Annotated in this window: 214 protein-coding genes, 8 tRNA genes, 10 pseudogenes, 1 riboswitch and 1 other annotated feature (2 of these 234 only partly in view); of the genes and pseudogenes, 97 read left to right on the forward strand and 135 right to left on the reverse strand. The window is 61.9% G+C overall.

Annotated elements, in window-relative coordinates; translation table 11 throughout:
• The 7 genes and pseudogenes from NQE15_RS17450 to NQE15_RS17480 form a co-directional block, all read left to right on the forward strand.
• Positions 1–154 carry the 3' end of a tyrosine-type recombinase/integrase gene (locus NQE15_RS17450; RefSeq protein ID WP_265943129.1) on the forward strand. Its footprint begins 467 nt before the window's first position, so only the last 154 of its 621 coding nucleotides appear in the window; the start codon falls outside the window, past its left edge; its stop codon occupies positions 152–154.
• Complete coding sequence (locus tag NQE15_RS17455) at positions 151–303, forward strand: hypothetical protein (protein ID WP_265943130.1); 153 nt, start codon at positions 151–153, stop codon at positions 301–303. Before NQE15_RS17450 ends, NQE15_RS17455 begins: the two co-directional genes overlap by 4 nt.
• Positions 304–489: 186 nt before the next feature.
• A pseudogene (locus NQE15_RS17460) lies at positions 490–1,187 on the forward strand (IS3 family transposase); the annotation flags it as partial.
• Positions 768–884: a sequence feature (AL1L pseudoknot), on the forward strand. It overlaps the preceding pseudogene by 117 nt.
• Positions 1,188–1,271: 84 nt before the next feature.
• Positions 1,272–1,646, forward strand: a complete 375-nt coding sequence (locus NQE15_RS17465) for a transposase (RefSeq protein WP_265942633.1) — start codon at positions 1,272–1,274, stop codon at positions 1,644–1,646.
• Positions 1,589–1,972, forward strand: coding sequence for an IS66 family insertion sequence element accessory protein TnpB (gene tnpB / locus NQE15_RS17470; protein WP_265942632.1), 384 nt, complete (start codon positions 1,589–1,591; stop codon positions 1,970–1,972). The genes NQE15_RS17465 and tnpB overlap by 58 nt, the downstream gene beginning before the upstream one ends.
• 62 nt (positions 1,973–2,034) lie before the next feature.
• Complete coding sequence (tnpC, locus tag NQE15_RS17475; RefSeq protein ID WP_265950075.1) at positions 2,035–3,543, forward strand: IS66 family transposase; 1,509 nt, start codon at positions 2,035–2,037, stop codon at positions 3,541–3,543.
• 21 nt (positions 3,544–3,564) lie between these two features.
• Positions 3,565–4,104, forward strand: a pseudogene (locus NQE15_RS17480) (IS3 family transposase); the annotation flags it as partial.
• Here the strand turns inward: NQE15_RS17480 and NQE15_RS17485 are convergent.
• From NQE15_RS17485 to NQE15_RS17495, 3 genes are all read right to left on the reverse strand, one after another.
• Positions 4,083–4,322, reverse strand: coding sequence for a hypothetical protein (locus NQE15_RS17485; RefSeq protein ID WP_265943131.1), 240 nt, complete (start codon positions 4,320–4,322; stop codon positions 4,083–4,085). The pseudogene NQE15_RS17480 and the gene NQE15_RS17485 overlap by 22 nt on opposite strands.
• Before the next feature lie 461 nt (positions 4,323–4,783).
• Entirely contained in the window at positions 4,784–6,328 is a 1,545-nt protein-coding gene (locus NQE15_RS17490) for a S8 family peptidase (protein ID WP_265943132.1), read from the reverse strand.
• Between the two features lie 633 nt (positions 6,329–6,961).
• Positions 6,962–7,879: a hypothetical protein gene (locus NQE15_RS17495; RefSeq protein ID WP_265943133.1), complete on the reverse strand. Its 918-nt coding sequence runs from the start codon at positions 7,877–7,879 to the stop codon at positions 6,962–6,964.
• Between the two features lie 352 nt (positions 7,880–8,231).
• Here NQE15_RS17495 and NQE15_RS17500 point away from each other — a divergent pair, with 352 nt between their 5' ends.
• From NQE15_RS17500 to NQE15_RS17520, 5 genes are all read left to right on the forward strand, one after another.
• Positions 8,232–9,029, forward strand: coding sequence for a helix-turn-helix transcriptional regulator (locus tag NQE15_RS17500; RefSeq protein ID WP_265943135.1), 798 nt, complete (start codon positions 8,232–8,234; stop codon positions 9,027–9,029).
• A 784-nt stretch (positions 9,030–9,813) separates the two neighbouring features.
• Positions 9,814–10,014 (forward strand): transposase, encoded by a 201-nt coding sequence (locus tag NQE15_RS17505; protein ID WP_416336475.1) that lies wholly within the window; start codon positions 9,814–9,816, stop codon positions 10,012–10,014.
• Between the two features lie 281 nt (positions 10,015–10,295).
• Positions 10,296–11,681 (forward strand): clostripain-related cysteine peptidase, encoded by a 1,386-nt coding sequence (locus NQE15_RS17510; protein WP_265943137.1) that lies wholly within the window; start codon positions 10,296–10,298, stop codon positions 11,679–11,681.
• A complete protein-coding gene (locus NQE15_RS17515; RefSeq protein WP_265943139.1) occupies positions 11,639–13,543 on the forward strand; it encodes a matrixin family metalloprotease in 1,905 nt (634 codons plus the stop codon). The genes NQE15_RS17510 and NQE15_RS17515 overlap by 43 nt, the downstream gene beginning before the upstream one ends.
• Positions 13,544–13,568: 25 nt before the next feature.
• Positions 13,569–13,967: a hypothetical protein gene (locus tag NQE15_RS17520; protein ID WP_265943141.1), complete on the forward strand. Its 399-nt coding sequence runs from the start codon at positions 13,569–13,571 to the stop codon at positions 13,965–13,967.
• Positions 13,968–14,123: 156 nt separating this feature from the next.
• Here NQE15_RS17520 and NQE15_RS17525 read toward each other — a convergent pair whose 3' ends face one another.
• On the reverse strand, positions 14,124–15,863 hold the full coding sequence (locus NQE15_RS17525; protein WP_265943143.1) for an amidohydrolase family protein: 1,740 nt from the start codon (positions 15,861–15,863) through the stop codon (positions 14,124–14,126).
• Between the two features lie 598 nt (positions 15,864–16,461).
• On the opposite strand from NQE15_RS17525, the gene NQE15_RS17530 reads away from it, so the two are divergent.
• From NQE15_RS17530 to NQE15_RS17550, 5 genes are all read left to right on the forward strand, one after another.
• Positions 16,462–16,536: transfer RNA gene (locus tag NQE15_RS17530), tRNA-Thr, on the forward strand.
• A gap of 129 nt (positions 16,537–16,665) precedes the next feature.
• Positions 16,666–16,995 carry a (2Fe-2S) ferredoxin domain-containing protein gene (locus tag NQE15_RS17535; RefSeq protein ID WP_265943145.1) on the forward strand — a complete coding sequence of 110 codons (330 nt, stop codon included), beginning with the start codon at positions 16,666–16,668 and terminating at the stop codon, positions 16,993–16,995.
• Positions 16,996–16,999: 4 nt separating this feature from the next.
• Complete coding sequence (locus tag NQE15_RS17540; protein WP_265943147.1) at positions 17,000–17,269, forward strand: nitrogen fixation protein NifZ; 270 nt, start codon at positions 17,000–17,002, stop codon at positions 17,267–17,269.
• Positions 17,270–17,275: 6 nt separating this feature from the next.
• Positions 17,276–17,809 (forward strand): flavodoxin, encoded by a 534-nt coding sequence (locus tag NQE15_RS17545; RefSeq protein ID WP_265943149.1) that lies wholly within the window; start codon positions 17,276–17,278, stop codon positions 17,807–17,809.
• A complete protein-coding gene (locus tag NQE15_RS17550) occupies positions 17,806–18,111 on the forward strand; it encodes a hypothetical protein (RefSeq protein ID WP_265943151.1) in 306 nt (101 codons plus the stop codon). The genes NQE15_RS17545 and NQE15_RS17550 overlap by 4 nt, the downstream gene beginning before the upstream one ends.
• Here NQE15_RS17550 and NQE15_RS17555 read toward each other — a convergent pair.
• Positions 18,108–18,536, reverse strand: a complete 429-nt coding sequence (locus NQE15_RS17555; RefSeq protein WP_265943153.1) for a TOBE domain-containing protein — start codon at positions 18,534–18,536, stop codon at positions 18,108–18,110. The genes NQE15_RS17550 and NQE15_RS17555 overlap by 4 nt on opposite strands.
• Before the next feature lie 212 nt (positions 18,537–18,748).
• Here NQE15_RS17555 and NQE15_RS17560 point away from each other — a divergent pair, with 212 nt between their 5' ends.
• The 6 genes and pseudogenes from NQE15_RS17560 (at position 18,749) to modC (ending at position 23,373) form a co-directional block, all read left to right on the forward strand.
• Positions 18,749–19,567 (forward strand): TOBE domain-containing protein, encoded by an 819-nt coding sequence (locus NQE15_RS17560; RefSeq protein WP_265943155.1) that lies wholly within the window; start codon positions 18,749–18,751, stop codon positions 19,565–19,567.
• Between the two features lie 13 nt (positions 19,568–19,580).
• The gene (gene modA / locus NQE15_RS17565) at positions 19,581–20,327 is read left to right on the forward strand and encodes a molybdate ABC transporter substrate-binding protein (RefSeq protein ID WP_265943157.1); all 747 of its coding nucleotides are present in this window, start codon (positions 19,581–19,583) and stop codon (positions 20,325–20,327) included.
• Positions 20,328–20,357: 30 nt separating this feature from the next.
• Positions 20,358–21,118: pseudogene (locus NQE15_RS24095) on the forward strand (ModD protein); the annotation flags it as partial.
• 109 nt (positions 21,119–21,227) lie between these two features.
• Positions 21,228–21,620, forward strand: coding sequence for a NifB/NifX family molybdenum-iron cluster-binding protein (locus NQE15_RS17580; protein WP_265943161.1), 393 nt, complete (start codon positions 21,228–21,230; stop codon positions 21,618–21,620).
• Between the two features lie 2 nt (positions 21,621–21,622).
• Positions 21,623–22,297 (forward strand): molybdate ABC transporter permease subunit, encoded by a 675-nt coding sequence (modB, locus tag NQE15_RS17585; RefSeq protein ID WP_265943163.1) that lies wholly within the window; start codon positions 21,623–21,625, stop codon positions 22,295–22,297.
• Positions 22,294–23,373, forward strand: a complete 1,080-nt coding sequence (modC, locus tag NQE15_RS17590) for a molybdenum ABC transporter ATP-binding protein (RefSeq protein WP_265943165.1) — start codon at positions 22,294–22,296, stop codon at positions 23,371–23,373. Before modB ends, modC begins: the two co-directional genes overlap by 4 nt.
• Here the strand turns inward: modC and NQE15_RS17595 are convergent, their stop codons facing one another.
• The 3 genes from NQE15_RS17595 to NQE15_RS17605 all read right to left on the reverse strand — a co-directional run bounded on the left by NQE15_RS17595 (position 23,374) and on the right by NQE15_RS17605 (position 26,885).
• Positions 23,374–24,168, reverse strand: a complete 795-nt coding sequence (locus NQE15_RS17595) for a response regulator (RefSeq protein ID WP_265943166.1) — start codon at positions 24,166–24,168, stop codon at positions 23,374–23,376.
• Positions 24,169–24,304: 136 nt separating this feature from the next.
• Complete coding sequence (locus NQE15_RS17600) at positions 24,305–25,204, reverse strand: DMT family transporter (protein ID WP_265943168.1); 900 nt, start codon at positions 25,202–25,204, stop codon at positions 24,305–24,307.
• Positions 25,205–25,421: 217 nt separating this feature from the next.
• Complete coding sequence (locus NQE15_RS17605) at positions 25,422–26,885, reverse strand: PLP-dependent aminotransferase family protein (protein WP_265943169.1); 1,464 nt, start codon at positions 26,883–26,885, stop codon at positions 25,422–25,424.
• An 86-nt stretch (positions 26,886–26,971) separates the two neighbouring features.
• Here NQE15_RS17605 and NQE15_RS17610 point away from each other — a divergent pair, with 86 nt between their 5' ends.
• From NQE15_RS17610 to NQE15_RS17620, 3 genes are all read left to right on the forward strand, one after another.
• Entirely contained in the window at positions 26,972–27,628 is a 657-nt protein-coding gene (locus NQE15_RS17610) for a pyridoxamine 5'-phosphate oxidase family protein (RefSeq protein ID WP_265943171.1), read from the forward strand.
• The gene (locus tag NQE15_RS17615) at positions 27,625–28,245 is read left to right on the forward strand and encodes a DJ-1/PfpI family protein (RefSeq protein WP_265943173.1); all 621 of its coding nucleotides are present in this window, start codon (positions 27,625–27,627) and stop codon (positions 28,243–28,245) included. The genes NQE15_RS17610 and NQE15_RS17615 overlap by 4 nt, the downstream gene beginning before the upstream one ends.
• Before the next feature lie 83 nt (positions 28,246–28,328).
• Complete coding sequence (locus tag NQE15_RS17620; RefSeq protein WP_265943175.1) at positions 28,329–28,505, forward strand: hypothetical protein; 177 nt, start codon at positions 28,329–28,331, stop codon at positions 28,503–28,505.
• A gap of 160 nt (positions 28,506–28,665) precedes the next feature.
• Here NQE15_RS17620 and NQE15_RS17625 read toward each other — a convergent pair whose 3' ends face one another.
• The 3 genes from NQE15_RS17625 to NQE15_RS17635 all read right to left on the reverse strand — a co-directional run bounded on the left by NQE15_RS17625 (position 28,666) and on the right by NQE15_RS17635 (position 30,990).
• Positions 28,666–29,661 carry a cytochrome-c peroxidase gene (locus NQE15_RS17625; protein ID WP_265943177.1) on the reverse strand — a complete coding sequence of 332 codons (996 nt, stop codon included), beginning with the start codon at positions 29,659–29,661 and terminating at the stop codon, positions 28,666–28,668.
• Between the two features lie 157 nt (positions 29,662–29,818).
• Positions 29,819–30,013, reverse strand: a complete 195-nt coding sequence (locus tag NQE15_RS17630) for a hypothetical protein (protein WP_265943179.1) — start codon at positions 30,011–30,013, stop codon at positions 29,819–29,821.
• Positions 30,014–30,099: 86 nt separating this feature from the next.
• Positions 30,100–30,990 carry a LysR family transcriptional regulator gene (locus NQE15_RS17635; protein ID WP_265943181.1) on the reverse strand — a complete coding sequence of 297 codons (891 nt, stop codon included), beginning with the start codon at positions 30,988–30,990 and terminating at the stop codon, positions 30,100–30,102.
• 95 nt (positions 30,991–31,085) lie between these two features.
• On the opposite strand from NQE15_RS17635, the gene NQE15_RS17640 reads away from it, so the two are divergent.
• From NQE15_RS17640 to NQE15_RS17660, 5 genes and pseudogenes are all read left to right on the forward strand, one after another.
• Entirely contained in the window at positions 31,086–31,880 is a 795-nt protein-coding gene (locus NQE15_RS17640) for a DODA-type extradiol aromatic ring-opening family dioxygenase (RefSeq protein ID WP_265943183.1), read from the forward strand.
• Positions 31,881–31,890: 10 nt separating this feature from the next.
• Positions 31,891–32,433 (forward strand): cytochrome b, encoded by a 543-nt coding sequence (locus NQE15_RS17645; protein WP_265943185.1) that lies wholly within the window; start codon positions 31,891–31,893, stop codon positions 32,431–32,433.
• Between the two features lies 1 nt (position 32,434).
• Positions 32,435–32,986, forward strand: a complete 552-nt coding sequence (locus NQE15_RS17650; protein WP_265943187.1) for a YceI family protein — start codon at positions 32,435–32,437, stop codon at positions 32,984–32,986.
• A gap of 28 nt (positions 32,987–33,014) precedes the next feature.
• Positions 33,015–33,592, forward strand: a pseudogene (locus NQE15_RS17655) (YceI family protein).
• A 164-nt stretch (positions 33,593–33,756) separates the two neighbouring features.
• Positions 33,757–34,335, forward strand: coding sequence for a Yip1 family protein (locus tag NQE15_RS17660; protein WP_265943189.1), 579 nt, complete (start codon positions 33,757–33,759; stop codon positions 34,333–34,335).
• Between the two features lie 35 nt (positions 34,336–34,370).
• Here the strand turns inward: NQE15_RS17660 and NQE15_RS17665 are convergent, their stop codons facing one another.
• Positions 34,371–34,679: a chaperone modulator CbpM gene (locus NQE15_RS17665; protein ID WP_265943191.1), complete on the reverse strand. Its 309-nt coding sequence runs from the start codon at positions 34,677–34,679 to the stop codon at positions 34,371–34,373.
• A gap of 3 nt (positions 34,680–34,682) precedes the next feature.
• Complete coding sequence (locus tag NQE15_RS17670; RefSeq protein ID WP_265943193.1) at positions 34,683–35,621, reverse strand: DnaJ C-terminal domain-containing protein; 939 nt, start codon at positions 35,619–35,621, stop codon at positions 34,683–34,685.
• Positions 35,622–35,772: 151 nt separating this feature from the next.
• Between NQE15_RS17670 and NQE15_RS17675 the strand changes: the two genes are divergently transcribed.
• Genes NQE15_RS17675 through NQE15_RS17685 form a run of 3 tightly spaced genes read left to right on the forward strand, consistent with a single transcriptional unit; the run spans position 35,773 to position 37,157 of the window.
• On the forward strand, positions 35,773–36,213 hold the full coding sequence (locus NQE15_RS17675) for an Hsp20/alpha crystallin family protein (protein WP_265943196.1): 441 nt from the start codon (positions 35,773–35,775) through the stop codon (positions 36,211–36,213).
• 10 nt (positions 36,214–36,223) lie between these two features.
• Positions 36,224–36,604: an Hsp20/alpha crystallin family protein gene (locus tag NQE15_RS17680; RefSeq protein ID WP_265943198.1), complete on the forward strand. Its 381-nt coding sequence runs from the start codon at positions 36,224–36,226 to the stop codon at positions 36,602–36,604.
• 46 nt (positions 36,605–36,650) lie between these two features.
• On the forward strand, positions 36,651–37,157 hold the full coding sequence (locus tag NQE15_RS17685; protein ID WP_265943200.1) for an Hsp20/alpha crystallin family protein: 507 nt from the start codon (positions 36,651–36,653) through the stop codon (positions 37,155–37,157).
• Positions 37,158–37,188: 31 nt separating this feature from the next.
• Here NQE15_RS17685 and NQE15_RS17690 read toward each other — a convergent pair whose 3' ends face one another.
• Positions 37,189–38,448, reverse strand: coding sequence for an HD-GYP domain-containing protein (locus NQE15_RS17690; protein ID WP_265943202.1), 1,260 nt, complete (start codon positions 38,446–38,448; stop codon positions 37,189–37,191).
• Positions 38,449–38,606: 158 nt separating this feature from the next.
• On the opposite strand from NQE15_RS17690, the gene NQE15_RS17695 reads away from it, so the two are divergent.
• From NQE15_RS17695 to NQE15_RS17710, 4 genes are read left to right on the forward strand one after another with little or no spacing between them, the layout of a single operon-like run.
• Positions 38,607–39,683, forward strand: coding sequence for an efflux RND transporter periplasmic adaptor subunit (locus NQE15_RS17695; protein ID WP_265943204.1), 1,077 nt, complete (start codon positions 38,607–38,609; stop codon positions 39,681–39,683).
• Complete coding sequence (locus NQE15_RS17700; RefSeq protein ID WP_265943205.1) at positions 39,683–42,769, forward strand: efflux RND transporter permease subunit; 3,087 nt, start codon at positions 39,683–39,685, stop codon at positions 42,767–42,769. Before NQE15_RS17695 ends, NQE15_RS17700 begins: the two co-directional genes overlap by 1 nt.
• Positions 42,762–43,064, forward strand: coding sequence for a DUF3240 family protein (locus NQE15_RS17705; RefSeq protein ID WP_265943207.1), 303 nt, complete (start codon positions 42,762–42,764; stop codon positions 43,062–43,064). The genes NQE15_RS17700 and NQE15_RS17705 overlap by 8 nt, the downstream gene beginning before the upstream one ends.
• Positions 43,061–44,293 carry a TolC family protein gene (locus tag NQE15_RS17710; RefSeq protein ID WP_265943209.1) on the forward strand — a complete coding sequence of 411 codons (1,233 nt, stop codon included), beginning with the start codon at positions 43,061–43,063 and terminating at the stop codon, positions 44,291–44,293. The genes NQE15_RS17705 and NQE15_RS17710 overlap by 4 nt, the downstream gene beginning before the upstream one ends.
• 14 nt (positions 44,294–44,307) lie before the next feature.
• Here the strand turns inward: NQE15_RS17710 and NQE15_RS17715 are convergent, their stop codons facing one another.
• Together NQE15_RS17715 and NQE15_RS17720 are read right to left on the reverse strand one after the other, a co-directional pair.
• Positions 44,308–44,643 (reverse strand): hypothetical protein, encoded by a 336-nt coding sequence (locus NQE15_RS17715; protein WP_265943211.1) that lies wholly within the window; start codon positions 44,641–44,643, stop codon positions 44,308–44,310.
• Positions 44,640–45,302 (reverse strand): c-type cytochrome, encoded by a 663-nt coding sequence (locus tag NQE15_RS17720; RefSeq protein ID WP_265943213.1) that lies wholly within the window; start codon positions 45,300–45,302, stop codon positions 44,640–44,642. The genes NQE15_RS17715 and NQE15_RS17720 overlap by 4 nt, the downstream gene beginning before the upstream one ends.
• A gap of 86 nt (positions 45,303–45,388) precedes the next feature.
• Here NQE15_RS17720 and NQE15_RS17725 point away from each other — a divergent pair, with 86 nt between their 5' ends.
• Both NQE15_RS17725 and NQE15_RS17730 read left to right on the forward strand, forming a co-directional pair.
• A complete protein-coding gene (locus NQE15_RS17725; protein WP_265943215.1) occupies positions 45,389–46,645 on the forward strand; it encodes an ATP-binding protein in 1,257 nt (418 codons plus the stop codon).
• Positions 46,645–47,178, forward strand: a complete 534-nt coding sequence (locus NQE15_RS17730) for a response regulator transcription factor (protein ID WP_265943217.1) — start codon at positions 46,645–46,647, stop codon at positions 47,176–47,178. Before NQE15_RS17725 ends, NQE15_RS17730 begins: the two co-directional genes overlap by 1 nt.
• A gap of 64 nt (positions 47,179–47,242) precedes the next feature.
• On the opposite strand, the gene NQE15_RS17735 is transcribed toward NQE15_RS17730, so the two are convergent.
• The 4 genes from NQE15_RS17735 to NQE15_RS17750 all read right to left on the reverse strand — a co-directional run bounded on the left by NQE15_RS17735 (position 47,243) and on the right by NQE15_RS17750 (position 50,110).
• A complete protein-coding gene (locus NQE15_RS17735; protein WP_265943219.1) occupies positions 47,243–48,001 on the reverse strand; it encodes an MlaC/ttg2D family ABC transporter substrate-binding protein in 759 nt (252 codons plus the stop codon).
• A 558-nt stretch (positions 48,002–48,559) separates the two neighbouring features.
• On the reverse strand, positions 48,560–49,021 hold the full coding sequence (locus NQE15_RS17740) for a copper chaperone PCu(A)C (RefSeq protein WP_265943221.1): 462 nt from the start codon (positions 49,019–49,021) through the stop codon (positions 48,560–48,562).
• Between the two features lie 14 nt (positions 49,022–49,035).
• Positions 49,036–49,638: an SCO family protein gene (locus tag NQE15_RS17745; protein ID WP_265943223.1), complete on the reverse strand. Its 603-nt coding sequence runs from the start codon at positions 49,636–49,638 to the stop codon at positions 49,036–49,038.
• A 1-nt stretch (position 49,639) separates the two neighbouring features.
• Entirely contained in the window at positions 49,640–50,110 is a 471-nt protein-coding gene (locus tag NQE15_RS17750) for a hypothetical protein (protein ID WP_265943225.1), read from the reverse strand.
• Positions 50,111–50,303: 193 nt separating this feature from the next.
• On the opposite strand from NQE15_RS17750, the gene nosZ (NQE15_RS17755) reads away from it, so the two are divergent.
• The 22 genes from nosZ (NQE15_RS17755) to NQE15_RS17860 all read left to right on the forward strand — a co-directional run bounded on the left by nosZ (NQE15_RS17755) (position 50,304) and on the right by NQE15_RS17860 (position 73,444).
• The gene (nosZ, locus tag NQE15_RS17755) at positions 50,304–52,601 is read left to right on the forward strand and encodes a Sec-dependent nitrous-oxide reductase (protein ID WP_265943227.1); all 2,298 of its coding nucleotides are present in this window, start codon (positions 50,304–50,306) and stop codon (positions 52,599–52,601) included.
• Positions 52,602–52,683: 82 nt separating this feature from the next.
• Positions 52,684–55,401, forward strand: coding sequence for a response regulator (locus NQE15_RS17760; RefSeq protein WP_265943229.1), 2,718 nt, complete (start codon positions 52,684–52,686; stop codon positions 55,399–55,401).
• A 2-nt stretch (positions 55,402–55,403) separates the two neighbouring features.
• Positions 55,404–56,513 carry a response regulator gene (locus tag NQE15_RS17765; RefSeq protein ID WP_265943231.1) on the forward strand — a complete coding sequence of 370 codons (1,110 nt, stop codon included), beginning with the start codon at positions 55,404–55,406 and terminating at the stop codon, positions 56,511–56,513.
• Positions 56,510–57,166 carry a response regulator transcription factor gene (locus NQE15_RS17770; RefSeq protein WP_265943233.1) on the forward strand — a complete coding sequence of 219 codons (657 nt, stop codon included), beginning with the start codon at positions 56,510–56,512 and terminating at the stop codon, positions 57,164–57,166. The genes NQE15_RS17765 and NQE15_RS17770 overlap by 4 nt, the downstream gene beginning before the upstream one ends.
• Positions 57,167–57,490: 324 nt before the next feature.
• Complete coding sequence (gene nosZ / locus NQE15_RS17775) at positions 57,491–59,788, forward strand: Sec-dependent nitrous-oxide reductase (RefSeq protein WP_265943235.1); 2,298 nt, start codon at positions 57,491–57,493, stop codon at positions 59,786–59,788.
• A 77-nt stretch (positions 59,789–59,865) separates the two neighbouring features.
• Positions 59,866–60,174 carry a c-type cytochrome gene (locus tag NQE15_RS17780; RefSeq protein WP_265943237.1) on the forward strand — a complete coding sequence of 103 codons (309 nt, stop codon included), beginning with the start codon at positions 59,866–59,868 and terminating at the stop codon, positions 60,172–60,174.
• Positions 60,175–60,285: 111 nt separating this feature from the next.
• The gene (locus NQE15_RS17785) at positions 60,286–61,011 is read left to right on the forward strand and encodes a c-type cytochrome (RefSeq protein ID WP_265943239.1); all 726 of its coding nucleotides are present in this window, start codon (positions 60,286–60,288) and stop codon (positions 61,009–61,011) included.
• 128 nt (positions 61,012–61,139) lie between these two features.
• A complete protein-coding gene (locus tag NQE15_RS17790; protein WP_265943241.1) occupies positions 61,140–62,114 on the forward strand; it encodes a hypothetical protein in 975 nt (324 codons plus the stop codon).
• A 6-nt stretch (positions 62,115–62,120) separates the two neighbouring features.
• Positions 62,121–63,485, forward strand: coding sequence for a nitrous oxide reductase family maturation protein NosD (gene nosD / locus NQE15_RS17795; protein ID WP_265943243.1), 1,365 nt, complete (start codon positions 62,121–62,123; stop codon positions 63,483–63,485).
• The gene (locus NQE15_RS17800; RefSeq protein ID WP_265943245.1) at positions 63,482–64,336 is read left to right on the forward strand and encodes a 4Fe-4S dicluster domain-containing protein; all 855 of its coding nucleotides are present in this window, start codon (positions 63,482–63,484) and stop codon (positions 64,334–64,336) included. The genes nosD and NQE15_RS17800 overlap by 4 nt, the downstream gene beginning before the upstream one ends.
• Positions 64,333–65,298, forward strand: a complete 966-nt coding sequence (locus NQE15_RS17805; protein ID WP_265943247.1) for a NapH/MauN family ferredoxin-type protein — start codon at positions 64,333–64,335, stop codon at positions 65,296–65,298. Before NQE15_RS17800 ends, NQE15_RS17805 begins: the two co-directional genes overlap by 4 nt.
• Positions 65,299–65,349: 51 nt before the next feature.
• Positions 65,350–66,201: an ABC transporter ATP-binding protein gene (locus tag NQE15_RS17810; RefSeq protein ID WP_265943249.1), complete on the forward strand. Its 852-nt coding sequence runs from the start codon at positions 65,350–65,352 to the stop codon at positions 66,199–66,201.
• A gap of 2 nt (positions 66,202–66,203) precedes the next feature.
• The gene (locus NQE15_RS17815; protein ID WP_265943250.1) at positions 66,204–66,689 is read left to right on the forward strand and encodes a hypothetical protein; all 486 of its coding nucleotides are present in this window, start codon (positions 66,204–66,206) and stop codon (positions 66,687–66,689) included.
• Positions 66,690–67,517 carry an ABC transporter permease gene (locus tag NQE15_RS17820; RefSeq protein WP_265943252.1) on the forward strand — a complete coding sequence of 276 codons (828 nt, stop codon included), beginning with the start codon at positions 66,690–66,692 and terminating at the stop codon, positions 67,515–67,517.
• Between the two features lie 105 nt (positions 67,518–67,622).
• The gene (scpB, locus tag NQE15_RS17825; protein ID WP_265943254.1) at positions 67,623–68,396 is read left to right on the forward strand and encodes a methylmalonyl-CoA decarboxylase; all 774 of its coding nucleotides are present in this window, start codon (positions 67,623–67,625) and stop codon (positions 68,394–68,396) included.
• Between the two features lie 259 nt (positions 68,397–68,655).
• A complete protein-coding gene (locus NQE15_RS17830; RefSeq protein WP_265943255.1) occupies positions 68,656–69,039 on the forward strand; it encodes a hypothetical protein in 384 nt (127 codons plus the stop codon).
• A gap of 30 nt (positions 69,040–69,069) precedes the next feature.
• The gene (locus NQE15_RS17835; RefSeq protein ID WP_265943257.1) at positions 69,070–69,744 is read left to right on the forward strand and encodes a ceramidase domain-containing protein; all 675 of its coding nucleotides are present in this window, start codon (positions 69,070–69,072) and stop codon (positions 69,742–69,744) included.
• 109 nt (positions 69,745–69,853) lie between these two features.
• Complete coding sequence (locus tag NQE15_RS17840) at positions 69,854–70,711, forward strand: HDOD domain-containing protein (protein ID WP_265943259.1); 858 nt, start codon at positions 69,854–69,856, stop codon at positions 70,709–70,711.
• Between the two features lie 74 nt (positions 70,712–70,785).
• Positions 70,786–71,637 carry an ABC transporter ATP-binding protein gene (locus NQE15_RS17845; RefSeq protein ID WP_265943249.1) on the forward strand — a complete coding sequence of 284 codons (852 nt, stop codon included), beginning with the start codon at positions 70,786–70,788 and terminating at the stop codon, positions 71,635–71,637.
• A 2-nt stretch (positions 71,638–71,639) separates the two neighbouring features.
• Positions 71,640–72,125, forward strand: coding sequence for a hypothetical protein (locus NQE15_RS17850; RefSeq protein ID WP_265943250.1), 486 nt, complete (start codon positions 71,640–71,642; stop codon positions 72,123–72,125).
• Positions 72,126–72,953, forward strand: a complete 828-nt coding sequence (locus tag NQE15_RS17855) for an ABC transporter permease (RefSeq protein WP_265943252.1) — start codon at positions 72,126–72,128, stop codon at positions 72,951–72,953. It begins immediately after the preceding gene.
• Positions 72,950–73,444, forward strand: coding sequence for a TlpA family protein disulfide reductase (locus NQE15_RS17860; protein ID WP_265943262.1), 495 nt, complete (start codon positions 72,950–72,952; stop codon positions 73,442–73,444). Before NQE15_RS17855 ends, NQE15_RS17860 begins: the two co-directional genes overlap by 4 nt.
• Positions 73,445–73,458: 14 nt before the next feature.
• Here NQE15_RS17860 and NQE15_RS17865 read toward each other — a convergent pair whose 3' ends face one another.
• Both NQE15_RS17865 and NQE15_RS17870 read right to left on the reverse strand, forming a co-directional pair.
• The gene (locus NQE15_RS17865) at positions 73,459–76,221 is read right to left on the reverse strand and encodes an NB-ARC domain-containing protein (protein WP_265943264.1); all 2,763 of its coding nucleotides are present in this window, start codon (positions 76,219–76,221) and stop codon (positions 73,459–73,461) included.
• A gap of 3 nt (positions 76,222–76,224) precedes the next feature.
• Positions 76,225–76,554 carry an antibiotic biosynthesis monooxygenase family protein gene (locus tag NQE15_RS17870; protein ID WP_265943266.1) on the reverse strand — a complete coding sequence of 110 codons (330 nt, stop codon included), beginning with the start codon at positions 76,552–76,554 and terminating at the stop codon, positions 76,225–76,227.
• A gap of 306 nt (positions 76,555–76,860) precedes the next feature.
• Here NQE15_RS17870 and NQE15_RS17875 point away from each other — a divergent pair, with 306 nt between their 5' ends.
• From NQE15_RS17875 to NQE15_RS17905, 7 genes are all read left to right on the forward strand, one after another.
• Positions 76,861–77,841 (forward strand): ABC transporter substrate-binding protein, encoded by a 981-nt coding sequence (locus tag NQE15_RS17875; RefSeq protein ID WP_265943268.1) that lies wholly within the window; start codon positions 76,861–76,863, stop codon positions 77,839–77,841.
• A 7-nt stretch (positions 77,842–77,848) separates the two neighbouring features.
• Positions 77,849–78,661 (forward strand): ABC transporter permease, encoded by an 813-nt coding sequence (locus tag NQE15_RS17880; protein ID WP_265943270.1) that lies wholly within the window; start codon positions 77,849–77,851, stop codon positions 78,659–78,661.
• A gap of 1 nt (position 78,662) precedes the next feature.
• A complete protein-coding gene (locus tag NQE15_RS17885; protein ID WP_265943272.1) occupies positions 78,663–79,454 on the forward strand; it encodes an ABC transporter ATP-binding protein in 792 nt (263 codons plus the stop codon).
• A 31-nt stretch (positions 79,455–79,485) separates the two neighbouring features.
• The gene (locus NQE15_RS17890; RefSeq protein ID WP_265943274.1) at positions 79,486–81,315 is read left to right on the forward strand and encodes a sensor histidine kinase; all 1,830 of its coding nucleotides are present in this window, start codon (positions 79,486–79,488) and stop codon (positions 81,313–81,315) included.
• Complete coding sequence (locus NQE15_RS17895) at positions 81,296–81,658, forward strand: 5-carboxymethyl-2-hydroxymuconate Delta-isomerase (protein ID WP_265943276.1); 363 nt, start codon at positions 81,296–81,298, stop codon at positions 81,656–81,658. The genes NQE15_RS17890 and NQE15_RS17895 overlap by 20 nt, the downstream gene beginning before the upstream one ends.
• Complete coding sequence (locus NQE15_RS17900; protein WP_265943278.1) at positions 81,651–82,973, forward strand: sigma-54-dependent transcriptional regulator; 1,323 nt, start codon at positions 81,651–81,653, stop codon at positions 82,971–82,973. The genes NQE15_RS17895 and NQE15_RS17900 overlap by 8 nt, the downstream gene beginning before the upstream one ends.
• 62 nt (positions 82,974–83,035) lie before the next feature.
• Positions 83,036–84,130, forward strand: coding sequence for a substrate-binding domain-containing protein (locus tag NQE15_RS17905; RefSeq protein ID WP_265943280.1), 1,095 nt, complete (start codon positions 83,036–83,038; stop codon positions 84,128–84,130).
• Between the two features lies 1 nt (position 84,131).
• Here NQE15_RS17905 and NQE15_RS17910 read toward each other — a convergent pair whose 3' ends face one another.
• Complete coding sequence (locus NQE15_RS17910) at positions 84,132–85,457, reverse strand: anaerobic C4-dicarboxylate transporter (RefSeq protein ID WP_265943282.1); 1,326 nt, start codon at positions 85,455–85,457, stop codon at positions 84,132–84,134.
• Positions 85,458–85,669: 212 nt separating this feature from the next.
• Between NQE15_RS17910 and NQE15_RS17915 the strand changes: the two genes are divergently transcribed.
• On the forward strand, positions 85,670–86,224 hold the full coding sequence (locus NQE15_RS17915; protein WP_265943284.1) for a hypothetical protein: 555 nt from the start codon (positions 85,670–85,672) through the stop codon (positions 86,222–86,224).
• 48 nt (positions 86,225–86,272) lie between these two features.
• Here NQE15_RS17915 and NQE15_RS17920 read toward each other — a convergent pair whose 3' ends face one another.
• The 7 genes from NQE15_RS17920 to NQE15_RS17950 form a co-directional block, all read right to left on the reverse strand.
• The gene (locus tag NQE15_RS17920) at positions 86,273–86,575 is read right to left on the reverse strand and encodes a hypothetical protein (RefSeq protein ID WP_265943286.1); all 303 of its coding nucleotides are present in this window, start codon (positions 86,573–86,575) and stop codon (positions 86,273–86,275) included.
• A gap of 121 nt (positions 86,576–86,696) precedes the next feature.
• A complete protein-coding gene (locus tag NQE15_RS17925) occupies positions 86,697–87,059 on the reverse strand; it encodes a hypothetical protein (RefSeq protein ID WP_265943288.1) in 363 nt (120 codons plus the stop codon).
• A gap of 93 nt (positions 87,060–87,152) precedes the next feature.
• Positions 87,153–87,563: a GNAT family N-acetyltransferase gene (locus NQE15_RS17930; protein WP_265943290.1), complete on the reverse strand. Its 411-nt coding sequence runs from the start codon at positions 87,561–87,563 to the stop codon at positions 87,153–87,155.
• Between the two features lie 130 nt (positions 87,564–87,693).
• Positions 87,694–88,230, reverse strand: a complete 537-nt coding sequence (locus NQE15_RS17935) for a hypothetical protein (protein WP_265943291.1) — start codon at positions 88,228–88,230, stop codon at positions 87,694–87,696.
• 88 nt (positions 88,231–88,318) lie between these two features.
• Entirely contained in the window at positions 88,319–88,657 is a 339-nt protein-coding gene (locus NQE15_RS17940) for a cupin domain-containing protein (protein WP_265943293.1), read from the reverse strand.
• Positions 88,658–88,987: 330 nt separating this feature from the next.
• Positions 88,988–89,821 (reverse strand): hypothetical protein, encoded by an 834-nt coding sequence (locus tag NQE15_RS17945; protein WP_265943295.1) that lies wholly within the window; start codon positions 89,819–89,821, stop codon positions 88,988–88,990.
• Positions 89,822–89,928: 107 nt separating this feature from the next.
• Positions 89,929–90,396, reverse strand: a complete 468-nt coding sequence (locus NQE15_RS17950) for a hypothetical protein (protein WP_265943297.1) — start codon at positions 90,394–90,396, stop codon at positions 89,929–89,931.
• A gap of 113 nt (positions 90,397–90,509) precedes the next feature.
• Between NQE15_RS17950 and NQE15_RS17955 the strand changes: the two are divergent.
• Positions 90,510–91,514: pseudogene (locus NQE15_RS17955) on the forward strand (integron integrase).
• A gap of 10 nt (positions 91,515–91,524) precedes the next feature.
• Here NQE15_RS17955 and NQE15_RS17960 read toward each other — a convergent pair.
• The 17 genes and pseudogenes from NQE15_RS17960 to NQE15_RS18040 all read right to left on the reverse strand — a co-directional run bounded on the left by NQE15_RS17960 (position 91,525) and on the right by NQE15_RS18040 (position 115,243).
• Positions 91,525–93,318 (reverse strand): acyl-CoA dehydrogenase C-terminal domain-containing protein, encoded by a 1,794-nt coding sequence (locus NQE15_RS17960; protein WP_265943299.1) that lies wholly within the window; start codon positions 93,316–93,318, stop codon positions 91,525–91,527.
• Between the two features lie 26 nt (positions 93,319–93,344).
• A complete protein-coding gene (locus tag NQE15_RS17965) occupies positions 93,345–94,292 on the reverse strand; it encodes an NAD(P)H-dependent flavin oxidoreductase (RefSeq protein ID WP_265943301.1) in 948 nt (315 codons plus the stop codon).
• A pseudogene (locus tag NQE15_RS17970) lies at positions 94,292–95,952 on the reverse strand (long-chain-fatty-acid--CoA ligase). Before NQE15_RS17970 ends, NQE15_RS17965 begins: the two are co-directional and overlap by 1 nt.
• Before the next feature lie 22 nt (positions 95,953–95,974).
• Positions 95,975–96,550: a chalcone isomerase family protein gene (locus NQE15_RS17975; RefSeq protein WP_265943304.1), complete on the reverse strand. Its 576-nt coding sequence runs from the start codon at positions 96,548–96,550 to the stop codon at positions 95,975–95,977.
• Positions 96,547–97,059 (reverse strand): DUF4442 domain-containing protein, encoded by a 513-nt coding sequence (locus NQE15_RS17980; RefSeq protein WP_265943306.1) that lies wholly within the window; start codon positions 97,057–97,059, stop codon positions 96,547–96,549. The genes NQE15_RS17975 and NQE15_RS17980 overlap by 4 nt, the downstream gene beginning before the upstream one ends.
• 3 nt (positions 97,060–97,062) lie before the next feature.
• Complete coding sequence (locus tag NQE15_RS17985) at positions 97,063–98,262, reverse strand: acetyl-CoA C-acyltransferase (protein ID WP_265943308.1); 1,200 nt, start codon at positions 98,260–98,262, stop codon at positions 97,063–97,065.
• A 22-nt stretch (positions 98,263–98,284) separates the two neighbouring features.
• Entirely contained in the window at positions 98,285–100,684 is a 2,400-nt protein-coding gene (locus tag NQE15_RS17990; protein WP_265943310.1) for a 3-hydroxyacyl-CoA dehydrogenase/enoyl-CoA hydratase family protein, read from the reverse strand.
• 155 nt (positions 100,685–100,839) lie between these two features.
• A complete protein-coding gene (locus NQE15_RS17995; protein WP_265943312.1) occupies positions 100,840–102,126 on the reverse strand; it encodes an OmpP1/FadL family transporter in 1,287 nt (428 codons plus the stop codon).
• Between the two features lie 133 nt (positions 102,127–102,259).
• Complete coding sequence (locus tag NQE15_RS18000) at positions 102,260–104,170, reverse strand: 3-hydroxyacyl-CoA dehydrogenase NAD-binding domain-containing protein (protein WP_265943314.1); 1,911 nt, start codon at positions 104,168–104,170, stop codon at positions 102,260–102,262.
• Between the two features lie 10 nt (positions 104,171–104,180).
• Complete coding sequence (locus tag NQE15_RS18005) at positions 104,181–105,125, reverse strand: DegV family protein (protein WP_265943316.1); 945 nt, start codon at positions 105,123–105,125, stop codon at positions 104,181–104,183.
• Positions 105,126–105,127: 2 nt separating this feature from the next.
• A complete protein-coding gene (locus NQE15_RS18010; RefSeq protein WP_265943318.1) occupies positions 105,128–106,411 on the reverse strand; it encodes an acetyl-CoA C-acetyltransferase in 1,284 nt (427 codons plus the stop codon).
• Positions 106,411–108,765 (reverse strand): acyl-CoA dehydrogenase, encoded by a 2,355-nt coding sequence (locus NQE15_RS18015; RefSeq protein WP_265943320.1) that lies wholly within the window; start codon positions 108,763–108,765, stop codon positions 106,411–106,413. The genes NQE15_RS18010 and NQE15_RS18015 overlap by 1 nt, the downstream gene beginning before the upstream one ends.
• A gap of 75 nt (positions 108,766–108,840) precedes the next feature.
• The gene (locus tag NQE15_RS18020) at positions 108,841–109,518 is read right to left on the reverse strand and encodes a TetR/AcrR family transcriptional regulator (protein ID WP_265943322.1); all 678 of its coding nucleotides are present in this window, start codon (positions 109,516–109,518) and stop codon (positions 108,841–108,843) included.
• A 304-nt stretch (positions 109,519–109,822) separates the two neighbouring features.
• Entirely contained in the window at positions 109,823–110,956 is a 1,134-nt protein-coding gene (locus tag NQE15_RS18025) for an HD-GYP domain-containing protein (protein ID WP_265943324.1), read from the reverse strand.
• A 194-nt stretch (positions 110,957–111,150) separates the two neighbouring features.
• A riboswitch (cyclic di-GMP riboswitch) is annotated at positions 111,151–111,240 on the reverse strand.
• 121 nt (positions 111,241–111,361) lie between these two features.
• Positions 111,362–114,391, reverse strand: coding sequence for an EAL domain-containing protein (locus NQE15_RS18030; protein ID WP_265943326.1), 3,030 nt, complete (start codon positions 114,389–114,391; stop codon positions 111,362–111,364).
• Between the two features lie 187 nt (positions 114,392–114,578).
• Positions 114,579–114,983 carry a hypothetical protein gene (locus NQE15_RS18035; RefSeq protein ID WP_265943328.1) on the reverse strand — a complete coding sequence of 135 codons (405 nt, stop codon included), beginning with the start codon at positions 114,981–114,983 and terminating at the stop codon, positions 114,579–114,581.
• 41 nt (positions 114,984–115,024) lie between these two features.
• Entirely contained in the window at positions 115,025–115,243 is a 219-nt protein-coding gene (locus NQE15_RS18040) for a hypothetical protein (protein WP_265943330.1), read from the reverse strand.
• Between the two features lie 216 nt (positions 115,244–115,459).
• On the opposite strand from NQE15_RS18040, the gene NQE15_RS18045 reads away from it, so the two are divergent.
• Positions 115,460–116,578, forward strand: a complete 1,119-nt coding sequence (locus tag NQE15_RS18045; protein ID WP_265943332.1) for a hypothetical protein — start codon at positions 115,460–115,462, stop codon at positions 116,576–116,578.
• A gap of 39 nt (positions 116,579–116,617) precedes the next feature.
• Here the strand turns inward: NQE15_RS18045 and NQE15_RS18050 are convergent, their stop codons facing one another.
• A complete protein-coding gene (locus NQE15_RS18050) occupies positions 116,618–117,904 on the reverse strand; it encodes an Hsp70 family protein (protein ID WP_265943334.1) in 1,287 nt (428 codons plus the stop codon).
• 210 nt (positions 117,905–118,114) lie between these two features.
• Here NQE15_RS18050 and NQE15_RS18055 point away from each other — a divergent pair, with 210 nt between their 5' ends.
• The 3 genes from NQE15_RS18055 (at position 118,115) to NQE15_RS18065 (ending at position 121,401) form a co-directional block, all read left to right on the forward strand.
• Positions 118,115–118,516, forward strand: a complete 402-nt coding sequence (locus NQE15_RS18055) for an FKBP-type peptidyl-prolyl cis-trans isomerase (protein ID WP_265943336.1) — start codon at positions 118,115–118,117, stop codon at positions 118,514–118,516.
• Positions 118,517–118,750: 234 nt separating this feature from the next.
• Positions 118,751–119,548, forward strand: coding sequence for an HpcH/HpaI aldolase/citrate lyase family protein (locus NQE15_RS18060; RefSeq protein WP_265943338.1), 798 nt, complete (start codon positions 118,751–118,753; stop codon positions 119,546–119,548).
• Positions 119,549–119,637: 89 nt separating this feature from the next.
• Positions 119,638–121,401, forward strand: coding sequence for a sigma-54-dependent Fis family transcriptional regulator (locus tag NQE15_RS18065; RefSeq protein ID WP_265943340.1), 1,764 nt, complete (start codon positions 119,638–119,640; stop codon positions 121,399–121,401).
• 18 nt (positions 121,402–121,419) lie between these two features.
• Here the strand turns inward: NQE15_RS18065 and NQE15_RS18070 are convergent, their stop codons facing one another.
• The 20 genes and pseudogenes from NQE15_RS18070 to NQE15_RS18165 form a co-directional block, all read right to left on the reverse strand.
• Positions 121,420–122,121, reverse strand: a complete 702-nt coding sequence (locus tag NQE15_RS18070) for an NAD(P)H-dependent oxidoreductase (protein WP_265943342.1) — start codon at positions 122,119–122,121, stop codon at positions 121,420–121,422.
• 44 nt (positions 122,122–122,165) lie between these two features.
• Positions 122,166–123,221, reverse strand: coding sequence for a 4-hydroxy-2-oxovalerate aldolase (gene dmpG / locus NQE15_RS18075; RefSeq protein ID WP_265943344.1), 1,056 nt, complete (start codon positions 123,219–123,221; stop codon positions 122,166–122,168).
• Positions 123,221–124,135, reverse strand: coding sequence for an acetaldehyde dehydrogenase (acetylating) (locus NQE15_RS18080; RefSeq protein ID WP_265943347.1), 915 nt, complete (start codon positions 124,133–124,135; stop codon positions 123,221–123,223). The genes dmpG (NQE15_RS18075) and NQE15_RS18080 overlap by 1 nt, the downstream gene beginning before the upstream one ends.
• A gap of 22 nt (positions 124,136–124,157) precedes the next feature.
• Positions 124,158–124,361 (reverse strand): tautomerase family protein, encoded by a 204-nt coding sequence (locus NQE15_RS18085; RefSeq protein ID WP_265943349.1) that lies wholly within the window; start codon positions 124,359–124,361, stop codon positions 124,158–124,160.
• Positions 124,362–124,385: 24 nt separating this feature from the next.
• Complete coding sequence (dmpH, locus tag NQE15_RS18090) at positions 124,386–125,189, reverse strand: 2-oxo-3-hexenedioate decarboxylase (RefSeq protein ID WP_265943351.1); 804 nt, start codon at positions 125,187–125,189, stop codon at positions 124,386–124,388.
• Complete coding sequence (dmpE, locus tag NQE15_RS18095) at positions 125,186–125,983, reverse strand: 2-oxopent-4-enoate hydratase (protein WP_265943353.1); 798 nt, start codon at positions 125,981–125,983, stop codon at positions 125,186–125,188. Before dmpE (NQE15_RS18095) ends, dmpH (NQE15_RS18090) begins: the two co-directional genes overlap by 4 nt.
• Positions 125,984–125,991: 8 nt before the next feature.
• Positions 125,992–127,452, reverse strand: a complete 1,461-nt coding sequence (locus NQE15_RS18100; protein WP_265943355.1) for a 2-hydroxymuconic semialdehyde dehydrogenase — start codon at positions 127,450–127,452, stop codon at positions 125,992–125,994.
• A 145-nt stretch (positions 127,453–127,597) separates the two neighbouring features.
• Positions 127,598–128,659, reverse strand: coding sequence for an NADH:ubiquinone reductase (Na(+)-transporting) subunit F (locus NQE15_RS18105; RefSeq protein WP_265943358.1), 1,062 nt, complete (start codon positions 128,657–128,659; stop codon positions 127,598–127,600).
• Positions 128,660–128,672: 13 nt separating this feature from the next.
• The gene (locus NQE15_RS18110) at positions 128,673–129,029 is read right to left on the reverse strand and encodes a phenol hydroxylase subunit P4 (RefSeq protein WP_265943362.1); all 357 of its coding nucleotides are present in this window, start codon (positions 129,027–129,029) and stop codon (positions 128,673–128,675) included.
• A 30-nt stretch (positions 129,030–129,059) separates the two neighbouring features.
• The gene (locus tag NQE15_RS18115; protein ID WP_265943365.1) at positions 129,060–130,580 is read right to left on the reverse strand and encodes a YHS domain-containing protein; all 1,521 of its coding nucleotides are present in this window, start codon (positions 130,578–130,580) and stop codon (positions 129,060–129,062) included.
• A gap of 14 nt (positions 130,581–130,594) precedes the next feature.
• Positions 130,595–130,864 (reverse strand): MmoB/DmpM family protein, encoded by a 270-nt coding sequence (locus NQE15_RS18120; RefSeq protein ID WP_265943366.1) that lies wholly within the window; start codon positions 130,862–130,864, stop codon positions 130,595–130,597.
• A 9-nt stretch (positions 130,865–130,873) separates the two neighbouring features.
• A complete protein-coding gene (locus tag NQE15_RS18125; protein WP_265943367.1) occupies positions 130,874–131,866 on the reverse strand; it encodes an aromatic/alkene monooxygenase hydroxylase subunit beta in 993 nt (330 codons plus the stop codon).
• A gap of 49 nt (positions 131,867–131,915) precedes the next feature.
• On the reverse strand, positions 131,916–132,194 hold the full coding sequence (locus tag NQE15_RS18130) for a phenol hydroxylase subunit (protein WP_265943369.1): 279 nt from the start codon (positions 132,192–132,194) through the stop codon (positions 131,916–131,918).
• A gap of 5 nt (positions 132,195–132,199) precedes the next feature.
• Positions 132,200–133,132, reverse strand: a complete 933-nt coding sequence (locus NQE15_RS18135) for a catechol 2,3-dioxygenase (RefSeq protein ID WP_265943371.1) — start codon at positions 133,130–133,132, stop codon at positions 132,200–132,202.
• A 46-nt stretch (positions 133,133–133,178) separates the two neighbouring features.
• The gene (locus NQE15_RS18140) at positions 133,179–133,499 is read right to left on the reverse strand and encodes a 2Fe-2S iron-sulfur cluster-binding protein (protein ID WP_265943373.1); all 321 of its coding nucleotides are present in this window, start codon (positions 133,497–133,499) and stop codon (positions 133,179–133,181) included.
• Positions 133,500–133,664: 165 nt separating this feature from the next.
• A complete protein-coding gene (locus tag NQE15_RS18145) occupies positions 133,665–134,702 on the reverse strand; it encodes a universal stress protein (protein WP_265943375.1) in 1,038 nt (345 codons plus the stop codon).
• Positions 134,703–134,739: 37 nt separating this feature from the next.
• Complete coding sequence (locus NQE15_RS18150) at positions 134,740–137,136, reverse strand: efflux RND transporter permease subunit (RefSeq protein ID WP_265943376.1); 2,397 nt, start codon at positions 137,134–137,136, stop codon at positions 134,740–134,742.
• Complete coding sequence (locus tag NQE15_RS18155) at positions 137,133–138,248, reverse strand: WD40/YVTN/BNR-like repeat-containing protein (protein ID WP_265943378.1); 1,116 nt, start codon at positions 138,246–138,248, stop codon at positions 137,133–137,135. The genes NQE15_RS18150 and NQE15_RS18155 overlap by 4 nt, the downstream gene beginning before the upstream one ends.
• 83 nt (positions 138,249–138,331) lie before the next feature.
• On the reverse strand, positions 138,332–139,675 hold the full coding sequence (locus NQE15_RS18160; RefSeq protein ID WP_265950331.1) for a DUF1329 domain-containing protein: 1,344 nt from the start codon (positions 139,673–139,675) through the stop codon (positions 138,332–138,334).
• A gap of 24 nt (positions 139,676–139,699) precedes the next feature.
• A pseudogene (locus NQE15_RS18165) lies at positions 139,700–141,390 on the reverse strand (DUF1302 domain-containing protein).
• A gap of 384 nt (positions 141,391–141,774) precedes the next feature.
• On the opposite strand from NQE15_RS18165, the gene NQE15_RS18170 reads away from it, so the two are divergent.
• Entirely contained in the window at positions 141,775–142,674 is a 900-nt protein-coding gene (locus NQE15_RS18170; protein ID WP_265943380.1) for a LysR substrate-binding domain-containing protein, read from the forward strand.
• On the opposite strand, the gene NQE15_RS18175 is transcribed toward NQE15_RS18170, so the two are convergent.
• The 9 genes from NQE15_RS18175 to NQE15_RS18215 all read right to left on the reverse strand — a co-directional run bounded on the left by NQE15_RS18175 (position 142,627) and on the right by NQE15_RS18215 (position 149,967).
• Positions 142,627–143,298 carry a TIGR04282 family arsenosugar biosynthesis glycosyltransferase gene (locus NQE15_RS18175; RefSeq protein WP_265943382.1) on the reverse strand — a complete coding sequence of 224 codons (672 nt, stop codon included), beginning with the start codon at positions 143,296–143,298 and terminating at the stop codon, positions 142,627–142,629. The two genes, NQE15_RS18170 and NQE15_RS18175, sit on opposite strands and share 48 nt — an antisense overlap.
• 18 nt (positions 143,299–143,316) lie before the next feature.
• Positions 143,317–144,012, reverse strand: a complete 696-nt coding sequence (locus NQE15_RS18180; protein WP_265943384.1) for a TIGR04283 family arsenosugar biosynthesis glycosyltransferase — start codon at positions 144,010–144,012, stop codon at positions 143,317–143,319.
• 1 nt (position 144,013) lies between these two features.
• The gene (arsS, locus tag NQE15_RS18185; protein ID WP_265943386.1) at positions 144,014–145,009 is read right to left on the reverse strand and encodes an arsenosugar biosynthesis radical SAM (seleno)protein ArsS; all 996 of its coding nucleotides are present in this window, start codon (positions 145,007–145,009) and stop codon (positions 144,014–144,016) included.
• A gap of 39 nt (positions 145,010–145,048) precedes the next feature.
• Positions 145,049–145,474 carry a rhodanese-like domain-containing protein gene (locus tag NQE15_RS18190; protein ID WP_265943388.1) on the reverse strand — a complete coding sequence of 142 codons (426 nt, stop codon included), beginning with the start codon at positions 145,472–145,474 and terminating at the stop codon, positions 145,049–145,051.
• Between the two features lie 19 nt (positions 145,475–145,493).
• Positions 145,494–146,525, reverse strand: coding sequence for a lysylphosphatidylglycerol synthase transmembrane domain-containing protein (locus NQE15_RS18195; protein WP_265943390.1), 1,032 nt, complete (start codon positions 146,523–146,525; stop codon positions 145,494–145,496).
• A complete protein-coding gene (locus NQE15_RS18200; RefSeq protein WP_265943392.1) occupies positions 146,525–147,280 on the reverse strand; it encodes a TVP38/TMEM64 family protein in 756 nt (251 codons plus the stop codon). Before NQE15_RS18200 ends, NQE15_RS18195 begins: the two co-directional genes overlap by 1 nt.
• Before the next feature lie 100 nt (positions 147,281–147,380).
• Positions 147,381–148,229: a sulfurtransferase gene (locus NQE15_RS18205; protein WP_265943394.1), complete on the reverse strand. Its 849-nt coding sequence runs from the start codon at positions 148,227–148,229 to the stop codon at positions 147,381–147,383.
• A gap of 138 nt (positions 148,230–148,367) precedes the next feature.
• A complete protein-coding gene (locus tag NQE15_RS18210) occupies positions 148,368–149,240 on the reverse strand; it encodes a transporter (RefSeq protein ID WP_265943396.1) in 873 nt (290 codons plus the stop codon).
• Complete coding sequence (locus tag NQE15_RS18215; protein WP_265943398.1) at positions 149,161–149,967, reverse strand: ArsR/SmtB family transcription factor; 807 nt, start codon at positions 149,965–149,967, stop codon at positions 149,161–149,163. Before NQE15_RS18215 ends, NQE15_RS18210 begins: the two co-directional genes overlap by 80 nt.
• A 59-nt stretch (positions 149,968–150,026) precedes the next feature.
• Here NQE15_RS18215 and NQE15_RS18220 point away from each other — a divergent pair, with 59 nt between their 5' ends.
• Positions 150,027–150,632 (forward strand): glycosyltransferase, encoded by a 606-nt coding sequence (locus tag NQE15_RS18220; RefSeq protein WP_265943400.1) that lies wholly within the window; start codon positions 150,027–150,029, stop codon positions 150,630–150,632.
• Between the two features lie 27 nt (positions 150,633–150,659).
• On the opposite strand, the gene NQE15_RS18225 is transcribed toward NQE15_RS18220, so the two are convergent.
• The 15 genes and pseudogenes from NQE15_RS18225 to NQE15_RS18295 form a co-directional block, all read right to left on the reverse strand.
• On the reverse strand, positions 150,660–153,038 hold the full coding sequence (locus NQE15_RS18225; protein WP_265943402.1) for an efflux RND transporter permease subunit: 2,379 nt from the start codon (positions 153,036–153,038) through the stop codon (positions 150,660–150,662).
• Positions 153,039–153,043: 5 nt separating this feature from the next.
• Positions 153,044–154,060: a WD40/YVTN/BNR-like repeat-containing protein gene (locus tag NQE15_RS18230; protein WP_265943404.1), complete on the reverse strand. Its 1,017-nt coding sequence runs from the start codon at positions 154,058–154,060 to the stop codon at positions 153,044–153,046.
• 76 nt (positions 154,061–154,136) lie between these two features.
• Entirely contained in the window at positions 154,137–155,501 is a 1,365-nt protein-coding gene (locus tag NQE15_RS18235; protein WP_265943407.1) for a DUF1329 domain-containing protein, read from the reverse strand.
• 23 nt (positions 155,502–155,524) lie between these two features.
• Positions 155,525–157,285, reverse strand: a complete 1,761-nt coding sequence (locus NQE15_RS18240) for a DUF1302 domain-containing protein (RefSeq protein WP_265943409.1) — start codon at positions 157,283–157,285, stop codon at positions 155,525–155,527.
• A gap of 144 nt (positions 157,286–157,429) precedes the next feature.
• Positions 157,430–157,900: a hydroxyphenylacetyl-CoA thioesterase PaaI gene (paaI, locus tag NQE15_RS18245; RefSeq protein ID WP_265943411.1), complete on the reverse strand. Its 471-nt coding sequence runs from the start codon at positions 157,898–157,900 to the stop codon at positions 157,430–157,432.
• A gap of 21 nt (positions 157,901–157,921) precedes the next feature.
• A complete protein-coding gene (locus NQE15_RS18250; protein ID WP_265943413.1) occupies positions 157,922–159,067 on the reverse strand; it encodes a thiolase family protein in 1,146 nt (381 codons plus the stop codon).
• Positions 159,055–159,537, reverse strand: coding sequence for a Zn-ribbon domain-containing OB-fold protein (locus NQE15_RS18255; protein WP_265943415.1), 483 nt, complete (start codon positions 159,535–159,537; stop codon positions 159,055–159,057). Before NQE15_RS18255 ends, NQE15_RS18250 begins: the two co-directional genes overlap by 13 nt.
• The gene (locus NQE15_RS18260; protein WP_265943417.1) at positions 159,537–161,165 is read right to left on the reverse strand and encodes an AMP-binding protein; all 1,629 of its coding nucleotides are present in this window, start codon (positions 161,163–161,165) and stop codon (positions 159,537–159,539) included. The genes NQE15_RS18255 and NQE15_RS18260 overlap by 1 nt, the downstream gene beginning before the upstream one ends.
• Positions 161,166–161,176: 11 nt before the next feature.
• Entirely contained in the window at positions 161,177–163,249 is a 2,073-nt protein-coding gene (locus NQE15_RS18265; RefSeq protein ID WP_265943419.1) for a hydantoinase B/oxoprolinase family protein, read from the reverse strand.
• A gap of 21 nt (positions 163,250–163,270) precedes the next feature.
• Complete coding sequence (locus NQE15_RS18270) at positions 163,271–165,409, reverse strand: hydantoinase/oxoprolinase family protein (protein WP_265943421.1); 2,139 nt, start codon at positions 165,407–165,409, stop codon at positions 163,271–163,273.
• A 39-nt stretch (positions 165,410–165,448) separates the two neighbouring features.
• On the reverse strand, positions 165,449–166,294 hold the full coding sequence (locus tag NQE15_RS18275) for a hypothetical protein (protein WP_265943423.1): 846 nt from the start codon (positions 166,292–166,294) through the stop codon (positions 165,449–165,451).
• Between the two features lie 9 nt (positions 166,295–166,303).
• Positions 166,304–166,633 carry an acetone carboxylase subunit gamma gene (locus NQE15_RS18280; RefSeq protein WP_265943424.1) on the reverse strand — a complete coding sequence of 110 codons (330 nt, stop codon included), beginning with the start codon at positions 166,631–166,633 and terminating at the stop codon, positions 166,304–166,306.
• On the reverse strand, positions 166,634–167,824 hold the full coding sequence (locus NQE15_RS18285; protein ID WP_265943426.1) for a hydantoinase/oxoprolinase family protein: 1,191 nt from the start codon (positions 167,822–167,824) through the stop codon (positions 166,634–166,636). It lies immediately after the preceding gene.
• Positions 167,825–168,195: 371 nt separating this feature from the next.
• Positions 168,196–168,662, reverse strand: a pseudogene (locus NQE15_RS18290) (hydantoinase/oxoprolinase N-terminal domain-containing protein); the annotation flags it as partial.
• A 38-nt stretch (positions 168,663–168,700) separates the two neighbouring features.
• Positions 168,701–169,327: a TetR/AcrR family transcriptional regulator gene (locus tag NQE15_RS18295; protein WP_265943428.1), complete on the reverse strand. Its 627-nt coding sequence runs from the start codon at positions 169,325–169,327 to the stop codon at positions 168,701–168,703.
• A gap of 324 nt (positions 169,328–169,651) precedes the next feature.
• Between NQE15_RS18295 and NQE15_RS18300 the strand changes: the two genes are divergently transcribed.
• The gene (locus NQE15_RS18300; protein ID WP_265943430.1) at positions 169,652–170,428 is read left to right on the forward strand and encodes a glucose 1-dehydrogenase; all 777 of its coding nucleotides are present in this window, start codon (positions 169,652–169,654) and stop codon (positions 170,426–170,428) included.
• A 451-nt stretch (positions 170,429–170,879) separates the two neighbouring features.
• Here the strand turns inward: NQE15_RS18300 and NQE15_RS18305 are convergent, their stop codons facing one another.
• The 4 genes from NQE15_RS18305 to NQE15_RS18320 all read right to left on the reverse strand — a co-directional run bounded on the left by NQE15_RS18305 (position 170,880) and on the right by NQE15_RS18320 (position 174,264).
• A complete protein-coding gene (locus tag NQE15_RS18305; protein WP_265943432.1) occupies positions 170,880–171,671 on the reverse strand; it encodes an EAL domain-containing protein in 792 nt (263 codons plus the stop codon).
• A 254-nt stretch (positions 171,672–171,925) separates the two neighbouring features.
• Positions 171,926–172,372 carry a BLUF domain-containing protein gene (locus NQE15_RS18310; RefSeq protein ID WP_265943435.1) on the reverse strand — a complete coding sequence of 149 codons (447 nt, stop codon included), beginning with the start codon at positions 172,370–172,372 and terminating at the stop codon, positions 171,926–171,928.
• A gap of 430 nt (positions 172,373–172,802) precedes the next feature.
• Positions 172,803–173,891: an alpha/beta hydrolase gene (locus tag NQE15_RS18315; protein ID WP_265943437.1), complete on the reverse strand. Its 1,089-nt coding sequence runs from the start codon at positions 173,889–173,891 to the stop codon at positions 172,803–172,805.
• A gap of 10 nt (positions 173,892–173,901) precedes the next feature.
• Complete coding sequence (locus tag NQE15_RS18320) at positions 173,902–174,264, reverse strand: alpha/beta hydrolase (protein ID WP_265943439.1); 363 nt, start codon at positions 174,262–174,264, stop codon at positions 173,902–173,904.
• Here NQE15_RS18320 and NQE15_RS18325 point away from each other — a divergent pair.
• Positions 174,263–174,595: a LysR substrate-binding domain-containing protein gene (locus NQE15_RS18325; protein WP_265943441.1), complete on the forward strand. Its 333-nt coding sequence runs from the start codon at positions 174,263–174,265 to the stop codon at positions 174,593–174,595. The two genes, NQE15_RS18320 and NQE15_RS18325, sit on opposite strands and share 2 nt — an antisense overlap.
• 230 nt (positions 174,596–174,825) lie before the next feature.
• Here NQE15_RS18325 and NQE15_RS18330 read toward each other — a convergent pair whose 3' ends face one another.
• The 6 genes from NQE15_RS18330 to NQE15_RS18355 all read right to left on the reverse strand — a co-directional run bounded on the left by NQE15_RS18330 (position 174,826) and on the right by NQE15_RS18355 (position 181,705).
• Entirely contained in the window at positions 174,826–177,030 is a 2,205-nt protein-coding gene (locus NQE15_RS18330; protein WP_265943444.1) for an OsmC domain/YcaO domain-containing protein, read from the reverse strand.
• A gap of 234 nt (positions 177,031–177,264) precedes the next feature.
• Positions 177,265–177,882, reverse strand: coding sequence for a Crp/Fnr family transcriptional regulator (locus NQE15_RS18335; RefSeq protein WP_265950334.1), 618 nt, complete (start codon positions 177,880–177,882; stop codon positions 177,265–177,267).
• Between the two features lie 405 nt (positions 177,883–178,287).
• The gene (locus tag NQE15_RS18340; RefSeq protein WP_265943446.1) at positions 178,288–178,824 is read right to left on the reverse strand and encodes an antibiotic biosynthesis monooxygenase; all 537 of its coding nucleotides are present in this window, start codon (positions 178,822–178,824) and stop codon (positions 178,288–178,290) included.
• A 49-nt stretch (positions 178,825–178,873) separates the two neighbouring features.
• Entirely contained in the window at positions 178,874–179,905 is a 1,032-nt protein-coding gene (dmpG, locus tag NQE15_RS18345; RefSeq protein ID WP_265943448.1) for a 4-hydroxy-2-oxovalerate aldolase, read from the reverse strand.
• A 29-nt stretch (positions 179,906–179,934) separates the two neighbouring features.
• On the reverse strand, positions 179,935–180,885 hold the full coding sequence (locus NQE15_RS18350) for an acetaldehyde dehydrogenase (acetylating) (RefSeq protein WP_265943450.1): 951 nt from the start codon (positions 180,883–180,885) through the stop codon (positions 179,935–179,937).
• A 25-nt stretch (positions 180,886–180,910) separates the two neighbouring features.
• Positions 180,911–181,705, reverse strand: a complete 795-nt coding sequence (locus NQE15_RS18355) for an SDR family NAD(P)-dependent oxidoreductase (RefSeq protein WP_265943452.1) — start codon at positions 181,703–181,705, stop codon at positions 180,911–180,913.
• Positions 181,706–181,914: 209 nt separating this feature from the next.
• Between NQE15_RS18355 and NQE15_RS18360 the strand changes: the two genes are divergently transcribed.
• Positions 181,915–182,586: a GntR family transcriptional regulator gene (locus NQE15_RS18360; protein WP_265943454.1), complete on the forward strand. Its 672-nt coding sequence runs from the start codon at positions 181,915–181,917 to the stop codon at positions 182,584–182,586.
• 213 nt (positions 182,587–182,799) lie between these two features.
• On the opposite strand, the gene NQE15_RS18365 is transcribed toward NQE15_RS18360, so the two are convergent.
• The 10 genes from NQE15_RS18365 to NQE15_RS18410 form a co-directional block, all read right to left on the reverse strand.
• Complete coding sequence (locus NQE15_RS18365) at positions 182,800–183,183, reverse strand: hemerythrin domain-containing protein (RefSeq protein WP_416336548.1); 384 nt, start codon at positions 183,181–183,183, stop codon at positions 182,800–182,802.
• Positions 183,184–183,321: 138 nt separating this feature from the next.
• Positions 183,322–184,704 carry an MFS transporter gene (locus NQE15_RS18370; protein WP_265943458.1) on the reverse strand — a complete coding sequence of 461 codons (1,383 nt, stop codon included), beginning with the start codon at positions 184,702–184,704 and terminating at the stop codon, positions 183,322–183,324.
• 84 nt (positions 184,705–184,788) lie between these two features.
• Positions 184,789–184,980: a 4-oxalocrotonate tautomerase gene (locus NQE15_RS18375; protein WP_265943460.1), complete on the reverse strand. Its 192-nt coding sequence runs from the start codon at positions 184,978–184,980 to the stop codon at positions 184,789–184,791.
• A gap of 10 nt (positions 184,981–184,990) precedes the next feature.
• Entirely contained in the window at positions 184,991–185,779 is a 789-nt protein-coding gene (gene dmpH, locus NQE15_RS18380) for a 2-oxo-3-hexenedioate decarboxylase (protein WP_265943462.1), read from the reverse strand.
• A 27-nt stretch (positions 185,780–185,806) separates the two neighbouring features.
• Complete coding sequence (gene dmpE, locus NQE15_RS18385; RefSeq protein ID WP_265943464.1) at positions 185,807–186,589, reverse strand: 2-oxopent-4-enoate hydratase; 783 nt, start codon at positions 186,587–186,589, stop codon at positions 185,807–185,809.
• 65 nt (positions 186,590–186,654) lie between these two features.
• Positions 186,655–188,115: a 2-hydroxymuconic semialdehyde dehydrogenase gene (locus tag NQE15_RS18390; RefSeq protein ID WP_265943466.1), complete on the reverse strand. Its 1,461-nt coding sequence runs from the start codon at positions 188,113–188,115 to the stop codon at positions 186,655–186,657.
• Between the two features lie 27 nt (positions 188,116–188,142).
• Positions 188,143–188,577, reverse strand: coding sequence for a GlcG/HbpS family heme-binding protein (locus tag NQE15_RS18395; protein WP_265943468.1), 435 nt, complete (start codon positions 188,575–188,577; stop codon positions 188,143–188,145).
• Positions 188,577–189,506, reverse strand: coding sequence for a catechol 2,3-dioxygenase (locus NQE15_RS18400; protein WP_265943470.1), 930 nt, complete (start codon positions 189,504–189,506; stop codon positions 188,577–188,579). The genes NQE15_RS18395 and NQE15_RS18400 overlap by 1 nt, the downstream gene beginning before the upstream one ends.
• A gap of 156 nt (positions 189,507–189,662) precedes the next feature.
• A complete protein-coding gene (locus NQE15_RS18405; protein WP_265943472.1) occupies positions 189,663–189,998 on the reverse strand; it encodes a 2Fe-2S iron-sulfur cluster binding domain-containing protein in 336 nt (111 codons plus the stop codon).
• A 16-nt stretch (positions 189,999–190,014) separates the two neighbouring features.
• Positions 190,015–193,569 carry an indolepyruvate ferredoxin oxidoreductase family protein gene (locus NQE15_RS18410; protein ID WP_265943474.1) on the reverse strand — a complete coding sequence of 1,185 codons (3,555 nt, stop codon included), beginning with the start codon at positions 193,567–193,569 and terminating at the stop codon, positions 190,015–190,017.
• A gap of 252 nt (positions 193,570–193,821) precedes the next feature.
• On the opposite strand from NQE15_RS18410, the gene benA reads away from it, so the two are divergent.
• From benA to NQE15_RS18440, 6 genes and pseudogenes are all read left to right on the forward strand, one after another.
• Positions 193,822–195,165, forward strand: a complete 1,344-nt coding sequence (gene benA, locus NQE15_RS18415; protein WP_265943476.1) for a benzoate 1,2-dioxygenase large subunit — start codon at positions 193,822–193,824, stop codon at positions 195,163–195,165.
• Between the two features lie 14 nt (positions 195,166–195,179).
• Complete coding sequence (gene benB / locus NQE15_RS18420; protein ID WP_265943479.1) at positions 195,180–195,668, forward strand: benzoate 1,2-dioxygenase small subunit; 489 nt, start codon at positions 195,180–195,182, stop codon at positions 195,666–195,668.
• A 124-nt stretch (positions 195,669–195,792) separates the two neighbouring features.
• On the forward strand, positions 195,793–196,803 hold the full coding sequence (gene benC / locus NQE15_RS18425; RefSeq protein ID WP_265943480.1) for a benzoate 1,2-dioxygenase electron transfer component BenC: 1,011 nt from the start codon (positions 195,793–195,795) through the stop codon (positions 196,801–196,803).
• Between the two features lie 25 nt (positions 196,804–196,828).
• Positions 196,829–197,605: a 1,6-dihydroxycyclohexa-2,4-diene-1-carboxylate dehydrogenase gene (locus tag NQE15_RS18430; protein ID WP_265943482.1), complete on the forward strand. Its 777-nt coding sequence runs from the start codon at positions 196,829–196,831 to the stop codon at positions 197,603–197,605.
• A gap of 271 nt (positions 197,606–197,876) precedes the next feature.
• Positions 197,877–198,842, forward strand: coding sequence for an AraC family transcriptional regulator (locus NQE15_RS18435; RefSeq protein ID WP_265943485.1), 966 nt, complete (start codon positions 197,877–197,879; stop codon positions 198,840–198,842).
• 95 nt (positions 198,843–198,937) lie between these two features.
• Positions 198,938–200,133, forward strand: a pseudogene (locus tag NQE15_RS18440) (benzoate/H(+) symporter BenE family transporter).
• A gap of 105 nt (positions 200,134–200,238) precedes the next feature.
• On the opposite strand, the gene NQE15_RS18445 reads toward NQE15_RS18440, so the two are convergent.
• Positions 200,239–200,313 (reverse strand) — tRNA-Val (locus NQE15_RS18445).
• A gap of 194 nt (positions 200,314–200,507) precedes the next feature.
• Between NQE15_RS18445 and gltX the strand changes: the two genes are divergently transcribed.
• From gltX to NQE15_RS18495, 10 genes are all read left to right on the forward strand, one after another.
• Positions 200,508–201,902 (forward strand): glutamate--tRNA ligase, encoded by a 1,395-nt coding sequence (gltX, locus tag NQE15_RS18450; RefSeq protein ID WP_265943487.1) that lies wholly within the window; start codon positions 200,508–200,510, stop codon positions 201,900–201,902.
• 64 nt (positions 201,903–201,966) lie between these two features.
• Positions 201,967–202,042: transfer RNA gene (locus tag NQE15_RS18455), tRNA-Ala, on the forward strand.
• A gap of 23 nt (positions 202,043–202,065) precedes the next feature.
• Positions 202,066–202,141 (forward strand) — tRNA-Glu (locus NQE15_RS18460).
• Between the two features lie 27 nt (positions 202,142–202,168).
• A tRNA-Asp gene (locus NQE15_RS18465) sits at positions 202,169–202,244 on the forward strand.
• Positions 202,245–202,346: 102 nt separating this feature from the next.
• A tRNA-Ala gene (locus NQE15_RS18470) sits at positions 202,347–202,422 on the forward strand.
• Between the two features lie 32 nt (positions 202,423–202,454).
• A tRNA-Glu gene (locus tag NQE15_RS18475) sits at positions 202,455–202,530 on the forward strand.
• A 27-nt stretch (positions 202,531–202,557) separates the two neighbouring features.
• Positions 202,558–202,634: transfer RNA gene (locus NQE15_RS18480), tRNA-Asp, on the forward strand.
• Between the two features lie 284 nt (positions 202,635–202,918).
• The gene (locus tag NQE15_RS18485; protein WP_265943489.1) at positions 202,919–203,638 is read left to right on the forward strand and encodes a hypothetical protein; all 720 of its coding nucleotides are present in this window, start codon (positions 202,919–202,921) and stop codon (positions 203,636–203,638) included.
• A complete protein-coding gene (locus tag NQE15_RS18490; RefSeq protein WP_265943491.1) occupies positions 203,638–203,790 on the forward strand; it encodes a hypothetical protein in 153 nt (50 codons plus the stop codon). Before NQE15_RS18485 ends, NQE15_RS18490 begins: the two co-directional genes overlap by 1 nt.
• Before the next feature lie 8 nt (positions 203,791–203,798).
• Positions 203,799–204,557: a type IV pili methyl-accepting chemotaxis transducer N-terminal domain-containing protein gene (locus tag NQE15_RS18495; protein WP_265943493.1), complete on the forward strand. Its 759-nt coding sequence runs from the start codon at positions 203,799–203,801 to the stop codon at positions 204,555–204,557.
• Positions 204,558–204,617: 60 nt separating this feature from the next.
• Here the strand turns inward: NQE15_RS18495 and NQE15_RS18500 are convergent, their stop codons facing one another.
• From NQE15_RS18500 to NQE15_RS18530, 7 genes and pseudogenes are all read right to left on the reverse strand, one after another.
• The gene (locus NQE15_RS18500) at positions 204,618–205,847 is read right to left on the reverse strand and encodes a ligand-binding sensor domain-containing protein (protein WP_265943495.1); all 1,230 of its coding nucleotides are present in this window, start codon (positions 205,845–205,847) and stop codon (positions 204,618–204,620) included.
• A 31-nt stretch (positions 205,848–205,878) separates the two neighbouring features.
• The gene (locus NQE15_RS18505; RefSeq protein ID WP_265943496.1) at positions 205,879–206,943 is read right to left on the reverse strand and encodes a ligand-binding sensor domain-containing protein; all 1,065 of its coding nucleotides are present in this window, start codon (positions 206,941–206,943) and stop codon (positions 205,879–205,881) included.
• Entirely contained in the window at positions 206,940–207,245 is a 306-nt protein-coding gene (locus NQE15_RS18510; protein WP_265943498.1) for a c-type cytochrome, read from the reverse strand. Before NQE15_RS18510 ends, NQE15_RS18505 begins: the two co-directional genes overlap by 4 nt.
• Positions 207,246–207,257: 12 nt before the next feature.
• On the reverse strand, positions 207,258–207,944 hold the full coding sequence (locus NQE15_RS23925) for a tetratricopeptide repeat protein (protein ID WP_323054997.1): 687 nt from the start codon (positions 207,942–207,944) through the stop codon (positions 207,258–207,260).
• Complete coding sequence (locus tag NQE15_RS24100; RefSeq protein ID WP_416336549.1) at positions 207,937–208,092, reverse strand: helix-turn-helix domain-containing protein; 156 nt, start codon at positions 208,090–208,092, stop codon at positions 207,937–207,939. Before NQE15_RS24100 ends, NQE15_RS23925 begins: the two co-directional genes overlap by 8 nt.
• 92 nt (positions 208,093–208,184) lie before the next feature.
• Positions 208,185–209,312: pseudogene (locus NQE15_RS24105) on the reverse strand (sigma-54-dependent transcriptional regulator); the annotation flags it as partial.
• A 27-nt stretch (positions 209,313–209,339) separates the two neighbouring features.
• Positions 209,340–210,773: a HAMP domain-containing sensor histidine kinase gene (locus tag NQE15_RS18530; RefSeq protein ID WP_265943500.1), complete on the reverse strand. Its 1,434-nt coding sequence runs from the start codon at positions 210,771–210,773 to the stop codon at positions 209,340–209,342.
• A 209-nt stretch (positions 210,774–210,982) separates the two neighbouring features.
• Here NQE15_RS18530 and NQE15_RS18535 point away from each other — a divergent pair, with 209 nt between their 5' ends.
• Complete coding sequence (locus NQE15_RS18535; RefSeq protein ID WP_265943502.1) at positions 210,983–211,534, forward strand: tetratricopeptide repeat protein; 552 nt, start codon at positions 210,983–210,985, stop codon at positions 211,532–211,534.
• Between the two features lie 15 nt (positions 211,535–211,549).
• On the opposite strand, the gene NQE15_RS18540 is transcribed toward NQE15_RS18535, so the two are convergent.
• From NQE15_RS18540 to NQE15_RS18610, 15 genes are all read right to left on the reverse strand, one after another.
• Positions 211,550–212,059 (reverse strand): TlpA family protein disulfide reductase, encoded by a 510-nt coding sequence (locus tag NQE15_RS18540; RefSeq protein WP_265943504.1) that lies wholly within the window; start codon positions 212,057–212,059, stop codon positions 211,550–211,552.
• Between the two features lie 7 nt (positions 212,060–212,066).
• Positions 212,067–212,654 (reverse strand): Tll0287-like domain-containing protein, encoded by a 588-nt coding sequence (locus NQE15_RS18545; protein WP_265943506.1) that lies wholly within the window; start codon positions 212,652–212,654, stop codon positions 212,067–212,069.
• Between the two features lie 75 nt (positions 212,655–212,729).
• Positions 212,730–213,983, reverse strand: a complete 1,254-nt coding sequence (gene ccmI / locus NQE15_RS18550; RefSeq protein WP_265943508.1) for a c-type cytochrome biogenesis protein CcmI — start codon at positions 213,981–213,983, stop codon at positions 212,730–212,732.
• Positions 213,980–214,447 (reverse strand): cytochrome c-type biogenesis protein, encoded by a 468-nt coding sequence (locus NQE15_RS18555; RefSeq protein ID WP_265943510.1) that lies wholly within the window; start codon positions 214,445–214,447, stop codon positions 213,980–213,982. Before NQE15_RS18555 ends, ccmI begins: the two co-directional genes overlap by 4 nt.
• Positions 214,440–214,967, reverse strand: coding sequence for a DsbE family thiol:disulfide interchange protein (locus NQE15_RS18560; RefSeq protein WP_265943512.1), 528 nt, complete (start codon positions 214,965–214,967; stop codon positions 214,440–214,442). Before NQE15_RS18560 ends, NQE15_RS18555 begins: the two co-directional genes overlap by 8 nt.
• 12 nt (positions 214,968–214,979) lie before the next feature.
• Positions 214,980–216,956, reverse strand: coding sequence for a heme lyase CcmF/NrfE family subunit (locus NQE15_RS18565; protein WP_265943514.1), 1,977 nt, complete (start codon positions 216,954–216,956; stop codon positions 214,980–214,982).
• Positions 216,957–217,216: 260 nt separating this feature from the next.
• A complete protein-coding gene (locus NQE15_RS18570; protein WP_265943516.1) occupies positions 217,217–217,702 on the reverse strand; it encodes a tetratricopeptide repeat protein in 486 nt (161 codons plus the stop codon).
• Positions 217,703–217,837: 135 nt separating this feature from the next.
• A complete protein-coding gene (locus tag NQE15_RS18575; RefSeq protein WP_265943518.1) occupies positions 217,838–219,235 on the reverse strand; it encodes a cbb3-type cytochrome c oxidase subunit I in 1,398 nt (465 codons plus the stop codon).
• A complete protein-coding gene (gene ccsA / locus NQE15_RS18580) occupies positions 219,225–220,034 on the reverse strand; it encodes a cytochrome c biogenesis protein CcsA (protein ID WP_265950341.1) in 810 nt (269 codons plus the stop codon). The genes NQE15_RS18575 and ccsA overlap by 11 nt, the downstream gene beginning before the upstream one ends.
• Positions 220,035–220,103: 69 nt before the next feature.
• Positions 220,104–221,096 (reverse strand): hypothetical protein, encoded by a 993-nt coding sequence (locus tag NQE15_RS18585; protein WP_265943520.1) that lies wholly within the window; start codon positions 221,094–221,096, stop codon positions 220,104–220,106.
• Positions 221,093–223,774 (reverse strand): multiheme c-type cytochrome, encoded by a 2,682-nt coding sequence (locus tag NQE15_RS18590; RefSeq protein WP_265943522.1) that lies wholly within the window; start codon positions 223,772–223,774, stop codon positions 221,093–221,095. The genes NQE15_RS18585 and NQE15_RS18590 overlap by 4 nt, the downstream gene beginning before the upstream one ends.
• The gene (locus NQE15_RS18595; RefSeq protein ID WP_265943524.1) at positions 223,764–224,843 is read right to left on the reverse strand and encodes a 6-bladed beta-propeller; all 1,080 of its coding nucleotides are present in this window, start codon (positions 224,841–224,843) and stop codon (positions 223,764–223,766) included. The genes NQE15_RS18590 and NQE15_RS18595 overlap by 11 nt, the downstream gene beginning before the upstream one ends.
• Positions 224,840–225,820, reverse strand: coding sequence for a hypothetical protein (locus NQE15_RS18600; protein ID WP_265943526.1), 981 nt, complete (start codon positions 225,818–225,820; stop codon positions 224,840–224,842). The genes NQE15_RS18595 and NQE15_RS18600 overlap by 4 nt, the downstream gene beginning before the upstream one ends.
• On the reverse strand, positions 225,786–226,184 hold the full coding sequence (locus NQE15_RS18605) for a c(7)-type cytochrome triheme domain-containing protein (protein ID WP_323054910.1): 399 nt from the start codon (positions 226,182–226,184) through the stop codon (positions 225,786–225,788). Before NQE15_RS18605 ends, NQE15_RS18600 begins: the two co-directional genes overlap by 35 nt.
• Positions 226,181–226,291, reverse strand: partial view of a c(7)-type cytochrome triheme domain-containing protein gene (locus NQE15_RS18610; RefSeq protein WP_265943528.1) — the 3' portion only. The gene runs 519 nt beyond the window's last position; only the last 111 of its 630 coding nucleotides appear in the window; its start codon lies beyond the right edge, outside the window — the gene reads right to left on this strand; it ends in the stop codon at positions 226,181–226,183. Before NQE15_RS18610 ends, NQE15_RS18605 begins: the two co-directional genes overlap by 4 nt.

The raw sequence follows: 226,291 nt of genomic DNA on the forward strand, positions 1-226,291 counted from the left end.
AAAGCGTGGAACGGTCGACATGGCGCATCGTATCCAGCAGCATTGCGGCGCCGTATTTCGCTATGCAATCAGCACCGGCATCGCAGACGCTGACCCAACCCCAGCCTTCACGGAGCGCTATCAACGGTCAAAACTCAGCACTATGCTGCCATGACTGACCCCAAGGATTTTGCTGAACTGCTGCGCGCCATCGATGGATATCGCGGAGAGGTCACCACCAAAATCGCCATGCTGATGCTGGCCTATACCTTCCAACGGACTAAAGAAATTCGCTTTGCCGAATGGTCACAAATTGATCTCTAAGGAGCCATGTGGCGCATTCCTGCCGAGGTCATGAAAATGCGCCAAGCGCACCTCGTCCCGTTAAGCAAACAAGTCATAAGCCAACTAGAAGAACTAAAAATCCTCACTGGCTCTGGCCGACTGCTGTTTCCATCAATGAATCGCCCCGGGTTTGGTGGAGGCTCTAACTCTTGAGAAGATAGAGCCATGAAGAAGTCAGTTAAGTTCTCCCCCGAATTTCGTGAGCGCGCCGTGCGCATGGTTGCCGAAAGCCGTGCCGATCATCCGTCGCTGTGGTCAGCCGTTGAATCCATTGCGGTCAAGATCGGTTGCACGCCGCAGACGCTGCTGACCTGGGTGCGTCAGCACGAACGAGATGCCGGCCAGCGCGAAGGGCCGACCACGGCGGACCAGAAGCGTGTCAAGGAACTGGAGCGCGAGGTCAAAGAGCTGCGCAAAGCCAACGAGATCCTCAAGCTTGCCAGCGCGTTTTTCGCCCAGGCGGAGCTCGACCGCCGATTCAAGTCTTGAGGTCTTTCGTCGACGAGCATCGTGCTGCCTTCGGGGTCGAGCCGATCTGCAGGCAATTGCAGATTGCCCCGTCGGGCTACCGGCGTCATGTCGCTCGGCGGCGCAATCCTGAACAGCGCAGTCAGAGAGTGCGGCGTGACGAGGTGTTAGTGCCCGAGATCAAGCGCGTCTGGCAGGCCAACCTGCAGGTCTATGGTGCCGACAAGGTCTGGCGGCAACTGAACCGCGAAGGCATCGCGGTGGCCCGTTGTACGGTCGAGCGACTCATGCGGCGTCAAGGTTTGCGCGGAGTCATGCGCGGCAAGGTGGTGCGCACCACGATCAGCGACAGCAAAGCGGCTTGCCCGCTGGATCGGGTCAATCGACAGTTCAAGGTAAGCGCCCGGCGAACTCATCTGTGAATTGACGGCTTAGACCGTGAAGATAGTGTCCACTAAAAAAGATGGTGGACACGATCGATGGAAGTTAAGAAGCCGAGCCGCCGCAGGCGGACTCACCCCGAGGAGTTCAAGCAGGCAGTGATTGCTGCCTGTTGTGAGGCCGGCGCTTCAGTTGCCGGCATTGCGTTGGCCAATAGCGTCAATGCGAATCAGGTCCGTCGCTGGATGCGGGAACGGGGCATTGAGCCACCGAGCCGCAGCCTGCCGGCACGGTCGATTTCACCGGCGCGCGGCACAGAACCCGCCTTTGTGCCGGTACCGATGCCACCCATCGTCTCAAGCATCCCCGACATTCGGATCGAAGTTCGGCGTGGCAACACGGCGGTGAAGATTGAATGGCCTGGACAGGCGGCGAGCGATTGCGCCGCCTGGTTGCGAGATTGGCTACGGTGATTCGGGTCGATGCCCTGTGGTTATCGACCACGCCGCTGGATATGCGGGCGGGGACCGAGACGATCCTGGCCCGGGTCGTCTCGATGTTTGGCGAAGCCCGACCCCACCATGCCTATCTGTTTGCCAATCGCCGAGCCAACCGGATGAAAGTGCTGGTCCATGATGGATACGGTATCTGGCTAGCGAACCGTCGGCTCAATCAGGGGCGATTCTGCTGGCGGCACGGCAACAGCAGCGTCGAGCTCAGCCGGCCGCAGTTTGATGCACTCGTCCTCGGTCTGCCATGGGAACGACTGGCTGACGGCGGTGTGATCCGGATTGTTTGACGGTCCACCATTGGGGAAGTCCACGATGGTCAGATCGGGCGGCGGACGGCATCATGCCGGCCATGTCCTTGCCAACCCACCTCGACCAACTCAGCGCTGACGAACTGCGTCGCCTGCTGGTCGAGAAAGACCGCGAGTTGGACTGGCGCCAAGCCAAGATCGACAAACTCACGCATGAACTGGCGATGCACAAGCGCTGGCGCTTCGGGGTCAAGACCGAGCACTGGCCGGTCGAGCAGGCGCAACTATTCGAGGAAACCATCGATGCCGATCTGGCGGCGATGGAAGAAGAACTCGCACAACTGTCGCCGACGCCACCGAAGGCGAAAGGCCAGGCCAAACGCCAGCCGCTGCCGGCGAGTCTGCCGCGTGCCGACATTCATCATGAGCCTGAATCCACGGTCTGCCCTTGCGGCTGCACGATGAAGCGCATCGGCGAGGATGTGGCCGAGAAGCTCGATTACACGCCAGGCGTCTTCAGCGTCGAGCGCCACATTCGTGGCAAGTGGGTCTGCGGGCAGTGCGAAACGCTGATCCAGGCGCCTGTTCCGGCGCACGTTATCGACAAGGGTATTCCGACGACCGGCTTGCTCGCGCAGGTGCTGGTTGCCAAATACCTCGACCATCTGCCGCTCTATCGTCAGGAAGCGATCTTCGGTCGGGCCGGACTGGCCATTCCGCAATCGACACTCGCCCAGTGGGTAGGGAAATGCGGTGTGGCACTCCAGCCCCTGGTCGATGCCCTGAAGGATGAGATGCTCGGGCATCGGGTGCTGCATGCCGATGAAACGCCGGTGGCCATGCTTGATCCGGGGGCTGGCAAGACGCATCGAGCCTACCTCTGGTCCTACAGCATCGGCGCCTTCGAGCCGACCAAGGCGGTGATCTATGACTTTGCTGAAAGCCGTGCCGGCAGGCACGCCCAGGAATTCCTGGGTGACTGGCGCGGCACACTGATTTGCGATGATTACTCAGGCTACAAGGCACTGCTGGCCAATGGGTTGACTGAAGCCGGCTGCATGGCGCATGCCCGGCGCAAGTTCTTCGAGCTACACAGCCAGAAGCAGAGCCTGATCGCCGGCGAGGCACTGGATTGTTTCGGCAAACTCTATGGGGTCGAGCAGGAAGCTGCCGGATTCGACATCGATGAGCGACGACGAATTCGGGAGGCGAAAGCCCGACCGATTGCCGATGAATTGCATGCCTGGTTGACCCGGCAACGACAGGTGGTACCCAATGGCTCGGGGACCGCCAGGGCGATCGACTACAGCCTGAAACGCTGGGTGGCGCTGACGCATTACCTAACGGATGGCCAGGTGCCGATCGATAACAACTGGATCGAGAATCAGATCCGGCCGATCGCGCTCGGCCGCAAGAACTGGTTATTTGCCGGCAGCTTGCGCGCCGGCAAACGCGCCGCCGCGATCATGAGCCTGATCCAATCCGCCAAGCTCAATGGTCACGAGCCTTTGGCTTACCTGAAGGATGTCCTGACCCGCCTGCCGACCCAACCGGCAAGCCGCGTCGGCGACCTGCTGCCGCACCGCTGGCAACCTCAAATCACCGACTGACCTGAGTTCGCCGGGCGCTTACAGTTCAAGGCCGACCGTCCCAATCAGTTGTGGGTCTCGGACTTCACCTATGTCTCGACCTGGCAAGGCTGGTTATATGTGGCTTTTGTCATCGACGTTTTTGCCCGCCGTATCGTGGGTTGGCGAGTGAGCAGTTCCATGCATACGGACTTCGTGCTCGATGCGCTGGAACAGGCGCTGTACGCCCGTCAGCCGAGTCCCGACGAGGCCTTGATCCACCACTCGGACAGGGGCTCGCAGTACGTCTCGATCCGCTACAGCGAGCGACTGGCCGAAGCCGGGATTGAGCCATCAGTCGGCAGCAAGGGCGACAGCTACGACAACGCGCTAGCCGAGACGATTAATGGCTTGTACAAGGCGGAGATGATCCACCGGCGCGCCCCTTGGAAAACCAGGGAATCCGTGGAGCTGGCAACTCTGGAATGGGTGTCTTGGTTTAACCACCACAGGCTGCTTGAACCGATTGGCTATATCCCCCCCGCAGAAGCTGAGGCAAACTACTACAGGCAACTCGCCGATCAGGCCGCCATCGTGGCCTGACTTAAACCAACCGGCCTCCACGGAAACCGGGGCGATTCAGCAGAGACATCACCCGTGACGGCTTGGCCAGAGGCCGTATCGAAGAAGTCACGCAATACCGCATCGAACACTTCGCCGTGTGTTTTCGGCTCGTAAGCCTTCGGCTCGATCACGTACATGCGAAATTGGCGGCTGGAACGCTCGAAGGACCATTGCAGCCAGTTTGTCTCGAAGGTCATCTCGGAATGTATTCTCTCGGGCTTGTGCAACTCAAGCAGCCGCGCGGTTTAACAAGCCGATCACTATATGACAGGAACCCACCAATCGCGAGCCTTGAGGCAAGAACCCGAGGACCTATTCAACTGCGATGAGAGTTGTTACTCTGTGTCCCTGGGATTGCATCGGAGAGGCAGTCTGCCGGAAGCCCGGGATTCCTATCCGATCCGTTGCCGCTGGCATGAGGCCGATGTTCGGCCGAAGCGGCCGGTGGGTCTTTGAGATTGGGAGGCGGCTGTAGGTCGCTGACCGGACGTCGCTTGAAGGCACGCAGGCTCAACGGCAATTTCTAGGGTTGCGCCATCATTTGCGAACCATAAACGAATTGCGTGTCGTCGGCCACTGCAGCCGTTCGTGCCGCGTCACCGAATTCAAGATGAAGCCCCCTCTCTTGGTCGTTATGAGCAGCGAGTCAACGTCGCAATTATCTTTTGCACAGTGATACCGAATATTGCACGTCTAATTTCGCCACACGCTTATCGATAGTTTCACCTCCCCCACGGACACAGCCAATTGCTTCGCGGAGGTTGAGTTCGGGACGAAGTTGAAGCACCGCAGCGAGGCCAGCTGCGCAATAGGGAGATGCCATTGAAGTTCCGGACAGTTCCCCATACGCGTTCCTTCCGCTCGCAAGCGTGCTCAGAACATTGACGCCAGGGCAAGAGATATCTCCAGAAATGTTTGAGAATGCAGCGCGATGATTGTCAGGGCCATGTGCTTCAACGACCAATGCATTTGCCCAGCCATCTTTCTCCGCCATCAGCTTGGCTGCGTAATTGAAGGCGCTTGCCCACTGGGCCTCAAGCGGCGTGTCGAGCGTACTGCTGTCATTGCCAGCAGCCATGACAATGGCTATGTCGCGGCGCTTAGCGTATGCGAGGACGCTGGCGAAAATCCGTCCCTGATTCTTCACTTCGTTGCGGATCTGCTCTGCACCATCAACACGCGGGTCAACGTTGAAATTCGGCATCCAGTTGTAGCCAAGGCTCAAATTTATCACCCTTACGTTTGGATTGGCCTCGAGGAAGTCAAGAACAGCAGCTAAATATTCGCTGAATTGCACCACGAACGGACTGACGCCACTGCCTTCCGGAGCCGCATCGCCGGTCAGCAGTAAAGCCGCCGATGCTTCAACGACAGTGCAGTTCCTTAGCGCCCCCTTGGTCCCGATACCGTTGTGCTTCGCGCACATGATTCCAGCAACATGGTTGCCATGGTCGGCTGGCTTGACCGCCCCAGGAAGCCCCGCTTTTGCATCCAAATCCTCATGCGGAGCGAAACCCACATCGATGACGCCCACGACGAAAGGTGCGGTCATCAGCGGCCAAATCTTGTCGAACTTAGAGTCAATTACCCCCCAATCTATCCTTTCGGTCGCCACGTCAGGCGCGGGCGTGGCAGGAGTGGGCTTCATAGCTGACTTCAGGACAAAAGGGGACATCACACTATTAGGCGTAACCGACAGTAGTCGCGGATCCTTTGCCAAGTCTCGGGCCAGAAGGTCGAGCGGCGAATTCTTGACCTTAGGTAGGCTGTTCGTCGACGACTTGACTGCAGCTGCGCCCAGTCTGCGAGATGCGTCCACTACGATTGCGCCGATCTGTGGCATTGACTTGATGACGTCCAGTTGGTGGACGTTAAGGGCAGCGCGAATTTCCTCGCCCTTAAGTTTTGGGTCAAGAAGGATCAGGAGTTCATTCGCGCTCTGTAACGGTTGATGCACAGCTTTACCGCGCTTGGTAAGGCTGTAGAATATTGAATCTGGCGGCACTTTCTTTATCTCGACCGAAGCTGAGACAGTTGGGCTATGCCCTCGCGTTCCCGATCCTTCTGGAGATTCAAGATAGGCACGCTGTTCGGCAGACGGCAGAGGGATTGTCGATTCCACCGTCTGCGCAGATGTGACGGCAACCAGCCCCATTGCGAGTGACAAACCTGCAATTTTTTGAAGCATTTTCCTTGCTGCCATAGTAATTCCCCTGAACGTTAAGTCGTAAACCCAATGCCGCTTCAGTGTTCGGCAACGGCTGATCCAAAAATAAGCCCTCTTCATTCGATAACTATCAGCATGAACGGCGCTCAGGCCGCCGGATGAAGGACGGGGCTCCAAGGCCAAATAAGGCGGTTGTACTGGATAGTGCTGTAGGCTTATTTCTAGTCCTGATCCTGATACTGGGAACGGACGGAAGCAGCGTTATCACCTGAATTGTCGCTAGCCAACTAGTGGTGCGAAGGATATCTAGGTCGGTTTCACCTTGCGCTCCTCCAGATACGGATCTGGCTATCAGGGTGGGGAACTGCAGGGATTCAAGTGATCCCTGGGCGACAAAAATCCAGTGTGACTTTGAATCTACAACTACTGCTATTTGCGGCGTACCTGCCAGAGCGGCATAAAACTCGTGTGTCAGCGTCCGATCGAAACCAACCGACTTGACGAAACCATGCGAGAAAGCAGTGAGTTGCTGACTCATGGGCGTGCTTGGTCGAAATGACGAGGCGGCTGAGTAATGACTTATCAAAGTTTGGTATCCGTTACTTTGAGATGGTTGTAAGAAAGACCTACACCATTTTCCTGTTCAATGCGCCCCTGATCAGCCCTGGATCAACTGCCGCCACTCTCTTTCTTCTTGGCTGCTTCGACGACATCCTTAATCGCTTTGATCTGTTCAACAAGCGCCGTTGCAACTGCGATATCGCTTGAAATGCCATCGTTTTTTTCGGTCTGTACGGATACACCACACTGATCATGCGTTGTAATTTTCCCTTTGGATGGGAAACCAACAACCTGGTAATAACGCGGATCGCTGATCCGCACGCGTTGTGTGGCTATTGTCGGAGTGTCACCCGCCGCCGCAGCGTACTTGACCTTTACATCCACCGAACGACAGGCCGCGTAGACGAAATAACCGGCCTCGAACTTGTTAGGCAAATCTGAAAGTTGGCGAGCGTCAGGTGGGAGTTTGCCAATGCCTAAATCGATTCCATTTCCGACTGAGACCGTGGCACCGTTCCTCTCAACCTTTGCACCAATGAGGGACTTCAAGACATCTACTCGAATGTCGTCCCCTGGCTCGACATGCCCCTTTTCTGCGGCAGCAATTAATGGGAGCGCAGCCAAGAATAGTTTGCCTGCCTCTCCGATGTACTTCACTCGATTGTCGATGACTTCGACACCGATTTCGCGAACCAGATCGGTGTTGGGTATCTTGACGATGTTGATGTTGGTCGAGACCCAGGAACTGCCTGCGCGTGTTAGTGCTAACTTAATATCATGGTGCTCTTGTGGCACGGAGAGAATCTGAAGACCAGGGGCCTTTTTCTTATTAACGACGATCTCCTCCCCTCCGGTGCTGACACGAATCATTGAGCTCTGCAGGAAATACGTATCAAAGATGTCGGCGACCATATCTTTATCTGTCGCCACTTTTGTATACGCTACGGACGGTGAGGCACATGCTCCGAGCACTAGTGGTGTCGCAGTCATCATCGACATTAAAAGCAAACGGTAATTCGAACTCATCGCTTTCCCCTCCGTTGTTGTTTCTCGCCGCTAAGCGCCTGCAAACCGCGCTCATTTGTATTCTGAAATTGCAAATAGGTATATCAATTTCAATTTAGGTGAATTCTTTGCCATGTTGGCGGCACACGAGATCAATAACCGGAAAATCGAAGACAGTTGAACAGTCCAAATCACTGTCAAATTTTCCTAAGGTCGGTAGAGCCTGACTCTTTACTACCCCGTTGCCATGAAGGCTACTCTTTGTCATAGTCAGTGCGCATCATCCGTATGGATGATTGCGATACGCTGAACGGGATCGCGAGGTCGATGGATCAACGGCTTTGGATGACGCGGGGGACGCAGCATTAATCAGATGAACAACGGGCTAGTGCCCGACACTACACCACCGAAAGAGATAGGCGAAGGTCGGTCAGGCGACGCACCGACCTGTCGCGGCGTTCGTCCGGATTGCGCTCTCGACTCACCCAGAGATCCGATTTGCGCGGACTGTTTGTTTCTCCATGGACGGAATTTCCAGACACCGGAAGATCTGGATTTTCTTCAGCATTGCCGTGCCATCCGCCAGTATGTCGATCAGGGTGCTGGTGCCATCTTCTCTCCGTATGTGGCCGCATTTCTGGTTTCCCAACGTGGGCGAATTGTCGATATCGATAAACGCTCAGTCGCGTTCCTGCGCTCTGGCAGCGTACTCACGATTCGCCACAACCACATCTGGGCACCGGATCCCGCGTTCAATGGCGTACTGTCGATGGCCATCGAAAGTGCCGCCCGCGAAGGTGCAGCGGAAACCTTGATTTGCCAAGGCGACGCGGCAGCGCAAACGCGCTATTCGATACTGCTTGAACCGAACCGGGATGGCACGAAAACCCTGTCCGGGCAGTCACAAACTATAGCGTGTCTTGTGTTTCCGCTGGGTCGACGCCGTATTGCCAGTGCACGGCAACTGATGTCCATGTTTGGGCTTTCGGCTGCCGAGTCCCGATTGGCGCGGGCTTTGTGCCATGGCGAAACGCTGGATGAGTTTGCCTCGGTGCAGGGCGTCAAAATCCCCACAGTCAAGACACAATTGAGATCCGTTTTTGCAAAAACTCAGACGGATCGGCAGGTCACATTGGTTACGCTGATTGCGGGGATTCCCCCATTACGCTAGTCGAAGGCTGCGATTGCTTGCTTGCTGTGGGCAGCTCCTCAAAGCCCACGTGTTGGGATCCGGAGGTTGCGCGAATGCGTGAATAGTCGACTGATAGTGGCATGGTTTCGAACGCCTAGTTCGAGTAGAGGGTGCTGAGCCAATTTAGCGATTTGCTTGCCATCTTCTTGATGCATCCATCACCTCTCGTTCGGCAAAGGCAAGGATCCGGGGATTTTCCCTGGATGACCGTGAACTGTTATAGCCCGTCTTGGGTTAATGCTAGGTAGGCCCCTTCACCCCATACTGAGTGGTCATCAATATCTGTCGGTCCCGCGTCTCGCCACCGAAGCAGCCGTGACCAGTGAGGGCAGAAGGTGATCCGATACGTCGGCGCGTCCATTCCAAACGAGCCGAGAAAACATCTGACGACGTGTCGATGATCGCCCACGTCTCCGCGACTTCACCGGTCTCGCGCTTATCCCCAATAGTACCCCCTGCCAAGTGCAGGCGTATTCAGGTCACATTCGATTTCTTCATGCCATCAACAGCGAAAGCTGATCATCCATGTGGATGATGCCAATACTATATGACATAGAGTAGCCTTTCTCTCAATTGGTTTAGCAACCGGACGCAAGGCCTCAGGCCAGTAACGTCAAAATTGCGGGAGGAAGAACTATGACCAATGCCTCTGGTGTGATGGTCTGGCGGAGATGAAGGTACTCGCGCTGCTGATCTCCTTCTTCAAGGGAGGTAGGTGAAGATGGCTACCTCTGTCTCGCGATACTGACTCGTCTGGGATCCAGTGGCACGACGAGACAGCGGCAGCTTGTGCATTCGCAAACGAATTGAAGAAATCTTTGGTTGGGCGAAGACGGTAGGCGGCCTTCGCAAGACCTGTTTTATTCGATTGGCAAAGGTAAAGGCTGAAACGACCTTTACCCTGGCTGCTTACAACCTGACGCGAATGGCGACGATCTTTGGCTGGCGATTGAACACGGTGTAGGGCGAAATCCGCCCACCGGTTGCCGATAGGCAGCTAAAACCCCGATACGGGGCCAAAATCCTGCTGAAATCGGGTTTCAAGGCGCGGCAAGGGGTTCCAAATATTCGGTTTATGCTTGTCAGAGTTCGATTGCCGGAGGCGTCAGGGGAAAATTCAACGACCTGTTATAGCGTACGCTTTGGCCATGCCCTGTGCTTATTGTCGGAGCGTTGTGATGCTCCTCCAAACGGACTTTTCCCGGGCCATAGTCGCTGTATCGCTGGACAACAATTGGAGGAGAAATGAGAGCGTTACAGTTGCATATTGATAATTGCTATCACAGGCGACTGCGCCTCGGATTGGCGGCAGTCATTCTCTCTTTAGCACTTATCTCCGGCGTTGGGCCCGCGGTCGCGGATGTCGTCAAGCCGAAGGAATGGACAGTGCTGATCTTCATGAACGGCAAGAACGACCTCGAGGAGTTCGCCATCGAGGACTTCAAGGAACTCGCGTCCGTAGGCAGCACGGGGGACGTAGACTTCGTGGTCCAGATGGGACGTCCCCAGCGCCGACCTGGCGAGCAGGCATCGCTGAAGGAGGTGCTAGGCGGTTGGAGTGGCGCTAGGCGATTCCACGTGGCGAAGGGTTCTACGCCCGGGCCTGGCGAAGAGATCGAGATCGTTGGCTCAGGGAAGAGTGTTGATATGGGTGCCCCCGCGACTCTTGCTGATTTTCTCAGGTGGGGAAAGGCGGCTTTCCCTGCGCGGAGGTATGCGGTGGTCATTTGGAATCATGGCCAAGGCTATAGATTGATCCTGCCGGCCGACGGCGCTAAAGCGGCGGCCGCACCAGCACCGGATCGGGCCGAGCGAGCGAGCGCGGGTATCAGCCATCGCGCCGTTTCGCAGGACATCGACACAGGATCAATCATTTACAACGCTGACCTGAAGGCTTCGCTGAGTTCTGTGTTTGGATCGGAGCTTCGACTTGTGGGATTCGATGCGTGCTTGATGGCAATGCTGGAAACCGCGTACGAGTTGCGGGACGTAGCGCCGATCATGGTCGCCAGCGAAGAGCTAGAACCGGGCAATGGCTGGAACTACACAAGCGTCGCAAGCCTCTTGACGCGACACCCCGAGGACTCCGAAGACCAACTCGCAGCCTCTCTTGTCAAAAGTTATCGCGACACTTACGGCGATAACGACAACACCACACTGAGTGCTATTAAGCTGGGAGCAGCAAAGCCGTTGGCCGCCGAAATGAGTGCACTAAGCGACGCCCTTCTGATGGATCGAGTGAAGCACTTCCCCATTGTGAAGGCTGCCAGGGCAGACCGCGGCGCATACAACGAGCCGCGAAATCCGGTCACTATAGACCTCATTGGCTTCCTAGGCGCGCTCGAACGCAGGCTTGAGGAGGCGGCATCGTCGTCACCCGCGCTTGCGCACACCCGCAATGCCCGCAACCTCGCCAAATCGATGGTGGTAGCGAACTACACGTCGTCGCGGCGTGGAGAACCTTACGGCTCTAATGGCATCGCCATCTACTTCCCGGCGACGAAGGCGGCCTTCAACCGCGATAGCTGGAGCGATGGCTACCTTCGCAGCAATGAATTCAAGAAGATCGACTTCGTGGCGAGCGAGAGATGGAGCATCTTTCTGCAGGTTTACCTCGGCTTGCCGAACTAATGACGGGTGTTGTGCGCCTACTGATTTTATTGCTGGCTGGGTTTCTTACGCCGACGCACCAAGCTCAGTCCGCCGTGTGCGTGTTTAAACAGCTGCCTTTGGCGCCTATGCCGCAACCTGGCGAGGCGAATGTGGCTCCAAGGATAGACCCTTACGTCCTTGAACCAGTGCGGGGCGCCAACCCGACCAGGCCGTTCACCTTGGAGTTCGTGTCTGCGGGTCCAGCGTGGTTCCACTGGCGTTCGCCTAGCGCCGGCAACGGTCCGCGCCTTCAGCAACGGGTGGTCATTGACGTGCAGCCCGCCGGCTCGTCTGAGTTCGTCACGTTCTGCAGCACCGACTGGACGCCTGTAGATATGTTGCCAACCTTTGGGCGTTCCCAACTGGTAACACAGTCGAGTGGAGCGGCGAGCCGGTGGCGGATCCGTGTTTTCCAGCACAACACTACCCCCGAAATTACCATTCTTGATGAGAATCTCTCCGAAGTCATGGTATCGGGAGCAGGTGTTGATGCTTCACATGCGAAAGTCGATCCGCCGCCCTTGCCCTATTTTGACTTCCTCCGGCCTCCGATCGGCCTCCAAGTACCTGCCTGCCAAGTTGGCACGTCGCTGGCGCCACCCGACGTCGGGCTAGTGCAGCGTACCCGCCTTCCGGCGGGCGCACTCGACACGCCGGGCGAAATCCATGCTCTGAGCGGCAGGAACATCTATGTCAAGGTCAATGAATGGCCGTCCGACAACTCTGTAGCTATCCGCTTCGACGCCAAACCAATCGGCCAAGCCGTAGCATCGACCGGGATTTGCGCGAGTAACCTGACCCGCGACGGAGTGCCTTCGGGGAGCTGGATATCGGCAAGTATTCCCTGGAATTTCGTTGGTGACACACTGCGCTGGACCGTCAATTTGGCTAGCGGCACACCATCCTCTGCGGTCGATATCGAGGTATATAGGGACCGACAACCCAGTCGGCCGTCTACGGCGGACACACATGCGGCTGACGTTTATACTTGTACCCGATTGCCGGACGGAGCGCAGAAATCGGCCCCAACGAAACAGGTTGCAGTTTTTCAGGGCGCGTACGCATTAACGGTCAGAACTGGTCTTTTGGAACTGGGTATATCTGGTGAGCCATACAGCAAGGCGGTCAACGCGCTGCTCAACGCCATAATGCTTTGGCGCAGCACGTGCACGAAGTGCACCCCATATCAGTTCTCGGTAATCGCCGTCGACGGCGATGTCTATGTCCCTCAGGACATGCTGAAAGGTACTCCTGAGAACTATCGCGCCACGTTCGCAACGCGCTACCCTTGGCAAAAGAGAATAATCGTAGAGAAGAACTCCGGTGCATTCACAACCGCAAAATCATTTGCGAAGATGAGCGGCACGCTGCGACAGAAGCGTCGGTTCTGCAACCAACTGGCAGAGGAAAACAACAAGTTCGCCGCCGCTGATTCTCCCCTTTGCAGAGCCACCAAGGCCGCCAGAGATGAGGAGATGATCATCAACATCCAGTGGGACAAGGAGAGTATGCCCTGCGGGAATCGCACTGGTATCGTTGCATGCTGGAACGGCACTGACCTGATAAGGATGAATCTCGGTGAATTCTCATTCTATGCGGGTGATATCGGCCAGGTCCTGGTAGGGTCTTCCCCCCGGCAGGTGGACTTAATTCGTGTCTTCACACATGAAGTCGGACACTGGCTTGGACTCGGTCATCTCGAACAGAAGGGCAGCGTTATGAATAAGAGCTTCTCCAGCGTTCGCTGCGTAGACGACGCAGCTCAGGCGATCATCAACTCAATAGCCGCTGGTACAACTTCGCCCTCGTACCAACCCGAGGCGTTGCTCTATGCGGACTAGGACCGGCCGAGTTCAACGCGTTGTAGTGATCCTGGGCCTGGCATGCTTTTGGCCGATGCTTGGCGCATGCGCCAGTGAGGGCAAGCCAACCGAACCCACTTTGGCCGACACGAACGTGGTGATCAATGCCGGCAACTTCTACCGGAGGCAGATCGTGTCGAGCCTTTCGTGGAGGCCTTCCCTAAGCGCCAACTGCAATTCGTTGCGCCATCGCATCGTGCAAGTGGCTGCCGATCAGCCGCTGATAGACCCGGTCTTACTTCCCGATAGCGCAATAGCATGGATTGACGCGCAGCAACGCGCCGAGGAAAACAGTCTGGCATTACTAGCAATGTTCTCTGAGTTAATCTACGAGGCAATACGTGGTGACTGCTTCATGGCGCCTGGACAGGCAAAGGCGGGTGACCACCAGAGCTTACGTTGACTTTGGTAAGCAGCTGCTGGCACTGACATTGAGTAATGGCTACTGTCTCCAATGCGCAAAGGCCCGCCACTAACCGCACCGAAACGGCCTTAGCAGGGCCACAGCAAGCCACCTCGCCGAGGCTTCGGGCTGCATTTCACGGGCTGCGGCCGTCGCTCAATCCTTCAGCCACCCCAGCCCGTTGGTCTCATGGAACTTCTGCAGCCGCTCGAACGTTCCCACGCCCTTGGCTCCCCTGCGGCTAGTCTCGGTAAGACCATAGCACTCGAGAACATTGCCACCCAGGACCTTCGTCGAAATCTTGCCGGAGGGGTCGAGTCCTCGGATGACCTTCGCGACACCCTCGCCATAGGTCTCCCAGCCAGGCTCTTTGCTCAGCATGAGCCAATCGCTGCCGTACATCACTCGATCCGCTGTGGTGCCTCCCGTCAAGGGGGCCATAAGAATCTTAGCCAGGTTGTCCTGGGTCGGCTTCTTGTCGAGAAGCCGCTCCCAGTAGCCCAAGTCGGCGTACATGCGCAGCCCGCCAGGTTCGCTCATCAGGCGCACAAAGTCGTTGGTCCAGTCGCTTGAGTCGTGAACGTCATCTCCGCCGAAGTGGCCAGCATTCACTCGCAGGCCCTTGAGGGTGCCGACTTGCTCCCGAAGCGAGATCCACCCCTTCGCACCAGCGAGCATGTCGTGGGCGGCGTCTCTACCGTTGGACTCGTTGGCATGTGCCATGACGGGGACGCCCAAGTCATCGCACAACTCGTAGAAGGTTCGCAGCTTCTTGTCCAGCATAACCGGATCCGGCCGAGGTTCGGAGCTCTGGATGGGACTGCCCGCATTGCCGTAGGCATAGAAACCCATTGGCGGGTATATCTTTACGCCGACGCACCCATGCTCTTTTACTGCCTTCTCTACGAGCTTGATGCTGGCATCGCCTTCCTTGATATCGACCCAGGGGTTGTAGGCTACCAAGGGCATCAGAAAGCCGCGCGAAAGGAGCGCGAGTTGCTCATGCACCATCACTTGGTCATGCATCAGAGAGGCCTTTGCTGGGCAGTCGAGCCAGTAATTGAAGTCGACCATCGCTGCGAAGCAGCCAGACAGAGGGAGGCTTGGTGAGTGTTCGGAGAATCGCCGAATATATGTCCGCAGATTGTGGTGCCTTGGCGCTAACATGAAGCCAACGAACTGCAGGGCTCCCTTCATGGACATGGCCTCAGCTTCCTCGGTCGCCATGTCCGATGTGCGCCGGGAAATGAGCGCCTTAGACGATGTGCGGTAGCTGCCCCCATCCCGCAGAGCCTCACGGACGAAATCCTCGCTGAACGCCGTGGTCTGGTTGCGTAGGGCATTGATATCTCGTGATTTGGCACGCGACACTGCTTCGTTGAACAACCTCGGAATCTCATCGCCTTCCTGCAAGATTCGCTTATAGAGCTCTCTGGCCATGTCGTCGCGGCGACGATCGATTTCAGTGTCCAGGTCTTCGCTCTGGGCCCTCAGGGTGTGGAGAGCCTTGGCTGAGCTTCTACAAAGTTCCCTGTGCTCGCGCTCAGTTGTCGGTGCTAGGTTGGCCAGCGCTTCGACAACCGGCGCAAGAGCGATTATGAGTTTGCGTAGGTTCTCTGACTTGATGCTGTGGGCGACTGACTTCGTCAGGAAGCCAGCGACCGGCACATCCTGCGCGTTGAAGAAGTGCGTGTGGGCGTCGAAGAAGCGCTCTGGCTTAGCCCATGCAGCCAGAACTTCAGGTCCAGCCAAAAAAGGAAACGGGAGGGGGCTGCAACCACCGGAAATCTGTGGGCTCAGCGGGATTGAGCAGCACCCTGCGGCGGCCATTCCACCAAGAGTGGCACCTCCGAAGACCAGCGAACGTCGAGTACGGTCAATATATGTCTTTGGCATTAAATCTCCCGAGCAGACTTTTGTCCCACTTTATGCGGTCAGCACGCCAGCCTTCGGTACGATGATCACAAGCGGCCTGCGCGCAGCCTATGTGCGCCTCAAGGCCATGCCACGAACAGCTATACGGCAACAATACTATTTTCAAACATCGGCAGCGCGTGAAGCAGCCCGTCGCTAATGACTCTTGATGGTGATTGTACGCAACCCGCATCAATGCCGAAAGCTGCTCACCATCTCATTGCGGCCGTTGGTGGTGTAGCTCCCCAATGGCGGCAATGGCTGACCACCGGACGGTTACTCACGTTGTGGTCTGTTGGGCCAAACCAAATGCTTGATATTTCAGCTCCGTGTACGTGGCCTCAGTGGTGAGGCCACATCTTTTTCTCTAGGCACAGATCGCTGATGCTAAGGTTTTAAAAATCCCTGTTACAATGCGCGCCGCTTCGGGATGCGACTAACCATCGCAGCAGCGGTTTTCAAGTGATTGAAACCCCAAGCAGTTAGCACCTGATGGTATCTTAAAGTTCGAACCAACACAAACCTAAGAATGACGGCCTATTTTAGGCTTAATTTGACCCCGTCAGGAGCACCAGGTTTTGCCCATGTGGCTCAGTGGTAGAGCACTCCCTTGGTAAGGGAGAGGTCGGCAGTTCGATCCTGCCCATGGGCACCACCGCTTTTTGGTGGTGTCGCCGGTTTGTCGCGAATGCGACACAGGCGCTCTCCAACAAGCCTTTGAATTCAATGGCTTATTACCTGGCACTCCCCTTGCATTGATCCAGCCATCAACAAGGAGAGTCTGATGGCAAAACCCAAGAAACACGTCTTCGTCTGCGTTCAGGGACGTCCCGCCGGTCACCCGCGCAGTTCCTGCCAGGAAAAGGCCTGCGGCCAGACCTGGCAAGCCTTCTCGGACGAATTCACCGCCCGCAACCTGTGGTCTTCCGGTCTGCAATTGACCAACACCGGCTGCCTCGGCCCCTGCCACGCCGGCCCGAGCGTCCTGGTCTATCCCGAAGGCATCATGTACACCGGCGTCAAGCCGGAGGATGTCGGCGCGATCATCGACGAGCACCTGATGTTCGATCAGCCGGTCGAGCGCCTGCTGGCGCCTGCCGACATCTGGAGCTGAGATCATGGAAGACTACAAATACGACATCGGCGAGCTGGTGTACGCCGCCGAAAACATCCTCAACGATGGCGGCATGCCCGGCATCGACGTCGAGGAAGGCCTGATCGCCCCGGCCGGCATGCGCGGCATGATCATCCAGTATGGCCGGGCCGAAGCCGACGAAACCCAGCACGTCTATCTGGTCCGTTTCGAAAACGGCCCGGACGGCGCGCTCGGCGACCCGGTCGGTTGCCTGCCGGAAGAGCTGACCCAGGAGCAGGCCGTTCCGGTCTGAGCCGCCATGGCCAGGATCGGCATTTTTTTCGGCACCGATACCGGGCGCACCCGGCTGCTCGCCAAGCAGATTGCCAAAAAGCTGGGCGATGCGGCCGCGGCGCCAGCCAATATCGGCCGCACGACGCTGGCGGAATTTCTCGCCTGCGATGCGCTGATCCTCGGCAGTCCGACGCTCGGCGAGGGCGAGCTGCCGGGCCTGTCGACCGGCCTTAGCCAGCCGAGCTGGGAAGAGTTCCTGCCGCAGTTGGCCGGCGCCGATCTGGCCGGCAAGGTGGTTGCCATCTTCGGCCTCGGCGACCAGAAGAAATACCCCGACGAATTCGTCGACGCCATCGGCCTCATCCACGATGCCGTCGCCGCCCGCGGCGCCCGCGTCGTTGGCCGCTGGCCCATTGCCGGCTACGAATTCGCCGCCTCGCAGGCGGTCGATGGCGAGCACTTTCTCGGTCTGGCCATCGACCAGATCAATCAGCCGGCCCTGACCGAAGAACGGGTCGATGCCTGGCTGGCGCAAATCCGACCGGAGCTGATGCCATGAACATGAATCCCTGGGCCTCCCCCAAATCCCGCGAAATCCGCCGCGTCCTGGTCTCGCTCGACGAACGCGTCGCCCAGGCCTGCAACGTCGTGCCCGACGAAGGCGCCGATCCTCACATCGTCACGCTGCGCCATTCCGAACTCGACAAACTGCGCGCCCACGTTTACCTGCACGGCCAGCGCGCCGGCACCTACGGCATTTTCTACGAGTACCCGCACCCGGTACCGGGCATCCTGGAATCCGAGGAGAACCTGCCGCTGCCCAAGGTGCTGGCCAGCCTGGCCATGCATTTCGACGCCTAGGCCGTTACCCCGAGCACGACATGGCTGGCCTTGATCAACGCGCAGGCCGGCACGCCAGGCTGCAGCCCGAGCTCGAGCACCGCCTCGTTGGTGATCACGGCATGGACCAGCACCCCGCCCGCCAGCCGGATGCCGATATCGCTATTGACCGCCCCTTTCTGCAGGCTTTCGACAGTACCGGCCAATTGATTGCGGGCGCTGAACTTCACGCCGCCCGTACCGGCCAGCACCATCACCCACGGCGCCTTGACATAGGCGATGACCGGTTTGCCGACGACCAGGCCGAGCGCCTGCACGCTGCCTTCGGTGACGATGGCGACGATGCGGTCGCCGCCCGGTGTCGTGACCTCGACCTCGGCATTGACCTGGCCATCGACCAGGGCCGTGATACGGCCTGCGAATGCGTTGCGGGCGCTGATCTTCATGCCGTTCTCCTTGACTGTCCGTTTGCCTGGCCCGGTTTTCGCTATATACGCAACAGCATAACGAAACCAGCCGGGCATGTCGTCACTTTAGCGAACAGCGTTAGCCATAAACAACCATAGTGCTCCATGACATTTCGCCAAAAATCGCCGTCGCCCCAGGCAATTACGTTATCGTTATATACGCAACAACACAACGTAGCAAAGGCGACAAAATGGAACAAATCGCACATCGCTTGCGCAGCCGGCTGGAGGTCGATACCGAGTTCGGCAGCTTTCTCGGCGATACCCGCATCCGGCTGCTCGAAGCCATCGACAAGCACGGCTCGATTTCACAGGCCGCCAAGGCTGTGCCGCTGTCCTACAAAGCCGCCTGGGATGCCATCGACGCCATGAACAACCTGGCCGACCAGCCCCTGGTCGTGCGCTCGACCGGCGGCAAGAACGGCGGCGGCACACTGCTCACCGCGCACGGCCACAAGACTGTCGCGCTCTACCGCGCGCTCGAAACCGAATACCAGGCGGCGCTTGACCGCCTGGCGACGAGCATGAACGAAGGCCTGGCCGGCGATTTCCAGCAGTTTCGCCAGTTGTTGAAGCGGATGTCGATGAAGACCAGCGCCCGCAACCAGTTCGCTGGCCAGATCGTCGGCCTGCGCGACGGGGATGTCGATTTCGAGGTGCGCCTGAAGCTCGATGCCGACAACGAACTGGTCGCCGTGATCACCCGCGAATCGGCCGAAACATTGGGCCTGACCATCGGCATGGAGATCAGCGCCCTGGTCAAGTCGTCGTCGGTGCTGCTGCTGACCGACCGCAATCTGCGGACCACGGCGCGTAATCACCTGTGGGGCGAGGTCACGCGCATCCACGATGGCCCGGTCAATGCCGAGGTCACCCTGAGCATGCCTGGCGGCAAGACGGTCTGTGCCGTCGTCACTCACGACAGCGTCACACAGCTCGGCCTGACCGTCGGCGCGCCGGCCTGCGCCGTGTTCAAGGCCTCGGCGGTCATTCTGTGTCTTTACGCTTGAGCTGAGGTTAGCCATGAAAAGAATCCTGATTGTCGCCTTGGCCGTAGCCCTTGCCTTCCCTGCCCGGTCCGATGAAGTCCAGGTCGCCGTCGCCGCCAACTTCACAGCGCCGATGCATCAGATTGCCGCGCTGTTCGAGAAGGACACCGGCCACAAGGCAGTGCTCTCCTTCGGCGCCACCGGAAAGTTCTACGCCCAGATCGCCAATGGCGCGCCTTTCGAACTCTTCCTGGCCGCCGACGACGAAACCCCGGCCCGCCTGGAAAAGGAAGGCCAGGGCGTAGCCGGCAGCCGCTTCACCTACGCCATCGGCAAACTGGTGCTGTGGTCGGCCAACCCCGAGCTGGTCGATGGCAAAGGGGAAATCCTGAAAACCGGCAACTTCAGACACCTGGCGCTGGCCAACCCGAAAACCGCGCCTTACGGTGCCGCCGCCATCGAATCCATGACCCGGCTCGGCGTCCTGAACAAGCTGCAGGAACGCTTCGTCCAAGGCGAGAACATTTCCCAGACGCAGCAGTTCGTCGTCACCGGCAATGCCGAACTTGGTTTCGTCGCCTTGTCGCAAGTCACCAAGGACGGCAAGCTCACCGCCGGCTCGGCGTGGGTCGTACCGGCCGACTATTACCAGCCGATCCGCCAGGACGCCCTGATGCTCGCCAGGGGCAAAGGCAAGGCGGCCCCTGCCGCCCTGCTCGCCTACCTGAAGGGCGACAAGGCCAGGGCGGTGATCAGGTCATTCGGCTACGACCTGCGCTGAGATGACCGCCCGCCGGGCTGAACCGCGACCATGAATCCCTACACCCTGACCGACGCCACCCTCGACCATCTGCTGCAGGAGGACGGGCCCTGCGGCGACGCCACGACCTTTGCCCTCGGCATCGGCGAGCAGCCTGGGCGCCTGGTTTTTCGCGCCCGCTACGAAATGGTCGTCTGCGGTAGCGAAGAGGCGCGGCGCATGGGCGAGCTGCGCTGCCTGCGCGCGGCCGGCACGTTCGCCCCGAGCGGCAGCCGACGGCAGGCCGGCGAAGAAATCCTCTGCCTCGAAGGCGGAGCTGGCGGGCTGCACGCCGTCTGGAAAACGGCGCAGACCCTGATCGAGTACCTTTCCGGCATCGCCACCTGTACTGCCGATATCGTGGCCGCCGCCCGCCGGGGCGATCCGGCGGCCAGCGTCGTGTGCACACGCAAGAATTTTCCCGGTACCAAGGCGGCGGCGATCAAGGCCGTGCTCTGTGCCGGGCCAGCCCGCACCGCCTGAGCCTGTCGGAGACCTTGCTGCTCTTCGCCGAGCACCGCGCCTTTCTGGCTGGCGAAGCGCCAGCTGCCACCGTCACCCGGCTCCGCCGGCAATGGCCCGAACGGACCATCGTCGTCGAAGTCGGCGACGAGGCCGAGGCCGCCATCTGGGCCGCGGCCGGCACCGACATCCTGCAACTGGAAAAACTGCCGCCCGAGACGCTGGAGCGCATCCACCGGCAAAGTCCGGGCGCCCGACTTGCGGCGGCAGGTGGCGTCAATGCCGCCAACGCCGAACGCTACGCCCGCGCCGGTGCCCAAATTCTGGTCACCAGCGCCCCCTATTTCGCCCCACCCCGTGACGTGGCCGTGACGCTGGCCCCCTTCCCTGCCCCCCCTTTCTCCAAGCGAGCCTTGAACCATGAAAATCGCCATCGCCACCAAGGATTTCACCGCCGTCAGCGGCCATGCCGGGCAAACCCGACAATGGCTGGTTTACGACCTGACCGAGCACCGCGCCAAGCAGTTGCTGCCGGCGCCCAGCCGGGTCGAGCTGAACAAGGAACAGATCCTCCACAGCTTCGAGGACAACGAAGCGCACCCGCTCGACGGCATCGACCTCGTCGTCTGCGCCAGCGCCGGCGACGGCTTCATCCGCCACATGAAAAAACGCGGCGCCGACGTGTTGCTCACCGGCGAAAGCGACCCCGCCGTCGCCATCACCTGCATCCTGGCCGGCGAGGCCCTGCCCGATACGCACTTCGACATCACGACCACCCTGTGTAAACTGCGCGATCTGTTTTCCCGCCACTGACTATGGAAAGTACCGATCTTGCCGCCGTCTGGCTGACCCTCAAGCTGGCCACGGTGGTCACCCTGCTGCTGCTCGTCATCGGCACGCCCATCGCCTGGTGGCTGGCCCGCACGCGCTCGCCCTTCAAGGGCGTGATCGGTGCCGTCGTCGCCCTGCCCCTGGTCCTGCCGCCGACTGTGCTCGGCTTCTATCTGCTGCTGACCATGGGCCCGAACGGGCCGGTCGGACAATTCACCCAGGCCCTCGGCCTCGGCCTGCTGCCCTTCACCTTCCCCGGCCTGGTCATCGCCTCGGTGTTCTACTCGCTGCCCTTCGTCGTCCAACCGATCCAGAACGCCTTCGAGGCGATCGGCGACCGCCCGCTGGAAGTCGCCGCGACACTGCGCGCCAGCCCGTGGGATGCCTTCTGGTCGGTCGCCGTGCCGCTGGCCCGGCCCGGCTTCCTGTCCGGTGCCATTCTCGGCTTCGCCCATACGGTAGGCGAATTCGGCATCGTGCTGATGATCGGCGGCAACATTCCGGAAAAGACCCGGGTCGTCTCGGTGCAGATCTACGACCACGTCGAAGCCCTGGAATACACTCAGGCCCACTGGCTGTCCGGGGGCATGGTGCTGTTCAGCTTCCTCGTCCTGCTCGGGCTCTACACTTTCAACCCGGCGCGACGGAAAACGGCATGACCCCGGAGATTCGTGCCAGATTCCTGATCGAGCGCCGCGATTTCCGGCTCGACGTCGACCTCGCCCTGCCCGGCCGCGGCATCACCGCCCTGTTCGGCCATTCCGGCTCGGGCAAGACGACCTGTCTGCGCGCCATGGCCGGGCTGGAACGGGCTGGCCAGGCCTACTTCGCGATCGGCGACGAGGTCTGGCAGGACGAGGCACGCGGCCATTTCGTTCCGCCGCACCGGCGGGCGCTCGGCGTGGTATTTCAGGAAGCCAGCCTGTTTCCGCACCTCTCGGTGCGCGGCAATATGGAATACGGCCAGAAACGGGCGGCGGCCCGGGCCGATGCCTATTCCCTGCCGGCCATCGCCGAGCTGCTCGGCATCGCCCACCTGCTCGAGCGTGCCCCGGCCCAGCTCTCCGGCGGCGAACGCCAGCGCGTGGCGATTGCCCGCGCCCTGCTCGCCGCCCCCAAGATCCTGCTCATGGACGAACCGCTGGCCGCCCTCGACCTCAAGCGCAAACTGGAAATCCTGCCCTACCTGGAACGCCTGCACCACGAACTGGCGCTGCCCATCATCTACGTCAGCCATGCGCCGGACGAAGTCGCCCGCCTGGCCGACCACCTGGTGCTGCTCGACGAGGGCCGGGTCGTCGCCAGCGGCCCGCTCAACGCGGTGCTTTCCCGCATCGACCTGCCGGCCGCCTTCGCCGACGATGCCGGCGTGGTCATCGAGGCGGCGATCGCCGCCCATGAGGCGGACGACCTGACCCGCCTCGAATTCCCCGGTGGTTCGATTTTCGTCTCGCGGCACGACGAGCCGGTCGGCACCTTCCTGCGCTGCCGTATCCACGCCCGCGACGTCAGCCTGGCGCTGGTGCCGCAGGTCCAGACCAGCATCCTGAACTGCGTCAGCGCCATCGTCGTCGATCTGGCGCCGACCGAGACGCCGGGGCACGTGCTGGTCAAGCTCGATGTCGCCGGCGAACCGCTGCTCGCCCGCATCACCAAACGCTCGGCTCAGCGCCTGGACATCCGCCCCGGCCTGGCGCTGCGCGCGCAGATCAAGTCAGTCGCCCTGCTCGCCTAGCTAGGCGCCGAGCAGCTTGCGGATGAAACCTTCGACGTAGGCCGGACGCAGCGGCTTGACGATGTAGCCGACGGCGCCCAGTCCGGCCGCCTCGGCGACCAGCTTCTTGTCGGCACAGCCGGTGACCATGATGACTGCGGTATCGGGACTGGCCTCCCTGATTTTCGGCAAGGCCTCCAGGCCGTCCATCACCGGCATATTGACGTCCAGGCAGAGAATGCGCGGCTGGTGGTTCTTGGCGGCAATGATCGCTTCCGATCCGTTGCTCACCATCTGTGCCACACGTACGCCGGATTCCTCGAGCAGGGCCTTGAGCACCAGGCGCACCGAGCCGTTGTCGTCGGCGATCACCGCCGTGCCCTTGCGACCGCGTCTGGCGCCGGCCGCCGGCGCTTCCGGCTGGGCGGCGGCCAGCGCCGCCCGGTTAGTGATCTCGCGCGTCGCCGCGATGGCGCGCAGTTCCTCGATGATCTGGGCCTGGCCGAAGGGCTTGCGGATGAAGCCTGAAGCTCCGGCATCGGCCGCCTTCTCCTCGATGCGCGCCTCGCTGGAAGCGGTCATGAAGACGACGTCGATGGTCGGCGCCGCGCTCTGGATGGCTTTCAGGATCGCGAGGCCATCGCGACCCGGCAGGTGGTAATCGAGACAGACCAGCTCGGGCGCGGTTTCGCGGATCATCGACTCGACCCCATTGCCGTCGGCGAACGCCCCGACCACCTCATGCCCGGCACTGGCGAAGACTGCCGCCAGCACTTTGCGCATGGCGGCATTGTCGTCAATGATCATAATGCGCATCGAACCGGACTCCGAAAGAAATGCTTGGTCAAAACAGGCGCCAGAATAACAGAGCCGAGGCGCCAATTGCACCATCTGGCGCCGGTTTCCAGCGTTCGCCCAAGATCATCCAGCATCACCAAGACAAAAGCTGAAACTAGCTCTCGGCCCCCCGGTACGAAAGGCGCAGGGACAGCAGCGCCTCCCACTCGTGCACGGCGAGGCCGAAGAGAATCAGCCCGGTTCCCAGCCACAGGCGCAGGCCGATAACCTCGCCATTGAAGACGTGGCCGAGGAGCAGCGCCAGCACCGGCGTGATCAGCGTGATCAAGGCGACTTTCGAGGCCGCCAGGTGCTTGATCACGTAGTAATACAGTGCGAAACCGATCACCGAGCCGAAGATGCCGAGATAGACGATGGCCGCCCCCGAGCGCAGCGGCATCACGGCCGGCAAATGACCGTCGGTGAACGCCCAGACCACCACAAACAGCGGCAGCGAGACGGCCAGCGTGCCGACCGTGGTAGCCAGCGGCGGGCTGTCGTCGGCGATACGTTTCAGCCAGACCAGACTGGCCGAATAAATGAAAACGGCGAACAACAGCGCCAACAGGCCGGCCAGCGCATGCTCGCCGCCCAAACTGTCGCCATCGATGAAGATCACCGCCAAGCCGAAAGCGCCGAGCACCATACCGGCGATCTTGCGCGGCGTCAGCGCGCGTTCGCCCAGCCACAGCGCGGCCAGCACCCCGGCCATCAAGGGCGACAGCCCGAAGAGCACGGAAATCAGGCCGGAATGGACGTAACGCGCCCCCCAGTAGGTCAGCGCCATCGCCCCGAACAAGCCCAATCCGCCGACCAGATAGGCCCGGCGCGCCCGACCGTGCAGCGGCAGGCCGATGCGCCAGACGGCGACCAGCAGGCCGGCGACGACAACGCCGATCAACATGCGGACGAGCACGGCGAAAGCGAAGCCAATGCCTTGCGTGCTCCACTGGATAGCCAGCGGCGTGGTGGCCCAGATCAGGATGATGCCGAGATAGGCGACGGGAACGGACATCGGGTGCTCCTTCGAACAGAGGCAGAAAACAAAAAGGCCGCGGGTTTCATTGCCGCGGCCTTTGCAGAAATCGGAATGGTCTTGCGACTAGCTCACCCCAGGCCCGGATCAACGGCAACGCGCCACGCACGCAGGACGCGGCGGCGCAGGGACAGCGGGGAGATCAGGGAGATTTGGCAAGTCATCGGTCTATTGTGCGGGCGCATTGTGCAGTGCGTCAAGCGTCTGCTGCGACAGCCCTGGCCAGGCGCGCCACCAGTTCGGGAATACGTTTTTCCTCGGCCATGCCGTAACCAAGGACCAATCCATTTCGTGACGCCCCAGGTACCTCAGCAGCGCAATACTCACTCAGCGGACGGGCCGTGACGCCAAGCGCCATGGCCTTGGCGATGACCGCCTGGTCGGGCTCACCGGCGGGCAGGCCGAGCGTCAGATGCAGACCGGCATCGCCGCCAAGGATTTCGACATCATCGCCGAAAGCCGCCGTCAGTTCCCGGCGCAAGACGGCCTGACGCGCCCGGTAGATCGGCGCCATCTTCCGCAAATGGCGGGTCAGCGCGCCACTTTCGATGAAGCCGGCCAGGGCGCGCTGCTCGACCGCCTGACCGGAGCGGTAGAGGCTTGCGATCCGTTCGCCGAATTCGCGCGCCGCCCAGCGCGGCACCACCATGTAGGCAACGCGCAAGCCCGGATAGAGCAGCTTGGAAAAGGTGCCGACATAGACCACCGGCGCGTCGGCGTGCAGTCCCTGTAGCGCCGGCAAAGGGCTATAGCCGGGCCGGGCGTGGTTGAACTCGCTGTCGTAGTCGTCCTCGATGATCCAGCCATTGGCGGCGACGATCCGGCGCAGGAATTCGAGGCGCCGTTCCAGGCTGAGCACCGCCCCCAGCGGATACTGATGCGACGGTGTCAGATAGACCAGGCGGGGCGGCTGGCTCTCCCAGAGACTAGGTTCCGGCGCCATGCCGGCAGCGTCGACCGGTACGTGGACCGCCCGCAGGCCGGCGGTCTGCATCACCGAGCGGGCCGCCGGATAGCACGGGTTTTCCAGCCAGACCGTATCGCCCTCGTCGGCCAGCAGGCGGGCGCAGGCATCGAGGGCGATCTGCGCGCCGGCGACGACGAATATCTGCTCCGGGCTGCACAGCACGCCGCGCCGGGCACGCAGGTCATCGGCCAGGGCCTGGCGCAGGCGCGGCTCGCCAGCCGGCGCGGCATAGGCCAGCTGCCGGGCGCTGACTTCGCCCCAGGCCTTTTGCAACTGCCGCGCCCAGGCCGCCCAGGGGAAGGCATTCAGATCGGCGACGCCCGGTGCGAAAGGCAGCAGCGGTTCGTGCTGGCGCAAAGCCAGGCCGGCGGCCCGCCGTGACAGCTCGGCCGGAGCATGGCTGGCAACCGGCCGGGCTACACCCAGCCCGTGCAGCACCGGCAGGTCGGCCACCCGCGTACCTCGCCGATCGGCCAGCAAAAATCCCTCAGCCTGCAATTGCTGATAGGCGTAGAGCACGGTATTGCGGGCAATGCCGTAGTCGGCGGCGAGCAGGCGGCTGGCCGGCAGGCGCGCGCCCGGGCCGAGGCGGCCATCGAGCATGGCTTCCTTTAGCCGGCGATAAAGCTGCTGCTGGCGCGGCATGGCGTCGGCCGGGTCGTTCAGCGGGTCAAGAATGGCGGATAGGCTCATCTGGCTCCATCAATGTGCAATTTTGTGGCTCTACAGATAGTGCCACAGCACGGTTATGCTTGCCGCAACAGCTTACGGAGACCGCCATGACAGCCCTGCCCCCCAGCCCGCGCACCACAATCCGCCGCAAGCCCGATCGCGGCCACTACGACGCCACCAGCATCCACGCCATCGTCGATGCCGCCTTCGTCTGCCAGATCGCCTTCAACTCGGCCGGCAGCGTGCATTGCCTACCCACCGCCTGCTGGCGCGACGGCGACCACCTCTACATCCACGGCGCCAACAATTCGCGCCTGATCAATGCCCTGCTCGGCGGCGAATGCTCGGTCTGCATCACCCATGTCGACGGCCTGGTGCTGGCCCGCTCGGCCTTCCATCATTCGATGAATTTCCGCTCGGTGGTGATCTACGGACAATTCGCCGCCGTGGACCATGCGGACGACAAGGCCAGGGCGATGGCCAGCTTTCTCGAACACGTCAGCCCGGGACGCAATGCGCATGTCCGCCCGGCCAGCCCGGCCGAACTCGCCGGCACCCGCATCCTGCGCCTGGCGCTGCACGAAGCCGCCGCCAAGATCCGCAACTGGGGCGTCGAAGACAGCGCCGAGGACATGTCAATCCCGGTCTGGGCCGGGGTCGTTCCGCTTGGCCGGCAGGCTGGCGTACCGGTTGCCGAGACCGGCTGCGCTGATTTCCCGCTGCCTTCCTTGCCGGCAGCACTGCAGAAAGAGGCGCTGCCATGACGCTCAAAGTCGGCATCTTTGTCTTCCCCGAGGTCGAGGTTCTCGATTTCGCGGGCCCCTACGAAGTGTTCACCACGGCCAGCCGGGTCTTCGGCCGCAGGCATTCCGCCGCCGAAAAACCGTTCGCGGTGTTCACCGTCGGCGCCACTGGCGAGCCGTTCAAGGCCCGGGCCGGTCTGCCGGTATTGCCGGAATATGCCTTCACGACCCACCCGCCGATCGATCTGCTGATCGTTCCCGGCGGCGTGGTCAGCGCCGAACTGGCCGAGCCGAAGGTCAGCCGGTGGATTGCGCAAGTTGCGACCGGCACGCGGATCACCGCTTCGGTGTGCACCGGCGCTTTCCTGCTGGCCAAGGCCGGCCTGCTCGACGGCCATCGGGCGACGACGCACTGGGAAGACCTGGCCGAACTGCGAACCGACTTTCCGGCGGTTCGGGTCATCAACGATCAGCGCTGGGTCGATGAAGGCGACATCGTCACCTCGGGCGGCATTTCGGCCGGGATCGACATGAGCCTGCACCTGGTGGAACGGCTGGCCGGGCGGGAACTTGCCGTGCAAACTGCGCGCCAGATGGAATACCGCTGGAGCGAACCACCCACCGGGGAAAAACCGTAGTTCGCACAAGGCCCGATCCTTTAAGCAATGCTTAATGCCCGAGTCGCAAACTGGCCTTGCTTCATCAACAGAGGAAAATCCAAATGAAAACACAAGGTCAGAACCAAGCCACCATCGCCGCCAGTCTGTTTCGGGGATTCATCAGTGTATTTTTCGTGATCATGACCATCATCTTTCTCACGGTTCCCTATGCACTGTCCCGGCACCCCGGCGATCCGCTTCCCAACCCGACGACCATGCAAAGCCGTCACCTGACCTGAGCACCGGCAAACTCAACTCAGCCTTTGCCTGGCAGCATCTGGCGATCGGAACGTAAAGCACCAAATGCATGAGTTTGGCTGATACGGCCTGCCAGCCGGGTGCATTGCCTCACGGCCGCCCCCTAAACTTCAGCCAATTCGCCGGTCAGTGCGGTACTGCCTATTTTTTTGCAAACGGTTGCGGCTTGGGCGTCTTGTCTGACGACGGAGGCAGTGTGGGCAACTTGAAGTCTGGCTGCTCACCGGTCAGGGTCTTCAGGAAGGCGACAATCCTGGCATTTTCTTCAGGGGTGAATTTCTTTCCCAACTGGAGACGACCCATGGTGTCTACAGCTTCGCTCAGCGTATTGACGGCACCGTCATGGAAGTAGGGATAGGTCAGTTCGACGTTCCGCAGCGTCGGCACCTTGAAATTGAAACGATCCGCATCCTTGCCGGTGACAGCGAAACGCCCCTCGGCCGGGCTCGATGCCTTGTAGGGGGCGACAACGCCCATCTTCTGGTAGGAATTGCCACCGACACCCGGACCGTTATGGCAACTGACGCAACCGCTGTCCTTGAACAACTGGTAGCCGGCCAGCTCGTTTGCCGATAAAGCCTTCTGATCGCCCTTCAACCATTGGTCGAAGCGCGAGTTCGGCGTGAGCAGGGTTGCTTCGAAAGCAGCAATCGCCTTGGTCACTTGGGCGATGACGATTTTATCGGTGCCGAATGACTTCTTGAAGTCCGCAACATAGGCCGGAATCGATTGCAGGACTTCGACGGCAAGCCCGTGGGTCGAGCCCATTTCGCCCGGATTGTCGATCGGACCGCCAGCCTGGGCCTGCAAGTCCTTGGCGCGACCATCCCAGAACTGGGCAATGTTCAGACTGGAATTGAGTACCGTCGGGGAATTTATCGGGCCTTCATTCCAGTTATGACCGATCGACGTCTTGAGGTTGTCCGTACCGCCCATCGACAGGTTGTGACAGGAATTGCAGGATATGAAGCCGGATTTCGACAGGCGCGGGTCGAAAAACAGCTTCTTGCCCAACTCCACCAGAGCCGGATCAGCGACCTTGGCTACCGGAATAGCCTTGATCGGTTCATCCATCGCGGCCCAGGCAATACCGGCCCCCATCAACGCAATGCTTGCCACGAGAATACGAATTGCCATTTTCAACCTCCAGTCGATTAATACCATTTGGATAATCAATCTGGATTATTGCACGCACCCAATTAGCCGATCTGTTCGCCAGGGAACATAGGGCAAGGCAATGTACCGGGTTGCAACGATGCAGGATGCAATGCCAGCGTGAAAAACGCTGGGCGAATCAGGACGGCTTTTTGCCAGCCTTCTTGAGCTCTGCGAGAAATTCGCCGAGGGATGTCTCGCGCACGGTGATGCCGGCGAGGGCCTCACGCAGGTCGAAATTGGCCATGTCCTGATCGCCCGGACGCGGCGCATCGCGCCGGGCCGGAGGGCTGGCGCTGGGTGCGGTTTTGGAGAAGCGGAGGACGGGGGGCATTTTTCTTGACCGGTGGTTCAGTGTTCAAGCCTATTGTCCGACCTTGCCGGAAAACTGTCCGTGAACCACTTCACGAAGGCGCCAAGTTAGCGCCAAGCAACCAGCCCGGCGGCCAGAAAATCCATCAGCACCCTGACCCGGTGTGGCACGTGGCGATTGCTTGGCAACATCGCATAGATGCCGAGTTCGGGAATCGGAAAATCCTTCAGGATGGCCTCGATCCGGCCATCGGCCAGAAATTCGTCGATGATGAAGTCCGGCTGTAGCGTGATGCCCAGCCCCTGGGCCGCCGCTTCGGTCAGCACGTCGCCGTTGTTGGCATGGATGCGGCTGCGCACCGGAAAGCTTGCCAGCTGGCCATCGACCAGGAACTGCCATTGCTGAGTCATGCCGCCAGCGGTGTAGCCCAGGCATTCGTGATGGATCAGTTCCGAGGGATGCTGCGGCCGGCCATGGCGGGCCAGGTAATCCGGCGCGGCCACGACCTGCATGCGGCCCGCCCCAATCCGCCGCGCCACGTCGCCGCCGTCGAGCCGGCGGGTGATGCGCACCGAGAGATCGATGCCCTCCTCGATCAGCTTGACCCGGCGGTCGCTATAATCCATGTCCAGCGCCACTTCCGGGTAGCGCTGCGAGAAGTCGAGCAGCAGCGGCGCCAGCCGTTTCAGGCCGAAACTCAGCGGCAGGCTGATCCGGATGCTGCCGCGCGGCGTCAGGCGCTCTTCGGCGACATCGGTCTCGGCCGCTTCGACCAGGTTCAGGATGACCCGGCACTTTTCGAGGTAGGCGGTGCCGGCCGAGGTCAAGGACAGGCGGCGCGTGCTGCGCGCCATCAGCTTGACGCCAAGGTGGGCTTCGAGCCCGGCGATCTGCCGCGTCACGACTGAACGGGCGACCCCAAGTTGCTGCGCTACAGCTGCAAAGCTGCCGAGTTCGGCAACGCGGACAAAAAGATTCATGGCATCGAGTCGATCCATTGTTGCATTCCTGGCAATAATGATTTGCACATTGTCGGCTATTTCGTTGCAAAAAGCAGGACTACAGTTCGGTCATCGCAACCGGAGTAGTTCCCATGACCCAAACCCAACCCGCTCTCTTCGTTCCGCACGGCGCCCCGACTTTCGCGCTGCGCCCGGGCGCGGCCGGTGCGGCGCTGGTCCGGCTGGCCAAATCCCTGGCGCTGCCGCGCGCCATCATCATCGTCAGCGCCCACTGGGATACCGCCGTACCGACCGTCGGTACCGCCGACCGCCTGGAAACCATCCACGACTTCTGGGGCTTTCCGGAAGAGCTCTTCAGCCTGCGCTACCCGGCCACCGGCTGCCGCGAAGCTGCCAATGTCGTACTGAGTGCCATCACTGCGGCTGGATTGCCGGTCGCGCAAAATGCCGAACGCGGTCTCGACCACGGTGCCTGGGTGCCGCTGCGCCTGATGTTCCCGGATGCCGACGTGCCGGTCATTCCGCTCTCCATCCAGAGCCGCGGCGGCCCGCAACAGGCCTACGCCCTGGGCCGGGCATTGGCACCGCTGGCTACCGAGGGCTTTCTGGTGATTGCCTCCGGCAACCTCACGCACAACCTTGGCGACTACCAGCTGGCGGCCCGCAGCACCGGCCAGACGCCGCCTTATGTGCGCGAGTTCACCGACTGGCTGGCCAGCCGCCTGTATGCTAACGACATCGACGCCCTGCTCGACTACCGCCGGCAGGCTCCCGGCGCCGCGCAGGCCCATCCGAGCGATGAACATTTATTGCCCTTGTTTGTCGCACTCGGAGCGGGCGGCGCTACAGCCCAGGTTGAACGCGTGCATGCCGGCATCGACGACTACGTCATTGCCATGGATGCCTACTCATTCCTGCCTCAATAAGGAGAACGCCTTGACTACCCAATACACCAAAACCGCCAAAGGCCTGCACTGGCTGATGGCCGTCCTGATCTTCGGCCTGCTGGCGCTGGGCACCTACATGCAGGGCCTGCCGCTCTCGCCGACCAAGCTGCAGCTTTACTCCTGGCACAAATGGGCCGGCGTCACCGCCTTCGTGCTTGTCCTGTTCCGCCTGGCCTGGCGCGTCACCCACGTACCGCCCGCCCTGCCGGCCAGCATGCCGATGCCGATGCAGTTCGTCGCCCACGTCGGTCACCTGGCGCTCTACGGCCTGATGCTCGCCATCCCGATTTCCGGCTGGCTGATGAGTTCGGCCAAGGGTTTCCAGACCGTCTGGTTCGGCGTCCTGCCGATTCCCGACCTGCTGGAAAAGAACAAGGAACTGGGCGACCTGCTGCAGACCGTCCATATGAGCCTCAACCTGCTGTTCGCCGCAACCATCATCGGCCACGTCGGCGCCGCCCTGAAACATCACTTCATCGACAAGGACGACATCCTGACCCGGATGCTGCCCCTGCAATCCAAGGAGATCTGACATGAAACGCATAGCCCTGGCCATCGCCCTGAGCACCGCCCTCTCGGCCCAGGCCATCGAATACAACCAGGTCCAGGCCAGCCAGAGCAACGTCGCCTTCGTCTACAAGCAGATGGGCGTTGCGGTCGACGGCAAGTTCAAGAAGTTCTCTAGCCAGCTGAGTTTCGACCCGGCCAAGCCGACCGCCGCCAAGGCCACTTTCGATGTCGAACTGGCCAGCGTCGATACCGGCGCCCCGGAAGGCGACGATGAGGTTGCCAGCAAGTCCTGGTTCAACACCAAGGCCTTCCCGACCGCCCGTTTCGTCTCGGCCAGTGTCAAGCCGCTCGGCGGCAACCGCTACGAAGTCGCCGGCCAGTTGAGCATCAAGGGCAAGACCCAGGATGTCGTCGTTCCCGCCACCTTCACCCCGAATGGCAACAGCGGCATCTTCGACGGCAGTTTCACCATCCGCCGCGCCGATTTCTCGATCGGCGAAGGCAGCTGGGCCAAGTTCGACATTGTCGCCAACGACGTCCAGATCAAGTTCCGTATCACCGCTTCAGGCAAGTAAGAACCCAACCCACCACAGGAGAATCACCATGCAAAAACTGACCAAGCTCACCGCCGCCCTCGTCCTCGCCGCCGCTGCCGCCGCCCCGCGCTGGCCGCCCCGGAAACCTACGTCCTCGAACCGAACCACACCTTCCCGCGCTTCTCGTACAACCACCTCGGCTACTCCGTGCAGCTCAGCCGCTTCGACAAGACCACCGGCAAGGTCGTCTTCGACAAGGCCGCCAAGACCGGCTCGGTCGACATCACGATCGACACCAAATCGGTGAGCACCGGCTCCACCCTGTTCAACGAGCACATTCAGGGCGAGGATTTCCTCTTCACGGAGAAGTTCCCGACCGCCACCTTCAAGTCCACCAAGGTCATCTTCAACGGCGACAAGCCGGCCACCATCGAAGGCAACCTGACCCTGAAGGGCGTCACCAAGCCGGTGACCCTGGCCGTGACCTCCTTCCAGAACATGCCGCACCCGATGGTCAAGAAGGACGCCATCGGCGCCAACGCCAAGACCACCGTCAAGCGCACCGACTTCAACATGGGCAAGAACGCACCTTACGTCGGCGACGAAGTGACCATCGAAATCGCCATCGAAGCGATCAAGGAATAAGCGGAATCAAGCCCCGCCAGGCCGCCTAAGGGCGGCTTTTTTCCGTCTGTCGATCGCGACTTCCGGATCAGGCGAGCCCGCAACAGGCGCCGCTCTCATCAGGAACCACAGGAACGGGATCCAAGTCAAAGCAGCATCGGTGTTCTTCGTTGAGGAGTGTGATCATGAACATGATGATGTTTCCGAAGATGCTGGCTTCGCACGACGAAGGCTGGAAATGGCTGGCGGAGATGCACCCGTCCGTGGCCAGGGTATTTGCCCTCTACGTCATGCCGATGGCCCTGATTCCGCCGGCCATGGTGCTTTATGCCGTGAGCGCCTACGGCGACCGCTTCCTGACGCCGGTCAGCATGCAGGATGCCTGGGCGATGGCCATTCTTTTCTACGCTTCTGAATTGCTGGCGGTTCCCGTGATGGCGGCGGTAATCCAGCGTCTCGGCGACATCGTCGATGCGCGCCCGACCTACCACGACGCCTTCGCCTTCAGCGCCGCAGTACCGACGCCATTGTGGCTTTCGCCGCTGGCGCTCTTCGTCCCGAGCCTGGCCGTGATGGGAATGGCGATGACCGCAGCGTTGCTCATCTCCGGCATCCTGATCTACCGCGGCAGCTACCAGTTATGCCATCTGAGCAGCGAGAGCCAGTCCAAGATCCTGTCCGGCGCCATTCTGGCGGCTGGCCTGGTCGGCTGGGTGATCTTGATGATCATCGCCTTTGTCAGTTGGGGTTGGGTGGTTTCTTGATGCCACACCCATGGCGGCCCAGGCCGCCATTTGATTCAGAGTGGGTCACGGCTGCGTAATTGACCGCGCAGGCGATCGAGTTCCTCCAGCAGATCGGCGACCAGCGCGGCGAGTTCGGGTACCGCATCGAAATCGCTTTCCAGCCGCCGCATGCGCCGGGCTCGCTGCAGGGCGGCCCCGGAAAAGCGCCAGATGCCCGCCGTGCTCTCGACATGGGTCAGGAGACCCTCGTCGATGTGGCGCAGCAGCCATTCGGCATCGACCCGGCAGGCGGCCGCCACCTGCTCGAGCGGTAGCCAGTTATCGTCAAGCAGGCTGCCAGTCAGAATGTCGTCGTCACGCATGATTCAGCTCCTCGGATCGAAGGCCAGTTCCCGGGACATCGTTTCGTAAAGCTGCCGGGCCTGCGGTGTGTCGGCTGGGGGCAATACGACCTGAAGATCGAGCAGCAGGTCGCCCGGCGGATTGCCGGGGATGCCCTTGCCGCGCACCCGAAGTTGCTTGCCGCTTTGCGCACCTTCCGGGATGCGCACCTTGATACTGCCGCCCGGCAGCGGCACGGCGATGACCGTACCCAGTGCCGCTTCCCATGGCGCGACGGGCAACTTCAGGTGCAGATCGCTACCCTCGACGCGATAGCGCGGATGCGGGTTGAAATGCACTTCCAGCATCAGGTCGCCGGCCGGCGCCCCGCCCGCCCCCGGCGCGCCCTGCCCGGCCAGCCGTATCGTCTGCCCCTCATGGACGCCAAGCGGAATGCGGATATTGAGCGTGCGCCCGACCAGCTGGACGTGCCCTCCGGCATCGATCTGCGGCACGCGCAGCGCGATCTGCCGCGTCGGCCCGGTAAAGGCATCTTCGATATCGAGCAGCACCTTGGCATGGTGATCCTCGCCGCGGCCATGCCGGGCCTGCCGGCCGTGGAAGCCGCCGGGCGCGCCGCCCATGCGCCCGAACAGTTCGGCGAAGAAGTCGCTGAAATCGGCGGCGTCGTGCGGCGCGGAGCCGTGTCCGGAAAACTCGAAGCCGGCATCCCAGTCCGGCGGCGGCCGAAAATCCTGGCCGGGCTGGTAGCCCCGCCCGACTTGGTCGTAGGCCGCACGCTTTTCCGGGTCGGAGAGCACGGCGTAGGCCTCGTTGATCTCCGGCATCCGCTGGTCGGCGTCAGCCTCCTTGGAGATATCGGGGTGGTATTTGCGGGCCAGCCGGCGAAACGCCTTCTTGATGTTCTCCGCCGTCTCGTCGCGGGAGACGCCGAGGATCTGGTAGTAGTCCTTGAATTGCATGCGGGACCTCCTGAACTGATTTGGACTGGCATTCCAATAAAGATATAGGTCCGGACACTATCGACTTCAAGCCCTTGAACTTTTCCGGATAGCGCCTATATCGGTAACGAGGGCACGCCCCGGTGCCCGTTTGGTACGAAAGGAGAAGCTCATGATCTATCGTTCACTGTTTCCCCGCGACTTCCTCTCCGAGCTGGAACGCCTGCAGAACGAAGTGCGGCAAAACTTCGACATCTCACCCAGCATACGCGGCTTTACCCGTGGCGGCTTTCCGGCCCTGAACATCGGTTCGACCGCCAAGTCGATCGAGATCTATGCCTTCGCGCCTGGCACCGACCCGGCGAGCATCGACGTGCACATCGACAAGGGCGTCCTGACCGTCGCCGGCGAACGCCCGAGCATGCTGCCACCGGCCGAGACGAAAGCCACGGCGCATATCGACGAACGTTTCAGCGGCCGCTTCCGGCGCGTCGTCACCTTGCCCGACGACATCGACGCCAGCGCGGTGAGCGCGAAATACCGCGACGGCGTGCTGCATATCAGCATCCAGCGCCGCGAGGCGGCCCAGCCCCGGCGCATCAACATTCAGTAAGGAGGCAAAAATGAGCGAAACGACTGCTGTCAGCAAGGAAAACAAGGCGCCCCGCGAAGAGGGTGCACTGGTGCCGCCGGTCGACGTCATCGAGGATGCGGGCGATATCACCCTCTACGCCGACCTGCCCGGCGTGCCCAGGGAAAAGCTCCACCTGCACGTCGATGCCGAGACCCTGAGCATCGAGGGCGAATTGGGGCTGGCGCTGCCGGAAGGCATCGAGTCGACCCACGCCGAAGTCAGTCTGCCGCGCTATCGCCGCACCTTTACGCTGTCGCGCGAGCTCGATGCCGACAAGGTCACTGCCGAATTCGCCAACGGGGTGCTCAAGCTGCGCATTCCCAAGGCCGAGCACGCCCTGCCGCGCAAGATCGAAATTTCGGTTGCCTGACGCACATCCGGTCGGCGGTTCGCCGCCGACCGGCAAGGAGATAGCAATGAAACTGGAAGCCATGAAGGAAAGCGTCAATTCGTTCTGGAACTCGCTGGCCGAAGGCTGGCAGCATCTGCGCCATTCGGCCGCCAGTGCCCTGACCCATTTCAAGCCGGGCAGCGAATCTCGCGTGCCGGCACCGAACGAGGTGGACGATATCGCCTACCTGCCGACCCGCGGCTGGGCCCTGCTCGGCGGCGACGTCTTCGAGGACGAGCAGCGGGTCGTCGTCAAACTGGAAGTGCCCGGCATGGAAAAACAGGATTTCGATATCGAAATCTTCGACGGTCGGCTGGTGGTGACCGGCGAGAAGCATTTCCAGCGCGAAAGCAGCGAAGGCCGCTGGCAGGTGGTGCAATGCGCCTACGGTTCCTTCCGCCGCGAAATTCCGCTGACTGCCCGGGTCGCGCTCGACACCGCCAAGGCCACTTACACCAACGGCGTGCTGCGCATCGAACTGGCCAAGCTCGAACCCGGAAAACCGCGTTCGCTGAACATCCCGGTCCAGTAATCCGGCCCGCGGCTGCTTGCGCTTCAGCGCTTCACATGCCGAAGTGCAGGCGGACGCGCTCCTCGAGCAGGCGCGCGGCCTCCTCTTCGCTGCAACCGGCCAGGCGGTCGAAAATCTGCCTGGCGAGCGGACGAAAAGCCGCCATCACCCGCGGATCGAAATGGCTGCCGATGTCCTTCTCGAGAACGCCCATCGCCATATCGAAGCTCATGGCCTCCTTGTAGGGGCGCTTCGAGCACAGGGCGTCGAAAACATCGGCCACCGCAAAGATCCGCGCCGCCAACGGGATTTGTTCGCCCTTGAGGCGCCGCGGATAACCCGAACCATTCCATTTTTCATGATGCCCGGCCACCACGTCGCTGGCGCCCTCCAGCCAGCCAATGCCGGTGACGATTTCTTCACCCTGGGCGACATGGCTACGCATGATCTCGAACTCGTCGTCGTCCAGTTTGCCCGGCTTGAGCAGAATGGCATCCGGAATGCCGATCTTGCCGACATCGTGCAGAAAGCTGCCGGCGATCAGCGACTGCATGGCCGTATCGCTGAAGCCGAACTGCTCGGCAATCCGTGCCGCAATCCAGGCGACTCGGTAGTTGTGGGTACCGGTATCGGAATCGCGCTTGGCGATGGCGCGGCCCAGCGCTTCCATCATCGAGATGTGCGAATCGAGCACTTCGCGCGCTTTTCGCTCATTGTCGGCAGAAAGACGCACCACTACCGGATAGATCGCCAGCCCGCAGAGCAGGGAAGCCAGCCCGACCATCAGGGCGGAGGACAGCGCGCTGTCGAACATCTGCTGGCGCTGCCACTCGGGGATGATGCGCACGCCCTCGAAATAGCCGGTAATCGGCGAGTCCAGGCTGTCAGCGATGCGTAGCGGCACAAAAATGCGCAGCACCCAGCCGCCATCGGGAAGTTTCAAGCTTTCGTAGGAAGCCGCCGTGTAGGCCGGGCTGGCGTGATGGAGCAGCACGCCTTCGGCCTGGGTGCCTTCCGGGGTCATCGCTTCGGCCAGCCGTTCGCCCTTGGCATTGTAGATTTCGGCGATATCGAACAAACCGCCGGCAATGGTTTTGGCGGCGTTGACGGCGTGCCCCTCGGCATCCGGCCCGTCCAGAACGATCGCGCCGAAATGATGCAGCAGACGCTGCGACTCTTCGATGGCCAGTGAAACCGTGCTTTCCTCGGCTCGTTCACGGGCCACGAACCACGCGACGGGGCTCGCCAGGGCAGCCAGCACTAGGCTGACCGCAGCGATGCGCCAGGCGGCACGACGGTTCGACGAATTCATCCTGATCTCCCCAACTTGCTTGATTTTACGCAACGCGAATTATCGCCAACCTATCTTAAGATAGCCTGAAGAAGGCCTATGGGCGGCTTTTATCGCGGTTTAAGGAAGGCTTAATCCTGGCCCGCTAGACTTGCCCCAACTTCACCATGAGCATGAGCATGACAGTCAGTCACCGTCTTTTCGCACTCCCCTTCTGCGCCTTCATCGGCATCGCATCGGCCGCCGAACCCATGGTGCTGCAGCCTGCACAGCTCAAGTCACTGGGCATCGAAACCGCCATCGCCGGCGAATCCGCCGCGACCCGGAGCGGCACCCTGCCGGCCCGCGTCCTGGTTCCCAACGAACAGATGCGCGTCGTCGCCGCACCGGTCGGCGGCATGGTCGAAATGCTCGCCGTCGCCCCCGGCTCCAGCGTCAAACGCGGTCAGGTGGTCGCCCGCCTGGCCAGCCCGCAGGCCCTGGAACTGCAACGCGACGCCTTGCAGTCGGGCAGTCAGGCCGCCCTGCTGCAACAAAGCCTGAAGCGTGACGAACAATTGTTCGCCGAGGGCCTGATCGCCGAATCCCGCCTCCAGGCTACCCGGGCCAACGCCGCCCAGGCCGCCGCCCAGGCCAGCCAGCAACGCCAGGGTCTGGCCCTGGCCGGCGTCGCACCGGGCAAACTGAGCGGCTCGCTGGCACTGACTGCGGCGATCGACGGCGTCGTCCTCGAACAGGGCGTGCAGCTCGGCCAGCGCGTCGAAACCGCAGCCATGATTTACCGCATCGCCAAACTCTCGCCGCTCTGGCTGGAGATCCAGGCACCGCTCAGTGTCGCCGCCGGGCTGAAGGAAGGCAGCGCGGTCAAGATTGCCGACAGCGAAATCAGCGGCAAGCTGATCGCCATCGGCCGTGCGGTCGATGCCGCCAGCCAGACCGTGCTGCTGCGTGCTGCGGTCGGCAAGGGGGCCGAAACCCTGCGCCCAGGACAGGTCGTCGAAGTCGAAATCGCCGCCGGCGCCGGCCAGGGCCAACGCCTGCCCGCGGCGGCACTGGCCCGCCATGCCGGCAAGACCTACGCCTTCGTCCAGACCGCCAGCAACGACCAGGGCGTCAGCTTCACCGCCCGGCCGGTCCGTATCCTGAGCCAGGGCGGCGATAGCGTGCTGCTTGATGGCGTGCAGGCCGGTGAGCGGGTCGCCGTCAAGGGCGTTTCCGGCCTCAAGGCCCTGCTCACCGGCGTCGGCAGCGAATAATGCTCGACGCCCTGATCCGTTTCTCGCTGACCCAGCGCCTGCTGGTGCTGGTCCTCACCGTCATGCTCACCGGCGCCGGCGTCCAGGCCTTCCTCGGCCTGCCGATCGACGCCTTTCCCGACGTCTCGACGACCCAGGTCAAGATCATCCTGAAAGCCCCGGGCATGACCCCGGAAGAAGTCGAAACCCGCCTCGCCGTGCCGGTCGAGCAGGAACTACTGGGCATCCCGCACCAGCGCCTGCTGCGCTCGACCTCGAAATACGCGCTGACCGACATCACCATCGACTTCGAGGATGGCACCGACATCTATTGGGCCCGCCAGCAGGTTGGCGAGCGTCTGGCGGCGGCGATGGACAATCTGCCGCCCGGCGCCAGCGGCGGCATGGCGCCGATCACGACGCCGCTCGGCGAAATGTTCATGTTTACCATCGAGGGCGATCTGCCGCTGGCCGAAAAGCGCGCCCTGCTCGACTGGGTGATCCGCCCGCAGCTGCGCACCGTGCCCGGCGTCGCCGACGTCAACAGCCTGGGTGGCGAGGTCCGTACTTTCGAGGTCGTGCCGCAGCCGCAAAGCCTGGCGGCGCGCGGCCTGGCGCTGAAGGATCTGCAGGCGGTGCTGGAAGCCAACAACCGCAACGACGGAGCCGGCCGCCTCAACGACGGCGAGGAATCGTTGCTCGTCCGCGCCGAAGGGGCAATCCGCAACATCGACGACGTCAAGGCGATTGTCCTGCAGGCCAGCAATGGCAATGTAGTGCGTATTGGCGACGTCGCCGAGGTGCGTTTCGGCGCCCTCACCCGCTATGGCGCGGTAACCAAGAGCGGCCAGGGCGAGGCGGTCCAAGGCCTGGTTCTCGGCCTGCGCGGCGCCAATGCCCAGAAGGTGGTGGCCGGCGTCAAGGCGCGGCTGGCCGAGATCGCGCCGAGCTTGCCGGCCGGGGTCAGCATCGAGCCCTTCTACGACCGCAGCAACCTGGTCGGCCGCGCCGTCGGCACCGTCTCGAAGGCCCTGCTCGAAGCCATCGTGCTGGTCGTACTGCTGCTCCTCGCCTTCCTCGGCAACCTGCGCGCGGCACTGGTCGTCGCCCTGATGCTGCCCCTGTCGGCGCTCGCCACCTTCATCATGATGCGGATGTACGGCCTCTCGGCCAACCTGATGAGCCTGGGCGGCCTGGCCATCGCCATCGGCATGCTGGTCGACGCGGCGGTGGTCGTTGTCGAAAACGTCGAAAGCCAACTCGCCGAGGCCCAGGAGAACCTGCCGACACTGCACCTGATCTATCGTGCCGCCCGCGAAGTGGCCTCGCCGGTGACCTCGGGCATCATCATCATCATCATCGTCTTTCTGCCCCTGCTTACGCTGCAGGGACTGGAAGGCAAGATGTTCGGGCCGGTTGCGCTGACCATCGTCTTCGCCCTGGCTTCATCGCTGCTGCTGTCACTGACCGTGGTGCCCGTGCTCGCCTCCTACCTGATCAAGCGCGGCGCCCATCATGAGCCGTGGCTGGTCAGGAAACTGGCCGCCCTCTACGACCGCATCCTGACGGTGGCGCTGGCCCACAGCCGCACCTTCATGATCGGCGCCACCATCGCGCTGGCCGCCGCAGCCGGTGCCTTTCTGCTGCTCGGCAAGAGCTTCATGCCGACCATGGATGAAGGCGACCTCATCATGCAGCTCGAGAAGCTACCCTCGATCAGCCTCGACCAGACCATCGCCATCGACAGCGCCGTGCAACGCGCCGTCCTGGCCCAGGTGCCGGAAATCAAGGCGATCGTCGCCCGCGCCGGTTCGGACGAACTCGGCCTCGACCCGATGGGCCTCAACCAGACCGACACCTTCATGGTCCTCCAGCCCCGCGACACCTGGCGCAACCCCGACCCGGCCTGGCTCGCCGACCAGCTGCGCGCAGTGATGGCCGACTTCCCCGGCATCGGCTTCTCCTTCACCCAGCCGATCGACATGCGCGTCTCCGAAATGCTGACCGGAGTGCGCGGCGATCTGGCGATCAAGATCTACGGCCCCGACCTCGCCACGCTGAACCGTCTGGCCGGCGAGATCGTCACCACCGTCAAGAAGGTAACGGGTGCCGAAGACACTTTCACGCTGAAGAACGATGGCGTGCAGTACCTGAAGATATCTGTCGACCGCCTGGCCGCTGGCCGTTTCGGGCTCAACGTCGACGACATCCAGAACGACCTGAAGGCCTTGCTCGAAGGCCGCAACGTCGGCACCGTCATCGAACAGGGGCGGCGCGTGCCGGTCGTCCTGCGCGGACCAAACACCCTGCTCAACTCGCCGGCCGATTTCGAAGCCCTGCGCCTGAGCCTGCCCGATGGCGGCAGCGTGCCGCTGGCCAGCGTCGCCAAGGTCGGGCGCATCGATGGTCCGGTCAAGGTAGACCGCGAAAACGCCCAGCGTTACGTGGTGGTCCAATCCAACGTCCGCGATCGCGACCTGGTCGGTTTCGTCGACGATGCCCGCGCCGCCGTCGGCCGCGAGGTCAAGCTGCCGGCCGGCTACCAGCTAACCTGGGGCGGCCAGTTCGAAAACCAGCAACGGGCTGCGGCGCGGCTAATGGTCGTGGTACCAGTCGCCCTGGCGCTGATTTTCTTCCTGCTCTTCTCGACCTTCCGCTCGGTGCGCCAGGCCTTGCTGGTCCTCTCCAACGTGCCTTTCGCGATGATCGGCGGCGTCTTCGGCCTGCTCGTCTCCGGCGAGTATCTCTCGGTGCCGGCTTCGGTCGGTTTCATCGCCCTGCTCGGCATCGCCGTGCTCAACGGCGTGGTCATGGTCACCTATTTCAACCAATTGCTGGCCCGCGGCCTGCCGGTCGCCGAAGTCGTCGTCGAAGGCGCCAAACGCCGCCTGCGACCGGTGCTGATGACCGCCAGCATCGCCGCTTTCGGCCTGGTTCCGATGCTCTTCGCCAGCGGCCCCGGCTCCGAGGTCCAGCGCCCGCTGGCCATCGTCGTCATCGGCGGCCTGCTGACTTCGACGGCGCTGACCCTGGTCCTGCTGCCCATTCTTTTCCGCCGTTTTGGCGTGAAAACCACCGTTTCATTTACCGAGGTCCGTCATGGCTGATGTCCTGCTTTCGCTGACCATGCACAACGACGTCGCCCAGCACGTCGAGGATTTGCTGCTCTCTCGCCCGGACCTGGTCCGCGGCTTTACGGCCAGCGTTGCCGAAGGCCACGGCGCGGTCGTGCCGCTGGTCGAACCAGCCGAACTGGTCAGCGGCCACTCGCCACGCACCCAGATCCGGATGGTCGGCCCGGAAGAGTCGATGCGCGCCGTGCTGGCGCTAATCAAGGGCGAGCTGCCGCGCGCCAATATCTTCTTCTGGCTGATGCCGGTCATCGAGATGGGGCGGCTATGAAAAGACGCTTCGCCGTTCTGATCGCCTGCCTTGCCAATTTCGCCGGTGCAGCCGAACCCAACCTGCCGCCGGACGAGATCGTCGCCCAGGTACTGCGCGCCAACCCGACGGTCCAGGCCGCCGACAGCCAGGTCGAAGCCGAAGAGGCCAACCGCCGGCGCCTCGAGGCCGGACCCTACGAATGGAGCGTGCGCCTTGGCAGCCAGCAGCGCCGGACCAACCCGACGACTGGCCCGGACGAGCGCTTCAGCGAATGGAATGCCGCTCTCGAACGGCCGCTACGCCTGCCCGGCAAGGCTGCGCTCGATGCCGAGCTGGGCAGCGCCGGCGTCAGCCTTGCCGAGACGGCACGCGGCGATGCCCTGCATGAAGCCAGTCGCAACCTGTTGAAGTCCTGGTTCCTCTGGCTCAAGGAAAGTGCGGCGGCGGCCCAGTGGACGGCACAGGTCGCGCTGCTCGAGAAACAGAGCAAGGCCACGCAACGCCGACAGCAACTGGGCGATGCGGCGCGTCTCGAGGCGGTGCAGGGCGAAGCCGCCCTCGCCCAGGCCGAAGCCCAACTGGCCCAGTCCCTGATCCGCCAAAAGACGGCTGCCGAGGAACTGCGCCGCCGCTACCCGGGGCTACCGCTCAGCGAGCCCGCCGGCATTGCCGAACCGCCCCCGTTGGTCGGCGGCATGGACGAATGGGTCGCGGCCATTCTCGACCAGAGCCATGAGCTGGCGATGGCGCGCGGCGAAGTCCGCCAGGCCCGGGTCGTCGCCGGACGCAGTAGCCGCGACCGCCTGCCCGACCCCACCTTCGGCCTGCATGTCGCGCGCGAACGGGCCGGCGAAGACCAGATCGTCGGTGCCTACATCAACATTCCGCTACCGGGCGGCGCCCGCCGGGCCAGCGCCGATGCGACCCAGGCCCAGGCGGCGGCGGCCGGCCGCCGGGAGACAGCCGTCGAACAGAAAATCAGTGCCGAGGCCGCCAGCCTCTACCAATCCGCCAGCGCCGCCCGCGCCACCTGGCTTTCCGGCCGCAGCGCCGCCGAGCGACTGGGCCAGGCCGCCGAGATGACTGCTCGCGCCTATCAGCTGGGAGAAGGCAGCCAGAACGATCTGCTCGCCGCCCGCCGCCTGGCCAACGAGGCGCAACTGTCAGCCCGCCTGCTCCAGCTCGATGCCCTCGAACTCAACTACCGCCTGCGGCTCGATGCCCACCGGCTGTGGGATCTGGATTAGGAAAAACCCGCCGCTTACTCGGGCGGGGTCTTGACCCCCATCATTTCGATGCACGTTGCCCGGCCAAAGGCATGTGCCTGGCTCGGGCTGTTGATCTGCGGCTCTTGGTAGATGCGGCGGGTGATGTGGTTGCTGATCCGCGCGCCGGCGCTGCCGTCCTCGGCGATCAGCCGCATCGGCCGCCCCTGATCGCGGCTGTAGAGGGCCAGCAGGGCTTGATCGCGAACCCGTTCGCAAAAGCGGATTTTTTCGACCTCGGGCATGTCGTTGGCAAGCGCCGCCGAACGGCCTTGGCCCCAGGCGGGGGCGATGACCAGGCAAGCCAGTGCCGACATCAACCAACGGTTCATTCCTGCGGCTCCTGAATCGAGGTGAGGTAGGCCAGGATGTCCCTGATTTCGTCCTCTTTCAGCCCGTTCAGCAGACCGACCGTACCCTCCTCGTCATGCGGACGGTCGCCCTTCAGGTAGAGATCGACCTGCCGCTTCAGATAGCTGGTGTACTGGCCGACAAGCATCGGGAACATGCCGCGCCCCTTGCCGCTCTTGGCGTGGCAGGCGGCGCACTGCTTCTGGTAGAGGCGGCCCCCATTCTCGAGATCGCCCTCGACCCGCGGAATGATCATCACCTTTTCGGCCATCAGCAGCTTGGTCAGCGCATCTTCCTTGCCGGTATAGGTCGGCATCTTGTTCGGCAATTCGATACTGGCGATGTAGGCTGCGATGTCCTTGATGTCTTCATCGGACAGCTCGCGTTCCTGGGTGTAGGGGAACATCGGGATATTGACCCGGGTCCGCGAGCGAAAATTCCGTAACTGGCTTTCGATGTACTTGACCTGCTGACCGGCGATGCGCGGATATTCGCCCTTCTTGCCGCCCTCGCCGTGCTCGCCATGGCAGGCGGCACAGGTGCCGTTGATTTCCTTGCCCTTGTCGAGGTCGGCCGCGACGACCGGCACACTGCCCAGCAGGCCGCCCATAATCAGGAAAACAGACAGACGAAACAGCATGCAAGACAGCTCCAGGAAGACCTGCGGCGAATTGTCGCACGGGCCGGTCGAGCGAAATTTGACACAAATCACGCATAATTCGGCTCATGTCATTCATCCCCTGCACGATCGATGGTACCGAGCATCTGGGCACGCTGCGCCGCCTGCTCACCGGGCGCTGGATGGTACTGGCCGTAACGGCCCTGCTCGTCGGCAGCGCGCCCGCCGCCCTCGACATTCCGCTGCCGCAACTGCCCCTCCTCGGTATCATCGGCGTCGCTGCCGCTCTCAATGGTATGGCCCAATGGCAACTGCGGCGCGCCCAGACGGCCACCCCCTACGAACTGTTCAGCCAGTTGCTGTTCGACGTCGTCACGCTGAGCGCCCTGGTCTTCTTCAGCGGCGGCGCGACCAATCCGCTGGTCTCCCTGCTCCTGCCCCCGGTCGCCATTGCCGCCCTGGCCCTGCCCACGCGTTGCGTCGTCGCAATCGGCGGCTGCGCCATCTTCGCCTATTCACTGCTGATGTTCTTCTATGTCCCGCTACCGATGGCCGATGCCAGCCGCGCCACCCGCCTGCACCTGATCGGCATGTGGCTGACCTTCGTCGTCTCGGCCATCACCATCGCCGGCTTCGTCGTCCATATGACCCGCCTCATCCGCCAGCGCGACGCCGCACTGGCCGCCGCCCGCGAACAGGGCCTGCGCGACGAACGGGTGATGGCGATGGGCACGCTGGCCGCCGGTGCCGCCCACGAACTCGGCACGCCGCTCGCCACGATGGCCCTGGTCGCCGGCGAACTGGCGAACGACCCGGCGATCCCGGAGGCCGCCCGCGAGGATGTCGCCCTGCTCCGCCAGCAGATCGGCGTCTGCAAGGAGATCATCACCGGCCTCTCCCGGCGCGCCGGGGCCGAGCGACTCGAGAATACCCCGCTCGAAGCCGCCGACCGCTGGCTCGACGGCCTGCGCCAGCACTGGCATGCCGTCCGCCCGCAATCGGGCAGCCGCCTGATCATCGGCAGCGACGGCACACCGCCGAATATCATCGCCGACCCCCGCCTCGAACAGGCTGTGCTCAACCTGCTGAACAACGCCGCCAATGCCACGGCACTGCCGCTCGAAATTCGCCTCGGCTGGTGCAGCCGCAACCTGTGCATCGACATTCGCGACCATGGCCCCGGCTTCCCGCAAGCCGTTCTCGAACAGGGCGGCCAGCGCAGTTTTCCACCCCACGAACACGGCAACGGCGTCGGCCTGCTGCTGACTCGCTCCGCCATCGAGCAGCTGGGCGGCAGCCTGACTCTGCTCAACCCCGACGACGGTGGCGCCCTCGCCCGCATCGAACTTCCACAGGCAAGCTGATGAACGAACTGACCCTGGTCATCGACGACGACCCCAGCTTCAACGCCATTCTCGTCCGCACCCTCGAAAGACGGGGCCACCCTGCCCAGGGCGTACTCAATCCGGGCGATGCGCTGGCCGCGGCCAGCCAGACCCTGGCCGGGCGGGTCGTCCTCGACCTCAATCTGAACGGCAGTTCGGGGCTGGCTCTGATTCCCCCGCTGCTGGCCATCAACCCGGATTGCCGCATCGTCGTGCTGACCGGCTACGCCAGCATTGCCACCGCGGTCGATGCGGTCAAGCTTGGCGCCGTCCAGTACCTCGCCAAGCCCGTCGAAATCGAAGCCATCCTGGCCGCCTTCGAGGCCGACGACAGCCCTAATATCGACCAACCGGCTTCCGACGAACCGCTCTCGGTCGATCGGCTGGAATGGGAACACATCCAGCGCGTCCTCAACGAGAACGACGGCAACATTTCGGCCACCGCCCGCGCCCTGAAAATGCATCGCCGCACTCTGCAGCGCAAGCTGTCGAAACGACCGGTCCGGACCTGAACGTACCCGTCTCACCACAGCGATCTTTTCGATCGTTTATGTCAACATCTAGCTTCGCGCGAGGCTAGCCGCCGCCGATCAAGCCTCTTTGCGTGGCGATGTGCATCAGGATCAAGGCGACCGGGAAATGCTGGCGAGAATCCGCCGCAGCGGGGTTGGCATTGCGCCGGTTCCAAGCGGTGAGCGAGGCGAGCAAACCATCCAGGCCGTTGTCGCGGACCAGTTCGTCAATGGCATTCCGGTGAATGGCCGCCAGCCGCAAGCCATCCATCTTCATGTCGACCACCCGCCAGCCGGCCGGGGTTCTTTTCATGTCGTAATCGATGATCCGCGGCTTGCTGCCCCCCTGCGAGACAAATGAGCGGACGGTAACCGTCCCCTCCTTTACGAGCGGCGGCAACGCCTTGAACTCGATCTCCGGATTCTGGGCATTGACCAGCGCCGAGACGCAGGTTTGCACCAGCAAATGTCCGAACTCGCCAACCAGGGCCGTCTGCTGCTCGGCGGAGGCAAGCTGCCAGTTGCGCCCGAGCGCCAGTTTGGTCATCGCATCAATATCGAACAAGGGCCGCACCCGCGCTTCTACCGCGGCCGTAAAGCTGCCGGCCGGGAGGTTTGCCGGTTCCTGCCCGGACGCGTGCAGGCGGGCGATTTGCAGCAAGTCCCTGATGGCCGTGCCCAGCAGTTCCTCCGGGGCGGTCTCGCTGGCCGTGACGGCAGCCTGCACCGGCGGGGTATCACGCACCTCATCCAGTGCCGGGGTAAACGAGGGCGGTACGGCGGCGGCCAGTACGACCATGACTTTCAAGGCTAGGCTTTGCATGATTTCCTCCCCCTTCGAACCGTTGAACCTGTCGACCGTGCGAGGCATCGGATACGCAATCGCCATGCCAGGCGGATTAAACCAATAAAAACATGCGCTTGCGGCGCCGCCTCGGTTTGCATGCGAGGACGACTGTAAAGCGGCCGATACACCAGGCAGCAGAGCCTGGACCCCAAAAACCAGATGACGTGCATCGGCTTGCCACCTAGTTATAGCGGAAGGTGTTGAAAGCCGCATGATTCCTTTTATCCGGCCAGCGACGCCGGAACGAGAAAGCAAACAACCAAGCTTGTAACGCCATTGATACACCTTCCGTCGCCCCGTCTCTGTCTGCTGTCGCACATAGCGCTGCAAATCTCAGGGTCAAAGACATCTAGTTTTATGCGCCGATACCATGTCCCATCACCCCACGTTCGGCTCGCTGACCAGTGCCATAACAGCCCACCCCGTCGTTAACGACCAAACGCCGCCGGCAGAAAAATCTGCCGGCGGCGTTCATACTCAATACCAGACGGTGCCTTTGCCACAGTCGCCCGACAAGGCGAAGCGGCGCTTTCGTTACTTCTTGTGTTCCATCGGCATGGCGGCGGGCATCGGGCGCACGATTTTGGCGTCGACCTGCTTGCTGCTGCCGTCGTCGAAGGTCAGCGTGATCGGCACGACATCGCCTTCCTTCATCGCTGCCTTGAGGTCGATCATCATGACGTGCAGGCCGCCCGGCTTGAGTACTGCTTCGCCCTTGGCCTTGATCTCGATCGCCGGCACCGGGCGCATCTTCATGACGCCGCCCTCGTTCAAGTGGGTGTGCAACTCGGTCACCTTCGACGCCGGGTTGTCGGCCTTGACGACCTTGACGTCCTTGTCGCCGTTGTTCTTGATCACCATGAAGGCACCGGTGGCCGGCGCATTGGGCGGCGCCAGGCGGACATAAGGTTCCTGCACCGAAATCTGGTCGGCCGCTGCAGCCAGCACCCCAGCGGAGAACATCAGGCCGGCGGCCAGTAGCGATAGTTGTTTCATGCTGTGTCTCTCTTTCATGGTTGGTTCAAATGTTTGCGAATCTCGGCGGCCACCCGGTCCGGCGCGGTGGCATGGGCAATCTTGCCGATCAGCTTGCCGTCCGGGCTGACGACATAGGTATCCGAACTGTGATCGACGACATAGCCGCCCCCCGCCGTATCGACTTTCTGCCGGGCGTAGAACACGCCGTAGCGTTTGGCTACTTCGGCCACCTTATCCGGCGTGCCGGTAACTCCGACGATGCCCGGGTGGAAGAATTCGGCATAGTCCTTCAGGCGGGCCGGCGTATCGCGTTCGGGATCGACCGAAATGAAGATCATCGCCACCTTGCCCAGTTCTTCCGGCGTCAGGAGCGCCAGGCCCTGCGCCGTCGCCGCCAGCGAGGTCGGGCAGACGTCGGGGCAGTAGGTGTAACCGAAATAGATCAGCACGACCTTGCCCTGGTAATCCTTCAATGAAACCGGGCCAACGGCTGACTGCAACGTGAAATCTCCAGCCACCGGCAACACGGTTTTCGGTAACGGCCGCTCGGGCATTGCCGGCTGCCAGAAGATGGCCAGTCCGATCACCAGCGTGGCGAGCAGACCGGCGATAACCATCAATACGCGTTCAGACATCTTAGTGGGGGCCCCCTGAACTCAATCGGTAGGGAATGGCAATGCGTTCGCTGCCGGTTTCGATCAGCACCGTGACCTGCCAATCCATCAGCCCGGTAATGCAAACCGGCAGGGTCGCCTCGGCGGCATAGCGGCCGTTGCCTTGGGCGGCGAGCAAGGGCCGGTTGTAGCCCATGTTCATGTCAACACCGGCGAAATCGACTTCGACCCGGCTCGGCTCAAAGCCGGCGGTCGTCACCTCGATTGCGAAGGGCTTGACCATCGGCACCGGCCGGACATTCGAGGAGAGTTCCACCCGGCGGCCGCCCGGCAACTCGACGGCGCAGGCCCGATGCTGCAAATCGCAAGCCGGGTCGGGCTGGACCGTGACATCGGCCTTGGGCAGCAGCATCGGCGACAGCTTGTAGCCGACGACGACGACCAGCGCGATGAGCAGGATGCCGATCACGTCAAACAGGATTCTTTTGTTCACCACTGTGTTTCCTGGCCCGTAGCCAATGACGATTGAGCATTTTCCTTCATCGCAAAGCTTCGGAATTAGCAGACATCAATTTTTTCACACTTCGCTCGGAATAGAGTGTGCGACAAATTGCCGCAGGTTAGGACATTCGCCGCGACGATGGGGTGGGAAATCCGGGATTTTGTTTCCAAGGGGAGAGTTTCAAATGAAAAAATTTGTTGTGAAATCCACCGTGCTGCTGGTAGCAGCCGGTATCGGCTGGGGAGCGGCGAGTACGGCGTGGTCGGCCGAATCGCTGCAGGACGTGATGAAGCGTCGGGGCCTGAGCCAGCAGGATCTGCTGGCCGCGTCCAAGACCTATGTCCCGACCGGCAAGCGCGACGAGTTCCTGGCCTTCAGTTCGGGCGGTCAGTCCGGTCAGGTCATCGTCTATGGTATTCCGTCGATGCGCATCCTGAAGTACATCGGCGTGTTCACGCCGGAACCGTGGCAGGGCTATGGCTTCGACGAGAATTCCAAGGCCGTGCTGCGCCAGGGCAACATCGACGGCAAGGAAATCAACTGGGGCGACACGCACCACCCGGCGATTTCCGAAACCCAGGGCAAGTACGACGGCCAGTTCCTGTTCATCAACGACAAGGCCAACCCGCGCCTCGCCGTGATCGACCTGCGCGACTTCGAGACCAAGCAGATCGTGGTCAATCCGATCTTCAAGTCGGAACACGGCGGCGCTTTCGTGACGCCGAATTCCGAGTACGTCATCGAAGCCGCCCAGTACGCCACGCCGCTCGAGAACAAGAAGTTCCAGCCGCTCGAGGAGTTCAACGAGAAGTATCGCGGTGGCATCACTTACTGGAAGTTCGACAGGAAGGAAGGCCGCATCGATCCGAAGCAGTCGTTCTCGCTCGAACTGCCGCCCTACTCTCAGGATTTGTCGGATGCCGGTAAAGGTCCCTCCGATGGCTGGTCGTTCACCAACTCTTTCTGTTCCGAGCGTTACGTCGGCGGCATCGAGAAGGGTCGTCCGCCGTATGAAGCCGGCTGTTCCGCCAAGGACACCGACTATCTGCACGTGATCAACTGGAAGAAGGCGGCCGAGCTGGTCGCCGCCGGCAAGGCCAAGACCATCAACGGCCACAAGGTGCTGATGATGGAAACCGCGATCAAGGAAGGCATCCTCTTCCTGGTTCCGGAACCGAAATCGCCGCACGGCGTCGATGTCACCCCGGACGGCAAGTTCCTGACCGTCGCCGGCAAGCTCGACACCCATGTCTCGGTCTTCTCCTTCGAGAAGATCCAGGCGGCGATCAAGGCCGGCAAGTTCGAATCCAAGGATCCGTACGGCATTCCGGTGATCGGCATGAAGGATGCGCTGCATGCCCAGGTCCAGCTCGGCCTCGGCCCGCTGCATACCCAGTACGATTCGAAGCCGTGTATCGCCTACACCTCACTGTATGTCGATTCCCAGGTCGTCAAATGGAATCACTGTGAAGGCAAGGTGCTCGACAAGATCTCCGTGCATTACAACATCGGTCACCTGATGACCATGGAGGGTGATTCGGCCGATCCGAAGGGGCGTTATCTGGTGGCGCTGAACAAGTTGTCGATCGATCGTTTCAACCCGGTGGGCCCGCTTCATCCGCAGAACCATCAGTTGATCGATATTTCGAACGACAAGATGCAGCTCCTCTACGACATGCCCTTGCCGCTCGGTGAGCCGCACTACGTGGTCGCCATCGAAGCCGCCAAGCTGAAGCCGGGCGTCCGTTACAAGGTGGGTACCGATTCCCGTACCGACAAGCCGCATCCGGGCATGGTTCGCGCCGGCGAGGAGGAAACCACCAAGAAGGGCAACAAGATCGAGGTCAAGGGTACGCTGATCCGTTCGCACATCACGCCGGAAACGATCGAGGCGGAAGTCGGCGACGAAATCACCATTCACCTGACCAACCTCGAACGGGCCCAGGATGAAACCCACGGTTTCGCGGTGTCGACTTACAACGTCCATGCCTCCATCGAGCCGGGCAAGACGGTGACCGTCAAGTTCAAGGCCGACAAGGAAGGCGTCTATCCGTACTACTGCACGGAGTTCTGCTCGGCGCTGCACCTTGAAATGCAGGGTTACCTGCTGGTCAAGCCGAAGGGCTGGAAGCCGGGTAAGACCCAGGAAGCCGCCAAGGCCAACTACACCGAAGCCGACTACAAGGCGACTGTGAAGAAGGTGGTGGATACCCAGGTCGTCATCGATTCCGTGGTCGGCTACATCACCAGCGTCAATTACAAGGACTTCCCGGATGTCGTGGCGATGGTCGAGGACGCTACCGATCAGCTCAACAAGATGAAGGATGCCAAGGCCAAGCACGAAGCCGCTGCCGCCAAGAAGGATTGGGACCAGGCCAACCTCTGGGCCGAGCAGGTCTGGCAGTACCAGGTCAAGGCCGCCGACATCGGCCTGCGTGCAAAAACCTACCTCGAGCAGAACGGCGCTAAGAAGACGAAATAAGCCATCCTGATGTTTCTGGATCGCAAGGGGGCAGAGCAATCTGCCCCTTTTTTCGTTCCTCGCGCAAGCTGGGTAAACTGGCGTGGATACCCCGCCTGAGCTAACCTCTAGACGATTATCACCGTTTCATCTCCGAGCCGCAGCGCGGTCGCGGAGAACCAGTGCCACAGGGGTCCTGAGCCGCAAAATGCCGTCAAAACATAATTTCTCGAGCCGTTGGCCGGGCGGCAAGATGGTCCTGTTGGCAATCGTCATCTGGACCGTGCTCGTCCTCGTCTCGCTGCTCACCCAGCGCGAGCAGTTGAACCGGACGGCCAGCGCCCTGGCTCGCATCGATGCCGTCGCCAATCTCAAGAAAGACATGTCGATCCGGAAGTGGGCCTCCAATGCCAAAGGGGTTTTCATCCTCGAGGAGCACATTCCGCCGATCAATTCGCTGGACGAAGAAGAACGGCTCACAGCGATCCGCAGCAATGGTGAAACCTTGCGTCTGGTCACCGTTACCCCGATCCATCTGTTGCTGGCGATTCAGGAGGCGAGCAATCAGAACGCGGCGGGCAGCCGCGAACGGCTGACCTCGAAACAGCTGCGCAACATGGACAACGCCCCGGACGACTGGGAACAAAAAGCGCTGACTGCCCTGGAGCAAGGTGGCGAGATGGTCACCGAAGTCCTGCCCAAAAAAGGCAAGCATGGACTGATGCGGGCGATGATCCCGATGCGCATGGAAGAGGAATGCCTCGAATGCCACCGCGATACGCTGGTCCCGGTCGGAGGCCTGCGCGGCGGCGCCACCATCTCGATCAACCTGAACGCCTATCGGACGGCCCAGCAACCGACCTGGCGGGCCATTCAATACTGGCACTTCGGGATCTGGATCCTCGGGCTGAGCGCACTGTTCACCTTTGCTTATTTCGCGCATCGCCGCAGCATGGAAAAGCTGCGCAGCGACGAGGAGCGCCGCGAGAACGAGATGGCTTTTGCGGCGATGGCGGAAGGCGCCATCATTACCGATCCGACAGGACGAATACTCTGGGTAAACGATGCTTTTTGCCGCATTTCGGGCTATTCGCGGGACGAAGTGATCAACCAGAACCCTCGCCTGCTCAAATCCGGCATCCATGACGAAGCGTTTTACCAGAAGCTGTGGGCCCAGCTCACCACTATCGGCCACTGGCGCGGCGAACTCTGGAACCAACGCAAGACCGGGGAAATCTTCCCCGAGGAAATATCGATTCAGGCGCTCAAGGGACCGGACGGCAATATCAGGCGTTTCATCTCGATCTTTTCGGAAATCTCGGAGCGCAAGCGCAACGAGAAGGCCTTGCAGGAGTACCAGGAACACCTCGAGGACTTGGTGCGCCAGCGCACCGAGGAACTGACCGAGGCGCGCGACGAGGCGGAGGCCGCCAACCGCTCGAAATCGACTTTCCTCGCCAACATGAGTCATGAGCTGCGCACGCCGCTCAATGCCGTGATCGGCTTTTCGCAATTGATGGAAAAGGACCCGCAGCTCAACCCGACCCAGCGCCGCAATGTCGAAATCATCAACAGTTCCGGCAACCACCTGCTGACGCTGATCAACGACATCCTGGAACTGTCCAAGATCGAATCGGGAAAGATGGAAGTGTGCGTCGAAGAGGTCGATCTGCCCGAACTGCTCGAAGGCATAGTCAACATGATGAGCCTGCGCGCCGAGCAGAGCGGCCTTGCCCTGAAGCTGGATTTACGCTCCCCGCCTCGCTCGGTGATGCTCGATCCGGTCATGTTGCGGCAGGTGCTGCTCAACCTGCTGTCCAATGCCATCAAGTTCACGCCGGAAGGCTCGGTGACGCTCGCTGTCGAGGCCAGCGAGGCGGGCGATGACCGCCTGCAGCTGGCTTTTCGCGTAACCGATACCGGGATCGGCATCCGTGCGGAAGATCATTCGCGCATCTTCAATTCCTTCGAGCAGGTCGGCGGCACGCGCCAGGGGGGAACCGGTCTCGGGCTAACGATCAGCCAGCAGTACGTGCGGATGATGGGCGGCGATCTGCTGCTTGAGTCGGCACCCAACCAGGGCTCCACCTTCAGCTTCGTGATTGCCGTAGCAAGCGGCAAGACGGCGGGAAGCAAAGCCGCCAAGGGACGCGTCACCGGCATCGAACCGCCGGATCACGGCCAACGCATCCTGATCGTCGACAACATTCCGGAAGCCCGGCTACTCGTCAGGTCGCTGCTTGAGCCGCTCGCTTTCAGGGTCAGCGAAGCCTCCACTGCGGCCGAAGCCGAGGCAGAAATCGCGAGCGGGCAGCCGGATCTGATTTTCATGGACTGGTTCCTGCCCGGCGACAACGGTCTCGAACTGATCAAGCGACTACGCACTCGAAGCGGCATCAGGCAGCCACGCCTCGTCATGCTGACCGCCAATGCGACGCAAGACAGCCGGCAGCAAGCCCTGCAGGCCGGCGCCAACGATTTTCTCAGCAAGCCTTATGAAGAAGACGAGCTGTTAAAAATCCTGGAAAAACATCTTCCCCTACACCTGAGCCGCGAGCCGGTGCCGATATCACAGGCCGAGCGCGTCTCGCCAAATGCCGTCCCCAGGATCAACGCCGAAGATCTGGCCCGCTTGAGCAGCGAAGCACGGACCCGACTTTCGCAGGCGGCGCTCTCGCTGAACCCGGAAAAAATTTCCGAGGCCTTGCACCTCATTGCCCGGGAAAACCCGGAACTCGCCGCGCGCCTTGGCGAATTCGCCAACACTCGCCAATATCAGGCCTTGTGGCAGGTACTGGGCATTCTCGAAGCAGAGGAATAGAAATGAACGCCGAAATTCTGGTCGTCGAGGATACGCCAGCCTCTCTCGAACTACTCTCCCAACTCCTGTCCCAGGCCGGCTACACGGTGCGTCCGGCGCTTGAGGGACGGATGGCTTTGCGCTCGGCCCAAGCCAGCCCGCCCGACCTGATCCTGCTCGATGTGCGGATGCCGGGGATTGACGGCTATGAGGTCTGCCAGCGATTGAAGGCCGACCCGAGGACCCGCGACATTCCCGTCATTTTCCTGTCGGCCCTGCGCGAAGCGGGTGACAAGTTGAAGGGTTTCGAACTGGGGGCCGTCGACTACATTGCCAAACCGTACCAGCCGGAAGAGGTGCTGGCCCGCGTGCGTACCCATGTCGAGCTGCGCCAGTTGCAGTCGCGGCTCGAAGAGCGGGTCGGCGAGCGTACCGCCCAACTGCTCGAAGCGCAGACCAGCCTTCACGAATCGCAGACCCGCCTGCAGGAACTGGCCGGCTTCCTGCAAACCGTGCGCGAAGAGGAACGTTCGGGCATCGCCCGCGAACTGCATGATGAACTCGGTCAGGCCCTGACTGCCTTGCGCATCGACCTCGGCTGGCTCAAGGACAAATGCGGCCAACTCGGGCCGCCGGTGGTACAGCGTGCCGAAGCGGCATACGGCCTGGTCGAACGGACGATCGCCTCCTTGCGCCGGATTTCCGAAGGCCTGCGTCCCGGCATGCTCGATGTACTCGGGCTGGCCGCGGCGATCGAGCATCATGTCAGCCAGTTTCAGGAACGGACCGGCATCGCCTGTACGCTGACCATGAACAGGGAGGAATTCGCCATCGACGGAGCATTGGCCACGGCCATTTTCCGGCTCATCCAGGAATCGCTGACCAATGTCGCGCGGCACGCCGCGGCGCAACACATCGCCGTCGGGATCGACGAAAGTGACGGCGAGATCAGGGTGCGCGTCGAAGACGACGGCTGCGGCTTCGTAACCACCAGCGCAAAGAAGACTTTTGGCCTGCTCGGCATGCAGGAAAGAGTCAAAATACTGGGCGGACGTATCGAAATCGTCAGCCAGCCGGGACAAGGAACGTGCATCGATGCGCGCCTCCCGAAACAGCGAGGGGAAAGCAAATGATCCGGATACTGATTGCCGATGACCACGACATCCTGCGCGCCGGCCTCAAACACATCCTGCAGGACAGCGGCGACATCGTCGTCGGCGGCGAAGCCAGCGACGGCTACCAGGTCCTGACCCAGGTCCGCGCCGAAAAATGGGACGCCATCGTGCTCGACCTGTCGATGCCGGGCAAGAGCGGCATCGAACTGATCAAGCAGATCAAGGGGGAATTTCCCCGCCTGCCCATCCTGATCCTCAGCATGCACAAGGAAGACCTCTACGCCGTGCGCGCTCTGAAAGCCGGCGCTTCCGGTTACCTGTGCAAGGACAGCGCGGAAACCCTGCTCGTTCAGGCCATCCGCAAGGTCGCCGGGGGTGGCCTGTTCATCGATCAGGCGGTGGCCGAAAAACTGGCCGTCGACATGCTGACCGGGAGCAGTGGCGGCGCTCCCCACAGCCGCCTGACCGACCGCGAATACCAGATCTTCCTGCTGGTGGCGCGCGGCCACGGGGTTACCGACATCAGCCGCCAGCTGAATCTGAGCGTCAAGACCGTGAGCACGCACAAGACGCGGATTCTGGAAAAAATGGAGCTGGCCAACACCGCCGACCTGATCCACTACGCCATCCGGCACAACCTGGTCGATGGCGTAGACAGCCTGGCCGAGTAAATACGCCATCCGCCGGCCGGCACTCCAAGCCGGCTGGTCAGCCGACGACAGCGTCGGCCGCCACTGCTCTCCCTATGTGCGATAACGCACAGAAAAATTTCGGACGGTAGACCAGGATCATAACGCCAGTGTCATCGCTAGGAATATTCCTACAATACCCCTGGCGTCTTCCCACCGCGGGAATCAGTTGTCCTTACCTGTCTTCCGCTATCCGTCGAGCCTACACTGCCCCACATGCGACAGATTGCCGCAGTGGCATTTCACCGCAAGGCAATGCAGTCGGAACAAGAAGTAGAACTTCAATCGATACATGGGAGTGTCAATATGAAAACCCGTATAAAACAAACCGTCACCGTGCTGGTAGCAGCCGGAATTGGCTGGGGAGCGGCGAGTACGGCGTGGTCGGCCGAATCGCTGCAGGACGTGATGAAACGTCGTGGTCTGAGCCAGCAGGATCTGCTGGCTGCATCCAAGACTTATGTCCCGACCGGCAAGCGTGATGAGTTCCTGGCCTTCAGTTCGGGCGGTCAGTCCGGTCAGGTCATCGTCTATGGCATCCCGTCGATGCGCATCCTGAAGTACATCGGCGTGTTTACACCGGAACCCTGGCAGGGCTACGGCTTCGACGAGAACTCCAAGTCCGTGCTGCGCCAGGGCAATATCGACGGCAAGGAAATCAACTGGGGCGATACGCACCACCCGGCGATTTCCGAAACCCAGGGCAAGTACGACGGCCAGTTCCTGTTCATCAACGACAAGGCCAACCCGCGCCTCGCCGTGATCGACCTGCGCGACTTCGAGACCAAGCAGATCGTGGTCAATCCGATCTTCAAGTCGGAACACGGCGGCGCCTTCGTGACGCCGAATTCCGAGTACGTCATCGAAGCCGCCCAGTACGCCACGCCGCTCGAGAACAAGAAGTTCCAGCCGCTCGAGGAGTTCAACGAGAAGTATCGCGGTGGCATCACTTACTGGAAGTTCGACAGGAAGGAAGGCCGCATCGATCCGAAGCAGTCGTTCTCGCTCGAACTGCCGCCCTACTCTCAGGATTTGTCGGATGCCGGTAAAGGCCCATCCGATGGCTGGTCGTTCACCAACTCTTTCTGTTCCGAGCGTTACGTCGGCGGCATCGAGAAGGGTCGTCCGCCGTATGAAGCCGGCTGTTCCGCCAAGGACACCGACTATCTGCACGTGATCAACTGGAAGAAGGCGGCCGAGCTGGTCGCCGCCGGCAAGGCCAAGACCATCAACGGCCACAAGGTGCTGATGATGGAAACCGCGATCAAGGAAGGCATCCTCTTCCTGGTTCCGGAACCGAAATCGCCGCACGGCGTCGATGTCACCCCGGACGGCAAGTTCCTGACCGTCGCCGGCAAGCTCGACACCCATGTCTCGGTCTTCTCCTTCGAGAAGATCCAGGCGGCGATCAAGGCCGGCAAGTTCGAATCCAAGGATCCGTACGGCATTCCGGTGATCGGCATGAAGGATGCGCTGCATGCCCAGGTCCAGCTCGGCCTCGGCCCGCTGCATACCCAGTACGATTCGAAGCCGTGTATCGCCTACACCTCACTGTATGTCGATTCCCAGGTCGTCAAATGGAATCACTGTGAAGGCAAGGTGCTCGACAAGATCTCCGTGCATTACAACATCGGTCACCTGATGACCATGGAGGGTGATTCGGCCGATCCGAAGGGGCGTTATCTGGTGGCGCTGAACAAGTTGTCGATCGATCGTTTCAACCCGGTGGGCCCGCTTCATCCGCAGAACCATCAGTTGATCGATATTTCGAACGACAAGATGCAGCTCCTCTACGACATGCCCTTGCCGCTCGGTGAGCCGCACTACGTGGTCGCCATCGAAGCCGCCAAGCTGAAGCCGGGCGTCCGTTACAAGGTGGGTACCGATTCCCGTACCGACAAGCCGCATCCGGGCATGGTTCGCGCCGGCGAGGAGGAAACCACCAAGAAGGGCAACAAGATCGAGGTCAAGGGTACGCTGATCCGTTCGCACATCACGCCGGAAACGATCGAGGCGGAAGTCGGCGACGAAATCACCATTCACCTGACCAACCTCGAACGGGCCCAGGATGAAACCCACGGTTTCGCGGTGTCGACTTACAACGTCCATGCCTCCATCGAGCCGGGCAAGACGGTGACCGTCAAGTTCAAGGCCGACAAGGAAGGCGTCTATCCGTACTACTGCACGGAGTTCTGCTCGGCGCTGCACCTTGAAATGCAGGGTTACCTGCTGGTCAAGCCGAAGGGCTGGAAGCCGGGTAAGACCCAGGAAGCCGCCAAGGCCAACTACACCGAAGCCGACTACAAGGCGACTGTGAAGAAGGTGGTGGATACCCAGGTCGTCATCGATTCCGTGGTCGGCTACATCACCAGCGTCAATTACAAGGACTTCCCGGATGTCGTGGCGATGGTCGAGGACGCTACCGATCAGCTCAACAAGATGAAGGATGCCAAGGCCAAGCACGAAGCCGCTGCCGCCAAGAAGGATTGGGATCAGGCCAATCTCTGGGCCGAGCAGGTCTGGCAGTACCAGGTCAAGGCCGCCGACATCGGCCTGCGTGCCAAGACCTATCTCGAGCAGAACGGCGCTAAGAAGACGAAGTAGAAAACTTGATATGACTTAAGGCAGGAATCGGGGGTGACCGTCAATCTACCCCCGGTTTCTTAAAATAGGGAAAAGCCATGAAATTCGTAATCACTCTGATCACCGCCGCGCTCGTCGCCGCACCCGCCATCGCCGCTCCGGACGGCGCCAAGCTGTTTGCCGAAAAGACCTGCAATGCCTGCCACGGCGCCAAGGCCGACAAGCCGCTGATGCCCAACTATCCGAAGCTGGCCGGCCAGAACGCTGCCTATGCCGAACAGCAAATGAAGGACATCAAGAGCGGTGCCCGCAACAACGGTCAGACCGCCGCGATGAAGGGCGTCATGCACCTGGTCAACGACGAGGAAATCAAGGCGATCGCCGAGTACCTGTCGAAACTGAAATAAGCCAGAAAAGCCCGGATTGCAGGGCATATGACAAACATCAATGAATGCTGATATTCATCAATCGATAATCAACCCAGCGTTCCGAATCACCCGCCACAAAGGATACCGAACATGAAAGCATCTCTTCTGCTGATCGGCCTGCTCAGCGCAGGCATCGCGATTGCCGCCCCGCCAGCCCCCAAACAGCAGGGCATCGAAGGCAAGGACTACAAATGGAACGCCCAGGAAGGCGAAAAGGTCGAGGCTTTGCACAAGAAAGGCGACGTCAAGAACGGCCAGGAAGTCTATGAAATCTGCGGCGCCTGCCACCTGCCCTCGGGTGCCGGTCGCCCGGACGGCACCTTCCCGCAGCTCGCCGGCCAGCACTCCACGGTGCTGATCAAGCAGATGGCCGACATCCGCGCCGGCCTGCGCGACAACCCGACCATGTACCCCTTCGCCGCCACTCTGGTCGACCCGCAGGAACTTGCCGATGCCGCCGCCTACATCAACAGCCTGTGCATCCCGCTTGAGCATGGCAAATACGAGGGTCCGGATGCCGCGATGCAGGTCGCCAAGGGCAAGGATCTGTATGAAAAGCAGTGTCTGGAATGCCACGGCAAGAATGGCGAAGGCAACAAGGAAAAGTTCTACCCGGTCATCGCCGGCCAGCACTACAAGTACCTGTTGCGCCAGATGACTGAAATCCGCGACGGTCACCGCCGCAATGCAAATCCGGACATGGTCAAGGTCATCAAGCCCTACAGCAATGACCAGTTGGTGGCGATTTCCGCCTACCAGTCCAGCCTGGTGATGCCGGGCAACATGTGCAAGCCGAAGGCCGCCAAGAAGAAGTAAGCGTTTTGCCCACCCGAGACGGGTGGGCCGGGGGATGCGTATCCCGATCGGTGAATCAACACATCCCCCACCTCCTCATTCAAGCGGGAGGAATAGAGATGCACGAGAACACAGAGAGAACAGCGAAAATGGAAAAGCAAAACAAAATCGTCGGCGGCCTGAGTCTGATCGCGCTGGTTGCGCTGATCGCCGCCTATTTCGCACCGATCTGGTGGGTTTCCCTGACCGCTCCGAATTACCCGCCGGATGCCTTCCCGGACGGCATCCGCATCCACTTCCATTTCGACGGGGTCTATAACGGCTGCACGGCAGCCGGCAAGGGCACGCGGATGGCCGGCGAGATCATCCAGAAGGATCTCTCCCATGAGGACGAACGCTACAACCCGATCACCGACAGCAAGAAAGACCTGAACAAGGGTGCCGAAGGTCTCGATTGCGTCCATGAAATGAATACCATCAATCACTACGTCGGGATGTACCCGATCGCCACCGGCGCCCCGGTCGAAAAGCCTCTGGCCAAGTTCTTCTTCGGCTTCTTCGCGGTGATGATGCTGGCCTTTGCGACGACCACCAAAAAAGCCCGCCTGACCACCCTGGGCGCGGGATTCGCCGGGGTCGCCGCCTGGATGCTGATCGACCAGTTTGCCCTGGGCCATCTGGAAAGCCATGTCCAGGCCTACATGCAGGAATCCGGCACTTTCTTCAAGGACATGGAACGGATCAAGGTCTGGGGCGACAACGTCCGCAACATCTCGACCGTCGTCATCTTCGGGCTGATCGCGGTGATGGGCGTGGTCATCGCCGGCGTCGCCAAGATTCGCCCCTTCCAGTTGCTACTGGCCCTGGTCCCCGCCCTGCTGCCGGTATTCTTCGTCATCACCTACGCCGGCTGGCTGTGGTTCTTCGGCCACAACATGCACCCGTGGGGCGCCTTCACCGTCAAGCCGTTCATGCCCACCGTGTTCGGCGAAGGCAAGGTCGCGCAGTTCTCGACTTTCTCCTACCCGTACTGGGGCTACGGCCTGCTGGTCATCATTTTCGTCTGCATGATGCTGGCGCTGCTGATTCGCCGCAAGCAACTGCGTGAAGGCCAGGTCGAGTAAGCGGTCATGCGCACCCTGAGCAAACTCGGCAAGGCGACACTGGCGACTGCGCTGATGCTGGCCTTCAGCGTCGGCAACACGCAGCAGGAACGCGGCTCGAACGCCGATCTGAGTACCGCGCCACGGGTCGGCATCGACCGCCCGAAGCAGACCTTCATGCTCCACGAGCGCGACAAGCGGGTGCATGGCCTGAAACCCTTCCAGGAACTGGTCGACAATGCCCCCGCCGGTTCGGTACTCAAGCCGCCGCCCGGCATCTACGCCGGACCAGTGGTCATCGACAAGCCGCTGACCATCGATGGTGGCGACCAGGTCACCATCGACTCCGGCGACAAGGGTACGGTGATGATCCTGAACGCCAGCAATTCCGTGCTGCGCGGCCTCCACCTGACCGGTTCCGGCGATTCCCACGACACCGACGACTCCTGCCTCGACGTCCGCGGCAACCACAACGTGATCGAGAACATCAAGGCCGACAACTGCCTGTTCGGTCTGGATTTCAAGCAGTCCAACCACAACCTGATCCGCGGCAACGAAATCCGCTCCAAGGCCTTCGAACTCGGCGTCCGCGGCGACGGCCTGCGCCTCTGGTACAGCAACGACAATATCGTCGAGAAGAACCGCATCATCGACTCGCGCGACATGGTCGCCTGGTATTCGCACCGCAACATCTTCCGCGACAATCTCGGCCGGCGCAGCCGCTATTCCATCCACTTCATGTTCGCCAACGACAACAGCGTCGAGCGCAACCAGTTCTACGACAACGCCGTCGGCGTGTACTTCATGTACACCGAGGGCGGCACCGTCCGCAACAACGTGATTTCGCACGCCACCGGCGCCACCGGCATGGGCATCGGTTTCAAGGAAGCTTCCGGCACTCTGATCGAGAACAACGAGATCATCTACTGCGGCATCGGCATCGGTTCCGATCTCTCGCCGTTCCAGCCCGACAGCAGTATCGAGATTCGCGGCAACCGCTTCGCCTACAATGGCATCGGCATCCTGTTCAACAGCGAGACCGGCGGCAACAACCTGCTCGGCAACACTTTCGAGGGCAACCTGACCCAGGTCGGCTACGGCGGCCACGGCGACAACAACAACAGCCCGAAAAACGTCTGGATCGGCAATTTCTGGGACGACTACCAAGGCTTCGACCGCGACGGCGACGGCGTCGGCGACCGCACTCACGAACTCCACGCCTACGCCGACCAGATCTGGATGGAGATGCCGGTCGCCCGCTTCTTCCGCAGCTCACCGGTCATGGAACTGCTCGATTTCCTCGAGCGCCTGGCCCCCTTCTCGACACCCGACCTGATCCTGCGCGACGAGAAGCCACTCTTCAACAAACCGCAGCGGCTTGCCCAGTCATGAACACCCCAGCCGAAATACCACGCAAGCCTGCCATTTCGATCGAGAAGGCACAGAAGGCCCGACGCAAGTTCCTGCGCTCGGTCGGCCTCGCCGGCGGGGTGATTGGTCTTTCGCTGCTCGGCTACATTCCCCTCGTCAATGCGCGGAATACCAAGCTGCGCCCGCCCGGCGCGCTCAACGAGGCCGACTTCCTTTCGTCGTGCATCAAGTGCGGCCAGTGCGTCCAGGTCTGCCCGGTACAGGCCATCAAGCTCGGCGACCTGGACGATGGTTTCGGCATCGGCGTCCCGTACATCGAATCGCGCGACCAGGCCTGCGATTTTTCCTGCGACGCCGTGCAATGCATCCTGGCCTGCCCGACCGGTGCCCTGACTTACAAGAAGCCGGCCTTCATGAATGTCCGCGAAGGCGCCCTGCTCGCTGCCGCGCCGATTCTGAAAGCCAAGGAAAAGGACGCCGAGAACACGCTGAATCTCAAGGAGCGCACCGGCATCGCCCGCCTGGCCCGCCCGGAATCCTGCCTCGCCGTGCAGGGCAAAGGCTTCAAGGGGCAAGCGCGGGGTGCCGCTTTCAAGGGCACCATGCGTTACATGGACGTCGACCGCTGGAAGCCGATTCCCGTGCGCGACCATCCCTACGACCTGCCGCTGTGCGATCTCTGCGTCCGTGAATGCCCGGTCAAGAACGCCATCGAACTGCGCCCGCTCACCGGCAGCGACGGGGTCGCGCGCATGACCCCGGTCGTCCTCGAGCCCTGCGTCGGCTGCGGCGTCTGCGAAATGATCTGCCCGGTCGAACCGGCCGCCATCGTCATCGACGCCCAGGCGACCTGGAAGGGAGAGCAGGCATGAGCCGCTTTGCCGATCTGTTCATGGGCATGCTCGGGGCCGCCCCGAAAAAGCCGGAGAAAGTCACTGACCAGGTCCAGAAGATCATGTTCCTCAAGTACGAGGACAAGGACCGTTACATCAAGGAAAAGCTCCACGCCCGCGAGCACCACGCGATCAGCCACAAGTGGCGCAACCGCCGGTGGGCGGTGCTGATCGCAACCAACCTACTGTTCGTCTTCTCCTTCTGGCTCGATATCCAGATCCTCGAGGGTGCGCTGACCGCCTCGCGCTTCGTGGGTTTCCACCTGATCGACCTCAATTCGGCGCTGCAGGTAATGCTGGCCCACAAGCACATCATCGTTAACCTGGTGATCGGCACCTTCACCGTCTTCCTGCTCTGGGTGCTGCTGGGCGGCCGGACCTTCTGCTCCTGGGTCTGCCCCTACCACCTGCTGGCGGAATGGACGGAAGCCCTGCACCTGAAGCTGGTCGAGAAGAAGATAGTCACCGACCACGAATTCCACCGCGGTACACGCACCGTCTTCTGGCTGCTCTTCGCGCTGCTCGCCATCGTCACCGGCTACACCGTGTTCGAAACGCTGTCGCCGACCGGTATCCTGTCACGCGCCCTGATCTACGGCCCGGGCCTGGCGCTGGGTTGGGTCGGCCTGCTGCTGCTCTTCGAGACTTTCTACTCGCGCCGTGCCTGGTGCCGCTACGTCTGCCCGATCGGCCTGACCTACGGCGCGGTGGGAGCGATCTCGCCGCTGCAGATCACCTACCACGTCGAACACTGTTTCCATGAGGGCGACTGCCGCAAGGTCTGCCTGGTGCCGCACGTCCTCGATGTCACCGTCAAAGGCCGGGCCAGCGAGGAACAGATGGGCCTCGGCCCGGACTGCACGCGCTGCGGCCTGTGCGTCGACATCTGCCCGAGCGGCGCCCTGCGCTATGAGGTCAAGGGATTGTCGAAGCTGCTCTGATGCCCTACTCAAGCGCACCATTTACCGCAGCGCCCTTCCTATAATCGCCCCATGATCCAGTTTACCGACGTAGCCAAGACCTTCCGCAAAGCCCGGGTGCTCGACGGCATCAGCCTCGACATCGGTCTCGGCGAGCGCATCGCCCTGATCGGCTCGAACGGGGCCGGCAAGACCACCCTGATCCGCTGCCTGCTCGGCGAATACACCCACGACGGCACGGTCGCCATCGCCGGCCTCGACCCGCGCACGAACCGCACCGCCGTGCTCGGCAATATCGGCTTCGTGCCCCAACTGCCGCCACCCTTGAAGATGCCGGTCGGCCAGCTGATCGACTTCTCGGCCGCCCTCTGCGGCACCGACCCCAAGCGTATTCACGACCTCGCCGGCCGCCTCGGGCTGGACGTCGACGCCATCCTCTCCCGCCAGTTCGTGCGCCTGTCCGGCGGCATGAAGCAGAAGCTGCTGATCGCCATCGCGCTGGGCCGCGAGGCCAAGGTGCTGGTCATGGACGAGCCGGCGGCCAATCTCGACCCGGAAGCGCGCAAGATCTTCTTCGACCTGCTGGCCGAACGTCTCGACGATGCGACGATGATCATTTCCAGCCACCGCCTGGACGAGGTCTCGGCCCTGGTCAACCGGGTGATCGAGATGGACATGGGCAAGATCGTGCTCGACGACAAGGTCGCCGATGCCGTCTCGCTGACCGCGACCCTGGCCTGCCGCATCGTCCTCGGCCGTTTCGAGCCGGCTTTCGCCAAGGCCCTGGCCGGCTGGAATTTCACCAGTCAGGACGACAACCGGATCTGGCACGGCGAGATTGCCGGACCGGACCGCCTGCGCTTTCTCGGCATCGTGTCGCGCTATACGGCGCTGGTCAGCGACCTGTCGCTGGCCGAGGCCTGATCATGTGTGACATCCGGCGCCGCCAGTTGCTTCGTCTCGGCCTCGGCGGCCTGCTGCTGAGCCCGCTCGCCGCCGCCCTCTCGGGCTGCAAGAAGGGCGACTGGCCGGAGGGCATGGCCGAGATCATCTGGGACCGCGACACCTGCGCCCGTTGCAACATGGTCATTTCCGACCGCCGCTTCGCGGTGCAGCTGCGCGGCGGCCCGGATAACGCCGTCTTCAAGTTCGACGATATCGGCTGCCTGGTCTTCTGGCTGCGCGACAAGGCCGACAAGTTCCCGTGGCTGGCCGATGCCGCGACCCGCTACTGGGTGGCTGACTTTGGCAGCAAGAGCCGCGACGAGATGCTCTGGCTGGACCCGCGGAAAGCCCAGTTCATCACCAAGAGCTCGCCGATGGGCTACAACTTCGCGGCCGTGCCGCTCCCGCTGCCCGGCAGCCTCGATTTCACCGACATGCGCCAGCACACACTGGCCAAGAGTAAATAAATGAAGCAACTGTGGCTGACTGCCCAACTCGATATCGTCGAATCGCTGCGTGCCCGCTGGTTCCAGATCTATACCCTGGTCTTCGGCGGCATCGTCGCCCTGCTCTTCGTCTTCGGCCTGACCGAGTCGCGGGTGCTGGGCTTCATCGGCCTCTCCCGCCTGTTGGTCACCTATATCCAGCTGACCATGGCGATCCTGCCGATCTTCGTCCTGATCACCACCGTGCGCTCGGTGGCCGGCGACCGCGAGGCGGGGGTCTTCGAGTATCTGCTGTCGCTGCCGGTGTCGCTCGCGGCCTGGTTCTGGGGCAAGATCCTCGGCCGCTACATCGTCGTCTTCGCACCGGTCTTCCTGGCCATGGCCGGTGCCGTCGGCTGGGCGACGATCCAGGGCATCGAGGTGCCGTGGGGGATGTTCGGCTACTACACCGCCCTGCTTGCCACGATGGCGATCTGCTTCCTGGGCATCGGCATGCTGATTTCCTCGGTCGCCCGCAGCACCGATCTGGCGCAGGGTGCCGCCTTCATGGTCTGGCTGTTCCTGCTGCTTTTCCTCGACCTGATCCTGCTCGGCGTCATGATCCAGGGCAAGGTTTCGCCGGAGGTCGCCGTCGGGCTGGCCCTGGTCAATCCGCTGCAGGTCTTTCGCACCGCCGCACTGGCCCTGTTCGATCCGCAGCTGATCGTGCTCGGGCCGTCCGCCTACGTCATCCTCGATACTTTCGGCGTCGCCGGCTACCAGATCTTCGCCCTCGCCTACCCGGCAACCCTCGGTCTGCTCAGTGCTACCATCGGCTACTTCCTCTTCCGCCGTGGCGACCTGCCTTGAAAAAAATATTCTCTGCTCTGGCAATAAAGATCAACGACTGGCACTGATACCACCAATTCAACGGCTGGTACTAGAATCTGTGGTCATTCACGCAGCGGGCAGGCCATGATCACCACACATATCGACGGTGCCGTCGGCACCATCACCCTGAACCACGAAGCCAAGCGCAATGCGCTTTCCGAGCGTCTAGTCGACGCCGTGATCGCCGCGCTGGCCGAATTCACCCGCCAGGAAGTACGTTGCGCAGTGCTGCGTGCCGCATCGGGCGTCAAGGTTTGGTCGGCCGGCCACGATGTCTCGGAACTGCCGGAAGGTGGCCTTGATCCGCTCGGCTGGCGCGACCCCTTGCGTCACCTGATCCGCGAACTGGAAAACTTCCCGGCCCCGATCATCGCCCTGATTGAGGGCAGCGTCTGGGGCGGCGCCTGCGAAACCGTGCTCGCCTGCGACCTGATCGTCGCCACGCCGGAGGCCAGTTTCGCCGCCACACCGGCCAAGCACAGCGTGCCCTACAACGTTTCGGGCCTGCTCACCTTCCTGAACGCCGCGCACATCCACATCGCCAAGGAAATGCTGTTCACCGCCCAGCCGATCCCGGCCAGCCGACTGGAGCGCATGGGCATCATCAACCACGTCGCGGCAGCCGGGGAGATCGATGCCTTTACCTACGACATGGCGCGCACCATCGCCGGCAACGCCCCGCTATCGATCTCGGTGATGAAGGAGCAGCTGCGCATCCTGGCCGGTGCCCACACCATGTCGCCGCAGGATTTCGAACGCATCCAGGGACTGCGCCGGGTCGTCTACAACAGCCAGGACTATTCGGAAGGCATCCGCGCCTTCAAGGAAAAGAGGAAGCCGCGCTTCGAAGGTCGCTGAGGGCCGGATGCTCCAATTGACGCGGCCTCCCGGCGCTTGAGCCGGCTTGCTAAAAAAACGGTTTTTCGTGACAACCAAACCGACGTTCGCGCGTTATAGATTAGCTAGAGTTCGTTTTTAGAGGCAAATCGAAGTGCGTTGGTTAGTAATTGCAGCAGTCGCTGCCATATATTCGTGTGGTGTCAATGCCTCCCAGAACGAAGGTTCTGAGGGATCGGCAGCCAGTGTCGCATCGGTAGTCCTCTCCTCCGAGGCGATCGTGACCGTAACCCCGATTCCGCCGCCGGCCTCGGTTACCGAGTTTCGGGCCGACCTGCCGCGGGCCAAGAAATTGAAGGTAGCCAAGAAGAAAAGCATCCCGAAGACGATGCTTTCGCGCACCGAGCGCCATCAGATGGCCTTGCTGGCGCCTAAGACCAAGGCCGGCGAAGGGCTTCTCGATGTGGCCAATGACGAGGATGCCGGATCAGGCATTGCCGATCTCGATCTGCACCGCTCCTTCAGTCGACCCAAGCTGACCGAGATCGAGGGTCAGGACAATGATGACGTCGACGACGACGATGACCTCCCCGACACGATAAAACTCAGGTTGTACCTGGCGCGGATGAAGGCCGTCCAGGCCCATCAGAGAAAATTCTCGTAAGCGGGAGCGGCCGGGCGCCAGGCTGATCTCATGATCACTTCGCCCAATACCGCCGTCGATCTCTACTGCGAACGGACCTCCGCCGAGTTCTGGGCGGAGCCGGTCAATGCCTTCAGCAACCTGTCGTTCATCGTCGCGGCGCTGGCCATCGTCTGGCTGATGCGACGCACGGAAGTACGGTCCAGCGGACCGGCACTCTTCCTGACCATCAACCTGGTCGCCATCGGGCTGGGTAGCTTCCTTTTTCATACCCTGGCCAACCGCCTGATGATGCTGGCCGACTTGCTGCCGATTTTCATCTACCAGATCGCGTTTCTGCTGTTCTACGCGCGCTGCGTGGCCGGTAGCAAAGCACTGACAGTGGCCGGCCTGCTGATCCTCTTTCTGCTGGTCAATCTGGGGTTCATGCAACTCCCCAAGGAATGGCTCAACGGTTCGCTGGTCTATGGCGGGGCCCTGCTCTTCATCTTGGCCATCGCCGCCTACCACCGAGCGAGCGGCAAGCGCGAGCCGGCCATCCTCTATCTCGCAGTCATCGTCTTTGCACTTGCCCTCGCCTGCCGTTCGCTCGACCAATGGATTTGCCAGTGGTCGCCGCTCGGCACCCATTTTCTGTGGCACCTGCTGGTCGGCGGCGTCCTCTATCTGACGACACGGGCCTACGTCCTGAACCAGCCGCCTCCGCACCCGAGCGGCGCCGAGTAATCCCCGGGAAGCCTGCCTAGGTAAGGAAAACGGCGGGGCAGCCGAGAAAGCGCTGCGACATTCGAGTATGCTAGCCACTGTTCGCAAGCATCTTTTCCGTGAGTCGAATATGCAGCCATATCAGTGGCAATGGGGCATCAACCAGTGGGTGGAATATCTCAAGGACAAGGATATCCCCGTACTGCCGGCAACCCGCGCCGTCCTCGCCGCCCTGCAAGAAGGGGGAGAAGAAAAGCGCGATAGCCTGTCGGCGCGCGACCTGACCGATATCGTCTATGGCGACCCCTATCTGGCGCTCAAGCTGCTGCGCCGGGCCGAGGAAAGGCGCTCCCGGCAACTCGGCCACGACACCACGACCCCACTGGCCGCCGTGCTGCAAACCGGCTACGACGAATTGCAGGAGATCGTCGCCGCCAGCCCGGCCCGGGATGATCTGCTGCCTGGTTGCCACACCTGCGAATCCCGTTCCGTGCTCGCCTCGGCAATCGCTCGCGCCTGGGCCAACCGCCGGGTCGATGTCTCGCCCGATGAAGTCTCGATGGCGGCGCTGCTGGTCGAGGTCGGCGAGTTGCTGCTCTGGCATTTCGCCCCCGAGCTGACCGACAAGGAAACCCAGACCCGCGACTGGAACGAGCGCTTCTGGGCACTGATGCAGCGCCCGTCGGACATCGAATTCACCTTCCGCCAGCTGACCACGGCCCTGGCCCAGGCCTGGGGCCTGCCCAATCTGGTCGTCATGCTGATCAAGGGCACCGACACGCCGCGCGCCAACATCGCCCGCCTCGCCGCAGATAGCGCCAAGCTGGTCACCCTCGATCTCGAGGTGCCGACCCTGCTGGCACTGCTCCGGGAAGTCGCCAAGGTCGTCCCCGGCAGTCTGCCCGAACTGGCCGAGCCGCTGCCCTTGCCCGATGAATTCCGGGCCGCCCTGCTGGCCAGCATTGAGGCTGCGCCACAGGCCGAATAGGCGCTGCCGAGCGGCATCCCCGAATTTTGATCCAGGTTCAAGGTCGATCACCTGCGCCTTCCTATAATCGCCCCATGATCCAGTTTACCGACGTAGCCAAGACCTTCCGCAAAGCCCGGGTGCTCGACGGCATCAGCCTCGACATCGGTCTCGGCGAGCGCATCGCCCTGATCGGCTCGAACGGGGCCGGCAAGACCACCCTGATCCGCTGCCTGCTCGGCGAATACACCCACGACGGCACGGTCGCCATCGCCGGCCTCGACCCGCGCACGAACCGCACCGCCGTGCTCGGCAATATCGGCTTCGTGCCCCAACTGCCGCCACCCTTGAAGATGCCGGTCGGCCAGCTGATCGACTTCTCGGCCGCCCTCTGCGGCACCGACCCCAAGCGTATTCACGACCTCGCCGGCCGCCTCGGGCTGGACGTCGACGCCATCCTCTCCCGCCAGTTCGTGCGCCTGTCCGGCGGCATGAAGCAGAAGCTGCTGATCGCCATCGCGCTGGGCCGCGAGGCCAAGGTGCTGGTCATGGACGAGCCGGCGGCCAATCTCGACCCGGAAGCGCGCAAGATCTTCTTCGACCTGCTGGCCGAACGTCTCGACGATGCGACGATGATCATTTCCAGCCACCGCCTGGACGAGGTCTCGGCCCTGGTCAACCGGGTGATCGAGATGGACATGGGCAAGATCGTGCTCGACGACAAGGTCGCCGATGCCGTCTCGCTGACCGCGACCCTGGCCTGCCGCATCGTCCTCGGCCGTTTCGAGCCGGCTTTCGCCAAGGCCCTGGCCGGCTGGAATTTCACCAGTCAGGACGACAACCGGATCTGGCACGGCGAGATTGCCGGACCGGACCGCCTGCGCTTTCTCGGCATCGTGTCGCGCTATACGGCGCTGGTCAGCGACCTGTCGCTGGCCGAGGCCTGATCATGTGTGACATCCGGCGCCGCCAGTTGCTTCGTCTCGGCCTCGGCGGCCTGCTGCTGAGCCCGCTCGCCGCCGCCCTCTCGGGCTGCAAGAAGGGCGACTGGCCGGAGGGCATGGCCGAGATCATCTGGGACCGCGACACCTGCGCCCGTTGCAACATGGTCATTTCCGACCGCCGCTTCGCGGTGCAGCTGCGCGGCGGCCCGGATAACGCCGTCTTCAAGTTCGACGATATCGGCTGCCTGGTCTTCTGGCTGCGCGACAAGGCCGACAAGTTCCCGTGGCTGGCCGATGCCGCGACCCGCTACTGGGTGGCTGACTTTGGCAGCAAGAGCCGCGACGAGATGCTCTGGCTGGACCCGCGGAAAGCCCAGTTCATCACCAAGAGCTCGCCGATGGGCTACAACTTCGCGGCCGTGCCGCTCCCGCTGCCCGGCAGCCTCGATTTCACCGACATGCGCCAGCACACACTGGCCAAGAGTAAATAAATGAAGCAACTGTGGCTGACTGCCCAACTCGATATCGTCGAATCGCTGCGTGCCCGCTGGTTCCAGATCTATACCCTGGTCTTCGGCGGCATCGTCGCCCTGCTCTTCGTCTTCGGCCTGACCGAGTCGCGGGTGCTGGGCTTCATCGGCCTCTCCCGCCTGTTGGTCACCTATATCCAGCTGACCATGGCGATCCTGCCGATCTTCGTCCTGATCACCACCGTGCGCTCGGTGGCCGGCGACCGCGAGGCGGGGGTCTTCGAGTATCTGCTGTCGCTGCCGGTGTCGCTCGCGGCCTGGTTCTGGGGCAAGATCCTCGGCCGCTACATCGTCGTCTTCGCACCGGTCTTCCTGGCCATGGCCGGTGCCGTCGGCTGGGCGACGATCCAGGGCATCGAGGTGCCGTGGGGGATGTTCGGCTACTACACCGCCCTGCTTGCCACGATGGCGATCTGCTTCCTGGGCATCGGCATGCTGATTTCCTCGGTCGCCCGCAGCACCGATCTGGCGCAGGGTGCCGCCTTCATGGTCTGGCTGTTCCTGCTGCTTTTCCTCGACCTGATCCTGCTCGGCGTCATGATCCAGGGCAAGGTTTCGCCGGAGGTCGCCGTCGGGCTGGCCCTGGTCAATCCGCTGCAGGTCTTTCGCACCGCCGCACTGGCCCTGTTCGATCCGCAGCTGATCGTGCTCGGGCCGTCCGCCTACGTCATCCTCGATACTTTCGGCGTCGCCGGCTACCAGATCTTCGCCCTCGCCTACCCGGCAACCCTCGGTCTGCTCAGTGCTACCATCGGCTACTTCCTCTTCCGCCGTGGCGACCTGCCTTGAAAAAAATATTCTCTGCTCTGATTCTGGCGCTTTGTTCAACGGTGAGCAGCGCTGACGAGCTGCCTTCCAGCGCCCCGCTGTTCGCCGCCACGCTGAACGATCTCGACGACAAGCCTGTCGCCCTCGAGCGTTACAAGGGCAAGCCGCTGGTGGTCAATTTCTGGGCCCGCTGGTGCGGCCCCTGCCGCGCCGAAATCCCCGAGTTGATCAAGTTCCGCGCCGCCCACAAGGGCAAGATCGAAATCCTCGGCATCGGCATCGAGGACAAGGCCGAACCGGCCAAGGAATTCGCCAAGGCCTACGAGATGGACTACCCGGTCTTCGTCGCCAAGGACAAGGGCATCCCGCTGATGCAGGCCCTGGCCAATACCAAGGGCGGGCTGCCCTACACCCTGTTCATCGACCGTCGCGGTCAGGTCGTCAAGGTCAAGCTCGGCCAGATCCGGCAGGCCGATCTGAATGGCATGGCCGAGGCCCTGCTCAAGCCCTGAAGCCGACCAGGACATCAGGTAGCAGATAGCGCCATCGCTTCAAGCTGCGCCAGGTGTTCGCGAACCTTTTTGGCATAAGTGGCACCTTCGGTATTTCGCCATACCCGGTCGAGCGCCTCCGGGAACAGTTGCCGGACCAGGGCCGGCCCATCGACCCCGGCCAGCAAGGCGCCTTCGTCGGCCGGCGCAGCCAGTGGAACGCCGGCATCGATCCAGCGCCGACGCAATCCCGAGGCGATCGCCTCGGGCACGCCAGGCCGGCCGTCAGCGCCCGCCAGCAATCCCTCCGCCACCCGGGCCGCCAGATCTGCATAGAACTGCAGGGTGTAATCGTCTGGATCGCGAGGTTCGACCTGGAAGCGATAGGCATGCTCGATGGCCAGCGCGTAGTGCTCTATTGCCCCCGCAGCATCGCCCCGGGCAAAGGCCACATCGCCGAGCAGCTGATGGTCCAGCGCCACGACCTCGTGATCGCCGCCGTCGAGCCCCAGGGCAAGCGACTCCGCGCATAGCGGTGGTATCGCTTCATAGTCGCCAGCATCGCCGAGGGTGTCGGCGAGATGGAACAGAATCCAGGCGATGTTCCATTGCTCGTCGTCCTGGCGAAACAGGCTGAGCGCTTCCCGGTATAACGCTTCGGCGGCCTTGACATCACGCTCGCCGAAGCGCGCTGCTTCGGCCAGGAAAATGTCTGTCAAGGCACGGACATGCCGGGCGCTGGCATTCTGCAACTGGGCAGCATCGCCATCGAGGGCGCTCAAGCCGCGCAAGGCATGGATCGTCTCGGCGACTTCCGGCCAGGAGCCACTGTTGCGATCGACCGTCTCCTTCGGGTAAGCCCGCTTGAAACGATGCAACAGATCCAGCCCCTGGACCCGCCGCTCCAGCCGGGGGTCGGCTGCGGACCGCGACGGGTCGCTGGCGGTAAGACTCAGGCGATTCTCCCATTCGAGTAGCAACTCGTCGCAGAAGTCGAAGCCTTCGTCGGTAAAGCAGCTCCACCACCAGAACCCGTCGAACCAGACATGCAGGAAGGACAAACTGGCCTCGCTGTCATAACCGGTCTGGGAGAAGTAATAGAGCCAGTTGTCCTGGCAATCCTGCCACTCCGGATTCTCGTAGCGATACATCGCCCCGTAGCTGCTGTCGTCGCCCTCCTGGAACGACTGCTCGAGGCTCTGCAAGCGCGCCAGGTAATGGGCGGCAGCCAGGCGGTTCAGGGCTTGTGCTCGTTCGGTGGGCAATTTCGTCCGAATGTACTCGGCAATCACCCGGTGCATCGAGTAACGCCGGTCATTGCCACTCTTCGAATGCTCGTCGTCGTATCTCACCTCGTCGATCAGTCCGGCATTGGCAAGTTCGACCAGTGCACGGGTCGACGTCCCGGTGATCTGTTCGGCCAGGCTACTGCTGAACCAGGAGGGATCGGGACGCAGTACGGACAACGCCTCCAGGGCGCCGCGCAGGACATCCCCCGGCAAGAGCTCCGCTTCGTTCAGCGAAGTCTCCTTGCCCAGAGCTATGTAGCTGGCTTCGATGACCTCACCCAAGGTGAAGTTGTGGTCCTCGACAAATTCCAGCGGTTTTTTCCGGCGGAACATCGCGGCGATATTGACCAGGTATTGCTCGACGCTGCGCACCGCGTGCTCGTTGTCACCCTCCGCCTTCAGCATGTTGCCGATCAGGACCAAGGCGATGGGCAAGCCGCCGACGCGGCCGACCAGTTGCCTGAGCAAATCCGGGGCGAGGCCGACTGAATTCGGGGCAAACTCGGCGAGCAGCGCCAAGCCGTCAGTATCGTCCAGGGTCGGCACGGTGATCACCTGGCCAACCGTCGGCATCAGTTCGCGAGCCACCTTGGGAAAGCGGGTCGTCACCACGTAGGCACAGCCTTCGCCGCCAAGCTTGAAATATTCGCCCGCCTCGGTACTCCAGACATCGTCCACCACCAGCAATAGCCGGCGCTGATCGATAGCCTGCACGATCAGGTCGCTCAATTCCTCGAGACTCGCCGCCTTCTCCAGTTGCTCGTCGGTGAAGCCGAGGGCGGTTGCCCACTTGCGCAGTTGCCGCCGGACGTCCGGGTCAGCCCCGAGGTGGGCCCACAACACCCCGTCGGGAAAGCGTTGGTTGATCTCGCCATTCTGGATCAGCTCCGCCGCAACCGCCGTCTTGCCCACCCCGGCCAGGTAGACAAAGGCGAACTCACGACGGCCGTGCTGCAGCCCGTCGAGCACCGCCTTGACCTGGACAGTGCGTCCGACCAACTTATGTTGCGGAATGCGCAGGCGTGGCGCCGGTATCCTCTGAACTGGCTGCTTGGCCAATACATGCTGAATTCCTGCACTCAACTCGGCGATCAACGAGGTAATGTCATTGAATTCCGCCGGCCGCACCGGGTCGGTAACCTCGCTGCGAAAATCCTTGAGGCGCTGGTAGCGTTCGGGATTCTCGAAATCGGTCAGGCTCATATCGGTTGCGCCCTTGCTCATCAGCACCACCCGCGGAATGCCCAAACGACCGGCCTGGCGGAACTCGAGCTGGGTGATCGACAGACCCTCGGGGTTATCCGTCGGCGGCACGAAGCCAAGGCGAAAACCGATGATCAGGACATAGACATCGCTAGCCTTGATGTCGTCCAGGCAACTCTTGACGACGCTCTCGTCATCCGCGACATAGCTATGTTTTACCTGATGATTTTTCTCCAGCCAATTGGCGACCGCCGCCCGTTCGGCCTTCAGGTCAAGCAGGGTGGACGAGAGATAGACGACCGCCATGACTCAGCTTTTGCCGGCAAAGGAATAGGCGCGGAGCGGTTCGCAAACCTGTATCTCGTAGCTGGCGAAAAACTCGTCGCGGCCCCGCTGCTGCATGGCCACATGCTCCGGCTGGTTGCGCCAGGCCAGCAGGGAGTCCATGTCGCTGAACTCGATGATCGACAGGCACTCACCGTCGCCGGCGGCGAAATCCTTGTAGGAGAGGAAGCCCGGCATCGCGCTGGCCAGTTCATACATCCGGGTGCCCGCAGCCTCCAGGGCCTCGAGGTCGGCGTCTGGGCGCAGACGGGAGCGAAAGACGATGACCAGCTTGTTCTCGGCAACTGATTTCATGCTCATCCTCCTTTGGCAAATGGAACCGCGGGTACTTGGAATTCTGGATGGCGGGTTGCGACAATGCATCTGTTGTTCCTCAGACGCCGACAATGACAAAAGGTGCCCCGTGGAGGATAGCCCCCGTTGTGCGGAAATCCGCACACGGCAAGCAGAAGATTCTGAAAACCCGCATCGCCAGCTTGCGCAACACCATAGAACAACCAGCAAATTCAACAAGTTGGCTATCTGTTCAGTCTGGCACATCTCCTGCAAACAGTATTGGCAACCGCGTCGCGGTCCACGAAAACTCTGGAGGAGATATCCATGCAAAAGTCCATCCGTCTTGCCCTGCTCGCCGCCTTTGGCCTCAGCGCCCCGCTCGCCGTTCTGGCGCAAACGCCGGACGTCGTCCGGCTCGGCAACCTGAAATTCGCCCACTACGGCGCCGTCTCCTATATGAAGGAGGCCTGCGGCAAGTACAACCTGAAGGTCGAGGAGCGGATGTTCCCCAAGGGGCCGGACATCATGCCGGCCATCGTCGCCGGCGAGGTCGATATCGCCGCACTGGCCTCCGACGGCGCCATCTCCGGCCGCGCCAACGGCGTCCAGATCTATACCGTGGCCGGTTTCGCCAAGGGTGGCGCGCGCATCGTCGCCGGCGTCGACAGCGGCATCAAGTCGCTGGCCGACATGAAGGGCAAGAAGGTCGGCGTCACCCGTGGCGGCGCTCACGAACTGCTGCTCTACGCGGAACTCGAAAAGGCCGGATTGACCTGGTCCGACAAGCCGGGCAAGGACGTGCAGATCGTTTTTCTGGCCTTCGCCGACTTGAACCAGGCGCTGGCCGCCAAGCAGATCGACGCCATGAACCAGTCCGAACCGCAGTCCTCGCAGGCGCTCAACAAGAAGTTCGGGGTCGAGGTCATGAAGCCCTACACCACGGCGATGGGCGAGCCGGTGCGCCTGCTGGTGATGACCGAGAAGATGTACAACGAGAAGAAGGATGTCGCCCAGCGCCTGATGAAGTGCTTCGTCGAGACCACCGCGCTGTTCAACAAGGACACGGCACTAGCTGACAAATACGTACGCGAGTCGATGTTCAAGGGCCAGATCAGCTCCCAGGATTTCAAGGATGCGATGGACAACGCCGACTACACCTACGACGTGACCCTGGAGCACATCGACATCACCACCGACTTCATGCAGAAGTACGGCGTCGGCCGCATGGCCAAGCCGCCCAAGGCCGCCGAATGGGTCAAGCTCGATCTGTTGCAGAAGGCCAAGACTGACCTCAAGGTCAAGTGAGGACGCCATGCAAAAACTCAAAGACTTTGCCCACGGTGCCCTGGTCCCGGTGCTGCTACTGATCCTCTGGGAAGCAGGCTCCCGCCTCGGCCTCTTCTCGGAAGTTCTGCTGCCGTCGCCGACCGCCGTCGCCATCAAGTGGTGGGCCTACCTGCTGCCCGGCCAGGCACAGGAGGCCGGCCAGAGCACGCTGGCCTGGCTGCTCTCCGGTGAATTGCCGCATGACGCCTACTCAAGCCTGTTCCGCGTCATCGCCGGCTTCCTGATCGGCGCCGGGCTGGCCCTGCCACTCGGCCTGCTGATGGGCGCCAGCCCCCGCATCTACGAGCTGTTCAACCCGCTGATGCAGATCCTGCGACCGATTCCGCCGATCGCCTACATTCCGCTGGCGATCCTCTGGTTCGGCCTGGGCAACCCGCCGTCCTTCTTCCTGATCGCCATCGGCGCCTTTTTCCCGGTGCTGATGAACACCATCGCCGGCGTCCGCCAGGTCGACGGCATCTTCCTGCGCGCCGCGAGGAATCTCGGGGTCAATCAATGGACGATGTTCACCCGCGTCATTCTCCCTGCCGCGACACCCTACATCCTGGCCGGCGTGCGCATCGGCATCGGTACGGCATTCATCGTGGTGATCGTCTCCGAAATGATCGCAGTCAATGACGGCCTCGGCTTCCGCATCCTCGAAGCGCGGGAGTTCATGTGGTCGGACAAGATCATCGCCGGCATGATCACCATCGGCCTGCTCGGCCTCTTCATCGACACCGCGGTCAGCCGCCTGAACAACCATCTGCTGCGCTGGCACCGCGGCCTGGAGCACTAACATGGCCCAAATCATCGTCAACAATGTCCAGAAAATCTTCAAGACGCCGGGCAAGGATGTCGTCGCGCTGAAGGACATCAATCTCGAAATCAAGGCCGGCGAATTCGTCTGCTTGCTCGGCCCCTCCGGCTGCGGCAAATCGACCCTGCTCAACGCGGTGGCCGGCTTCGCGCTGCCCTCGACCGGCGAGATCACCGTCGAAGGCAAGAAGATCACCGGTCCCGGTCCGGATCGCGGCATGGTTTTCCAGGAGTACGCGCTCTTCCCGTGGATGACCGTCGGCCAGAACATCGCCTTCGGCCTCGAAATCCAGAAGAAGGACAAAGCCGAGATCGACCTCACGGTCAATCAGCTGCTCGACCTGCTGCACCTCAGAGACTTCCGCGACCGCTTCCCGAAGGACCTCTCCGGCGGCATGCGCCAGCGCGTCGCCATCGCCCGCGTGCTCGCCCTCGATTCGCCGATCATGCTGATGGACGAGCCGTTCGGCGCCCTCGACGCGCTGACCCGGCGCAACCTGCAGGACGAACTGCTACGCATCTGGAACAAACTGGGCAAGACCATCCTTTTCGTGACGCACTCGATCGAGGAGTCGATCTACCTGGCCGACCGCATCGTAGTGATGACTTATCGCCCCGGCACGGTCAAGCGCGACCAGTACGTCGACATGCCCCGGCCGCGCGATCCGTCGTCGGCTGCCTTCAACGACCTCAAGCGCGAACTCGGCCGGCTGGTCATGGAAGAACAGCAACGCCATGCCAACGACGAGCTGAAGCTGGCGGCGGTCGACTGAGAAACCCGGCGAGAATCGGTAGGATGTCGGGGTGACTCCCAGCGAACCCGCCCCGCCCTTCGATTTCAGACGCCACCCCCTGCTCCTGCTCGGGGTGGCGGTGGCTTTCTGCCTGCTGCTCGGCTGGCTGGCCTACCGGGTTTTCTTCGACATCTACCTGGCCAATGAACGGCACGTCTCGGCCCAGCGCCTCGACGCTTTCGCGCTCTCGCTCGAAGCCACGCTCGCCCGCCACGAGTCGCTGCCCGGCCTGCTCGCCCTCGATCCCTCGCTCGCCGCCGTGCTCCGCGAGCCGGCCAACGCGCAGCGTATCGCCGCCGCCAATGCCTATCTCGAAGCCGCCCAACAAGGTGCGGCAGTCGCCGTCACCTTCCTGATCGACATCCGGGGCAACACGCTGGCCGCCAGCAACTGGCGTTTGCCGCGCAGCTTCGTCGGCCACAACTATGCCTTCCGCCCCTATTTCCGGGACGCGCTGAAGGACGGCCTAGGCCGCTTCTACGGCGTCGGCGTCACCACCGGCGAGCCCGGCTATTTTCTCGCCGCCCCGGTCCGCGACCAGGGCAAGGTGCTCGGCGTCATCGTCCTCAAGGTTGGCCTCGAAGCCATGGAACAGGCCCTGGCCGGGGCCGGCGACACGCTGTTGCTGACCGACGCCGACGGCATCGTCTTTCTGTCCTCCGATCGCAAGCTGCGCTACCGCACGCTGGCCCCTCTTTCCGCAGCCGTCACCGCCCGTCTGGCCGAAACCAGGCAGTACGGCGTGCAGACCATCACACCGCTCGCTGCCAAGGCAATGCCGACGACGCCGAGCGAGCTGCTGCCGATTGCGTTGCCCGGTGAAGCGCCCCGCCAGCGACTGATCCACACCCGGCCGGTCGGCAGCCTGGGCTGGCAGGTCGTCCAGTTGGGCGACCCGAGCGAGGCCCGGGTCGCGGCAATCGGGGCCGGCAGCGCCGTCGCCTTCGCTGCCGCCTTCATGCTCGGCCTGGCCGCCCACTTTCGCCACCGCAGCCGGCGCCGAGAAGAACTGCGCCGCGTTTACGCCGAGCTCGAAAGCCGCATCGCCGAACGCACGGCCGACCTCACCGAACAGGTGGCCGCCCTCGAAAGCACCAAGGCCATCCTGCGCGAAACGCGCGATGCCGCGGTCCAGGCCGGCAAACTGGCGACGCTCGGCCAGATGTCGGCCGGCATCAGCCACGAACTGAACCAGCCGCTGGCCGCGCTGCAAACCTTCGCCGACAACGCGTCCGCCCTGCTCGCCCGCGGCCGTCACGAGGAAGTTGCCGAGAACCTGCAAATGATCAGCGAACTGGTCGACCGCACCGGGCGCATCGTCCGTCAGTTGAAGACCTTCGCCCGCAAGGAGGCGCCGACGCCGCAGCCGGTCACCGTCGCCAGCGCCATCGAGCACGCGCTGATGATCGTCGAGCCGCGGCGCAGGGAAACCGCCGCCCGCATTGCCGTTGCCAGCGTTGTCCCGCATCTGCAGGTACTCGCCGAAGCCGGCCGCCTGGAGCAGGTGCTGGTCAACCTGCTGCGCAACGGGCTGGATGCGATGGCCGGGCAGGCTGAACCTTTGCTCGAAATTGATGCCCATGGTATAGGCAACCGGGTCGCCATCGACATCCGCGATCATGGCCCCGGCCTGCCCGATGAAGTCCGCCACCATCTTTTCGAACCTTTTTACACCACCAAGCCGGCCGGTGAAGGCCTCGGCCTCGGTCTGGCCATTTCGCTGACCATCGTCGAGAGTTACGGCGGCACGCTGAGTGCGCACAATGTGCCCGACGGCGGTGCCGTTTTCGTGCTGACGCTGCCCGCCGCAGGAGACGCCCATGCCGCATCTGACGCTTGAATACACCAACAATCTCGACAACTTCGACCCGGCCGGCGCCCTGGCGGCGCTCAACGAAGCCCTGTTCGACTCCGGGCTGTTCGGTGAGTCCGACATCAAGAGCCGTGCCATCGCGCTCAGTACTTTCCGGACCGGCGTCAACGGCACCCGGCGCGCCTTCATCCATGTCCGTATCGCCCTGCTCTCGGGCCGGACCAGCGAGGCCCGCAAGACCCTGGCTGACGCCGCGCTGGCCGCGCTCCAGGGCGAAATCGACGATCAACCGGGAACCGAACTCCAGCTCAGCGTCGAAACCGTCGACCTCGACCGCCCGAGCTACGCAAAGGCCGTCCTCAATGGCTGAACACCCGGTCTTCTTCGTCGAGGACGACGCCGCCGTGCGCAAGGGTTGCGAGCAGGCGCTGGCGCTGGCCGACATTCCGGTGCGCGGTTTTGCCGACGGCGAAGCGATGCTCGCGGCGCTGGCCGGCGGCAGCCCGGCCCTGGTCGTCAGCGATGTCCGCCTGCCCGGCCGCGACGGCCTGACCCTGCTCCGCGAACTGCGCCTATATGACCGCGAACTGCCGGTGCTGCTGATCACCGGCCACGGCGACGTCGCCATGGCCGTCGAAGCGATGCGCGAAGGCGCCTACGACTTCATCGAAAAGCCCTTCCCTTCCGAGCGCCTGGTCGCCGCCGTCAAAAGCGCCCTGGAAAAACGCGCCCTGATCCGCGAAAACCGCCAGCTCAAGGAACGCCTCGGCGACGGCGTAACCCGCATCATCGGTCAGTCGCCGGCCATGCAGCACATCCGCCAGCTGGTCGCCACGCTGGCCCCGACCGGCGTCGACATCCTGCTCAATGGCGAAACCGGCAGCGGCAAGGAAGTCGTCGCTCGCGCCATCCACGAAGCCAGCGGCCGGCGCGGCGCTTTCGTCGCGATCAACTGCGGGGCGCTGCCGGAAACCGTCTTCGAGAGCGAACTGTTCGGCCACGAGGCGGGCGCCTTCACCGGCGCCGGCAAGCGGCGCATCGGGCGCATCGAGCATGCCAACGGCGGCACCTTGTTTCTCGACGAAATCGAATCGATGCCGCTCAACCTGCAGGTCAAGCTGCTGCGTGTGCTGCAGGAACGCAGCGTCGAGCGCCTGGGCAGCAACACGGCGATTCCGGTCGATTGCCGACTGGTCGCCGCCAGCAAGAGCGACCTCAAGGAAGCCTCGGCGGCCGGCCAGTTTCGTGCCGACCTCTACTACCGGCTGAACGTCGTCAGCATCGACCTGCCGCCGCTGCGCCAGCGCCGCGAGGACATCCCGCTACTGATGGCGCAGTTTCTCCAGGAAGCCGCCAGCCGCTACCAGCGCCCGCTCGCCGCCTGGACGCCGGCCGATCTCGCACGGTGGACGGCGCACGACTGGCCGGGCAACGTTCGCGAACTGAAGAACGTCGCCGAGCGCTGGGCGCTCGGCCTGCCCGACACGCTGGCGCCGGTGTTTGAAAGCGGGCCTCTGGCGCTGAACGCCCAGGTCGATGCCGCCGAACGCCAGATCATCGCCACCGCGCTGCGCCGCTGCGACGGCAACGTCGCCCAGGCCGCCGAACTGCTGCAGACGCCGAAAAAGACGCTGTACGACAAGCTCGCCCGTCATAGCCTGATCGCCGAGCAGTTCCGCCACTGAGCCGCCTCGGCGAGCCGGGATTCCACTCCGGTGCTTGGGATAGAATCGCCAGAATGTCGAATATGTCCGAGACTGCAACAACTCACGCCACGCCCGCTGCCGGGGTCCGCTGGACCTGGGATTTCGGCCCGGACTTGTCCGCCGCCGATTCCGCCGCTCTGCTGCCCCTGCTCGCCGCACTCGCCGAGCACGGCACGCTGGGCCGGGCCGCCGCCACCGTCGGTACCTCCTACCGGGCGGCCTGGGGCCTGTTGCGGCGCTGCGAGGCAGGCTTCGGCAAAAGCCTGGTACTCAAGGCGCGCGGACGAGGAACCCTGCTTTCCGCATTCGGCGAACAGCTGGTCGAGCTCGACAACGCGGCGCGGGCGTCGCTCGCCGAAACGCATGCCCCGTGGACGACGCGACTGCAGGAGACGCTGTTCCCCGCCATCACGCCACCGCCCGAACGCCTGCGCATCGCGGCCAGCCACGATCTGGCCCTCGCCGACTGGATCGAAAACGGCCGCCACGTCAGCGTCGACCTGTTCTGGCGCGGCAGCGAGGAAGCGCTCGCCGCCCTCACCCGCGGCGAATGCGATGTCGCCGGCTTTCATTTGCCGGAAACCTGGACGCCCGAACAGACGACCGCCTGGCTGGGACGCTGGCTGAAAGCACGGCAGTACGTGGCCTTTCCGGCCATGCGTCGGCAGCATGGGCTGCTGGTGGCCACCGGCAACCCGTTCGGCGTGCAGTCGGTGGCCGATGTTGCCCGCCTCGGCCTGCGCATGGTCAACCGCCAGCGCGGCTCGGGAACGCGCAGCATGATCGACCAGTTGCTGGCCGCCAATCAACTCAGCGCCAAGGAAATCCCCGGTTACGCCCACGAGGAGTTCACGCATGACGCGGTCGCCGCCACCGTGGCCAGCGGCCAGGCCGATGTCGGTTTCGGCATCGCCGCCGCCGCAGCCCGCTACGACCTGTGCTTCGTGGCGCTGACCTGGGATCGCTACTATTTGGCGCTGCGCACCGGCATTGCCCACAGCCCGGCCGTTCGCCATCTGCTCCGCCGCCTCCAGGGCAACACCTTCCACCAGCGCCTGGCGGCGATGGCCGGCTACGAGGCTTTGGCCGGCATCGAACCGCTGCCCTGGGAGCAGCTGCTCGCCGCGCCGGCCTGAATCAGAAGTAAACCTGGGCCAGGGCGTAAGCCACCACGGTCGACACGCCCACCCCGATCAATCCCGGCACCATGAAGCTGTGGTTGAGCAGGTATTTGCCGATCCGCGTCGTGCCGCTGCGGTCCATGTTGATCGCCGCCAGATCGCTCGGATAGAAGGCGAAGAAAAAGTAGGCGTAGCAGGACGGCAAAATGCCGAGTAGCAGTTGCGGCGAAAGACCCAGGGCCAAGCCGAAAGGCAGCATGATGGTCAGCGTTGCCGCCTGGCTCTTGACGAAGGCGGAGACGGCGAACATGGCCAGGGCGAAGGTCCACGGCGCGTACTCGACCATCGCCTTGATGTTGTCGACCAGGAAGGCCTCGTTGGCCTTGACAAAGGTATCGCTCATCCAGGCGATCCCGAAGATCGAGACCACCGCGATCATGCCGGCGGTGAACACCTCGGAGCGGGCGATGGCGGCTGCCTTGGTGTTGGCGGTAAAGAGGATGAAGGCGCCGAAGGCCAGCATCACCACCTGGACCACGGTCGTCATCGGAATCGGCTTGCCCTTGGCCAACGGCAACAATTGCGGAAACAGCGCCAGCACGACAATACTCAGGATGCCGGCGAAGAAGAGCACGACCGACAGCTTGGCCGTGGCCGGGAGCGCCTTGTCCAGGGTCGTCACCGACTTCTCGACCGAAGCGCGAAACTCCGGGTCCTGCATGCGTTCGAGAAACTCCGGGTCCTGGTCGAGATCGAGGCCACGCTTGAAACTCCACAGGGCAGCGGCAATCACGCCAATCACACCGGCCGGAACGGTGATCATCAGAATCTGGCCGAGCGACACCGGCTCGCTGCTCTTCGCCGTCATCGCCAGGAAAGTCGTTACCGCCGCCGCCACCGGGCTAGCGGTGATGCCCATTTGCGAGGCGACACTGGAAATCGCCATCGGCCGCTCCGGGCGAATGCGGGTTTTAAGCGCCACGTCGGCGATTACCGGCAGCAGCGAATACACCGCGTGACCGGTCCCGACACAGGCCGTCAGCAGGAAGGTGGACAGTGGCGCAAGCAGGGTGATCTGCTGCGGATGCTTGCGCATCACGCGTTCGGCCTGCTGAACCAGATAATCCAGCCCCCCGGCCACCTGTAGCGTCGCCGAGGCCGTGACCACAGCGAGAATGATCAGCATCACCGTCACCGGCGGCTCCGATGGCGCCACCCGGAAACCGAAACTCAGCACCGCCACACCCAGGCCGCCGATCAGCCCGAGGGCGACCCCGCCGCGGCGGATGCCGATCAGAATCGCCGTCAAAACCAGCGCGAACTGGATCCAGAATTCGAACATGTCATTCCCCTTGTTGCATTGAATTATTTGCTGCGTTGCAGCATTTTTAACCACTATGCCACAAGGGGATAAGGCCGGGTAGTTCGGCTTTCCACATTCATTGACCGCTCGCTATGTGACCTGGGTCACAGACGCCCACTGGGCGACCAACTATAGTCGCGGGCAATCTGCCGACCTGTCCGGCAGTCGCCAACCTTTCCGGAGAGCCTCCCATGAAACTGCACCGCCTGACTTCCGCCCTGCTCGTCGCTGGCCTCGCACTGGCCGCTTCCGCCAGCCATGCCGAAGGCTTCAAGTTCCTTCCCGGCCTGAACGCCGGCTTCAAGTTCGAACCGACCCTGGCCGTTTCGCTCGGCGCGATGAATGCCGCGGGCGGCAACGACGACGCGATGACGGTTTACGGCCTCGACTTCAACATGAACTGCGGCCTGATCCAGACGCCGGACAACCGCATCCGCACCCATATCCAGATCAACCATGTCGACGAGTCCGGCGTGAAATCCACCTCCTTCGAACTCTCGCCACGCTACACCCTGCCGATTGGCGGCGGCTTCTCGGTCGGCGCCGGCCCGGCGCTGGCTATGGTCAAGGTGGATAACGGCAACACCGACAAGAACCTCTTCGGTTACGGCGCCGTCGCCGGCCTCAACTACCGTGCCGGCATGCTCTACGCCGGTGCCGACGTGCGCTATCTGAACACCAACGAACGCGACAATGTCCAGTTCGAAAACTGGGCCGTGCTGGCCAAGGTCGGCATCAACTTCTAACCGGGATCGGGCACAAGGTAACGGGGAGGGTTTCGACCCTCCCCGTTTTTATTTCAGCGCCCGCAGAAATTTCAGCCGGGCTGATTCCAGCTGCGGCCGGGCCGTTACGTCGACCAATCGGCTACAAGCCAGATGAAAATCGGCGAAAGCGGCCATAACCCGTGCCTCGTCGAGTTCCCGGCCCGTGCCTTTGGACTCGCTCGTCGGGCCATCCAGCGGCCTGAGCACGGCAGAGCGTGGAATGACCTGCTGCCCGCCCTCCTCCGAGGCTGCCGTCAGTGGCCCGGTTTTGACGAAAATCTGCCCCTTGTATTCAAAACGGGCGCCAATCGGCAAATGTTGAAGTTTCATGCTTGGCCTCCGGTGCCAGTGTTGGGTTAAATGGGGAGTCTTCTGCACCCCTATTGTGCACGAGGCACGAGCGAACTCGCGTTGACAGCGTATTGCCGGGCGCATGCACCGCCCCGAAAGTCTATGCCGATGGATGCCGCACACGGTACGCAGCCACCGCCAGTGCCACAAGCAACGGCACAATGATCAGCAGAAGGCTTGCGACCATACCCAAAGAGAGCCACGCGCGTTGTTCGCCTCCGCCGAAAGTAAAGGCATAGAGGTTCATTCCAAGGTACGAGCCAAGAACGAGGACCAGACAAGCCCGCGCGCCGCGCTTGAGCGCAAGGAGGCCGGCTGGAACAGACAAGACAAGTTGATTGGCCAACAACCCGAGGCCCGAGTCGTATGGCTCGAAATGTCCGGACGCAATCGCAGCAAGTGACCAACTGAGAGCGCCCAGGACGATACCCGCGGCAATGCTGCCGAGCAACCGAAAACTCATGGCTTGGTGCCTCGGGTCACGTTTCTGCACTTCCTAACAACGAATAAATTCCCTGGTCCAGTTGACTGGATTGTTACGTTCATTTCAGTAACTTCAACAAGTATTTCGGAGACTCGGAGTAGCCCTGCCGGAAGTAGAACCGGTGAGCACTCTCTCGTCTCGCATGGCAGTGAGCCTGATTCGATCGCAGCTCCTTTCCCTTGCCAGGGCAACGGCGGCCTCTTCCAGACGGGCCCCGACCCCGCGGCTTCGAGACGCCTCGCCAACGCAGAAATAGCTGATGCGACAGAAATCTCCTGGCAGAGCCAACTGCGGAATAAAGTGCAATGAAACGAAGCCAAGGATTTCGCCCCCTTCAATGGCGACAAGCAAGCGCGCGTCGTGGTGCTTCAATTGCTGCTCGATCTTGCTTTCGATGAACCCCTCGGTAGTCGGGTAATCCAGCGCCGCGAGCAACGTTGCAATTGCTTTGCCATCACCGATCCTGGCTTCCCTGATCTGCACAATCGTCCCCGAGCAAATCCAGCGTTTGGATAACCTGCAAACACGTCAGGCAGACCGTTCGAAAAGCGATCCGCTTGCGGTAGTCAGTTGACCTCAAGCTGCGGCATGAGTTTTGGTAATGAGGGCACCGTCATTGGAGAGTGGCCGAACAAGACCTGGTATTCACCTTTACCGCCAAATCGAAGTATCGGCGAGGAACGCCGCCAACGTGAGGAAGAGGCACCCACCACAGCCACCACTCGGAATTGGAGCTATAGACCGTCACCGGCAGTTTTTCGAGAATGCATGTTCCGATACTGACAGTAGCCGTGCGGACTTGGGGTGCCCAGTGCGCAGCCCAGGTGGAATGCGATGTGAAGCAACGCGCGTACTTCTCCCGAGAGTTCTCGTACTGCGAACAATCTCCGATGCTTGGATCCGGGTGAATGGCAAGAACATACCCTGCAGGTTCTATCGAGTGTGCTGCCGCCAGAAGCTCACCGGCAGCATCGTAGTAAGTGAGCGTCACACCATGCGGCGTACCGTAAAGCTGGCGGTCGGTCTGCAGGCCGTAGTCCTCAACGCGCATGCTCAGGGAGGCGTGGGTTGCGGAGTGCCAGTACCCCCATGCAAGAAGAGAAGCCATGACTGCAAATGCGGCGAGAAATACCTTGGCGGTAGTGCGCATTCTCATGACTTTGACTGAGTTTCCTTGGTCTTTGACCCTGGAACATACGGTTCGACCAGGTCTTGCTCGGCCGGATGGTTCCTCGCAACTACAGCGCGAGCTGGTTCGGTTGTGCTGAGGTTGATCGCCTGATGCGGAACGCCGGGGGTACAAACAAAAAGTCTCCCGCCTCACTGATGATTTCGTTTTCAAGGTCGTACCCCCAGCGTGTACAAACCTTTCCTTCGAGCACATAGATTCCCGTCTCGTAACCGATGTGGATATGCGGCTCGGCACGGGCGCCAGGTGGGATAACGACCAAATGCATGGACAGCCCAGAGGCATCGACTGTTTGACCGGAGATGCCAACGAAGTAGGGAAGGCGCTGCCGGGTCATGACCTCGCGGTCTGGCCGCAGGCCCTGGACTTTTGGATGCTTGTCTTTCATGGCAGTGACCTCGACTGGATGGCACTAGCTAGGCGGACGGCGGCTGACAGCTGGCCAACGGTCCGCTAGTGCGATGGGTTGGTGGGCATGCAGGAAACAAGACAAATGTCTGCGCTGTTCATGACGCCCAACGCTCCGGTTCAGAAGCGGGCCGCGCAGCGGATCGTCCGCTGCAACCGGTTGTTAGACTGGGCGAGGGTGTCACTTTGGTCATGTGTGTGCCTCCTTGGATTGCGGTCTTCACCTAACGTAGAGCTAACCGGCGCTGCGCTGCTATATCGCGCAGCGTCCAGCGACTGAAAGGAGCGGGGTTGAGCGCCGGGTTAGATCTCATTTTTCTCCGTGCTGCTGTTTTCTAAGCAAGACGTGAATTGTGGCAAGGTAAAAGTAGAACATCCAACTCAACCACAGGCTCGCGTCATAGCTCGTTTTCTGTTGGTCGTTGTGATGCCGAATACCGAAATTATTGGCAAGGTTGAATAAATCCTTCTCGTCGGCAACTGTGAGAAGCGACTTTACTTGCGGCCGTAGGTATTCAAGAATGTCTGCTAGGTCACGAACAGCTTGCCGACGATCATCAATAGTTGAACCGTGCCTGCGGTAGCGAAGCACTGCGGCATCGATTCGACCGGAGATATTCTTGTCGGTTGAAGGAATGTCCGCGTCGAAAATTTTCTCGAATCCGGCCTCTGGCTTGAGTAAGACCTCCCCGATTGCCGCTAACTCAAATGGCTTCGAATAGTGACTGAGGACAGAATTAACCTTTTCCCGATATACAGCTTGGCCTTGGGCTTTATTGAAAGTCTCCCAATGCATGCCGCAGTTATCCCAATTGTGGTACGTACCATCAATTGGTTTTGACACATGCTGGTAGAGGAATTCGACAACATCGAAGAAGTCATCTTCGGCGTAATGTGGTCCCATCACATGGAGCGGCCAGAGTCCCTTTTTTCGGATGGAAAGGAGCATTTCAAGTTCGACATCACGAACAACTCCGTCGATATGACCTGCATCCACGCACTCGTATCCAAATGCCTCATGGAAATACCCGTCTTCACGCATCTGGTCGAAGACCCGAATGAAAAGGTCAACAACATCGGCTAGGGCCAATCCACTTAGATTTGGATTTGTACCTTGCCGTTGGGAGTAGTACGTATGCGTCATGGGTTGTGAAATCTAACGTAGAGGTGACCGGCGCTGCGCGGCGCTTTATCGCGCAGCGTCCAGCGTCCAGCGACCGTAGGGAGCGAGGTTGAGCGCAGTGTTGGGCATCATGTGCTCCGCATTCCTTTGATGCGGGATTTCAATGCAACAAGAGACTCTTTGGCCGCGAGGAAAGCGGCATTGAACTCAGACAACGCATCCTCCCGACGCTTGCGCATTAACTTCCCTGAGTTGGTCAGAACTTGAAGTTCGTAGTGGACTGTGCTGTCGTCTTCGGTTTTTCCAACCGAGATCACAGGATGAGAACCGGTATCGTGATGGGCGAAGGCGTTTCTCAATGCCATAACTTTGTGAAGTGCGTCTTGCTCCAATCTGAAGTCAAGCTCGTGGGCAATTGCTGCGGCGACCTTTACCTTTGCACCCATTGGCATTATTGAGCTATCCAGGATTACGTTCCAAAAGAACATGAATGGTTCCTTTCGGGGTTCGCAAAAGTCCTCAATGACTTGGTTCAGGATATTTTCAATGAGTGCTGCGCGGTCAACTACACGAACGAGGTCACTGTGCTCAGACATTTCTAGTAATCCTCAGCAGGATAAGTAGTTGATGTTGCCCAACGTAGAGCTAACCGGCGCTGCGCAGCTTTATCGCGCAGCGTCCAGAGAGCGAAGCAATTGAGGTTTACGTCATGGAGACCGCGCGCCCCGTAACCCTGATCGATCGAGTTCGCGAGACGATTCGCTACAAGCATTACAGTCTAAGAACCGAGCAGGATTATGTCGAGTGGATTCGCCGCTTTGTCCGTTATCACCAGCGGCGGCATCCGAAAGAGATGGGGGCGGATGAGGTTCGTGCCTTTCTCGGGCACCTGGCGGCTGACCTCAAGGTTGCCGCTGCAACGCACCAGCAGGCACTGTCTGCCCTGCTGTTTCTTTACCGAGAAGTTCTCGGCGTCACGCTACCCTGGCTGGATGATCTGGTCCGGCCAAAAAAACCGAAACGCCTGCCGGTCGTCTTGTCCCAGGCTGAAGTAAGGCGATTGCTGGAGAATCTCGTCGGCACCCACGCCTTGATGGCCCATTTACTTTATGGAGCGGGAATGCGACTGATGGAGTGCGTGCGCCTGCGCATCAAGGATGTTGATTTCGATCGGGGAGAAATACTGATTCGCGATGGCAAGGGGGCCAAGGATCGGGTCACGGTATTGCCCCAGTCCATGATTCCGGCATTGCGCAAGCATTTGCAGCGCGTGCCTCAGCTTTGGGAAGCTGACCGGTCAGCGGGACGGCAAGGCGTCTATTTGCCCGAAGCACTAGCCAGAAAATTTCCGAATGCACCCCGTGAGTAGGGATGGTTCTGGTGTTTCCCGGCCAGGGAGCTGTCAACCGATCCACGCACCGCCATTGAGCGGCGGCACCATACGCACGAACAGGCCCTGCAACGGGCCATCAAGCGCGCCCTGGTCGAGGCAGGAATTGCCAAGCCGGCCTCGACGCACACCTTGCGCCATTCCTTCGCGACCCACCTGCTGCAAAGCGGCTACGACATCCGCACGGTGCAGGAATTGCTGGGTCACTCGGATGTCTCGACTACCATGATCTACACGCATGTAATGAATCGTGGCGGTCGTGGCGTTGTCAGTCCGGCTGACGCCCTGGCGGCAGAGCATTACGTCGTCCCCGCCGGGGCGTAAGCCGGGGGATTTAGAAAACTTCGTCGCCCATCCCGGCCAGCGCGGCATCGCCGGCTTTGACCGTCTCGGCAAAAGCCGCGGCCTGCGGCAACAACTGGTCGGCATAGAAGCGGGCGGTGGCGATCTTGGCGCGGTAGAAGGCCTGGTCGCCCTCGCCCGTCTCTAGATAGCCGGCTGCCGCCAGTGCCGCTTTGCCCATGAACCAGCCACCACAGACGGTAACCGCCAGATGCAGGTAGGGAACGGCGGCGGTCAGCGCGCCGGAAAGGCCGCTCTTGGCGTTGGCGGCGAGCCATTCGGTGGCGCCCGTCCAGGCTTGCAGGCTGGCCCCGAGGCGCAGGCCGATGGCTTGCAGTTCCGGGCGTGAAGAAGCGAGCAGCGCCTTGGCCGTGGCATGGACTTCGCCGAAGACGATGCGGGCGGTGGCGCCCTGGTCGCGCATCAGTTTGCGGAACAGCAGGTCGTTGGCCTGGATGCCGGTCGTGCCTTCGTAGATGGTGGTGATCCGCGAGTCGCGCCAGTGCTGGGCGGCACCGGTTTCCTCGATGAAGCCCATGCCGCCGTAGATCTGGATGCCGAGCGAGGTGACGTCGATGCCCATTTCGGTGCCGCCGCCCTTGACGATGGGGATCATGAATTCGGCGAGATAGAGAGCGTTCTTGCGGGCCTCGGCGTCGGGCAGGCCGTGGGCGCGGTCGAGCAGGCCGGAGGTGTAGTAGGTAACGGCGCGGCAGGCTTCGACGCGGCACTTCATGAGCATGAGCATGCGGCGGATATCGGGGTGCTTGTCGAGGGTGACCAGCGCTTCACCGGTGATCGCATCACGCCCCTGCTTGCATTCGCGGGCGTAGCCCAGGGCCTGCTGGTAGGCCCGTTCGCCGAGCGCGATGCCCTGCAGGCCGACGCCGAGGCGGGCTTCGTTCATCATGATGAACATGTATTCGAGGCCGCGGTTCGGCTCGCCGAGCAGGTAGCCGACGGCGCCGCCGTTGTCGCCATAGGACATGACACAAGTAGGACTGGCGTGGATGCCGAGCTTGTGTTCGATTGAGACGCAGTGCGCGTCGTTGCGCGCACCGAGCGAGCCGTCGGCATTGACCAGGAATTTGGGCACCAGGAACATCGAGATGCCCTTCACCCCGGCCGGCGCATCGGGCAGGCGGGCGAGCACGAGGTGGACGATGTTGTCCGTCATGTCGTGGTCGCCGTAGGTGATGAAGATCTTCTGGCCGAAGACGCGGTAGCTGCCGTCGGCCTGTGGCTCAGCACGGGAGCGGATCAGGGCCAGATCGGAGCCGGCCTGCGGCTCGGTCAGGTTCATGGTGCCGGTCCATTTGCCGGTGACCATCTTTTCCAGATAGATCGCCTTCAGTTCGTCGCTAGCGCAGGTCAGCAGCGCCTCGACGGCGCCGGTGGTGAGCAAGGGGCCGAGCGAGAAGGACAGATTGGCCGAGCAGACCATCTCCTTGACGGCGATGGCCAGCGTGTCGGGCAGGCCCTGGCCGCCGAACTCGGTCGGCGAGGCGATGCCGTTCCAACCGGCATTGCGGAAGGCCTTGTAGGCTTCCTTCCAGCCGGTCGGGGTGGTGACGCCACCGGCGGTAAGCTTGCAGCCTTCCTGGTCGCCGATCCGGTTGAGCGGGGCCAGCACCTCGCCGGAGAATTTGGCCGCTTCGTCGAGAATGGCGTCGGCGAGGTCCGGGGTTGCTTCTTCATAACCGACGATCTGGCTGAGCTCCTTGAAGCCGGCCAGTTCGTCCATCACAAAACGCATGTCTTTTACGGGCGCACGGTAGTCGCTCATGTTTGCTGTCTCCTTTGGTCTTTTTGTCAGAATGGGTTGCTGCACAACGCCGCCTTGGCGGTGCAGTATTCGTCCTTCAGGCGGGCGACCAGGGCAGCTGCCGGCAGGACCTCGTCGATGTTGCCGACGCCCTGCCCGGCCCCCCAGATATCCTTCCAGGCCTTGGCGGCCGTGGCGCCGCCAAAGTTCATCGCGGTCTTGTCCTTGTCCGGCAGGTTGTCGGGGTCGAGTCCGGCGGCGAGGATGCTCTTCTTCAGGTAGTTGCCGTGCACGCCGGTGAAATACGGGGTGTAGACGACATCGGCTGCGGCCGAGTCGAGAATGGCCTGCTTGTAGGTTTCGGCGGCATGCGCTTCGTGGGTGGCGATGAAGCGCGTGCCGATGTAGGCGAAATCGGCGCCCATCGCCTGCGCGGCGAGGATGGCGCTGCCGTTGGCGATGGCGCCGGAGAGCGCGATCGGGCCGTCGTAGAACTTGCGGATTTCGCCGACCAGCGCGAAGGGGCTGAGCATGCCGGCATGGCCACCGGCCCCGGCGCAGACCAGGATCAGGCCATCGACGCCGGCCTCCAGCGCCTTTTCAGCATGGCGCACGCTGATCACGTCGTGGAAGACTTGGCCGCCGTAGGCATGGACGTGCGGCACGATCTCGTTCGGGGCGCGCAGGCTGGTGATGATCAGCGGCACCTGGTGCTGCACGCAGAGCGCCATGTCGTGCTCGAGGCGCTCGTTCGACTGGTGGATGATCTGGTTGACCGCGAACGGCGCCGCCTTCGGGTCGGCGGCCAGTTCGGTCTTGATCCGGGTCAGCCATTCGTCGAGCATTTCCTTGGGGCGGGCGTTGAGCGCCGGGAAGGAGCCGATGACGCCGCTCTTGCACTGGGCGATGACGAGGTCGGGATTGGAGACGATGAACATCGGCGCACAGATCACCGGCAGCGTCAGGTTCTTGTTCAGTGATGCAGGAATCGGCATTACGCCCCCTCTTTCAGTGCGCGACGCAGGATCTTGCCGACATTGGTGCGCGGCAGGTCGTCGCGGAATTCGACATGCTTGGGAATCTTGTAGCCGGTCAGCAGGCCGCGGCAGTGCTCAATCAGCATGCGCTCGGTGACGCTCGGGTCCTTGCGCACCACGAAGATCTTCACCGCCTCGCCGGAATGCTCGTCGGCAACGCCGATCGCTGCCACGTCGCGCACTCCGGGATGCATGGCGACTGCCTCTTCGACTTCGTTGGGATAGACGTTGAAGCCCGAGACCAGAATCATGTCCTTCTTGCGGTCGACCAGGAAAACATAACCCTGCGGATCGACGTAGCCCATGTCGCCGGTGCGCAGGAAGCCGTCCGGGTGGAAAGCGTTCTCGGTTTCGCCCGGACGCTGCCAGTAGCCCTTCATGACCTGCGGCCCGCGAATACAGATTTCGCCGACCTGGGTCAGCGGCACTTCGGCCCCGACATCGTCGCGGATCGAAATTTCGGTCGAGGAAATCGGCAGGCCGATGGCGCCGTTGAAGGCCTTCATGTCGAGCGGATTGATGGTCGCCGCCGGCGAGGTCTCGGTCAGGCCGTAAGCCTGCAAGAGCGCGTTACCGGTCACCTTCTGCCAGCGATCGGCAACCGGTCCCTGCACCGCCATGCCGCCGCCCAGTGTGACGTTCATGGTCGAGAAATCGAGCTTCTCGAATTCCGGATTGTTGAGCAGCGCATTGAACAGCGTGTTGACCCCGGTCACCACGGTCACCGGATACTTGGCCCATTCCTTGATGAAACCCGGAATGTCGCGCGGATTGGCGATCAGCAGGTTGCGGGCGCCGATCATCAGGAAGGTCAGGCAGTTCGCGGTCAGCGCGAAGATGTGATACAGCGGCAGCGCGGTGATGATGAATTCCTGGCCATCGCGCACCACCGGCTTGATCCAGGCATGGGCCTGCATCACGTTGGCGGCGATGTTGGCATGGGTCAGCATCGCGCCCTTGGATATGCCGGTCGTGCCCCGGTGTATTGCAGGAAGGCGACATCGTCATGGTCCAGCGCCACCGGCTGCCAACCATGCCGCCGCCCGGTCGCCAGCGCCGACTTGAAGCCGATGGCCCCGGGAATCTTCCAGGCCGGGACCAGCTTCTTGACGTGGCGGACGACCAGATTGACCAGCATGCCCTTCAAGGCGCCGAGCATCTCGCCCATCGGCGTGACCACGACATGCTTGATTGCCGTGTGGGCGATCACCTGGTCCAGCGTATGCGCGAAGTTCTCGACGATGACGATGGCCACCGCCCCCGAGTCCTTCAACTGGTGTTCCAGTTCGCGCGGGGTATAGAGCGGGTTGCAATTGACCACGACGCAGCCGGCGCGCAGGGTGCCGAACAGCGCCACCGGATATTGCAGCAGGTTGGGCATCATCAAGGCCACCCGATCGCCCTTTTTCAGGCCCAGCGACTGCAGCCAGCCGGCGAAAGCCTTGCTCTCCGCATCGAGCTGACCGTAGGTCATTTCGTGGTCCATGCTGAGGTAGGCCACCTTGTCGGCGAACCGGGTGCAGGCGGTCTCGAACAATGCGACCAGCGAGGGCACATTATCGATGCTGATTTCGGCTGGTACGCCTTGCGGGTAACTCTTGAGCCAGATCTTTTCCATTATTGTCTCCTCCTGTTATGCCCTAGCTGCCGAGCAGCGCCTTCTTCAACGAAGCGTCAGCCGGCTTGTCGCCCAGCCAGACCCTGAGCAACGCCTTGGCAAAATTCGCTCCCGCCACCTTGCCGCGGCTCTCGCCATTGAGGCTGACCCCGACGCCTTCGCTCGTGAAGTCGATGGCTATGCTATCGCCTTCGCGGACCTTGCCGATGCCTTTCATGATCGTCGCCAGTTGGTCGGCCTGCGGCTTTAGCTCGGCCAGCTCGGCCGGCGTGAGGTTGTTTTTCAGGCCGTCGTCGAGCGCGCCATGTAGCGACTCCGCATCCATGTCGCGCAACATGCGCATCACCATCCGGCGCGGCGCCGTGCTGTCATAGACGCCGGCCGGCATCGTCGATTTCTGGCCGACGTAGAGCGCGCCGACATAAACCTTGATGAACAGCTTGCTGCGCAGCCCGGCGCCATTGAGCACCAGCTCGCTGCCCCCGACCTTCAGTTTCTCCTCGACCTTGACTCCGGCCACCTCGGCCGCCTGCAGGCCGGGCACCGCGATCAGGGCGGCAATCAAGACCACCCGGCGCACACTATGCGATGTAATCATTTGTCTCCTCCACCGGCTTTTTGTCGGTAATAGTTTTTTTCGGCTATATAGACCGTGCGTTCGACCACAGCATGCACGATGCCTTGCCTGTCCTTCAATTCGACCAGATAAGTCCGCTCAAGCTCCGGATTTTCATCCAGCGCCTGCCTGATTGCCGTCACCTCCTCCGCACTGAGCACGAAATCGGCATACAGCGTCGACATGCCGGGCTTGCGGTAACGGATGCTCGCCGCCTTGTCCCAGACGATGAAGCCATCGCCGAGCGCCGCCATCAGCATCATCGGGTGCGCCCCGTCGGTAATCGCGAACAGCGAACCGCCGTAAAGCGAACCGACGATGTTCTTGGTCTTCCAATTCAGCGGCAGGCGGATGCGGATATGACGCAAGTCCTTGGCGACATGGACCACCCGGCCGCCCGTGCCGCGAAAGGCGGGATGGAGGTTGAACCCCATCCGCACCATGCGCGCCCGCCAGGATGGCGAAAGCTTGGCCAGCCAGGCGGGTTTCATGGCTTACAGGACTTCAATGATGCCGGCCGCCCCCATGCCGGTGCCGATGCACATGGTCACCATGCCGTACTTGCCGCCGGTCCGTTTCAGACCATGGACGACGGTGGCGATCCGGATGGCGCCGGTGGCACCGAGCGGATGGCCGAGGGCGATGGCGCCGCCAAGCGGATTGACCTTGGCCGGATTGATATCGAGCTCCTGCATCACGGCAATCGACTGCGCGGCGAAGGCTTCGTTGAGTTCGATCCAGTCGAGGTCAGCCTGCTTGATGCCGACCTGGGCCAGCACCTTGGGAATCGCGGCGATCGGGCCGATGCCCATGATCTCCGGCGCCACACCGCCGACCGCGTAGCCAGCGAAGCGGGCAAGCGGAGTCAGGTTGTGTTCGCGCAGCACCTTCTCCGAAACCAGCATCACGGCACCGGCCCCGTCGGACATCTGCGAGGAATTGCCGGCAGTGACCGAGCCACGGGCATGGAACACCGGCTTTAGCTTGGCCAGCTTGTCGAGCGCGGAATCGGGGCGCGGGCCTTCGTCGGTATCGGCGATCCGCTCGCGGATGCGAATCTCGCCGGAAGCCAGGTCAGGCAGGCTTTCGCGGATGGTGTAAGGGGAAATCTCGGCCTTGAAATGACCGGCCGCAATGGCTGCACAAGCCCGGCGGTGCGACTCGACGGCGAAGGCATCCTGCGCCTCGCGGCTGACCTGCCACTGGCTGGCGACTTTCTCGGCGGTCAGGCCCATGCCGTAGGCGATGCCGATGTTTTCCTCCTTGGCGAAGATGGCCGGGTTCATCGACATCTTGTTGCCCATGATCTGCGGCATGACGCTCATCGACTCGGTGCCGGCGGCGATCATCACATCGGCCAGGCCGAGGCGAATCTGGTTGGCGGCATCGGCCACCGCCTGCACCCCGGAGGAGCAGAAGCGGTTGATCGTGATGCCCGGTACGGTAATCGGCAGCCCGGCCAGCAAGAGTCCGATGCGGGCGACGTTCATGCCCTGCTCGGCTTCCGGCATGGCGCAGCCGACGATGACGTCGCCGATGCGCGCCGGATCGATGCCCGGCACCTGGGCGACGACGGCCTTGATGACGTGGGCCAGCATGTCGTCCGGCCGCACGTTCTTGAACATGCCATTCTTCTTGGCCACCGGCAGACGGGTGGCGGCGACGATGTAAGCGTCTTGTATCTGTTTGCTCATTTGTTTTGTCTCCTCGACCCGATTAGTTACGCAAAGGCTTGCCGGTATCCAGCGTGTGCTTGATCCGGGCCTGGGTTTCGGGGATTTTCAGCAGTTCGACGAACAGCCGGCGCTCGACGGTAATCAGCCATTCCTCATCGACTAGGCTGCCGGTTTCGACCTCACCACCGCACAGGGCGATGGCGGCCGACTTGGCGACCTTGTAGTCGTGGGCGGAAATCATGCCGCCTTCCTTCATGTTCACCAGCATCATCTCGAAGGTCGCGATACCGTTTTTGCCGGCCACCGGAATGGCGCGCGGCATCAAGGGCGGCGCGTAGCCGGCATCGGCCAGGGCGCGGGCTTCCTTGATGGCGACAAACAGCAGCTCGTTGGCGTTGAACAGGATGGTGTCGGTCGGCTTGGCGAAGCCGTAATCGACCGCCTCGACGGCGCTCTTGGCGACCTTGGCCATGGCGATGGTCATGAACACCGGCTGCAGGAAGTTGAACACTTCGCCCGGTGTTGCCGACTGGGCGGCCCAGTCGGCGGCGCGCACGGCGAATTCCTTGCAGCCGCCACCGGCCGGGATCAGGCCGACCCCGGCTTCGACGAGGCCGATATAGCTTTCCAGGGCCATCACCCGTTTGGCGGCATGCATCACGAACTCGCAACCGCCGCCCAGGGCCATGCCCTGCACCGCAGCGACGGTCGGCACCTGAGCATATTTCAGGGTCTGCGAGGCGCGCTGGAACTTCTCGACGGTAGCCTCCAGTTCCTCGAACTGGCCGGCGGCGATGGCCTCGGTCACCTGGGCCAGGTTGGCCCCGACGGCGAACGGCGCCTCGTGCCAGATCACCACGCCATCGAGCGTCTGCTCGGCCTGACGGACGGCAGCGATCATGCCGTCGAGCACCTCGTTGCCGATGGTGTGCATCTTGGACTTCACGGAAATGATGCCGATCCCGGCATCGACTGCCGGCAGTGTCCATAGGCGAACACCGTCGTTCTCATAGAGCGTCTCGCCGGATTTTTCCGGCGTCGAGGCGCCCTCACCGAGCACGGTCTCCGGGAAAATCTGCCGTTGGTAGACCGGCAGGTTCGAGCGGTCGATATAGCGCTGCTCGCGCGCCGACCACGAACCGAACGGCGTATGCACGCCGGTGCGGCCGGCTTCCAGCGCCCACTCCGGCAAGGGCGTGGCGCTCATCGCCTTGCCGGCGGCGATGTCGGCGGCGACCGCCTGCGCGATCTCGCCCCAGCCGGCGGCCTGCCAGGTTTCGAACGGGCCCTGCGCCCAGCCGAAGCCCCAGCGCATGGCGAAGTCGAGATCGCGGGCATTGTCGGCGACGTTTTCGAGCTGAACGGCGGCGTAATGGAAGATGTCGCGGAAGATGGCCCACAGGAACTGGGCTTGCGGGTGGGCGAAAGCGCGCAGCGCGGCGAACTTCTCGGCCGGATTGCGGTTTTTCAGGATGGCGGCGACTTCGTCGGCAATCTCGCCGGCCGAGGTACGGTAATCCTGCTGGCCCAGGTCGAGTACCTGGATTTCCTTGCCCTGCTTGCGGAAGATGCCGCAGCGCGTCTTCTGGCCGAGCGCACCTTTGCCGATCAGCGCCTGCAGCCAGACCGGGCTGGTGAAGTACGGGTGCCACGGGTCGTTGGGCAACGTGTCCTGCATGGTCTTCACGACATGGGCCAGCGTATCGAGACCGACGACGTCGGCAGTCCGGTAGGTGGCGCTCTTTGGACGGCCGATCTTCGGCCCGGTCAGCGCATCGACTTCATCGAAGCCGAGGCCGAAGGCGGCCGTGTGATGCATGACCGCCAGGATCGAAAAGACGCCGATGCGGTTGGCCACGAAATTCGGGGTATCGAGCGCCCGGATGACGCCCTTGCCGAGGCGCGAGGTCAGCCAGGTTTCGAGCGCATCGAGCGTGCCGGCGTCGGTGCTTTGCGTACCGATGATCTCGACCAGATGCATGTAGCGCGGCGGGTTGAAAAAATGGATGCCGCAGAAGCGCGGCCGGACAGCGGCCGGCAGGCCTTCGGCCAGCGTATTGATCGACAGGCCCGAGGTATTGGAAGCGACCACGGTGTTGGCGCCGAGATGCGGCGCGATCTTGGCATAGAGGTCGTTCTTCCAGTCCATACGTTCGGCGATGGCTTCGATCACCAGATCGCAGTCGGCGAGCAGCGGCAGGTGCTCGTCGTAGTTGGCGGCATCGATGAACTTCAGCTTGTCCTTGTTGGCCAGCGGTGCCGGGTCCAGCTTCTTGAGGCCGTCGAGGGCCTTCCTGACGACACCGTTCTTGTCTCCTTCTTTCGCCGGCAGGTCGAACAACACGACCGGCACGTTGGCGTTGGCGAGGTGCGCAGCAATTTGCGCCCCCATCACGCCGGCGCCGAGCACGGCGGCTTTCTTCACGATCAGCTTGTTCAAGCGAGTCTCCTTTATGTGTCTTTGTGCACTTCGTTCAAATAAAACGAACGTTTGAATTATAGGTCAGCCATGCCAATGGTCAACTATTTTTTAGATCAATTTCAAAAAAAATCCCCGGGCTAGCCGGGGACAAAATGACGCAAGGAATTCGGTACTTAGAAGGACATCGAGACTTGCGTACCCAACAGCCAGGCGCTGTCGCTGTAAGTCCCCTTAACCAGGCCACGGGCCGGGCGCTGGTCATTGTTGATATCTGCATCCTTAACATAGAGATAGGCGCCACCCAGGTCCACTGTGATGTTTTTCGCCGACTTCCACTGCAGGCCGAGGCTGAACCAGGTGCGATCGTTGTCCGGGAGGGAAACCAGGCGATGCTCGGCATCCTTGACCGGCGTCTGGTCATAGGCGATCCCCGCCTTGAGCTTGATCGAATCGTTCAGCTTGTAATTCGCACCGACTGCGAATCGCCAGGTATCGCGGAAATCGGTATCGAGGGTTTGCAGCAGCGTGCCGGAACTACGATAGATATCGACCTTCGGAATGCTGCTCCACCCCGTCCAGGAGATGTCGCCAAGCACTTCCACACGGTCGCCGATGCCTTGCGAAACGCTCAGAATGAACGTATCCGGCAAGGTAATCTTGGCGTTAGCCCCGCCGGAAGACGTGGGCGTCGCAGCCGGTCCGGAAACCGACACGTCGCCACTGGTTTCGTATTTCACCTTGGAACGGTATGAAAAGCCGACTTTGGTTTGCGGTGCAAGCGTCAGCAGGCCGCCGACATTCCATCCCCAGGCCGAATCATCGAGCTTCAGGGTCGCCGTGGTTAAACAGCCGGCGCCAAAAGGCAGCGTACAGGTGGTCGCACCCGGATTGGCCGACACTGCGGCGGTCCGCACATATTTGGCGTCGATCCTTTGCCAGTTCAAACCTGCCCCCACGGACAACCACTCATTGGCGCGCCACGCCACCGAAGGATTCAGGTTAACCGTCTTGATTTCGAAACTGCGCGACTGCGCGGCACCGATCCAGGAGTCGTCATAGTCGGTTTTCAGGCCGAATGGCGCACCAATTCCGAGACCGACATAGACATCCTTCGCCACGCCCCACGAAAGGTAGGCATTGGGAATAAAACCCAGCGCGCCACCATTACCGCCGTCACCGGTCAATCCGGGACTCACCGAGCCGCTGTTCGAGAATTCGAAGTTGGTCTTGACCGCGACGATGCCGCCGGAAACCTGAAGCCCTTGCAACTGGGTCATCCCGGCCGGGTTATAGAAGATCGTGCTGGCATTTTCTGCGACAGCGGCGGAGCCGGCGCCGGCGTTGCCGAGGCCACTGGCATTCTGCTCTCCCAGCAACTGGAAGCCGGCAGCCGCCGCACTCCCGGAAAAAGCAACCGCAATCAGCGCCGGAATCAGGCGCGGGGTGATGATTTTTTGCATAGGTTTGTCTCCAGTTATGTTTTATTTGGGATATTTCCCGTTACTGCTGCTCGAATTAAATCTCAAACACGCGTTTGAAATGCTGTTTCATTTGCACTAATTCAAACGTTTGTTGGAAATAAACAACAACTCTTTATTGCCTGCTACGAAAGTTGAGCGGCCCTCCGGTAAATGGGGCAAAGCCGGTGCCAAATATTACACCGGCATCTGCCAGATCGGCATCGGCCACCATGCCATCGGCAACCAGTTGCTCAACCCGATCGACCAGCGGCTTGACCAGGCGCTCAGCCAGCCCCGGGGGAATTGATCCCGGCGCGCCCTTACCGGCCTTGCCTTCCGACCAGCCATAAAAGCCCTGCCCCGATTTCTTGCCCAACTGGCCTTTTTCGACGCGGGACAGCAGGCAGCACGGCGCTTCGGAGCCGCCGGCCAGTTCCTTGCCGGCCGCCATGGCGATATCGAGGCCAACTGTATCGATCAGTTCGATCGGCCCCATCGGCATGCCGAAGGCGAGCATTGCCTCGTCGACGGTTTCGGGGGCAACACCCTCGTCGACCGCCCGCATGGCTTCCAGCATGTAAGGCGCCAGCACGGCATTGACCAGAAAGCCCGGGGCGCTCCTCACCGGCAGCGGCAGCTTGTCGATCTGGCGGACGAAGGCGCAGGCCACCTGCACGCAGGCCCGGTCGGCCCCATCGGCCTCGACCACCTCGACCAGCGGCATCATGGCCACCGGGTTGAAGAAATGAATGCCGACCAAGCGCTCGGGCTGGTTCAGTACCGTACGCAAGTCCTCGAGGCGCAGGCTGGAGGTATTGGTCGCCAGTAGCGCCCCCGGCTTCAGCTTCGGCTCAAGGCCGCGCAACAGCGCGTGCTTGGCTTCGAGGTTTTCAAAAATGGCCTCGATGACGACATCGGCATGCGCCACGCCATCGCCGTTCACATCCGGAATCAGCCGATCGAAGGCCGCCCGCGCCTTGAGCGGGTCGCGCAGACGCTTCGCAAACAACTGCTGCGCCCGCTGCAAGGCCGGGGCGATGCGCTCCAGGCCTTGATCCTGCAGCGTCACCGTCATGCCGCGCAGTGCGCACCAGGCGGCGATGTCGCCACCCATCACGCCGGCACCAATGACGTGGACGCGCCCGGCCTTGAAATCCGATTCCTTGCCAAAGCCCTTCAGACGCTCCTGCAGGAAGAAGACGCGGACCAGGTTGCGCGCGGTCGGCGAGTTGATGATGCGATCGACCAGGGCCGGCGCGGTCAGCGCATTGCCTTGGTGCTGCGCCCATATATCGATGATCGCGTAAGGCGCCGGGTAATGCTCCGGCCGCGCCTTGCGGGCAACCTGCTTGCGGGCACCGTTGGCGACGATGCTTTTCAGTGAGCCGTTGAGCAGGCGTTGCATCAGCGGCAATGGCCGGCGCGGCTGGCCGGAGAGCACCAGTTGCCGGGCGGCGGATTCCATGACCCGCGGCGGCACACAGGCGTCGGCCAGCCCCAGGCGTTTGGCGCGTTGGGCGTCGATCGTCTTGCCGGTCAACATCATGTCCAGCGCCGCCGTCGGGCCGACCCGTTGCGGCAGCCGCAACATGCCGCCCCAGCCCGGAAAGATGCCGAGCATCACTTCCGGCAGGCCGAGGCGGGTGCCCGGCTCATCGACCGCCAGCAGGTAACGGCAGGCCAGCGCCAGTTCCAGGCCGCCACCCAGGCAGTGGCCACGAACCAGGGCCAGCGTCGGATAGGGCAGCGCCGCCAGGCGGTTGAACAAGTCCCAGCCACGGCGGATCTGGGCATTGACCATCGCCGCGCCCTCGATCGAGCGGTATTCGTTGAGGTCGGCACCGGCGATGAAACCGGTCGCCTTGCCCGAGCGGATAATCAAAGCCTGCGGCGGATTGGCATCAAGCTGATCGAGCAGTTCACCGAATTCGGCGAACACTTTCGCCGAGAGCGAGTTGGCGGATTCGCCGGCCTTGTCCAGGGTGGCGGTGGCGACGCCGGCGGCATCGCGCTCGAGGCGCCAGTGTTGCAGTTCGAGATTCATGTTGTTTTCCTTAGAACAGGCGCGGGCCGCTGGCGGCAAAGGCCAGCGACAGCGCACCCGGCCCGACATTGACGGCCGCGGTCTTGCTCATCGGCGAAATCAGGATTCCGACGCCCTGCTCCGTCGCCGCCTGGGCGAGCCGCGCGTAACCCGTCATTTGGCGGACTGCCGCCGGTTCGCCGCCATAGCTGATGCAGACGCAAGGCGCTTCCAGCCCGTCACGGACCCGCCGGGCGGCCCGCTCGAACAGTTGAGCGACACCAGCTTCGAAGCCGCGCACCTTGTCGACCGTGGTTGTCACGTCGCGGTGGCAGTGGAGGATCGGTTTGACGTCCAGCCACGAGCCGAGCGTGTAAGACCCCCAGCTCAGACTGGTATCGCCCTTCTTCGAGGCCCGCTTGTAGATGTGAAAAAGATCGGCCGGCACCAGATAGGTATGGGTCTGTTCGATCAGATGGACCAGGCGTTTGCCGATTTCGCTCGGCGTGCCGCCGGCCCGGATCAGCCGCACCGCTTCGGCCACCGGCACGGCCTGCCCGGTAAACAGGTTTTGCGTCGACAGCACGAGCAGACCGAAACGTTCCGCCACCCCGGCGGCGCGCCGCACCGCCTTGTACTTGCTCAGGATGGCGCGCGAGGCCTGCATTGCGTGGTTGAAGATCGGGCTGCGCGTACTGGTGATGGTCAGGCAAAAGACATAGTCATAGTCGAGCACCAGCCGTTCCAGGAAAAGCTGCTCGATCTGCTGCACCGAATAGGGAATCGACTCGGCAAAGTCATCGCCTTTCTTGTCCAGGTGCCGGGCGTAGAAGGCCTGGGTTTCTGCCGGATCGCGTCGGTCGTCGATCAGCAGCTCGCCGATGCGCAGCGTGATCGGCATGACCAGCACGTCATTTTCGACGAGGAAATCCCTCGGCAGGTCGCAAGCCGAATCGACCACAATTCCGATACGCATGGTCAGCCCGCCGTTTCGACCAGCATGGCGCCGCCCAGGCCGCCACCGATACAGATAGTCGCGATGCCGCGTTTGGCTTGCTGCCGGCGCAGCACGTGCAGAGCGTGCAACACGATGCGGGCACCGGAGGCACCGACCGGATGGCCGATCGCCACCGCCCCGCCATCGACGTTGAGCTTGGCGTCGTCCAAGGCGCCCAGAGCGCCCGGCAAGCCGAGCTGCTCGCGACAGTATTCATCCGATTGCCAGGCGGCCTGGCAGGCCAGGACCTGCGCCGCGAAGGCTTCATTGAGTTCCCAGGTATCGATGTCGTCGAGGCCCAGGCCATGCCGTTGCAGGATCGGCGTCGCCGCGTGCACCGGGCCAAGGCCCATCAGCGCCGGATCGAGGCCGGCCCACTGGCTGTCGACAATCTTGCCCAGCGGCTTGAGATTCCATTTGTGCACCGCTTCTTCCGAAGCCAGGATCAGCCAGGCGGCGCCATCGGTGATCTGCGAGCTATTGGCGGCGGTGATGTTGCCGTACTTCTTGTCGAAGAAGGGCTTGAGCTTGGCCATGCCGGCCAGGCTGGCATCGGCGCGTACGCCGTCGTCTTCGGCATAGACTTTGCCCTCGCCATCGACCAACGGCACGATCTCGCCGAAATGGCCGGCGGCTTGCCCGGCCAGCGCTCGCTGGTGGCTGCGCACGGCGAACTCGTCCATCTGCTGCCGACTGATGCCGAACTTCCAGGCCAGGTTCTCGGCCGTCTGGCCCATCAGGAGACCGACCACGGGGTCGGTCAGGCCCTTCATCAGGCCGATCACCGGGTTGAACAGCGCCGCCGGTTTGAGTTTCAGGAAATGCCCGAGCTTTTGCCCCGTGGTCTTCATCGCCATCATGCCGGCGAACCAGCGCACCATCGTGTCGGTGTACAACAGCGGCGCCCTTGACAGCGCATCGACGCCGCCGGCCAGCACCAGTTCGGAACGCCCGCACTGGATGTTGGCGATGGCCGAATCGAGCGCCTGCATGCCGGAGGCGCAGTTGCGCATCACCGTCCAGCCCGGCACCTTCTCGCCGCAACCGAGGCGCAGGGCGACCATGCGGCCGATATTGGTTTCATCGGGCGACGGTGCGGCGCAGCCGAGAATCACCTCGTCCAGATCGCTGGGCAGGAAGGGTTGGCGCAGCAACAGCGCCCGGCCCGCCTGGGTCGCCAGATCGGAAGCCGCGAACGGCCCCGGTCCCTTCTGCGCCTTGAGGAACGGCGTACGGGCGCCGTCGACTACATAAATCGGTTTCATCAGGCGGCCATCCGGCTTTCGGCCGGCTTGTTGGCCGTCGCCACGCCGTAGTCGAAGGGGAAATCATCGACATGGACGACGATGTCGCGCAGATGGTTGCGGCGCTTCATGACTTCGTACTCGGCCGCCGTGATGACCCCGCTCTCGACGGCGACGATGGCGATGTCGCGGACATTGGCCAGCGGATTGTCGTCGAAACGTCCATCCTTCTCGGCGGCGCGAATCTTGGCTTCGATGGCCTCGGCCTCGAGGGTTGCCATCAGCGCCAGTTCGATGGCACCGACCGGCTCGTTCTCGGTCAGCGGCAGGTAGCACTCGGCAGTCAGTCGGTCGCGGGTGGCCGACGGCGAGATCAGCGCCTTGGCGACCTGATGGCCGACCTCGTCGGAGGGCACGACATACGGATGCCCCCACGGGAAGATCGAGCGGTGCAGGAAGGCAGCGATGAAGCGCACCGGGAAGTTGGCGATCACGCCGTCGAAAGCCTGCTGCGCCTTGTACATTGCATCCCAGATCGCCCAGTGGGCGAGCGGCGCGTCTTCCGCCTTGCGGCCTTCGGCCTCGTAGCGCTTCAGCGTGCAGGAGATCAGGTACATCTGGGCCAGGATGTCGCCGAGACGGGCCGACAGCTTTTCGCGGCGTTTGACGCTGCCACCGAGCACGAGCAGCGAGATGTCGGCCATGAAGGCGAAGGCGGCCGAGAAGCGGCTCAACTGCTGGTAGTAGCGCTTCATCTCCGGCGCCGTATCGACATTGACGGCCGCGAAGTGCGAACCGGTCATGCCCATCCAGAGGGCGCGACAACCGTTCTTGATGGTGAAGCCAATATGGCCGAACAGCGCCTTGTCGAAATCGACCAGGCCTTTCCTGGTGTCCGGGTTCTGCGCCGCCTGCATTTCGGGCAGCAAATACGGATGGCAGCGGATCGCGCCCTGGCCGAAGATGATCAGCGAACGGGTCAGGATGTTGGCGCCTTCGACCGTGATGCCGATCGGCACCTGCTGGTAGGCACGGCCGAGGAAATTGGAGGGGCCGAGGCAGATGCCTTTCCCGCCGATGACATCCATGCCGTCATTGACCACCTGGCGGGCACGTTCGGTGACGTGGTATTTGGCGATAGCCGAGACCACCGAGGGCTTCTCGCCGAGATCGACGGCACCGGCCGTCATCTTGCGCACGGCATCCATCATGTAGGTGTAGGCGCCGATCCGGGTCAGCGCCTCCTCTACGCCCTCGAAGCGGCCGACCGCCATCTTGAACTGGCTGCGCACCCGGGCATAGCCGCCGACGGCGCGCGCCGTCATCTGCGCCATGCCGGTGTTCGACGAAGGCAGCGAGATCGAGCGCCCCGCCGCCAGGCACTCCATCAGCATGCGCCAGCCGTGGCCCGCCTTTTCCGGGCCGCCGATGATGAAGTCGAGCGGCATAAAAACATCCTTGCCGCGCGTCGGGCCGTTCATGAACATGGCGTTGAGCGGGAAGTGACGGCGGCCGGTATCGACGCCCGGATGGTCGTAGGGAACCAGGGCGCAGGTGATGCCGATATGCTTCTTCTTGCCGAGCAGGCCGTCGGGATCGTAGAGGTGGAAGGCCAGGCCGAACACCGTGCACACCGGGGCCAGCGTGATGTAGCGCTTGTCCCAACTGACCCGCATGCCGATGACTTCCTTGCCCTGCCACATACCCTTGCAGATGACCCCGCTATCCGGAATTGAGGCCGCATCGGAACCGGCCCACGGGCTGGTCAGCGCGAAGGCCGGCACCTCGATGCCCTTCGCCAGACGCGGCAGGTAGTGGTTCTTCTGGGCTTCGGTGCCGTAGTGCAGCAGCAGTTCGGCTGGGCCCAGCGAGTTGGGCACCATGACCGACACCGCCAGCGCCGAAGAACGCGTCGACAACCGGGTCACCACCTGCGAATGGGCATAGGCCGAGAATTCCAGACCGCCGTACTTCTTGGGGATGATCATGCCGAGGAAGCCTTTGTCCTTGATGTAGCGCCAGGCTTCATTCGGCAGGTCGTAGAGTTCGTGTGTGACTTTCCAGTCGTCGACCAAGCGACAGGCTTCCGCGCACTCGTGGTCGAGGAAGGACTGCTCTTCCGGCGTCAGCTTGGGCACCGGGTAGCCGTGCAGCTTCTGCCAGTCCGGCTTGCCGCGGAACAGTTCGCCTTCCCACCAGACGCTGCCGGCTTCGAGCGCATCGCGCTCGGTGTCCGACATCTGCGGCAGCACCTTACGGTAGGTGGAAAAAATGGGCCGGGTGATCAGGCTCCGGCGCAGCGGCCGGATCAGGACCAGCCCGGCCAAAGCCGCCAGAGCGGCAATACCCAGCAGAGGGATGAGGCTGTTGAACATGCTGTTGTCTCCTTTTATGTCTTTTTTGCTTTTGGTCGTTCATTTGCTACTGACTGCGCCCGGCACAACCATCCTTCAGGGCGCAGCATCCGAAAACTGGGGCAACGGCGCGCGCAGGCCGCCGAGCAGGAAGGACATCAGGCGCGGCACCAGGCGGTCGAGGCGATCCGTCGAATCCGCGTCCTCGATCTGCCAGTCGGTAACCAGGCGCAGCGCGTCGGTGCCGGCAATGGCGTAGGAGGTGGCGCCGAGCATGAAATGGAAGCGCCAGACGATCTCGGCCTTGGGCACCTCGGGCAGCGCGCGGAACAGCGCTTCCTTGTAGCGATCCATCACCGCCTGATATTCGTGGGCCAGAAAAGCGCGGATGAATTCCGAGGGCTCGGTCAGCGTCCGGCCGAGCAGGCGCAGGAAGGTGACCCCGCCGCGCTTTTCGTCGCCCGCCATGCGCAACAGCGTGCCGAAGAAGCCGTCGACGATCTGCGAAGGTTTCAGGGGCTTGTCGGCCGCCTCGGCTTCCATCTCGTTCAACACCCGCATCCGCTCCTCATTCAGCCAGTCCAGACGACGGCGGAACACCTCCTGCATCAGTGATTCCTTGGAACCGAAGTGATAATTCACGGCCGCCAGATTGACCCCGGCGTCACCGGTGATCTGGCGCATCGACGTCCCTTCGTAGCCGTGCGCCATGAACAGGTGCTCGGCAGCATCAAGAATGCGCTCGCGGGTATCGACAGATCGGACTTCAGCCATGATTGCTCCCTTGTAATTCATACGTTCGTTTTAATCATAGAAAAAAGCTTGGGGCAATGCAAGCGTTTTCTATCTTTGTGGAAATAACTGAATGAAAACCTGAGCGGAGGCGCTTGAGCCTGAATTCGACAAACTCGACCACTGGCTTCGCTCAGGCAATCGCGGTTCGCAATGCTCAAGCAGCCCGGGGGTGCTCGACCATTCGCGAAGGACGCGGCCTCCGGAAACAGGAGGACTTAAAGCGGTGGGCGAAGGATAGTTCGGCGGAGTCGGCTACTCGATCCACCGGAAAGGCGGTCGGCGACTATTCCAGAACGGAGATCAGTGGTGCCAGAAATGCCTGTTCATCCAGCGCCAAGGCATCGGCCCGCAACTGCAGGGTACGGGAGATATTGCGCAGCCGCCAACCGGTTTCATGGACGATGTGATAGACCTCGCCACAGAACGCGCCCTCGTCGCCAGGGGTGTAAGTTTGCAGCAGGGAATCCACTCCGGTGGCTCGTAGCGCCTTGCGCACGTTGTGGCAGACGTTACCGGCCATTTGCAGGAGGTCGTGCACCTTGCCCGAGGCACTCTGCAGGAGTTCAAGCACCTTCTGCTCGACCTGATCGAGCTTGAACACGACGTCGCGGGTCTGCTCATAGCAAGGCTGATCGCCATGGCCAAATGATTCAGCCAAATCCCGCAGCGACGTGCAGATGTAGGCCTTGAGCACCGGATTGAATTCTTCCGGGATGAGCCTGATGGCCAGTGTGGCCTGGTAGGCCGCCCCTTCGCCGCCCCGTTCGATGATCGCCGCCATGGCATCGGCGGCCGCCAGAATCGAGCCGATCGGTGAAATCTTCTCCTTGGTCAGCATGAAGGGATAGCCGCTGCCATCAAGCCGTTCATGATGCTGGCCGATGCCCTGGCCCACCTCTTCGCGCAGTTTGCCGATTTCCAGCGCCACCATATGGCTAACCTTCGGATGAACCGCCACCGAGGCCCATTCCTTGGCGGTCAACGGACGGTCAGCGTGCAGCAAATCCGGGTTCACGTACAGAACACCCAAATCATGCAATAGCGCAGCACTCAGCAACAGTTCGGTATCCATCGAGGAGAGTTGGGCATATGCCGCAAAACCGGCGCATAGCGCGATGGTGTGCAATTCGTGCGAATACTCATCGCCGCCACGATTGCCGTAGGCAGCGGCCAACAACAGCTTCAGGGCGCTCGGCAAGCGCACCAGGCGCAGATGTGACAAAGAGGCAAAGGCGGCCTTGCTGCTGGCCAGGTGACAGAGAATCGGGTTCGCCAGGATGATTTTTTGGCAGTCATCGGCCACATCGCCGGTGGTAATGCCATTCTCGACCTCAAGCGTCAGCTCAAGCGGCGTCCGCAACTTGCGGCTGGCCAGTCGCTCCTGCAGGCTCCCGGAAATCTTGCCCCCTTGGCCCACAGCTTCACTCCCTGACTGTCGTAGATATCGTCCGATGCGATCACATCGTTCGTTTCGGTCAATGCCATGATCTTGCCAAGGCAGTGATTGTTTACGCTATTGAATGCACTCATGAGACATCTGTTCAGTTGGTGTTGCTCGTTAGACACGGGGACACAACTGACAGAGAGTGAACGGTCAAGCACAGGGGAGTACTTGGCAGCCCCGCTATCTTTGACCTGATGGGGTCAGAGGACCGGTGGCTTTGCGTCCTCGCTTTTCAGTCGAGTTTGCCAGTACCCACACTACTTTAGTGGCAAATTGCCAGCTTGACAAATATCAAATTAGCCCACGATAGCGGTCAAATTTATGCAATTTGGTTTGCCTTGGCAACTATTCAGTTTCCCGTGATTGTTACGACTTAACTTAAGTGTTGCGCTGGCGAATAAAGGCGATGACTTCATTGGCCGGCACCGGCCGACTGAAAAGAAAACCCTGCATCAGATCACAACCCCTGCCCCGCAGATATTCGCGCTGCTCGTCCGTTTCAACGCCTTCGGCCACGATGCGCAGGCCGAGATTGTGGGCCAGGCCGATGGTCGCATCGCAGATCACGGTACCATCGGCGCTCTGCCCGATCTCCTCGACGAAGCTGCGGTCGAGCTTAAGCAAGTCGATCGGGAACAGGCGCAGGTAACTCAGCGATGAATAGCCGGTTCCGAAATCGTCAATCGCCAGACCGATCCCCATATCGTGCAGGATATCGAGGATGCGGACGGTTTCCGCCGGTTGCTGCATGGCCACCGATTCGGTGATTTCGAAAACCAGATCGGCGGGATTCAGCCCGAAGGCGTCGATGGCGCCTTTGGCCAGGATCGGCAAGTTGCCGTTACGCATCTGGATGGCGGAAATGTTCACCGCCATCCTGACGCCGTAGATACCGGCCGCGCGAAAGTCCGCCAACTGCTTGCAGGCGGCCCAGAAGACCCACTCGCCGAGCGGCTGGATCAAGCCGCTCTCCTCGGCGATGCCGATGAATTTGCCAGGCAACAGCATTCCCCTCTCGGGGTGCTGCCAGCGTACCAGCGCCTCGACCCCGGCCACCCGCCCGCTGACGGTGTCGAGTACTGGCTGGAAATGCAGACAGAACTCGTCACGCGACAAGGCCTGGCGCAGCCCGTGCTCGATCCCCAGTCGTTCGAGCGCCGCATCGTTCATCCTCGAATCGAAAAACTGGAAATTGTTCCGGCCTGCGGTTTTGGCGTGATACATCGCGGCATCGGCATTTTTCAACAAGGTGTCGGCGTCGTCGCCGTCGGTCGGGAAAATGGCGATTCCGATACTGGGCGTGGTGAACAGGTCGTGACCTTCGATCGAGTACGGATCGCCAATGTTGCCGACCACCTTTTCGGCCACTTTCGCCACCGATCCGCTATGTTCGATGCCGGACAGCATGATGACGAACTCGTCGCCACCGACGCGTGCCACCACATCGCTGTCACGCACACTTTCGGACAGGCGCTTGGCGACCTCGACCAGCATTTGGTCGCCGACATGGTGGCCGAGGGTGTCGTTGACCGCCTTGAAGCGATCGAGATCGACGAACAGCAAGGCGACCCGCGACCCGTCACGCCGCGCTGCCGACAGCGCCTGATCGAGCCGCCCTTTCAGGCTGAAGCGATTGAGCAGGCCAGTCAGCACATCGTGATGTGCCATGTGATAGAGCTTTGCCTCGACCGCCCGCTCTGAAGTGACATCGGTAAAGTGGGCGACGTAATAGCGAATGGTACCGTCCTCGTCGCGAATGACCGATATCGACATCCATTTCGGATAAACACCACCATCCTTCCGGCGATCCCAGATTTCCCCCTGCCAGAATCCACGCTCGGTGATGCTCTGCCACATCTGACGGTATTCGTTCTTCGTCGTCCGCCCCGCCGACAGAAAGCGCGGGTTCTTGCCCAGCGCCTCCTCCGGCAGGAAACCGGTGAGCCTGGTGAAAGCCGGATTGATGGTAATGATGTTGTTGTCGGCATCGGTGATCAGGATTGCCTCGCCGCTGTACTGGAAGGCGCTGACCAGCAGTTGCATGCGCGCTTCCATCTGATGCTGACCGGTGACATCCTGCGAGGTGCCGATCACGCGCAGCGCCGTGCCATCCTCGGCATATTCCGGCTCGCAGAACTCCTGAACATACTTGACCCGACCGTCCGGCAACAAAAGCCGGTGTTTCAGGGATACCTGGCGATGCTCCTGAACGGATTCGTTCAGTGCCTTGTCGACCGTCGCCTGATCGTCCGGATGAACCCTGGCCATGAAATCGTCGTAATGCGCCCCGCCGGGCACCGGCTCGACTTCGAAGATCCGGTAAAGTTCGTCCGAAGAGGTTACGACCCGGGTCGCCAGATCGATTTCCCAACTGCCGACCTGGGCGATTCGTTGCGCCGCTTTCAATTGATCCTGATGGCGATGCAAGGCATCGGCCGCCAGCAATTCCCGTTTCTGGGCTCGGAACAGCCAGACTAGGACGATGCCCAGACACCAGAACAAGCCCAGGCCAAGGCCGCCGACAATCAGCGAGCGCTGCCGCCAGGCAGCCATTATGTCGGCCTCGGACAATCCGGCCAGCACGTAAAAGGGATATTGCTCAAGGACGCTGTAGGCATAAACCCGCCGGACACCGTCGGTCTTGGCGACGAACTCCAGCGTTCCTCTGCCTTCTCCCGCCGCGATACGCTGGTAAATCGGGTGCGCAGTGTCCAGCGCGCGATTGATTTCAGTGGGCACTGACGGTTGGCGGACGACCAGGAAATGCGTGTCGCTGCGACGAATCGCCAAGGCCCCGCTTTTACCCAGATGGACCGTCCGGAACAGGCGCTCGAAATACTCAAGCTCGATGGCCGCACTGACCACCCCGCGGAACGCCCCGTCCGGCCCACGAATCGCCCGTGCCGCGACGATCGTCGTTCGCCCGGTGATCCGCGAAGTCAGAACTTCCGAGAAGACGATACCGGCATTCGCGTAGTCGCGCAGATGGATGAAGTAGGAACGGTCCCCGAGATTGACATAGGCTCCGCCGCCGGCAATGTAAAGCACCTCGCCATTGGCATCGAGCACGCGAAATCCGGCTACTTCCGGAAACACTTGCCGGTGGCGTTCGAACTCGGCTTCAATCTGCTGACGAAAACGCGGTACGGCCTCGCGTTGAAGCGACTCGGCGGAGATCCGCGATGTCAGTCCGATCAGGCTGGAATCGACCCGTCGCAAGGTCGCGTCGAAGCGCGCTTCGATCAGGTCAGCATGGCTCCTGGCGGTGGTCTGGGCCTCGGTCCAGATATCTCGGTAGCCCGACCACAGCACGTAACCAAGCAGCACGAAGCCGCCCACGGCCAAGGCTACCAGAGCAATCCACAACTGCCGACCGACCGGCGCATTCTTTCCCGGGGCTAGACCCATTGATCGCCATCTTTTTTCGAGTTATCGAACCGATTCTGAGCAAGCCGTCATCGAATTGCAACCGGTATCGATGACGGAATGCAGACGGGGCTACTGATACTGCGGCAGGGCACAAACCATCTGCAATCCCAAGGGCAAAAAAAAAGCGCCAACGCGCCCGACAGCATTTCAAATCTCAAACCGCTGTTCAGGCCGTTACATTGACCAACGTACCCGTCGCCTGCCCAAAAACATTGATTACCGCCGCCGGTTCTGCTGTCGTGGCGACAGCCGTTTCGGCCGGCGCCAGCGCGGCACTGATCTGTTCGCGCAAATCGTTGATCCCGGTTTGCACCTTGCCGATGGATTCCATGGCCACCAGGCCGCGCCGCGCACTCTCGGCTTGACCCTGTGCCTGACCCGACTGAACCTTCAGCGAACGGGCATTCTCCTGCGCCCGATCGGCCACTGTCTGCGCTTCACGGGCGCGGGATTGCAAGGCACGGGCCTGCTGTTCGGCCTGATCGGCATTGCGCTGCGCCTGTTGTTGCTGAATCTGCGACCAGATCCCGCCGCTCGGCGACTGCAAACCTGAAGACGAGGTTATCGCCATGTTCACACCTCCCGGCAGTGCCAAGCACCGCCCATGAGGTTTCAGGCAGTCACATTGATCAACGTACCTGTACGTTGACCTTGAGCATTCGTTACCGGCTTGGGCGCTTCTTCCTTCAGCTCGACACGCTCTGCGGGACGCGGCTCCTGCTTCTCGATCGCTTGCGCCTGTTGCGTTTGTTGAGACTGCTGCGTTTGCGTCGGCTGAGTACCGGGATTGGTAAAGGCGTTGACATTCGACGTCACGGATTGGATCGCCATACGACCTCCTTGGCAAGAAAACGGCTCGTGCTTTGAATCTACACCATCCCGGCTATTTTTCCAGAGCCAATTGCCCCAGTCGATGCGAGTTGAAACCCTTTGAGGCCGCCACTCCGCCGTGCCATGAGATCGACCGCTGGGGCACAACAGATTGTCAATTGGGGCTTTGACGCCAGATGAACTAGCATGAAAAGGTGAAGTGCGAATCCATACACCATGTCCCTGATCGTCACCCTTCGCGTCCCGGTCATCCTCGCGATGATTGTGCTGGCCGGTTGTGCCACGCCCGAGCGAGCCCCCGAATTGGTGCCGCCGCCCCCGGTTGCGGCGAGTACCTGGCGCCAGGTCGATAGCGACATTGGCGCCGGGTCACGGGCGGCGACCAGCGCTGCCCGGAGTTTCGCCTATAGCCAGATGGAGAACTGGAAGCAGCTGGCCAGCCAAAGAGCCGAGGCGGATTTCATTCCCTGGTTCTCCAGTTACTGGACCCAGCAATGGCTGACCGCCAAGGTTGCCTGGTACAACCTGAGCTCCGGGGATACGACCGATCCGCCGGTTAACCGACTGGCCGCCTATTTGCAGGAGCAATACCATGACCGCGTACTGGCTCCGGTCGCCGAGGAAGTCGATCCCGAAACGATCAGGGCACAGGCGACCAAACTCTACATTCGGCATTTGAGCGAGCAAGTTCAGCCCATCGCGCAGCGTTACGGCGTCCCTCAGGATCAGTTCGAACGGCGGCTCCAGGACATACCGGCCATTGCCCTCGCCCCGCCAGCGGCCCATAACGCTTCCCTTTACCAGATTGTCTATAGCGAACCGATCGACAACCTGCCGGCTTATGCTGCCTTGCTCCGACAAGCCCGCGAAGCCGCGGCGAATGCCGGGGCCGGGCTGTCGAAGAAACGGATCTCGCCGGTCGCCAAGCAGGTCAGCGAGAAACTGATGGATCGGCTGGCGATCAGCGGCGGGGCGAGCGCCGCGTCGGCTCTGGTCGGCGGCATCGCCGGCACGGTGATTTCCCTTGGCGCGGCCGGCATCGGCGTCATGCTGCACGAGGCAGGGCGCGCGGAAATCGAGTCACAGCTTCGCGAAACCCTAAACGCCGCGATGGACGACATGTGGCACATTTTGATGGACGACCCCAACACCGGGATGATGGCGGGAATCTATTACCTTTCCGAGCAGATCGAAAAAAGCACGCCGCAAACCTTTACGCAACCGGTCGAGCCCGCGAGGCAAGCGCTAGAAACACTCTTGCCCGACGAGTCGCCGGCACAGGAGCAAACAGGCAATGACGAAGCGCCCGACGAGAATGGCGCAGGCAAGGAATAGGCAGTGATCCCTTCGGCTTGGCTCGAACCTTCGTAAACCCTAGCGCCGAGGATCGTCCACGGTGCCGTAACGGCGCGCCGCATCAACCGCCAGGCCGGCCCCGATGCTGCCGAAAAGGTCGCCCTCGACGACCCGCGCCTGCGGCAGCAATGCCGCGATGCGCCGGCGCAGCAGCGGGATGCCACTCGAGCCGCCGGTGAAGAAAATGGTGTCGATGCCGGTCGCGGCCAGACCCGCCGTGGGCAGCAGCCGGGCGACCGCAGTTTCGACCTGATCGACGAGCATTTCCGTGGCCAGATCGAACTCGGCGCGCGTAAGCAGCTTTTGCTCGTCGGGGGCAAAACGTTCGAGCGACAGGACGGCCGTATCGCCATCGGAGAGATCAATCTTGGCCTGTTCGACCTGATGCGCCAGCCAGTGGCCGGCGCGCTCGCGGATCAGGGCAAGCAGCCGGTTCAGGCGTTCCGGCTCCATGGCGTCGAGGACGAGGCGCTGCTGGTCGGCCCATACCGGGCGGGCGTAGGCGAAGTTGATGGTGTGCCAGGTAGCGAGATTGAAATAAACGCTGGCCGGCATTTCACGCCCGCTTTTCAGGCGGCTGCGGTGGCCGAGCAGGGGCATGACCGCGGCCAGGCTCAGGTGCTTGTCGAAATCGGTGCCGCCAATATGGATGCCGCCATTGGCCAGCACGTCGCTCCAGCGTTCCGCCGCCTTGAGCCGCTCCGGGGCGAGGCGGACGATGGAAAAATCGGAAGTACCGCCGCCAATGTCGGCGACCAGCACCACCTCCTCGCGGGCCAGGGTGGTTTCGTAATGAAAGGCGGCGGCGATCGGTTCGTACTGGAAACTCACCTCCCTGAAGCCGATGGCGCGGGCGATCCCGGCCAGCGTATCTTCGGCGACGCGGTCGGCCGCCGAATCGTCATCGACAAAAAACACCGGCCGCCCGAAAACCGCCTGCTCGAAGGCGCGTTCGCCCCGCGCTTCGGCGCGCGCCTTCAAGCTGGCGATGAAGCGGGTGAGCAGGTCGCGAAAGCCGATGACGCTGCCTTGAACTTCGGTGCGCCCGTCGATCAGGCTGCTGCCGAGCAGGCTCTTCAGCGAACGCATCAGCCGCCCCTCGTAGCCGTCGAGATATTCGCGCAGCCCGGCCCGGCCGAAACTGACCGAGTTCTCCTCGGCATTGAAAAAGACCACCGAGGGCAGCGTCGGCTTGCCGTCTTCCAGCGCCAGCAAGGTCGGCAGCCCCGGCCGCAACCAGCCGACGGTGGAATTGGAGGTGCCGAAATCGATACCGCAGGCGCGGGCGGGAGAAGAGTGAGACATCGCTAGGCTTTGCGGGAGGGGGCGCGATGCTACGCGGGGCCGACGATGCTGTCCACAACCAAGCACGGCCGGATGACGCCGCGAGCGCCGGCAACTTGGTTTATCCTTTGCCGCCACGGCGACCGCGACGAGCCCGCCCCGACCGAACGGGCGGGATCGTTTGCGCCGGCCATTGCAAACAATTCAACAACCCAGCCAAGGAATCTCTCCATGCGTGTTTTGCCCCTGACCATCCTAGCCGCCATCCTGTCCATTTCCGCCACCGCCCAGGCCGCACCGAATGTCGAAACCCTGCCCTCCGGCGTGCGTGTCGAGCACGTGACGCCGGGCACCGGCGCCTCGCCGTCGGCGACCAGCAACGTGACCGTGCATTACCGCGGCACCCTGCTCAACGGCACCGAGTTCGACAGCTCGTTCAAGCGCAACCAGCCCGCCACCTTCGGCCTCAACCAGGTCATTCCCTGCTGGACCCAAGGCGTGCAGAAGATGAAGGTCGGCGGCACCGCCAAGCTCACCTGCCCTTCCGAAACTGCCTACGGCTCGCGCGACCTTGGCAAGATTCCGCCGAACAGCGTACTGAATTTCGAAATCCAGCTCCTCGACAGCAAGTGAGTCTGTATTCCCGGTGTTTGCCAGATTGGCGCCACATCGGGAATCGAATCGATACCCAGGCGGTATCAAAATCAACACAAATTTGTATTGGACAGTATGAAACACCTTCCGACATAGTTGCTTTCCGTGTCGGGGTGAGCCAAACCAAAATAACCATTCTCTCCCGCGCGAACGGCACTTCATGGCGGCATGCCGCTCCCCACCGTCGAATAATCAACCGGACACAGCTCGCGCATGGATATCCCTTTCAACCGCTTCAAGGCGGATCTGCTGAATGACCAGATGCTGCTCGGACTGTGGCTCGGGCTGGGCGAGACCTTCAGTGCCGAAATCTGCGCCGGCGCCGGGTTCGACTGGCTGCTGATCGACGGCGAACACGGCCCGAACGATCTGCGCAGCATCCTGGCGCAGCTCCAGGCCATCGAGCCCTACCCTTCGCAAGCCATCGTCCGCCCGCCGCAGGGCGACCACGTGCTGATCAAGCAACTGCTGGAAACCGGCATCCAGACGCTGCTCATCCCGATGGTCGAGACAGCCGAACAAGCCGTCGGCCTGGTCCAGGCGATGCGCTATCCGCCGGCCGGCATCCGCGGCGTCGGCGCCGCCCTGGCCCGGGCCTCACGCTGGGGAAGAATCCAGGATTACAGCGCCCAGGCCAACGACCAGATGTGCCTGCTGCTCCAGGTGGAGACCAAGCAGGGCTACGACAATCTCGAGACCATCCTGGCCGTCGATGGCGTCGACGGCATTTTCTTCGGCGCCGCCGATCTGGCCGCCTCCTACGGCCTGCTCGGGCAATCGAATCACCCCAGCATCGTCGAGGCGATCGAGGCTGGGCTGCGCAAAGTTCGGGCGGCGGGGAAAAGCGGCGGCGTCCTGTGCGGCGACAAGGCCATCGTGCACCGCTACTTCGCGGCCGGCGCCCGCTTCATTGCCGTGGGCGTCGACGCCCTGCTGCTGGCGGCGGCAACCAGCGAACTGCGCCGGGAATACAAACCGGGCGCGGAGGAGAAAAGCGTCACCGGCTATTGAGCGGATCGGGGCAGACGAGGCGATAATTTGATTTTTGATGGTCGCCTCCCGTGCGGTGCGACGGCGAACCCGACAGCAAAGGATGGAGCATGGACAAGGCCCTGAAAACGACGCCGGACGGAAGCATTCGGCTGGTCGCGCCGAACGTCCAGACCCAGCACCGCTTTCCCGATCTCGCCGATCTTGCCGACCGGCTGCGTTTCGTCCCCGGCAATGGCGAAATATGGCTCGAAGACCGCCGCATGCTGCTCCTCCACAACGCGTCGCTGGGCGCCCTGCGGCGGGAACTGATCGAAACCCTGGGCATCGAGAAGGCACGCGGCATCATCACCCGCATCGGCTACCACTCGGGCAGCCGGGATGCCGAGATGGTCCGGCGCATCCGGGCCGACTGCAACGACTTCGACGCCTTCGGCGTCGGGCCGCAATTGCACGCCCTCGAAGGTTTCGTCTCGATTGAAACCCTGGTTTCGGAAGTCAATGTCGAAACCGGCCATTTCTACGGCGAATACCTGTGGCACAACTCGGCCGAGGCCGAGCGCCATATCGCCACCATGGGCATCGGCAATTCACCGGTCTGCTGGATGCAACAGGGCTATGCCAATGGTTACCTGAGCAGCTTTCTCGGCCGCCAGATGCTGATCCGCGAAGTCGAATGCAAGGGCATGGGGCATGCCGCCTGCAAGATCATCGGCAAGGCCATCGACCAGTGGGACGATCCGGAAGCCGACACGCGCTACCTGCAGGCCCAGGACTTCGTCCAAGCCCCGAGCGCCAAGCCCTTCTCCTTCAGTCGCAGCGACGACAGCGCCAGCGACACCAGCGGCCAGATCAATCTGGTCGGCATTTCCGCCGGCTTCAACGCCGTCTGTCACATGATCAAGCGCGTCGCACCAACCCGGGCCACCGTGCTCTTCCTGGGCGAAAGCGGGGTCGGCAAGGAACAGTTCGCGCGCACCCTGCACAACATCAGCGAGCGCTCGACCCAGCCCTTCGTGGCGATCAACTGCGCCGCCATTCCGGAACAGCTGATCGAATCCGAACTGTTCGGCGTCGAAAAAGGCGGTTTCAGCGGCGCCAGCCAGTCCCGCCCGGGGCGCTTCGAGCGTGCCGACGGCGGCACCCTCTTTCTCGACGAAATCGGCACCCTCAGCCTGGTTGCCCAGGGCAAGCTGCTGCGGGCCTTGCAGGAAGGCGAAATCGAGCGGATCGGCGACACCCGCGTGCGCAAGGTCGATGTCCGCGTGATCGCCGCCACCAACGAGGACCTGCGCCAGCTCGTCGAAGCCGGCAAGTTCCGTGACGACCTCTTTTACCGCCTCAACGTCTTCCCGGTGCGCATCCCGCCCCTGCGCGAACGCCGGGAAGACATCCTGCTGCTCGTCGAGCATTTCCTGAATCGCTACACGGCCATGCACAAGCGCACGGTCAGCGGATTCACCGAGGCGGCGCTCGAAGCGCTGATGTCCTACGCCTGGCCGGGCAATATCCGCGAGCTGGAAAACCTCATCGAACGCGGCGTCATCCTGGCCCCGGACGACGGCGGCATCGACGTCGGGCATCTCTTCAACAGCGGCGAAAATCTGCGCGGCGAACCGGCCCGGCCGGCAGCGGACGACGCCAGCCGCGATGCCGGCCAGCCGCCGGGCGACGAACAATTGCCGGACTTCCTGCGCGATGCGCTGGCGGCGGGCAGCATCTCGCTCGACGGTCTGGAGGAGATGGCGGTCAATCAGGCCCTGCAACTCGCTGCCGGCAATGTTTCCGGTGCCGCGAAGATCCTCGGCACGACGCGTTCCCGCGTCGCCTACCGGCTGTCCGGCAAGAAAGTGCCGCACCCGGCGGAAGAGTAGAACCGCCCTGCCCTTGCCCTAGGCCTTCGGGTACAGGCGCTCGTCGAAATCACCCATGCTCGGAAAGCGCAGGGGCTCCAGGGTATCGAGAGTCAGCAGGCGCTGCTGGTAGTCGACCAGGATCTGCTGCCGCCCTTCGTGCGAAAGGTAAGGCACGTGATAGGCCGCAAAGGGCGGCAGCACGCTGAAGCCGGCATAGCCGAGCGCGCCGCGCAGCAGAGGGCGCAACATGAGATCGATTTCGCCGTGGATGCCCTCTATCCCGAACATGTGCGGCTGCCCGCCCAGCGTGAAGGCGAGCATCGCCCGCTTGCCGGTCATCCCGCCCTGGTCGTAGAAGCGCTTGCCGCCATAGAAGCGGCCGGAAACGAAGACGCGGTCGATCCAGCCCTTCATGATGGCGGGCACCGAAAACCAGAAGATAGGGAAGTTCAGGATCAGCAGGTCGCACCAATCGACTTTCTCGACTTCGGCCAGGACATCCGGCGCCAGCGAGCCGTTTTCGAAGCCGTGGCGCTGTTCGAGGGCATAGGTACAGTAATCGGAATTCTTGCGCTCACCGAAATCAGCGACCGAGGCCACCGGGTTCCAGTGCATCGCATAGAGGTCCGACACCCTGACCTCATGCCCGGCGGCGACCAGGGTTTCGACGGCGAGATCCTTGAGGGCCGTCGTGAAGGATTGCGGCTCATAATGAGCATGGACGATCAGGATTTTCATGGGTATTCCAGAAAGGCCGGGGAGGTCCCTCCCCGGCTCGCGGATCAGGCTGCGACTTCCTTGAGCAGGCCGCGTTCCTTGGCCATGGTCATGGCCGTGTCGACGATCATGTCTTCCTGTCCGCCGATCATCTTCTTGCGGCCGAGTTCGACCAGGATGTCGCGCGCCGGGATGCCGAAGCGCTCACCAGCCCGCTTGGCATGCAGCAGGAAGGTCGAATAGACGCCGGCGAAACCCAGGGTCAGCGAGGCGCGGTCGACGCGGACCATGTGCTCCATGAGCGGCACGATCAGCTCTTCGGCCATGTCCATCAGCTTGAACAGGTCGCAGCCGGTGACGATGCCCATGCGCTCGCAGACGGCGACGAAGACTTCGGTCGGCGTGTTGCCGGCGCCGGCGCCGAGACCGGCCACCGAGGCATCGATGCGGCTGGCGCCGGCTTCGATGGCGGCGATCGAGTTGGCGATGCCCATGCCCATGTTGTGATGGCCGTGGAAGCCGATTTCGGTTTCCGGCTTGAGTACGGCGCGCAACGCAGAAACCCGCGCCTTGACGTCGCCCGGCAGCATGTAGCCGGCGGAATCGGTGATGTACACGGTCTGCGCCCCGTAGGATTCCATGAGCTTGCCCTGCCCGGCCAGGCCTTCCGGCGTATTGAGGTGGGCCATCATCAGGAAGCCGCTGGTGTCCATGCCCAGCTTGCGGGCGAAGGCGATGTGCTGCGGCGAGGTGTCGGCCTCCGTGCTGTGGGTGGCGACGTGCACGCTGCGCGCGCCGCAATCGTAGGCCGACTGCAGCTCCTTCATCGTGCCCAGGCCGGGAATGAGCAGGATCGAGACCTTGGCCTGCTTCATCTTCGGCGCGACGGCGCCGATGTATTCCTCGTTGCTGTGCGGCGCGAAGCCGTGCTGCAAGGAGTTGCCGCCAAGGCCGGCACCGTGCGTGACCTGGATCAGCGGCACGCCGGCCGCGTCGAGCGCGGTGGCGATGCTGACCATCTGTTCGATCGACATCTGTTCGCGCTTGGCGTGCATGCCGTCACGCAACGACATGTCATGGATGACGACCTTGCGGCCCTTGAGATTGGTTTCGGCGCTCATCACGCGACCTCCAGAGACTTGAGCTGGATTTTTCCAGCCAGGATTTCTTCGGCGAACATCTCGGCGGTGCGCGTCGCGGCCGCCGTCATGATGTCCAGGTTGCCGGCGTATTTCGGCAGGTAGTCGCCAAGGCCGGCCACTTCCATGAAGACGGTGACCCGCTTGCCGTCGAATAGCGGACCGTTGACCAGGCGGTAGCCCGGCACGTATTTCTGCACTTCCTTGATCATCGCCAGCACCGAGGCCGTGATCCGGTCCTGGTCCGGCTCCTCGTCGGTCAGGCAGGAAATGGTGTTGCGCATCATCATCGGCGGATCGGCCGGGTTGATGATGGCCAGCGCCTTGCCCTTGCGCGCGCCGCCAACCTTCTCGATGGCGCTCGAGGTGGTGTAGGTGAATTCGTCGAGATTGGCGCGGGTGCCCGGGCCGATCGATTTCGAGGCCAGGCTGGCGACGATCTCGGCGTAACCGACCGCCTGCACGCTGGAAACGGCGGAAACGATGGGAATCGTCGCCTGGCCGGCGCAGGAGATCATATTGACGTTCATCTCGACCTTGTCGGCGTGCTGGCGCAGGTTGACCGGCGGCACGCAGAGCGGACCGATGGCGGCCGGGGTCAGGTCGATCATCATGACGCCCAGCTCGTTGAGCTTGCGCGAATTCTCGGCATGGACATAGGCCGAAGTCGCGTCGAAAGCGACCTGGATATTGTCTTCCAGCACGTAGGGCAGCAGGCCGTCGACGCCGGCGGCGGTCGTCTTCAGCCCCATGTCGCGGGCGCGGGCCAGGCCTTCCGACTCGGGGTCGATACCGACCATCCATACCGGCTCGAGGAGCGGGCTGCGTTGAATCTTGTAGATCAGATCGGTGCCGATATTGCCCGACCCGATCAGGGCGCATCTGATTTTTTTCATGTCTTCCTCTATTGGTTTTGCCTTACGGGCAGGTCACTTCGTTGCGCTGGCCAACGGTCACGCCGGCCACAGCAAAATGTTCGACCGGATGCTCGGTGATCAGGATGCGGACCGTGTCGGCCTTGACCTCGAGCGACTCGACCAGGGCGGCGGTGATGGCCGCCACGGCCTTGCGTTTCTTTTCGACGCTGCGACCTTCGAGCAGGTGCATTTCAATGATTGGCATGGTGCTGTTTCCTTTTATGGTCTTTTATTCGATGAATCGCATGGAGACGCTGCCCAGCTCCTGGAAGCGGGCGACGATGCTGTCGCCCGGCTTCACCGCGACGGCCTCGGTAATGCCGCCGCTCATCACGAAGCTGCCGGCCGGCAGTTCCTCGCCCAGTTCGGCCAGGATGTTGACCAGCATGGCGATGGCTTCGGCGGGATGGCCGAGCACGGCTGCGGAAGCGCCCATGGTGACGATCTCGCCGTTCTTTTCCATGACCACGCCGAGAGTGCGCAAATCGATATCCTCGACATAGCGGGCGCGGCCGCCGCCGACAAAGCGCGCCGAGGAACCGTTGTCGGCAACCACGCTGGCCAGGTCGAACTTGAAGCCGGAAAAGCGCGAGTCGATGATCTCGACCGCCGGCAGTACGTAGTCGGTGGCATCCAGCACATCCTGCCGGGTGCAGTTCGGCCCTTTCAGCGTCTTCTTCATGACGAAGGCGACTTCGCATTCGACACGCGGATGCACCAGGTCGGAAGTCTTGATCGCCGAGCTTTCCGGGCGCGCCATGCGGTCGGTCAGGAAGCCGATGGACGGCACGCTGACCCCCATCTGGATCATCTTGGCCTTCGAGGTCAGGCCGGCTTTCCAGCCGACCTGCCGGTGGCCGGCGGCGAGGAAGCGCTGACGCAACGCAAGCTGCACCGCGTAGCCGTCGCCGATGGTCATCTCGGGATATTCATCGGTCAGCTTGGGGATGGCGTAGGCCCGGGTCTGCGCCCCTTCGATCCGTTCGCAGAGGCGAACGACGTCCTCGCGGGAGAGGGTGAGGTTCATGCTCATGCTGCGCTCCTTCCTGAAAATTTGACCCGGCAGCTGCCGAGGCCGCCGACGGTGCACACCAGTTCGTCGCCGTCGACCACCGGCACCAGTGCCGATTGGGAACCGGAGAGGATGACTTCGCCGGCCTTGAACGGAATGCCCAGCGCGCCCAGCGTATTGGCCAACCAGGCGACGGCATTGGCCGGCGAACCCTGGACAGCGGCGCCGACGCCGGTCGAGAACAGTTCGCCGTTCTTTTCCAGCACCATGCCGGCCAGCGTGATGTCGAGCTTCCTGGGGTCGCCCTTGGTCTTGCCCAGCACATAGACGCCGCAGGAGGCGTTGTCGGCGACGGTGTCCTGGATCTTGATCTGCCAGTCGACGATGCGCGAATCGACGATCTCGAAACAGGGCAGCACGTAGTCGGTGGCGCGGATGACATCCATCGCCGTGATGCCCGGCCCCTTGAGGTCTTCCTTGAGGACGAAGGCCAGTTCGGCCTCGGCCTTGGGCTGGATCAGGCGGGAGAGATCGATCGTGGCGCCTTCCTGAAAGACCATGCCGGAGGTCAGCATGCCGAAGTCCGGCTGGTAGACACCGAGGAAATCCTGCACCGGCTTGCTGGTCGCGCCGATCTTCTTGCCGATGATGCGTTCGCCGGCCTGCACGCGGCGGGCAACGAAACGCTCCTGGATCTGGTAAGCGTCCTCGATGGTGATTTCCGGCTCACGCTCGAGTAGGGGACGCACCGGGCGGCATGCCACCCAGGCTTCGTAAAGCTCGTCGCCGTAGGCGGCAATTTTTTGCTTGTCCATGATGGGCCTCAGAGCTTGACGCAGATGTTGCGGGTTTCGGTATAGAACTCCAGCGAATGCACGCCGCCCTCGCGGCCGATGCCGGATTGCTTGGAGCCGCCGAAAGCCGTGCGCAGGTCGCGCAGGAACCAGCTGTTGACCCAGGTGATGCCGACTTCGACCCGGGCCGCGACACGGTGGGCGCGACCGAGGTTGGTCGTCCAGATCGTGGTCGCCAGGCCGTAATCGTTGGCGTTGGCCTTGTTGATGACTTCATCTTCGCCGTCGAAGGGGCTGATGTGGCAGCACGGCCCGAAGATTTCCTCGCGCACCACCGAAGCCGTTTCCGGCAGGCCGGTCCAGATGGTCGGCTGCACCCAGTGCCCCTCGGCCAGATCGGCCGGCATCTCGGGCACGCCGCCGCCGGTGACGATATGGGCGCCCTCGGCCTTGGCCTTGGCGTAGTAGGACAGCACCTTCTGCTTGTGCTCGGCGCTGATCAGCGGGCCGTAGTTGGCATGGTGGTCGTCCGGCCGGCCGAACTTGACGGCTTCGGCCTTGAGCTTCAAGGCCTGCACGAACTTCTCGAAAATCGGCCGCTCGACATAGACGCGCTCGGTGCCCAGGCAGACCTGGCCGGAGTTGAGGAAGGCGGAACGGAAGATGCCGTCGACCGCGGCCTCGAAGTCGGCATCGGCGAAGACGATGCCGGCATTCTTGCCGCCCAGCTCGAAGGACACGTCGCGCATGCCTTCGGCCGCCGCCTTCATGATCGCCGTCCCGGTGCGCGTCTCGCCGGTGAAGGTGATGGCGTCGACCTTGGGATGCTGGGTCAGGAATTCCCCGGCCGAATCGGGACCGAAACCGTGGATGACGTTGAAGACCCCCTTCGGAATGCCGACGCGGTTCATGACTTCGCCGAGCAGCGTGGTGGTCAGCGGCGTCTCTTCCGACGGCTTGACGACCACGGTGTTGCCGCAGGCCAGGGCGGGGCCGACCTTCCAGGTCATCAGCATGAAGGGCGCATTCCACGGCGAGATGACGCCGATCACGCCCTTGGGCTGGCGGATGGCGTAATTCAGCGCGCCGCGGCCATCCGGCGTCGCCATCTGGAAGGACTCGGACGGCACGTTCTTCACGACATCGGCGAAGACCTTGAAATTGGCCGCGCCGCGCGGAATGAAGGCGCTGGTCATGACATGGTGCGGCTGGCCGGTATCGGCCATCTCGGCGGCGACGAAATCGTCGAAGCGGCGGGTGATCTCGTTGGCCACGCCGTACAGCAGGTCGACGCGGCGCTCGGTACTCAGCCCGCCCCACTCGCCCTTCAGCGCGGCATGGGCGGCCTGCACGGCGGCATCGACATCGGCCCGGCTGGCCTCGACGACCTGGGCGATGACCTGGTTGTTCAGCGGCGAACGCTTGGCGAAGGGCGTGGTCCCGGTCGCTTCGACGAATTCGCCGTTGATGAAATTCTTGATCAGTTGCATGGCAACTCCTTGTTGTTCTCCCCGATACCGGGCTTGGCAATCAGTCTAGGTTCCGCTACTCAATACCGTCCAATACCTTATTTCTTTCACTTCAATATCGAAAAGGTATTGAAAAGGACGACCCGGAGGCCGCCCCAAAAACATCTCAAAGGGCGCGGAACAGCGGGCTGCGCACTTGTTGGGCATCGGCCGCGGAAATGAACTTCTCGGTATAGATGTCGCGCTCGAAGAGCCGCCCCTGCATCAGGGTCGCGATGCAGGCTTCGATCATCAGCGGCGGCCCGCACAGATAGGCCTTGTTGCCGCGAAAATCGTTGTCGAAATGGCCCTTGGCCGCGTCGTGGACAAAGCCTCGGAAACCGCTCCAGCCGCTGGCCTCGGGTTCGTCCGAGAGGGCCGGCACATAGCTGAAGTTCGGATGCTTTTCGGCCAGGGCGAGAAACTCGTCGTGGTAGTACAGCTCGTCGCGGTGGCGCTGGCCGTAGACCAGCGTAATCGGCTTGGCGAAGCCCTCGGCCAGCAGGTCGAGGATCATCGAACGCGGGCTGGACAGCCCGGAGCCACCGGCCATGAAGATCACCGGCAGGTCGGCCGATTTCTTGACGAAGAAACGGCCATAGGGGCCGGTGATGGCGATCCGCTCGCCGAGCTGCAGCCGTTCATGGACGTAGGTCGTGCCCTGCCCGCCCGGCACGATGCGGATGTTCAGCTCGATTTCGCCGGCTGCCGACGGCGGGCTGGCCACCGAGAAGGCCCGGCTGCCGATGCCATCCGGCAGTTCCAGGTTGATGTACTGGCCGGCCTGAAACCGCATGCCGGCCGCGCCGTCGAGCCTGAGCCAGACGCCCTTGATGGTCGGCGTCAGAGTCTCGATGCGGCTGACGACGCCGGCGAAGTCGCGCACCGGCAGGTTTTCGGCATCCGGGTCTTCCTCGATCTCGGCCTCGATGACCAGGTCGCTCTGCGCCGTGGCGCAGCAGGCCAGGCACTTCTGCTCCTCGCGTTCGAAATCCATCAGCGCGAAGCTCGAGGCCTCGCCCTGCTCGACCTCGCCATCGACGACCTGCACCTTGCAGGTCGCGCACAGGCCGTGGCAACAGGCGTGCGGCAGATAGATGCCGGCGCGCAGGGCGGCGTCGAGGATGGTCTGGCCATCCTCGATTTCGATGGTCTGACCGAGCGGCTCGATGGTCAGTTCGTAGCTCATTGCGCTGCCTCCTCTATGCTGCTGCCAACAGGGTGTTCAACCCCGGCGTCGTGAAATGCAGCTGTTCCTTGTGCACGATGCCGTTCTCGGCCAGGGTGGCCGCGAAATCAGGCTGCCAGGCCGACTTGCCCTTGCGCCACTCGACCTGGGTCAGATCGACGGCGCCGGCATCCGGGTCGGCCTGCATCAGCGGCTTGACGACATTGGCCAGCAGGTCGGCGAAGCGCATGCCCGGCTCGACGACGAGCATGAAGGGAGTGGCGAACAGCAGGTGCTGCTCCCAGTTCACATAGACGATCTGCTTGCCGTGAAAGTTGGCGACCACGTCGCGCGGCACGCCGACATAGGGTTTGGTTGAAGTCACTGCCATTTTTGTCTCCTGATCTTGTCTGCGTCGGAATTACTGGTTGCTTTTGGCCAGATCGCGCCAGGCGTCGAAATTCTTCTGGTCCTCGGAACCGTCGAAATCGCCGTTGTCCTTGCCGGGCACCAGGCTGACCCACTCCATCCAGGCCGCCAGGTCGCCGTTGATCGGTTCCTGGAACAGTTGCGGCATCGGCAGCCAGGCCTCGACGTACTTCTCCGGCTCGTTCTCGAAGATGTGCTGGCAGCCTTCGGAGCAGAAGTGGTACTTCTCGCCCTGGTAGTCGACTTCGCGCTGGGTCAGGCGGGTCGGATCGTCCGGCTCGGTGAACACGGTCGGGATCTGGCAGGTCTGGCACAGTTTGGCGAGGCCCATGTTGTGGAACGGGGTGCCGGCTTCCTTGAGCTTCTTGAGGTGTTCCCAGCGCGGCCGGTAGTACTTGTCGAAGGTCGTCGGATACTTCTTCGACAGCCAGGCCATGTCGTCCTCGGACGGAATCCAGCTGTGGAAAGTGGTGCCGAAGTTGTACTGGTAGAGGGCCAGCATGAACTGGTGCGACATGTGGTCGAGCGCCTTGCCGGCGTCGTCCCAACCCTTGGGCGGACGGATGCCGTAGCGGGCGAGGTCCTTGAACAGCGCGCCGCCGTTCTCGATGCCGTAGATCTCGAAGGCCTCGCGCCAGGACATGACGCGCTTCGGCAGCATGTAGTCCATCATCGTGCCGACCACGCCGAGCAGGCGGAAGCCGCGCCAGAACCACTTGTCGATCCAGTTCTGGACAATCGGCAGATTGGCCGGGTCCTGTTCCAGCATGAACTTGATGCACTCGAGGCCGAGCGTCATGTGACGGGCTTCGTCGGACTGCGCCGAGAAGCCGAAGGTCACCGTCGCCATGTCGCCGTTGTAGGCGGCGCCGGACATGAAGGGCACGAATAGCAGGTTGGTCAGCACGTACTCGAAGCTGAAGCCGATGGCGATCATGAATTCGAAGGGGCCGGCCGACATCGCGTCGTCGAAGAAAGAGCGCGGCAACGAGCAGTACCACATGCGGTCGCGGGCATCGGCGAAGCCGTGGAAGCCGTTGTAGAACTTGTTGTAGTTCGACAGCGCGTGGATCTGCGTCTGGGCGTGGCGGATTTCGTCGATCGCCTGCATCTGGCAGGCCACCTGGGTGCCGACCCCGGGGAACTCGCGGCCCATGCGGGCAAAGCCCTTGCCGGCGGCGTATTCGCCCGGGCTGATGGCCTGCAGGAAGATCTTCAGGGCGCTCAGGTAGCGGGCATCGGTAATGTGCAGGTGGCCGTTGTTCTGGGCGTGGGCGTCGATGATCGCGTAGAACTTGCGCTCCTTCTCGGCCTGGTATTTCCAGTAGGAATCCATGGTCAGGCGGAATGGGTCTTCCCACTTGTCCCAGTCGTGGATCTTGATCCCTTCATACTTGGTGTAGGGATAGATTTCGTCCTTGTTCTGGTAAGTCGGCTCCCAGCCGAGGTCGCGGGTCAGCAGGCGGTATTTTTCCTTGAGGCCCAGTTTCTTCTTGGCGGTTTTCATGTCCATCTTGTCTCTCCTTCTCAGCTGTTCCAGCGCAGGGTCAGGGTGTCTTCATCCTCTTCGACGTTGCCGGAAAGGGTGATCAGGTTGACGTTCAGTTCCTGGAGGTCGTAGGCGCGGCCCAGTTGCTCCTCGATGGTGTCGCGGCGGACGGTCAGGCTGCCCGGGGCATCGATCTTGACCATCGCCGGCTGGCGATTGACGGTGCAGTCGGGGTTGTCGATGACGATGGCGTCGATGATCGGACGGGTATCTTCGTTGGCTTGCAAGGCAATGAATACGGTCGACATGGCGCTCTCTCAGATCTCGATACCGGTTTTAATCAGGCGCGCCTTGAGGGCGGCCATTTCTTCACCTACCACCTCTTCGGCGGCGCTGCCCAGGGCCAGGCGGGCGACGGGCAGCAGGGCGGCGGCGGCCCGCGCCCCCCACTTCGCACACCACTCCTGCAAGACCTCGCGGTTGTGCCCGGATTCGGCGGCGGCCGTCTTCAAGACGGCATCGATCCACTTGCGCGTCTCGTCGTGCCAGTCGTTCATGAACTGGGTCAGCATGGCGATGGCCGAAGCACCGCCCGACGACAGGTAGCCATCGACGATGCGCTCATAGACCAGCGGGTAGAGCAGACCGTCGAGCGCCAGGTTCTGGGCGACGAACAGTTCGAACGGGTCGCGGACGACCAGGCAGTCCTCCAGGTAGCGGCGCAGCGGCTGCCAGGCCTCGTCTTCCAGCCAGGCCTTCTTGCCGTCGTCGAGCGCTTCGGTATCACCGAGCAGCAGGCCGATGCGCGACAGGTACTGGGCGATACCCAGGTTGTCCATGGCGTGGAACATGCAGGCCTGGGTGAAGATCGCGGCGTAGCCGTAACCGCAGACGAAGGTGTTGTTCTGGTTGGCGCCCCAGGCCGCATGGCGCAGCGGGACCAGCACCTTGAGGGCGGTCTGCTTCAGGTCTTCGGGAATCATCTCGGCCAGGCCACGGCTTTCGACGAAGCTGAAGTTAGCCTCGGTCGTTTCCTGCTGCCGGGCGCGGGCCAGGGTGTAGGTGTTGTAGTAGAACTGGCGCGGGTCCTTCAGCGCGTACCAGTCGGCCATGACGATGCGCGTGATCGACTTGTCGTAGATCAGCTGGTCGGGATCCCAGGTCGGGCGATAGTGCAGGTTTTCGGTCGCCTGGATGTCGTAGCTGCCTTCCTGGTAGCGCGATGCCGGCTTGTCGCCGAAACGGCGGACCAGGTGATCGAAGGCCTGCCGTTGCGGCTGGATGCTGACCGTACGTAAATCAATTTGCATAATAAGTCTCCAAGCTGTCGCCAGACATTGCAGCGAACAGCGTCGTTAATTATTTGAAGCGGGTGCCGGTGGCATCCGACAGGCGCCAGTCCCAGTCGCCGGTCGGCAGGCCGTCGGCGGGACGCGCCGGCAGCATTTCCACCTGCTGACCGGTGCAGAACTCGGCGAAGTCGTCGCGGGGCAGGATCAGCTCGACGAAGATCTCCGGCTCGCCGATCGCGAACTCGAATTCGACGAAGCCGTTGGCCCGCTCGCCGAGCTTGCGGACGAAGCGACGCCGGCTGTCGATTTCGGGCCGGTTGCCCGGAGTGGAAGCGGCGGATGCCATGGGGCTCAGCTGACGACGGTCAGGAAGGTTTCGTGCAGCTTGCGCTGCGGATAGTCGAGGCCCTGGCCGAAGTTGTCGAAGGTCCAGGTCAGCGGCTCCTTGTAGTCCGGATACGGCTGGTAGCCGCCCATGAAGGTCTCGAAGCGGTTGCCCGACGGGTCCCAGGCGTAGATCGTGCAGCCGCGCGTCACGCCGTGTCGGGTCGGGCCGATGTCGACCGGCACCTTGTTGTGGGACATGATGTCGCCGGCACGCAGCACCTCTTCCCAGGTTTCCATCAGGAAGGAGCAGTGGTGCAGCTTGCCCGGCTCGGGGTACTCGGCGAAGGCGATGTCATGCACCTTGTGCGAGCAGGACAGCCAGATCGCCAGGTTGGCCGTACCCTCGGGGTTGAGGACGCGCTCGACGAGGTAGAAGCCGAGGACCTCGGTGAAAATCTTCTGTACTTCCGCGACATTCGGGCCGTAGAGCAGCGCATGGTCGAGGCGCACCGGTGCGATGCCGCGCTCCGAGTCCGGCGTCCAGGCAGTCGGATTGACCAGGCCGCAACCGTTGCCGATGGTGGACTTTTCCCAGTAGAGCTCGATCAGATGGCCGCTCGGCAATTCGAAGCGAACCCGCTCGCCGGTTTCCAGCATTTCGCCGGCCGGGATGCGCTCGGTCTTCAGGCCGTAGGCCTGCAGGTCGGCGTCGAGCTTGTCGAGCGTTGCCTTGTCGAGCACCTTGAAGCCGAAGAAATCGAGGCCGGCGCGGTCGGCCTGGCGCAGGATGACGCTGTTGTGATCGCGTTCGTCCCAGCATTTCAGATACACCCGGCCCTGGGCGTCGCGGCCGGTTTCCACCAGACCCATCACGTCGCGATAGTGACGCACGCCCTCTTCCAGATCGAGCACGCGAATCTGTGCATGTCCGGGACGCAAAACACCTGTCATTGCCATTGTCTAGTCTCCTCGTTATAAAAATGACGGCAAAAAATGAACCAAACTACTTTCCTGCTTCCTGCTGCAGTACCGAGCGCCTGATGCCGCCCAGCACCTTCAATTCCAGATCGCTGTCCGGAAAAATCCGGCAGGCTAGAACCCGTCCTTGCTGCTGATCCGCTTCACTGATCTGCGACCGGCTCATCGCCTTGTGGGCGAAAGACCCGGACAGCACCTCGATCCGGCAGACGCCGCAAGCTCCGCCGCGACACCCGGCGGGGATGCCCCGGCGCCCGATCTGGACCATGCCTTCGAGCACCGACTGCGCCGAATCGCAGGGGAAACACTCGCCGGTTTCGGCAATCCGCACCTTGAACATCGGCATGCTTTCTCCTTTCCGGCCCGTACTGAATTGCACTATGGTCAACTAATTGCACAGACTGTGCCAATGCGATAACAGACTGATTTAATTACATTATTACTAGCGCATCGAGCAAATACGGCGCTGTTTTTAGTTTTTTATAAAATGCAAATGATGTGATTGATAAATTTATAAACCTGGCTGCGGCACCAGGTTCGCAATGCGCGTATAGAGGCGCTTGAATCCGTCATCGAGATCGGCATCGAAACGCGGGTCGCCATTGGCTGAAAACGCCGCATGGATCGCCGCCCAGTCCTCGTCGGTCAGGTGCTGGCAGGCGGCCGGCAGAATGGTGTTTTCCTCGAGGTTCATGTGTTCCCACTGCGCCTCGGCGAAGGCATTGACCGCCGTCGCGACGGCGGCCAGCGAACCGCCGCCGGCCGCGCCATCCCGGACATGGCGATCGATGGCCTGCTGCATGGCCCGGATCAGGCCATCACCATCGGCATGCTGGGTGCGCAGTTGCGCGATGGCTGCGTCGAAATCGGCAGTTCGCGCACTCAACAACCGGAACAGATAGGCATCTTCCTTGGGGTGGTGCAGGCGCTCGGGAAAGGATTCGATGTAGTGGATCATCGTCCGCGCCAGCGTCACATCGAACGCCGTGCGGCCGGCCACCGCCTCATCGACCAAATGCAGAAGCCCGCGCACCACGGCCGCCAGCGAGCGGTGCTCGTCCTGGATGATGGCCAGCGCAGCCTGCTTTTCCCGATCCGGCTGGTTGCTTTCGATGGTCGCGACGAGCACCGGAAGCGCGGTGCCGGCCAGTACCTTCTGGGTCTGCGAGCCCTGCACCAGGCCGCGCAGTCCCTTGTGTCCGTGCGAGGCCATGAAGATCAGGTCGCAGCCCAGTTCTTCGGCTGCCGCCAGGATGGCCGCGGCCGGGCGGTCGCTGTTGCGGATCAGCGTGGCGCAGGGCACGCCCCGGGCCTTGGCCGCCGCTTCGGCTTTTTGCAGCAGGCCGCGCGCTTCGCCGGCCAGGTTGTCGGCATAGGCTTCAGGCGCCACCGTCCGTTGCAGCGCCCCCTGCCCGGTCGCCGCGTAGTCGGCCCGCGCCGTGAAGAAGGTGATGCGGGCGCCCAGCGCCAGCGCGAAGGGAACGACCCGGGAAACGATTTCGGTGGCCAGCCCCGAGCCGTCCAGGGGAACCAGGAGATGCTTGTACATGTGAACCTCTCGCAAAGATCAGCGGGTGATGAAGCGCTCAGACGACGAGCGGCTTCTTGTGCTTGAGCAGGAAATGGCCGAGGGCGGGCAGCAGGATCAGGGCGCCCAGCATGTTCCAGACGAACATGAAGGCGAGCAGGATGCCCATGTCGGCCTGGAACTTGATCGGCGACAGGGTCCAGGTGGCGACCGCGATGCCGAGGGTGATGCCGGTCAGCACGACGACCTTGCCGGTGAACAACAGCGCCTTGTAGTAAGCCTCGGAAAGCGTCAGGCCGGCCTTCAACTGGGCCTGAGTGACGGTCAGCACATAGAGCGCGTAATCGACGCCGATGCCGACGCCGAGGGCGATCACCGGCAGCGTCGCGACCTTGACGCCGATATTCAGATAGACCATCAGCGCTTCGCAGAGCACCGACGTCAGCATCAGCGGCAGCACGGCGCAGAGCACGGCACGCCAGGAGCGGAAGGTGACGAAGGCGAGGATGATCACGGCCAGATAGACCAGCAGCAGCATCTCGGTATTGGCCTTCTTGACGACGATGTTGGTCGCCGCCTCGATCCCGGCATTGCCGGCCGCCGACAGGAAGCGGATTTCCTCGGTGTTGTGCTCCTTGGCGAAGGCTTCGACGGTCTTGACCACGCTGTCCAGGGTGTCGGCCTTGTGATCCTTGAGGTAGGCGTAGACGGTCAGCAGGTCGCAGTTCTGGTTGAACAGTTCGCGCGGCGCCCGGGTGACGATCGAGTTCAGCATGTCCTGGCTGCGCGGAATCTCGTACCACTTGAGGCTGCCCTCGTTGAGTCCGGCCGCCGCCAGCTTGCTCAGCCCGGCCAGCGAGGTCGTGGTTTCCACACCGGGCAGCTGCTGCAACTCGCGCTCCAGCGCATCGACCGCCATCACCGTGTCGTAGTGGGCGCAATGAAACTGCGGCGTCTTGACCATGACGATATAGACGTCGGAACTCGCCGCGTAATTGGCGACCATGAAGGCGTTGTCGCGGTTGTAGCGGGAATCCGGACGCAGCTCGGGCGCCCCCTGGTCGGTATCGCCGATCTTCAGCTGGAAGCTGACGAGCAGGCCAATACCACCCATGACGACGGCGACGCCGATGGCGATGGCCGCCCACTTGCGCTGGGTGAACAGGTCGAGGAAAGCCCAGAACCGATGCTTGGCATGGCCGGCGTCGGCCGCTTCGGCGAGTTCGGCTTTCAGGCTGCGTTTGGCGGCCTCGGCACTGACCCCGGAGTAGGAGAGGAGGATCGGCAGCAGCAGCAGGTTGGTGAAGATCAGCACGGCAACGCCGATGCTGGCGGTGATCGCCAGATCCTGGATGACCTGGATCTGGATCACCATGAGCACGGCGAAACCGACGGCATCGGCGAGCAGCGCGGTGACCCCGGCGAGGATCAGGCGGCGGAAGGTGAAGCGGGCGGCAACCAGCTTGTCGGTGCCGCGCCCGATGTCCTGCATGATGCCGTTCATCTTCTGGGCGCCGTGGCTCATGCCGATGGCGAAGACCAGGAAAGGCACGAGCACCGAATAGGGATCGAGCTCGAAACCCAGCGTCGGCAGCAGGCCGAGCAGCCAGACCACGGCGACCACCGAACAGAGCACGACGAGCAAGGTGCTGCGCAGGCAGCGGGTGTACCAGTAGAGCACCGCCGTACAGATGGCGATGGCGACCGCGAAGAACATCAGAACCTGCTGGAGGCCGGCGAGCAGGTCGCCGACGACCTTGGCGAAACCGGTGACGTGGATCCTGATGTCGTCGCTTTCGTACTTGGCGCGCATCTCCTCGAGACGGCGCGACAAATCGTTGTAGTCGATGCGGGCGCCGCTTTCGGCGACCTTGTCCTGGAGCGGCACGCTGATGATGCTCGACTGGAAATTGGCGGCGATCAACTGGCCGATCTCACCGGAGCGCTCGACATTGACGCGGACCTGGTCGAGGCTGGCCGGCGAGCCGTCGTAGTCGTCGGGAATCACCGGGCCGCCGTCGAGACCTTCTTCGGTCACCCCGGTCCAGCGCACCGACGGTGCCCACAGCGACTTCATGAACGGGCGGTCGACGCCCGGATAGAGGAAGACCTCGTCGTTGATCTGGCGCACGACATCGAGGTAGGCCGGGTTGAAGATGTTGCCCTTCCGGGTTTCGACGGCGATGCGCAGCGTATTGCCGGCACCGGCCAACTGCTGGCGGTTCTCCAGGAAGTTGGCGATGTATTCGTGCTTGGTCGGAATCATCTTCTCGAACGCGGCATTGAGCGCCAGGCCCTTGGCCTGGTAGCCGAGCACGACGGTGGCGAGCAGGCAGAGCAGCACGATGACCAGGCGGTTGTTGAACAGGGCGCGCTCGATCACGGAACCCGATTTGTGATCGAAATCGATCAGGGAGACCGCGCCGGCATCGGGCAGGGCTGCGATATAACTCATTTCTTTTGCTCCGGATTCAGGGCTTCGGGGGCGACGCGCACGGCGCCGCGTTGCGTCGCGATGACCAGCGCGCCGTCGGCCGCTTGAACGAGGCCGGTCGCCGAGTTCATCTTCGGTACGGCCAGGCTGGCGAAGGTGGCGCCGCTATCGCGGCTGAGCAGCAGGCGCCCGGTCTCGTCGACCACGGCCAGGCGGCCGTCGCGCAGCGTTATGCCGGCGGTCAGGGTCAGCGGCAGGCCGAAATCGACCTTTTTCCAGCTCGCCCCCTGGTCGGTGGAGCGGAAGGCATTGCCGCGCAGGCCGAAGACGACGATGGCCTCGTCGCGGGCGACGACGGCACCGAACAGGGTGCCCGGGTAGCTCAGCGGCAGGGCCGCGAAATGTTGGCCGCCGTCGGTCGAGCGCAGCAGGTTGCCCTGCTCGCCGGTGATCAGCAGCGCATTGCCGGCGGCTGCGACCTGATACAGGTGGCGCGAGCGCGGGTTGTCGATCTGGCCGACCAGCGAAACCCAGGTCTTGCCGCCATCGCGGGTCGCGAAGGCGAGACCGTAGGCGCCGACGACAAAGCCGCGCTGCGTGTCGAAGAAATAGGCATCGAGGAAAGGCTTGTCGGCGCCGTCGGCGACCAGCCCCTGGGCATCGCGCTGGCGGCGGGTCGAGGCGGGGCTGCCGTCGGCTGCCGCATCGGCTGCGGCCTGCTCGATCGTCGCGGCCTGCCGACCTTCCAGTTGGCGCGCCCAGGTTTCGCCGCCATCGGTGGTCTTGAGCACGATGCCACTGTGCCCGACGGCCCAGCCGGTACTTTCCGAGGCGAAACGGACGCCGGTCAGGGCGACGCTGCTCGGCACCGCTTTGGCCTGCCGCCAGTTGCGGCCATGGTCGTCGGAGAGCAGCACGACACTGCGCTCGCCGACCGCCACCAGGCGCTGGCCGGCTGCCGCGATGGCGGTCAGCACCGAGGACTTGGCCCGCTCGCTGAAGCGCGCCGGTTGATCGAGCACATCACGACTGCCGCTACCTGTGGCACCGGCTGCCATCCCACTGACGAGGCCCAGGCCTGCCGAAATCACGGCGACACCGAGCCATCGCGACGTCTTTGTACGCGCGTTCATGTTCATTCCCAAGCTGATCAAACGGAACCGGAGAACCCGGTTCTCAGGGGGATGCCGGGGGAAGCCCCCGGCATCGCTGCCAATTAACGGCTGGCGTCGGCCGCCACCGCATCACCGGTGAAGTAGTTTTCCGACTTGCGCTTGCTCAGAACCTTGAAGGAATCGAGGTACTGCACCGTGCTCATCGTGCCCTTCTGGAGGTCGAAGACGGTGACCGGCTTGTTGACCACGGCGGGGATCGCCGGCACGACATACGGGAAGAGCTGGGAGGTCCGCCACAGCTTGCCCTCGGTGTCGTAGCCGTCCATCAGGACGAGCAGCCAGGTATCCTCGTCGAGGTAGTAGCGACGCTTCGGCACGGCATGGCGCTTGCCGCTGGCCACCGTAGCCTCGACTTCCCAGACCCGGTGCAGTTCCCAGCGCAGCTTCTCCGGGTTCATGTGATGCTTGGCGAAGGCCTCTTCTTCCTTGGCGGTGACCAGGGCATTGGCGTTATACGGGATGTACATTTCCTTCTTGCCGACCAGCTTCCACTGGTAGCGGTCCGGGTGGCCCATGATGCCCATCACCTCGTCGAAATAGTTGGCGCCGGAGGCCACGAAATCGGGCGTGTCGTAGGCCACCGTCGGCGCCCGGCGGACGCGGCGCTGGCCGACCAGATACTGCCAGGTCTGGCGCGGCGTACCGGCATCGACGCCGTCGCGGATGACCAGCGATTCGCCGGCCTTGAACGGCGGGGCCACGGTCGAGAAGCGCTGCAGGAAGTATTCGCCGCTCCACTTCTCGGCCGAGCCGTCCTTGTAATAATAGGGATACTGGTTGACCTGCTCGTTCTGGGTAGCCAGGGTCCGGTTGCCGTCGGAAGTACCGACGATGTTCTTGAACGACACTTCGGTCGCTTCCGCCTCGACCCGCAGCAGATAGTTCCAGATCGCCTCGACGCCTTCCTTGGGAACCGGGAAGGGAATGCCGCCGAAACAGCCTTCCACCGAATAACCGCCGGCCTTGGTCTTGCAGTTGGTGGCGTTCTTCAAGGTGTTGTCATAGACGTACTGCGGCGCCACCGCGGTGCGGTGCGTCGGGTAGACATCGACCCGGAAGCTGTCCGGATATTTCTTCATCAGCGCCTGGGTGCCTTCGCTGAGCTTGTCGGCGTGCTGCGCCATGTTCTTGGCGCTGATCTGCAGCACCGGCTTTTCGCCCGGGTAAGGTTGGGTCGGAATATCGCCGGCCTTGGTTCCGGTGGCCACCGTCGCCTTGCCATCCCAGGCCGGAATGCTGCCGTCCTTGTTGGCAGCCCTTTCGCCACCCAGGGGGGTGAGCGTCGATTTAAGCTTGGCCGCCTCGTCGGACGAAACGGCCGCCAAAGCCGCGGGGCCAGCCATCAAGGTGACGATGGCGGCGCAGAGCATGGTTTTTTTCATGATTGAAGTCTCCGATTATGATTTTGTTCAGAAGGTCCGCTGGACCGACAGCGAAACGAAGTCGCGGTCGCCATGGAAATTCTTGTAGGAAAGCTCGGGCGCCGCGGTGTCGTACTTGACCACCGAGCCGCTCGGTCCGTAGTAGTGGGTGTAGTTCAGGCTCAACTGCCAGGCCTTCTGATACTCGCCCTTGATCCCGAAGCTGAAGTTGCCGCCATGCCGCGGCGGCATCAGGGCGGAAACCCCGGCCACCGATGAATTCCCGAAGAGGCCGTAACCGACGCCGATCGGTAGTTGCAGATCGAGTCCGGGCAGAACCTGGAAGTATTCCGGCTGGAACACGAACTGCAGGGCCGCGGCGCTCTTGGTCGCCGACGGATCGAGCTGGTCGGGATTCTTGGTGATCTTCAGGCGCTGGTTATAGGCCAGCTCGCCGATGAAACTGGCGCCCTGCCAGAGCGGTGATGCGCCGAGCACACTGATTGCCGAGACATTCAGGTGCAGCGAATCGCCCACCGGGTAGGCCGGATTGCTGTTGTTGTTGGCTGCGGCGCCGGTCACCATGGTCACCCCGCGGCCAACCATGGGCATGTCGTTACGCACCGAAAGCTCGGCGGCGACATTGGTTTCGCCGACCAGCGTGCTGATGCTGGCGCCGTAGGTTTTGATGTTTTCGGCGTAAACCAGCGCATAGTCGCCGATGAACCCGCCGCCGGCATTGACGCCCGGACGGGCGTAGAACTGCGGCATCTTGTCGTGGAAGCGGGCGGCGTAGAGGCCGAATTCGGAATCGCCGACCTTGAACTTGACCTGCGCCCCGCCCTGCCCCGAATCCTTGGCCTCGATATCGTCGCCCCTGCGCACCGCCAGGCCGGGCCCGAGGATGATCGATTCGCCGCCATCATCGGCGAAGTCGGCAAAGCTGAAATAGCTGCCGGCGGCCGGAATGCGGTTTTTCTTCCATTCCAGCTGGTAATAGGCGCCGAACGACAGATTCTGATTGACCTGCACCTGCGTGGACAACTGCTTGACCGGCAGGGCGATTTCCTTGAACTGCGAGTTGGGAACCGACAGCGCACGGACCAGATCGAGTGGCGTCTGGGCGGCGGCGATGCCGTTGTAGCCGAAGAACAGTGTTTCCCCGTAGAGCTGCGTGAATTGGCCACCCTTGAGGTTGATGTTCACATCGCCGGGGCAAAGTTGGCATAGGCGAAGACGTCGCGGAACTCCGCCTTGCGGCCGTGCAGCTTCTTGGTCTCGTCGGTGAATTCGTTGTAGGGCACCGACGTCGAATTGACCAGGGCGCCACCGAGCGCCCCCGGGTTGTCGTTGGTCTGGCGATAGACATCGTCGTACCAGGCAGCGCCGCTGACGCGAAAACCGTAGGCACTCTTGTAGCGAAAATCGAATTCCGACAACAGATCGAGGCGATTCGAAATCATTGATCCTTTCTTGAAATTCTGATCGCCGTCGTTGGTGTTGGCCTGGGGCCCGATCGAGTTGTCCGCCACCCGCGCATTGATGTCCCGCACGCGCCAGCCGGCGCTGTACTTGAACGTGTTGTCCCAGGAAATCTTGACATCCGGGTTGTCGATATCGAAGGCCGCCGCTTCGGCAGCACCGCCCGCCGCCACACCGAGAAACGCGCCGGCCAGACTGCACACCAGGCGCTTCAGACGAAGGCCGCCACGCGGCCGGTTACCACCAGTTATTTCCATATGTCCCTCCTGTAATTTTTCGACTGTCAGTTGCTCGATGAACTCGACCCGGTTCTTCAAAGACCGACGAACCAGCCAGCCCTGAGCAGCAATTTACGGAGTGACAGAGTTACCGTCCAATACCGATTTTTGCGCCATTCAATACCTGCAAGGTATGAACACTCTCGATTCGCAAGGCGCTTGGCCAGGCACGCCAGTGAGCAAAAAAACGGGGGGCGCGAAGCCCCCTGAACGCAGAGAGAGGGGGTGAATCACGGCAAAAGGGAAAATCCTCCTGTCGTATTGGGCAGATTAGGCAATCCATGGATATACTGTCCAATACCAAACTCAACCCGTATCGATACCCTCCTGGTATCGACAAGCACCTGTTTCCGGAACGAAAAAATGGATCTTCGGCATCTCAAATACTTCATCGCCGTCGCAGAAGAACTGAATATCGGTCGCGCCGCATTGCGACTGCACATCTCCCAGCCGCCGCTGACGCGACAGATCCAGCAACTGGAGGAGGAGCTCGATGTTCAACTGCTGATTCGCACGCCGCGCGGCGTCGAACTGACCCAGGCCGGCGAAATGTTCCTCGAGGAAGCGCGCAACATCCGTTCCCTGGTCGATCAGGCGATCGAGCGGACGAAGCGGGCCGGCCAGGGGAAGTTGGGCCGCATCGACATCGGGATTTTCGGCACCGGGATACTCAGCGCCATTCCGAAGTTGCTGCAACTGTTCCGCGACACCAATCCGGATGTCAGGGTCGTGCTGCACACCATGTCCAAGGCCGAGCAGATCGAAGCGCTGCGCCAGAGAAGAATCTCGGTCGGCTTCAATCGCATGCTCACGCCCTTGCCGGACATGAACAGCGAATTGATCATGCGCGAACCGCTCTATCTGGCGGTCAATCAGAGCCACCCGCTGAGCCGGCAGAAGTCGGTCTCGTTCAAGGAAGTGGCCAAGCATCCGCTGGTCCTCTTCCCGACCGGTGCGCGCCCGAATTTTGTCGACCGGATCATGGAACTCTGCCGGCAGATGGATATCACGCCGGACATCTCCCAGATCGTCGGCGACGCCGTGACCGGGGTAGCGTTGGTCGCGGGCGGCTTCGGCATTTCGGTGGTGCCCGAATCGGTCATCACCCTCGCCCCGCCCGGTATCGTCTACCTGCCGTTTTCCGACGCCCCCTCGGCCACCATCGATCTCAGCTGCATCTACCGCAAGGATGACCAGTCGCCCATTCTGCAAGCGCTACTGGCGGCCATCCAGGCGTTTCGGGAGCAACAAGGCTTGCAGTGAGGCCGGCAACGGGATTCCATCCCAGGCACCGAGGCGACTCAGATCGTCAGGGTTGTCGACATCCCACAGGGTCGCTGGTTCGGCCCAGGAATACCCGATGGCGCGTAGACGATGACGCGTTTCGTCCATGACCGTCGAGCTTCCCCAGGAGATTCCTTCGAAGAGTCGATGATGGGCGGAGGAGCGAAGTCCAATCAGCACGTATCCACCATCTTCGGCCGGCAGGAAAACCGCATCGTGTCCCTCTAAAAGGGCCTTCGCGGCCCCCCTAAGGTGGCCTGGGGTCATGCACGGGCAATCTGTTCCGATCAATAGCACAGGGCGCGGATGCTTGGCGTCCAGAGCATGGCGCATGCGCTCCCCCAAGCTCCCGCCCGGCTGATCGTGGCAAGTCACACCCAGCCTGGCCAGCGTCCGGAAGAAGCGATGAGATCGATCAGGCGCCCCCCAGAGCACGACAGCACCACCAAGTTTTGCCTCGTAGGCGGTCCTCAACGTCCGCAGCACCATTTGACGATGGAGCCGGCTCGCCGCATGCGGGCCGATTGCCGGAATCAGGCGTGTCTTGGCCGCTCCAGAAACCGGAGCTCGAGCCAGGATGGCGATGTCGACGATGTTTTCCAAGATACGGCCTCGTCCCGTCTAGCTTCGATATTGCCGCGCCAGGATTTCAGGGGAGACTCCGCAGCGATAGGCAGCCCGCAGAAGCCACATCAGGAAGATCGTTTTCCAGAGCCCGTACTTTTCCCAGCGACGCCCCGAGGTGACCACCCGGCTGCGCAGGCAAGCGGGTTTGGCAAGTTTCTTCAGCGCTTCTGACAGTGCCAGGTCCTCCATCAGGGGAATCGGCGGGTAGCCTCCCAAGCGCTCGAAATCTGTTCTCCTGACGAAAATCCCCTGATCGCCGGTGGCAATGCCCGAGAGGCGGGAACGCAGGTTCATCATGAAGGCGATGAGGCGCAGCAGGCGCGGCTGCCCTTCGATTTTCACGTCGAACCGCCCCCAGACGGCGCCTTTGGCGATTGCCCCGGAGAGCGTCGGCCAGGCATCGTCCGGCAGCCTCGTGTCGGCATGCAGAAACAATAAAAATTCGCCATTAGCCGCAGCCGCGCCACGGTTCATTTGCTGCGCACGACCACGCGCACAAGAAATCACTTGCTCGGCATGGGGCGCCGCCAGGGTGACGGTTTCGTCCTGGCTTCCGCCATCGACAACGATGATTTCTGCCCCATTGAGGCGCAGCGTACGCAGTTCCAGCAAGGTCGAAACGATACATCCTGCCTCGTTCAGAACGGGCAGGATGATCGATAACGAAACGGCCTTGTTTGAGCCCCTCATGTCAGGCCGCGATGCGGGACAGGGAGGAGCTAGTTACTGCCAAGGCACCGCGGCAACTCGAACCTTGGCCGGCCGTACAAGCATAGCAGTGATCGGCAACCCGCACCGGCAGCCCGGCAAGCGAAGTAGCGGAGACTTCGGAGAGATGGCGCCGCTGCTTTCCCGTGCCCAACGAGAGACCAAGCTGCTGGTTGAAATCGCAGTCGTAGACATAGCCCTGCCAGTCCACGCTGAGCAGGTCGCGGCACATGACGCCGGCGAGGTTGTCAGAATGATGGGCCCCCTTCAGCAACTCCATGTAGGAGGCAAACTCCCTTCGCGAAATCAGCATGGAACCGAAACGCTGGATGGGCATGTTGGCAAGGACCAGGAGACGGGTGAACCGGATGCCGTAGGTATCGAGCAAGTGAGCCCGGTACGTCTTCTCCAATTCCGACTGGGGTGGCGGCAGCACAGCCCCCTGCGGATTGAAAACCAAAGAGAGTGCCAGGGCGCTCTCCGGCAGTCCGTAGCCTCGAGAGTTCAGGGCTTGAAGCCCATCAATGCTGGCTGAAAAGCTTCCCCGTCCACGCTGACGATCGACATTGCCCTCAAGGTAGCAAGGTAGCGATGCGACGACATGAACCCGGTGCTCGGCCAGAAAGTCAGCAAGATTCTCCATCCCGGGCTCGGCCAGGATGGTCAGGTTGCAGCGGTCGATTATCTGCCTGCCCAGGCCGTGTGCGCGAGCGACGAGACGACGGAAATGCGGGTTCAGCTCAGGGGCTCCACCCGTAAGGTCCAGCGTGGTGATAGCGGGATTCTGCTGCAGGAAGGCGATCACCTGGTCGACCATTCCCGAACTCATTTCCTCAGTCCGCGACGGCCCCGCATTGACGTGGCAATGCACGCAACTCTGGTTGCAACGGTAGCCCAGATTCACCTGGAGGGTGCGAACGCTGGCCCGGTGGACCGCGGGAAAAGACGATTTTTCAAGCAGGGGTAATACAGGAAGCATAGTTATCTTGTTGCGATGGAATTCGTTGTGAAAGGTAGATCACAGCCCTTGGATTTCGACGGGAAGCTTGGCCTTTTTCCAGGCCAGAATACCACCCGCGATATTCAGGGGCTCCTTGAAACCATACTGGCTCAGAATCTGGCAGGCGGTCGCGGAGCGCTTCCCGCCATGGCAAATCACCACGATCGTCCGATTGCGCTGATCGTGAATATCCGAGACCCTTTGCTCGAGTTGACCCACCGGAATGAGCACGCTGTTGGGAACGTGGCCAAGGTCGTATTCCTTCTGTTCCCGGACGTCGAGAATGAAGGCGCCATTGCGCTGAATATAAGCTTGAGCGACGCTAGGACTAATGTCCTTGACGCCGCGAGTGATGTTGACGAGTCGCTTCCAGAGTTCCCGGGGAACGTTGATGATCCCGACGAGAAACTCCAGAAACGGCGAACGGCTTGCTGTATGCGACATTTGGTTCTCCGGAATGGGGTCAGATTTGTTGTTCGGCAGCTTGTAGCGATGCGAGGGCGTTGCGGCGCTTGCGATTGAGCACGAAGAGCGGAGCCCCTGGCAGGCTTGAGATACCGACGATGATGAAAAAGGCGAGAGAGCAGACGACGGCATCGACCTGGCTGACGCCAACCTGGGAGAAGAAGTACCAGTAGGCCGCTTCACGCACCCCCAGGCCAGATAGGGAAATCGGCAGCATGGTGACGGTGAAGATCATCGGGGTGTAGATCACGCACTGGGCCAAGGTGACGGGAACATCCATCGCCTTGAAAATGCACGCATTGACCGCAGCAACGAAGATCTGGAAGAGGATGGAGAGCAGGGTTACCTTGATGAACAGCCTCGGGTTCTTCAAGGTGGCGCGCACGACCAGAACGGTGTTGGTCACGGCATCGCGCAGGCCGGCAAAGCGCGGCGGCAGCAACTTGCTGACGATGCCCTCGGCGACCTTGGGCACCAGAAACAAGCCGACCAGAACCAGGTCGATTACCAGGAAAGCGGCGACCAGAAAAAGCAATTTTGGACTGGCCTCCACGAAAGGTAGGCCGAGCAATGCCGTAATGCCCAAGGCGACCCCGGCAATGAGTCGCTCGGTCACTACAGAGCCCATGGCCTCCGGAACCTCTCCGGTGTCCTTGGTTGTCTCCCAGGCCCGGACCGCATCGCCTCCCACGGTGGTCGGCAGTACGTTATTGAAGAACAAGCCCACGAAATAATGGTGTACCAGTCGCTGGTACGGCAGGGGATAGCCACGCTCGCCAAGGATCAGTCCCCATTTCCAGGCCGAAACGATGACCGCTCCGAAGACGGCCAGGAAGGCAAGTGCCGTCCAGGTCGGGTCAAACTTTGCAAACTTCGACGCCAGGTCCGCGAGATCGAGTTTCCACAGGACAACGCCAATCAGCGCCACGGTGATGCCGACCCGCAGGAACAGGGTTCTCCGCTCCGCTGCCTTGTCCGTAGGCTCGAAGTCCGAAACGCTATCGCTTCCGGAAGTGGGATTGTTCGCCATCATGCCGCCTCGGTCTTTTCTTCGGCAGGAACGCAAGCGCAATTGCTGCCGTTGCGAATCCGCTTGATCACGAGCGGCCCAACCGTCCAGCCCAAGACAAAAATCGCGGTCGTGATGGAGAAGATCCAGAACAGGATCTGAACCGAGCCCGTGAGGTTTTGCCCAAGATACGAATAGATGACCGTTGCCGGCAATTGACCGATCCCGGTGGCAACCAGAAATCTCCAGAAGGAGACCGGGGTGAGGCCGGCACCGTAGCTGATGATGTCAAAGGAAACAAAAGGCAGCAGGCGGGAAACCAGGATGGCCCGGTTGCCGTAGCGAGCAAAGAAGAGGTCGGAAACTTCCAGGGCCGTGGTTCCACCCACAAGGCTCTCGACAACCGGACGCCCCAGCGCCCGGGCAATCCAGAAGCATAGTGCCGCTCCCAGCATGGCACTCGACCAGGAGAGGATCGTGCCCCCGACCCAGCCAAATAAGAGCCCATTGGTGAAGGTCACGACAAACGCCGGAAGCGGCGCAACCACCGATTGAAACACCATCAAAAGCAAGGAAACCGCGGGGGCCCAGTAACCGAATCCCAGCAGGTAGTCCTTAAAGGACTGAATGGCTTCCTGGGTATCCTTGACGGTGAGTATTCCGACGACGACCTGAACGGCTTCGCGGACCTGCGGGATCAGCAGGAAGGCTGCCACCGCGGCAAGAATGGCTGCGAGCGCGATGTACGAGCTTTTTTTGGATACGTTGATCTTCATGAATCAAGCCCTCTTCAAAAATACCTAAAGCGGCCAGCGATTGGTCGCCCGGCCGCTTTACTGGAGGAGCGTCGGGGAGCGATCCGACGCGCTGAGTACCTTAGTTCTTCACCAAGGGATATTCGGCAGCCGGCTGAGACGACCATTCCCACATGGAGCCAGCGTAATTGCGGGTTTTATAGCCGAGGTCATTCAGGACCGTCGTGAACCAGCCGGAACGGATGCCGCCCGTGCAATAGGCCACAATGTTGCTGTCCTTGGTTACCCCCTTGGCGGCCAGCACATTCTCGAGCTCGGCACGCGGCAGGAGCTTGCCGTCCTTGCCGATGAAATCCTTGTACCAAAGCCCCTTGGCACCCGGAACATGGCCGCCGCGGCTTTCGCCATACGGGGTCTTGCCTTCATATTCACGCGGCTCGCGAACATCGAACACGACCAAATCCTTCTTGGGGAGGTGTTCCTTGATTTCTTCCTTCTTGATTTCCCACTTGTTGGTCGGGGAAACCACGAAATCACCTGCCTTGGCCGGCAGGATGTTCAACGGGCCTTCCTTCTGGACCGCCTGCAGACCACCGTCGACCACGACCACCTTGTTATGGCCCCAGGTGCGCAGGGTCCAGGCGATACGGCCATCCTCGCCCCAACCATTCAGCGGGTCGCCCAGCACGACGATCGGACGATCCTTGGCAACGCCAAGCGCCTGGAGCTTCTTGCTGACGACATTTGGATCGCTCAGCAGGCGGCCCTTGGTCGGCAGGCTGGGTTCAGCCAGGTCTTCCCAGACGACAGCAGAAGAATTGGCCAACGGAGCCTTTTTCTTCAGGTCCAGGCCACGGGCATCCAGAACCAGGGCTCCCTGCTGAATGAGTTCGTAGGCTGCGCGAGCCGGGACGACCCAGTCGCGTTCGTAGTTGATCTTGGCGGCGCTAACCGCAGCTTCGGTCGCCAAGGCCTGTGAGCCAATGACCGGAACAAATCCAGCCGAAGACAGAGCCAAGGAGACCAACACTGCGTTTGCGATTTTGCGCGGAGTGAATTTCATAATCTTCTTTCTGATGAATGAGTAAATCGGTTGAATTCAGTCGACTTAAAAGACATGCAGGTAGCGCAGCTGGATACCGTTGAACTTGGCACCGTTCTCGACCGAGGTGTCGCTCCGGTACTGGACCAGGAAATTGTCCGTCGCGGTCGCCCAGTAACCCAGGCTCGCAATGGCGGTGGTCGTGTCGGTGCGATTGCCGTCATTGACACCTCGGGTCTTGGTTTCGCCACCGGTGTACTTGTAGGCACCAATCGAGGCTTCCAGACCAGGTTTGATCGCATAGGTCAGATGGGTTTGCAGCGAGTACAGCGCTTTCTGCTCAAGGCTGCCGCCGCCGGCGATGTCGTCGTTCTTCCCGAAGAACTGGACGTCGCCGACCAGATCCCAGGAGATCTTTTCGGTCAGGCCGGTTGTGAAACCGGGCTGCAGAACGAAGGTGTAGCGGTTGCCCCCCGGGTTGATGGCGGCGTTTTTGTCGTATTTGCCGAGGGGAACCTGGATGCGCGGCGTGATCGCAAAGTGGGTTCGGGTTTTCGCGTTGCTGTAGAGCCATACCGGGAAGACGAAGGTCGGATCGCCAATGCCCGAACCACTGACATTCGCCCCACCCGGGGTCGATACCTCGAGGTGGCTGACCGGAACAACGATCTTGGTACCCACGACGTAGCCGGCAACATCATGGAACTTCACATAGGTGCCAACGCCGTAGTTCAGATCGATCGAATTACTAGCGACCTGACTACCCTTGGAATACTGCTTGTCTGATTGCCAGTTGCCGTAATAGAGGCCCAGTACGCCAATCCCTGCCTTCGGAGCGACGTAATCGAGCGGATCGGTATCAATGGCGTATGCCGGCGCCTGAATCAACGCTGCTGCCGCAAGCGCCAGTGCCGGAAGTGTCTTTATCGGATGCTTCAAGAAATCCCCCAAGTTCAAAAAAATGGCCCATGCAATGCACCGTAACGGTGCGTGCTGTGGAGCGAACTTTAGGGGGCCGAGTCAAACCGACAAACGAATTTTCCTTGATAAGCTTATCTGTACATATGCGTATACTTGCATATGTAAAATAATGTTGCCGGCATTGGCGTACGGCCGGTAACTCGGCTGGTGAAAAAACCCTAGGTAGAGGTTTGGCGCAATTCCAGAAGACTCTTGCAACGCAGAATTTCGCAGGCGAATGCTTCCGGGGAATGGTCTTGGTGGCAGCCAACATGGCATCGACAAAAGGGCCGCCGTCGCGATTCAAGGTGTAATACACGCGCTTCCCTTCGCGACAAGCTTTGACGAGATGTGCATTCTTGAGCTGGGACAGATGCCTGGATGCGTTGTAGTGCGAAGCGCCCAAGACCACCATCGCTTCGGCGACACAGATACGCTCGTCGATATGCGCCAGCAACCAGAAGACGCGAAGGCGATGAGGATCGGCCAATGCCTTCAGGGGGGCAATATAGTCGTCCATCACGATTCCAGGAGGTGGCCAGGCATCCGGCCATTTTAACCAAGCGAGGGTGAGCGGGCCAGGCGCGCCGAGCCCCTTTGCCGCCCTCCCCTTGTCGACCTGTCGGCTGATAAGGATATGCACATAAAGTCGTTCGGATGACTGGCCGCCTTGAATAGAGTCCAACCAATCAAAAGCACGCAGCAACTCGGCGTCCCTGGCGGCCACTTCAGGGCGCAGCGGCGAATTGCCTGGTTACCATAGACATGAAACCGAAGCTTTCAATCATCATTCCCACCTTCGACGAAGCCGAGCGCAATGCCGGTTGCCTTTCCGCCTTGCCTCCGGTGCGCCTGGCGGAAGTCGAAATCATCGTCGCCGACGACGGCAGGGAGGCGACGACCCAGCCGACATCCCCGCTGATTGATCCTTTCATGCACGAAGCACGCGGACCGGGCGGTCGAATGAAAGCCGGTGCCGCAGCGGCGCAAGGGGAGATATTGCTGTTCCTGCGCAGCTTGACGCGCTTGCCGGAGCGGGCGCTGAACGATTTATTTTCTGCGTTCGACTCCGGTGCCCGCTGGGGTCGGTGTGACAGAAATAGCGGCGGCCAGAACTTCCTTCTCAAAGCCATCACGGCACTGATCAGTTTGCGCTGCAGAATTTGCGGAATTGCGCTTGAGGAGCCGGCAATTTTCGTACAACGCGAGGCATTTTTCGCGATCGGTGGCTTTCCCGGGGAGACCTCGACGGCGGACTTATCCACCCCCGCCCCCCTCGGTAGTCTCGGGAAGACCGCTGCTAGTGGAAACAAGAGCGTGTTATTCGGCCGCCGTCGGGGCAAGCACGGTGTTTGGCAGACTATCTACTAGGCCAGAGCAGCCATGTTTCATGGTTCATCACGACTCACGACCACGCCAGAAAAACCCCGCCAGTGCCGGTGAGAGCACGATTGCCGCCAGAAGATTGACGATGAACATGAAGGCGAGCAGCAATCCCATGTCGGCCTGAAACTTCAGATCGGAGAAAACCCAGGCGCCAACACCAACGGCCATGGTCAAGGCGGTGAAGACGGACGCCGTTCCCCGTTGCCGGAGGGCATCGAGCAGTCCGGCCTGCAAGCTTTTCCCCTCTTCGTCCACGGCATGCTTGATGCGCTCGAACAGGTAAATGCCGTAATCGACGCCGACCCCGACGCCGAGGGCGACCACCGGCAGCGTATTGACCTTGAGGCCGATGTCCAGCCAGGCCATGATGGCATTGCAGAAGACGGTCACGATCGCCAGCGGCAGGACGATGCAGACGGTGATCCGGAGCGAGCGGAAGGTCAGCAGGCACAACAGGCTGACCGAACCGAACAGCGCCAGATTCACCCACCAGTCGGCCTCCTTCACCACCTCGTTGGTCGCCGCCATGATGCCGGCGCTGCCGGTGGCAAGACGGAAGCGGATATTGTCGTCGGTGAAGTTGTCGCGGTAGCGCTTGATCTCATCGACCACATGCGTCAGCGTGGTCGCCTGATGGTCCTTGAGGTAGAGCAGGACCTGGGCGGAATGACAGCCGAACAGGGCGAGATCCTTGTCCCTGGCGTTGGCATCGGTCATGTATTGGCCAAGCTGGGCGCGGGTTTCCGGAATGCCGTCCCATTTGATGTTTTCTTCGTTGTTGATGACGTTCAGCGTGCGCACCGAGCCGCCCAGCCCGCGCACCGACTCGACCCCGGCCACCTGCCGCATGGCGAATTCGAAGCGGTCGAGATGATCCACCATCGCGTACTCCAGACAGGGCTCGCGCATGTTCCGGGGTTCGACGATCACCCCCAGCACGTCGACGCCCAGGGAAAAATTCGCGGTGATGAACTCGGCGTCCTGGTTGTAGCGCGCCTCGGGACGCAACTCGGGAATGCCCTTGCCGAGGTCGCCCACCTTCAGGTCCCGGGCGACCAGGGCGGCGCCGAGCAACAGGCCGAGGCCGCAGAGGATGGCCAGCGCTGCCCATTTGCGCTCGACGACGCGGCTCATGATGCGCCACAGGCGGCCGGCTCCGGTCTCGTGCCCGGCGTGGGTTACCCCCCAGTTGCGCCCGGCCTTCATGTACGACAACAGGATGGGCAGCAGCATCTTGTTGGTCGCGATCATGATCGACACCCCGATGGTGGCGGTGAAGACCAGATCCTTGACAATTTTTACCGGGACGAAGGCGATCGCCATGAAGCCCAGCGCATTGGCCAGCAGCGCGACGCTGCCCGGAATGAAGAGCTTGATGAAACAATGGGTGGACGCGCTCTGGCCGTCGGCGCCGGCCATGACTTCCTGCTTCCAGGCGCTGGTCATCTGCACCGCGTGCGACACCCCGATCGCGAAGATCAGGAAAGGCAGCAGGATCGACAAGGGATCGAGGGTCAGCCCGACCAGCGGCATGAGGCCGAGCAGCCAGACCACGGGGATCATCGCGGCGACCAGCGCCCAGGCCGTCAGCATGCCGGAACCGGAGTACCAGTAGAGCAGCAGGGCGGTCACCAGGAAGGTCAGGCCGAAAAAGACCACGATGCTGCCCGTGCCATTGACGATATCGCTGGTCGCCTTCGAGAAGCCGATGATGTGGATATCGACATCGCTGCCCTGCAACCGGGTCCGCAGTTCTTCCAACTTGTTCCCGAAGTGATGGACGTTGAGGCTTTCCCCGGTTTCCGGGTCGGTTTCCATGAGTTCGGCGGAAATCATCGCCGACCTGAAATCGTTGGAAACGATCCGCCCGACCCAATTGGACTTGGTCGTGTTCTCCTTGACCTTCGCCACGGCCCCCGACGATCCATCGTAGTCCGAGGCGACCAGCGGCCCGCCTTCGAAGCCGTTTTCGACCACCTGATAATGAACCACCTTGGGCGAGAAAATCGAGGTCACCGAAGCCCGTTCCACCCCCGGTAGGTAGAAGACGCCCTCGTGCACGGCCCGCAGCCGGGCCAGAAACTCTTTCGAGAAGATATCCCCGTGCTTGCTGCTGACGGCAATCAGCACCCGGTTGCCACCACCCAATTCCTTCTGGTATTCCGTGAAGGTCTTCGTATATTCGTGGCCGAGCGGAATCATCTTGTTGAATTCGGACTTCAAGCCCAGGCGAGCGGCCGAGATGCCCAGCACGAGCGTGGTCAGGATGCCGATGATCAACAGCGGAAAGCGCTTGCTGAAGATCCAGAAAGCCACGGTGCCGATCAGGCCGGCCTGGAAACTGGAGCGGCGGAACGCCACCGTGTCGCTGCTTGTTTTTTGCGGACTCATAGCCATCACTTTTTCAGATTCTTCCACTGCACACGCCGCGCTCCGGCCTCGCCGAACAGCAGCCACTCGTCGCCCGAGGTTTCGACGATGCGCGATACCGTCCGGTGATCCGGGGTGTACCGGGTTTCGACGGACTGGCCGTCGCTGGCTAGCATGGCGAGGACGCCATCCTTGCCGGCCAGCAGCAGGCGACCATCCTTGAGCACGGTTCCGGAAAAGAACGGCGACTTCGTATCGGACTCCAGTTCGCGCCAACTCCGCCCCTGATCGACGGAACAGAGAATCTTGCCGCGCATGCCATAGGCGACGAAAGCACCGTTGGCCAGGGCGCTGACCCCGAACAGCGAGCCGTGATAGGGCGACGGCACGACCTGCCAGGCCGCACCGCGGTCGCCTGAGACGGCGATCAGCCCGGCCTCCCCGACCAGGACCAGGGACTCGTTGCTCGCCGCCATGCCGTAGAAATGCTTGTCGATTTCCGCATCCAGGATGCTGCGTTGCGTCCATGAGCGGCCGCCATCGGCAGATTCAAGGAGACTGGCATAGCCACCGAATGCCAGGATCCGGCCGTCGGCCAGGGTCAGGCTGCCGAGCAGCGCCTCCTTCTGACTGGCCGGCAACGGCGCCTGGCGCCAATGGTTGCCGCCGTCCTCGGAGCGCAGGAGCAGGCCGCTGTGGCCGGTGGCCAGCAGCACGCCGTCCGGCTGCAGCGTCACCGAGGTCAAGGACTTCTCGGTCGCGGTCGGCCGCGCCGACCAGTTTTCCCCCTCGTCGTCGGAAACGAAGACCAGACTGCGCTCGCCGACTGCCGTGATCCGGCGGCCGGCGCGCACGGCATCGAGGATCGCCACCTTGTTGATACTGGCCGTTGCCTTGAGGGCGCGCAGAGCCTCCGCCGCGCTGTCACCGGTGGCGGCCGCCAGCTGCGGCAGATTGAGCGCGACCAGCGCCGACAGGAGCACAACGGAGCGGCGAATTTCCCGCGAAACTCGAGCCGGCGCATTTCCAGCGTAACGATGCATTTGAAATTTCCGAATCAGGTTGAAGAAAAAAACGGGGGCGGGCACGCTGGCGCCCCCGTGGCGAGGCAATGGCGGACTACTTGGTTCCCAGCCGCTTCAAGGCTTCGGCGCTGTGATCTGCCCAGCGGCTCTTGACCCCGAACTTGATCGGCTTCTTTTCCTCGTTGTCCATCCACTCCGCGATATAGGCGCCGCTATTCAGATCGGCGATCGCCCAGGACTGGATGTAGGGAACATTGGCGTTGTAGTACTGCATGGTGTAAACGTCATTGACCCGCCACAGCTGGCCGCGGGAATCGTAGGCATCGTCATGGAGCACGGTCCAGCTGTCCTCGTCGACATACCAGGTACGCTTCGAGTAAATGTGGCGCTGGTTGTCGCGCAAGGTGCCCTCGACCACCCAGACCCGGTGTTTTTCGAAACGCAGGTAGTCCGGATTCGGATGGTTCTTGGTCAGGATCTGCTTGTACTTGAGGGAGCGATCGGCCAGCTTGTAGCTGTTGTAGGGAACGATCATTTCCTTCTTGCCGACCAGCTTGAAGTTATAGGAAACCAGGGAGCCAAAGAAACCGTCGAACTGGTCCGCTGTCCGCAAGCCCTCCAGGGCATCGTCGAAATAGTCGTTGGGGGTTTCCGGCATCTTCCGGACCCGGCGCAGCCCGGCGTTGTAGAAGTAGAAATCGAGGGGGCGGACCAGGGGGTTCGAAAAGCTCTTGGCTACCCCGGCCCGACCTTCGACCTGGGCCGGCGCCGTCTGGAAGAAGATGAACGAACTGACTAGCCCGGCCGGAACGTTTTCCTTGTCGATGAAGTCGGTCGGCTGAGCCCAGACCATGTGCGGCTTGTTGTAATAGAGCACGCTGCCGTCGGCCAGCACCGGCGCCGTCACCAGGTCCCGCTCGACGCCGCCGCCCCGGTAGCGATACAGATGGTTCCACATGACCTGGCGCCCGCTCTTAGGCATCGGGAACGGGATCACCGCGCAGCCGGCGCAGGTGATTTCCTCGTCGGCCAGTTCGGCGACATTGGCACTCTTCTTGATCAGGTCGTAGATGTCCTGGGGATAGGCCGCCGTGCGGTGCGTCGGATAGACGTTCATCTTGAACGTGGCGTATTTCTTGAGCATGGCGTAGTGGCCTTCGGTCAGCTTGTCCTTGTGCTGATCGGCATTGGCCGCGGTAATCGTGAGCACCGGCTTCTCCGCAGCAAACGGATCGACATAGCCCTTGTCGGCATTGAAGCCGGCCGGTGGCGTGGTCAGACCGCCGTTCCAGGCCGGAATGCTGCCGTCGGCATTGCCGGCCTTTTCGGCGCCCAGCGGCGTCAGGTCCTTGCCGATGCGCGCGATTTCATCTGCAGTCATTTTGGCCGACGCCGTTCCCAGCAGCAGCGTCGATGCGACGATGACGGAATGCCCAATCAGCTTGATGTAAGTCTTCATCTCTATTCCTCCTCAGGTGCGTATCAGAACGTGTAGCCCAGGCTGACGCCGTAGAAGGCGCGGTCCCGGCCGTCGTCATAGGTTGCATTGCGGTTGTAGCCGACATAGGAAGCCTCGGCCCAATAGGCCGCCCGCTCGAAGCGCAGCGAGAGGCCCAGCATCCGGCGCTTTTCATTGAGCTGGCCATCGACCGACCAGCCCTTCAGATCGTGCGCGAAATAGATCCCGGGTTTGACTGAGACCCCGATCGGAGTCGTGTAGTTGAGTTGGCCGTAGAGGCGATAGCCGTAGGAATCCGGGGTCGCGTAGCCGTCATTGCTGCATTGGCCGGGCGTCGAAGACGGACAAAGCGGGCCGAGATTCGCGCCGTAGTTGAAAGACCGCCCGTAGCGCACGGCACCCGTCTCGCCCGGATCATCGATATTGGCGTGCTGGTAGGCGAACTCGGCGATGAATACCCCGCCCGTTGCCCCCCACATCGGCGATAGCAGTTTCAGGGTATTGACCAGGAACTGCGACTGGGCGACGCGTTCGTAACCTCTCATATAGGTGCCGTCGGCAGCCGTCGCGAACTTGCTGCCGAGGGGCCCCAGGCCGCTGCCGACGGCGGCGAAGAACATATCTACCGCATTGATCTGGACCGGCTGGTTCGGGCTGTGGCTGAACTCCATGCCCAGGGAAAACCCGCCGGGGATGTTGGTGGCCAGCGTCAGACCATAGCGGCGGACATCCTCGGGATATTCGAACTGGTACTTCAGGAACTGAAGCTGGGCCGGGCCATGGGCGGGGCTCGAGGTATGGGCCGAAAAGATCGGGATGCCCGAATGCAGATTGGTCGCGTACAGCCCGACCTGGGCATCGACCGCTTCGATGTTGTAGTGCGCCGCGAAGCCGTACTGCCCCGAGTCCTTGGCCTTCTGGTTGCTGCCCCGTTGCATGTAACCGACCGAGCCGTCCGGGAAGGCGATGGCCGGGCCGAGGTTGGCGCTGGCGCCGCAACTGTTGTCGACACCGATGTCGGAGGTCGAGAAGTAGGTGCCGCAACCGTCGACCACGAACGGCCTGAACTTCCATTCGTAGAAACCTTCGACGGACAGCGGCAGATCACGCGGCGCCCAGCTGAAATAGGCGGTTTCGACCGGGATCAGGCCTTCCTTGACCTGGGCGCCCGGGCGGCGCAGCGCGGGAATGTCCAACGGACTGGTCTGGTTCAGGCCCTGGAAGAACGTGGATTCGCCCCAGTTCAGAACCTGCTTGCCGACGCGCAGGGTCAGATCCGAATTGCTCAGGCGGAAATTGCCGTAGGCATAGGCATCGAGCAGCGAGACGCCCGAGAACTTGGCCTCATCGACAAAACCTCGATCGCTGAGCGGGCCGCCGGCATACTGGTTCACCGAACTGCCGTGGTGCACCGTATTGGTTTCCCAGTTGTTGTCGTACCAGGCCTTGGCACGGACCAGCGCGCCGTAATTGTCTTTCTTGACCTCGAGGTCGGTGACGAGCTTGACCACGGAAGACACCTGCTCGCCTTTTCGGTAGTTAAGGTTGCCGTCGTCATTGGCCGAAGAGGCGGAAACCCCTCCGTAGGCCGGGCCGATCAGGGCCCGGACCGGATTCTCGGCCCGCCACTGGGAACCGTAGGAAATATTGGTGGTGGAAATGATCTTGGTTCCATCATCCAGCTCGGTCTGAAATCCAAGGGCATGAGCCGAAAACAGGCTTCCGACCAGCCATGGAATCGTCGACCGCGCGTATCGATGGCAACTTGCTTCTGCATCCTTCATCACGAACTCCTCCTTATTGGTTTTGAAACTTCCTGCCGCTTGACTGTCCTGCCTGGTGCTTGCTACCAGCTTGTTGCCGACGCTCCGTATCGAACGTTCGTTCTTTTTATAAGTAAAAAAAAGCGCCTGACGACAGCACCGAACCTATGCCTTCGCCGGCGGCGATTCGTCGGCGATCATTTGCCCGCTGACCGCGCGGCACTGCGCCTGGGCCACCGCCACCACCCGGCCGTCAGCGGCGGTGACCTTGATCTCGTAGGTCGCCGTGCGGCCGGCCCGGGCGCTTTCGCGGGCTTCGGCGACCAGGGTTTCGCCGAGCGCGCCCGGCGTCAGAAAGACGATGTTCAGGGCCTGGGACAGGGCATTCTGGTTATGGGAATTGCAGGCGTAGGCACAGGCGGTGTCGGCCAGCGCGAAAGTGAAGCCGCCGTGGCAGATGTTGTGGCCGTTGATCATCTCGGCCGTGATCGGCATGGCGATCCGCGAATAACCGGGGCGGATTTCGTCCAGCCGCATGCCGAGGCGCTGCCCCACCTTGTCGAGCGAGGACATGAAGCGTCCGACCCGGGTGGCCAGCAGGTCGGGATCGACGGGGTGTTGGCTTAGGTTTGTCATGCGATGTTTTCCTGTGCTGAGTCAGACCGCCAGTACGACGGCGGTCATCGATTTGGTATCGGCGGCCTTGTCGCCACCCATGCAATGGGCCAGGCCGGTCTTGGCCCCGCTCACCTGGCGTTTTCCTGCCCTGCCCTGCAACTGGCGCGTCAGTTCGACAATCTGCTCGACCCCGGTGGCGCCGACCGGATGGCCACGGGACAACAAGCCGCCGGAAACATTGACCGGATGCGCGCCGCCGAGGGCGGCGGCGCCCGATTCGACAAAGCGCCCACCCTCCCCCGGCCGGCACAGGCCCAGGGCTTCGTAATGCATGATCTCGGCGATCGAAAAGGCGTCGTGGCATTCGACGACATCGAGATCCGCGGGGCCGATTCCGGCCTGCTCGTAGGCCAGTCGGGCGCCTTCGTAATCGGTATGCCAGCGCGCCAGATCCTGGGGGTTGGCATAGCTGCCGGTGCGCAGAACCGAGGCCCAGACCCGGACCCGAGCGCCGATGCGGCGGCCGACCTCTTCCGAGCAGAGGATGATCGCCGAAGCGCCATCGGCCATCGGACAGGACTGCAGCCGGGTCAGGGGATCGGCGATCAGCGGCGAGGCCAGGACCTCCTCGACGGTGATCGCCTTGGAGAACTGCGCGATCGGGTTCAAGGCCGAATGCTGGCGGCTCTTGACCGACACCATCGCCATCTGTTCGAGGGTCGTGCCGAACTCGTTCATGTGGCGCCGGGCGCGCAGCGCGAAACTGGCCGGCGTCACCAGGCCGAGCAAGGTATCGATCTCGCTGTTGCCCGAACTGAGCAGCCCGATCTGCGGCACGCACATCTTTTCCGAGCCGATGACCATCGCACAATCCACCTCGCCGGAACGGATCGCCATGGCGGCCAGATAAAAGGCGGTGGACCCCGAGGTGCAGGCATTCTCGACGTTGAACACCGGCATGCCGGTCATGCCGAGGTCGGCATAGATGTTCTGGCCCACGGTCAGGTCGCCGAACAGCTTGCCGGCCAGGGCATTCGAGAACACCCCCATCTCGATGTCGCGGGCCTCCAGCCCGGAATCGCGCAGCGCATTGAGGCCGGCTTCGCAGCCCATCGAGACCACCGAGCGCTCGAAATGTCTGCCGAAGGGAATATTCCCCGTCCCGGCGATCATTACGCCGCGCATGCTGGCTCCTCGCCGGAAGCTGCCCGGCTCAGGCAAAACACCGGGCGCAGGCAAGGCGTCGCCAGGGCATTTTCGCCGAGCTGCATCGACTTCAGGACCAGCCGCGCCCCGACTGCCAGATCGGGAATCGCGGCCGGGTCGAGCAGGGCGAAGACCCGCAAGGGCACGTCGTCGAGATCGACATAACCGACGGCATAGGGTTCCGGCAGGGCGAACGGCGCCCGGGTGCGGACCACGGTGAAACTGTAGAGCCGGCCGTGCTCTCCGAACACCCGCCGTTGCAGCGTGCCGTAGCAGGCCGGACATTGGCCGGCGGCGGGAAAAAAGTAGCGGTCGCAACTGGCGCAATAAGCGCCGACCAGGCCGTGACGCTCCGCATGGTCATCCAGGGCCTGAAAAAGCTCGGGCACGACCGGCGGAAATTTTGACTCCTGCAACCGGGGCGCAGCCGGCATCGCGTGATGGTTCATCAGACGGCCACTCCCTGGCGGGCCGGCGGCGCGCTGCCCACGTCCTGCCGTTCCCGGTCCCAGGTGTCGGCGGTGACCCCCTGCTCCCGGATGACGTATTTCTGGACCTTCTCGGTCGGCGTGCGCGGCAGGCTGGCGACGAAACGGACATAGCGCGGCACCATGAATTTCGCCATTACCTGCTCGCAATGAACGATAAGTTCAGCGGCCGACAACTGGGCGCCCGGTCGCAGGACGACGGTGATCATCACCTCGTCTTCACCGAGCTCCGACTTGACCGGCGTCGCGGCGGCCTCGAGGACCAGCGGATGGCTGGTCACCATGGTCTCGACCTCGTAGGAGCTGATGTTCTCACCGCGGCGGCGGATCGCATCCTTCTTGCGATCGACGAAGTGATAGAAGCCTTCCTCGTCCTGCAGCAGATAGTCGCCGGTATGGAACCACAGCCCCTGCCAGGCTTCGACGGTCTTCTCCGGCATCCGGTAGTACTCGAGCAACGTCGACCAGGGCTTCTTCGGCCGGACCAGCAGCTCACCCGGCACCCCGGTCGCCACCGCCTGTCCCTGGTCGTCGACCAGCTTGACCTCGTAATCCGGATGCGGCTTGCCGCAGGTGCCGGGTTTGCTCGCCCCCGGCCGGCTCATCAGCGGCAGGCCGATCTCGCTCATGCCATAGCCTTCGATCAGCGAAACCCCGAAGCGCGCCTCGAAGGCCTCGTACACTCCAGGCGTGGCCCCGGCGCCGAGCAGCACGCGCAGGGAGTTGGCGCGGTCGTCCGGCTTCGGGTCGGCCTTGAGCAGGATCGAAAGAATGCTGCCGATGTAGTTGAATTCGGTACAGCGGTAGCGGGCGACATCCTCCCAGAACTGGCTGGCCGAGAAACGTTCGGCGAGCACCATGGTGGCGCCGGCATACAGCGCCGGCATGGTCGACAGCAGCTTGGCATTGCCATGGAACAGGGGCAAGGCGTTGTAGAGGCAGTCCTCCGGCCCGTAGCCGGCGATCCCGGAAATGATTTCCGCGGTATGGATGGCGTAGTTCTGCGGCAGCACGGCGCCCTTCGAGGGGCCCGTCGTGCCGGAGGTGAACATGATGCCGAGCGGGTCGTTCCAGAGCACCTCGACCGGCCGGTAGTCCTCGCCCTTGCCCGTAACCTCTTCATAACGATGGAGCTCGATGCCGGGCCAGACGGGCAATTCCCCTTCCGCGCCGAGGACGATCACATGGCGCAGGCTCTCGAGTTCCTTGCGGATGCCTTCGATGCAGGGCAGGAAGCCCTGATCGACAATCAGGACGCTGCACTGCGCCTGGTTCAGCTGATAGGAGAGCAGATAGCCACGATGCGCGGTATTCAACGCGACCTCGATGGCGCCCAGCTTGGAGAGGCCGAACCAGACCGCGAGAAACTCGGCACTGTTGCCCAGCATCACGGCGACCCGGTCGCCCTTGGCGACGCCCGTCTCCTGCAGCCCCTTGGCGACGCCGGAAGCCATCCGGTTGAGCCGCGCATAGCTGAATGACTGCTCCTTGAACCAGAAGAAGACGGCCTCCCCTTGCAGCGTAGCGCGCCGCTCGAGCAGGTGGTGGATGGTTCGCTCGACCGGCGAATGCAGTTGCAGTTGCCCCATGTCCGGTCTCCTCAGGCAGCCTTGGCGAGTTTGGCGGCGGGGTCGGGATAGGCCCCGTAGTAGCGCAGCACCTCGGGCTTGGGCCGCAATGCCGACCAGCTCTCGATGAATTCGGCGTAGGGTTTGCCGACCCGCTTGCGCTCATCACGCGCCGCCTGGCGCAGGGCCTCGGTGCCTGCCTGATCGACGCGCAGCGTTTCCTTGTCGTAGGCCACCTGATAGATGTTGGTGGCCGCCCAGTGGGTCACCAGATTGCGCTTGAGGTCGGCCACCACGCGCTCCGGCTCGCGCTCCAGCACGTCGCCGTAACCGGCCCCGCCGAGCACCGGGACGTACAGCGTGTCGCCCTCGGCGAAGGCCTGGGGCGGCGAACTGACGTGGCCCAGCGTGCGCTGACCGGTTTCGACGGCGGCGTTTTCATAAAGCTCGCCCATGTTGCGTGGGGTGTTCACATTGCCTTCGGCCATCAGCGATTTCATGTTGCTGCCGTGCACCGACTGGACGAACACCGGCGGCGAGGCCCGCCCGCCAAAGATGCCGAGAGTGGCCGGGAAGCGCGTGCCGAAGCCCATGCCGCCGATGGCGACCCAGGGCACGCCATGCACCATCACGCCGTAGCCGACGCCGGAACCGCCGCGGAACTTGCCGTGACCGTAGGAGGTGTTGAAGAAGTTGCGGAACAGGTAGACGAAGGGACGGTCCGCTTCCATCGACTCGATGTCGCCGCAGTCGCTCATCGTGGCGAAGAAGGCGCCGGCCGAATCCACGCCGTCCATGTCCGGCCGGGCGCCGGCGCCGGTGGCGTTGATTTCCGGCGTGATGTCGGCGATCGGTTCGCCCCATTGATTGACGCCGCCGAAGGGCGTCACCGCGAAGCCCGAGTACCAGCAGCCGACCGCCCGCAGCGGGTCGATGGCGTAGAGCATGCGGGCGCCGCACATGAACATGCCCTGGGTGAAGGCGACCTGGGTCGCCGGCGCATAGGAGACCGGCATGTCGCCCTTGGCATTGACGAAGGTGTCTTCCGGGAACTCCCACTCGATCGCTTCGAGCAGGCCGTTGTTGGCCGGCAGGTCATGGAAGAACCAGCCGCAGAAATAGACCATGGCGAGGCCGATGATGCCCTGGAAATAGCTGTTCACCGGCCGGTCGGGAATGGCCGGCGACGAGCCTTCGAAACAGAGCTTGATCTTGTCGCCCTTCTTGATCACCGTCAGGTTGATCTTGAGCAGAGCATCCTCGGGGCCGGTGGTGTCCATGAAGCGCGGCTGGCGATAGACCCCGTCGTTGATCTGCGCAACCTTCTTGCGGGCGGCCTCCCCGGTCACCTGCAGCACCCGGCGCAAGGCGCCGACGTAGAAGTCCGCGCCCTTCTCGGCGATGATTTCCTTGACCCGGCGCTCGGCGATGCGGCAGGCGGCGAGGCGCGCCTTGATGTCGAGCATCATGGTCCGCGGGTCGCGGGTCATGTTCGAGAGCATGGCCAGCAGGTCTTCCTTGAGCACGAAGTTCTCGCCGATCTTGATCGGCGGAACGAGCAGACCTTCGTCATAGCGCGAGCGTGCCCCATTGACCATGCCGCCCGGCTCGGAGCCGCCGCATTCGCCGGTATGGACCGCGGCGCCGATGAAACAGACCAGCTCGCCATCGGCGAAGACGGGGATGGCGAGGCCCATGTCGGCGTTATGCACGCCGCCGTAGAAGGGATCGTTGAAGAAGAAGGAATCCCCTTCCTTGAGGCCGACCGAGGGATCGTCGCGCCAGTGCTTGACGATGTACTTGACCGGCAACTGGGAGAGCACGGCGTGGTGGTAGATGCCGGTGGCGCAGATCGCCAGGTCGCCGCGCGCCGTGTAGATACCGAAGGCCACGTCGCCCCAGCGCATGGCTGTCGAGGCGCCGAGGCGCATGGTGGTTTCCTTGCCTTCCAGGGCGATCATGCTCGCCTTGTGCTGGAAGATTTCGAATTCGAGGCCTTCGATCAGGGCCTGGGCATCCCGTTCCCGGTCGCTCATGGGTTCCGGGCGCAAACGCTGGACGACCTCGAAATCGCGTCCATAGCGGAAAGTAGCTCGTGCATTCATTGTCTTGTCTCCAGTCGGGGATCAGCGGTTCTGCTGCAGGACGCCGTTGCGCCAGGCATCCATCGTGTAGGTCCAGCCTCGGTCGATGACGTAGGTGGTTTCCGGGGCATCGATCAGCGCCGGTCCGGGGATGGTGTTTTCCGGTTCCAGGGCGCGCCAGTCGTAGACCGGGGTCTCGACCAGACCCAGGGCGGGGTCGAAGCAGGCCGGGCGGCTGCCGATCAGGGCGGCCGCCGGCGACGGCCCCTGCCCCGCCCGCTGCTTGAACTCGGTCTTTTGCTGGTTGACCGAGGCGGTCAGGTAGAAGCCCTCGACGTTGATGCCGCCGACCGGGAAGGCGGCTTCCGGCGAATAGATTTCCGAGTAGCGCTGCGTGAAGGCGTCGCACAGCTCCCGCGCATCCTCCTCGCTGTGCAGCAGCAGGCGCGGCACCGGAATCTTGGTCAGGTTGTACTGGCTGCCATAACGCATATCCAGTTCGAGGTGGAAATCCATCTGTTCTTCGCTGAAGCCTTCCAGCTTCAGGTCGCGGATCGCCATGCCCTTGAGCTCCTGGACGACGCGGTTGAAGGATTCGAGATCCTGCAGATAGGACTGCTTGTCCCAATGGAACAGCTTGAGCGAGCGCGAGACATCCCAGACCTGGCGGATCTCCATGGTGGAAGCCCCGAAGGCGCCAAAGACGGAGGCCACGGCCGGCACGACGACGGTCCTGGCGCCGATGTAGGGGGCAAAACCGCAGGCATGGGTGGCCCCGGCGCCGCCGCAGGCGAAGATGGCGAACTTGCGCGGGTCGTGGCCCTTAAGCGCCACTTCGTTGAAGACTTCCTGGCCCATGCGCGCATCGACCAGGCGCCGGATGCGGTAAGCCGCTTCGATGACGCTGATCCCGAGCGGCTTGGCGATCTTTTCGGCGATCACCTCGCGGGACAGTTCGACATCGAGATACATCTCGCCGGCCAGATAATTGTCCGGATTCAGGTAACCGAGAACCAGGTCGGCATCGGTGACGGTAGGCTCCTGGCCGCCCTTGTCGTAGCAGGCCGGGCCCGGCATCGAACCGGCCGATTGCGGGCCGACTTCGACGGTCTTGCCCATCAGTTCGTTGATCCAGGCAATCGAGCCGCCGCCTGCCCCGATCGACTTGACCTCGATGGCCGGAATATTGGTGCGCCAGCGGTCGATCACCGGGATGAAGTCGTGGGCGCGCAGTTCGCCATTGACGATGACGCCGATGTCGAAGGAGGTGCCGCCCATGTCGGTGAAGACGACGTTGGGGTAGCCGGAAAGCGCGCCGACCGCGGCCGAGCCGTACATGCCGGCGACCGGGCCGGCATTGTGGGTGAGGACCGCCTTGGTGCGCGAAACCTTCTTGGTGCCGCCGGTGTTGTGCACCAGGATCAGCGGCCGCTCGTAGCCGCCATCGCGCAGCTCGTTGCCGAGGCGATTCAGGTTGTCGGCCATCAGGCCGTGAATGTAGGCATTGACCACTGTCGTCATGGTCCGCGTGTATTCGCCGGCCTTCGGCGAAATCTCGCTGGACAGGGTCACCGGCATGGCGCCCAGGTAATCCTCGGGGTATTCCTCCTCGATGATCTGCTTGATCATGCGTTCGTGCTCGGGATTGACGAAGGACCACATCAGGCTGACGACGAAGCCCATCGCCCCATTGTCCACCAGCGCCTGCAGCTTGGCGAGGACATCCTCGCGGGAGAGCGGGCAGATGACCTTGCCATTGCAGTCGATGCGTTCGCTGATCCCGGCCACCATGTCGGGGTCGATCAGCGGCGCCGGCTTGGCGATCCGGGCCATGTCCTTGACCTCGTGGAGTGGCAGGCCGTCGGCCCAGCTCCGGGAGCGCCCGATGAAGATGGTGTCCTCGAAGCCGGCCGTGGTGATCAGGGCCAGCTTGGGGCCGTTGCGTTCGATCAGGGCATTGGTGCCCACCGTGGTCGAATAGCGCAGGGCATGGATCCGGGACAGGTACTCCCGGCTGGCCAGCGCCGAGCGCTTGGCCAGTTCGCGCATGCCGCGCATGAAGCCCACCGAGAGGTCGTAATGCGTGGTCGGTGTCTTGTAGACAATGATCTGTCCGTCGTCGCCGACCGAACAGAAATCGGTGAAGGTGCCGCCGATATCGATCCCTACGTTGAATCCCATGTTTGTCTCCGTTATGTTTTTTTGCTGCTTGTTCGTGGGTCAGGCGGCCAACGTTTGTCCGGTTTTCCGGGCCCGCTCGAGATCCGTTTCCTGGCCCGGGGAAGACCAGTAGGCCGCCGGATTCGAGCCGGGCAGTTCGCTCCCGCCGCCCTCGCCTTCCAGGGGCAGCCCCAGGCTTTGCCAGCCCGATCCATCGGCCGCCGCCAGCAGCTCGGCCACGGCCGGGTTGCCCGTGGCCGACGGTCCGAGCAGCAGATGATCGAGGCGCAAGGCACGCAGCCCGTTGATCGCCGCCGCCCCGTCGTCGTAGCCCGCGACCCGCAGGCCGAGAGGAATGCCGAAATACTCGGTGACGTTCTTCAGGGTGCTGCAGAGGCGGCGGTAGTCGGGACCGGCCAGCAGCGCCTCGCCCACATCCGCTTCATCGATGACCACCAGGTCCGGCCGGCAGGCGCCGACCATTTCCAGCAGCTTCACCAGGCCGGGCTTGATCCAGTCCAGGGAGGCGCGCTCCAGGGGCAAGCCCAGGCTGCGCACAAGGCGCGCCGGACCGGGCAAGGCCACGGCCAGCTCGCGTTCCGGACGGGCCGTTTCGGCCAGGCGGCGGGTGCATTCGAGCAGCGCGGCGAGGCTGTCGTGCTGCCAGGGCTCGTCGGGAAAGGCGGCGAAGGCCGCCAGGCAATGCTCGTTGTGAAAACCGACGGCGATGATCCGGGCGTCGACCAGTTTGGCGATGCGCGGCATGACATTGGCCCAGCGTGTCGCATCCGCCAGCAGCGTGGACACCGTGCAGCCTTCGACCTGGGCTGCGAGCTCGTCGAGCAGCGGCAGCCAGATGGGACGCTCAGGGGGCTCGCCCTTGGCGATGGCGTTAAAGTAACTCACCGCCATGCCCTAGCAGACACCGTGGCGGGCCTTGAGGGCAGCCACGTCGAGTTCGATGTCATGGGTGACCGGGTGTCCGGGCGGCAGGTACTCGTTCTCCAGCGTCGTGCCGCAACCCGGGCAATAGAACTCGAGCAGCCGGCAGAAATCGGGGTCCGGCGTAAACGAGAAGCTCGAGTCGGTCAGCGGCGGATGGGCGCTCGCCATGGGAACTTCGGCGACCAGGCAGCCGTGCTTGTAGTTGCTCGCGGCATCGGTCAATTCATGGCCGCAGGCATGGCAGTGCCATTTTTCCTGCGCCAGATCGATGTCCAGATATTCGGTGATCCTGACCTTCATTTATTGCATCCTTTCGATCAGCGCGTTGTCGTAGCGATCCACTTTCAGGGACCAGCCCTCCGGGATCACCATGGTGGTTTGGCGGGATTCGACAATCACCGGCCCCGCCACCTGGTGACCATTGCCGAGCAGTTCGCGGTCATAGACATCAACTCCGACGGCCGGGCCGCGGCGGTGCAGGCTGACCTGGCGCTGGCCGCGCCAGGCGGCATCGAGCGGTGCGCTGGTCGCCGGCACCTCGCGCGGCAGGTAATGGGCGACCGGCGCCTTGCCGAACAGTCCCAGGGTGCAGAGCGTGAGCGCGGGATTGCCATCGAGACCGAGCAAGGCGGCGGCTTTTTCCTGCACCGCGCGCCGGCCGGCCGGACTATGGTGAAAATCGATGGGCGCTGCGATCTTGGCCTCCTCGCCGGCGTCGGAACGGACGATCAATTCCAGTTCCCAGCCCACGCTGTCGGCGGCAAAGCCCTCGCCGCGCATGTCGGCCTCGGCACGCCGGCGCAGTTCGCCGACCGCCTGGTCGACCGGCGACAAGTCAGCGCCTTCGTGCAGGGGCAGATCCAGGCGCCGGTAATAGAGATGGCCGACATCCATCAGCGACGATGAATAGGCCGAAAACACGGCGGAGAACGGCGTCACGACCAGGGTCGAAATGCCCGAGGCCTGGGCGATGGCACAGCTGTGCAGCGGCCCGGCGCCGCCATAGACCACCAGCAGCGGATCGGGGTGCGGCCCCATGTCCTTGCGCAGCGCGCCGAGTTCGCGGCCGACATCGGCCTCCACCGTCTCCTTGATCAGCCAGGCAGCTTCGCTGACGGAAATTCCCAGCGGCGTGGCGACATCCTGCTCGATGGCGGCCATCGCCTTTTCGCGGTCCAGCTTTTTGCTGCCGCCCAGGAAGTATTCCGGGTCCAGCCAGCCGAGCACCAGATTGGCATCGGTCACCGTCGCCCGCTTGCCGCCCAGGCCGAAACAGGCCGGTCCGGGCAAGGCGCCGGCCGATTGCGGACCAACCCGCAAGACACCGTCCACCACCTCGGCAATCGAGCCGCCGCCGGCGCCCAGGGCGCGGATGGCCAGCATCGGCAGGTTGCAGCCGAAGCCTTCGACGTCCGGACGCAGCGCATAGCTCGGTTCGCCGTCCACCACGAAGCCGATATCGAAGGAGGTGCCCCCCATGTCGCCCGACATGACGCAGCGCGCCCCGTAAAGCGCCCCGATTTCCTTGGCCCCGAGCAGGCCGGCGGCCGGCCGGAGTTGTAGGTATTGATCGCCCGGGTCTTGGCCACCCGCGCCACGGCCCCGTTGTTGTGGCCGATGAACAGGTGGCCGCGATACTGCTGCCGGCGCAGGTCTTCGCCGGCCTTGTAGAGCAGGCGGGTCAGCTTGCCGTGGATGTAGGCATTCAGAGATGCCGTATTGATCCGTTCCTGATAGCCCGGGCGCTGCACGATATCGCTGCTCAGGAAGACCGGCACCGAACCCAGGTAGTCCCGCGGATATTCACGTTTGATGCTCTCGCGGACGAAGCGCTCGTTCTCGGCATTGAGATCGGCGTGATCGAGGGCGATGACCAGGCAGCGGGCACCGCGGTCGATCAGCGACTGTGCGGCGGCCAACACTTGATCCCGTTCCGGCACCCGGCGGACCAGGCCGGCGGCGCTGGTTTCTTCGTGGATCGCCGCCACCATGCTGCTCTCCACCAGCGGCCGCTTGCCGCCGCTGGCCTCGGTCGGACACAGCCCTCGCAACCGGCGGTAATAATCAGGCCGATCTTGGGACCATCGCGCTGGATGATGGAGTTGGTGCCGATCGTGTTGGAAAACCGGATGATATCGGTGTCATACAAAAAATCGCCCAGCGGCACCGCGAAGGCCTTGGCGGACTCCTTGATGCACTCCATGAAGCAAACCGTCAGATCGTGCGGCGTGGTCGGTGTCTTGACCGTCCGGAACTGATCGCCCCGGGTAACGAAACCATCGGTGAACGTGCCACCCGTATCAATATCGACTGTAAAGCCCATACACATTGTCTCCTTTATGATTTTTTCGTTCAGGTACGGCCGGCTCAGCTACGCCCGGGCGGCACGCCGACGGCCCCGTAGAGGATGAAGGTAATCATCTCGTCATAGACCTGCTCGCTGTCCAGCGGACCGTCGGGGCGATACCAGCGGAGCTGCCAATTGACGACGCCGAGGATGTTGAAGGCCAGTATCTTGGTATTGCCGGCCTTCACCCAGCCTTCCTGCTTGAGCTCGTCGAGAATGCCGACGTAGATGCCGAGTATCCGTTTCTGGATTTCCTTGCTCGCCTTGTCACCATCCACCGACATCCGGTCGTGGCTGATCAGGAACATCTTCGACTCTTTGTGATAGTCGGCGGAGGCCACCAGGTGCGTTCGCAAGAGGCGGCGAAAGCGCTCCAGGGCGTGGCCGCCACCGGCCAGCGCCGCTTCCAGCTTGCCCGGCAGGGCCTTGATCGAATACTCGAGAATCGCCGACCACAGCCCCTCCTTGTTCTGGAAGTAGTGATAGACCACCGAGACGCTCACCCCCAGTGTTTTGGCGATATCCCGAATCGAAGTGCCCTCGAAACCATTCTCGGAAAACAAATCCAGCGCGGCCTGCAAAAGCTCCTCCCGGCGCCCAGGCTTTTCCCTTTCCAGATCGACGACGTTGTCTTTGACGGTTCCCATATTTCACTTTCACCCAAAAATTGATTTCGATCCTGCTTGCCACCCGGACTAGAACGATCGTTCTGCTAGGCATTCTATTTAACGGATTTTGCTTGTCAATACAAAAGTTGAAAATTTTCATAAAACATGGCAAATATTTCTATCTTATTGTTTTTATTATTTATTTTCGCACGCCATCAACAATAGGCAATGAATATTGGAAAAAGAACGATCGTTCTATATACTTTCCAGAAGCTACCAAGTTGTGGCCGACATAGGCCGAACCCGGAGCAGCCGGATCGCTCCGCAGGCCAATCCCGAACACCAAGATTGAGGAGACATTAGATGAACAGAGTTGCAGGCAAGACCATCCTGATTACCGGCGCCGCCAATGGCCTGGGGCGCGAAACGGCAAAGCTTCTGGCGGCCGAAGGGGGCACCGTCTGGCTGACGGATATCGACGACGCCGGTGGCCGGGAGGTCGTTGCCGAGATCACCGAAGCCGGCGGCAAGGCGCACTATCTGCACCACGACGTCAGTTCGCCGGAAGCCTGGGAGGCGGTCTTCACCACCCTCAAGGGCGAGGAGCGCAAGCTGGATATCCTGGTCAACAACGCCGGCGGCGGAACCTACAACGACATCGAAACCGTCACCTTCGCCGAATGGCGCCGGATCATGTCCATCAACCTCGACGCGACCTTCCTCGGCACCCAGCTCGCCATCAAGTGGATGAAGACCACCGGCGGCGGCAGCATTGTCAATGTCAGCTCCGTGGCCGCCTTCTCCGGCGCCCCCAACCTCGCCGCCTATTGCGCCGCCAAGGCTGGCATCCACATGCTATCCAAATCGGCCGCTGTCTATGCCGGACAAAAGGGCTACCAGATCCGCGTCAACTCCATTCACCCGGGCCTGGTGGACACCAAGGCCGGCAAGGAAATGGCCATGCTGGCCACCGGCGCCCCCGAAGAACAGGCCATCCAGGCCTTCACCGCCCTGCATCCGATTGGGCGGATCGGAAAACCCATAGACATTGCCAACGGCATTCTTTACCTGGCCTCCGACGAATCAAGCTTCGTCACCGGCACCCATCTGATTATTGACGGTGGGTTTACTGCCGTCTGAAAAGACAAGAAAAAACCCGCAGAGCCTTGCGCTGTGCGGGTTTCGTTTTGTTGACATAAAAGCGGAGCATCGTCTCTGAGTGGCCGCTTTCACAAGCAGCGGAAGACAGCATCGTGCCCAATGCAGACCATCGGCCCGTCGCGAGCTTAAGGGCTGGTAACAAAGTGCAGCAGCCGTTCCAGACGACTTCACTGACAAGTCCTCGGCCTGAACTTCCATTTGGACTACGCGCCACCGACGCTCGCTATGACCAGCTCTCCGGTTATAGGCGCCGCCATTGGCTTGAACGATCAGCTGCCACCTCAGGTTACTACCGCACCTGACCCTGAACGGTCATACGGTCGTTGTCGGCAAAGCGCCGCAGAGGAATCACGCTTGGCGTGCAGCACACCCGGTAGTGCCGTCTACCGCCAGCGGGGGCAAAGGTGCCTGAGAGAGTCAGTTGTGGTGCTCAGGACCAGGCAGCCGGATCAATGTTGCCGACCGCCCGAAACGCCGGCTTGCAGAAAAAATAACCCTGAAACAGTTCGACGCCGCATTCAAGCAGGCAGTCGCGCTCGGCGCGGGTTTCGATGCCTTCGGCCAGCAACCTGATTTTCAGTTGCCGACAGATGTGGGCAATGCCTTCCACGATCGCCTGCTTTGGCCGGCTGGTATCGATGTCACGCACCAGGTCCATGTCGATCTTGATGATATCGGGTTGAAATTCGGCGAGCAGGTTAAGGCCCGCGTAACCGGCCCCGAAATCGTCGATCGCGGTCATGAATCCGAAGCGCCGGTACTCCTCAAAAATATTGATCAGATGCGGCCGGTCGGTCACCTTCTCGCCCTCGACGACCTCGAAAATGATGTTTTCCTTTGGAAAGCCGTACGTTGTCGCGGCCTCGAAGGTCGAGCGGATGCAGGCCGCCGGCTCGTACACCGCGTTGGGCAGAAAATTGATCGACAGCAACTCGCGGATCCCCAGTTCCGCAGCCCCCTTGACGGCACCGACGCGACAGCCCTGGTCGAAACGATATCGATTGTCGTCATTGACACGGGCCAGCACCGAAGCTGCCGTTTCGCCGTTAATGCCGCGAACCAAGGCCTCATGGGCAAAAATCGATCGAGCGCGAAAATCGACGATTGGCTGGTAGGCAAAAGCAAAGTCAAAATCCAGCGTCTCGAGGTCCCGGCAACGACTGCATCCAGGCAAGTCGACCGAGCCAGAAATTTCGGTCGATGGCGTCAAGCTCTTGGACATCGCAGTTTTTCCTGAATTGTGGCCGGAACGACCGTAACGCGACCGGGTAATTGCGCGATAGCATAGATCGGGCAACCGGGGATACCCGGCAAAAGTTACAACCGGGGAGAGACCATGAGATATCTGCCCATCAGTATCAGTTCCCCCGCCGCATCGCAACTCCCATTAATTCGCGATCTTGCAAAAATAAGTCGGGCGATCCGGATATGTGAGTTCAGACACGATTAATTCTAGGTCAAATATGGGGTTAATGATCAGTTTGCATCAACAGCGCGAACTCTCGCCAAGAATCGATCCAATAAGAACTTCGTCGTCGTATCGTTAGCCAACTCGAATCGACTTCGCAACAGATCTTCAAAATTTATCGATATGCCATCTTTTTCTCCCAGGCATGCCATTGCCCATTTGCTAAACATGGGGAACATAATGGGAACGGCGTGTAAGAGGGTGACGTGGCTATGACGTTTGTCTTCTGAAATCCTAAGATAGCACCTGAGCAGAACTTCCTCCGGGCCTTCAAGCACCTGAAGAAAATAGCCAAACGAATAGATTAGGATCCCGGTCATGCCGTGTTCTGAATTGAAAGCTCTTGCCTTCTTTAATACATGTTGAAGATCATCTTCAGAAATTGCTTTTTCCGCTTTGCTCAGATAGACAATTCTCAGAAGATTTCCGCATGTTAATGAGGATTCCGTTTCCACCGTGAAGCCCTCAACTGAACTGTTAATAGCGGAAATAATAGCCCTAGTTTCACTGTGCAGTTCAATTTATGACGTCCCCCAGCGTTGATTCTGGGCCGCTGAGGTCGATCTTCCGGCGACCACAGCGCCAACTTTGGCTATCCAGCGGGAACCGATGCAGGATATGCGAACGGCAGCAATGCAACTGACGCTCACCCGGCACGCCCTTGATGGCCGATAAAGCCGAGTTGTGCGAATAGGCCAAACGGCATGTCTCCGAGCACAGCCGCCGTTCCAACGGCACCAATTTGGCCAGGGCGAATTTCCGCTACTGGCCGAAAGGTCCCAACCAATAGCGTATCTAAACCAGCCGTTTCGCGGCTTGGCCGACCCGAATTGGCTGTCATTCAATGGGCTACTTCAATCGAAAACCCGCCAGCGCAAATGACGATCAGTCCAGATGCTTCTCGGCCAGGAATCTGGACATTAGATCGGCAATCTGCACATTGTTGAGATCCGAGAACGGGAAGTGGGTATTGCCGCGAATGCCGATCTCCGGCAGATGCACGACCTTCGCATCGCCGCCGTGGCGATTGATGGCTTCCGCCCAGAGTTTGGCCATGGCGAGGCGCGCACGCCAGCCGTCCTGGCCAGGATTGGCCGTCGGCTCCGCGGGAATGAAATCGCCGTAATAGATGATGATCGGAATCCTGGTCAGCTTGGCGAACTCCGAGCGGCGCACCGCCACGGGCTCCAGCGCACCGGCGGAGCTTGTCATGGCCGGCGGCAGCTCGCCCTCGGGAAAGACAAAACCGCTGCCGGGCTCGTACGAGACGATGGCGCGAATGCGCGGATTCTTCATGGCGGCCAGCCATCCCATGCCACAGCTGTGCGAGTGGGTGACCAGGATTCCCGGGCCAATCCTGTCGAACAAGGCGGAGACCGCATCGCTGCTCACCTTGACGTCAATGGGGCCCGTATCCGGGGTCATGGAACGGAAATACTGCTCCAGCGCCTCTTTGGAACGCGAGAACTGCACGCCAGGGAAATAGTCGGGCCAGACTCCGACCCGGAAGGTGTTGAACCAGCGTTGTTCATCGGGCGTGGCGCTGACCGTCCCACCCATCGTGCCTCGCCCGGCCGCGCCACGACGTGGCTGGTCGATCAGGTAGGTGGCGAATTGCCGCCGCAGGAAGATGGTCTGATAGTCTTCATGGCCATCCGGAGTCGTTTCCCATGTCTTGGAGAACTGACCGAAACCGTGCCACATCACGAGCGGCAGTTTTCTCGCATTCACCGGCACCTGGTAGAACACACGGGCATGGTCGCCGTGCAGCGTTTGCCCGCCGGAAGCCGGATTCAGCGTCTCGAAGCTGCCGAGGCTTTGACTCATCGTGCCGCCGACGGCAAAACTGCCCTGCTCCTGAATCATGAGCGGTTTCGCTTGGACTTCCGGGGCGGCGATGGCCGGCGTTGATGCGGTCATGGCAGCGAACAGCAGCGCGACCGATAGTCGAAGACCGTGCTGTGTGATGCTCATGATCGTCCTTTCACCTGAGCGATTCGCCATAAAACCGGGACAGCTTGTCGACTGCCTGATTCACGTACTGCGGTTTCCAGTAGGTTTCGATGTGCGTTGCGTCGTCGATCTTGAACAGTTCCTTGTCCTTCGTGCCGGTGGCCTTGGCGAAGGCATCCTCGGTCATATACAAGCTGTCGGCCTTGCTACCCGCGATCATCAGCAACAGCTTGTCGATCAGTTCGATCTGGTTGGTGGCGTCGAAGCGCATCAGGTCCAGCAAACTGCTCGTCGTGTATTTGAAAGTCGAGTTGGGGTCGCACCATTGCAGCGCCTTTCGCCGCGCCAGCGATGGCCGTGTCGTTCCATGGCGCGTGAGGGTTGGCGACGGCATGCAGGAGCAGTATGTCCGCCCGACCTTTTGCACCAACGACGAGGCCTTCGAACTGCGTGCCGTTGTCGCCGGCGAGGTGATCGGCCAACTTGCCATCCCCTCAGCCGCATCGTTGATTCGCTCTGGACGTCTGGTTCCGTTGTTGCTGGAACATACGGCCGACAATTACAGCCTGTTCATCTACTACGGCAGCCGCGCCGCCCAGCCGGCCCGGGTGCGCCGATTTATCGATCTAGCCGTCGAGCGACTGACCGACAGCACCGATTTCGTGCTCAGAAATGAAGAACTGGCGAGCGCACACGCCAAAGGGATGCAGCTATCGACTCAATGATGCAAATCCGCCAAGGCGCTCCTCTGCCGGAAGGGAAGCGAAGGGCGGCTTACCGCCGCATTGCCACCTGGCACCGATCGGTCCTCCGAGGGAAGCACCGGTTAAGGGTTATCCGATGCAGACGGTCAGGCCAACCGGCAGCGGACCTTGGCCCTGAACGGAACGGGTACCGAAGCGCGTAGTGAGCCACCCGGTCACTCTTGTGATTGATCGAGCCATGGCTCGTAACCCTAACTGGACAAACCCGCCACCTTGGCCCGCGCCATATGCAGTTTTTTGTAGCTGTCGATCAGGCGCTGGTGCCGGTCGAGCCCTTCCAGTTTCATGCTCGTAGGCGTCAGGCCGAAGAAGCGCACGCTGCCGTCCACTGACCCCATCACCGCATCCATCCGCGGGTTGCCAAACATCCGGCGGAAATTGACCAAGTAATCGTCGAGTTCCAGCTCGTCGTCGAGCAGCACCTCCAGCACCACATCCAGGGCCTGATAAAACAATCCGCGCTCGACCGTGTTCTCGTTGTATTGCAGGTAGGTTTTCACCTGTTCGTGCGCCGCTTCGAATTGCTGCAAGGCGAGATTGATCAACAGCTTCAACTCGAGAATCGTCAACTGACCCCATTCCGTATTCTCGTCAAACTCGACACCGATCAAGGTGATGATGTCGGTGTAATCGTCGAGTTCGCTGTCTTCCAGACGTTCAAGCAGCGCTTCCAGGCCGGCGTCCTCGAGACTGTGAAGGTTCAGGATATCGGCGCGGAAGGCCAGCGACTTATTGGTGTTATCCCAGATCAAATCTTCAATCGGATAAATTTCCGAATAACCCGGCACCAGGATGCGGCAGGCCGTTGCGCCCAGCTGGTCATACACCGCCATGTACACTTCCTTGCCCATGGCTTCGAGAATGCCGAACAAGGCGGCAGCCTCCTCGGCATTGGATTCCTCACCCTGACCGGAAAAGTCCCACTCGACAAAATCGAAATCGGCTTTGGCGCTGAAAAAGCGCCACGACACCACGCCGCTGGAGTCGATAAAGTGTTCGACGAAGTTGTTCGGCTCGGTGACGGCGTTACTTTCAAAGGTCGGCCGCGGCAGATCGTTCAGGCCCTCAAAACTGCGCCCCTGCAGCAACTCGGTCAGACTGCGCTCCAGCGCCACCTCCAGGCTCGGGTGTGCGCCGAACGACGCAAACACACCACCGGTACGCGGATTCATCAAGGTGACGCACATCACGGGGAACTCGCCGCCCAGCGAGGCATCCTTAACCAACACCGGAAAGCCCTGCTTTTCCAGCTCCTCGATACCGGCCAGAATGCCGGGATACTTCGCCAGCACGTCCTGCGGCACATCCGGCAGCGCGATTTCGCCTTCGAGGATTTCGCGTTTGACCGCCCGCTCGAAAATTTCCGACAAGCACTGCACCTGCGCTTCGGCCAGCGTGTTGCCGGCGCTCATGCCATTGCTGAGGAACAGGTTGTCGATCAGGTTGGTCGGGAAATACACCACCTCGCCGTCCGACTGGCGGACATAGGGCAGCGTACAGATGCCGCGCTGCACATTGCCGGAATTGGTGTCATACAGATGCGAGGCGCGCAGCTCGCCATCGGGGTTGTAAATTCCCAGGCAGTATTCGTCGAGAATCCCGGCCGGCAGCGCATCCTTGCGACCCGGCTTGAACCAGCGCTCGTTCGGGTAATGCACAAATGCCGCATTGGCGATGTCTTCGCCCCAGAACTGGTCGTTGTAGAAGTGATTGCAACTCGCCCGCTCGATGAACTCGCCCAGGGCCGACGCCAGCGCGCTTTCCTTGGTCGCGCCCTTGCCATTGGTGAAGCACATCGGCGAATGCGCATCGCGGATATGCAGCGACCAGACGTTGGGTACCAGGTTGCGCCACGAGGCGATTTCGATCTTCATGCCCAGGCCCGCCAAAAGGCCGGACATGTTGGCGATGGTTTGCTCCAGCGGCAGATCCTTGCCGGCGATATAGGTGCTGGTTTCCGAATCCGGATTCAGTGTCAGCAAGGCCTGCGCATCGGCGTCCAGATTTTCCACCTCCTCGATCACGAACTCGGGCCCGGTCTGCACCACCTTTTTGACGGTACACCGGTCGATGGAACGCAGGATGCCCTGCCGATCCTTGGCCGAGATATCCGCCGGCAACTCGACCTGGATCTTGAAAATTTGCTGGTAGCGGTTTTCCGGATCGACGATGTTGTTCTGCGACAGCCGGATGTGCTCGGTCGGGATGTTGCGCGTGTCGCAGTACAACTTCACGAAGTAAGCCGCACACAAAGCCGATGAAGCCAGGAAATAATCGAACGGCCCCGGCGCCGAGCCATCGCCCTTGTAGCGGATTGGCTGGTCGGCGATGACCGTGAAATCATCGAACTTGGCTTCAAGACGAAGCTTGTCGAGAAAATTGACCTTAATTTCCATGCGGGAATCCCAGCGTTCAAAACGAATTGGCCGCCATTATCCGGTTTTCCCAGTGGGAAAACCGTGCTTCTCAGCAGTTCTGGGCTCCGGGGCACTGGCGCCGACAACAGCATGCACAGCCGAAGAAACCCGCGAAGTGCTCCAGGCTCGCCGACTTCACATATGACGCTGTCGCGGGGTCGCAAACGGCTACCTGACTTATTTCATCCAGTCAGGCTCAGCGTACCTAACCTTCTATCGTGGAGAACCGGCTCGCTTGACCTCGTCCGACAAGTATCGAGCCAGCGACTGGACAATGAAGAAGCCAAAACGGGAGTCTTGGTAGAAGAGTTCCAGAGCCTTCTCTGCGGCAAGGCTGTAGAGTTCACAGTCCTCCTCGCAACGCAATGTGCCGCTCCGAACTGCATTTTCCGCAAAGACACCAACCTCGCCGATCACGGCGCCAGGCTCTAGCAGTTTGTCCAGTTCGATCAGACGAACACGTCCTTTGTGCAGTAGGAGTATGCGGTCAGCCGGATCGCCACGGCTGAAGATGAATTGGCCACGACTGAATTTTTCCGTTCTCATGAATGGTATGAGGTGCTCGAATTCAACTCGATCGTGCGAGGCGTTATGGACGGCACGAATCGTCCGCCGGACTTCGCGCAGCCGAATGATGTTCAGCGGCAGCAGCGATACATGCAGGACGAGAATCGGCAGAACTTTGTCGAAGATTCCGTAATTCAGGCCCATCAGGCCATAGCAGATGAAGACAAGGTTGCTGGCGATGGCGGCCTGTCGCAAGGGAACGATCGTCTTCATGAAAAAGGTCATGAAGACCAGTCCGGCGGCCACCCAGGCTACGATTTGCATGAGCAACTTCTTCTCCTTGTGTTGTCCGGATCAGAACTGTCGCAACATGTATTGGCGAGAGCCGAGTCATGCTGCCGCTGAAAGCTCAGTTTAACAGCCATTTTTTCGAGTGGGGCGGGCCATAACATGAGGGCACAAACGACCCGATCTGATTCTTGCTGCTACCTGTCCGAGCAAGATAGATGGCAGTTGCTGTGGCAGTAGCGCCAGAGATAGCAGGTGCAGACAACCTGCTATTCGCCATCTGATCCTCGGCAAATGTGCCGAGGGTGCCAGGGTTGGCCATCGTCTCCAAGTCGGTTATTACGGCCTTTGGGATACCTCCCAAGCTACGTCAGCTATTTAGCCGATTGTGAGAGTTCGACTTGGCATGAAGAGATCACCTGCAATTTGCCACATGCATATTCATTGCCGAAGCCACCAACTCATCCATCGCGATAGCCTTGGCATGACAAGGTAAGACATGGCGACTGCCACCATGGCCGTAAATATCGCTGTTCTGATCAGGAATGGCAGGTTGGACAGCAATGGGGAGATAAACCAAAGTAGCAAGGCTACCGTCGGGAATATCCCCATCCAACTCACGATTGTCATCCGCCATTTCGGCGGATGCGCTGTTGCCGGGATAAGCTCGGGGCCAAACCACGCATCAAGGCCGGACAACAGCCGATATTCCGGATCGCCCACGGCCACGGCACGGAGTCGCTCGTGCCAAGTTGCGCGCTCCGCCGAGCTATTCCAGCGCTCCAGATCCTGTTCCGTGGCGAAGCGCTGAATAAGCTGATATTCGCCGCCCGCGATGGCCGGCGGTATCAACTGAGCCGCCACATAGCCCGGAAACTGGCTGGCCTGACGAAACATGGCCCGAACCATCGCCTCGTAGGCTTCCTCGCACCCCGCCTTGGCACGGCGCCGCACGACACGAACAACAGCTTCGCTCACTATGCTTCCCTTTATTCAGGCGGGGGCAGGACGCGCCAGCCCCCGGGCATCAGACGGCCAGTCCGCGTTCGCGGGCCATGGTCATGGCGGTGTCCTCGATCATGTCCTCCTGGCCGCCGACCATGCCCCGGCGGCCGAGTTCGACCAGGATGTCGCGGGCCGGGACGCCGTATTTCACGGCGGCGCGCTTGGCGAAGAGCAGGAAGGAGCCATAGACCCCGGCGTAGCCCAGGGTCAGCGCATCGCGGTCGATGCGGATCGGGAAGTCCATGATCGGCACGACGAGGTCTTCGGCAACGTCGGTGATCTTCGCAACATCGACGCCGGTCTCGATGCCCATCAGGCTGCAGACGGCGATCAGCACTTCCATCGGCGTATTGCCCGCCCCGGCCCCAAGGCCAGCGGCGGCCGCATCGATGCGGTTGGCCCCGACTTCGATGGCGGCGATCGAGTTGGCGATGCCCATCGCCAGGTTGTGGTGGCCATGGAAACCGAGTTCAGTTTCCGGCTTGAGGGCTTGTCTTACTGCACCCAGGCGTTCCTTGACGCCGTCCGGCAGCAGGTGGCCGGCCGAGTCGGTGACGTAGATGCAGTTGGCACCATAACCTTCCATGAGCTTGGCCTGCTTGACCAGGCCTTCCGGGGTGTTCATGTGGCTCATCATCAGGAAGCCGACGGTGTCCATGTCGAGCTTGCGGGCCATGGTGATGTGCTGCTCCGAGACATCGGCCTCGGTGCAGTGGGTGGCGACGCGGATGGTGTGCACACCGAGCTCACGCGCCATCTTCAGGTGGTCGACGGTGCCGATGCCGGGCAGCAGCAGGGCCGAGATCTTGGCCTGCTTCATCTTGGGGATCACGGCGCCGAGATACTCTTCGTCGGCATGGGCCGGGAAGCCGTAATTGACCGAGGAGCCGCCCAGGCCGTCGCCGTGGGTGACTTCGATGAGCGGCACGCCGGCGGCATCGAGGCCGCTGGCGATGGCGATCATCTGGTCGAGGGTCATCTGGTGACGCTTGGGGTGCATGCCGTCGCGCAGCGTCATGTCGTGGACGGTAACGATCTTGCCTTTGAGATTCATGGTTTTCTCCTGGGGTTCGCGGGGCGCGCTCAGTGGGCGCCGCAGCCGGCGGTGTTGGCGACGCCGACGGTATCGACCGCTTCGAGGGTCAGCCGTCCTTTGAGGATTTCCTCGGCGAACATTTCGGCGGTGCGGGCGGCGGCGGCGGTCATGATGTCGAGGTTGCCGGCGTAGGTCGGCAGGAAGTCGCCGAGCCCCTGGACTTCGAGGAAGACCGAGACGCGGTTGCCGTCGAAGACCGGGCCGTTGACCAGGCGGTAGCCCGGCACGTAGCGCTGGACTTCGGCGATCATGGTCAGGATGGAGTCGGTGATCCGCGCCTGGTCGGGGGTGCCTTCGGTCAGGCAGTGCACGGTGTCGCGCATGATGAGCGGCGGTTCGGCTGGGTTGATGATGATGATCGCCTTGCCCTTTTCGGCACCGCCGACCTGCTCGATGGCACCCGAGGTGGTGCGGGTGAATTCGTCGATGTTCTTGCGGGTGCCGGGGCCGGCACTCTTCGAGCTGATAGTGGCGACGATCTCGCCGTACTTGACCTTCTGGACGCGGGAGATGGCGGCGACCATGGGGATGGTGGCCTGCCCGCCGCAGGTAACCATGTTGACGTTCATTTCCTTGCGCCCGACCAGTTCCTTGAGATTGACCGGCGGCACGCAGAATGGGCCGATGGCGGCCGGCGTCAGGTCGATCATCAGGACGCCCAGAGCATTGAGCTTCCGGGTGTTCTCGGCATGGACGTAGGCCGAGGTGGCGTCGAAGGCGATCTGCACGCCGTCGGCCAGGACGTGCGGCAGCAGGCCGTCGACGCCTTCCGACGTGACTTTGAGGCCCATGTCGGCGGCGCGCTTCAGGCCTTCGGATTCGGGGTCGATGCCGACCATCCAGGCCGGCTCCAGAAACGGGCTGCGCTTCAGTTTGTAGAGCAGGTCGGTACCGATGTTGCCGGGGCCGATCAGCGCGCATTTGATTTTTTGGGTCATCAATATTTTCCTTATTGATCGTTGTTCAGCAAATGGTCGAAACAATCCCGCCTTCGACGCGCAGCGCGGCACCTGTCGTCGCAGCGGCTCGTGCGCTGCAGACATAGGCGACCAGCGCAGCCACTTCGGCGGGATCGATCATGCGTTTGATAATTGAGGTCTGACGCCCTTCGGCAAAAAAGCGGCGCTCCATTTCATCGAGGCCGATACCCGCCTCGGCGGCCAGCTTGCCGAAGAACTCGCCGACGCCTTCGGAGCGAGTCGGTCCGGGCAGCACGGCATTGACCGTAACGCCCGTACCGGCGCAGCTTTGGGCCAGACCGCGAGACACCGCGAGCTGGGCCGACTTGGTCATCCCGTAATGGACCATCTCGCCCGGCGTGTTGATGCCAGATTCGCTGGAGATGAACACGATCCGCCCCCAGTTGGCCGCCTTCATGGCCGGCAGGTAGTGGCGGGCCAGACGAACGCCGCTCATCACATTGACGTCGAAGAAGCGTTGCCATTCGGAATCGGGAATGGCTTCGAACGGCACCGGGTCGAAGATACCGAGGTTGTTAACCAGGATATCGGCCTGCGGGCAGGCGTCGAATAGCGTCTGGCAGCCTTCGGCCGAGGACAGGTCGGCCGCCACGCCCTGCACGTCAGCACCGGCAACCAGCGAACGGAGTCGGGCAATGGCCGCGTCGACGCTTTTCTGGCTGCGGCCATTGATCACCACCTTGGCGCCTTCACGGGCCAGTTCGGCCGCGATCGCAAACCCGATGCCGGCCGTGGAGCCGCTTACCAATGCACGCTTTCCCGAAATCTGAAAATCCATAGTCAAGCTCCCAAAGAAAAGCCGTAATCAATTCACCATCACGATATTAGTCAACAATATCGGTGTCAATACATTTTCTCGATATTTTTTATTTCGAACAACAACCACCAAAAAACTCCAATAGAACATAAAATTATCGGATCAATTTCCTTGAATACCATCGACATGAAACTGAACACTCGCCGCGCAAAGAAAGCACCGACGACGTCATGACCGAACCGAAGACCCTGGTTGAGTCGGCCTATCGAAACTTACGCCGCGACATCATCGAGGGGCGCCTGCCCCCGGGTGAAAAACTGCGCATCGAGCACATCAAGGACAACTACGGCGTCGGCGCCGGCACCATGCGCGAAGCCTTGTCGCTGCTGATTGCCGATGCCCTGGTCATCTCTCAGGGACAGCGCGGATTCCGCGTCGCCCCGGCCTCGCTTGAGGATTTTGGCGACATCACCGAAACCCGCGTCATGCTCGAATGCGAAGCCCTGCGCCAGTCCATCGCCCTGGGCGACGATGCCTGGGAGGGCGAATTGCTCTCTGCCTTCCATCGCCTGACCAAGGCCGAAGAGAAGCTCTCGGGCAACGGCAACCGCGAGGAATGGGAAGAGCGCAACCGCATCTTCCATGAGGTTCTGATCGAGGCCTGCCCGTCACACTGGATCAAGCACTTCCTGTCGATCCTGTATCACCAGGCCGAGCGTTATCGTCGCCTGACGCTGCAATACAAGACGCTGCTCGACCGCGATGTGCACGCCGAGCACGAGAACCTGTTCAAGGCGGTTCTGGCGCGCGACGCCGACCAGGCCTGCGAACTGCTGGCCGAACACATTCGCTTCACCTACCGGGCGATGCGAATGCTGCCCAGCGAAGCGCTGAACCCCTGACCAGGCCATGCCGAGGTAGGCATGGATTGGTTCACGCACTGAGGATGCTGGCCGACGATATGCCCCGGGTTATTGTTTCCAAAACAAAAAAAGGCCCGCCAGGGCGGGCCGAAATACCCGAATCCATTCCCGGATCTGCCACTCATACATTTCCGGAAAGCAACCACGAACAGAACCGGATTCGGGCGAGGAGAACGCAGGCCGAACTGAACGCTAGGCCTTGACGACCTTGCGCCGCATGACCAGCGGTGCACCGGCATGCACCCGTTTGACCAGCCAGGTGGCGAGCGCCGAATCCAGGTAATCGGCATGCGCCGGGAACCACTCCATCAAGGCCACCGCCAGTTCGCGAACGATGGCCACGTCGCCCTCGGCCAGGTGGCGCTGAACCTCGTAAACCGAAGCGAGCACCTTGTTGTGTTCGTCGATATGGCAGTCGCGCGGCGGAAAATCGTTCTTTTCCATCCATTCGTTTTCCTGGGCGAAATGGGCCTCGGCGTGCGCCGCGAATGCCACCAGGGCATCGCCCAGCCCGCCATCGTCCACCGTCAGCAAGGCGTTAACCAAGTCGACAAACTCCCGGTGGGTTTCATCCATTTCGCCATGGCCGAGCAGATAGCGGTCATCCCAGGCAAATTCCAAAGACGTTTCCAAAGCATGACTCCTTTAAAGGATTTCACCCGGCCGAACAGCCGAGCGGGTAACGAGCGCCTTGACGCACGCCACCCACCGCCATCAATCGGCCATGGCCCCGGTTTCCGCCGCGAACACCAGGTTCCGCTGTTCTTCCGGCGCATGGGTGGCGCTGCGTCCGACCATCGAGATGGCGAGACCGGCAATCGCGCCCGGTACTGCGAAGGCAAGGAAATTGAACTGGAAGCCAAGGTCGGCGTTGAGCATGAAACCGCCGAGCATCGGACCGCAGATCGCGCCGAGACGACCGACCCCGGAGGCCCAGCCGATCCCGGTGGAACGGATGGCCAGCGGGTAGTACTGGGCGACATAGGCATAGAGCAGTATCTGCGCACCGATCGTGCAGGCGCCGGCAGCGGCGATGAAGAGGTAGAGCAGCGCCTGGTTTTCCTTCGGCAGGAAGCCGAGGGAGCCGATCGACACAGCCGCGATGACGAACATGATGGTCAGCACGCGACGCAGGTGGAAACGGTCGGCCAGCCAGCCGCCGCCGACGGCGCCGAAGATGGCCCCGAGATTCAGCACGAGCAGGAAGGCCAGGCTGTTCTTCAGGTCGTAGCCAGCCTTGACCATCAGCTTGGGCAGCCAGGAACCGAGCGCATAGACCATCAGCAGGCAGCCGAAGAAGGCGACCCAGAAACTCAGGGAGCTGAGCAGGCGGTTGCTGCGGAACAGCTCGACCAGCGCCACGCCCTTGCCCTTGCCGGTCGGGTAGTGGAGGTTGTGGCCGGCCCGGTATTTATAGGACGGCTGAACACGCTCGAGTAGGCGGCCGGCATCGGCGTCGCGCTGGCCCTGGATCATGAAGCCGACCGCTTCCGGCAGGAATTTCAGCAGGATGGGCAGCAACAGCAGGGGAATGCCGGCGACGAAGAAGACCGACTGCCAGCCGAAGTTCGGCATCAGGTACATGCCGAGAAAAGCCGAGGTCATGCCGCCCACCGAGTAGCCGCTGAACATGACGGCAACCATGGTGCTGCGGATCTTCCTCGGCATGTACTCGGTCATCAGGGCGACGACGTTCGGCATCACGCCGCCGATGCCAAGACCGGCGAGGAAGCGGCAGATACCGAATTCGGTCGGCGTCGTGGCGAAACCGTTGACGAAGGTCATGCCACTGAATATGGTCACGGTGATCGCGATCACCTTCTTGCGCCCGATCTTGTCAGACAGCGGGCCGAAGATCAGGGCGCCGAACATCATGCCGAACAGCGCATAGCTGCCCAGCGCACCGGCCTGGATCGGGGTCAACGCCCATTGCTCCATCAGCTGCGGCAGCACGACGCCGTAGATCACCAGGTCGTAGCCGTCGAAAATGATGACGAGTGCACACCAGAAGAGCACGGTGAAGTGAAATTTGTTGAATTTGGCCTCGTCGATGATCTGGTGCACATCGACCTTGTTGGCCAGGGCGTTATTGTCCATTTGTCTCTTCCTCCATTGGGTTTGCTTTATTGACTGCTGTGGGTGGCGCACTGCCCCTGCCCGGGCGCAGTGCGTTGATCTGTCCTAGCGCCCGAGATCCTTGGCGCTCTTGCCGGCGATGCCCCAGTGGGCCTTCGGAATCTCGGTGATGATCACGCGCACGCTGTCGACCGGCGCGCCGACCGCCTCGACCAGCGCCGCCGTGACCTTCTCGATCACGGCCCGCTTCTGGTCCTCGCTACGGCCTTCCATGATTTGAATCTGGGCGAAAGGCATGCTCGGCTCCTCAGACGAAACGGGTGCTGACCGTACCCAGGGACTGGATGCGCAGCGTGATGTGGTCGCCCGGATTGACCGCAATGGCCTCGGTGACGCCGCCGGAGAGAATCATCGTGCCGGCCGGGATTTCCTCGCCGCGGGCGCCGAGGTGATTGGCCAGGGCGGCGATCGCGGCCGCCGGGTGGCCGAGCACGGCGGCACCGGCACCGATGGCGACCGGCTCGCCGTTCTTTTCCATGACCACGCCCAGGGTGCGCAGGTCGAGGCCGGCCACCGGGGTCGCCTGGCCACCGAGCACGAAGCGGGTCGACGAGCAGTTGTCGGCGATGACACTCTTCAGGTCGAACTTGAAGTCCTTATAGCGGGAATCGATGATCTCGATGCCGGGCATCACGAAGTCGGTGGCGGCCAACACGGCGCCGATATGGCAACCCGGGCCCTTCAATGCCTTTTTGGTGACGAAGACGATTTCCGGCTCGACCTTGGGATGGATCAATTCGCCGTGCTTGATCTCGCCGCCGTCGGCGACGCTGAAATAGTCGACCAGCCAGCCGAAGACCGGCGTGCTGACGCCCATCTGCTTCATCTTGCCGTGCGAGGTCAGGCCGGCCTTGAGGCCGACCACCTTGTTGCCGCGCGCCAGCTTGCGGCGCAGGATCTCGGCCTGGATGGCGTAGGCATCGTCCCAATCCATGTCGGGATGGGCTTCAGTGATCTTGATGACTTCATGGCGCTGCAACTCGGCGCTTTCGAGGTGCTCGGCGAGTCCGGCGATGGTCTGTTGATTGAGGTTCATGCTGGGTATCCTTGTTCTGGAATCGGGTTAAACGAAGCGGACGGAACAGCCGCCGATGCCGCCGATGGTCATGCGCAGGTTGTCGCCCTTGACCACCGGGACCATGGCGCCCATGGCGCCGGAAAGCACGATGTCGCCGGCCTTGAGCGCGATGCCCAGCTTGCCCAGCGTGTTGGCCAGCCAGACCATGGCATTGACCGGATGGGCCATGGTCGCGGCGCCGGCGCCGGTGACGACGATCTCGCCGTTCTTCTCGAGGACCATGCCGCACAGCGCGAGGTCGAGGTCGGCGACATCCACCAGCTGGTCGCCGAGGACGAAGACGCCGCAGGAGGCGTTATCGGAAACGGTGTCCTGGATCTTGATCTTCCAGTCCTGGATGCGGGAATCGACGATCTCAAAGCAGGCCATGACGCCTTCGGTCGCGGCCAGCACGTCCGCGGCGGTGACGCCCGGGCCCTGCAGGTCCTTCTTGAGCAGGAAGGCGATCTCGCCCTCGGCCTTGGGCTGGATCAGCCCGGCCATCTCGATCGACTCGCCCTCGTTGTAGACCATGCCGTCGGTCAGGTAGCCGAAGTCCGGCTGATGCACGCCGAGCATATTCATGACCGCCTTGCTGGTGACGCCGATCTTCTTGCCGATGATGCGTTCGCCCTTCTCCAGGCGACGGGCGATCATCCGCTGCTGCACGTGGTAGGCGTCCTCGATGGTCATCCCGGGATGCGTCGCGGTCAGCGGCGCGATCGGCTGGCGGGCGACGAGCGCCTCGTACAGCGCGTCGCCCAGTTGTTCGATGGTTTTCTGTTCCATTCTGTTGTCCTGTCTTGTCGTGGTTGGCTTGCGCGGAGGCAGGCCGGGCCTGCCTCCGCCGTCGCTTAGAGCTTGATGCAGACGTTCTTCAGCTCGGTATAGAACTCGAGCGAATGGACGCCGCCCTCGCGGCCGATGCCGGATTGCTTGGCGCCGCCGAACGGGGTCCGCAAGTCGCGCAGGAACCAGCTGTTGACCCAGGCGATGCCCACTTCCATCTGCTGCGCCATGCGGTGGGCGCGCGAGATGTCCTTGGTCCAGATCGCGGTCGCCAGGCCGTAGATGTTGTCGTTGGCCTTCTCGAGCACTTCTTCCTCGGTGTCGAAGGGGGCGATATGGCAGCACGGGCCGAAAATCTCTTCCTTGATGACCCGGGCGGTTTCCGGCAGGCCGGTCCAGATGGTCGGTTGCACCCAGCAGCCGTCCTGCAGTTCGGCCGGCATGACCGGCACCCCGCCGCCGGTGACGATGGTCGCGCCTTCATCCTTGGCGATCGCGAAGTAGGACAGCACCTTGTTCTGGTGTTCCTTGCTGATCAGCGGCCCCATGCCGGTTTCCGGATCGTCCGGCACGCCGATCTTCAGCTTCTCGGCGCCGGCCTTCATGGCGGCGACGAACTTCTCGAACAGCGGGCGCTCGACATAGACGCGCTCGGTGCCGAGACAGACCTGGCCGCAGTTGGCGAAGGCCGAACGCAGCGTGCCTTCGATCGCGGCGTCGAAATCGCAGTCGGCGAAGACGATGGCGGCGTTCTTGCCGCCCATTTCCAGCGACACCGGACGCGAGCCGATGGCGGCCGCCTTGTTGATGATCTCGCCGGTCCGGGTCTCGCCGGTGAAGGTGATGGCGTTGACCTTCGGGTGCGTCGTCAGGAACTCGCCGGCCGAGTTCGGCCCGAAGCCATGGACGACGTTATAGACGCCCTTGGGAATGCCGACCTTGTTCATCACCTCGCCAAGCAGCGCGGCGGTGCGCGGCGTTTCCTCGGACGGCTTGACGACCACGGTATTGCCGCAGGCCAGGGCCGGGCCGACTTTCCAGGTCATCAGCAGCAGCGGCAGGTTCCACGGGCAGATGACGCCGATGACGCCGACCGGGCTGCGGTAGCCGTAGTTGATGCAGGACTTGCCGTCCGGCGTCGCCATTTCGAAGAACTCGCTCGGCACGTTCTTGACCATGTCGGCGAAGACCTTGAAATTGGCCGCGCCGCGCGGGATGTCGATGTGCGATGCGAGGCTTTTCGGCTTGCCGGTATCGGCACATTCGGCTTCGAGGAATTCGTCGAAGCGGCTGTTGATTTCGGCAACCAGCGCTTCCAGCAACTCGACGCGCCTGGCCAGCGGCATCTTGCCCCAGGGCCCTTTCAGCGCTGCCTGGGCGGCGGCAACGGCGGCGTCCACCTCGCGCTTGCCGGCCTCGGCCACCTGGCCGATGACGGCATTGGAAATCGGCGTCCGGTTCTCGAACCACTTGTCGGTGGATACGAACTCGCCGTTGATGAAATTGAGAATTTTGTCTGCAACCATGATCTGTCCTTTAAATGCTGTTTCCTGCTACTTGTTGATGCCGATGGCGACCAGTCCGGCCAGCGCACATTCCTCGTCCTGCTCCTCGGAGGCGCCGGACACCCCGATGCCGCCGACCCACTCCGCTTCGCCGTCGAGGCGGATGGGCAGGCCACCGCCGAAGACGATCAGCCGGGGCTGCGCCGAGAAACCCAGCTTCATGCCCTCGTCGGCACCGACGATCGACATCCAGTCCTTGGTCCGGAAGCCGAAGCTGGCTGCCGTGTAGGCCTTGTCGATGGCGATCTCGATCGAATGGACAAAGGCGCCCGGCATGCGCAGGAAAGCCATCAGGTTGCCGCTGCGGTCGGCGACGGCGACGTTGATCTTCCAGCCGTGCCTTTCGGCATAGCGCACCGCGGCGTGGACGGCGACGGCGGCAGCCTCGGCGCTGACGCCCGGGTTGGTGATGGCGACTTGCATCAGGTCACGACGCTCAGGAAGCGCTCGTTGAGCACGCGATCGTGATAGAAGATGCCGGCGCCGACTTCCTCGAAGGACCAGGTCTTGACCGGGTAGTCCGGGTAGGTCTCGTAGCCCTGGGCAAAGGTCTCGAAACGATTGCCCGACGGGTCGAAGGCATAGATGGTCTGGCCGCGGGTAATGCCGTGGCGGGTCGGTCCGATGTCGATCGAGACGCGATTCATCGACATCAGGTCGGCGGCGCGCAGCACCTTCTCCCAGCTCGGCAGCAGGAAGGAGATGTGATGCAGCTTGTTCGGCTCCGGGTGGCGGACGAAAGCCAGGTCGTGCGCCTTGTGGCCGCAGGAAATGAAAATCGCCAGCAAGGACTTGCCATCCTCGAGCATCACGCGCTCGACCAGATAGAAGCCGAGCACTTCGGTAAACAGTTTGAGGTTGCCGTCGATGTCCGGTCCGTACAGCAGGGCATGGTCGAAGCGCGTCGGCGCAATGCCGTGCTCGGATTCCGGGGTCCAGGGGTCCGGATTCAGGTCATCTTGTGAATTGCCGACGCAGGTCTTTTCGGCGTAGAGCTCCATGACATGGCCGGTCGGGATCACGAAGCGGACGCGCTCGCCGGTTTCCAGCAAGTCGCCGGCCGCGATGCGCTCGGTCTTGACGCCGTAGTCCTGCAGATCAGCTTCCAGCTTGTCCAGGGTGGCCGTGTCGCGCACCTTGAAACCCATGAAATCCATGCCGGCCGATTCGGCCTGGCGCAGGATCACGCTGTTGTGATCGTGCTCGTCCCAGGCCTTGAAATAGACGCGGCCGGTCGAGTCGCGCCCGGTTTCGACCAGGCCCAGCACGTTCTTGTAAAAATTGACGCTCTCGTCGAGATCGAGCACACGAACCTGCACGTGTCCCGGACGCATTACACCTGTTGTTGCCATTGTTTGCTCCTCATTTAGTTATTGGGTTCAAAACCTGGCCCGGGGGCCGTTTGCTGCGACGCCGCTGACGGGCGTTCCTTCATTCATAACTCGTTAAATATAACGATATTTTTATTGATTATCGATGTCAACATATTTTCTCGATATTTTTAAAAATTAAATATTTTCTGCAGCATGGGCGGCGGACGGCGCACAAAGCTTCTTTTTCATGCAGCCGATGACACTCAGGCGAATATCGCTGAGCGGCCGGACCCGGCAGGCGAGGACGACGCCACTGGCCTCCTCGTCCGGCGTGACGTGTTCGCGGCTCATCACCCGCTTCTGGTAGTCACCCTGCCCGATCCGGACCTTGCAGACACCGCAGCCGCCGCATCGACAACCGACCGGAATGCCCCGCTTGCCGAGACGCTCCATGCCGTTGAGCAGGCTTTCATCGGCGGAGCACCGGTAAACCTCGCCGGTCTCCTCGATCGTGACTTCAAACACGGCCATCGCCCTGCCCCATCCCTCAGGCGACCAGCTTGCCCGGCTGCTGGCCGATAAACGCCCGGCGACGCTCCGCCTGCAGCGCACCTGCGGCAACGATGCTCTTCTCCTTGACATGGCCGTAGCCCCGGATCTCGTCGGGCACGCTGGCCAGGACCACCGCAGCGGCATGGTTGTCGGACGTCAGGCGACCGAGGATGTCATCGAGCAAGGCGATGTAGTCGGCGATCAACTGGCGCTCCAGGCGACGTTCGCCGGTCTTGCCGAAGACATCCAGCGCCCCGCCGCGCAAGCCCTTGAAACCGGCCAGGTGCTTGAAGGCCTTGAACATCCAGCCGCCGTACTGTTTTTTCTGCAGTTCGCCGGTGGCCGGATCGGCCTTGGCCAGAAGCGGCGGCGCCAGGTTGTACTTGACGCTGTAGCCCTGCGGGAACTGCGCATCGAGTTCGGCCAGGAAGGCCGGATCGGTATGCAGGCGGGCGACCTCGTACTCGTCCTTGTAGGCCATCAGTTTGTAGAGATAGCGCGCCGCGGCTTCGGCCAGCTTGCTTTCCGGCGTGACGCGCTGCTCGGCGGTCAGGACGCGCCTGACCACTTGGGCGTAACGCCGGGCATAGGCTTCGTCCTGGAAGGCGATCAACTCGGGAACACGAATCTCGACCAGACGTCGCACCTCGCCCTGGGCGCCGATGGCATCGACGATGGCCTGGGCCACGGCCGACAGCTTCGGCGCGGCATGCAGCTTGATCACGGAACTGCCGGTCCTGGCTTTGGCGATCTCGGCCTCGACGAAGGCGCGGTCAACCACGACCATGCGCCCCCAGCGGAAGGCAGCCAGGCTCATGTCGACGGCGACACCAGAGTTACGGATGGCCTCTTCGATCGATTCGGCCTTGAGCGGAATGGTGCCGGCCTGGAAGGCGACACCGACCATGAAGTTATTGGTCGCCATGGCATCGCCGAACAGGCCTTCGGCCATCGCCTGGCCGTCGAGGAAGACGTTGTCGGGCTTGCGGGTGACGCGGTCGATGCCGGCGGTCAGGCCGCTGGTCGCCGGGAAGAGGACCTGGCGGTTGGAAACCATCTGGCCGGTCGGCGTCTGGGTGGTGGAGACCACCGCGATGGTGCGTTCCTTGCCGCACTTGTCGAGGTTCTTGGGGTCGGTGGCGTTGAGGATGTCGAAACCGAGGTAAAGGTCGGCACGGCCATCGGAGATCTTGTTCGAGCCCTTGAACGGCGCACGGGTGAACTTGATGTCGGAGATCACCGCCCCGCCCTTCTGCGCCAGCCCGGTCTGGTCGAGACCGATGACATGCTTGCCTTCGAGGCGGGCGGCATTGGCCAGGGTGGCGACGACGGTTACCGAACCGGTGCCGCCGATGCCCATGACGTGGATGCCGAAGCCGAAGCTGTCGTCCACTTTGTTGACCGGGGGCGGCAGTTCGCGCTCGAGGGCCGGGATACGCCCCTTCTTTTTCTTGCCGTCGCCGGCCGGGGCCGGGTTCGGGGTTATGGTCAGGAAGGACGGGCAGAAGCCCTTGACGCAACTGAAGTCCTTATTGCACGAGGACTGGTGGATGCGTGTCTTGCGGCCGAATTCGGTCTGTACCGGCTCGACGCTCATGCAGTTCGACTTCTCGCCGCAATCGCCGCAGCCTTCGCAGACGCGCTCGTTGATGACGGTGACTTCGACCGGTTCCTCGGCCTTGCCCCGGCTACGGGCGCGGCGCAGTTCGGCGGCGCATTCCTGGTCGTGCAGCAGCACGGTGGTGCCCGGCGTCGCCGCCAGGACTTTCTGCGCTTCGTCGAGGCGGTCGCGGTGCCAGGCCTCGGTACCGCCCGGCAGGCTGACGCCGGCGAACTTCTCAGGCTCGTCGGTGGTGACGATGACCTTCTTGACCCCGTTGGCGAGCAGGTCGTTGATCATGTTGACCACCGGCACTTCGCCCTGGATGGCCTGGCCGCCGGTCATCGAGGTGTGGGCGTTGCGCAGCAGCTTGAAGGTGATATTGACGCCGGTCGAGGCGGCGTAGCGGATGGCCAAGCTGCCCGAGTGGGCGTAGGTGCCGTCACCCATGTTCTGGAAGATGTGCTTGGCTTCGGTGAACGGCGCCATGCCGATCCACTGCGTGCCTTCGGCGCCCATGTGGGTGCCCATGACGACGTTGCGGCCCATCCACATCGCCATCGTGTGGCAACCGATGCCGGCCGAAACGATGCTGCCTTCCGGGGCCACGGTGGAACTGTTGTGCGGGCAGCCGGAGCAATACCAGGCGGTGCGCACGGCGGTCGGCAGCTTGTTGCGGGAATGCACTTCGTCGAGGCGCTTGAGCCAGTTCTCGGCCGACTCGATGCGCGTCTTGCGGGACAGTCGCTTGACCAGCGCACGGACAATGACGTCCGATTCGAACTCGCCGTAGTGCGGCAGCAGCTCCTGCTCTTCCTCGTCGAACTTGCCGACGATGCGCGGCGCGTTGGCCTGTCCGTAGAGCACCTCCTTGGCGAACATCTCGAGGAAGGGACGCTTTTCCTCGATGACGAAAATTTCCTCCAGGCCCTGCGCGAATTCGCGGACGATGGTCGGCTCCATCGGGAAGAGCATGCCCATCTTCAGGATGCGGATGCCGTAGTGGCGCAGCGCCGCCTCGTCGAGGCCCATTTCCAGGAAGGCCTGGTTGAGGTCGTTGTAGGTCTTGCCGGCGGTGATGATGCCGAGCCAGGCATTGGGATTGCGGAAGACAACGTTGTTGAGGTTGTTGGCCCGGGCATAGCGCTTGGCGACTTCGAGGCGGCGGGTGTAGAGCGACTGCTCCATTTCCAGCGCCTCGGCGCGGACGTTCATGCCGAGGTTCATGTTGGGCGTGAATTTCTTGCCGTCGAACATCAGGTCCGGCTCGACGAAGTTCAGCCGCTCCGGCGAGATGTTGGCGCTGCCGGTGCCGTCGGCGACGTTGGTGACGATCTTCATGCCGACCCAGAGGCCGGCGAGGCGCGACATCTGGTAGCCGTGCAGGCCAAGGTCGATGATTTCCTGGACATTGCCAGGGTAGAGCGAGGGCATGCCGAGGTGGAAAAGCATGGGCTCGGATTGCGAGCATAGGGAAGAACTCTTGCAACTCGGGTCGTCGCCAGCAATGGCCAGGACGCCGCCGTTCTTGCCGATACCGGTGTAGTTGGCATGCTTCAGGGCATCGCCGGAACGGTCCACGCCCGGCGCCTTGCCGTACCACATGCCGGTAACGCCATCGAACTTCTGCTGGCCGACTGTGTGCAGCATCTGCGTGCCCCACACCGCGGTGGCGGCGAGGTCCTCGTTGATGCCGTCGACGAAGTTGATGTTGTTTTCGAGCAGCAGCTTCTGCTGCTTGATCAGCGCGTTGTCGAGCATGCCAAGCGGCGAGCCGCGATAGCCCGAGACGAACATGCCGGTCTTCAGGCCGCGCCGGGAGTCAGTACGCACCTGGTCGAGGCTCAAGCGGACCAGGGCATCGATGCCGCCGAGGTGAATGTCGCCTTCTTGCTGGGTGAAAACGTTGGCGACGTTTTTCCTGATTGATGATTGATTTTCGGCAGCCATGGCCACTCGTCTCCGTTGGGTTGTTGTCTTGGTTTCCGGCGCCGGGTTGCGGCAGGCGGAAACGATCTGGAGCGTAGATTAGGGGCTGACAAGCAACGGCAATATCCAGTTTCTGCAGGACTTTTATCCGTTTCATGCAATCGATTCACGAATGCAGAAACTGGATATCGATGCTGCAGAAACTGGATATTTCGCAGGCATCAACCTCCCTACCATGGAGTCTCCGAGCAAATAACATTGGAGACTTCCGCAATGATCACCAACGAGTATCTGGACACCCTGATCCAGAAGGACAAGGAAAAAGGCCTGTTTCGCTGCAAGCGCGAAATGTTCACCAGCGATGAGCTGTTTGAACTGGAAATGAAGCACATCTTCGAAGGCAACTGGATTTACCTGGCGCATGAAAGCCAGGTCGGCAAGGTCAATGACTACTACACGACCAAGATCGGTCGCCAGCCGATCTTCATTACCCGCAACAAGGACAACCAGCTCAACGCCTTCATCAATGCCTGCGCCCACCGCGGCGCCACGCTGGCCCGCTTCAAGCACGGCAACAAGGCGACCTACACCTGCCCGTTCCACGGCTGGACTTTCAACAACTCCGGCAAGCTCCTGAAGATCAAGGATCCGGAAGCCACCGGCTACCCGGACAGCTTCAACTGCGACGGTTCGCACGATCTCAAGAAGATCGCCCGCTTCGCTTCCTACAAGGGCTTCCTGTTCGGCAGCCTGAATAAGGACGTGCAATCGCTGGAAGACTTTCTCGGCGAATCGACGAAGATCATCGACATGATCGTCGACCAGTCGCCGGATGGCCTGGAAGTGCTGCGCGGCTCGTCGACCTACGTCTTTGAAGGCAACTGGAAGCTGCAGGCCGAGAACGGCGCCGACGGCTACCACGTCACCGCCACCCACTGGAACTACGCCGCGACCCAGGCCCAGCGCAAGGATCGCGATGCCAGCGGCGACAACATCAAGGCGATGAGCGCCGGCGGCTGGGCCAAGAAAGGCGGCGGTTCCTACTCGTTCGAGAACGGCCACCTGTTGTTGTGGACGCGCTGGGACAACCCGGAAGATCGTCCGCTGATGGAACAGCGCGACCGCCTGGTCGATGAGTTCGGCGAAGCCAAGACCGACTGGATGATCAATAACTCGCGCAATCTCTGCCTCTACCCGAACGTCTATCTGATGGACCAGTTCAGTTCGCAGATCCGCGTCATCCGTCCACTCTCGGCGAACCGCACCGAAGTGACCATCTACTGCATCGCCCCCAAGGGCGAGTCGCCGGAAGCCCGCGCCCACCGCCTGCGCCAGTACGAGGACTTCTTCAACGCCTCCGGCATGGCCACCCCGGACGACCTGGAAGAGTTCCGTGCCTGTCAGGAAGGCTTCAACGCCGGCTACTTCGAATGGAACGACATGTCGCGCGGCGCCGAGCACTGGGTCGAAGGCCCGGACGCGGAAGCCGACAAGATCGGCCTGAAGCCGATCCTTTCCGGCATCAAGACCGAAGACGAAGGCCTCTACGTCGCCCAGCACAGCTACTGGCTGGAAGAGATGCGCAAGGCCCTGGCCGCCGAACAAGCAAAAGCATAAAAGGAGACAACAGCATGAGCATTTCTTACGAAAACCTTTGCGCCTTCCTCTACCGCGAAGCCCGTTACCTCGACGACCGCGACTGGGACAGCTGGCTGGCGCTGTATGACGAAAAAGCCGTCTTCTGGATGCCGGCCTGGGACGACGACGGAGAACTAACCGACGATCCGCAGAGCCAGGTCTCGCTGATCTACTACGCCCGCCGCGCCGGCCTCGAGGACCGCGTCTTCCGCATCCGCACCGAGCGCTCCAGCGCGACGATCCCGGATACCCGGACCTCGCACAACCTGAGCAACATCGAGGTGCTCGAACAGGCCGATGGCATCGTCAAGCTGCGCTTCAACTGGCACACGATGAGCATTCGCTACAACCACACCGACCACTTCTGCGGCACCAGCTTCTACACCCTGGACGTGACCGGCGCCAGCCCGATCATCAAGGACAAGAAGGTCGTCCTGAAGACCGACTACATCCGCCACGTCATCGACGTTTACCACGTTTAACAAGAGGACTGGGCGCCCCGGTCCGTAGCGGGCAAACCCGACGACCGGTGCGGTTCCACTCAGAACCGACACCGGCGTTTGCCCGCGCAGCCCGTTCGCCGCCATTGCCCCCACGGAGACAACCATGACTTACCAGATCGCTCTCAATTTTGAAGACGGGGTCACCCGCTTCATCGACTGCAAGCCGACCGAAACGGTCGCCGATGCGGCCTATCGTCAAAAGATCAACGTTCCCATCGACTGTCGCGACGGCGCCTGCGGTGCCTGCAAATGCTCCTGCGAATCGGGCAGCTTCCGGCTCGGCGACTATATCGAGGACGCCCTCAGCCAGGCCGAAGCCGACGCCGGTCAGGTTCTGACCTGCCAGATGTACCCGCAGAGCGACTGCGTCGTGCGCGTTCCCGCCTCATCCGAGGTCTGCAAGACCAAACAGGCCAGCTTCGAGGCGACGATCGGCGATGTCCGCCAACTGTCGGACAGCACCCTCAGCCTGACCCTGGCCGGCGAAGCGCTGAACAAGCTCGCCTTCCTGCCCGGCCAGTATGCCAACCTCAATGTGCCGGGCACCAGCCAGCACCGCGCCTACTCCTTCAGTTCGATGCCGAAGGACGGCGCCGTTTCCTTCCTGATCCGCAACGTGCCGGGCGGCCTGATGAGCGGCTTCCTGCGCGAGCAGGCCAAGCCCGGCGCGACGCTGAGCCTGGCCGGCCCGCTCGGCAGCTTCTATCTGCGCGAAATCGCCCGTCCGGTCCTGATGCTGGCCGGCGGCACCGGCCTCGCCCCCTTCCTGGCCATGCTCGACCGGATCGTCGCCGCCGGCGGTAGCGCCCATCCGATCCATCTGATCTACGGCGTCAACAGCGATGCCGACTTGGTCGAGGTCGACAAGCTCGAAGCCTTCGCCGCTGCCTTGCCGAATTTCAGTTTCGCCCTGGTCGTGGTCAGCCCGGATAGCCAGCAGCCGCGCCGGGGGTATGTCACCCAGCACCTGGAGCCGGCCCAGTTGAACGACGGCGATGTGGACATCTACCTCTGCGGTCCGCCGCCGATGGTCGAGGCCGTCGCCCAGAACCTGCGGGAGCGCGCCATCCAGCCGGCCAGCTTCCATTATGAAAAATTTGCCGCCAGCGCCTGAGGCGCCGACTTACCAAGGAGCAAACATGCAGAATCGTTTCAAGAACAAGGTCGCCGTGATCACCGGCGCCGCCCAGGGCATCGGCAAGCGGGTCGCCGAGCGCATGGCCGACGAAGAGGGCCTGCTGGTCCTGGTCGACCGCGCCGAGATCGTGCACGACGTTGCCCGGGAATTGAAGGGCAAGGCCGAGGTCATCAGCCTGACTGCCGATCTGGAGAAGTTTTCGGAATGCCAGCGCGTCATGGAGGCGGCGATGGCCCACTTCGGCCGCATCGACATCCTGGTCAACAATGTCGGCGGCACGATCTGGACCAAGCCCTACGAGCACTATGCCGAGAATGAAATCGAGGCTGAAGTCCGTCGCTCGCTCTTCCCGACTCTGTGGTGCTGCCGCGCCGCCCTGCCCTACATGCAGGAGCAGGGCAAGGGGTCGATCGTCAACGTTTCCTCGATCGCCACCCGCGGCGTCAACCGCGTGCCTTACGGCGCTGCCAAAGGCGGGGTCAATGCCTTGACCGCCTGCTTGGCCTTTGAAAACGGCGAACGCGGAATTCGCGTCAATGCCACGGCGCCCGGCGCCACCGAGGCTCCGCCCCGCATCATTCCGCGCAATACCGCCGAACAGAGTGAACAGGAGAAGGGCTGGTACAAGCAGATCTACACCCAGTCGCTCGACAGCAGCGTGATGAAGCGCTATGGCACGCTGGACGAACAGGCCGATCCCATCCTCTTCCTGGCCTCCGACGAATCCTCCTATATCACCGGTTCGATCCTGCCGGTCGGCGGAGGCGATTTGGGCTGAACCGACGCCGGAAAAGTCCAGCCCGCGTCAGCGGGAATCAGACGCCGTAACGCGGAAACGCGCTGCGGCGTTTTTTATTGATATTCCGGTATGGACAATGCCTTCCTCTTTCCGTAAAATCGAGATTCTGGAATATATCGACGATTGGCCAATAGAAGCCGTACGCGATGCTCCGGAAGGCAGGCCCCCAAGACTCTATCGGAGGAGATTCCATGAGTGACCGTTCGCAGAGAAGCAGCAAGCCATTTGTTTTCTTGATGAAGGATTGATCATGTCCTTCCAGTTTCTGAATCAGCAAAGCAACGTCTTTTCGGGCGTCAGCCCGTTCGAGGTTTCGGACTTTGTGAACCGGCATGTCGGCTCCCACGGACTGAGCCTTGCCAAGCGTTGCAACACCAGCGCCTCGCTGAATCATCGCAAGGCCGGCAGCCTCGATCTCTGCCGGCTGAGCTATGGCGCGCAGGCCCGGATCGTCTCCGAAGGATTGCCCGACATCTATCACGTGCAGTTCATCCTGCGTGGCCACTGTCGCTACGACATGCACCGCGACTCGGTCAGCCTGTCGGCCGGCCATGTTCTGCTGATCAATCCCGACGAGCCGGTTGACCTGACCTATTCCGAAGACTGCGAGAAATTCATCGTCAAGGTCCCCTCGACCCTGTTCAACGACGCCTGTATCGAGCATCGTTGGTTCAAGCCGAAGGAGTGCGTGAAGTTCAATCAGGTTCCGTACAAGTTCGACGAAATCGCCAGCCTGCTGCACCTGCTCAACCTGCTTTGCGAAGAAGCCGAATCCGGCATGGCCACGCCGCAGATGCTGCAGCACTATAATCGCGTCGTCGCCAGCAAGCTGATCACCCTGCTCAAGCACAACGTCACGCTCGAAACCCCTTCGCTGCAGTCGGTATCGTTCGAGCGTCTGGTCCAGTACGTCGAGGACAACATCAAGCGCGACATCACGGCCGAGGAACTGGCCCAGTATTCGCACCTCAGCCTGCGCTCGTTGTACCTGCTCTTCGAGAAGAACGCCAAGACGACCCCCAAGAACTTCATCCGCCAGAAAAAACTCGAGCAGGTTTATGCAACGCTGACCGACCCGAGCAGCCGGATGGCCAACGTCACGGCCGTCGCGCTGGAATACGGATTTAGCCACCTTGGCCGGTTCTCCGAGTTCTACAAGGCGACTTTCGGCATGCTGCCCTCGGAATCCCTGAAGGAAAGACAGTTCAGCGCCTGACCATCCCTGCCTGCCGTGCAACTTGAAGTAAGCGAATCCGAACGCGTCGTCGCGACGGGCTTGCGGCGACGGCTCACACGCTAATCCAACTCATCATGCTGACAAAAGACTGGTCCGTTTCTGCGGTTACAGCGGGATTTCTCGCCGTCCTGATTTCCTATTCCGGCCCCCTGATCATTTTTTACCAGGCGGCGCAGGTCGCCAACGTCCCCACCGAGATGGTCGCTTCCTGGGTATGGGGAATCTCGATCGGCGCCGCGGTATCGGGCATTTTTCTCAGCTGGCTGCTGAAAGCGCCGATCGTCACCGCGTGGTCAGCCCCCGGCACCGCGCTGCTGGTCACCCTGTTCCCTGCCATCACCCTCGGCGAAGCGGTCGGCGCCTATCTGATCGCGGCCATGATCATCCTGGCCATTGCCCTGTCCGGCTATTTCGACAAGCTGATGCGCCACATCCCGCGCGGCATCGCCTACGGCATGATGGCCGGCATTCTGTTTCCCTTCGGGCCAGCGCCTTCAAATCGGCCGGGAGCATGCCTGTGCTGACCTTCGGCATGATTGCCGCCTACGTGCTGCTCAAGCGAATCTATCCCCGTTATTTTCTCGTCCTCGTCCTGCTGGTCGGCATCGCACTGGCCAGTTTCGCGGGCGATGCCGATTTGAGCAGCGTCGAAATCAGCCTGACTAAACCGCTGTTCACCACCCCCGAATGGTCCCTGTCCACCACCCTGAGCCTGGCAATTCCGCTCGTCCTGGTCAGCATGACCGGCCAGTTCCTGCCCGGCATGGCAATCCTGCATGGCGCCGGATACAAGATCCCGGCCCGCCCCATCATCGCCATGACCAGCCTGGCCTCGCTCGTCGTGGCTTTCTTTGGCGGCATCACCATCGTCATCGCGGCGATCACAGCCGCCCTGTGCACCGGCAAGGAGGCCCATGAAAATCCGGACCGCCGCTACATAGCAGGGATCGCCAACGGTGTTTTCTACTTGATCGGCGGCTGCTTCGCCGGAACCATCGTTTTGCTATTCACCGCCCTGCCCCCGGCCTTCGTCGCGGTCCTCGCTGGCCTGGCGCTGATTGGCGCGATCATGGCCAACCTGATGGGCGCAATCAACGAAGCGGATCACCGCGAAGCGTCGGTGATTACCTTTCTTGCCACGGCATCCGGCATGACCTTTCTCGGCCTCGGCTCGGCGTTCTGGGGGGTAGTCATCGGCCTTGCGGCCTACCTGATACTGCACAAGGTGGGAAATGCCGGAAGCGGGGCGGCAAAGCCGCTCAAAGCCTGAGGCCTGAGGCCTGAACAAAAACCGCAGGCCAGCTCCCGCGGGCCCCCATGACCAAAAAAACAAAAAACCCGCAGAGTCAGAAGCCATGCGGGTTTTCAATTGTTTTGGTGCGAGCGGAGGGTTTCGAACCCCCGACCCCCGCCGTGTGAAGGCGATGCTCTACCCCTGAGCTACGCTCGCGTTTTCAAGGACTTACGGAAAGCTTCCGCAACCTCATGAGGTAATGTTAGCGGTGCCTGTCGGATTCAAGACACCCTCAACAAATGAGCTAATCGCCCACCAGAGAGGCGCGCATTTAACCATATGTGGGACAGCGGGTCAATCCGGGCTCGGCTAGAATAGCGGACTTTGTTTTCGTCTGGATTCCGTACCCAATGAAGCCCGTCCGCACCCGTTTCGCCCCCAGCCCCACCGGTTACCTGCATATCGGCGGCGCCCGTACCGCCCTCTTCTCCTGGGCTTTCGCCCGCCGCCATGGCGGCACCTTCATTCTGCGCATTGAGGACACCGATGTCGCGCGCTCCACCCCGGAGGCCGTGCAGGCGATCATCGACGGCATGAACTGGCTGGGCCTGGAGCACGACGAAGGCCCGTTCTACCAGATGCAGCGCATGGAGCGCTACAAGGAGGTCATCCAGCAGATGCTGGCCAGCGGCCATGCCTACCAGTGCTATACGACGCGCGAAGAGCTCGACGCGCTGCGTGCCGAACAGGAAGCAAAAAAGGAAAAGCCGCGCTACGACGGACGCTGGCGTCCGGAAGCCGGCAAGGCTCTGCCGACGCCGCCGGCCGACGTGCCGCCGGTTATCCGCTTCAAAAATCCGCAAGGCGGCGTCGTCGCCTGGGACGACCAGGTGAAGGGCCGCATCGAATTTGCCAACATCGAACTCGACGACCTGATCATCGCCCGCGCCGACGGTACGCCGACCTACAACTTCTGCGTCTGCGTCGACGACTGGGACATGGGCATTACCCACGTCATCCGCGGCGACGACCACGTCAACAACACGCCGCGCCAGATCAACATCCTCAAGGCACTCGGCGCCGACATTCCGACCTACGCCCACCTCTCGATGATCCTCGGTGATGACGGCGCCAAGCTCTCGAAGCGCCACGGGGCCGTTTCGGTGATGCAGTACGACGAAGACGGTTTCCTGACCGAAGCGGTCATCAACTACCTGGCGCGCCTTGGCTGGTCGCACGGCGACGACGAAGTGTTCTCGCGCCAGCAGTTCGTCGAATGGTTCGACCTCGACCATATCACCGCCTCGGCCGCCCAGTTCAACACCGAAAAACTGCTATGGCTGAACCAGCATTACATGAAACAGTTGCCGCCGGCCCAGCTGGCTACCAAGGTCAAGGCCCGCCTCGCGGCACGTGGCATCGATACCGATGGCGGCGCTGATCTCGAAAAGGCGGTCACGCTTTATGTCGAGCGCTGCAACACCTTGAACGTGCTGGCTGACGCCGTCGAGGTCTTCTACGCCCACGTCTCGCCCAATCCGGAGCTGCTCGCCCAGCACCTCGCCGACGAAGCCCGCCCGGCGCTGGCCGATTTCGCAGCTGGCATCGCCACCGTCGCCTGGGAAGCACCGGCGATCAATGCGCTGATCAAGGAAACGGTCACCAAGCACGGCCTGAAAATGCCCAAGCTGGCGATGCCGCTGCGCGTCATTCTGACCGGTCAGGCACAGACACCGTCGGTCGATGCGGTCATCGCACTGATCGGCCGTGACAAGGTCATCGCCGCGCTGGGACAAAATATCTAAAAAACGGAGAAGGCCTATTTACAAGGACCCGCGAGGTCCCTATAATGCGGCCTTCTTTCGCGGCGGGGGTATAGCTCAGCTGGGAGAGCGCTTGCATGGCATGCAAGAGGTCCGCGGTTCGATCCCGCGTACCTCCACCAAAGTGCGAAAGAAGATAGTCCGGGTCCCCATCGTCTAGAGGCCTAGGACACCGCCCTTTCACGGCGGTAACCGGGGTTCGAATCCCCGTGGGGACGCCAAGGTTTTGGCAGTAAAGTTGTAAAACTGGAGTGGTAGTTCAGTTGGTTAGAATACCGGCCTGTCACGCCGGGGTCGCGGGTTCGAGTCCCGTCCACTCCGCCAATTATTTGAAAACCGGATGAATCCGGTTTTTTTATGCAGGTAGCGAACCTTGGTTCGCAATCTGGGTCGCAAGACCGAAGCAGGTTCGGCTATCTCTTCAATGGGGGTATAGCTCAGCTGGGAGAGCGCTTGCATGGCATGCAAGAGGTCCGCGGTTCGATCCCGCGTACCTCCACCAGATACCGAACCGGCAGCAACGGCAAGTTCCAGGTCCCCATCGTCTAGAGGCCTAGGACACCGCCCTTTCACGGCGGTAACCGGGGTTCGAATCCCCGTGGGGACGCCAAGATTTTGGCAGTAAAGCTGTAAAACTGGAGTGGTAGTTCAGTTGGTTAGAATACCGGCCTGTCACGCCGGGGGTCGCGGGTTCGAGTCCCGTCCACTCCGCCAACAATTCAAAAAACGGGCCTTCGCGGCCCGTTTTTGCTTTTCGCCTCCGCTCCAGCGATCCAGCACTTCCAACCACAGCCCCGCCCTCTCGAGAGTGGGAATGTTCGCGCCATCTTTTAGCAGGAAGACCTCGCCACACGACCGGCGCCAAGCCCCAGCACAGCCGGGAATGGCCCTGTTCCCGCGCCTCTCGCCCACGCTGCCCGGCGAGCCAAAAAACCAAGATTCGGCATTCGGCATGACTTCTGCTTTAAACAGAAATTGCCCATTAGTGGAGGGAATTCGTGAAAAAAAACAACGCCTGGTTCCCACTCTTCATGCTCCTTGGCACCATGGGGGCACAAGCGCAATCGTCCACCGATCCCGAGCAGAAGCAAAGACTGGTCGAGCAGAAACTGAAGCTGGTCGAGATGCTGGTCAATTCGCCGGCGGCGCAGGCCACCTCGGTCGGTCGCGAAGCCGAGACCCCTGCCCTCTTCGAACGCAGCCGCGGCTTGATCAAGCAGGCCCGCGAAGCGATCAGCGGGCAACGCTTCGATGAGGCGGCCCAGGTCCTCGATGAAGCCTTGCGCAACGTCTCGAAAGCCAACCATCGCATTGCTGGCGAGGCCGGCCTTGCCGAAAGCGTGCAGAAGAAGCAGTTTCAGGACTTCAGCGAGCAAATTGCCAGTTACCAGCTCTCCCTTCAGGACATGGGCAAGGACCCACGAACGGGAGAATCGGCAAGGAAGGTTCTAGCGCGCATCAATGCCCTGAGCAACGAGGGTCAGCAACTGTCGAAGGCTGGACGACTCGGTGACGCCAACAAGAAAATGGCCGAGGCCTACAAGATCGCCGTCGAGGAAATTTCGCGGCTTCGTGCCGGTCAGGAAGTCGTCATGTCGCTCAAGTTCGACTCGCCGCTCGAAGAGTTTGTCTACGAGCAGAAACGCTATCAGTCCAACGAGATCCTGGTCGGCATGATGATCAGCGAGGGCGAGCCGCCGGCGAAACACGCAAACTAGTGGATAGTTTTCTGAACAACGCCGCCAACCTCAAGGAGGATGCCGGCCGACTATCAAATCACAACGACTACAAGGGAGCCGTCACCATGATGGAAAAGGCCAATGCTCAGTTGAACCGTGCACTACAAACCATGGGCGTTCCCGTTTTCTAGGAGAGCAGATGTTTATCAAGTACCTGCCTTATGCTGCTCTCGGCCTGCTTCTGAGTTTCCACAGTCATGCCGCGGACTCGAACGCCGTCAATATTGCCGGGCAGCAACGTATGCTGAGCCAGCGCATTGTCAAATCCTATTGCCAGATCGGCCTCAACATCCTTCCCGAGGTATCGCGAAAGCAACTTGAGCAATCGATCGAAACCTTCGACAAGAACCTGTTGAAACTGACACCGGTAGCAAGCAGCCCACGCGCCAAGGCCAGTCTCGACAGCCTGCACTCGGCCTGGGAGCCGCTGCGCCGGAACGCTCGTGGCGAGGTCAAGGCCAGCGTGGCCGAAACGCTGGACCGCCAGGCAGAAGCAGTCCTCCAGGCCGCGGAACAATTGACTTCCGAGTTGCAGGACCAATCAAGTCCGCCGATCGGTCGCTGGGTCAATACCGCCGGGCGGCAGCGGATGCTGTCGCAGCGCTTGACCAAGGCCTACATGCTGCGCCAATGGGGAGTTGATTCGGCCGAAAAACGTCAGGAAATCGAATCAGCCGTCCATGAATTTTCCAGCGCCCTGACCAGCATGCAGCAACGCCCGGAAAATTCGCCCACCATCCGCGCCCAGCTCAGCGAACTGGGCATTCAGTGGGAATGGCTGCGTACCGCACTGGCCAGCGAGGGGGCCAGCAATTACCGGCTGATTGTCGCCGAAAGCAGCGATGTGGTTCTGGAGTTGGCGGACCGGGTCACTGCCCAGTTTGCGCTGGAAAAATAGGCGCCACCAAAGAACGACGACTGCAAGGCAGCCCGGGCTGCCCTGCAATCGCATAGCCTTTTAGTTGGCAGGCCTCAAATGGGCCACACCGCCAAAGCTGCCCACCCACAAATCGCCCTTGGCGTTGCTGCCCATGGCGAAGACATTGTTGGCAAACAGGCCTTCGGTGGTCGTCAAGGCCTTGGCAAACTTGTTGCCTTCCTGAAGATAGGTCAGGCCGTTGTTGGTACCAATCCATAGCCGGCCCTTATCGTCCTGGTGCAGCATGAAGACATGGTTGCCGGGCAAGCCGTCCGTGGTGGTGTAATTCACCCATTTCTTGCCATCGAAACGGGAAAGACCGCCACCCCAGGTGCCGGCCCAAATGCCACCCTGTTTGTCGACCTCGAGCGAAACGACGTAGTTCGGGTTGTATGCGACATCGACTCCCTGCAAACCCATTTCCTGCTTTTGCTTGGCGTGATGCGAAGACTGCTTGCCCGGGTCGTTCTTGAAGGCGATAGCATCCTTGACCTTCTCGTAAGGCGCTCCCAGACCCCGGGCATGGTTCCAGTTTTCCCATTTGTTGTTGGCGAAGCGGGCCATGCCGCCTTCGGTGGCCAGCCAGATGTCGCCGTTCTTGCCCTCGGCCAGACCATAGATCCAGTCGTTGGGAACGCCGCCCTTGGTATTTTCGACGGTGTACAGATCCCATTTGCTGCGGTCATCGAGATTGCCGCCGCGAACGCGGTTAACACCGGACCAGGTGGCGATCCAGATGTCGCCATTGCTGGCCGTTACCACGTCATAGACAAACGCATCGCCCAAGCCCTCGGGGATGTTGTAGGTCTTCCACTTGCCGGCCTTCTCGTCGACCAATAGCGACAGTCCACCACCGTAGGTGCCGACGGCGATCTTGCCCTTGACCCGCCCGACGAAGAACATCCCGTTCGAGAGCAGGCCGTTGCGGGCATCGAACAGCTTGAAACTGTCATCCTTGGTGTCGTAGCGGACGACTCCGCCCGAGGTCCCGACCCAGACCACCGTACCATCGAGATAGATCGACTTGACGTTCTTGTTGCCGACCCGGAAATGGGTAAATTTGGCTGCCGGATCGACCGTAACCTTGCCTTCGCGCTCCTGTGGCGGGATCGGCGGGTGCGGCGTACCGGACGGGATCGCCGGATGCACCGGCACCGCCTGGGCGAGCAGCACCGGGGCCGCGGTTTCGGCCCAGACACCCGCCGACTGACCAGCGACGGCAAACCCGGAAAGCACGATCGCGGCGATTCTTGAATATTTGAAGAGCATGACTGAGTGAGCCTTTCTGCTGGACATATCGTTACTGCGGCGCAATGCGAACCACGCCACGCTTGGTACCCGCCCAGATATCGCCATCCGGCGTCACGGCCAGTGCATAGACATGGGTATCGAACAAGCCTTCGGGCTTGCCCAGGTTTTTCCAGGTTTTCCCGTCATAGCGCGAAACGCCCTTGTCGGTCCCGAACCAGAAAACGCCCTTTTCATCCTGAATAATCGAGTAAACGATATTTCCGGCCAAGCCATCTAGCGTCGTGTAATTGAACCAGCGCTTGCCATCGAAGCGGGAAACGCCGCCCCCCCAGGTTCCCGCCCAGATCATGCCGTCGGGTGCGGCGTGAATGGAAAAGACATAGTTAGGGTTGTACGAGGGTCGTCCCGCGACCTGGGTCGTCAAGTCGTGACGGGAACGCGTTCCCAGCCCCGTATTGGCGCTCGCCTCGAGATTGGCGACGTTTTCGCCGCCCAGTCCATCCTTGTGGGTCCAGGATTTCCAGCGCTTGCCGTCATACATCGAAACGCCACCTTCGGTACCGAACCAGACCTTGCCGTCCTTATCCATCGACAGGCCATAGACCCACTCGTTGATCAGTTCCTTCACATAGGTCTTGAACTTGCCGGTCTTGACGTTGAAATGATTGACCCCGGCCCAGGTCCCGATCCAGAGATTTCCATCCTTGTCGTTCTGGAAGGAATAGATCCAGTAGTCGGCCAGACCGTGCATCGGGAAATAAGTCTTCCATTTGCCATCCTTGTAGCGCGACGCGCCACCGGCATTGGTACCGAACCACTTGTAGCCCTCGCTGTCGATGCCGATGGCAAAAACATACTCGTTGGCCAGACCCTGCTGCCGGGTAAAGGTGTTGACCGGCTTGGACGTTTTCAGATCGATTTCCAGGGCGCCGACCGAGGTCCCGACCCACAGTGAACCGGCAGCCTTGTCGACCTTCAGGGCACGAACATAGACGTTGTCACCGACTTCAAACGAATCGATCACCCGCGTGCCGGTCTTGTCCGCCGCGGATGCCCCCCCTCCCACACCACAGAGGCTGATGGCAAGACAACAAATCAAGTGCTTCAATTTCATCTTAGAGTTCTCACATAGGCCAATACATCAAGAATTTGGGCGTCCTGAAGAACACCGAAGAATGGGGGCATGGCTTTCTTGCCGGTTCTGACGGACTGCATCAGGACCATGTCGGGCTGATCGAGGCGCTCGCCCATTCTAAACTTGGGTGCCTCGGGCATCACCCCCTCGCCGCGCGGGCCATGACAAGCGGCACAGTGCATGTTGTACAACTGCTGACCCCGGGCCACATTGGCAGCCTGTGCCACGCCGGACAACAGGGCGGATTGGCCGATCAGCAAGACAAGAATCCAGTTTTTCATGTTCAACTCTCCCTATTCCGCGACCTGTGACACCCGTCGCGGTTTCTTTTTCGCCTTGACCGGAGCAACGTTACGGATCTTGTTCGCCTGCGCCTGATATTGCTCGACCAAGGCGCGATCGGGGGTCACCCGGAGGAAGTTGCCGGCACCATAGGCCACGATCAGCGCATCGATCGCCGGCAGGTAATCGTTTTCGGCAGCCAGTTTTACCCAGCGCAGGGCCACCGGCTCGGCACGTTCGGCCTCGGTCAAACCCAGTTCGCCTTTCAGGTAAGCCTGCGCCATCACGCTGATCGCCTGCTTGTGACCGAGTTCAGCGGCTTTCAGGATCCAGCTCCGGCCCTCGATCAAATCCTTTTTCTTGAGGCCCTCGCCCGAGGCTGTCATCGCACCAAGGCCAAACATGCCGTCCGGATCGCCTTGTTCCGCCGCCTTGCGATAGAGCGCCACCGCGTCCTCATCAAACTCCGAGCGATCGAGAATCTGGGCCAGCAGTACCTGAGCCTTGGCATGCCCGGCATTGGCAGCCGACCGCAGCGGCGTCATGGCACCGACAATGTCATTTTCCTGAAAGCTCTTGAAACCCGCCGCGTAGTCTTCATCCGGCCCGGCCAGCACGAGTGCCGAAGCCATGAGCAGTCCGGCGAAGCTTGCGGCGCGATGCCACACAGTTTGCTGCAACAAGATAGATTCACCCATCGATACGCCCCGCTGCGAGCGATTCCATTTCCTCCAGCTTGCGATAAAGGCTGGAGAGCCCGATATCCAGTTTCTGCGCAGCCAGACGTCGGTCGCCGCCGGCGTCGCGCAGGGCACGGGAAATAATGTCGGCCTCGACACGACGCATCTGTTCGCGCAAGCCTCCATCAAAAGCAATATCCACGCCACATTTTTCCCGTATTGGTGCAGCCCGGGCGATGTCCGGCGGCAGGTCGGCTAGCGTGATACGGTCGCCATCGGCCAGGATATTCGCCCGGTTGATGACGTTTTCCAGTTCGCGGACATTGCCCGGCCAGGGGAACTCGACCAGAATTTCTTCGGCAATCGGATCCAGCTCCAGGGCCTTCTTGCCCAAGCCCCCAGCCAGATTCTGCAGGACAAAATGAATGAAGCGCCCGATATCCTCGCGCCGCTCGCGCAGCGGTGGAATATGGATCTGGAACATCGACAGGCGGAAATAAAGATCCTCGCGGAAGCGCCCATCCTTGACCATTTCCGACAGGTTGCGATTGGTCGCCGCAATGATCCGCGTATCCACGCGGCGAACGTTGTCGCCACCGAGCGGGCGCACTTCCTTGTCCTCGATGACGTGCAGCAGCTTGGTCTGCATGTGGAGCGGCAGTTCACCGATCTCGTCGAGAAACAGCGTGCCGCGGTCGGCCTGGGTAAATAACCCCTTGCGCGCACGATCCGCCCCGGTAAACGCCCCTTGGAATGACCGAAAAATTCGCTCTCCAGCAAGTTCTCGGGAATCGCTCCGCAGTTCACCGGAATAAACGGAAATTCGCTGCGCGGGCTCATTTCGTGGATGTTGCGGGCCGTGACCCCTTTGCCGGTACCGCTCTCGCCTGTGATCAGAACGGTACTGTCGGTCACCGCGACCTTGGAAACCAGGCGCTCCATATCGATCATCGAACGCGAGCCGAAATGAAAGACGCCGCGCTCAGGTGACACCATCTGGCGCAGTGCCTGGTTCTCGGCCTTGAGGCCCCGCATCGAGGCGATCTGCTCGAGTCGATGCAACAACTCCTCGGTACGGATCGGCTTGACCATGTAATCCGTAGCCCCCGCTCGCAACGCCTCGACCGCCGTTTCCATCGAGGCAAAAGCCGTCACCATGACGAACTGGGTATCGATCCCCGCCCCGCGGAAACTGCGCACCAGTTCGACGCCGTTGCCGTCGGGCATCATGATGTCGCACAAGGCGACATCGACATCACCGCGCACCAACTTCGACGAGGCCTCCTTCACACACTCGGCGGTATCGACCGAGTGCCCGGCCTTGCTAATGGCAGACGCCAGAATCTGGCGGATGGCCGCTTCATCGTCAATTACCAATACATGCATCGCTTCAGCCTTTTCTTTTCACTCGTTTTAACGGCAATCGGCACCCAACACCGGCACCGGCAGCTTGATCTCCACCGTCGTCCCGACGCCGAGCTGCGACTCGATATCAATTGTCCCACCGGTCTTTTCGACCAGCGAACGGCACAACGACAAACCCAATCCACTACCCTGTCCGCGCTGCTTGGTGCTAAATCGCTCCTCGAAAACCCGGGGAAGATTCTCGGGAGAAATCCCCTCGCCATTATCGATCACCCGCACGATCACCCAGCCCTCCTGCCGGGATGTCAGTACGCGAATCTGTGGCGGTGGTTCTGCTCGCCCGTGAAATGCATCCGCTGCATTGATAAGCAAGTTCATTGCCACCTGCACGAGGTGATCGGCGACCGCCACCACCGCCGGCAAATTGCTGTCCAGTTCGACGATCACGTCGACCAAGCGGAAACGCCGGTCGAACTTGACGAAATTAACCGTACTGCGCAACAGACCGTTGATATCGATCAGTTCAGCCTCCTGCGACTGGGGAACGGAAAATTCGCTGATCTGCCGGGTAATGTGCATAACCCGCCGGGCCTGCTCAAGAATCATTTCGGGATGGCAATTAGCACCATAGTTGGCGCAAGACGTCGATCGGCACTCGTTGTCCATGGCCTGGGCGACCCCGACAATGGCCGCCAGCGGATTGTTGATCTCATGCGCGACGGCCGCCGCCAGCGAGCCGACTGCAGCCATCTTCTCCTTGTGGAAACTCTGCTGCCGGGTGAGCTCGATCTGACTCTCCCGTTTGGCAAGTTCGTCCTGCATGCTGTTGACCGAATCCATCAACAAGCCCAGTTCATCCTTTCGGGAATGCAATAGTCGCGCCCCGGGCCGCCCCTGAACGATATGGCTGGCATGTCGCCTGACCCGATCGATATCGGCCGACAGCCCGCGAAAAAATACCTTGAAGACCAGCCCCATCAAGGCCAGCGCCACCACGCCGAAGGCAATCCACTCCTGGGTCAGGCGGGCAAACGTATGCTGATAGCGCTCGACCATCTGCAGTTTCTGCGCGGCCACATCGGCGGTCACCTGATCCAGCTCCAGCACCAGGCGATGCATCGTCCCGCGCAAATCGGCGATCGTCGCCCGCGTCGGGTCGCCAGAAAGTTCGTCGACGACGTTGGTCAGCACCCCCCTTGCCTCGCCGAGAACCGGATAAGCCGTCTGCAGGCGAGTCAGCCCGGGAATCAGCGCCTCGACTTCCAGGGCCAGTATTTTTCCGGAGGCTTCGATGTCGGGGGAAAAATAATTTTCATTGACCGAGATAACCGTCCGCGAGACCGAGTAATTGAGGGCGACCAGCCGCTCCTCCCGCTCGTTCAGGTCCTGTAGCATGGCAACGGATTCGATCATCGTCTGCCGTTCAAAAGCGATAACGATCGTCACCACGACAAAGTAGAGCGCCAGGGCAAACGTGAACAACCACCCCTTGCCACGCAACGATTTGCTGAGGGGAAGCCGGGGATCCTCCCGCCTCTCATCCGAGCGATTCTGTTTTTTTTGCTCAGTCACGATTTAGATTATCCTGTTGGAACGGCCTGATTTTTGCTACGGGACATCCTACACTGGGGACGTTAATTTAAAAGAACCTTCGCGACTCTCCCCGCCAATCAGCAGGTGAACACTTCGAAATGCAAATATACCGATTCATCACGTGGCCCTACTCCTTCGTCTTCGCCCTGATCCTCGCCTCCTCGGGAGCGCTCGCCGCCGACCCGCTGGCCGATGCCATCAAGGCCATCGACTCCGGACGCCCAGCCCTGGCGGTCCAACTGCTGACCCCGCTGGCCAACACCGGAAACACCTTGGCCATGTACCGCCTGGGGATGCTCCACTACATGGGGCAAGGGGTTCCCGAAGATGAGAAACAAGCCATCTACTATTGGAAGAAGGCTGCAGCCCAAGGTTCAATCGATGCAATGTACCAGCTGGGTTCCGCCTACCTCTTTGGCACTCAAGCTGCAAAAACCGTACCCGATCCTGATCGGGAAGCTGCCATCTGGTATTTCCAGGCCGCCAGCGCCGGCCACGCCGATGCCCAATACCACCTCGGCCTGCTGTTCCTGGCCGGCAAGGGGGTGGTCGATAGCCGCCCCGAGTCGGCACGCTGGATGAGGAAGGCCGCGTCACAAGGGCATCCGGAAGCGAAAAAGGCACTGCAGATGATCGAATCCGGGAAATAAGACCGCACCGCCAACTTAGCGTAGCAGTTGCCCGAGGCGAGCCCGGATCGATGCCGAATCCCAGTCGCGCTCGCCGACCCAAACCTCGGCAACCACCCCGTGTTTGTCCACCAGAAAACTGCTCGGATAGGCGGCTACCCGGAAGGTCTTCCGGGCAATTTCCCCGCCCCGATCAAACAAGAGTGGCAGGGTGAGTTTCTCCTTCAAGGCGAACTCCTGAACGAGAAACACATCTTCATCGACGGAAATACCGAGCACGGCCAGCCCCTTTACCGCCAGATCGCGATGGACCCGATCTAGGGCCGCCATTTCGGCCCGACAGGGCGGACACCAGGTTGCCCAAAAATTAAGCAAAAAGGGCCCCGTGCCCACCAGGACCGACTGCTCACTCGCCCGGCTGGTCGGCAAGCGAAAGCCCGGCATCGGCTCGCCGACCGCCAGCGTGGCGGGCGCTACCGAGCGGTTGCAGGCCAGCAACAAGGGCAGGCCAACGAGGCCGCCCAACAAGTTACGTCGTCCGATCACGAAAGTGTCAAAGCCCCTTCTTGACGGAAACGCCACCGCGGACCTGGCCGACCTCGTACTCTACCGCCTTCTGATTGGGGTATTCGTCGGCCAATTGTGCCCGGATCCCCTCCGAGAGCGTCTTGACCGGCCCGTGACAGATCAGACAGGGCTGCGTCATCGGGATCGCCTTCATATAGCGAAAAGCGCGTCCGGCCGGTTCATCGACCTTTTCGAAGAACTCAAGGGCCTCCACTCTCTCACCATTGGCAAGCCGTTTCCCGAAATCAAGAAGAACCTTCTGCTCCCATGGATCTGGATCACCGAGTGCCCTATTCCAGGGTCTTAGCGCAACGCGAGTGACGCGCATACCCGTCTGCCGTGAAATGTTGGAGGTTATTTCGGGAACGCTGTATTTGCAAACCACAATCGCGCGAATCGGGCCGGTCCGCTCGAGTTCCTTGACCAGTTCCCCCCGGACTTGGCCAAGCAGCTGGCTCGACACCCGGCGGCTTTCATCGACCAGTCCCCGCAGCTCATCGTCGACAGCCCAGCCCGAAGAGGCCACCAAAAATATGGCAAGCCCCGCGGCAACCCGCAACTGTTTCGTCTTCATACAAACACCCCAATTCAAAAGCGCTCTGGCAGGGAACTGGAAGCGTTTGGCCCATGATCGCCATGGGCCGCCGCCTTATTGAACGGTAGTGCCGATCACGATCCTGACCGGTGCGGTCCCCGGTGAAACCGGTGCCGACATGCCTTCGATATCGCCGGCCCGGGCCAGCGCGTCGCCACTTCTTGAGATCCGTGCCCCGACGACCACCTTGCCGGCAGTCGACAACTTGAACTGCGGCGTCATCGACATGCTGTCGTCGAGCGTGAACTTCAGCGGCAAATCGCCGACCGTCTTGCGCAGCATCGCCAACGGCATTTTCGGGCCATCGACGGCACGGGCAAAAACGAACAGCGTGTCACCCTTGGCCACGCTGGCCGCCAGTTTCGGATCCAGTTCGACGACCCCGGCGACACTGGCCGGCGCGGCGCTTTCCACTTTCACCGGCGAGCCTGGCTCTTCGAGCTTTTTCCCGGAAATCGCCAGGCGATTCTCGGCATCCCGGATGCTGTTCTGAATCCCGCCACCGATCGGCGAATCAGCCGGCACCAGTGCAATCACCTTCTGCCATTCGCGAATGGCCTGGGGGTAGTCCTGGCGATCGAAGGCGATGGTGCCGGAGAGCGCCAGCGCCTTGATATTCTTGCCATCGATCTCAAGCGCCCGCCGTACCAGCTTCTCGGGTTCGCCGAGCAGGCTCTTGCCCTGCATCATGGCGACCACATCGGCGAAGTCGGCATAGTGCTGCGCTTCCGGCGGCAGCAGGCCCAGTGCCCGGCCGTAGGCGGCGGCCGACTCGGGGTAGCGTCCGAGCACGGCATAGGAGCGGGCCAGCATCAGCCAGCCCTGACCATCGTTCGGATTCTCCTGCAGACGCAGCGCCAGGCGCTCGACCATCGCCGTAATCTGTTGCGGCGACAAGGCGTGCTCGCCTTCGGCCCCGCCCTTGGCGACCGGCTTGCCGGTCAGGGTCTGCGGCGTACCGAGCATGACGTACAGCGACATTACGGCAATCGGAAAGGCGATGGCCAAGGCCACCGCCAGCTTGGTATTCCTGCCGCCGAATGTCCACTTGGTGGATTCCCCGCCGGCGTCGTCCAGCGTTCGTCGCTCAAGCTCATGCCTGGCCAGCTGATAAGCCGCCTGATCGAGCCGCCCTTCGCGCAAATCCCGTTCAAGTTCGGCCATTTGCTCGCGCAGGACGGTCAGGTTCAAGTCCCGCAGTTCGGCTGCGGACGACGCATCCTTGGCGGGGCGCTTCAAAAGCGGGAACAGGATGGCGATCAGGATGGCGACCAGCAAAACTCCGCCGACAACGACGAACCAACTCATTTCTGCACCTCGAGGTCACCGTGCAGCAGCCGCGACGCAACGATCTGCTCATCCGGGCTCAAGGGATCCGCCGCCTGCTCGCGACGACGCTTCAAGCGGAAGAAAAGGGCAACCAGGCCGCCGATGAACAAGGCGAACGGCCCCCACCACAACAGCCAGGTCGAGCTTTTCAGCGGCGGCAGATAGAGCACAAAGTCGCCATAGCGTTCGACCATATAGTCGATTACCTCTTTTTCCGAGCGCCCCTGGCGCAACATCTCGCGAACCTGGTTCTTCAGGTCGATTGCCAGATCGGCATGAGAATCGGCCAGATTCTGGTTCTGGCACACCAGGCAACGCAGGACTTCGGCCAGCGACTGGACCTTGGCTTCGAGAACAGGGTCGACCGCGAGCGTCGGCGCTTCACCGGCGTGGGCCAGCGAGAAACACGCGGCCAGAAAGATTACCGTCAGAATTTTACGCACCGTTCAACTCCTTCACCAGAGGGATGATCTTTTCGCTCAGCACGCTGGGCGTTATCGGACCAACATGTTTCATGCGAACTATCCCTGCCTTATCAATTACAAATGTTTCCGGAACGCCGTAGACCCCGTAGTCGATTCCGGCCTTCCCATCACGATCCCATACCGACAAACGATAGGGATTACCATGTTCCGCCAGCCAGGCTTTGGCCGGCTCCCGATCGTCCTTGTAGTCCAGTCCGACAATCGGGATCACGTTATGCCTGGCCAGATCGAGCAGTACCGGGTGCTCCTGACGACAGGAGACACACCACGATGCCCAGACGTTCAACAACCACACCTGCCCCCGCATGTCCTGCGGCGAAAATTGCTGATCGGCCGCTTCCAGCTGACTCAGACTGAAGGCCGGCGCCGGCTTGCCGATGAACGGCGACGGCACCTCGCGCGGATTCAGGCGCAAGCCCACCGCCAGAAACCCGACCAGCACGACGAACAGTACGAAGGGCAGCAGAAATCGACGCATGTCGCCGCTCCGTCAAGCCTCGGCCGCCGACATGCGACCGGCATCCGCCTGGGTAGCCTTGCTGGCGATCCGGTAGCGCCGGTCGGCAGCGGCCAGAATGCCACCCAGCCCCATCAGCAGACAGCCCCACCAGATCCAGTCCACCAACGGCTTGTGCTGGACGCGCACGACCCAGGTCTGGGCATCGATCGGCTCGCCCAGCGAGACATACAGATCGCGGAAGACGCCGGTATCGATTGCCGCTTCCGTCATCGGCATGCGCTGCACGGTGTAGACCCGTTTTTCCGGCTCCATCACGCGGTCGAACACGCCATTCCGGCTGACCTCGATACGTGCCCGCGCCGCAATGTAGTTGGGCCCCTTGATCTCGTTGATCCCCTTGAAGGCAAAGGTATAGCCACCGACCGTCGTCGTGTCGTCGATGCTCATCTTGACGTCGCTGGTGCTCTCGAAGGACTTGACCATGGTCACGCCGAGAATGAACACCCCGATACCGACGTGGGCAATGACCATGCCCCAGTGCGCCAGCGGAATCGCCATCAGCCGGCCGCCTAGCCCTGCCCCCTTGCCGTGGACGCGGGTCACGATCACCAGCAGGCTGGCACCGATGCACCAGACGCCAAGTAGCACGCCCAGGCCGGTGAGGATGGTCCACTTGCCGAACAGGATCGGAATGACCACCGCCAGGCTGACGGCAAGGCCGCCCAGCACGCGCAACGAGGACGGAAAATCGTCCTTGCCGGCCGCCTTCCAGCGCGTAAATGGGGCGATGCCCATCAGCAGCACCATGGGCGCCATCAGCGGCACGAAAATACTTTCGAAATAGGGAGGACCGACCGAAATCTTGCCGAGATCGAGGGCATCGAGGAAGAGCGGATATAGCGTGCCGATCAGTACCGCACCGGCGGCGACGGCGAGCAGGACGTTATTGACCAGGAGCAGCGACTCCCGGGAGAACATCGCAAAGCTGCCGCCGAGACCGACCTTGGGCGCCCGCCAGGCGAAAAGCACCAGCGAAATGCCGACCACGATGGCTAGGAAGGTGAGCACGAAAATACCGCGCTTCGGGTCGGTGGCAAAGGCGTGGACCGAGGTCAGCACGCCCGAACGGACCAGGAAGGTACCGAGCAGCGACAGCGAAAAAGCCATGATCGCCAGCATCACCGTCCAGTTCTTGAAGCCGCCGCGCTTCTCGGTCACCGCCAGCGAATGGATCAGCGCCGTGCCGACCAGCCAGGGCATGAACGAGGCGTTCTCGACCGGATCCCAGAACCACCAGCCACCCCAGCCCAGCTCGTAATAGGCCCACCACGAGCCGAGGGCGATGCCCAGGGTCAGGAAGACCCAGGCTGCCGTCGTCCACGGCCGCGACCAGCGCGCCCAGGCGGCATCCAGGCGACCGGAAATCAGTGCCGAAATGGCGAAAGCGAAAGCCACCGAGAAGCCGACGTAACCCATGTAGAGCAGGGGCGGATGGAACGCCATGCCCGGATCCTGGAGCAGCGGATTCAGGTCGCGACCGTCGGCCGCCGCCGGCAGCAGGCGCTCGAAAGGATTGGAAACGAAGAGCAGGAAAGCCAGGAAACCGATGCTGATCAAGCCCATCACCGACAGGACGGTGGTCAGCATCTCCTGCGGCAGGCGCCGGCTGAAGACTGCCACGGAGACTGTCCACAGCGCCAGGATCAGCACCCAGAGCAGCATCGAGCCTTCATGCCCGCCCCACACGGCCGCCACCTTGTAGAACATGGGCAGCAAGGTGTTGGAATGCTCGGCGACATAACGCACCGAAAAATCGTTGGTCACGAAGGACTGCAGCAGGCAGGCGTAGGAAAAAGCCACGGCGGCAAACAGGCCGACCGCCGCCGGCCGCGCCAGGGCGATCAAACGGCCGTGACCACGGAGAACGCCCAGCAACGGCAGCACCCCGAGGACAACGGAAACGAACAAGGCGACGATCAAGGCAACATGGCCGATCTCAGGAATCATCAATCTGCTCCGAGTAATATCAGCAGACATATAGCAAGATCAGTTCCAGACTCGGCGAAAATCGCCAAAGGGGTTGCAGCCGCTGCTTCGGGAAACTGACGGCCGGATTGACCCGGTACCGGCCGGTTGTCATTCCGAAACGCTGGAAACAATTCTCGATTTAGAGAAGCACAACCGACCGGCGGACGATCAGTTCAGAAGCGACGGGCGGCCAGGTTTGAGACCACGACGATCACGAGTGCCGCAGCCGCGTGAAAAACCTACGGCCGCCCTGCCCCGGGCTGGTGATCCCGCTTGCCTGGCTGCTCCCTGGCCGCTGCCTTGCTCTTCTCCAGTTCGGCGCGCAATTCCCAGGCTGCCGCCTCCGCCTTGCGCCGAAACGGATCTTCGGCCGGGCTGCGATGCAAATAGGTTTCCATGGCCTGCAAGGCAGCCTGCTTGTCGCCCATCGCCTGAAGCGCTTCGCCCAGGCCGTAATAGGCGTTCAACTGGTTCGGCCGCAGCGTGGTCGCGGTATCGAAGAAGTCTGCCGCCGCCTGGTAATTACCCATGCCGAGCAGGGCATAGCCGGCATTGACATGGGCTTCGGGCAACTTGGGGTCGAGTTGCAGCACCCGGTGAAAGGCGGTCAGCGCATGCTCGTACTGCTTGGCATGCAGCATCAGCACACCCTCTTTGAATCGGCGATCCAGTTCTTCCTTGACCTTGTGCTCCACGTGCTTGTCGGGCTGGATTCCACCGCTCATTGGCGAACTATCCCAGCCGAAGTAGAGAGCAATCGCACACGCGGCAACAATTGCGCCAAGCAGCAAAGTTCTGCCCAGATCGCTGTCAATTAACCGTTGTTGGTCTGCCGCCTTGGGCAGGGCATTAGTTTCCATTTAGTCGCTTCGCCTCTTCCAGATCGCCATCAATATCCACAGCACAAAAATACCGGCCCCTGCCGTCGCCAGCAATCCGCCGACGCCAGCCAGCCCCATCGCCACGTTGTGCATATTTTCAACCACAGTCGTATCGACATGCGGCGCCTTGCGCGGCACGCCGAGTCGCCCCGCCCAAGCCAGTCCAAGCACCATCAGACCGATGCCAGCTCCGTAGATCAATGGCTGCCAGCGCCACGACCACCCTTGGCTCAGAGCAAGGCCAAAACGCTCCAAGGCGCCCCGTGCCCAAATCATGTAGGCCAAGGTCACGGCACCGACCGTGCCATGGTAATGCGCCGGGACTGCCGTTGTTTCACCGCGAATACTGGCGCCGACAAGGCATCCAAGCACAAAAAGCGCAATCGAGCCGATCAGGCAACGATCAACCAGCGCCAAACGGCGGACTTTGCCCAGCCGGGCATAGCCGATCAGCAGGTAGCTGGCCAGGATGACCGGCGCCGGCCAGGTCACCCAGCGCATCACCTCGGTAAATCCCCTGCGGTAGGCCCGACTGCCGACAGGAAAACTCAGCGCGAGAAGCAAATCTGCCAATACAGCCAGCAATTCGATGGCGACCAGGCCGATCACAACAGCGCGCCCCAGTCTAACCAGTGCCAGCGCTTCGCGCCCCAGGCAAAGCCAGGCCGCCATCAGCATCAGGGTATGAACAATCTGCAGCACATGCCCCCCGCCCCACAGACGGCTGTCGAGAGATACGTCGTCGCCAGCGCCGCGCAGCGCCAGCAGGAAGACCAGGATGGCTGCCCAGAAGGCAACGATGGCGGCCGCCACCATCCAACGCCAAAAACCGGGATCACAGTCATCGGAGCGGGAAAATCCATGGCCGGCCAGGCTGGCGAGTGCCGCCATTCCCGCCAGGCCGACCCCCGCCAGAAAGGAGGCCAGGCCAAAATAGAACGGCGGGCTGTCGAGCACCGGCACATAGTTAGCCAGGATGGGAGTGGCCTCGTCCGCGAACGGCGACAGCAGCATGGCCAGTACGCCAGCACCGGCCAGCCAGATGCCGGCTCGTGCACAGCGCGCCAAGACGCAGCAGGTGACCGGGATCGCCAGCAACCAGACTCCGGCCGCGACAGCCAGAAACCAGACAACAACCGCCAGATCGACATGAAGGACCAAGGCAGTACGGAATAACTCGGCGCCGAAACCAAGAAACGGCGTCCGCGCAAAGACCAGGACCATTGCGCACAGCGTCGATGCTCCCAAGGCCAGTAGCGCCATGAACCACCAGGACACGGCAAGCGCCTGCGCCGATGACTCTTCAACAGTCCCGGGCTGGCGATCGATCGCAGCAGATTGGAGTGTCATGAATGGCTGCCGAAAATCAGACAGCACCCTGATGGGGAGTCTCGGAAATGAACGGCACCCCGAAGAAGGTCAGAAAGGCCGCGATGAAGACCGCGAGAACCAGCCAAGCACCAAGGCGCGGCGAGAGATTGAAGGTCAGCCGTGCATGCAGGGATACGCCGACGATAATCCAGGTAATGAAGGCCCAGGTTTCCAGCGGGTCCCAATCCCAATAGCGCCCCCAAGCATCCTGCGCCCAAATCGCCCCGGCAATCAGCATCAGCGTTTCAAAGACGAAACCGATAGCCATGCAGCGATAGGCCAGTTCGCCCAGGCGATCATCGGCTGGCAAGCGCTGGAACCAATCCCCCCCCCTCGCCGTCTGGCGCAGCAGAATGACCCCGGAGAGGCCGACCGCGACCAGCACGGCGCCGAGGAATACCTTGCCAAAACCGATATGGATGAACAGCCAGACCGTGTGATATGTCGGTGGCAGATGAGCCTCGCCCGGACTGACCGTCATCAGCCAGCCCATCATCGTAAACAGGATGGGCATCACCACCGCCGCTACTGGCCGTACCGCCGGCAGCCGCCAGTAGGCAATGGAGAAGGCCAACATCAGGCTCCAGATATTGCTCGACAGAATCTCGAACATGGTCACGAAGGGGCCGTGGTCGAGACGCTGCCAACGCGCGGCAATGGCAACCGTATGCAGGGCCAGGCCGAGCAGAATCAGGCCCAGGGTCACCCTTTCGGGATGTTTCTTGAGCAGCACGCCGAAAATAGCCAGGCTGCCGGCCAGCACATAGGCGATCACCGCAGCCCACAGAACCCTCAATTCAACCATCAAGTCCAATTGCTTCTCCTGCCTGCATTTCCAAAGGATGGGAATTATCTACGCAATCAAGATGCCAGCTCAGGCATTCCAGGGCGTCGCGTTAAACTTTCGCCAGAAATGCCAGCCCAGCGCAAGGACCGCCAGCACTGCAACGGCGAGCAGCCAGTAGAGCGTCGGATCATAGGTCACCTTGTAACCCATCCACGAACGCATCCCGGCATAGACCAGACGCCCCCCTGGTAGTTCGACGCTGCGCTGGCGTGGGGACAAATCGCGACCGGAAAAATCCGGTAACTCGTAACGCTGGTCGAGATAGCGCACGACGATGCGATAGTTGGTCGGCAAGCGGAACTCACCCGGCTGATCCTCCTTGATCAGTTCCTCGTCAAGTTGCAGCATCACCCAGACCGGTTCGGTCATCCCTGGCAAGACCCATTGCTGTGCCTGGCCCGTCGAATTCACCGGATAGCTGGGCAGGTTGATCGAACCGCGAATTATCGGCTGGCCCGGCCGCAGCCAGTCGAAGATCAGCGCGAACCCCTTGTTCGATGTCGTGTAGAAGCGGTAGCCATCGAGCACCAGGGGGACATGGTCGCCGATGACATCCTGATGCCGCTGGCCGGCCGCATCGACCCAGCTGACCCGATTCCGCGTCTGCAAACGATACAGCCCTTCACCGTAGGCAATGCTGAAGCCGTGATTGATGAAGCGCAGCTTGTCCAGCGTCCGGCGATGCCAGACCCCCTCACCGGTGACCAGCACATCGCCGGCAAACTCGGTTTCCTGGACCACTTCGGCCTGCCCGTTGAGATAGGTCAGACGCCCCAGGGCGATCAACAGGATCAGCGCCAACAGCGCCAGGTGAAAGAGCAGCAAGGGCTTCTGCTGGCGGAAATATGGCCGGGTCAGGATGGCCGCCAGCAGATTGACGGCGAGCAGAACCAAGGACGAGACCAGCCAGGGACTGGTATGGCTCTCGTTCAGATAGGCAATCAGAATGCCGGCCCCGAGAAAGACGAAGGCGGCCAGCGTCAGGCGGAGCGACCCGAGCCAACCCAGCAGACGCATCATGGCGGCGGATTGCAGGTATTTCTCATCCAGTCCTTGCCGGTGGCGGGATTGGTATTGTTGCTTGAATTGCCATTGGTCGAATTGATCCGACTGCCGGCCGCCTTGCTGCGCGACCCGCAGTTGCCTTCGCTCCACGAACCGCTGGTCCCGAAGCTGTAAACCTTCAATTTGGACTCAAGGTAATAGGGTTCCTTGGTGTAATAGTCGCTGTTACCGTTGATCGATACCTCGAAGCTCGAACCTGCGGCAAAGCCAGCCTCCTCGCCGACATCGTTCAGGTTGACCAGCAGGGAACGGTTCTTCCAGCCATGAGGCACGGCGACGTGGCACCAGGTGCACTCCAGCCCGGGCACTTTGTCGAGATGATAATTATGCAGATTGCCTCGACCGCCACCGGAAAACCCGCTGGAACTAGTCGGGTTGTGACATTTAAGGCAAAGGATGGTCGCTGTACTCGAGCGCGACTCCTTGTCCCAGGTTCCCTTCAGAATGAAATCATTGGTCGAGCCGTGCGGCCCCCACGGCTTGCCGGTGTCGGGGATGACCGAGGTTCCCGAAGACACGTTCGATCCATGGCAGTCGGTGCAATACATGGTTTGCGTACCCAGCGCATTGCTCCACGGTGTCCGCCAAGCACTGGTCGCCGTCACATTGCGCAAGGCCGCCGTTCTACCGGTGGGCGCCATCACCGGATGCCAGGAACGGTGATTATTGTTGGCGAAGGTGCTGTTGGCCCCGGCCTCGACGCCGAGATTGGTTCCAGTCGACCCGGTATTGTGCCCAGAGGGTGCCTGGAACTCCCTCGCCTGGTTGGTATACATGGTCAGGCCATTGGTGCCGCTGGTCGTCCCAGCCGCCCCGACCAGCGGGCGATTACCGCCGTTATCGACATGCAGGTTGTTGTCGGAATAGCCGAAATCGGAGTGGCACTTCAGGCAGATCTGATACTCGCGGGTGACGTAGGTCTGGCCGACATCGGTTGCTGCACTGCTCCCCGGGTCGCCGCGCTTGATGGTATAACTGGTCGGCAAGGCATGGAAACTCGCCGAGCCGTAGGTCGGCTCGACGCCCCAGGAGCCGCGTAGCACGCCGGAAATGATGTTGGTGTGGGTCATGGCTGCGTCTCGGTGATCGTGAACGCCGCCGCTGGCGCCATTCTGCATTACATCCTGGGTGTTGGCCGCAGTCAGCGCGCCGGGCAGACCATTCCGTGCCCGGATCACGCGATGGGGGTTGTGGCAGTCGGTGCATTCGGCATGGCGGTTGCTGGTGTTGCCAAGCCCCAGGTTTTGGCGCGACTCGATAAGGTCCTTGCCACATTGGCTGCCAGACTGACTGCAATCGAGAAAGCCGCTGACATTGACCGAGCTGCTCGGATCATGTACTTCGGGCGTACCAACGGTCAGTGGCATGCGCCGCCCGAGGTCGAAATCCGATTTGATGTCTGGTGCCCCACCGCTGACCGTAGTCACGATGCTGGCAGCTGTCGTGGTGTGACATTGATAACAAACCTGTTCCAACGCCGGATTGCCCCCGCCCTTCGGCGACGAGACGCTGTCCGTTCCTTCGCGCAGCAGGCGGCGGGCACCTTGCACGGTGTGGGTGTCGTGGCAATTCAAGCAGGCGGCCTGCCAGACCGGCAGGTTGGCCGGAAATTCGCGCTGGGTGCTGGCCGCCGCCTTGTAGGTTTCATTGGCGACTGCCGGATTGGCGTGTGCCGAGAAAAGCCATGAGGCTCCAGCCTTGTCATGGCAGGCCAGGCAGATGATATCGCCGGTATTGTCGGCCGGATCGAAGCCCGCCGGCGCCACGGCATGCTGCTTGTGCTGGAAGCGGTTCAGGCGCAGGAATTTTTGATTGCCAACTACCGCCTCATTGGTTTCCCGAATATGGGGATCGTGGCAGGTGGCACATTGAACCTGGGCCTGATTGGCCCCCGGCGTGCCGGTATTTTCGAGTTTGAGCGTGGGCTTGATGGTCGAGGTGCGGACCCCGATCAAGGTGCTATTCGCACTCGGCGCACGGAGTTCGCCATCGCGAGACGCCAGCGCATCGTTGTAGGAAACCGAAATCGGATGGTCGTTGGTGAGGTCGGTACCGAGGTTGCGTGTAAAGCCGGTGGTTGCGCCAGAGCCAGTGGGCATCGTGGTCGAGGCGCCGGTCGTGGTTATGGTGCTGCTGCCCTGAGGATTGGGCGTCGGGCTGATGCCGTTCAGGACATTGACGTTGCCGACGGCGACCGTGCCATCGTGACAGGACAGGCAAAGCTTGGAACTGCCGCCGGGCTGGTCGAGCGAGCCTTGCACCTGCTTGGCGTCGAGCGTATTGGAATCGTAGAGCACATAGCTCTGGGTGTAGCCGTTACCTGCCAGCTTGCGATTCCATAGTGGCGTGGCACCGGTCGCTACTCCATGCGGCGTGTGACAAAAGACGCAGATTTGGGTCTCGGAGGCTGCCTTGATATTGCGGGTCGGCACCGTTCCGGCACCCGACTTGGGATTGACGTAACCCGAGCCATCGGTTGCCGCCGAAAGGTTGTGCTTGGTGCCGCGGATGTCGGAAACCCGGGCCGCCTGCACCTGCTCCATGCCATAGCGCAGGAAGACGAACGCGACGAAGAAAGTCAGACCGGCAATCTGCAGCAGGCGTTGCCCGAGGTGACCACTCCTAATTCCCATTCTCTGCGCCCCCACCCAAAAACTGAAAAACCGCTATTCGACCATTGAATGTATCCGCCACAAAAACACGATTTCCCCTATCCACCCAGACGCCTGCCGGCAGATAGAAAGTCCCGGCCTCCTTGCCGGCTCCCCCAATTGGGAGCAGAAATCGAGCCTGATCGTCGAAGATCAGCAAATGGTCGTAATAGGACTCGACCACATAGATATTGTTCTCGGAATCGGTGGCAACGCCCTTGGGGCGGACGAAATTACCGATCTTGGTACCCCGCTCGCCGATGATGAGCGGGGCGGCGCTACCATCGAGGGTGATGAGTTGAGCCCGAGCGTTCATCGTATCGGCGACCAGCAGCTTGCCATTGTTAAGCGACAGGTAGGTCGGGAAATTGAACTCGCCCGGCCCTTCGCCGCGTTGGCCGATAGTCCTGACCTGGCGGCCGGTCACATCGAAGACCTTGATCTGGTGAGCCTGGGTATCGGCCACGTAGAGCAGGGCTTCATTGGCATCCCAGGCCAGGCCGGTCGGGCGCTCGAGCACACCCTGGCCGATCACGCTCTGACCATTGCCTTTCTGATCGAGGACGATCACTTCCTTGCGTTCGGAATCGGCGACGAAAACCCGCCCGGCCGGCCCCAGCGCAATGCCCGTGGGCGCCGAGAAGCGCCGGAAGCCGTCGGAAAATTCCCAGACATCGAGCACGCCATTGGGTTGATCGAAAACGTAGACGGCACCACGGCTGACGTCGGTGACCAGGATGCGGCCGTTCTCGTCCACCGTACCGGACTGCGGCCGCTGCAAGACCACCGGATTCTGCAGGTCGAGCAGACCGGCCACCCATTTGAGCGCCTCGATCAGATAGTTTTTCTTGGTCGGTTCGGCAGGGACGAAATTGTGCTCGCCGATCAATTCGCCGACATAGACATAACGCGGTACTTCCTCGTCGCTTACCGGCGGGAAATAGATGCGCTGTGCCGTGGCCGCCCGCGTCGGATCGAAGCGCAGCACCTGCTTCTCGGTGGCACAGCCGCCGAGAAGGACAAGGAACGCAAGGATCAGCAAGCGTTTCAAGCGCGCATCCTGAAGGTGAGCAGACGGCGAGCTGCCATATCGACAATGTAAAGCGTCTGGTTGGCAATCGCCATCCCACGCGGCTCGACCAGGCCCAGCGTGCCGAATTCGGGATCGGCGAGCAGCGTTCCCTGGCGATAGACGCGGATCACGCGATCCCGGGCATCGGCAATGACCAGCCAGCCGTCGCCAGCCGCCAGCGCCGAGACTTGGCCGGCATCGTCGGCAACGACAGTCAGGTTACGGCTGGCGAACATCTCGATGGCGACGACGCATTGGCAGGCACGGTCCGCGACATAGAGCATCCGGCCATCCATCGCCATGGTGATCGGCTGTTCGGGCAACAGGCCGTCCGGCAGAACGGTGGCCGCGCGACCATGGGGCATGATCTCCTCGAGGCGGCGCTGGACGCGGTCGAGACCGTAATAGCGGCCGCTCGTCGTATCGACGGTGACCTCGTCGTAGAAGGCGGAGCCCAGTTGCGGGTTCAGCGTCTGCATCGGCCGTCCGGTTCGGGAGAAACGGGTGGCCGGCACGGCACCGCCATTGGCGACCACCACCGAACCATCGCTCAGCGCCGCCAGCCGGGTCTGCTGGGTAACCCGGACACCGCGCACGACGGACATCGCATCCTGCATCGGATCGTAACGGAACAAGGCCGACAGTCCGGCGTCGGCGATGTAGATGTCGCGCTGCGGACTGACCGCGACCGCCACCGGGGCGACGAACAGGGTCATCGGCCCGAAATTGTCGGCGCGCAGGTCGGGGAAGCCGGACTCGTTGATCCGCGCCAGTAGCCGGGCACCCATGTACGCCGGACCGGGCTGCAGCACTTTGCTCTGGGCGCCGGCCAGGCCGGCGGCCAGCAGCGCACTGCCGCCCACACCGGCCAGCAGGAATCGCCGGCGCGGCCAATTGGTCGCTACAGGTGGGAAGGACGCCTCACCAGCGCCCGGGTCCGGATGTCTCGTGTCCACCAAAAACCCCCGTTGGCAAGCCTGGTTTGCCGGAATGGCAGAGATCGCAATTCTCGGGCGACCAGGCGATATCGTTGTTGTGGCAAGCGCCGCAGAAGCGGCCCTCGATGATGTCCGTCATCGTAATCGTGTTCGAGCCGGCGCGCATCTTGAAACCGAGTTCGGCATGACAAACTTTGCAGCGAAAACGGATGCGATGAAACCAGTGGGGGAAGACTACCGGTCGCATCCCGTTCTTTTCGGCCTGCCGATTGATCACCACATCGGCGTATTCTGCCCGGCTCTCGATCATGCCACCGAACACCATGATCGCCGCGAAAACGAGAGTGCCGGCCCGACGCAATTGATTATGAAACTGGCTCATGGCCGCCGCTCATTTTTCTGATGCATCAGGAGATCGACGTTGGCCGGCAGCGCAGGCTTGCTTGCGCCAGCTTTCGGAATGCTGTGGCAGCGCATGCACTCGGTCAA

This window comes from Dechloromonas sp. A34, from assembly GCF_026261605.1.
Lineage (GTDB): Bacteria > Pseudomonadota > Gammaproteobacteria > Burkholderiales > Rhodocyclaceae > Azonexus.

Bases quoted from the DNA above. Each gene is read 5' to 3' on its own strand.
- NQE15_RS17455 (WP_265943130.1), top strand. From the start codon at position 151: ATGACTGACCCCAAGGATTTTGCTGAACTGCTGCGCGCCATCGATGGA.
- NQE15_RS17465 (WP_265942633.1), top strand. From the start codon at position 1,272: ATGGAAGTTAAGAAGCCGAGCCGCCGCAGGCGGACTCACCCCGAGGAG.
- tnpB (WP_265942632.1), top strand. From the start codon at position 1,589: ATGGCCTGGACAGGCGGCGAGCGATTGCGCCGCCTGGTTGCGAGATTG.
- tnpC (WP_265950075.1), top strand. From the start codon at position 2,035: ATGTCCTTGCCAACCCACCTCGACCAACTCAGCGCTGACGAACTGCGT.
- NQE15_RS17485 (WP_265943131.1), bottom strand. From the start codon at position 4,322: ATGACCTTCGAGACAAACTGGCTGCAATGGTCCTTCGAGCGTTCCAGC.
- NQE15_RS17490 (WP_265943132.1), bottom strand. From the start codon at position 6,328: ATGGCAGCAAGGAAAATGCTTCAAAAAATTGCAGGTTTGTCACTCGCA.
- NQE15_RS17495 (WP_265943133.1), bottom strand. From the start codon at position 7,879: ATGAGTTCGAATTACCGTTTGCTTTTAATGTCGATGATGACTGCGACA.
- NQE15_RS17500 (WP_265943135.1), top strand. From the start codon at position 8,232: ATGAACAACGGGCTAGTGCCCGACACTACACCACCGAAAGAGATAGGC.
- NQE15_RS17510 (WP_265943137.1), top strand. From the start codon at position 10,296: ATGAGAGCGTTACAGTTGCATATTGATAATTGCTATCACAGGCGACTG.
- NQE15_RS17515 (WP_265943139.1), top strand. From the start codon at position 11,639: ATGGAGCATCTTTCTGCAGGTTTACCTCGGCTTGCCGAACTAATGACG.
- NQE15_RS17525 (WP_265943143.1), bottom strand. From the start codon at position 15,863: ATGCCAAAGACATATATTGACCGTACTCGACGTTCGCTGGTCTTCGGA.
- NQE15_RS17535 (WP_265943145.1), top strand. From the start codon at position 16,666: ATGGCAAAACCCAAGAAACACGTCTTCGTCTGCGTTCAGGGACGTCCC.
- NQE15_RS17540 (WP_265943147.1), top strand. From the start codon at position 17,000: ATGGAAGACTACAAATACGACATCGGCGAGCTGGTGTACGCCGCCGAA.
- NQE15_RS17545 (WP_265943149.1), top strand. From the start codon at position 17,276: ATGGCCAGGATCGGCATTTTTTTCGGCACCGATACCGGGCGCACCCGG.
- NQE15_RS17550 (WP_265943151.1), top strand. From the start codon at position 17,806: ATGAACATGAATCCCTGGGCCTCCCCCAAATCCCGCGAAATCCGCCGC.
- NQE15_RS17555 (WP_265943153.1), bottom strand. From the start codon at position 18,536: ATGAAGATCAGCGCCCGCAACGCATTCGCAGGCCGTATCACGGCCCTG.
- NQE15_RS17560 (WP_265943155.1), top strand. From the start codon at position 18,749: ATGGAACAAATCGCACATCGCTTGCGCAGCCGGCTGGAGGTCGATACC.
- modA (WP_265943157.1), top strand. From the start codon at position 19,581: ATGAAAAGAATCCTGATTGTCGCCTTGGCCGTAGCCCTTGCCTTCCCT.
- NQE15_RS17580 (WP_265943161.1), top strand. From the start codon at position 21,228: ATGAAAATCGCCATCGCCACCAAGGATTTCACCGCCGTCAGCGGCCAT.
- modB (WP_265943163.1), top strand. From the start codon at position 21,623: ATGGAAAGTACCGATCTTGCCGCCGTCTGGCTGACCCTCAAGCTGGCC.
- modC (WP_265943165.1), top strand. From the start codon at position 22,294: ATGACCCCGGAGATTCGTGCCAGATTCCTGATCGAGCGCCGCGATTTC.
- NQE15_RS17595 (WP_265943166.1), bottom strand. From the start codon at position 24,168: ATGCGCATTATGATCATTGACGACAATGCCGCCATGCGCAAAGTGCTG.
- NQE15_RS17600 (WP_265943168.1), bottom strand. From the start codon at position 25,204: ATGTCCGTTCCCGTCGCCTATCTCGGCATCATCCTGATCTGGGCCACC.
- NQE15_RS17605 (WP_265943169.1), bottom strand. From the start codon at position 26,885: ATGAGCCTATCCGCCATTCTTGACCCGCTGAACGACCCGGCCGACGCC.
- NQE15_RS17610 (WP_265943171.1), top strand. From the start codon at position 26,972: ATGACAGCCCTGCCCCCCAGCCCGCGCACCACAATCCGCCGCAAGCCC.
- NQE15_RS17615 (WP_265943173.1), top strand. From the start codon at position 27,625: ATGACGCTCAAAGTCGGCATCTTTGTCTTCCCCGAGGTCGAGGTTCTC.
- NQE15_RS17620 (WP_265943175.1), top strand. From the start codon at position 28,329: ATGAAAACACAAGGTCAGAACCAAGCCACCATCGCCGCCAGTCTGTTT.
- NQE15_RS17625 (WP_265943177.1), bottom strand. From the start codon at position 29,661: ATGGCAATTCGTATTCTCGTGGCAAGCATTGCGTTGATGGGGGCCGGT.
- NQE15_RS17630 (WP_265943179.1), bottom strand. From the start codon at position 30,013: ATGCCCCCCGTCCTCCGCTTCTCCAAAACCGCACCCAGCGCCAGCCCT.
- NQE15_RS17635 (WP_265943181.1), bottom strand. From the start codon at position 30,990: ATGGATCGACTCGATGCCATGAATCTTTTTGTCCGCGTTGCCGAACTC.
- NQE15_RS17640 (WP_265943183.1), top strand. From the start codon at position 31,086: ATGACCCAAACCCAACCCGCTCTCTTCGTTCCGCACGGCGCCCCGACT.
- NQE15_RS17650 (WP_265943187.1), top strand. From the start codon at position 32,435: ATGAAACGCATAGCCCTGGCCATCGCCCTGAGCACCGCCCTCTCGGCC.
- NQE15_RS17660 (WP_265943189.1), top strand. From the start codon at position 33,757: ATGAACATGATGATGTTTCCGAAGATGCTGGCTTCGCACGACGAAGGC.
- NQE15_RS17665 (WP_265943191.1), bottom strand. From the start codon at position 34,679: ATGCGTGACGACGACATTCTGACTGGCAGCCTGCTTGACGATAACTGG.
- NQE15_RS17670 (WP_265943193.1), bottom strand. From the start codon at position 35,621: ATGCAATTCAAGGACTACTACCAGATCCTCGGCGTCTCCCGCGACGAG.
- NQE15_RS17675 (WP_265943196.1), top strand. From the start codon at position 35,773: ATGATCTATCGTTCACTGTTTCCCCGCGACTTCCTCTCCGAGCTGGAA.
- NQE15_RS17680 (WP_265943198.1), top strand. From the start codon at position 36,224: ATGAGCGAAACGACTGCTGTCAGCAAGGAAAACAAGGCGCCCCGCGAA.
- NQE15_RS17685 (WP_265943200.1), top strand. From the start codon at position 36,651: ATGAAACTGGAAGCCATGAAGGAAAGCGTCAATTCGTTCTGGAACTCG.
- NQE15_RS17690 (WP_265943202.1), bottom strand. From the start codon at position 38,448: ATGAATTCGTCGAACCGTCGTGCCGCCTGGCGCATCGCTGCGGTCAGC.
- NQE15_RS17695 (WP_265943204.1), top strand. From the start codon at position 38,607: ATGACAGTCAGTCACCGTCTTTTCGCACTCCCCTTCTGCGCCTTCATC.
- NQE15_RS17700 (WP_265943205.1), top strand. From the start codon at position 39,683: ATGCTCGACGCCCTGATCCGTTTCTCGCTGACCCAGCGCCTGCTGGTG.
- NQE15_RS17705 (WP_265943207.1), top strand. From the start codon at position 42,762: ATGGCTGATGTCCTGCTTTCGCTGACCATGCACAACGACGTCGCCCAG.
- NQE15_RS17710 (WP_265943209.1), top strand. From the start codon at position 43,061: ATGAAAAGACGCTTCGCCGTTCTGATCGCCTGCCTTGCCAATTTCGCC.
- NQE15_RS17715 (WP_265943211.1), bottom strand. From the start codon at position 44,643: ATGAACCGTTGGTTGATGTCGGCACTGGCTTGCCTGGTCATCGCCCCC.
- NQE15_RS17720 (WP_265943213.1), bottom strand. From the start codon at position 45,302: ATGCTGTTTCGTCTGTCTGTTTTCCTGATTATGGGCGGCCTGCTGGGC.
- NQE15_RS17725 (WP_265943215.1), top strand. From the start codon at position 45,389: ATGTCATTCATCCCCTGCACGATCGATGGTACCGAGCATCTGGGCACG.
- NQE15_RS17730 (WP_265943217.1), top strand. From the start codon at position 46,645: ATGAACGAACTGACCCTGGTCATCGACGACGACCCCAGCTTCAACGCC.
- NQE15_RS17735 (WP_265943219.1), bottom strand. From the start codon at position 48,001: ATGCAAAGCCTAGCCTTGAAAGTCATGGTCGTACTGGCCGCCGCCGTA.
- NQE15_RS17740 (WP_265943221.1), bottom strand. From the start codon at position 49,021: ATGAAACAACTATCGCTACTGGCCGCCGGCCTGATGTTCTCCGCTGGG.
- NQE15_RS17745 (WP_265943223.1), bottom strand. From the start codon at position 49,638: ATGTCTGAACGCGTATTGATGGTTATCGCCGGTCTGCTCGCCACGCTG.
- nosZ (WP_265943227.1), top strand. From the start codon at position 50,304: ATGAAAAAATTTGTTGTGAAATCCACCGTGCTGCTGGTAGCAGCCGGT.
- NQE15_RS17765 (WP_265943231.1), top strand. From the start codon at position 55,404: ATGAACGCCGAAATTCTGGTCGTCGAGGATACGCCAGCCTCTCTCGAA.
- NQE15_RS17770 (WP_265943233.1), top strand. From the start codon at position 56,510: ATGATCCGGATACTGATTGCCGATGACCACGACATCCTGCGCGCCGGC.
- nosZ (WP_265943235.1), top strand. From the start codon at position 57,491: ATGAAAACCCGTATAAAACAAACCGTCACCGTGCTGGTAGCAGCCGGA.
- NQE15_RS17780 (WP_265943237.1), top strand. From the start codon at position 59,866: ATGAAATTCGTAATCACTCTGATCACCGCCGCGCTCGTCGCCGCACCC.
- NQE15_RS17785 (WP_265943239.1), top strand. From the start codon at position 60,286: ATGAAAGCATCTCTTCTGCTGATCGGCCTGCTCAGCGCAGGCATCGCG.
- NQE15_RS17790 (WP_265943241.1), top strand. From the start codon at position 61,140: ATGGAAAAGCAAAACAAAATCGTCGGCGGCCTGAGTCTGATCGCGCTG.
- nosD (WP_265943243.1), top strand. From the start codon at position 62,121: ATGCGCACCCTGAGCAAACTCGGCAAGGCGACACTGGCGACTGCGCTG.
- NQE15_RS17800 (WP_265943245.1), top strand. From the start codon at position 63,482: ATGAACACCCCAGCCGAAATACCACGCAAGCCTGCCATTTCGATCGAG.
- NQE15_RS17805 (WP_265943247.1), top strand. From the start codon at position 64,333: ATGAGCCGCTTTGCCGATCTGTTCATGGGCATGCTCGGGGCCGCCCCG.
- NQE15_RS17810 (WP_265943249.1), top strand. From the start codon at position 65,350: ATGATCCAGTTTACCGACGTAGCCAAGACCTTCCGCAAAGCCCGGGTG.
- NQE15_RS17815 (WP_265943250.1), top strand. From the start codon at position 66,204: ATGTGTGACATCCGGCGCCGCCAGTTGCTTCGTCTCGGCCTCGGCGGC.
- NQE15_RS17820 (WP_265943252.1), top strand. From the start codon at position 66,690: ATGAAGCAACTGTGGCTGACTGCCCAACTCGATATCGTCGAATCGCTG.
- scpB (WP_265943254.1), top strand. From the start codon at position 67,623: ATGATCACCACACATATCGACGGTGCCGTCGGCACCATCACCCTGAAC.
- NQE15_RS17835 (WP_265943257.1), top strand. From the start codon at position 69,070: ATGATCACTTCGCCCAATACCGCCGTCGATCTCTACTGCGAACGGACC.
- NQE15_RS17840 (WP_265943259.1), top strand. From the start codon at position 69,854: ATGCAGCCATATCAGTGGCAATGGGGCATCAACCAGTGGGTGGAATAT.
- NQE15_RS17845 (WP_265943249.1), top strand. From the start codon at position 70,786: ATGATCCAGTTTACCGACGTAGCCAAGACCTTCCGCAAAGCCCGGGTG.
- NQE15_RS17850 (WP_265943250.1), top strand. From the start codon at position 71,640: ATGTGTGACATCCGGCGCCGCCAGTTGCTTCGTCTCGGCCTCGGCGGC.
- NQE15_RS17855 (WP_265943252.1), top strand. From the start codon at position 72,126: ATGAAGCAACTGTGGCTGACTGCCCAACTCGATATCGTCGAATCGCTG.
- NQE15_RS17865 (WP_265943264.1), bottom strand. From the start codon at position 76,221: ATGGCGGTCGTCTATCTCTCGTCCACCCTGCTTGACCTGAAGGCCGAA.
- NQE15_RS17870 (WP_265943266.1), bottom strand. From the start codon at position 76,554: ATGAAATCAGTTGCCGAGAACAAGCTGGTCATCGTCTTTCGCTCCCGT.
- NQE15_RS17875 (WP_265943268.1), top strand. From the start codon at position 76,861: ATGCAAAAGTCCATCCGTCTTGCCCTGCTCGCCGCCTTTGGCCTCAGC.
- NQE15_RS17880 (WP_265943270.1), top strand. From the start codon at position 77,849: ATGCAAAAACTCAAAGACTTTGCCCACGGTGCCCTGGTCCCGGTGCTG.
- NQE15_RS17885 (WP_265943272.1), top strand. From the start codon at position 78,663: ATGGCCCAAATCATCGTCAACAATGTCCAGAAAATCTTCAAGACGCCG.
- NQE15_RS17895 (WP_265943276.1), top strand. From the start codon at position 81,296: ATGCCGCATCTGACGCTTGAATACACCAACAATCTCGACAACTTCGAC.
- NQE15_RS17900 (WP_265943278.1), top strand. From the start codon at position 81,651: ATGGCTGAACACCCGGTCTTCTTCGTCGAGGACGACGCCGCCGTGCGC.
- NQE15_RS17905 (WP_265943280.1), top strand. From the start codon at position 83,036: ATGTCCGAGACTGCAACAACTCACGCCACGCCCGCTGCCGGGGTCCGC.
- NQE15_RS17910 (WP_265943282.1), bottom strand. From the start codon at position 85,457: ATGTTCGAATTCTGGATCCAGTTCGCGCTGGTTTTGACGGCGATTCTG.
- NQE15_RS17915 (WP_265943284.1), top strand. From the start codon at position 85,670: ATGAAACTGCACCGCCTGACTTCCGCCCTGCTCGTCGCTGGCCTCGCA.
- NQE15_RS17920 (WP_265943286.1), bottom strand. From the start codon at position 86,575: ATGAAACTTCAACATTTGCCGATTGGCGCCCGTTTTGAATACAAGGGG.
- NQE15_RS17925 (WP_265943288.1), bottom strand. From the start codon at position 87,059: ATGAGTTTTCGGTTGCTCGGCAGCATTGCCGCGGGTATCGTCCTGGGC.
- NQE15_RS17935 (WP_265943291.1), bottom strand. From the start codon at position 88,230: ATGCGCACTACCGCCAAGGTATTTCTCGCCGCATTTGCAGTCATGGCT.
- NQE15_RS17940 (WP_265943293.1), bottom strand. From the start codon at position 88,657: ATGAAAGACAAGCATCCAAAAGTCCAGGGCCTGCGGCCAGACCGCGAG.
- NQE15_RS17945 (WP_265943295.1), bottom strand. From the start codon at position 89,821: ATGACGCATACGTACTACTCCCAACGGCAAGGTACAAATCCAAATCTA.
- NQE15_RS17950 (WP_265943297.1), bottom strand. From the start codon at position 90,396: ATGTCTGAGCACAGTGACCTCGTTCGTGTAGTTGACCGCGCAGCACTC.
- NQE15_RS17960 (WP_265943299.1), bottom strand. From the start codon at position 93,318: ATGAGCGACTACCGTGCGCCCGTAAAAGACATGCGTTTTGTGATGGAC.
- NQE15_RS17965 (WP_265943301.1), bottom strand. From the start codon at position 94,292: ATGCCGATTCCTGCATCACTGAACAAGAACCTGACGCTGCCGGTGATC.
- NQE15_RS17975 (WP_265943304.1), bottom strand. From the start codon at position 96,550: ATGATTACATCGCATAGTGTGCGCCGGGTGGTCTTGATTGCCGCCCTG.
- NQE15_RS17980 (WP_265943306.1), bottom strand. From the start codon at position 97,059: ATGAAACCCGCCTGGCTGGCCAAGCTTTCGCCATCCTGGCGGGCGCGC.
- NQE15_RS17985 (WP_265943308.1), bottom strand. From the start codon at position 98,262: ATGAGCAAACAGATACAAGACGCTTACATCGTCGCCGCCACCCGTCTG.
- NQE15_RS17995 (WP_265943312.1), bottom strand. From the start codon at position 102,126: ATGCAAAAAATCATCACCCCGCGCCTGATTCCGGCGCTGATTGCGGTT.
- NQE15_RS18000 (WP_265943314.1), bottom strand. From the start codon at position 104,170: ATGAATCTCGAACTGCAACACTGGCGCCTCGAGCGCGATGCCGCCGGC.
- NQE15_RS18005 (WP_265943316.1), bottom strand. From the start codon at position 105,125: ATGCGTATCGGAATTGTGGTCGATTCGGCTTGCGACCTGCCGAGGGAT.
- NQE15_RS18010 (WP_265943318.1), bottom strand. From the start codon at position 106,411: ATGAAACCGATTTATGTAGTCGACGGCGCCCGTACGCCGTTCCTCAAG.
- NQE15_RS18015 (WP_265943320.1), bottom strand. From the start codon at position 108,765: ATGTTCAACAGCCTCATCCCTCTGCTGGGTATTGCCGCTCTGGCGGCT.
- NQE15_RS18020 (WP_265943322.1), bottom strand. From the start codon at position 109,518: ATGGCTGAAGTCCGATCTGTCGATACCCGCGAGCGCATTCTTGATGCT.
- NQE15_RS18030 (WP_265943326.1), bottom strand. From the start codon at position 114,391: ATGGGTCTAGCCCCGGGAAAGAATGCGCCGGTCGGTCGGCAGTTGTGG.
- NQE15_RS18035 (WP_265943328.1), bottom strand. From the start codon at position 114,983: ATGGCGATAACCTCGTCTTCAGGTTTGCAGTCGCCGAGCGGCGGGATC.
- NQE15_RS18040 (WP_265943330.1), bottom strand. From the start codon at position 115,243: ATGGCGATCCAATCCGTGACGTCGAATGTCAACGCCTTTACCAATCCC.
- NQE15_RS18045 (WP_265943332.1), top strand. From the start codon at position 115,460: ATGTCCCTGATCGTCACCCTTCGCGTCCCGGTCATCCTCGCGATGATT.
- NQE15_RS18050 (WP_265943334.1), bottom strand. From the start codon at position 117,904: ATGTCTCACTCTTCTCCCGCCCGCGCCTGCGGTATCGATTTCGGCACC.
- NQE15_RS18055 (WP_265943336.1), top strand. From the start codon at position 118,115: ATGCGTGTTTTGCCCCTGACCATCCTAGCCGCCATCCTGTCCATTTCC.
- NQE15_RS18060 (WP_265943338.1), top strand. From the start codon at position 118,751: ATGGATATCCCTTTCAACCGCTTCAAGGCGGATCTGCTGAATGACCAG.
- NQE15_RS18065 (WP_265943340.1), top strand. From the start codon at position 119,638: ATGGACAAGGCCCTGAAAACGACGCCGGACGGAAGCATTCGGCTGGTC.
- NQE15_RS18070 (WP_265943342.1), bottom strand. From the start codon at position 122,121: ATGAAAATCCTGATCGTCCATGCTCATTATGAGCCGCAATCCTTCACG.
- dmpG (WP_265943344.1), bottom strand. From the start codon at position 123,221: ATGAGCGCCGAAACCAATCTCAAGGGCCGCAAGGTCGTCATCCATGAC.
- NQE15_RS18080 (WP_265943347.1), bottom strand. From the start codon at position 124,135: ATGAAAAAAATCAGATGCGCCCTGATCGGGTCGGGCAATATCGGCACC.
- NQE15_RS18085 (WP_265943349.1), bottom strand. From the start codon at position 124,361: ATGCCAATCATTGAAATGCACCTGCTCGAAGGTCGCAGCGTCGAAAAG.
- dmpH (WP_265943351.1), bottom strand. From the start codon at position 125,189: ATGAGCATGAACCTCACCCTCTCCCGCGAGGACGTCGTTCGCCTCTGC.
- dmpE (WP_265943353.1), bottom strand. From the start codon at position 125,983: ATGGACAAGCAAAAAATTGCCGCCTACGGCGACGAGCTTTACGAAGCC.
- NQE15_RS18100 (WP_265943355.1), bottom strand. From the start codon at position 127,452: ATGCAACTGATCAAGAATTTCATCAACGGCGAATTCGTCGAAGCGACC.
- NQE15_RS18105 (WP_265943358.1), bottom strand. From the start codon at position 128,659: ATGAGCTACGAACTGACCATCGAGCCGCTCGGTCAGACCATCGAAATC.
- NQE15_RS18110 (WP_265943362.1), bottom strand. From the start codon at position 129,029: ATGGCAGTGACTTCAACCAAACCCTATGTCGGCGTGCCGCGCGACGTG.
- NQE15_RS18115 (WP_265943365.1), bottom strand. From the start codon at position 130,580: ATGGACATGAAAACCGCCAAGAAGAAACTGGGCCTCAAGGAAAAATAC.
- NQE15_RS18120 (WP_265943366.1), bottom strand. From the start codon at position 130,864: ATGTCGACCGTATTCATTGCCTTGCAAGCCAACGAAGATACCCGTCCG.
- NQE15_RS18125 (WP_265943367.1), bottom strand. From the start codon at position 131,866: ATGCAAATTGATTTACGTACGGTCAGCATCCAGCCGCAACGGCAGGCC.
- NQE15_RS18130 (WP_265943369.1), bottom strand. From the start codon at position 132,194: ATGGCATCCGCCGCTTCCACTCCGGGCAACCGGCCCGAAATCGACAGC.
- NQE15_RS18135 (WP_265943371.1), bottom strand. From the start codon at position 133,132: ATGGCAATGACAGGTGTTTTGCGTCCCGGACATGCACAGATTCGCGTG.
- NQE15_RS18140 (WP_265943373.1), bottom strand. From the start codon at position 133,499: ATGCCGATGTTCAAGGTGCGGATTGCCGAAACCGGCGAGTGTTTCCCC.
- NQE15_RS18145 (WP_265943375.1), bottom strand. From the start codon at position 134,702: ATGTACAAGCATCTCCTGGTTCCCCTGGACGGCTCGGGGCTGGCCACC.
- NQE15_RS18150 (WP_265943376.1), bottom strand. From the start codon at position 137,136: ATGAGTTATATCGCAGCCCTGCCCGATGCCGGCGCGGTCTCCCTGATC.
- NQE15_RS18155 (WP_265943378.1), bottom strand. From the start codon at position 138,248: ATGAACGCGCGTACAAAGACGTCGCGATGGCTCGGTGTCGCCGTGATT.
- NQE15_RS18170 (WP_265943380.1), top strand. From the start codon at position 141,775: ATGGATCTTCGGCATCTCAAATACTTCATCGCCGTCGCAGAAGAACTG.
- NQE15_RS18180 (WP_265943384.1), bottom strand. From the start codon at position 144,012: ATGAGGGGCTCAAACAAGGCCGTTTCGTTATCGATCATCCTGCCCGTT.
- arsS (WP_265943386.1), bottom strand. From the start codon at position 145,009: ATGCTTCCTGTATTACCCCTGCTTGAAAAATCGTCTTTTCCCGCGGTC.
- NQE15_RS18190 (WP_265943388.1), bottom strand. From the start codon at position 145,474: ATGTCGCATACAGCAAGCCGTTCGCCGTTTCTGGAGTTTCTCGTCGGG.
- NQE15_RS18195 (WP_265943390.1), bottom strand. From the start codon at position 146,525: ATGGCGAACAATCCCACTTCCGGAAGCGATAGCGTTTCGGACTTCGAG.
- NQE15_RS18200 (WP_265943392.1), bottom strand. From the start codon at position 147,280: ATGAAGATCAACGTATCCAAAAAAAGCTCGTACATCGCGCTCGCAGCC.
- NQE15_RS18220 (WP_265943400.1), top strand. From the start codon at position 150,027: ATGAAACCGAAGCTTTCAATCATCATTCCCACCTTCGACGAAGCCGAG.
- NQE15_RS18225 (WP_265943402.1), bottom strand. From the start codon at position 153,038: ATGAGTCCGCAAAAAACAAGCAGCGACACGGTGGCGTTCCGCCGCTCC.
- NQE15_RS18230 (WP_265943404.1), bottom strand. From the start codon at position 154,060: ATGCATCGTTACGCTGGAAATGCGCCGGCTCGAGTTTCGCGGGAAATT.
- NQE15_RS18235 (WP_265943407.1), bottom strand. From the start codon at position 155,501: ATGAAGACTTACATCAAGCTGATTGGGCATTCCGTCATCGTCGCATCG.
- NQE15_RS18240 (WP_265943409.1), bottom strand. From the start codon at position 157,285: ATGAAGGATGCAGAAGCAAGTTGCCATCGATACGCGCGGTCGACGATT.
- paaI (WP_265943411.1), bottom strand. From the start codon at position 157,900: ATGACAAACCTAAGCCAACACCCCGTCGATCCCGACCTGCTGGCCACC.
- NQE15_RS18250 (WP_265943413.1), bottom strand. From the start codon at position 159,067: ATGCGCGGCGTAATGATCGCCGGGACGGGGAATATTCCCTTCGGCAGA.
- NQE15_RS18255 (WP_265943415.1), bottom strand. From the start codon at position 159,537: ATGAACCATCACGCGATGCCGGCTGCGCCCCGGTTGCAGGAGTCAAAA.
- NQE15_RS18260 (WP_265943417.1), bottom strand. From the start codon at position 161,165: ATGGGGCAACTGCAACTGCATTCGCCGGTCGAGCGAACCATCCACCAC.
- NQE15_RS18265 (WP_265943419.1), bottom strand. From the start codon at position 163,249: ATGAATGCACGAGCTACTTTCCGCTATGGACGCGATTTCGAGGTCGTC.
- NQE15_RS18270 (WP_265943421.1), bottom strand. From the start codon at position 165,409: ATGGGATTCAACGTAGGGATCGATATCGGCGGCACCTTCACCGATTTC.
- NQE15_RS18280 (WP_265943424.1), bottom strand. From the start codon at position 166,633: ATGAAGGTCAGGATCACCGAATATCTGGACATCGATCTGGCGCAGGAA.
- NQE15_RS18285 (WP_265943426.1), bottom strand. From the start codon at position 167,824: ATGTCGGGCGACATGGGGGGCACCTCCTTCGATATCGGCTTCGTGGTG.
- NQE15_RS18295 (WP_265943428.1), bottom strand. From the start codon at position 169,327: ATGGGAACCGTCAAAGACAACGTCGTCGATCTGGAAAGGGAAAAGCCT.
- NQE15_RS18300 (WP_265943430.1), top strand. From the start codon at position 169,652: ATGAACAGAGTTGCAGGCAAGACCATCCTGATTACCGGCGCCGCCAAT.
- NQE15_RS18305 (WP_265943432.1), bottom strand. From the start codon at position 171,671: ATGTCCAAGAGCTTGACGCCATCGACCGAAATTTCTGGCTCGGTCGAC.
- NQE15_RS18315 (WP_265943437.1), bottom strand. From the start codon at position 173,891: ATGAGCATCACACAGCACGGTCTTCGACTATCGGTCGCGCTGCTGTTC.
- NQE15_RS18325 (WP_265943441.1), top strand. From the start codon at position 174,263: ATGCAGGAGCAGTATGTCCGCCCGACCTTTTGCACCAACGACGAGGCC.
- NQE15_RS18320 (WP_265943439.1), bottom strand. From the start codon at position 174,264: ATGCCGTCGCCAACCCTCACGCGCCATGGAACGACACGGCCATCGCTG.
- NQE15_RS18330 (WP_265943444.1), bottom strand. From the start codon at position 177,030: ATGGAAATTAAGGTCAATTTTCTCGACAAGCTTCGTCTTGAAGCCAAG.
- NQE15_RS18335 (WP_265950334.1), bottom strand. From the start codon at position 177,882: ATGCAAATCGTAGCCTGGGTGGCCGCCGGACTGGTCTTCATGACCTTT.
- dmpG (WP_265943448.1), bottom strand. From the start codon at position 179,905: ATGAATCTCAAAGGCAAGATCGTTACCGTCCACGACATGACGCTGCGC.
- NQE15_RS18350 (WP_265943450.1), bottom strand. From the start codon at position 180,885: ATGACCCAAAAAATCAAATGCGCGCTGATCGGCCCCGGCAACATCGGT.
- NQE15_RS18355 (WP_265943452.1), bottom strand. From the start codon at position 181,705: ATGGATTTTCAGATTTCGGGAAAGCGTGCATTGGTAAGCGGCTCCACG.
- NQE15_RS18360 (WP_265943454.1), top strand. From the start codon at position 181,915: ATGACCGAACCGAAGACCCTGGTTGAGTCGGCCTATCGAAACTTACGC.
- NQE15_RS18365 (WP_416336548.1), bottom strand. From the start codon at position 183,183: ATGGATGAAACCCACCGGGAGTTTGTCGACTTGGTTAACGCCTTGCTG.
- NQE15_RS18370 (WP_265943458.1), bottom strand. From the start codon at position 184,704: ATGGACAATAACGCCCTGGCCAACAAGGTCGATGTGCACCAGATCATC.
- NQE15_RS18375 (WP_265943460.1), bottom strand. From the start codon at position 184,980: ATGCCTTTCGCCCAGATTCAAATCATGGAAGGCCGTAGCGAGGACCAG.
- dmpH (WP_265943462.1), bottom strand. From the start codon at position 185,779: ATGAACCTCAATCAACAGACCATCGCCGGACTCGCCGAGCACCTCGAA.
- dmpE (WP_265943464.1), bottom strand. From the start codon at position 186,589: ATGGAACAGAAAACCATCGAACAACTGGGCGACGCGCTGTACGAGGCG.
- NQE15_RS18390 (WP_265943466.1), bottom strand. From the start codon at position 188,115: ATGGTTGCAGACAAAATTCTCAATTTCATCAACGGCGAGTTCGTATCC.
- NQE15_RS18395 (WP_265943468.1), bottom strand. From the start codon at position 188,577: ATGCAAGTCGCCATCACCAACCCGGGCGTCAGCGCCGAGGCTGCCGCC.
- NQE15_RS18400 (WP_265943470.1), bottom strand. From the start codon at position 189,506: ATGGCAACAACAGGTGTAATGCGTCCGGGACACGTGCAGGTTCGTGTG.
- NQE15_RS18405 (WP_265943472.1), bottom strand. From the start codon at position 189,998: ATGGCCGTGTTTGAAGTCACGATCGAGGAGACCGGCGAGGTTTACCGG.
- NQE15_RS18410 (WP_265943474.1), bottom strand. From the start codon at position 193,569: ATGGCTGCCGAAAATCAATCATCAATCAGGAAAAACGTCGCCAACGTT.
- benA (WP_265943476.1), top strand. From the start codon at position 193,822: ATGATCACCAACGAGTATCTGGACACCCTGATCCAGAAGGACAAGGAA.
- benB (WP_265943479.1), top strand. From the start codon at position 195,180: ATGAGCATTTCTTACGAAAACCTTTGCGCCTTCCTCTACCGCGAAGCC.
- benC (WP_265943480.1), top strand. From the start codon at position 195,793: ATGACTTACCAGATCGCTCTCAATTTTGAAGACGGGGTCACCCGCTTC.
- NQE15_RS18430 (WP_265943482.1), top strand. From the start codon at position 196,829: ATGCAGAATCGTTTCAAGAACAAGGTCGCCGTGATCACCGGCGCCGCC.
- NQE15_RS18435 (WP_265943485.1), top strand. From the start codon at position 197,877: ATGTCCTTCCAGTTTCTGAATCAGCAAAGCAACGTCTTTTCGGGCGTC.
- gltX (WP_265943487.1), top strand. From the start codon at position 200,508: ATGAAGCCCGTCCGCACCCGTTTCGCCCCCAGCCCCACCGGTTACCTG.
- NQE15_RS18495 (WP_265943493.1), top strand. From the start codon at position 203,799: ATGTTTATCAAGTACCTGCCTTATGCTGCTCTCGGCCTGCTTCTGAGT.
- NQE15_RS18500 (WP_265943495.1), bottom strand. From the start codon at position 205,847: ATGCTCTTCAAATATTCAAGAATCGCCGCGATCGTGCTTTCCGGGTTT.
- NQE15_RS18505 (WP_265943496.1), bottom strand. From the start codon at position 206,943: ATGAAATTGAAGCACTTGATTTGTTGTCTTGCCATCAGCCTCTGTGGT.
- NQE15_RS18510 (WP_265943498.1), bottom strand. From the start codon at position 207,245: ATGAAAAACTGGATTCTTGTCTTGCTGATCGGCCAATCCGCCCTGTTG.
- NQE15_RS23925 (WP_323054997.1), bottom strand. From the start codon at position 207,944: ATGGGTGAATCTATCTTGTTGCAGCAAACTGTGTGGCATCGCGCCGCA.
- NQE15_RS24100 (WP_416336549.1), bottom strand. From the start codon at position 208,092: ATGCGTCGTGTCGAGGCCGACATTATTTCCCGTGCCCTGCGCGACGCC.
- NQE15_RS18535 (WP_265943502.1), top strand. From the start codon at position 210,983: ATGCAAATATACCGATTCATCACGTGGCCCTACTCCTTCGTCTTCGCC.
- NQE15_RS18545 (WP_265943506.1), bottom strand. From the start codon at position 212,654: ATGAAGACGAAACAGTTGCGGGTTGCCGCGGGGCTTGCCATATTTTTG.
- ccmI (WP_265943508.1), bottom strand. From the start codon at position 213,983: ATGAGTTGGTTCGTCGTTGTCGGCGGAGTTTTGCTGGTCGCCATCCTG.
- NQE15_RS18560 (WP_265943512.1), bottom strand. From the start codon at position 214,967: ATGCGTCGATTTCTGCTGCCCTTCGTACTGTTCGTCGTGCTGGTCGGG.
- NQE15_RS18565 (WP_265943514.1), bottom strand. From the start codon at position 216,956: ATGATTCCTGAGATCGGCCATGTTGCCTTGATCGTCGCCTTGTTCGTT.
- NQE15_RS18570 (WP_265943516.1), bottom strand. From the start codon at position 217,702: ATGAGCGGTGGAATCCAGCCCGACAAGCACGTGGAGCACAAGGTCAAG.
- ccsA (WP_265950341.1), bottom strand. From the start codon at position 220,034: ATGGTTGAATTGAGGGTTCTGTGGGCTGCGGTGATCGCCTATGTGCTG.
- NQE15_RS18585 (WP_265943520.1), bottom strand. From the start codon at position 221,096: ATGATGCGTCTGCTGGGTTGGCTCGGGTCGCTCCGCCTGACGCTGGCC.
- NQE15_RS18590 (WP_265943522.1), bottom strand. From the start codon at position 223,774: ATGGGAATTAGGAGTGGTCACCTCGGGCAACGCCTGCTGCAGATTGCC.
- NQE15_RS18605 (WP_323054910.1), bottom strand. From the start codon at position 226,184: ATGAGCCAGTTTCATAATCAATTGCGTCGGGCCGGCACTCTCGTTTTC.